Genomic DNA, 230686 nt, shown 5'->3' with positions numbered 1-230686 from the left:
GGCACCCGCTGCCAGAATGCCGCGCTGGAAATCGAGACGGCCCGGCGACTTTTTCAGGCGCGTCGCCGCCCGCACGCGCAGGCGTTCAGGCAGCGGGCGGGTATGGCTGCCAGAAAGTTTGGTCAGCAGCGGGATCACCAACTGGTAGAAGGTGAGGGCCGCAGAGACCGGGTTGCCCGGCAGGCCGCAGAACCAGCTGTGCTCGAGCTTGCCGAAGGCGAAAGGTTTGCCCGGCTTGATAGCCAGCTTCCAGAAGGCGATTTCACCCAGTTCGTCGAGGATGGTTTTCGTGTAATCCGCTTCGCCAACCGATACGCCACCGGAGCTGATCACCACGTCGGCGCAGTTATCTGCTTCAATAAACGCCGCGCGCAACCGATCGGGATCGTCAGGAATGATGCCAAGGTTAATCACCTCGCAGCCCAGCTGCTCCAGCATCAGGTGTACCGCCAGGCGGTTAGTGTCGTAAATCTGGCCGTCCTGCAGCGGTTGGCCCGGAAGGCGCAGCTCGTCACCGGTGGAGAACACCGCCACGCGCACCTTGCGAATCACCTCGATGTCGGCAATACCGAGCGAAGCCAGTACCGGCAGTTCGCCAGCCGTCAGCTTTTGCCCGGCGGCAAACACCGTGGCGCCAAGGGTGATGTCTTCGCCCGCGCGACGAATGTTCTGGCCTGCCCTGACGCTGGCGGTAAACCGCACGCCGTCGTCGGTCTGTTCGGTCTCTTCCTGCATCACCACGGCTTCGCAGCCTTGTGGGACCGGCGCGCCGGTCATGATCCGCACGCAAGTGCCTTCAGGCCATTCGCCGCTAAACGGCTGGCCCGCAAATGCTTTACCCGCCACCGGCAGCGCCTTGCCCGTCTGGAGATCCGCCAGGCGCACCGCATAACCGTCCATCGCAGAGTTATCGAACCCGGGCACGTTGAGTGGGGAGACGATATCGCGCGCGGCAATCCGACCGAAACAGCGCACCAGCGGCAGCGATTCTGCGTCTTGCAGCGGGGAAATGCGGTCGAGCATCTGCGTGAGTGCCGTCTCAAGCGGCATCAGTCCGGCGTTAAAATCCATGGGTGGCTCCTGCACAGTAACAACGAAAGCGTCCATTATGGCAGAAAAGTGCCGCTAACAGTATGACCCGATGGGTGTACGCTTTACATCACAGTGGCGTCTTTCTATATTCAAAAATCATCTGAAGTTTCAGCGACGATAATGATATTTATAGAAAAAGCCGCAGGTCTGGCTAACGGGTGATGGGAAATGGTCAAAGCGGTAATCGCGATACATGGTGGCGCCGGGGCAATCACCCGCGCAATGCTCAGTCCCGAACAGGAAAAGCGGTATATTGACGCGCTTTCTGCCATCGTGGAAAACGGCCAGCACATGCTGGAAGCCGGGGAGAGCGCGCTGGATGTGGTCACCGAGGCCGTGCGTCTGCTGGAGGAGTGCCCGTTATTTAATGCGGGGATTGGCTCGGTATATACGCGCGATGAGACGCACGAGCTGGATGCCTGCGTGATGGACGGGGTGACCCTGAAAGCGGGGGCCGTGGCGGGCGTGAGTCATCTGCGTAACCCCGTCCTGGCGGCGCGTCTGGTGATGGAGCAAAGCCCGCACGTGCTGCTGACGGGAGCAGGCGCGGAACAGTTTGCCCATGATTGCGGGATGGAGCGGGTATCGGCCGATCTTTTCTCGACCCCGGCGCGCTACGAGCAGCTGCTGGAAGCCCGTACGGCGGGCATGACCCGGCTCGATCACGATGCGCCGCTGGACGAGCGCACCAAAATGGGTACGGTAGGTGCCGTGGCGCTCGATAAGGCGGGCAACCTCGCCGCCGCCACCTCGACTGGCGGAATGACCAACAAACTACCGGGTCGGGTAGGCGACAGCCCGCTGCCGGGTGCGGGATGCTATGCCAATAACGCGACGGCGGCGGTCTCCTGCACCGGCACCGGGGAAGTGTTTATCCGCGCGCTGGCGGCGTACGACATTACCGCTCTGATGGACTACGGCGGGCTTAGCCTGGCCGAAGCCTGCGAGCGGGTGGTGATGGAAAAACTGCCGGCGCTGGGCGGCATCGGCGGCGTCATTGCGGTGGATCGTGAAGGCAACGTCGCGCTGCCCTTCAACAGTGAAGGGATGTATCGCGCCTGGGGTTATGCCGGTGACGAACCCAGTACGGGAATTTATCGTGAATAAGGGGGCAAAACGTGCCGCACGCTGAAGCGATGGACAGCCGGGAAGTACTGTCCGTCCATCAACTGAACATTGCGTTCCAGGAGGAGCGGCAGTTCATCCCCGCCGTGCAAAATTTATCCTTTTCGCTGAACCGCGGCGAAACGCTGGCGATTGTCGGTGAGTCCGGTTCCGGGAAATCGGTCACCGCGCTGGCGCTGATGCGTCTGCTGGAACAGACGGGCGGGCAGGTCACCAGCGACAGGCTGCTGCTGCGTCGTCGTAACCACCAGGTGACGGATCTCAACGCCCTGAGCGCCTCGCAGATGCAGCGCGTGCGCGGGGCGGACATCGCGATGATCTTCCAGGAGCCGATGACCTCCCTGAACCCGGTCTTTCCGGTGGGCGAACAGATCGCCGAATCAATACGCCTGCATCAGGGGCTGAGCGGCGATGAGGCGCTCCTTGAGGCGAAGCGGATGCTTGACCGGGTGCGCATTCCCGAAGCGCAATCGATTTTAGGGCGCTATCCGCACCAGCTCTCCGGCGGGATGCGTCAGCGCGTGATGATCGCGATGGCGCTGTCGTGCCGTCCGGCCGTGCTGATTGCCGACGAACCGACCACGGCGCTGGATGTCACTATCCAGGCGCAGATCCTCCAGCTTATTAAAGTGCTGCAGCAAGAGATGGAGATGGGGGTGATCTTTATCACCCACGATATGGGCGTGGTGGCGGATATCGCCGATCGCGTGCTGGTCATGCATCAGGGCCAGGTGGTGGAAACCGGACGCGTGGAGCAGATTTTCCATGCTCCGGCTCATCCCTACACCAAAGCGCTACTGGCGGCGGTCCCGCGCTTGGGGGCCATGAGCGGCAGCGATTTACCGCGCCGATTCCCGCTGATTATTCAGGGCGAGGAACCGCAACCGGAAGTCGAGCAGGATACCGTGGTGGCGGGCAAGCCAATTCTGGAAGTGCGTAATCTGGTGACCCGTTTCCCGCTGCGCAGCGGCATCTTCAACCGCGTAAAGCGCGAAGTGCATGCGGTGGAAAACGTCAGTTTCGACCTCTGGCCGGGCGAGACGCTGGCGCTGGTGGGCGAGTCCGGCTGCGGGAAATCCACCACCGGACGGGCGCTGCTCAGGCTGGTGGCGTCTCAGGAGGGGAGCATTACCTTTAACGGTGAGCGTATCGATACCCTCGCGGACAGCAGGCTGCAGGCGGTGCGCCGGGATATCCAGTTTATTTTCCAGGACCCGTTCGCCTCTCTCGATCCGCGCCACACGGTAGGCTATTCCATTATGGAGCCGCTGCGCGTGCATAACCTGCTCGACGGCGAAGCCGCGCAGCGTCGTGTGGCCTGGCTGCTGGAGCGCGTGGGCCTCAAGCCGGAACACGCCTGGCGTTATCCGCATGAGTTTTCCGGCGGCCAGCGTCAGCGCATCTGTATTGCGCGCGCGCTGGCACTGAACCCAAAAGTGGTGATTGCAGACGAATCCGTCTCGGCGCTGGATGTCTCAATCCGCGCGCAAATCATCAATCTGCTGCTCGATCTTCAGCGCGATTTAGGCATCGCGTTCCTGTTTATTTCTCACGATATGGCCGTGGTGGAACGGATAAGTCATCGTGTGGCGGTGATGTACATGGGGCAAATTGTGGAGATTGGCCCGCGGCGGGCGGTCTTTGAGAACCCGCAGCACCCCTATACCCGCAAGCTGATGGCGGCGGTGCCGGTTGCCGATCCTGCCCATCGCCACGCCCGGCGCGTGCTCCTGCAGGATGAAATGCCGAGCAATATTCGTAAACGGGGTGAGCACATGGAGCGCGTGGCGCTGCGTGAAGTCGGCCCCGGACATTTTGTGGCCCCCCCGCGCCAGGACAATGCCTTCTCGCGGTTATAACTTACAACAGGCAGGAGAACACCATGGTTAAATTTGTTGCCCGGACAGGGTGGTTAGCCGCGAGCGTGGCGATGGCAATGGCCGCCGCCCCCGCATTTGCTGCCAAAGATGTGGTGGTCGCAGTGGGGTCTAACTTCACCACGCTGGACCCGTATGACGCAAACGACACCCTGTCACAGGCGGTGGCGAAATCATTCTACCAGGGGCTGTTTGGCCTGGATAAGGATATGAAGCTGAAAAACGTGCTGGCAGAGGGGTATACCGTCTCCGATGACGGGCTGGTGTATACCATTAAGCTGCGCAGCGGCGTGAAGTTCCAGGACGGGACCGATTTCAATGCTGGCGCGGTTAAGGTCAACCTTGACCGCGCCAGCAACCCGGACAACAGCCTCAAGCGGTATAACCTGTATAAAAATATCCGCAGTACCGAGGTAGTGGATCCGACCACCGTGAAAATCACCCTGAAAGAGCCGTTCTCGGCCTTTATCAATATTCTGGCGCATCCGGCGACGGCCATGATCTCCCCGGCGGCGCTGAAAAAATATGGCCAGGAGATCGGCTTTCACCCGGTGGGCACCGGCCCGTACGAGCTGCTGACCTGGAACCAGACCGACTTTGTGAAGGTGAAGAAGTTTGACGGATACTGGCAGCCGGGCCTGCCGAAGCTCGACACCATTACCTGGCGTCCGGTAGTGGACAACAACACCCGCGCGGCGATGCTGCAAACCGGTGAGGCGCAGTTCGCCTTCCCGATCCCCTATGAGCAGGCGGCGATTTTGCAGAAAAACAGCAAGCTGGAGCTGGTTGCCAGCCCGTCCATCATGCAGCGCTACATCAGCATGAACGTGACGCAAAAGCCGTTTGATAACCCAAAGGTGCGTGAAGCCATCAACTACGCCATTAACCGTCAGGCGCTGGTGAAGGTAGCCTTCGCGGGCTTCGCCACGCCAGCAACGGGCGTGCTGCCGCCGTCGATTGACTATGCCCAACAGTACCAGCCGTGGCCGTACGATCCGGCTAAAGCGCGCGAGCTGTTAAAAGAGGCCGGCTTCCCGAACGGCTTTAGCACCACGCTGTGGTCTTCCCATAATCACAGTACCGCGCAGAAGGTGCTGCAGTTCACCCAGCAGCAGCTGGCGCAGGTGGGGATTAAGGCGCAGGTTACCGCTATGGATGCCGGACAGCGTGCGGCAGAAGTGGAGGGCAAAGGCCAGAAAGAGAGCGGGGTGCGGATGTTCTACACCGGCTGGACGGCCTCGACGGGTGAAGCCGACTGGGCGCTGTCGCCGCTGTTTGCTTCACAGAACTGGCCGCCAACGTTGTTTAACACCGCGTTTTACAGCAACCCGCAGGTGGACAAAGACCTGGCCGACGCGCTGAAAACCACCAAACCGGAGGAGAAAGCGCGCCTTTATAAAGAGGCTCAGGACACCATCTGGAAAGAGTCACCGTGGGTCCCGCTGGTGGTGGAAAAACTGGTTTCTGCGCATAACAAAGCGCTGACCGGCTTCTATATCATGCCGGACACGGGCTTTAGCTTTGATGACGCGGATTTAAAATAAGATAACCCATGTTGAATTATGTGTGTAAACGGCTGCTGGGGCTTATCCCGACCCTGTTCATCGTGGCGGTGCTGGTGTTCCTGTTTGTCCATCTGCTGCCGGGCGATCCGGCGCGGCTGATTGCAGGGCCAGAAGCCGATGCGACGGTGATTGACCTGGTGCGCAAACAGCTGGGCCTCGATCAGCCGCTGTATAAACAGTTCCTGCACTACATGGCGAACGTGCTGCAGGGGGATTTTGGTACCTCGATGGTCTCGCGCCGCCCGGTGTCGGAAGAGATTGCCAGCCGCTTCATGCCGACGTTCTGGCTGACCCTTGCCAGCATGGGCTGGGCGGTGCTGTTCGGCCTGGGGGCAGGGATTGTCGCCGCCGTGTGGCGCAACCGCTGGCCGGATAAGCTCGGCATGGCGCTGGCCGTGACGGGGATCTCCTTCCCGGCTTTTGCGCTCGGCATGCTGCTGATGCAGATTTTCTCCGTAGAGCTGGGCTGGCTCCCGACCGTCGGGGCCGATACCTGGAAGCACTATATTCTGCCCTCCCTGACCCTGGGCGCTGCCGTGGCGGCGGTGATGGCGCGCTTTACCCGCGCCTCGTTTGTTGAGGTGCTGAGCGAGGATTACATCCGCACTGCGCGGGCGAAAGGGGTGAGTGAGAAGTGGGTCATTCTTAAACACGGCTTACGCAATGCGATGATCCCGGTAGTGACGATGATGGGGCTGCAGTTTGGCTTCCTGCTGGGCGGCTCTATCGTGGTGGAGAAGGTGTTTAACTGGCCGGGGCTGGGGCGTCTGCTGGTCGACTCGGTCGACATGCGCGATTACCCGGTGATTCAGGCGGAAGTGCTGCTTTTCTCGCTGGAGTTTATTCTTATCAACTTAGTGGTGGATGTGCTTTACGCCGCCATTAATCCGGCCATCAGGTACAAATAAGATGCGATTGTTGAACTGGCGACGTCAGGCCATTTTAAACGCGATGCCGGGGGTGAAACCGGACCATATCCGCACCCCGTGGTTCGAATTCTGGCGGCGTTTTCGCCGTCAGCCCGTGGCGATGGCGGCGGGGCTGTTCGTGCTGTTGCTGATCGCGGTGGCGATCCTCGCCCCGTGGATCGCCCCCTTTGATGCGGAAAACTATTTTGATTACGACCGCCTGAACGACGGGCCGTCGATGATGCACTGGTTTGGCGTTGATTCCCTGGGGCGCGATATTTTTAGCCGCGTGCTGGTCGGGGCGCAGATTTCGCTCACCGCCGGGGTGTTTGCCGTGCTGATTGGCGCGGTTATCGGAACGGTATTAGGCCTGGTTGCCGGGTATTACGAAGGCTGGTGGGATCGCATCATCATGCGCGTGTGCGACGTGCTGTTTGCCTTCCCGGGCATTCTGTTGGCTATTGCGGTGGTCGCCATTATGGGCAGCGGCATGGCGAATGTGATTATCGCGGTGGCCGTGTTTTCCATCCCGGCCTTTGCACGCCTGGTACGCGGCAATACGCTGGTGATTAAGCAGCAGACCTTTATCGAGTCGGCGCGCAGCATGGGGGCCAGCGATGCCACGATCCTGTTCAGCCATATTCTGCCGGGCACGGTGTCGTCTATCGTGGTCTATTTCACGATGCGTATCGGGTTGTCGATTATCTCGGCGGCCAGCCTGTCGTTTCTGGGGCTGGGCGCGCAGCCGCCCACGCCGGAGTGGGGCGCGATGCTCAACGAAGCCAGGGCGGATATGGTGATTGCCCCCCACGTCGCCATCTTCCCGAGTCTGGCGATCTTCCTGACCGTGCTGGCGTTTAATCTGTTAGGGGATGGACTGCGCGACGCGCTGGATCCGAAAGTGAAAGGGTAATTCGAGAGGGATTGTGATCCCCTCTCCCGGTGGGAGAGGGGCAGGGCAAGGGCAGAAATTACACCCGGCTTCCCCACAGGTCATACTCGTCGGCGTTTTCAACTTTCACGCGAATGATATCACCCGGTTTCACGTTGGTTTCGCCGTTCAGGTAGACCGCGCCGTCGATTTCAGGGGCGTCCGCCATGCTGCGGCCAATGGCGCCTTCTTCGTCCACCTCATCGATAATGACCAGCACTTCACGGCCCACTTTCTCCTGCAGACGTTCGGCAGAGATCTGCTGTTGCAGCTGCATGAAACGGTTCCAGCGCTCCTCTTTTACCTCTTCCGGCACCTGATCCGCCAGTTCGTTAGCGGTCGCGCCGTCCACCGGGCTGTATTTGAAGCAGCCTACGCGATCCAGACGGGCTTCTTTCAGGAAGTCGAGCAGCATCTGGAAATCTTCTTCGGTTTCGCCCGGGAAGCCAACGATAAAGGTCGAACGCAGGGTCAGGTCCGGGCAGATCTCACGCCACTGCTTGATGCGCGCCAGCTGGCGGTCAACGGAGCCAGGGCGTTTCATCAGCTTCAGAATGCGCGGGCTGGCATGCTGCAGCGGAATATCCAGGTACGGCAGGATTTTGCCTTCCGCCATCAGTGGGATCACATCGTCAACGTGCGGATACGGGTAGACGTAGTGCAGACGCGTCCAGATACCCAGTTTCGCGAGCTGTTCACACAGGCCGACCATGCTGGTTTTCACCGGTTCGCCGTTGTGGAAGCCTGAACGGTGCTTGACGTCAACGCCATAGGCGGAGGTGTCCTGCGAAATAACCAGCAGCTCTTTCACGCCAGCATCGGCCAGACGTTTAGCTTCGGCCAGCACCTCGCCAATCGGACGGCTCACCAGATCGCCACGCATGGACGGAATGATGCAGAAGGTGCAGCGGTGGTTGCAGCCTTCGGAAATCTTCAGGTAGGCATAGTGGCGTGGGGTCAGCTTCACGCCCTGTTCCGGCACCAGGCTCAGGAACGGATTGTGCTTTGGTTTTGGCACATAGTGGTGCACATGTTCCAGCACCTGCTCGTAGCTGTGCGGACCGGTGATCTCAAGAACCTTCGGGTGCACTTCGCGGATTTGATCCACTTTGGCACCCAGGCAGCCGGTCACAATCACTTTACCGTTTTCCGTCAGCGCTTCACCAATGGCTTCGAGCGACTCCTGAACCGCGCTATCGATAAAACCGCAGGTATTCACAATCACCATGTCGGCGTTGTCGTAGCTTGGCACCACGTCATAGCCTTCGGTACGAAGTTCGGTCAGGATGCGTTCAGAATCCACCAGGTTTTTCGGGCAGCCGAGGGAGACGAAGCCAATCTTCGGCGGGTGCGTAACATTGCTCATAGGTTAAAAATTCATCAATTATGGAGTTATCAGGGCGGGATTTTACAGCGTATCGCGGGCGATTTATACACTCTTTGCGGGGCAGATGACGCTCCCGAACGTTGTTACATTGTAAAGAATGTTAATCAGTTACGATTTATTGATCTCATACATTACATTGTACAAAAAATAACCTTATGCTCATTATGCAACATGGCTGACAGAGGAGGAAAAAGCATGTCCGTTGACAGACTGAAGCGCGATCTGCTGAACAAGCTGATCAATGCCCGCATCGACCTTGCCGCCTATCTGCAGTTAAGAAAAGCGAAAGGCTATATGTCAGTCAGCGAAAGCGAACATCTGCGTGATAATCTGTTTGAACTGTGCAATTTCATGCGTGAAAAAGCCCCGATCCTGAAAATGGAGTACGACGAGAGCGAACTGATTGCCCTGCGTCGTGCCGCCGAAATGCTCACCGCAGCAGGGGTATGCCTGATGACCGGACGTCATGACTGCCCAACGTTTATCGCCGTTAACGCAGAGAAGCTCGAAAACTGCCTGACTACGATCTCGCTATGCATTATGTGTCTGAACGAGCACGCGAAGCTCGAACAGCACTAAGCCCCGGGGGAGGCAACTCCCCCTTCTGATTAAGCTTTTGTAAAAGTGGTAACGCGCCCGGACGTTGTGGCTAATCTTTATGCCATATGCTGATAAAGGAGCGCGTTATGCATCGATCCTCGTTGATTTTCCTCCCTGCGTTATTTTTCCCCGTCTCGCTCCTGGCTGCGCCCAGTGCGGTTAAGGTCGAGGTGCTGCAAAACCGGCTCGATCACCCCTGGTCGATGGCCTTTCTGCCCGACAATAAAGGCCTGCTTGTCACCCTGAAGGGGGGCCAGCTTAAGCACTGGCAAGCCGGGAAGGGGTTATCCGATCCCATCGTCGGTGTGCCAAAGGTATGGGCGAACGGCCAGGGGGGACTGCTGGATGTTGTGCTGGCCCCAGATTTTGACACATCGCGCCGGGTGTGGCTGAGCTACGCCGAAGCGGGTCAGGACGGAAAAGCGGGCACGGCGGTGGGCTACGGCAGGTTGAGCGACGATCTTTCGCGCATTGAAGCCTTCCAGGTGGTCTTCCGCCAGATGCCGAAACTCTCCACCGGTAACCATTTTGGTGGCCGACTGGTGTTTGACGGTAAAGGCTATTTATTCATCGGCCTTGGCGAGAACAACCAGCGTGCAACGGCGCAGGATCTCGACAAACTGCAGGGCAAAGTGGTTCGCCTGACCGAAGAGGGTAAAGTCCCGCCTGATAACCCCTTTGTGAACACCGCCGGCGCACGGCCTGAAATCTGGTCCTATGGCATTCGCAACCCGCAGGGCATGGCGATGAACCCGTGGAGCGACACGCTGTGGCTTAATGAGCACGGCCCACGCGGCGGGGATGAGATTAATATCCCGGAAAAAGGCAAAAACTACGGCTGGCCGCTGGCTACGCACGGTATTAACTACAGCGGCCTGAAGATCCCGGAGGCCAAAGGCGAGCACGTCGAAGGCACGGAAAAACCGCTGTTCGTCTGGAGAGTCTCCCCCGCGGTAAGCGGCATGGCGTTCTATAACAGCGACGTTTTCCCGCAGTGGAAAAACAGGCTGTTCATCGGGGCGCTGAAAGAGAAGGACGTTATCGTGCTGAACGTCGATGGCAACAAGGTGACGGAAGAGGGACGGATCCTGGGGGACAGAGATCAGCGTATTCGCGACGTGCGCGTCGGGCCGGATGGTTATCTGTACGTCCTGACCGACGAGACGGACGGGCAACTGCTGAAAGTCAGCCCGTCCGGCGGGTGATCAGCTTACCGGGATCATCACGGTTTTACGGTACGCCGGGCGCTCACTGAGCTGCGCGAGCCAGCGCTCAAGGTGCGGGCGCGGCGTCCATTTTAGCCCCAGGTTGGTCAGGTTCCAGACGAACGGCGCAACGGCAATGTCGCCTGTGCCAAAAGCATCGCCGGAGAACCAGGCGTGTTGAGAAAGCTCCTCGTCCATCATGGCGAACAGCCCTTCGCAAGCGTCCTGCGCGGCGTGAATGGCAGGGTAATCGCGCTCGGGTTCTGGCGTGCGCACAAGGCCCATCAGGATCACGCGGTGGGTCGGGGAGAGCGTCTGGTTCGCCCAGTCCATCCATTTTTCACCCTGCGCACGGCTGGCGGGGTTTTCAATCCACAGACGGCTCTGGCCGTACTGGGCGGCCAGATACCGCACGATAGTATTCGACTCCCAGAGCGTGACGCCGGTCTCTTCGTCGCGCAGCAACGGCACCAGGCCATTCGGGTTCATGGCGAGATACTCGGCCTCTTTATTCACCCCAAACTGCAAACCCGCCATCACCTGCTCAAACGGTAAATCCAGCTCTTCCAGCGTCCACAGAACTTTCTTCACGTTGGTCGAGTTGTTCCTGCCCCACAGCGTAATCATTGTTATTCCCCAAATAGTCAAACCTGAGAGTCGCCATGGTGAGATAAACCTAACAATTACGCAACAGAAGAGAAAAAAATCCCGTGAATCGAAGCGTATCCGTCGGGTATTGCATAAACTTTAAAAACTTTACCTGGTTGAGGTTTCCTTAACAGTTGTAGTGCGCTATTACTCATCGCTTGTTGCGACACGGTGATGTGACGTAATTTTTAGAATGGACACTCGGGTGGCATTTATGACGCTAAAAACTTCTTCTCTGCGCAGCCTGGCGGCGGGCTCTGCGCTTCTTTTCCTTTTTGCACCCACGCTCTATGCGGCGGAACAGGCGGCGCCCGAAGCGCCTCCGGTTGATGCGCGTGCCTGGATCTTAATGGATTACGCCAGTGGTAAAGTGCTGGCGGAAGGGAACGCCGACGAAAAACTGGATCCTGCCAGTCTGACCAAACTGATGACCAGCTATGTGGTGGGTCAGGCGCTGAAGGCCGGAAAAATTAAGCTCGATGACATGGTGACCGTCGGGAAAGACGCGTGGGCAACCGGTAACCCGGCGCTGCGCGGTTCATCGGTGATGTTCCTGAAACCGGGCGATCGGGTATCGGTCTCCGACCTGAACAAAGGGGTGATAATCCAGTCAGGCAACGATGCCTGTATTGCGCTGGCGGATTACGTGGCGGGCAGCCAGGATTCCTTTATCGGCCTGATGAATGGCTATGCGCAAAGGCTGGGTCTGACCAACACCACCTTTAAGACCGTTCACGGTCTGGACGCGCCGGGGCAGTTCAGTACCGCGCGTGATATGGCGCTGCTGGGCAAAGCACTGATCCACGACGTGCCGGAAGAGTACGCCATCCACAAAGAGAAAGAGTTTACCTTCAATAAAATCCGCCAGCCGAACCGTAACCGTCTGCTGTGGAGCAGCAACGTGAACGTCGACGGCATGAAGACCGGGACGACGGCAGGGGCGGGTTATAACCTGGTGGCGTCCGCCACGCAGGGCGATATGCGCCTGATTTCGGTCGTGCTTGGCACCAAAACCGACCGCATTCGCTTTAACGAATCGGAAAAACTGCTGACCTGGGGCTTCCGCTTCTTCGAAACCGTCACGCCAATCAAGCCGGATGCGACGTTCATCAGCCAGCGCGTCTGGTTTGGCGATAAGCGCGACGTGAATCTTGGCGCGGGCGAAGCGGGTTCGGTGACCATTCCTCGCGGTCAGCTGAAAAACCTGAAAGCCAGCTATACCCTGACCGATCCGCAGCTGACCGCGCCGCTGAAAAAGGGCCAGGTTGTCGGGACGATTGATTTCCAGCTGAACGGTAAATCCATTGAGCAGCGTCCGCTGATCGTCATGGAGGCGGTCGAAGAGGGCGGCTTCTTCAGCCGGATGTGGGACTTTGTATTAATGAAATTCCACGGATGGTTTGGCAGCTGGTTTAGCTAAGTGTTTGCCGGGTGGCGTTGCGTTAACCCGGCCTGCAACAGCTCGAACCCAGGCCGGGTAAGGCGAACCAGAGCGTATTGCGGCCTGATGCCCTCACCCCAACCCTCTCCCACGGGGAGAGGGGGAAAACACGGGCCCGTAGGCCGGGTAAGGCGAAGCTGCCACCCGGCGAACCAGAGTGTATTGCGGCCTGATGCCCTCACCCCAACCCTCTCCCACGGGGAGAGGGGGAAAACACGGGCCCGTAAGCCGGGTAAGGCGAAGCTGCCACCCGGCGAACCAGAGTGTATTGCGGCCTGATGCCCTCACCCCAACCCTCTCCCACGGGGAGAGGGGGAAAACACGGGCCCGTAGGCCGGGTAAGGCGAAGCCGCCACCCGGCGAACCAGAGTGCGTTGCGGCCTGATGGCCTGACCCCAACCCTCTCCCACAGGGAGAGGGGGAAAGCACGCACCCGGTAAAACCTCAATACATCAACTTCACCTGCTGCGTTTTCGCGCAGGCCACGATGTCATCATCCGGGCGGCAGTCGCTGACGATGGCGTCAAACTGTGCCAGCTCGCCCATTCTCGCCGGACGCACCTTGCCAAATTTACTGTGATCCACCACCAGCACGTGGTACTGCGCTGCATTGAGCGCCCAGTGCTTCACCGGCAGTTCTTCCAGGTTAAAGCAGGTCGCCCCCTGGCGCACATTGACGCCCGCCGCGGAATAAAACGCGATATCCGGGCAGACATTACTCAGCGTGTCGTGCAGGTTAAGCGGCTTGAAGATGGCGTTGCTGGCATGGAACTCGCCGCCGCAGAGGATAACCCGGCACTCGGGTTTCTCCTGTAGCGCCAGAAAGGTGTTGAGGGAATAACAGACCGCCGTGAAGGGGATGGCGCTGTCGATGGCTTCGATGATCCACGGCGTGGTGGTGCCACAGTCAAAAAACAGGGTTTGATGCGGCTGGACCAGGGAGGCGGCAAGCCTTGCGGCCCGGCGTTTCTCTTCAACCAGGCGCGTTTTTTGATCGCTTATCAGATAGTGGCTGGCGCTGCGGGGTTCCAGGACAATGTACCCACCCAGCAGCACCACGGGCGCGCTGTTGCTGTTCAGGTCACGACGAATGGTCATCTCTGAAACGCCAAGCAGCGTGGCGGCCTCTTTGAGATGCAGCTTATCACTGCGCTTCAGCGCCTGTAGCAGCTGGGCTATGCGGTCATCGCGGCGTGTTTCCATAGATCCTCGGGCTGAAAAAGTGAACCCCCGCAGGGCGGGGGTTCAAGTGTAACCTGTCAGCGCGGGGTTAGTCACGTATCCAGCCTTTACGGATCGGCAGCGCGAAGAGGGTGCGGTACACCCCAGACAGCCCGCGATGCAGCGCCGGACCAAAGAGGCTCCAGAGAATAGCCGCGCTGACGCAGCCAATCAGCCCGACCAGGAACCCGCCGACCATATCCAGCGGCCAGTGAACGCCAAGATAGACGCGAGACCAGGCAATAGCGAGCGCCATGGCCATCAGCAGCGCACCGGACCACAGGCGGTGCCAGAACAGGAACGCCAGCGCAAAGGTGAAGATCACCGTGCCGTGGTCGCTCGGGAAGGAGTCGTCCGGGGCGTGATGCAGGAAGTTATAGCCGACGTGGTCGACAAACGGACGGTCGTGCGGGAAGGCGTGGCCGAGCAAATAGCTTGTCACCACGCTGACGCCGATAGCCATCGCCACTTTGATCACCAGCTGGCGCTGCGCATCGACCTGCTTGCGCGGCCCCCACAGCCACAGAATAACGGCCAGCGCGGGCACTATGCTTATCACATCGCGCGCGATAAAGGTGGCAAAATCGATCATCCACGCCGGGGAAGCGGGGGTGGCGTTAATCAGATAGAACAGACTGTAATTTAGATTTTCTAACATACCCTCGTCACTCTTTTGCAAACCAGGTAGAAACCAGCCCGTAGACGGCCACCTGAGAAAACCAAACCCACCACCCGGCCCACAGGTTGTGAGAGAAAAAATGCGCGCCGCGCATAACCTGCCCGTAGCCCATCGCCAGCCCGGCAATCACGCCCAGTGCGACACAGGCCCAGGCCAGTCGCGGACGTTCGCGCCAGAAGGCAAAAAACAGCCCCATCAGCATAAAGCCGCTCGATGCATGCCCGCCGGGGAAACAACGCCCGGGGCCGCTGCCCTCAGGGACCGCGCTAAACAGCGGGTACGAAAGCGCTTTTCCGCCGTACTCCACCAGGCCCCACGGGCAGCTGTGGTGGCTTATGCTTTTCAGCGCACCGACCACCAGCGCACCCAGCCCCATCAGCAGGGCGGCAGTGACCAGCCGGGTATTGCGTCGCCAGGCCCCGATAATCAGCGCCAGCGCGCCAGTTGTAATCGCAACGTATTTCGCCAGCCGGTGGTTGATCAGATCCAGCAGGTGATTTTGCTGTAGCGGAAAACCGTGTGTCGCCGCGTCATACCAAAAGCCGGTGATCCATTTGTCGAGCGTTTCATCGCGAGACAGCCAGATAAACAGCACCGCGAGGATTAACAGCACGAAAAGCTGATAACCATAAAAGCGTACCGGTAATCGGTAAAGGGATTTAGTCTTATCTGTCTGTAAGTTAGATAATTCTGAAGGGCTGACGCCGTGTGCCATAGTCAAGGTCATTAACGGGAAAAAAGGCTATCTTAAAGGGGGCAACTTAAGGAAACCTTAAACGACAACGATACGTGCTTTATTTCTGTTTCGTCTCGATTATTTACTATCTCAGGCTGCGGCAATTCATTACACTCATCGCGATTTTTTCTTTATAAAGAGATGGCATGTTAAACCGTTCTTCTTCCGGTAACCGTCTGGGTCGTCAGGCGTTACTTTTCCCTCTGTGTCTGGTGCTCTACGAATTCTCTACCTATATCGGCAACGATATGATCCAGCCCGGGATGCTGGCCGTTGTCGAACAGTACAACGCAGGTATTGAATGGGTGCCGACCTCCATGACCGCCTATCTGGCTGGCGGCATGTTTCTGCAGTGGCTTTTGGGGCCGCTGTCGGATCGTATTGGCCGTCGTCCGGTGATGTTGACCGGCGTGGTATGGTTTATCGTGACCTGCCTCGCCACGCTGCTCGCGCAAAACATCGAGCAATTTACCCTGCTGCGCTTCCTGCAGGGGGTGAGCTTGTGCTTTATCGGCGCGGTGGGCTATGCCGCCATTCAGGAATCGTTTGAAGAGGCGGTCTGTATCAAAATTACGGCGCTGATGGCTAACGTCGCGCTGATTGCGCCGCTGTTAGGACCGTTGGTGGGGGCGGCGTGGGTACACGTTGCACCGTGGGAAGGCATGTTTGTGCTTTTCGCCTTGCTTGCCGCCATCTCCTTCTTTGGCCTGCACCGCGCCATGCCCGAAACCGCTACGCGCCTGGGGGAGAAGCTCTCCCTGAAAGAGCTGGGCCGGGATTACAAACTGGTTCTGAAGAACGTCCGCTTTGTGGCGGGTGCGCTGGCAACGGGCTTTGTTAGCCTGCCGCTGCTGGCGTGGATTGCTCAGTCACCGGTCATTATCATCAGCGGCGAGCAGCTCAGCAGCTACGAGTATGGCCTGCTGCAGGTGCCGATTTTTGGCGCGCTGATTATGGGTAACCTGGTGCTGGCCCGCCTGACCGCGCGCCGCACCGTGCGGTCGCTGATCGTTATGGGTGGCTGGCCGATTGCGGCAGGGCTGATGGTGGCGGCGGTTGCAACGGTTGCGTCCTCCCATGCCTACCTGTGGATGACGGCGGGGCTGAGCATTTATGCCTTCGGGATTGGCCTGGCGAACGCCGGTCTGGTGCGTCTGACGCTGTTTGCCAGCGAGATGAGTAAAGGCACGGTGTCCGCCGCAATGGGCATGTTGCAGATGCTGATCTTCACCGTGGGAATTGAAGTGAGCAAGCACGCCTACGCTTTTGGCGGCAATGGGCTGTTCAGCCTGTTCAACCTCGCGAACGGTCTGCTGTGGGTGGGGCTGATGGTGGTATTCCTGAAAGATAAACGCGTCGGCAGCGCGTTACAGCCGTAAGCGAATTGCCCTCTCCGTGCAGGAGAGGGCCTCAACTCAGTTAAACGGCGCTTCCCCGTTCAACGCTTTTTCAATGATATCCAGCACGCCTTCCTCGTTATTGTTCGGGGCTTCGTAGCGGGCGACGGCCTTGATGTGCGGTCCGGCATTGGCCATAGCAAAGCTGTAGCCCGACTGGCGCAGCATTTCCACGTCGTTGCCGCTGTCACCAAAGGCCAGCACTTCACTGTCCTCAATGCCCCAGCGCTGTTGCAGGATCCGCAAACCATTCGCCTTGTGCACGCCCGGGATAATCAGGTCGATACTGCCGTGGCCGGTGGTCACCGGCACCATAATGTCGTTGAGCTTTTCATGCAGCAGGGCCTGAATGCGCGGGATCTCGTCATCGGAGACGTTAAGCCCGAACTTGAAGAAGATATCGTTCAGGTTGCCAAAATGGCTGACCTTCTCCAGACGATGATAGTATTTCGCCGCGATGTCGTGGAAGGCGTCGTCATACTCTTTTAGCGTATAGGCGCTGCTTTTGCCGCAGGCGATAATCTCAATCCCCACGACGTCGTTAAGCACGGCGGCGACGGTATCAAAGTGTTCTTTCGACAGTTCGCCGTTAAAGACATCTTCCCCGGCGCAGACGACCCAGCCGCCGTTCTCGGCCACAAAGGCAATCTCGTGGGCGATCTCCGGGAAAAAGGAGATCAGCTGGTAGTATTGATTCCCGCTGGCCACCGCAAAGCGGATGCCCTGGGCTTTCATACGCGCATACTGCGCCAGAAAACGCGGCCGGTTATAGGTTTTGGCATCGCTCAGGAAGGTTCCATCCATGTCTACTGCAATCAGCTTAACGCTCATATCCATTCTCCAGTGTCTGTTCTGCTTCCGGTTTTGCGACCGCACGCGCCACCAGTGCGGCAATAATCACTAACCCTAACACCACCAGCATCGCGCTGCGCAACCCGTAGTGCTCACCCAGGAAGCCGAGCAGCGGCGGCCCCACCAGGAAGGCGAGATAGCCGGTTGTCGCCACCACGCTGACCCGCGTTGGCGCGTCCGGGCCGGTATCGCTGGCGGCAGAAATGGTCAGCGGGAAGCCGAGCGAGGCACCCAGGCCCCAGAGGATAACCGAGACGCCGGCAATCCAGTCGACATCCACAAAGATGATCATCGCAATACCTAACCCGCCCAGCAGGGCGCTGGCGCGAACCACCGCCACGCGGCTGTAACGGTCGATAAACCAGCCGCCGGTAAAGCGCCCGACCGTCATGCCGAGCGTAAATCCGGCATAAATCAGCGAGCCGGAGGTGGGGCTGAAGCCGTGACCGTCAACCATCAGCAGCGGCAGCCAGTCGTTGGCGGAGCCTTCGGCGAAGGCCATCGCCAGCACCACCACGCCGATGAGCATGAGCTGAATATCGCGATAGAACGGCAGCCCTTTCGCCGCAGATTTTTGCTCCCCGGTCGAGTTTTTGCCCGTACCGTCGGGGATGGCCCGGATGCCGGTCAAAATGGGGATAATGCATACCAGCGCCGCCAGCAAAATATGCAGATTCGCCGCAATGCCAAACGCCGTCAGCGCCATGCCAACGCCCGCGCCCGCCAGCGTGCCGAGGCTGTAAAAGCCGTGCATCATCGGCAGCACCGTTTTGTTCACCTCGCGCTCAACGGCTGCCCCTTCAACGTTGATCGCCACTTCCGCCGCGCCGAAGCTGCCGCCAAAGACCGTCAACCCCAGCGCAAACATCAGCGGAGAAGCAAACCACAGCGCCACGCTCAGGACCACCATGCCCAGCACCGCGCAGCACATGGTGGTGCGGATCACCGCCCGCGTGCCAAAGCGCTTCACCAGCCAGGCGGAGCACAGAATGCCGCTCATGGAACCAATCGACAGACCGAACAGCACGATGCCCATCTCCGCAGTTGAGACGGATAAGATGTCGCGGATAGCGGGCGTACGTGTCGCCCAGGAGGCCATCAGCAGCCCGGGAATAAAGAAGAACATAAACAGCGCCCACATGCGTAGCTGCAGGGCTTTACGAGGGGAGGTCAACGTCATTGGGTTAGCACCAGAAGTACAACAATAGCGACAACACTAGCAAGTTTGTGTACATTTGTACATAAACTACATGAGGTATTTATGAGCAGACCCCCCAACGATCCTCATCGCCGCGAGAAAATCCTCCAGGCGACCCTGGATACCATTGCCGAGCACGGGATCCACGCCGTCACGCACCGTAAAATCGCCAGCTGCGCAGGCGTGCCGCTGGGGTCGATGACCTACTATTTCGATGGGAAGGAGCCGCTGCTGGAGGAGGCGTTTACGTGGTTCACCCGGAAGATGTCGCAGCAGTATCGGGATTACTTTGCCGGGGTCAGCGGGCCGGAGATGGCGTGTGAGTCCATCACGACCTTAATCCACAGTTCGGAAGTGACCACGCCGCACAATATGGCGCTGATGTACCAGCTGTACGCCTTTATGAACCGTAGCGCGGCGCTGAAAACCGTGATGCAGGACTGGATGAAAATGAGCCAGACCACGCTTGAACAGTGGTTTGATCCGGCGACGGCCCGCGCGCTGGATGCGTTTATCGAGGGGATGACGCTGCACTACGTTACCGACAGAGTACCGTTAACGCGGGAGGAGATCCGCACGATGGTGGGGAGAATTGCAGGCGAGGGGAGCCGCACGGCCCTGCGCTAAACGGCAGGGCCTGTCGGGACTATTTCCCGCGAATTTTGTTTCCCGACGCGTCGACCACCGCTTCGCCGTCCTCTTTGGTAAACGCCGCGCGCTGCGGATCGGGTAAAATATCCAGCACGCGTTCAGAAGGGCGGCACAGGCGCGTCCCCAGCGGGGTCACGACAATCGGGCGGTTGATGAGGATCGGGTATTGCAGCATGAAATCAATCAGCTGTTCGTCGCTGAACTGCCCATCGGCAAGCCCGAGTTGCGCATAGGGCTCGACGTTCGTGCGCAGTAAATCGCGTACCGAGATGCCCATGTCCGCGATCAGCTTACACAGCGTTTCACGCGACGGCGGCGTGTCGAGATACAAGACGATCGCGGGTTCATTCCCGCTGTTGCGGATCATCTCGAGAGTATTGCGCGAGGTGCCGCAGTCCGGGTTATGGTAGAGGGTGATGTGGCTCATATCGGTTACTCATTGCAGTGTAAAAGAGAGTCGTAACGCCAGCGCGGCGAGCGTCACGAACAATACGGGCACGGTCATGATGATGCCCGTTCGGAAATAATAGCCCCAGGCGATCGACATATTTTTCTGCGCCAGCACGTGCAGCCAGAGCAGCGTCGCCAGGCTGCCGATCGGCGTGATTTTGGGGCCCAAATCGCAGCCAATCACGTTGGCATAAATCATCGCTTCTTTGATCACCCCGGACGCGGTACTGCCCTCAATCGACAGGGCGCCAATCAGCACCGTCGGCATATTGTTCATCACCGAAGACATGAAGGCGGTAATAAAGCCGGTGCCCATCGCGGTGGCCCAGAGTCCATGCTGGCCCAGCATAGACAACACGCCGGATAAGGAGTCCGTCAGCCCGGCATTGCGCAGACCATAAACCACCAGATACATTCCCAGCGAGAAGACGACGATTTGCCACGGTGCCCCGCGGAGCACTTTGCCGGTATTGATCGCCTGTCCGCGTTTTGCCACAGCAAATAAAATTAACGCGCCCGATGCCGCGATGGCGCTGACGGGAATGCCGAGCGGCTCAAGCACAAAGAAGCCGATCAGCAGCAGAAGCAGCACGACCCAGCCTGTCCTGAAGGTGGCGACATCCTGGATGGCAAGGGCGGGCTGACGAAGTTTCGCCAGCTCGTAGGTCGGCGGGATCTCTTTGCGAAAAAACAGGTGTAGCATCACCAGCGTGGCGGCGATAGCCGCGATATTTACCGGGACCATGACCGAAGCGTATTCGCTGAAGCCCAGCGTGAAGAAATCTGCCGAGACGATGTTAACCAGGTTCGAGACAATTAACGGCAGGCTCGCGGTGTCGGCAATAAACCCCGCCGCCATCACAAAGGCGAGGGTGGCCTGTTTGCTAAAGCCCAGCGCCAGCAGCATCGCGATGACGATAGGCGTTAATATCAGCGCAGCGCCGTCGTTGGCGAACAGCGCCGCCACCGCCGCGCCCAGCAGAACGATATAGGTAAAAAGCAGCCGCCCCCGGCCTTTACCCCAGCGGGCGATGTGCAGCGCCGCCCACTCAAAAAAGCCGGACTCATCCAGAAGAAGGCTGATGATAATGACGGCGATAAAGGTCGCTGTCGCGTTCCACACGATATTCCAGACTACCGGAATGTCGTTAATATGAACGACCCCGCTTACCAGCGCCAGCACGGCACCCAGCGTGGCGCTCCACCCGATACTTAGCCCTTTGGGCTGCCAGATAACCAGTACCAGCGTGAAGAGAAAAATAGCCCCTGCCAGCAACATCGTTTACTCCGTTATATATGTTTTAGTGAATGTGTGAGTTCTGCTCAACACGAGCCCGCCCTGTTTTTGAGCTTCAGGCGGGTCTCCTCTCTCAGGCAGTTCCAGCTGCTGTCGATAATGGCGGCCGCCCACGCCGGAATGGCGGGTGACAATCGGTAGTAGACCCACTTGCCCTCCTTGCGGTCGAGCACCAGCCCGGACTCGCGCAGCAACGCCATATGACGCGAAATTTTAGGCTGCGACTCACCGGTCACCGCGCAGAGATCGCAGACGCACAGCTCCTCCGCTTCACGCAAAAGCATCACGATGGACAGCCGCGTTTGGTCTGAAAGAGCCTTGAAAAGGTGGACGGGGTGTTGCATTGGGAGTCCTGGAGGTTTGGGAATACATATATGGTTAAGCATATATGTTTGGGAGGGGGAAGGGAAGTGAAAGGTTTTAAAAGGATTATCGAAAGCATTGAGTTTTAGGTTAAGCAATGAGTTAGGTTGGGTTAGGGATTGGCGATTCAGGTGTTTTAACAATGGGTGTCGCCACTTGGCAATGTGGCCAACAACTATAGCGAAGGCTTTTCAATGATAACCGAGTGCCTGGGAAGCATAGCGCCTAGTAGTTTTTTTTAGTGTGATGATCAAGGAGTTTTGTAAAGCTAGGATATTATGTTCGACATTATAAATGTGCGCTGCATTTTTCGAAGCACTCACTCTCTCTTATGTCTTATAAGTATTTGAAATGGATATGTAAAATGAGCAGGCGTGTCGGGGTAAGAATGCGCGCAATACGACATTTGAGAAGTCTGGTTGATGCTCGCTTCAGTTAGAATTTATCGATATAATTCCAGATGTTGGTATCATCATACTGTCATCTAGGTTGAAAGGAATTATGATGGAAAATCAAAGGGTGTCACAGGTGTTTGTTCCTGGCGGAATGCCAAAGTTAACTTATGTTGAACGGACTCAGGGGGAAATTAGAGAAAAGCTTGAAAGTGCGAAGGATAACCTATGTAAGTTGGTGACTTTAACTGGACAAACAAAGTCAGGTAAAACCGTCCTTACTCAGATGATATTTCCTTTTACTGATTCAAACGTAATATGGATTGATGGTGGTAGTATTACCACAGAGAATGATATATGGGAACAGGTATTAAATAGCCTTGGTATTTATCCTAATGAGGAAGTAAATATTTCGGATTCTTCCTCTACGGTAGTAGGAGGTAAAGCTCATGTATCCGCAAATGCATTAATAGCTAAAGGAGGAGGCGAGTTTTCAGTAGCGCAAAACGATGGTTCCTCTAAAGGGCGGAAAACAACTAGAAACATAACTTCTAAAAATGCAGCGATTAAAGCTCTATCTGAAAGTCAATCAAGCCTGATTATCGATGACTTTCATTATCTTGATAGGGATATGCAGGGTAGTTTTGTTCGTGCTGTTAAACCTCTTGTATTTCATGGTGTGCCGGTTGTGTTAATTGCTATACCTCATAGGCGCTATGATGCGATTAAAGTAGAGAGAGAAATTACCGGTAGATTAGAAAATATTATGATGCCCTACTGGTCTCATGATGAATTAAAACAAATTGCAATGACTGGGTTCCCTCTTTTAAATATTGATGTCTCTGCCGAAATTGTTGATACTTTAGCCTCAGAGGCGCTAGGTAGTCCGCATTTGATGCAGGAGTTTTGTAAAAGTTTGTGTATGAATCATTCTGTTAAAGAGACGTCTGCACAACTGATAAAAATACAAAATGTTGATGATTCGTTATTTAAAGCTGTAGCCGAATCTACTGGTAAAGTTGTTTTCGATAAATTAGCAACTGGCCCTCGACAACGTTCTGATAGATTGATGCGCTTATTGAAGAATGGTGAGCGTGTTGATATTTATAAAGTTGTTTTATACGCTCTCTCAAAAATGAAACCAGGAATGCAAACTATTCAGTATGAGGAGTTACGCAGCGCGATCAGAGACATAGTTGCTGAAACCCCTCCACAAGCCCATGAAGTTACTCGTGTGCTAGAAAAGATGAGTGAGATTGCATCAAGTGAGGAAGCTTCCACACCAGTCATTGACTGGGAGCGCGAAGAACAAAAACTACACATTACTGACCCATTCTTTGCATTTTACCTCAAATGGCGTGACCATTAAATCTATACTGAACCGTACTTGAACGGTTCAGTATAAAATTTTCTTTTGAGAAAATAAGGTCATATTTTCGAGTTGAATTATTTATTTCACTATTAAGTCATTATTATCCTACAGCATATTATGCAAGGGCATCAGTTATGTTACGGACAAAACCACAAATGCTCTTTTCCAAATGATTAAAATCTCCGTATTGGTGGGAATGATCTCCATAATTTGTGGTGGTATGCGAAGCTCGATTAGTGTTTACCACTAGCATTGCTAATATTAAAAAACATAGATTACAGCCACTTTTGATAACTGGTTACGCTGTATCCCGGCCTTTTGCCGGTGGACGAAAACGTAAATATGTTGCGGAGGTCTCACATTCCCTTGACGCTATCATGGCTTACCGATGTTGTTCAGAACTAAAATATCTGTGCAGCATCGGTGATGAACATGATGGACCGTGTATGGCTTCTGTAGATGTAATAATTGTAGTAAAATAGCGTGGCTGACTTACTCATTTGGGCGAAAAGATACTTAAGTAGACAGTAAATCCTTTAATTCCAAGTCGATTCCATCCGGTGAAATATATCGATCCTGATGAACTAACAGAGGAGTATGGTCACGCTTTACTCCAGAAATTAGATGATATTCAGCTACTAGCTGTAATTGTTGTACCTTTCCTCTCATAGTTACAGCAATGTGACAATCCGATATCACCAAAAATAAAGAATATTCTTTGCTTAAGGGGACTGAGACATGTGGGAGCATTGTCTTGCTTATGATCTAAATATTCAGCCTTACCCGACGTCTTACACCTGAAACCTAAAACAAAGCCAAGTCTACTAAATGTGTTTGATATCAGAAGCTTCGCATTTTTCTCTAATATTGATGGTTTTTGCTATGCCAGCATGTGAGTTTTGAAAGTCATAGGAACGAGAGATGGTAACTAATAATTTTTTGCTGTCGTCCCTTTCTCTCCATGTAAGCGAAGGAGACTATGTAAGGAACCGATTAAGCAGGCGACAAATCGCAGGCAATAAAAACCCATTTATGTAAACGGGTTAGTGAAAACAACGAATTGCAAGATTATCAATGAGTTAGGTTGGTGATAAGGAGTGGCGATTACGGGGAAATGCCAACCTCTGCCGCCACTTTGTCGCCAAAAAACTAGTATTGTTTTGACTTCCGACTGCGAAACTTTTATTAAGATCGATGCTCATAACTTACGCATTATTGAAAAATGTAAAGCTAGTAGAATCGGAATGTAGTATGAGCTTTATATTAGCTATAGGAAACGTTCAATCGTGTCTGCAATCGAATCATGACCACGTTCCCTTAAAATTCTTACAAATACCTCCCATGGTGGAATATTACTTGTATATGCTTTTCCTGGTCCTGTGTACATACCACCTCCAGGACCAGTATAAAGACCACCTCCAGGACCCGTATAAAGTCCGCCGCCAGGACCAGTGTACAAGCCACCTCCCGGACCAGTGTACATCCCCCCACCTGGACCTGTGTAAAGACCACCACCAGGCCCGGTATACATGCCACCATTAGGGCCGGTATACATTCCACCGTTGGCTCCGGTATAAGCACCTCCACCTGGACCTGTGTAAAGGCCCCCGCCCGGTCCGGTATATCGCCCCCCACCAGGTCCTGTATATTGATTTCTTGGCCACATATTTAACACCTTTTTTGAGAATATGCTTATTTGTAAGCATGTAAGGTATAAACCAAAGAATCGGAGTATGTGATTAAATTTTCTAATTTGTGAGCGTTGCAAAGGGAATGAATCGAAGGGCTGTTTCAAGATGGTCGGGTGCTAGGTAAGCATAACGCATAGTCATTTTGATGTCGTGATGCCCCAGAATTTTCTGTAGCGCGAGAATGTTTCCTCCGGCCATCATGAAATGTGCTGCGAATGTGTGACGCAGAACATGAGTGAGCTGCCCTCGTGGAAGCACGATGGAGGTTTTGTCCATCACAGACAAAAACTGGAAGTAGCAATCCGTAAAGAACTTGAAGCCGTCCAGGGCAATGATTTCTTCGTACAGTTCTTTGCTGATTGGGATACTGCGGTTCTTCTTGCCTTTGGTTCTGACAAATGTGATTCGGTACTTTGTGACTTGAGAGCGTGTGAGGTTCACCGCTTTGCGCCAGCGTGCGCCAGTACTCAGGCAAATCTTAACGACAAGAGCGAGTTGGGCGCTTTGGCGTTGACAATCGTATAGAAGCTCTGTGATTTGTTCATGCGTTAGCCAAGCCATTTCTTTTTCGGCAATGGTGAACTTGCGCATGTTCTCTAGCGGGTTCGTTGCTGTCCATTCGCCGAGACGGGCCAGTTCGCGAATAACTCCGCTGAGATAGCTTTGCTCAAGGTTAATAGTTACCGCGCTGGCACCTTTCTTCCACTTCTCACTGAAATAGATTTCACCCGCCAGGCGTTTGTCACGATAATGCGCGAACAATTTCGAGCTGAGATCAGTAGCAAGAGGGTTTCCGAGTGCTGCTACCATCAGGACCAGCTTGTCGTAAACATGCTCGCCAGCGGTAAGGGATTTGCCATGCAGTTTCAACCAGAGTTCAACAATGTCTTTCAGAGTTCGACGGTCTACCGATTCACCCAGCCAAGGCTTAGCTTCTGCCTCATCCATCGTGTGACGCTCAAAAGCCAGAGCTTCGCCTTTGGTGGCAAACTACTTACGCACACGACACCCATTACGCCCGGCGGGGTAACTTTCACAAATACAGTATCCTGTATCGAGTTTTCTTACTGCCATAAAAATGTCCTCCATTGGAGAATATTTTTACTGTATGATGAACAGTGTCAATGTGTATTGTTAAGACATATATACATAAATTATAATTATTCATCCGACTTAGGAGAATCTTTCATACTTTCCTTACTTTTAAGCATTGACAATATTGAAAGGATATTAGGGGGCTGGGTTATTGGATCAGAGAAAGCTGATTTAGATGACATATTCCAGTCCTTAAACACATTGATTGCATCTTCTTTGGTCGATGTGGAACCATAAATTTGTAGAAAAACTTCCCCAAACATAAGAGCGTGTTGACGATCTTTTCTAATAATAGATTCATGGGTGAATTTTTTAGAGTTATTTAGGGCATAAAAAGAAAGCCAAGATAATAATCCAACCCCTAAAAGACCTCGAACAAAGTAATAAAATATTTCAATAACTGATGCGTTTTTAACATCTATTTTCAAAAAAAATGTCGTAAATGCAGCAATGACGGCAAATGAACCTAATAACAAGCCACCACGTGCCCAATTATAGGATAGTTTAGAAAAATACTGATCATCTTGTTGTAGTTTAACTTTCACGCCTTGGACGTAGCTTGGTATTTTATCATCAATTCTATCCTGTTGTATTTTGCTTTTTAATGATTCATTTTCTCTGCTTAGGTTGTTTAATCCTTCCTCAAGCTTGCTTATTGTTTTAATTAATGAGCTTTTTTCAGAAACCAATATTTCTTTTTCAGAGAGTAGTTCATTTATCGAGATCGCTTGAGTATCGATTTTTTTTAATGTTGACTTAAGTTGTTGATGTAATGTTGCTGTATTTTTTTTTGTAAGTAAACGCTCTTCTGATTCATTATTGTCTTCAGTGGTGTCTTTTATTCTTTTCGTCGTGCTATTGATGATTCTATATAGGTCTAAGGTGGAATCAAATTGTTTGAAATTACGTTCTTCAAGATCCTCATAAAGTGAGGATATTTGTTTATCTGTAAGGTTGTCTCTATTTTGTACGAGTTTGATATTCCTGCTTATGTATTCAAAATCATTAAGATCTTTATTTTTATCCATGGGCTTCTCAAATTTTATCAAGTAGTAAGTGCGTGCATTTAGCTACAATATCAATGCCAATGATATTGCATGAGAACGAATAGTCATTATTTTTAACTACAATGCGACCGATTGGTACTCTAGTCAATTGTCTAATGCTATATACTCCTTCGATATTAACTAACCAAGTGCCATCTGTTAAATTATAGCTAAACTGGTTAGCTAAGTAGGATTTGATACCATCAAATATGATAAGTGGTTTATCATTAGTTTCAGGTACTAATGTTTTATCAAGAGAACAAAAACTACCATCATATAGATTACCATTAATCATTTTTACACATTTGATAGATAAAATATCGTTACAAGTATTCAAACTTATCTTTCCTTGCCCGGTGGCTAACCAAGACAAAGAAGTTCGACTCTCTAAGCTACATTTGATGCTCCAATCTGAAGGGAAGGTGTCTTTTAAGTATCTTTTTGCTAAAGTGCTTTTTGATACATTCAAATGGTCAGCCAGTGCTTGTCTGGTAGAAAAGCCATAAGCTTGTACCAGACGTTGTATTGCAGCCCTACCGCCTTGATTGAAATCTAATGTGTTCTCAGTTGGGGGCTTCAGTGTATCCGATGGCCGCAAGCTATCTTCATCAGCAGACTCTGTCAAACCTTGTGTTGATGGTTGCGAAACAGAGTTGGTTTCGAGATATTCAGGTTCATTGCCTGAAGCTAACCATTCTATAGATACACCTGTTTCCATATTGCAAATAACCACCCAATCAGCTGGGAAGGTATCTCGAGCGTATCTATTTGCCATTGTGCTCTGTGAGATACCAAGGTGGTTGCAAAAAGCTTGGCGCGATGAAAATCCATAAGCAGCAAGTATCCTTTCAATAAGTTGCTGTCCACCTCTGTTCTGCATGATTGACAGTTTTAGGTCGTCATTAATATGGCGAAATGTGTTTTTTTTGTTTGGCATAACCGATATGAGATCTTAATCTCCGTTTTATGAATTTAATTGTCACGATTTAACCAAGCTCACCACAAGCCGAAAAGAGATGTTGCATCATGACCCCAAATATTTCAATCCCTCTGAACACAATATACGTCACAATTGAACGCTATAGCGAGCTAACTGGGCTGCCTGTTGACACCATAAGCGACATGCTTGCGGATGGTCGGTTGCCTCGTCACCGCCTGCGCAAAGATAAGAAGCGTGAAAAGGTAATGATTAACATCATTGCTTTAACCGCTGATGCACTCTCAGATTGCAATGTGACTATCAGCTAGTTCCATTTTGAGACTTAATGGAGCAACTGACTATGTTTGACTATCGCATATCAAAACATCCCCATTTCAATGAAGCCTGCCGGAGCTTCACTCTACGTCACAATATGGCGAATCTGGCTCAACATGCAGCTATGAACGTTCAAACCCTGCGCAACAAGCTCATCCCGGAGCAACCGCACCAGCTGACTGCGCTAGATATCTGGCTACTGACCGATTTCACCGCAGACTCAACGCTGGTTGATGGGATTCTGGCGCAGATCCATTGTCTGTCGTGTATACCAACCAATGAAGTCGCGCGGGAGAAAATGCCTCAGTACGTCCTTAAAGCCACCGCCGAGATCGGCGGTGTCGCTGCGAATGCGGTTTCTGGCGTTCAGCTAAATGCGACCACCCGCCGCCAGGTTGCGAAAGCGTCAACACAGTTACCCGTCTACTGGTGTGAATGCCTGCTGTCTGCATACCCTTGAGCCGAAGAAGAAAGAGACCACACACGTGAAGCGCCGCCGCAAGAAAATCACCGCACCTAAAGAGCCGGAAGCGAAGCAGGGGGATTATCTGGTGAAAACGGATGAAAAAGTGCTGGGCCTGAATCGGACCTACACCAACCGCAGCAATGCAGAGCGTGCAGCAAAGATGAAGTGGGAGCATATGCAGCGCGCGGGGGAGTGTCTTTCTCCGTGCAGCTGGCGGAAGGCCGGGCTGATCTCTACACCAATTCCCGGTGAAGGTGAGAGGCTTTAAACAACCCATTGTTGATGCGGAGTGGACCACCATCACCCTGACGCATACCGTCAGTCCAGACAGTTGATTTACGACCAGTCTGGATCTCGAAGTGAAAATAGGTGAGTTTCAGATTGAATGATTAGTTCCAAATTGAGAACAATAATGCACTATTATTGCTGACCTGGTGAAGAGTGAGACCTTAACAAAATGAAGAATTGCACGATGTGCGGTCAGGCCGCGAGTACACCCAGTAGCTTGCAGGTTTCCAGTGAAAGCAAAGAACACTACAACCAGTGCACCAATATTGAGTGCGGGTATACTTTCTTGATCCATGAAACATTTGTTAGTTCAGTATGCCGTCCGCAAAAAATCAGCGCCGCACCGCCGTACCGCCTCACCCAAAAGGTATACAGTAGCAATTTGCTTACTGACAAAGACCCGCTGCTGGCGGGTTTTTTTATGATTATTGTTTTGAGCAATTTGATGCAGACACTATAAAAAAGGGCACAATATCATGAGTAATTTCTCTTAGGTGAAGCATGTTAAATTGAGAACTTATTGACTTTGAAAAGTAAAATGTTCCCACATTGGGGTGTAGAAAATTAGTAATGTTGTTAGTAGCTAAAATTGTGGAGATGTCTACATGGAGTCAATCGAGACTAAGCTGTTTGGCAAAATATTAGCACCAAGAAATTTAGGTCAACTAGTTGAAATTACAGAACAACACTCTGCTCATCGTATGAATGTTTATATGTGGAGAGGGCAAGGGAATGTTGATTGGGCAATTCATAGCGCTGCTTTCAGACGCTTGAAATTCTCTCATCGCAGCGTCTCCGAGAGCAGGATGAGAAACTATGAACTCGAATTGTTAAAAAAAGCTAGACATAAGGGCTATGGATACGAAGATGGAAGACGTTTAGCTGATTTTGAAGTGCTTGCCAAGCTACAGCATCATGGTGCAGCAACACGTCTAATAGACTTTTCAAGGAATATGCTTGTTGCATTATGGTTTGCTTGCCAATCAGAGAGAGGGAAAACCGGGCTTTTGTTTGGGATTCATTCTGATTCGATCTATGGGCAAGAAGGTGAAACGGAAGAACGCACCTATGATGAGATATTTGTAAAAGGGATTAGCAAAGCCGGAGCTACTACTTGGGAACCTCCAGCAGTTACTAAAAGAATTGCAGCTCAAAGCGCTCAATTTATGTACAGTGTTGTGAGTGACAATCCAATGGGAAGTCTCGATTTTGATCTTGAGGAAGACGCCTACCTTTCAATAGCAATCACAGCCAGTATGAAAGAAGAGTTTTTGCGTCTTTTAGAAGGTACATTTGACGTCCGACAGCTCACTTTATTCCCTGATCTCGACGGATTCTGTCACGCCAATACAGAAAGAAATGGCCGTTGGGATAACGAAAGATGGTAAGGTGGTTCGTAAATAGCTGATAAGAAAGGCCCCGAATCTCAGACAACAAAAAACCCATCAACCTTGAACCAAAACGGCGGGGTTGATGGGCTCCACAAATTGGGGACATCAAAGAAAAGCAGTGGCAATAGTTATGACTGCCCCCTTTCTTAAAAGTTCTGCGCATCACGAAAATATTTTCGTCCTTGCGCAAACTTGAGAGTTATCCGAGTCCCGGCCAGATGATGATGATAAGCGTACCCGCCAGCGTCAGCAGGACGTTAGCGATCGCATAGGTGCCTGCGTACCCCAGTGCCGGGATATTGCTGCGCGCGGTATCGCTGATGATTTCCATCGCAGGCGCGCAGGTACGTGCGCCCATCATGGCGCCGAAGAGCAGGGCGCGGTTCATGCGCAGCACGTAGGCACCAAACAGGAAGCAGATCACCACCGGCACCAGGCTGACAATCAGGCCGGACACCAGCATTTGCCAGCCGACGGCGCCCAGGCTGTTGCCAATGCCGCTGCCCGCGCTCAGGCCAACACCGGCCATAAAGACCATCAGCCCGAACTCTTTCACCATGTTGAGCGCACCCTGTGGGATATAGCCGAAGGTCGGGTGGTTGGCACGCAGGAAGCCCAGCATGATCCCGGCGAACAGCAGTCCGGCGGCGTTACCGATGCCAAAGCTAAAGTTGCTGAACTGGAAGGTGATCATCCCGATCATCAGGCCCACGATAAAGAAGGCGCAGAAAGCTAGCAGGTCGGTGACCTGGCTGTGAATGGAGATAAAGCCGATACGGTCTGCAACGGTTTTCACGCGGCGCGCGTCGCCGCTCACCTGTAACACGTCACCTTTGTTGAGCACCACGTTATCGTCGATAGGCATCTCAATCTGGCTGCGGATCACGCGGTTGAGGAAGCAGCCGTGGTCGGTCAGCTTCAGCTGAGCCAGGCGGCGGCCAACGGCGTTGTGGTTTTTGACCACAATCTCTTCGGTGACGATACGCATGTCCAGCAGGTCGCGGTCAAAGACCTCTTTGCCGTTACGGAAGCTCGGGTCGAGGCGCGCATGGGCATCCGGATAACCGACCAGCGCGATGTCATCGCCCATCTGCAGCACCGCGTCGCCGTCCGGGTTCGCCAGAATACCGTTGCGGCGAATACGTTCGATATAGCAGCCCGTCTGGCGGTAAATGCCCAGCTCGCGCAGGTTTTTACCGTCGGCCCAGGCCACCAGCTCTGGCCCTACGCGGTAGGCGCGGATCACCGGCAGGTAAACTTTGCGTTTGGAATCGGTATCCAGACCGCGCTCGCGGGCAATCTGCTGGGCGCTGGTCTGTAGATCCTGATGCTGGAGTTTAGGGAGATAACGCGCGCCGACGATCAGGCTCACCAGCCCAATCAGGTAGGTCAGGGCGTAGCCAAGGCTCAGATGGTCGAGCGCGGTGGACAGTTGCGCTCCGGCCATCCCGGAGTGGCGCAGGGTATCACCCGCACCCACCAGAACCGGGGTGGAGGTCATCGAGCCGGCAAGCATACCCGCCGTCAGGCCAATGTCCCAGCCAAACAGCTTACCCAGGCCTAACGCAATCAGCAGCGCGCTGCCAACCATCACCAGCGCCAGCATCAGGTAATTTTTGCCGTCGCGGAAGAAAATAGAAAAAAAGTTGGGACCCGCTTCAACACCCACACAAAAAATAAACAACATAAAGCCTAAGTTGAGGGCGTCCGTGTTAATGCTGAAATGCTGCTGACCTAATAATAAAGAGACGACTAAAACGCCAATGGAATTACCAAGTTGAACCGACCCGAGGCGTAATTTTCCCAGGCAAAGGCCCAATGCCAGTACCACAAATAATAACAGGATGTAATTCCCATTTAACAAGTCTGCGACGTTTATATTCACGGAGGCTAACTTCTTGTTTACCAGTAAGTTGTTGAATGAAGTGGTTTTTTGGGCTACTGTTTTGGATGACAGGGCAGCGTTTCAGCATTTCCTGTTTCTTTCTTAATTCCCAAAAACACTAGCAGGTGGGTAGTTTAGTCGTATTAGCTAACGACGGCTACTCATTATCGCACAACGCTGTGCGAGCTTTGGCAAGGATTGCCGCAATGCTTTATCTGACTGGGCGTCCACAGGACGAAGGTGTATTTGATAGAGAAACATCAGGAGGATAGTTTGAATTTAAGGCGAAACTGGGTGGGCGCGATCAGCTGTTTTTTGCTGTTTACCGTTGTCTGCCTGTCGTTAGCGTTTAATGTAAAAGGGGCGTTTCGTGCATCCGGCCATCCTGAGCTGGGTTTGCTCTTTTTCATTCTGCCGGGCGCGGCGGCCAGCTTTCTCTCTCGCGGGGGCGAAGTGTTTAAGCCTTTGCTGGGAGCCATACTGGCGGCACCGCTGTGCCTGCTGTTGATGCGGCTGGTATTGACCTCTTCCAGAACCATCTGGCAGGAGCTGGCGTGGCTGTTAAGCGGCGTGTTCTGGTGCGCGCTGGGGGCGCTATGCTATTTATGTATCAGCAGCCTTTTGCAGCGGCGGCACAAACAATAACGCCCTCATAATGAGGGCGTTTTACGCTTACTGAGCAGCAAACAGGCCCAGGTTTTCTTTGGCGTAGGCTTCAAAATCGGTGAAGCCGCCAATGTGTTGCTGGTCGAGGAAAATCTGCGGTACGGTTTCAACCGGTTTACCCACGGTTTTTTCCAGGTCGGCTTTGCTGATCCCTTCCGCGTGGATGTCCACGTAGCGGAAGTTGAAGTCATCCCGCTCTGCGGTCAGTTTCTCAGCCAGTTCTTTTGCGCGCACGCAGTAAGGGCATCCTGGACGACCAAAAATCACTGCAAACATTTCTCTCTCCTCAAAAAACAAGCCTGACGGCGAATACGACGTATAGTGCACGATAACCTGCCGTCATGGAAAGAAGGTTTCACCTGTCGCTTTAATATCTTCGAGCTATGTTTCGCCAATTACAGCGCGCGGATCATTGCCTATACTGGCTGCGATACGTTTTAAGCAAGACAAAGAGAGACACGATGACGCCAACGATTGACCTGCTCCGTTCCCACCGTTCCATTCGCCACTTTACGGATGAACCTATTACCGAGGCCCAGCGCGAAGCCATTATCGACAGCGCGCGAGGAACGTCCAGCTCCAGCTTCCTGCAATGCAGCTCTATTATCCGCATTACCGATCCGGCGATGCGTGAAACGCTGGTGACGCTGACCGGCGGGCAGAAGCACGTAGCCCAGGCGGCGGAGTTCTGGGTCTTCTGCGCCGATTTTAACCGTCACCTGCAAATTTGCCCTGAGGCGGAACTGGGCCTCGCCGAACAGCTGCTGCTGGGCGTGGTCGATACTGCCCTGATGGCGCAAAACGCCTTCACGGCGGCGGAATCGCTGGGGCTGGGCGGGGTTTACATTGGCGGGCTGCGCAATAACATTGAAAGCGTAACCGAGCTGCTAAAGCTGCCAAAACACGTCCTGCCGCTGTTTGGCCTGTGCCTGGGCTGGCCTGCGGATAACCCGGATCTCAAACCGCGTATCCCCGCAGCGATGCTGGTGCATGAAAACCACTACCAGCCGGTCGACCAGGAGGTTCTGAATCAATACGATGAGGAGCTGGCGAACTACTATCTGACGCGCGACAGCAACAACCGCCGCGATACCTGGACTGACCATATCCGTCGCACCATCATTAAAGAGAACCGTCCGTTTATTCTCGATTATCTGCACAAGCAGGGCTGGGCGACGCGATAGTCCATTCATCCTGTGCCTCGCTGCGTGTATGATACGCAGGCTTTTACCAGGTCTTTAGAGAGGTGCAGGGTGAAAATTGCCATATTGTCCCGGGATGGAACGCTCTATTCATGCAGACGCCTGCGGGAAGCCGCGGCGAAGCGCGGGCATCAGATTGAGATCCTCGATCCGATGTCCTGCTATATGAACATCGATCCGGCGGCATCATCGATTCATTATAAAGGCCGCAGGTTGCCGCATTTCGATGCGGTGATCCCCCGCATCGGCTCTCAGATCACCTACTACGGCACCGCCGCGCTGCGTCAGTTTGAGATGCTCGGCAGCTATCCGCTAAACGAGTCCGTCGCCATTTCGCGCGCCCGCGATAAGCTCCGCTCGCTGCAGCTCCTGGCCCGACAGGGTATCGACCTGCCCGTTACCGGCATCGCTCATTCACCGGATGACACCAGCGATCTGATCGACATGGTGGGCGGCGCGCCGCTGGTCATCAAGCTGGTGGAAGGCACGCAGGGCATTGGCGTGGTGCTGGCCGAAACGCGCCAGGCGGCGGAAAGCGTGATCGATGCCTTCCGCGGACTCAACGCCCATATCCTGGTGCAGGAGTATATCGAAGAGGCCAAAGGGCGCGACATTCGCTGCTTTGTGGTCGGCGATGAGGTGGTGGCAGCGATTGAGCGTCAGGCCAAAGAGGGCGATTTTCGCTCGAATCTGCACCGCGGCGGCGTGGCGCGTATCGCAGAGATCAGCGAGCGCGAGCGCGTGATTGCGGTAAAAGCGGCGCAGACGCTGGGGCTGGACGTGGCGGGCGTCGATTTGCTGCGCGCCACGCGCGGCCCGCTGGTGATGGAGGTCAACGCCTCGCCGGGGCTGGAAGGGGTTGAAAAAACCACGGGCGTGGACATTGCGGGCAAAATGATCGCCTGGATTGAATGCCACGCGACCCCGGGATTTTGCCTGAAAACGGGCGGTTAAATAGATTATCGCGCACTTTTTGCGTACTCTAAGCGAAGTTATTATTTAAGAGGCTGCACAGCGATGGATTTACAGGTCGTTCCAACACTGGATACGTTACGTCAATGGCTCGATGATGCCGGAATTACCTTCTTTGAATGCGACTCCTGCCAGGCGCTGCATCTGCCTCACATGCAAAATTTCGACGGTATTTTTGATGCCAAGATCGATCTGATTAATGACGTCATTCTTTTCTCCGCGCTGGCCGAGGTTAAACCCTCTGCACTGCTGGCGCTGGCGTCCGATCTGTCTGCCATCAACGCCAGTTCTTTGACGGTGAAAGCATTTCTCGACATACAGGATGATAATCTGCCGAAACTGGTGGTGTGCGAGTCTTTATTCTCCGGGGCAGGGTTATCCTTCAAGCAGTTTGCCTGGTTTATGCGCATGGGCGAAGAGCAGATTTCCATGGTGATGATGGAAGCTAACGCGCATCACCTGTTGTACAGCGCCGAAGATGATGCAGAGAATAATGATGCATCTCCCACTTTTCTGCACTAACGCTGTCTGAGCATGGCGCAGTCGCTGCCACGGCGGCTGCGTAACGCCATTTTTTCTGCTGTCTTAAACCCTCTTTTCAAGATTATTTCACCTCCTTAAAGGCCATTTCGGCTTATCACATAGACATATTCTGCATAAAAAATTGATGAAAGGCGTTTTTTCGTCTGGGCTATAGCCCGGGACAAGGGCTACAGTTATTCTTGCGATGCTTACAAAAGCGAGCGGATCCTGCCGGAAAAATCTTTTATTCCTTTTCGGCCAGAGCGACAAAGTATGCATGATTCTTGCATATCGTCAGAGTGCACAGTTTTAGTTCGTGTGTTAACGAGCTTTCAGAAGGAATAACGATATGATCGCCTTGAATAAAAAATGGGTATCGGGTCTGGTTGCGGGTGCTCTGATGGCCGTCTCTGCCGGCACGCTCGCTGCGGAACAAAAAACGCTCCACGTTTATAACTGGTCGGACTATATCGCGCCGGACACCGTCGCAAACTTTGAAAAAGAGACCGGCATTAAGGTCGTGTATGACGTGTTCGATTCCAACGAAGTGCTGGAAGGTAAATTGATGGCGGGCAGCACTGGCTTTGACCTGGTGGTGCCTTCCGCCAGCTTCCTGGAGCGCCAGTTGACGGCAGGAGTGTTCCAGCCGCTGGATAAGAGCAAATTATCCAACTGGAAAAACCTCGATCCGGAAGTATTGAAGCTGGTCGCCAAACACGACCCGGACAACAAATACGCCATGCCTTACCTGTGGGCCACCACCGGCATCGGCTATAACGTCGATAAAGTGAAAGCCGTGCTGGGGAAAGACGTCAAGCTCGACAGCTGGGACGTGGTGCTCAAGCCGGAAAATCTTGAGAAGCTGAAAAGCTGCGGCGTCTCCTTCCTTGATGCACCGGAAGAGATTTTCGCCACCGTGCTGAACTATCTGGGCAAAGATCCCAACAGCAGCAAGGCCGATGATTACACCGGCCCGGCCACCGATCTGCTGCTGAAGCTGCGCCCGAACATTCGCTACTTCCACTCCTCTCAGTACATTAACGACCTCGCCAACGGCGATATCTGTGTGGCGATCGGCTGGGCGGGCGACGTCTGGCAGGCAGCAAACCGCGCGAAAGAGGCGAAAAACGGCGTGAATGTCTCTTACTTCATTCCGAAAGAGGGGGCGCTGGCCTTCTTCGACGTCTTCGCCATGCCTGCGGATGCGAAAAACAAAGACGAAGCGTATCAGTTCCTGAACTACCTGATGCGTCCGGAGGTGATCGCCCACATCAGCGACCACGTCTATTACGCCAACGGTAACAAGGCTTCCACCCCGATGGTCAGCGAAGCGATCCGCAATAATCCGGCTATCTATCCGCCAGCGGACGTCTTTGCCAAGCTGTTCACCCTGAAGGTTCAGGATCCAAAAATCGACCGCGTGCGCACCCGTGCGTGGACCAAGGTGAAAAGCGGTAAATAAACCGCTGTCGTAGGCCGGGCAAGCGAAGCGCCCCCGGCAACAGGCGCACCGTTCTGGTGCGCCTGCACCCTGATTTGATCTTTGCCGGAGAACACCCCGTGAATGACGTGATCCCCCGCCCGCAGGCGAAAGTCCGTAAAGCGCTGACCCCGCTTCTTGAAATCCGTAATCTCACCAAATCCTTCGACGGGCAACACGCCGTGGACGACGTGAGCCTGACGATCTACAAAGGCGAAATTTTTGCCCTGCTTGGCCCGTCCGGCTGCGGTAAATCGACGTTGCTGCGCATGCTGGCCGGTTTTGAACAGCCGACCGCCGGGCAGATCGTGCTGGACGGCGTCGATCTCTCCCGCGTGCCGCCGTATCAGCGCCCGATCAATATGATGTTCCAGTCCTACGCGCTGTTCCCGCACATGACGGTTGAGCAGAACATCGCCTTTGGCCTGAAGCAGGACAAACTGCCGAAGGCGGAGATTACCGAACGCGTGGCCGAGATGCTGAGCCTGGTCCACATGCAGGAGTTCGCCAAACGTAAACCGCACCAGCTCTCGGGCGGCCAGCGTCAACGCGTGGCGCTGGCCAGAAGCCTGGCGAAACGCCCGAAGCTGCTATTGCTCGACGAGCCGATGGGGGCGCTGGATAAAAAGCTGCGTGACCGCATGCAGCTTGAGGTGGTGGACATCCTTGAGCGCGTCGGCGTGACCTGCGTGATGGTAACCCACGACCAGGAAGAGGCGATGACCATGGCCGGGCGTATTGCGATCATGAATCGCGGCAAATTCGTGCAGACCGGCGAGCCGGAGGAGATTTACGAGCACCCGACCACCCGCTACAGCGCGGAATTCATCGGCTCGGTGAATGTCTTTGAAGGGCTGCTGAAGGCGCGCGAGGACGACGGGCTGGTGATTGACTCTCCGGGGCTGGTTCACCCGCTGAAGGTTGATCCTGATAGTTCGGTGGTGGATAACGTACCGGTGTACGTCGCCCTGCGCCCGGAAAAAATCATGCTCTGTGACGAGCCGCCAGCCGATGGCTATAACTTTGCCGTGGGTGAGGTGGTGCATATCGCCTATCTGGGCGATCTCTCTATCTACCATGTGCGTCTGCAAAGCGGGCAGATGCTCAGCGCCCAACTGCAGAACGAACACCGCTATCGCAAGGGCCAGCCGACCTGGGGCGACGAAGTGCGCCTGTGCTGGGATGCGGACAGCTGCGTCGTGTTAACGGCATAAGGAGCGATCGTGAGTACACTTGAACCTCCAGCCCGCGTCAAACAACCGGGCGGTTTTCGCCACTGGCTGACGCGTATGCAGATGGCGCACGGGCGCAAGCTGGTGATTGCCCTGCCGTACGTCTGGCTGATCCTGCTGTTCCTGCTGCCGTTCCTGATTGTCTTTAAGATAAGCCTGGCGGAGATGGCGCGGGCGATCCCGCCGTACACCAACCTGATGGACTGGGCCGACGGGCAGCTGACGCTCACCCTTAACCTCGGGAACTTCCTGCAGCTCACCGACGATCCGCTGTACGTGGAGGCTTATTTGCAGTCGCTGCAGGTGGCGGGGATCTCGACGATCTGCTGTCTGCTGCTGGGTTACCCGCTGGCGTGGGCGGTGGCGCACAGTAAACCCTCGACGCGCAACATCCTGCTGCTACTGGTGATTTTACCGTCGTGGACCTCGTTCCTGATCCGCGTCTACGCGTGGATGGGGATCCTGAAAAACAACGGCATTCTCAATAACTTTCTGCTGTGGCTTGGCGTCATCGACCAGCCGCTGACGATCCTGCACACCAACCTCGCGGTGTACATTGGGATCGTTTACGCCTATCTGCCGTTTATGGTGCTGCCGATCTATACCGCCCTGACGCGCATCGACTATTCGCTGGTGGAGGCCTCGCTGGATCTCGGCGCGCGTCCGCTGAAGACCTTCTTCAGCGTGATCGTCCCGCTGACCAAAGGCGGCATTATTGCCGGGTCGATGCTGGTGTTCATCCCGGCGGTAGGGGAGTTTGTGATCCCGGAACTGCTGGGTGGCCCGGACAGCATCATGATTGGCCGCGTGCTGTGGCAGGAGTTCTTCAACAACCGCGACTGGCCGGTGGCCTCGGCGGTGGCGATCGTGATGTTGCTGCTGCTGATCGTACCGATCATGTGGTTCCACAAGCACCAGCAGAAACAGATGGGAGACCACGGATGAACAACTTACCGGTAGTGCGCTCCCCGTGGCGGATCCTGATCCTGATCATTGGCTTCACCTTCTTGTATGCACCCATGCTGATGCTGGTGATCTACTCCTTTAACAGCTCGAAGCTGGTGACGGTGTGGGCGGGCTGGTCGACGCGCTGGTACAGCGAGCTATTCCACGATGATGCCATGATGAGCGCGGTGGGACTGAGCCTGACCATCGCAGCGCTGGCGGCCACGATGGCGTCGATACTCGGGACGATCGCGGCGATGGTGATGGTGCGGTTCGGGCGTTTTCGCGGCGCGAACGGTTTTGCGTTTATGATCACCGCGCCGCTGGTCATGCCGGATGTTATTACCGGGCTGTCGCTGCTGCTGCTGTTTGTCGCCCTGGCGCACGCCATCGGCTGGCCGGCAGATCGCGGGATGCTGACCATCTGGCTGGCGCATGTCACCTTCTGCACGGCCTACGTGGCGGTGGTGATCTCCTCGCGACTGCGGGAGCTGGACCGCTCCATAGAAGAGGCGGCAATGGATCTGGGTGCCACGCCGCTGAAGGTATTCTTCATCATCACCCTGCCGATGATCATGCCGGCGGTTATATCCGGCTGGCTGCTGGCGTTCACGCTCTCTTTAGACGATCTGGTCATCGCCAGCTTTGTCTCGGGGCCTGGCGCTACCACGCTGCCGATGCTGGTCTTCTCCAGCGTACGCATGGGAGTGAACCCGGAGATCAACGCCCTGGCCTCCATCATCCTTGGGGTGGTCGGAATTGTCGGATTTATCGCCTGGTATTTGATGGCGCGCGCGGAAAAACAGCGTGTGCGTGATATCCAGCGTGCAAGACGCGGCTGAAGCATTTAAAATTTCCAGTGAAGTGCCGCGCAAGACGCGGCACTGTTTTTCAGGGAAGTAAAAACATTGGGATTCTTTCAAAAAACACGTCATACGCATGCTCGTCCGAACGTCCCTGCGCTGGTGCAGGTGGCGGCGCTCGCCATTATTATGATCCGCTGTCTGGACGTGTTGATGATTTTCAACACCCTGGGCGTGCGCGGCATGGGAGAATTTATTCACCGCAGCGTCCAAACCTGGAACCTGACGCTGGTCTTTATGAGCAGCCTGGCGCTGGTGTTTATTGAAATTTACTGTGCCTTCTCGCTGGTGAAGGGGCGCAACTGGGCGCGCTGGACCTATCTGCTGACCCAGGTGACTGCCGCCACCTACCTGTGGGCCGCCTCGCTGGGCTATGGCTACCCGGAGCTGTTCAGCATCGCGGGAGGCTCTAAGCGCGAGATATTCCATTCGCTGGTGATGCAAAAACTCCCGGATGCGCTGGTGCTGTGCCTGCTCTTTGCACCCGCCGCAAGCAGGCGGTTTTTCCGTCTGCAATAATGTGTATAATCGCAGCCCCCGCCATTCTTAAGGTTTTCATATGCAGTGCGCACTTTATGACGCCGGTCGCTGCCGCTCCTGTCAGTGGATTGAACAGCCGGTCTCCCAACAACTCGCCGCCAAAATGGCCGACCTTCAGCAGCTCCTGGCTGACCATGCGGTGGGCGAGTGGTGCGCACCCGTTAGTGGGCCAGAGCAGGGTTTTCGCAATAAGGCCAAAATGGTGGTCAGCGGCAGCGTGGAACGACCGCTGCTGGGCATGCTGCACCGCGACGGCACGCCGGAAGATTTAATCGACTGCCCGCTTTATCCAGAATCCTTTAAACCGGTTTTTGCGGCACTCAAGCCGTTTATCGCCCGCGCCGGATTAACGCCCTATAACGTTGCCCGCAAGCGCGGCGAGCTGAAATACCTGCTGCTCACCGAAAGCCAGAGGGACGGCGGCATGATGCTGCGCTTTGTCCTGCGCTCAGAATCCCGGCTGGAACAGCTTCGCGCGGCGCTGCCGTGGCTGCAACAGCAGCTTCCGCAGCTAAAGGTCATCACCGTGAATATTCAGCCGGTGCATATGGCGATCATGGAGGGGGAGAAAGAGATCTTTCTTACCGGGCAGCACGCGCTGGCGGAGACCTTCAACGGCGTGCCGCTGTGGATACGCCCGCAGAGCTTCTTCCAGACCAACCCGACGGTGGCGAGCGCGCTGTACGCCACCGCGCGCGACTGGGTTCGCGCCCTCAATATCGGCCATATGTGGGATCTGTTCTGCGGCGTGGGCGGCTTTGGCCTGCACTGCGCCACCCCGGAGATGCAGCTGACCGGGATTGAAATCTCCGCCGAGGCGATTGCCTGCGCGACGCAGTCCGCCGCCGAACTGGGGTTAACAAACCTCCACTTCCAGGCGCTGGATTCGACCCAGTTTGCGACCGGGCAGGGCAACGTGCCGGAATTAGTATTGGTCAACCCGCCGCGCCGCGGCATTGGCAAACCGCTTTGCGATTATCTGAACCAGATGGCACCGGCGTACATCGTCTATTCCTGCTGCAACGCCCGGACGATGGCGAAAGACATCGCTCACCTGCCGGGCTACCGCATTGAACGCGTTCAGCTTTTTGATATGTTCCCGCATACCGCGCATTACGAAGTGTTGACGTTGTTAGCCAAAGCGTAGGCCGGGTAAGGCGTAGCCGCCACCCGGCAACAAACCCGCACAATGTTCAACAAAATGTGAACTCTTCCCACCCACAAAATCAGGTAAGCTTACCTCATAAGAATTGAATAAAGGCTTACCCATGAAGCAAATCCTGCTGGTGGAGGACGATCGCGATATTGCGGCGCTCCTGCGCCTCAACCTGGAAGACGAAGGCTACACCATTACCCACGAGCCTGACGGGGCTAACGCGTTACGCCTGCTAGAAAAACAGCCCTGGGACGCGGTGATCCTCGACCTGATGCTCCCCAGTGTCGACGGCCTCGAAATTTGTCGCCGCATCCGCCAGATGACCCGCTACCTGCCGGTGATCATTATCAGCGCCCGCAGCAGCGAAACTGACCGGATTACCGGCCTCGAAACCGGGGCCGACGATTACCTCGCCAAACCCTTTTCGGTGCAGGAGCTGATTGCGCGCATTAAAGCGCTGTTCCGCCGCCAGCAGGCGATGGGGCAGGCGCAGAACGACGGACACATTCACGCGCACGGCCTGACGCTGGATCCGCTGGCGCGCACGGTGCGGCTTAACGGGCAGGAGGTTGATCTCACCCCGCGCGAATTCGAGCTGCTCTACTTTTTTGCCCGCCACCCCGGAGAAGTCTTTTCGCGTCTCGAGCTGCTGGAGCAGGTCTGGGGCTATCAGCACGAAGGCTACGAGCACACGGTTAACACCCACATCAACCGCCTGCGGATCAAGATTGAAAAAGATGCTGCCGAGCCGGAGATTGTGCGCACCGTCTGGGGCAAGGGCTATAAATTTGCGGAGCTGAACGACGATGCGCCGCTTTAGCCTGAGCCAGCGCCTGACGCTGCTGTTTATCCTGCTGATGATGCTCTGCGCCACCGTCGCCTGCGCGGTGCAGCTCTACACCAGCATGCAGTACGGTAACGCCATGGTCCAGCGCCTGTCCGGCGGGCTTGCCCAGCAAATTGTGCAGCGTGAGCCGATTCTCGATGCGCAGGGCACCGTTGACCGCAGCGCGCTGAAACCGCTGTTTGACCGGCTGATGACCTTTAATCCGAGCGTCGAGCTGTACGTTATCTCTCCCGATGGTGACGTGCTGGCCGATGCTGCGCCGCCGGGCCATATCCAGCGGCAAAAAATCGACCTTGCGCCCGTGCAGTCCTTCCTGAGCGGCGCCTCAATGCCGGTGCTGGGTGACGATCCGCGCAGCCAGAATAAGAAAGTGTTCAGCGCGACGCCGCTGCGCCAGGACGGGGAGCTGAAAGGCTATCTGTACATCATTTTGCAGGGCGAGGAGTCTAACGCGCTGGCCGGGATGGCCTGGCACAAAGCGCTCTGGAGCACCGTGCTGTGGTCGCTGCTGTGGGTGGCGCTATTTGGCCTGCTGGCCGGCGTTCTGATTTGGTACTGGGTTACGCGTCCGGTTAAACAGCTTACGCACGAGGTGACCGGGCTTGAGCACGACAGCATCACCGCCATCAAACAGCTGGCGGCAGAGCGGCTTGAGCCGGCCCTGAACGACGAAGTCGCGATCCTGCGCAATACCTTTATCGAGCTGGCCCGCAAAATCACCTCTCAGTGGGATCGGCTGGCGGACAGCGACCGCCAGCGCCGGGAGTTTATCGCCAATATCTCGCACGATCTGCGCACGCCGCTGACCTCGCTGCTGGGCTATCTGGAGACGCTGTCGCTCAAATCCGCCACGCTGACCCCGCAGGAGCATCAGCAGTATCTCGCGACAGCCCTGCGTCAGGGGCAGAAGGTGCGTCATCTGTCGCAGCAGCTGTTTGAGCTGGCGCGGCTGGAGCATGGCGGCATCAAACCCCAGCGCGAACGTTTTGCCATGGCGGAGCTGATCTCCGACGTGGTGCAGAAGTTCGAGCTGGCCGCACGCACGCGTGAGCTGAAGCTGCATGTTGACGTGCCGGGGCCGCTGCCGCTGGTCAACGCCGATGTGTCGATGATCGAGCGGGTAGTGACCAACCTGCTGGATAACGCCATTCGCCATACGCCCACCGGTGGCGAGATCCGCCTGACGGTGTGGCAGGAGAATGGGCAGTTGCAGGTTGAGGTGGCAGACAGCGGAACGGGCGTCGATGACGCGCTGCGTGACGATCTGTTTCAGCGTCCTTCTGCGCTCAATCCACAGGCATCGCGGGAAAACCGGGGCGGGTTGGGGCTGTTGATCGTGAGAAGAATGCTGGAACTGCACGGCGGCGGGATTGGGCTGATGGAGTCGGTGAGCGGGGCCAGGTTCAGGTTTTACGTGCCACTGTGAGAAATCGCCGGGTGGCGCTGCGTTTTACCCGGCCTACAGACCACCCCCGTAGGCCGGGTAAGGCGAAGCCGTCACCCGGCAAAAGGAATTACTGCGGGAACCACTGATCGCTGATTTTCTGGTAAGTACCGTCAGCTTTAATCGCTTTCAGCGCGCCGTTCAGTTTCTCCAGCAGGGCTTTGTTGTCCGGACGCACGGCAATGCCAAGACCGGTGCCGAAGTACTGCGGATCGGTCACTTTCTCGGTGGCGGTACCCAGCTGCGGGTTGGTTTTCAGCCACTCGTTAACCACGGCGGTATCGCCAAAGACGCCATCGATACGGCCATTTTTCAGATCGATAATCGCGTTCTGGTAGCTGTCGTAGGCCACGGTTTTCACTTCAGGATGTTTGTCCTGCAGGTATTTCTGATGCGTGGTGCCGTTTTCCATCCCAATGCGCTTGCCTTTCAGCTGATCGAAAGCGGTATAAGCACCTTTCTTCGCAATCACCACGGCTGAGTTTGCGTAGTACGGGTCGGTGAAGGAGACCTGCTTGCTGCGCTCCGGCGTGATGTCCATCCCGGAGATCACCGCGTCATATTTTTTGAATTTCAGAGACGGGATCAGGCTGTCGAACGCGTGGTTCGTGAAGGTGCAGTCGGCCTGCATCTGTTTGCACAGCGCTTTTGCCAGGTCAATATCAAACCCGACGATCTGGTTGCTGGCATCCAGCGATTCAAACGGCGGATAGGTGGCGGAAACGCCGAAATTGATTTTATCCGCAGCGGATGCGCCAGCGGCAAAGGTTGCCAGTAATGCGGCCAGGACTAACTTTTTCATTGTACGACTCCCGTCTGTAGGTCTTATGAAAGTACAATGCCATTTAATGAATTTGTATGCAATATAAATGATTAAATATTTATATCAGGATAAAAAAAAGCGGATAACCAGAAAGTTACCCGCGTTTATTAATCACATTTATGCATTTCTTGCCGGATGGCGCTGCGCTTACCCGGCCTACGATCTGCGCTCGAACGCCAGCGCTTTACGCTCAATCAAACGCATCATCAGGGTCAGCAAACCGTTGACCACCAGATAGACCAGACCCGCCGCGCCAAACACCATCACGTCGTAGGTGCGTCCGTACAGCAGCTGTCCGTGGCCCATCACTTCCATCAGGGTGATGGTGTAGGCCAGGGAGGTACTTTTGAACACCAGCACCACTTCGTTGGAATATGAAGAGAGCGCACGCTTAAAGGCGTAGGGCAGCAGGATCGCCAGGGTGTCTTTCTTGCTCATGCCGAGCGCCCCGCAGGACTGCCACTGGCCTTCCGGGATGGCGCGAATGGCCCCGTAGAACAGCTGGGTGGTGTAGGCCGCACTGTTGAGCGAGAGCGCAATCAGGGCGCACAGCCACGGCTCCGAGAGCAGATGCCAGATAACCGGATACTCCTGCAGCGACGGGAACTGACCCGGGCCGTAGTAAATCAGGAAGATCTGCACCAGCAGCGGCGTACCGGTAAACAGCGTGATATAGGCGCGCACAATCCACACCAGCACCGGCGTTTTCAGCGTCAGGATGATGGTGAAGATCAGCGCCAGGATCAGCGCCACCACGATGGAGGCGACGGTCAGCGTCAGGCTGGTGTGCAGCCCTTTCATCAACTCGGGTAAATAGTCAAGCATCAGCCTGGTCTCCGTTCAAAACGCGTTGCACGCAGATCAATACGCTTGAGGATGTACTGGCTAAGCAACGTGATGACCAGGTAGATAGCCGCCGCCACGATGTACCAGGTAAACGGCTCCTGGGTGCGGGTAGCGATACTCTTGGTTTGCAGCATTAAATCGTTAACGCTGATCAGGCTGACCAGCGCGGTGTCTTTGAGCAGCACCAGCCACTGGTTGCCCAGCCCCGGCAGCGCGTGACGCCACATCTGCGGCATCACCAGACGGAAGAAGATCGCCGCTTTCGACAGCCCCAGCGCCTGGCCGGACTCCCACTGGCCCTGCGGTACCGCTTTCAGCGCGCCGCGCAGGGTTTGCGAGGCGTAGGCGGAGTAGAGCAGGGAGAGGGCAATCACGCCGCACAGGAACGGGCTAACGTCGAAGTTTTCAATCTGCATCTGCACCGGGATCTGTGCAAAGCCAAGATTGATGTTAAAGCCGTCCGACAGGGTTAACAGCAGCTGTGAGGAGCCGAAATAGATAAATAGGACTACCAGAATCTCGGGTAGCCCACGCAGCACGGTCACCAGCGCGGAGCCTGCCCATGCGACGGGACGCCATTTCGCTGACTCCCACACCGCAAAGAACATCGCCAGCACGAGGCCGATAATCAGTGCACAAACGGCAAGGCCGACGGTCATCCCGGCGGCGCTTGCTAAAGGAAAAATTTCATTCATCAGGAATTACTTCTGGAACCATTTTTTGTAGATGGTTTCGTAGGTGCCGTCTTTCTTCACTTTCTCCAGCGCAGCGTTGAATTTCTGCTGCAGCTCGGTGTTGCCCTGACGCACGGCAATGCCCAGACCGGTACCGAAGTAGTCTTTATCGGTCACTTTGTCACCCACGGCGGCCAGCTTGTCGTTGGCTTTCAGCCATTCAGTGACAACTGCCGTATCCCCGAACACCGCATCGATACGACCGTTTTGCAGATCAAGCTTCGCATTCTGGTAGCTGTCATACGGCACGGTAGTGATTTCCGGATGCTTATCCATGATGAATTTCTGGTGCGTCGTGCCGTTCTGCACGCCCACTTTCTTGCCTTTCAGCAGATCAACAGAGGCGTATTTCCCTTTCTGACCGATGAACAGCGCAGAGTTGTCATAGTAAGGGGTGGTGAACAGCACCTGTTTTTCACGCTCAGGGGTGATGTCCATGCCCGCCATTACGGCGTCGATACGACGGAACTTCAGGCTTGGGATCAGGCTGTCGAAGGCCTGGTTGCTGAAGGTACAGGTCGCATCAATCTCTTTACACAGGGCGTTAGCCAGGTCCACATCAAAGCCGACAATCTTATTGTTGGCATCAATGGATTCAAACGGAGGATAAGACGCTTCAGTGGCGAAACGAATGGTCTGAGCTGCGGTAGCGGAAAGGCTGACGCTAGCGAGCAGCGCGGCAATCAATACTTTTTTCATTATCTTTTTCCCTAACACATCAGTGTGATAAGTAGTTTTTGAAGGCGTCGGTTTGCGGTTGAGTGAAACAACTCGCATCACCTTGCTCAACGATATACCCGTTTTCCATGTACACCACGCGGCTGGCGGTTTTGCGCGCCACTTCCACTTCATGGGTAACGATGACCTGCGTAATATTGGTTTCCGCCAGTTCACGAATAATGCTGACGATCTGGGCGGTAATTTCCGGGTCCAGCGCGGCGGTAGGCTCATCAAACAGCAGCACGGCTGGCTCCATCATCAGCGCACGGGCAATAGCCACGCGCTGCTGCTGACCGCCGGAAAGGTGCAGCGGATAACGATCGCTGTACGGCTTAAGGCGCAGACGCTCCAGCAGCTTTTCGGCACGCGCCATCGCCTGGTCTTTGCTTAAGCCAAGCACGCGGCACGGCGCTTCAATAAGGTTCTGCACCACCGTAAGGTGAGGCCAAAGATTGTATTGCTGGAATACCATGCCGACGTTTTGACGCAGTTCGCGGATCGCTTTATCAGAAGGCGTTTTGGCGAAATCGAAATGGTTACCGGCGATCGCCAGCGTACCTGAACGGGGCATTTCAAGCAGATTAAGGACACGCAGAAGAGAGCTTTTACCCGCGCCGCTTGGGCCAAGTAAAACCAGGGTTTCGCCTTCGGGGCAGCTCAGCGTGATGTCGAACAGCGCCTGGTGTGCGCCGTAGAAGCAGTTAATGCCGTTTAGTTTAATACTCATCGGGGCAGTCTTTACTCATCCAGGCAATCTATAGCAATTGAGGCCGCAGATAGTACCGTTGACAGAATAGTTATGCAATATTTCTGCGTTAAAAGTTAAATATAACCCGTTAACTCCTCTAAACATAGCACAAAATAGCGATGCCCTAAGACCGCGAGAATAAATGTCGGCATTCCATCAGAAATGCCGGACATTTTACCGGGTTAACACATTTCCACCGATGGGTTTAGCGGTTCTCAATCGACTGGCGAAGCGTGCCCGCCGGGGCATGAACGTTGCCGCCGATGTAGCGCACGTCGTCAACGGCCCAGCACTGGCCCTCGCGGATCATCAGCACTTCATCCTGCCAGGTCTGGGAGCCCTGGGTCAGTTTTACGCGCAGTGGAATATTGCGCGCATCGGTGTTTGGGATGGTGGACGCACTTGAGACCTCGGCGCTGTCCGGCAGCGTTGCACGGCTTGAGAACGGATCGGCGCTCAGCAGGGCGTTATGCTGAGGATTACGCGACGCATCGTTAAGCAGTTTTGCCAGGCCGTCGCTCAGGTAAGGGCGCAGGGCAGTCATGTCGTTACCGCGATGCTGAATGCGATAATCATAGAATTGCTGCGCGACGGCATCCGGGCCACCCTCGATGCAGGGGCCGCTGCGGGTACCAATATCCTTAAAGGCGGGTGTCACCGGGGTGGTGCACGCGCTGAGCACCAGCGCGCAAGGCACTAAAAGCGTTAAAGCAGAGTAGCGCATGTTGATTTCCTTATTTATTAACTATCCTTTCAATCATAGCGTAACGAACCGATAATGCTGATGAAGTTATGGCCTAAGGCATTGAACGCTAAAGAAGGAGATTAACCATGCAATTTTCAACGACCCCAACCCTGGAAGGGCAGCCTATTACCGAATATTGCGGCGTCGTCACGGGTGAAGCCATTCTGGGTGCCAACATCTTCCGCGACTTTTTTGCCGGGATCCGCGATATCGTCGGCGGACGTTCTGGCGCGTATGAGAAAGAGCTGCGTAAGGCGCGAGAAATTGCCTTCAAAGAGCTGGGCGAGCAGGCGAAAGCTCTCGGGGCGGATGCGGTAGTCGGCATTGATATCGACTACGAAACCGTCGGCAAAGATGCCAGTATGCTGATGGTCAGCGTCAGCGGTACGGCGGTGAAAACCCGTCGATGAAACGTACGCTCTCAACGCTCCTGCTGGCGCTGATGCTGGCAGGCTGTGCCACGGAAAAAGGCATCGTTGATAAAGGTGCCTACGAGCTGGATACACGCCATCAGGCGCAGGCGGCCTACCCGCGTATCAAGGTGCTGGTTATTCACTATACCGCCGATGATTTTGATACCTCGCTTGCCACGCTGACGGACAAAAATGTCAGTTCGCACTATTTGATCCCCGCCCGCCCACCCGCGCCCGACGGCAAACCGCGCATCTGGCAGTTGGTCCCCGAAAGCGAGCTGGCCTGGCATGCGGGCATCAGCTTCTGGCGCGGAACCAATCGCATAAACGACACCTCGATAGGCATTGAGCTGGAAAATCGCGGCTGGCAAAAAGCGGCTGGCATGAAGTATTTCGCGCCGTTTGAACCGGCACAGATCGCCGCGCTGATCCCGCTCGCCAAAGATATTGTCGCCCGCTACAACATTAAGCCCGAAAACGTGGTGGCCCATGCGGATATTGCCCCGCAGCGCAAAGACGATCCGGGGCCGCTTTTCCCGTGGCGTGAGCTGGCGCAGCAGGGCATTGGCGCCTGGCCCGATCCGCACCGCGTCGCCTTTTACCTGGACGGACAGCCGCCTTATCAGGCGGTGGATACCGCCGCACTGCTCGGGTTGCTGGCGCGCTATGGCTACGAGGTGCCGGAAAACAGCACTGCCGCGCAGCAAAAGCGCGTCATTATGGCTTTCCAGATGCATTTTCGCCCGCAGCGCTGGGACGGTGTAGCCGATCGGGAAACGATGGCCATCGCCGAAGCGCTTTTAGAAAAATACGGACAGGGGTAATCCTTCGGGATTACTCCGAACCTGGTCGTTTTACATTTACTTTCATCAGATTAATCCTAGATTCAATCTAAATTAATTTTTAGTAAATTGACTTAAATTTACCCGCATTTAATATAGACACATAGCTTGCTAAGTAATCATAAAAATAAACAAGACGATTTTCTCTCTTTTCTTTTTTTTGCCTATCAGGATCTCTTTTTTAGGTTTCGGTTTCTTCCGTAACCTCATTTTATTTTAACTTTAATCTTATGCGGGTATAACAATGTTAAGTATTTACGGTAAAAAATTACGTCCACAACAGGAAATGGAAGCCATTATTTCTGCAACCTCAGGTTATGAAGAAAAAACCTTAAAGAAATGGCAAAAAATTTCCACAGCCGATTCAGGCAAAATCCATATCATCGTCAGCGGTGATGTGGAATTCCGCCGAGAATCTGACGAGCTGTGCATGTTCTCACTGCAGGGGCAGTGCATCTTCGGCCTCTCGTCCATTTACTACAACTCCTCCCATATGTACGGCCTGGTGCGGTCCAACACGGTGGTACGCTCCATCGACAAAGAAGAGTTCATGTCGTTAATGACCGACAAAAACCTGTGGCCACAGCTGACGAAAGTGCTCTCCTGGTACATCTGCATGCTCAGCAAGCGTGACGATGTTCTCGTTGCCCGCAGCGCCTATTCGGTTGTACGTGAATTCCTGTTAGAAATTAATGAACTGATTGTTCATCATCAACGCGATATTAACGTTTATGATTATATTCAGGAATACACCAACCTGGCCCGCAGTACCATCATTAAAATTCTCTCCGACCTGAAAAAAGGTCAATATATCGTGGTGGAAAAAGGACGTCTCCTGAATCTTACTACGCTGCCAGAAAAATATTAATTACTCCAGCCGATCTCCTTTTTGACTTAAAGGGGACGGCGCTTTCTCCTGATGAGTATCGTTAATATGTGATATATCCTGCGTTTCATCAATCGGTGGCGCGGGCGTTTTTCCTTGAGAATAATCTTGCTGTTGTTCTTTTAATGCCTTCATAAACAACGTCTTCAGGGACGATGAATCGTCATCGGACTCTGCGCTCGCCGCGTCATGTTCTTCCGTTCCGGGCAGGGTATCCCGCGAGGTATCGTGCTCGGGTTCTGCAACGCCGTCCGGCGCCTGCTGCCAGTCTGCATCGTCACTGTTAATCGGCACATCCTGCATCGCGGGAACATCCTCATGCACCGGGATCGGCTTAGGCTGCGGATGCGGGAACGGCTTGCTGACATAAATGTAATGCATATCAGACAAGGTGGCTTCCGGCTTCACCGTGTTGACCTTCGTTGTGACCGGCGCAGGGTGGCGCAGGTTCCAGTAAACGTGCGCGTACAGTCCTGCGCCAATCAGGACGCACAGCCCCAGCAGCCATAAGAAGGTGGTGCCGAAGATTTTTTTCAGGCCGGGGAAGCGATACGAAAACCAGACCGCTTCCCCGGTCTCGTAGCTGCGCTGGGCAGCGAGACATATCGTAGACATTATGATTTCTTCTCTTGCGTGGTCGCATCCGATCCCGACTGCGATGCCTGGATCAGCACGCTGGGGGTAGTATTGGTTTCACGCATCAACTGCATCAGCGTATCTTCGCCGGGGATGCCATCGACATGGAGATCCATTTTTTGCTGGAACTCACGGGTGCGTTTCATCATTTCAGCGGTCCAGCTCTGCGCGTGGGTTTCAGGCTCCGCAAGCGCCTGGCTCAGCTGCTGATCGAGCCATTCCAGATCTTTACCGCTGCTGGCAGCGCTGATTTCGTCTTTGCCCTGCGGCGTCAGGCGATGCAGCTGGGTGTAGTTCCCCGTTGCATGCTGGTTATACCAGTTGCGGGTCACCTGCCAGGTCCGACCGTTCATTAAGAGATCCAGGGTGTTATCCCCGACGCGGGCGACAACGGCATAGTTAAGGTGGCCGCCGGTGTGCATTTCGCTGACCCACGGATACCCCTCTTTTGCCAGTTCGCTCAGCGGCGCGTTGCCCTGGCGACACATCAAATTAACCTTCGATGCGTTCTGGCACAGCGCATCGTCGGCGGAAGCGTCATACCCCCACATCTGATAAAGCTGATGCATGGCATCCGGCTGGTTAACCACTTCGTGGTCGATAACCGGCACAACCGGCGCCGTTTTATGCGGCGTCTGCTGTTTCCAGCTCACCGGGACGGGCAGCTGCACCGGCAGTTTTGCGGTGATCGCCGAGGTCATATACCAGCCGCAGGCGGCAAACAGCACCGACGCAAATAAACCGACGGTCGCCAGGCGCGTCCCGTGTTTTTTGGCCGGTAAAATTTCGCTGGTGGCCAGACGTAAATGACGTGGACCCACCGCCGACGCACGCTCTGTCCAGGCGGCAAGCAGGGCGAGATGGGCCAGGGCGTTGAATTTGCTGATGCTGCCTTTGGTCAGCGTATGCATTTTGCGCACGCGGGCCGGGGCGAGCGGTGACGTTTCACCGCCGTTGTCTTCGCACTGGGCCTGAACATAGCTCAGGGTTTCGCGGCAGGTCATGGTACGCAGGGTGTGGTGGGTGTGGACATACTCCTGAAGGCCGGAGTGCTGCATCAGCACCGCTTCCTGCTCGGCTGACCCCATCAGCACAATCGACAAGCGAAACTCCAGCTCCTGTGCGCGGGTCAACAACATGCCCAGGACCTCACGGCAGTTATCCTTCATGGCTTCCATGTGAGAGACGATCACCACTTTGCCGGCAGGTTTGCGTGAAGAGGCAAAGTCCTGCCACTGGCGGATCACGGCGTCGATGGCCTGAATGCGGGTTTTACTCTCTTTCGTACCCGGACTGAGCTTGTACAGCAGGCTACTGGCGCTCAGTTTAGGGAAAGCGTTAATCGCAAGGACCGTCTGGCTGTGAGATTTCAGCGCATCGCTGAATTCGCCGAGCAGGGGGGCATCGTTGCAAAAGAGTCCCGTAATACCCGCCTGCTGGGTTTTTTCCTTCAACAGATTAAAGATGTCCTGATGATAAGGCACAAAAAAATCACCCGAGGCGCGAGTGACTTTTTTAAACGGCGGCTTCTGGAAATTAAAATGACTCTGATACATACGACTTACCGTCTCTTCACATGAATAGCAATAGTGCAGAAAAGTACGTTAAGCCCGTCGGGTGGTCAATTTGCCATCAGGGTAAAAATAACCTGTTGTGACCCTCTAACATCCCGTTTTTTCTCGGTCAATATTTTTCTTCATCAAAGTTAATGGCGAAGCAGGTGGTCGCTTCGCGAGCAGATAATTACTATTTATGTCACATATTGGCGCAGCACGATGCTGCTTATTATCGCTTTGCTAAAGGCCAGATGAATAATGAGGTTCTCATTTCTTCCCCGGTTGATGATGCCCTGTATTATGTTTTTGACCCTGATTTTTTGCGGTCAGCAGGGATACGTCATCTTTAAAGATTATAAAAGAGTGTCAAACAAACTGGCGAACGCGAATGTAAAACCGCAAAAAAAACGTCAGGATGAAAAAGCGTTTGCGCTTTTCACCGCCGCCGTCCGTCAGCAAAGTCTGCCCGCTGCGGCAAAAGCCCCACTGGCTGCTGAAATCGAAGGTATTGTCAGCAGCGACGAGGCGTGGCTGTCGTTTGCCGTGATTAAAACGCCTGCGGGCCAGAAAAGCTACCGGGAGGGGGAAAACCTCACCGGATTTGACGATGCGTATATCGAAGAAATTAACCGCGATAACGTGGTGGTCAACTACGCAGGCACCGAGCAGGTGCTGGCGCTCAAAAAACCAGACTACTTTAAGGGCGGCGTCGACAGCGGCCCGGTAACCAAATCGACAAAAGATCCGGGCGCGGAAAATCTGCATCTGGATGATTATCTGGTACTAAAACCGTTAATCGAAAAGGGCGAACTGGAGGGATACAACATCAATCCACGCAATGCCTCTGCCTTTTATAGCCACTCCGGCCTGCAAAAAGGCGACGTGGCGATAAAAGTCAATTCTGTCGATATGACCAAACAAGCTGAAGCAAAAAACATTATTGCCAGCTGGTCAAAAATGAAAGAAGCGGAGGTCGTTGTGAAACGTCACGCTCACCTTGAAAATATTCGGGTTAATGTTCTAAACAATTAACAAGTGTACATACATGAAGAAATTTCCATGGGCGTGCGTGGCGCTGACCGCATTGTCGTTATATTCCGGTTCGCTGTTTGCAGCTAACTTTAGCGCAAGTTTTAAAAATACCGATATCCGTGAATTTATCGATACGGTCGGTCGTAATCTTAATAAAACGATTCTGGTCGATCCTTCCGTTCAGGGAACGGTCTCGGTCAGAACCTATAACGTGCTGTCGGAAGATGAATATTATCAGTTCTTCCTGAGCGTGCTGGACCTGTACGGCCTGTCGGTGATCCCGATGGACAACGGGATGGTGAAAGTGGTGCGCTCAAGCGTAGCACGTACCGCTGGCGTGCCGCTGGCGGACAGCAAAAACCCCGGCAAGGGCGATGAGATCATCACCCGCGTCGTGCGGATGGAAAACGTGCCGGTGCGTGAACTGGCCCCGCTGCTGCGCCAGCTTAACGACGCCTCGGGCATCGGTAACGTGGTGCATTTCGAGCCGTCTAACGTGCTGCTGTTAACCGGTAAAGCCTCGGTGGTAAACCGCCTGGTGGACCTGGTGCAGCGCGTTGACAGAGACGGCGTGCAGCGCCGTGAGATCGTGCCCCTGCGCTACGCCTCTGCCAAAGAGCTGTCGGAAATGTTGAATAACCTCAACAACGAAGAGCAAAAAGGGCAGAACGCGCCGCAGCTGGCGACCAAAGTGGTGGCCGACGACGAAACCAACAGCCTGGTGATCAGCGGGTCGGAAGATGCGCGTTCGCGCACCCGCACCCTGATCGGTCAGCTGGATCGCGAGCAGAACAACGAGGGTAACACCCGCGTCTTCTACCTGAAATATGCTAACGCCGCCAAGGTGGTTCCGGTGTTGACCGGCATCGGCGAGCAGCTGAAAGACAAACCGGGCGCGCCGAAAAGCAAAACCGCCACGGCCTCAAGCGATCTGAACATTACCGCCGACGAGTCCACCAACTCGCTGGTGATCACCGCCCAGCCTAACGTGATGAACTCGCTGGAAAAAGTGATCGACAAGCTCGATATCCGTCGTCCGCAGGTGCTGGTGGAAGCCATCATTGCGGAAGTGCAGGACGGTAACGGCATGGATCTGGGCGTGCAGTGGACCGGTAAGCACGGTGGCGTTCAGTTCGGCGCAACGGGCCTGCCTATCAGCCAGGTGAAAAACGGCACCATGAAAGGCACCGCGTTCACCGGCCTGGCGACCGGCTTCTTCAACGGCGACTTCGGTGCGCTGGTGACCGCGCTCTCCACCGGGTCGAAGAACGACATTCTCTCTACGCCGAGCGTCGTGACGCTGGATAACAAAGAAGCGTCGTTCAACGTGGGTCAGGATGTGCCGGTACTTTCCGGTTCTCAGACCACCAGCGGCGACAACGTCTTTAACTCCGTGGAGCGCAAGACGGTGGGTACCAAGCTGAAGATTGTGCCGCAGATCAACGACGGTGACATGATCCACCTGAAGATTGAGCAGGAAGTGTCCAGCGTGGACGCCAGCGCCACCGAAGATGCGAGCCTCGGCCCGACCTTTAACACCCGCACCATCAATAACGAAGTGATGGTACACAGCGGCCAGACCGTGGTGCTGGGCGGCCTGATGGAGAACGTCACCAAAGAGACCGTCTCCAAGGTGCCATTGCTGGGGGATATCCCGCTGGTGGGCCAGCTGTTCCGCTACACCTCCGAGGATACCTCGAAGCGTAACCTGATGGTGTTTATCCATACCACGGTGCTGCGCGACGACGATAACTACAGCGCCGCGTCGAAGGAGAAATATGACCAGATCCGCGCGCGTCAGCAGCAGCGTCTGGAAGAGCAGAAGCTTGGGATCGTGACGAACGCCAACAACCCGGTGATGCCCGCATACCCGAGCGAGCCGTCAGTGAGCGCTGCGCCGGTGAAAGCCAGCGCAACCACGACGCGTAATCCGTTTAAACAATAAGGCGGAGGCGCAACGTGGACGAACTGAGCAAAACCCTGTGCAGCAGTAGCTACGCAAAAGACAACGGCGTGCTGTTTTATAACGATGACGTCTATGTCCGTGACGATGCGCCTGCGTTTGCGCTGCTTGAGATGCGTCGGGTGCTGGGGCGGTCCTTTGTTCCCGTCACCCTGACGCCGGACGCGTTCGAGGAGCTGCTGGCGAAAATCTGGCAGCAGAGCAGCGGCGTGTCGCAGCAGCTGGTTGACGATATGGATGCCGACATCGACTTAATGGCGTTAACCGAGGAGATCCCCGACAACGAGGATCTGCTGGATAACGACGAAAACTCGCCGGTGATCCGCCTGATCAACGCCATTCTCGGTGAAGCGGTGAAAGAAGGTGCCTCGGATATTCATATCGAAACCTTCGAGCGCACCCTGAGCATCCGCTTTCGCGTCGACGGCGTGCTGCGCCCGGTGCTGCAACCGGCGCGCAAGCTCGCGCCGCTGCTGGTGTCGCGTATTAAAGTCATGTCCAAACTCGATATTGCGGAAAAACGCCTGCCGCAGGATGGCCGTATTTCGCTGCGCATTGGCCGCAAGGCTATCGACGTGCGTGTCTCGACCATTCCGTCACAGTACGGCGAGCGCGTGGTCATGCGTTTGCTGGATAAAAGCAACCTGAAGCCGGATATCAACAAGCTCGGGCTGATTGATGAGGAGCTGGAAAAGTTAAAAGGGCTGATCGACCGCCCGCACGGCATTATCCTGGTCACCGGGCCGACAGGCTCCGGTAAAAGTACCACGCTGTACGCCATTCTGTCGGCGCTGAACGGCCATGAACGCAACATCCTGACCGTTGAAGACCCGATTGAATATGAGCTGGAAGGGGTGGGACAGACGCAGGTTAACCCGCGCGTGGACATGACCTTTGCCCGCGGGCTGCGCGCCATTTTGCGCCAGGACCCGGACGTGGTGATGATCGGGGAAATCCGTGACGGTGAAACCGCGCAAATCGCGGTGCAGGCGTCACTGACCGGTCACCTGGTCATGTCTACGCTGCACACCAACAGCGCCGCGGGCGCGATTACGCGTCTGCGCGACATGGGGCTGGAGTCGTTTTTAATTGGATCATCGTTGCTCGGTGTCATTGCCCAGCGTCTGGTGCGTCGGCTGTGTACCCACTGTCGCACCACCAGTCCGCTGGATGACAATGAAAAGGCGCTGTTCAGCTTTATGCCCACGCCACCGAAGGCGATTTATCGTGCGGTTGGCTGCGAACATTGCCGCCAGAGCGGCTATCAGGGGCGCGCGGGTATCCACGAATTTCTGGTTGTCGATACGCCGATGCGCCGCGCCATTCACGAAGATAAAGACGAAATGTCCATCGAAACGCAGCTCTTTAAGCAGGCCTACAGCCTGCGTGAAAACGGGCTGCTGAAGGTGATTAGCGGCGTGACCTCCCTTGAAGAGGTGATGCGCGTTACCGCCGAACGCGGGGGAGACGTCTGATGGCCTTCTACGCATGGACGGCTACGGACGCGGCGGGCAAAAGCCAGCGCGGCACGCTGCAGGCGGAAGGGCAAAAGCAGGTTCGCCAGTGGCTACGTGAGCAAAAGCTGATGCCGGTGAGCATCAGCGAAACGCGCGAAGCGGCGGTGGCCGGAAAAGCCAAAACCGGGACGAAGCTCTCCACGCCGGTGCTGTCGATGTTCACCCGTCAGCTTTCGACGCTGGTCAACGCGGCGCTGCCGCTGGAGAGCGCGCTCAAAGCGATTTCCAAACAGACGGAAGACAAAAAGCTGGCGGCGATGGTGGTGGAGATCCGCGAGAAGGTGGTGGAAGGGCATACGCTGTTTGACGCATTCAGCCAGTTCCCGCGCACCTTCGACAAGCTCTACTGCACCCTGGTGATGGCCGGTGAAAAAACCGGTCACCTGGGCGACGTGCTGGAAAAGCTGGCCGAGTACAACGAGCAGCGTCAGAAGATGAAAAGCAAGCTGACGCAGGCGATGGTCTACCCGATCACCCTGACGGTGGTCGCCATCGCGGTGATCAGCATTCTGCTGGTGGCGGTGGTGCCGCAGGTGATCGAACAGTTCACCCACATGAAGCAGCAGCTGCCGATCACCACCCGTACGCTGATTGCGGTGAGCGATTTTTTGCAGGCTTACGGTATTTATATCGCGGGCGGCATCGGCGGGGGAATTGTCGGCTTCAAAGCCTGGGTCAGAAACGTCAAAAATCGCTTTCGCTGGCACAGCTGGCTGGTTAACGGTTCGCCGATTAAAAAGCTGGTCTGCGCCATTAACAGCGCGCGCTATATCCGCACGCTGAGCATCCTGCAGGCCAGTAGCGTCCCGCTGCTGGAAGGGATGTATATCGCGATGGACGGGATTGAAAACCTCTATGCCCGGCAGGTGCTGGAGCAGGCGGCGGATACCGTACGTCAGGGGGCCTCGCTGTATGCCGCGCTGGAACAGGCGAAGCTCTTTCCGCCGACCATGCTGTATATGATCGCCTCCGGTGAGGAGAGCGGCGAATTAGGCAATTTGATGGACCGCGCGGCGGAAAACCAGGAGTCGGCGCTGCAGCATCGAATTACGTTAACACTGTCGGTATTTGAACCGGCGCTGGTGGTCAGTATGGCGACAATTGTTTTATTCATTGTGCTGTCAATATTACAACCGCTTCTGCAACTTAATAACATGGTAGGGTAAATAATGGCTGTAAAACGTAAAAACCTGGCTCGCCAGGCGGGCTTCACATTGCTCGAATTAATGGTGGTAATTGTTATTCTCGGCGTGCTGGCGAGTATGGTAGTGCCGAACTTAATGGGCAATAAAGAGAAAGCTGACTCGCAAAAAGCGACCAGCGATATTGTCGCGCTCGAAGGCTCTCTGGATATGTATAAGCTGGATAACCACCGTTATCCGACCACCGAACAGGGCCTGCAGGCGCTGGTCACCAAACCTGAAATCGCGCCAATTCCGAACGGCTACCGCGCTGACGGCTATATTCGCCGCCTGCCGCAGGACCCGTGGGGCAGTGACTATCTGATGGTCAGCCCAGGCGAACATGGCGCGGTTGACGTATTTTCCGCAGGCCCTGACGGTGAAGCCAATACCGCAGATGATATTACTAACTGGTCTCTCGATAAAAAAGAGAAATAATGAATAAGCAACGCGGGTTTACGCTGCTGGAAATTATTCTGGCGCTGGTGATATTTGCCAGTTGCGCCATGATGGTGGTGTCGACAATACCTTCACGTAGCGGTGCGGATATATTTGGCCAGCAGTTAAAAGCCCTCGTTGATTATGGTTCTGACCGTGCGGTGATGGATGGAAATATCGTTGGGTTAGTGATTGCCGCGGATAAATACCAGCTGGTGACGCTTGACGTTAAAAGCGCAGAACAGCGCTGGGTGCCGTTAACCGCAGGGCGTATTACGACCAAAGGTGATTTCCCCGAAGAGATGCACGTTTCTCTGTCGCCGCAGCGGCTGGCTGCCACTGTCGATGCCGATCCGCAGATTGTGTTTTTACCTGACGGCGAGATTGGCCGCTTCACGCTGTCGCTGCAAAGTTATGACAAGCAGCACCGCTTTCGCGTGGTGTCGCAGGGTGCCGCTCCGGTATCGGTAGAGAACGATGACTAAAGGCAAGAGAACGCAAAAGGGGATGACCCTGCTGGAGGTGATGGTCGCGCTGGTCATCTTCTCTACCGCCGCGCTGGCGCTGATGAATTCGGTGTCGCTTAACGTGCGTTTCACCCAGGGTCTGGGCGAAACGCTGCAGGCCAGCTGGGTGGCGGAAAACCAGTTAGCGGAAGCGCAGCTCACGCGATCCGATTTCCCCGATGCCGAACAGCAGGGAACCGAGACCATGGGCGGGCGCAGCTGGGACTGGCGCAAGCAGCGTATCAAGAAGGCCGATGGCGTGTGGGCCAATGAGATCCGCGTCTATGCCGAAGGCGACGAAAGCCAGCCGGCCATCACGCTGCAGATTATTCCGCCGGGAGAGATCAAGTGAACAACACGCGACGCCAGCGCGGTTTTACCCTGCTGGAGATCATGATTGCCCTGACCATCTTTGCGGTGATCAGCACGCTGGCCTGGCAAATTCTCGACGGTGCCATGCGGACCAGCTCCGCGACCGACGCCAGCGCAGCAAAGCTTAACCAGCTCCAGCGCGCCTGGAGCCTGATGGAGCGCGACTTCTTTCAGCTTCAGGCGCGCGCGCCGCGCAACGAGCCGGATCTGTTTCGCCAGGATGATAACGGCCTGGAGATGACCACGCTCAACGGCGTGAGCGGCACGGTTCAGCTGGAACGCGTGCGCTGGCGGCTGGAGGAGGGGCGACTGTATCGCGACGTCTGGCCCGCGATTGACGGCCCGGCGGACGTCAAGCCGGAAGCGGTGCCGATCGTCAACGAGGTGAAATCCCTGGAGTGGCGCTTCTATCGCAACGGCTGGCTGAAAAGCTGGACGGATGCAGGCCATCAGCCTGATGGCATGGAGGCGACGCTGACAATGGAGAATGGCGATACCTGGCGCTGGGTGTTTACTACCCCGGGGGATTTGCCTGCGCCACAAGTCGCGCCAAAAGAGGGCGGCGAAACGCCTGCTCCGTCTGGTGACAAGGCTCCTGCAAACGGCGCAACGCCGCCGGTCGCGCCACAGCCTGTGCCCGGGAGCAAACCATGAATCGCATCGCTAAACAGAAAGGGGTCGCGCTGCTGGTGGTGCTGATCCTGCTGGTGATGATGTCGGCGCTCGCCGCCAAAATCAGCCAGCAGTTCTGCCGCAACCTGCAAAAAACCCATTATCAGGTGGGCCAGCAGCAGATCCGCTGGGCCATTCAGGCGCAGGAAAAAGAGATAAAAGACCGTTTGCAGACCGATGCGAGCGGCGAAAGTAAAGCGCTGGCACCCGACGGTGACTGGCATCAGCCGCTGGAAACCCAGGGCGATGACTACACCGTGGTGGGCCAGGTCGAGGACGCGCAGGACTGCTTTAACGTCAATACCCTGCTGGCGGCGGAGAAAACCCCCGCCGCGACGGATGCGGCCGCCGTGCCGGAAAAACCGCGCAGAGAGAAGAGCCTTGAGCAACTCCTCACCGAAAGCGGCTTAAGCCAGGCGAACGCCGAAGAGGTGTATCAGCAGCTGGTGGATTATCTCGACGGTGACGCGACCACGATGAAAGAGGGCGCGGAGAGCGACGCCTGGGCCGGGGTGATACCCGCCCGGCAACCGGCAAACCAGATGATGCGCACCATTGCGGAAATAAAGCAGCTGCCGGCGTTTCCTGCCGCCGCGTGGCCAAAGGTCAGCAAACTACTCTGTGCGCTGCCGGATACGGCCACCAAAGTGGACATCAACACCCTTGATCCGGCGCGGGCTGCGGTAGTCGCGGCGCTCTTCCCCGGGAAATTAACCGAAGAAGAGGCCCGGCGTCTGATTGAGGCCCGTCCGGAAGAGGGATGGGAAAGCATGGAAACGTTCAGCAAAGCGCTGGAACAGAATTTTCCGCAGCTAAAAGATGATTTGCCCCAGGTGGCTGAACTGATAGCCATTAATAGCCGATATTTCCGCGTCAACTATACCGGCAACACTGACGAGCTAACGCTTCGCGTGGTGAGCCAGCTTCAGGTCAATAACGAAGCCGGTGAGATCGTGACGTGGCAACGTCGTTACCGAATGATTGAATAACCAAAGTCGAACTCTATGAAACAGGTGCTTTTTATTCGTCCCGACAGCCGCAAGGACGGGAAAATATGGTGGTGCGGATCCGGTAGTCAGGAGGTGGGTACTCTGGACAGCCTGGAGGCGCTTGCCACCCTGGCGGATCATCCTCTGGCGGCGCGCGTCTGCCTGCTGCTGCCCGCCAGCGACATGATCTTCCGCCACTTTACGCTGCCAAAGAAGATGGCCTCGCAGGCGACGGCGTTCTCCTGGATGGCGGAAGAGACGCTGATTGGTGACGTGGATAATCTCCACTGGACGGTGCTGCACAAAAAAGGGCGCGAAGTGGATGCGGTGGCGATAGACGCCACGCGTCTGCGTCACTGGCTGACCCGCTGCCGCGACGCCGGGCTTCAGGTGATCCAGGCGCTGCCGGATGCCTGGCTGCTGCCCGTTTTAGCGGGCGGCAGTACGCTGGTTTCGCTGGACGATAACTACTGGCTGCGGCTTAGCGACCATACCGCAACGGAGGTGGATGCCACCCTCATTTCGCTGCTGATGCAAAAAGCGGGCGAGGGGGCGGTCTGCTGTTACGGCGACGCCCCTGCCGGCGTTGACGCAGACACGCTGCCCTGGGTGCACCCGCTGGTGCTGATCCAGCCCCAGTGGGAGAAATGCCGCATCACGCTTCTGCACGGCGAGTTCAGCGACGCAGCCGCCAGTGCGAAGGTGGAAAAAAGCATCAGAAGAGCGATGGTGGTGATGGGCATTCTGTCGCTCGGCCTGCTGTTAGGCCCGCGGGTGGGGATGGCATGGATGCTGGTGCAGCAGGAAAACCGCGTGCAGCAGGAGATTGTGGAGGTTTATCAGCACCACTTCCCGAGCATGCGCCAGCAAACCAACATCAAGTACCACTTTGGTCAGAATCTTAAGAAGCAGCGCAAAGGATTCTTCCTGCAGCTCGACGAGCTGGCGCAGATTAAGCAGACAGTCCCGGCGATGGAAATTGACCTGCTGGAATATGACAGCAATCAGGAGGCATTAACGCTGAGCGTCAGCGCGCAAAACCAGCCAGCGTTACAGGAATTTATTAATCAGGCGAATACGAAATTTGATTTTACCTTACAGCCTATTTCGAAGGATGCGCCGTACACCGCCATGATAACAGGGAAATTTAAATGAAAGAGCGAATTGCGCAGCTGAAATCACGTTATCAAAACTATTCAGCTCGCGAAAAAACATTATTTAAGGCCGGAGCGATAACCCTGTTCTGCGCCGTGGTTTATTATGCAGGAGTTACCCCGTTGGATAATATTATTCAAAATAGCCGATCAACGCTGGCGCGCCAGCAGGAAACGCTGAACTGGATGCGCACTGAAATTGATAAAAACCATCTTCAGGTGCAGCAGATCAAAACCAATAATCCCCGCAGCGTAATTGAAAGCAGCGCGCATGAGATTGATCTCTCCCTGACGGAGCTGCATCAGGATGGGCAGTCGCTGGCGTTTGTGGTGCCCCGGGTGAACGTGTATGAGCTAAAAAACTGGCTGCGGGAAATCAACCAGACCTCCGGCGTCCGGCTGGAAAAGATGACGCTGAAACCTGTCGATCATCTTAGCGACGTGCGGGCAGAGATTCAGCTTACCTGGAAAAAGAACGCATGATGACGCTCCTGCCAATCCGGGAGGTTTACCCGATTGGGTTTGCGGCGATGAGTACCGCGTTAGGCGCGATAGTCGGGAGTTTCCTCGGCGTGGTGGCCGAGCGCGTCCCGGCGATGGTGCTGGAGGAGGACGGGAGCGGCAATTTGCTTTTTCCCGCCTCGCACTGCCCGGACTGTCAGCACGCCCTGGCGGCCTGGGAAAACATTCCGCTGGTAAGCTGGCTTCTGCTGCGCGGACGATGCAGCCAGTGTCGACGCCCCATCCCGCTGCGCCTCTTTTTGATTGAACTGATTACCGCACTCTTTTTCGGCACCACCGCCTGGGCCGTTCCTGGCCTTCAGGACCTGTTTTCACTCTGGCTGATGGCGGCGTTTTTGCTGCCGTTAGCGATGATCGACTGGCGCTATCAGCTGTTGCCAGACTGCCTGACGCAGCCGCTGCTGTGGGCCGGATTGCTGGTCCATGCCTGCGGAACGGGCCTGCCGCTGCGTGATGCGCTCTTTGGCGCCGTGGCGGGGTATCTGTCGCTGTGGCTGCTGTACTGGGCGTTTCGTCTGACGACCGGCCGGGAAGGGCTGGGATACGGTGACTTTAAGCTGCTGGCGGCGCTGGGTACCTGGTGCGGCTGGCAGGCACTGCCAACAATTGAATTACTGGCCGCGCTCAGCGGTATTATTGGGTATCTCGTATTTGCTGCGCAGAATAAAAATACCCAAACAATTGCTTTCGGACCTTATTTAGCGTTTGCCGGCATTGCCGTTATGGCAGGACAAATTTTCTCTGTCACTTTCTAAAAAAACGGTCAAGTTTTTTTTAAATCTTTTTCGATAAGCAAACAGAAGGAATCTGTTTTGCCTTATGTGTATCGTAAAGAACATAAGCTACACGGAATTGCGGCTTGTGTTTTTTTATGGAGGAATACAGCACATTATTATTGTTTTTGGTAACGGGTCGTTTAGTTGTAAATAAAGTATGCCATGTTTTAAGGAAGACATGGTGAATTACGTTCACGAATGAATTTATCAGGAAATAAAAATGAAATTTTTGAAGCCTAAATATCTGGCGCTCTTTGTTGCTGCCGCAACAAGCTCAGTATTTGCAGCTGCTCCGGGCACACCGTCTCTTACCAGCGGCAACGACAAATTTGCGCTGGTTGAAGTCGACCAGGCCGCACAGGACTACAACAGCCTGCTTAAAGTCCACAAAGACGGCGTAGACGTGAAAGTTGAGTGGAACGTCTGGAGCGGCGATGCGCCAACCTCCGCGAAAGTTCTGCTGGACGGCAAAACCGTCTGGACCGGTGCAGGCAGCACCGCAGGCTCTGCGACCTTTAAAGTGAAAAAAGGCGGCCGTTATCAGGAGCAGGTTGAACTCTGCAACGACAGCGGTTGCACCAAAAGCGCCAGCAAGTTGATCATCGTTGCGGATACCGACGGTGCCCACCTGCTGCCGCTTACCACGACGCTGCAGGAAAACAACAAAGCCTTCGCCACCCACACTAACAAAGTGGTTGCCGCCTACTTCCCTGAGTGGGGCGTGTACGATCGCGGTTTCCCGGTTGATAAAATCCCGGTTGATAACCTGAACCACATCATTTACGGCTTCATCCCAATGTGTGGCGACAACATCAACGCCAGCGCAGCCTCCTCTGGCGCACTGGAATCCCTGAAGCGCGCGTGTGCTGGCCGTCAGGACTACACCGTGGCGATCCACGATCCGTGGGCTGCGCTGCAGATGCCACAGAAAGGCGTGACCAACTGGGACGACCCGTACAAAGGGACCTACGGTCAGATGATGGCGCTGAAAAAAGCACATCCGGGCCTGAAAATTCTGCCATCCATCGGTGGCTGGACGCTTTCTGACCCGTTCTATCAGCTGCACGACAAAGTGCTGCGTGACCGCTTCGTTGGCTCAGTTAAAGAATTCCTGCAGACCTGGAAATTCTACGACGGCGTGGATATCGACTGGGAATTCCCTGGCGGCGGCGGTGAGAACGCCACCCTCGGCAACCCACAGGTTGATAAAGAGACCTACACCCTGCTGATGCACGATCTGCGCCAGATGCTGAACGGCCTCTCCGCTGAAACCGGTCGTCAGTACGAGCTGACCTCTGCTATCGGCTCCGGCTGGGACAAAATTGAAGACGTAGACTACAAAGCTGCTCAGCAGTACATGGACTACATCTTCCTGATGAGCTACGACTTCTACGGCGCGTGGAGCAACACCGACCTGGGCCACCAGACGGCGCTGTATGCACCGTCCTACAAGCCTGACACAGCGTACACCACCGACAACGCGGTTAAAGCGATGCTGGCGCAGGGCGTACAGCCAGGCAAAATCGTGGTGGGTGCGGCAATGTATGGCCGCGGCTGGACGGGCGTTCACGGTTACACCGGCGATAATCCGTTCACCGGTACCGCAACCGGCGCAATCAAAGGCACCTGGGAAAACGGCATCGTTGACTACCGCAACATCGTGAACGACATGAAGGGCAAACCAGGCTGGGAGTACAAATACGATGCTACCGCTGAAGCGCCATACCTGTTCAACAAGTCTACCGGCGAGCTGGTGACGTACGATGACGCGCGTTCCGTTAACGCAAAAGGTAAGTATGTCCTGAACAAAGATCTCGGCGGCCTGTTCGCATGGTCCATCGAATCTGACAACGGCGACATCCTGAACGCCATGAACGAAAGCCTGCTGGGCAGCTCTTCCGGTTCCGATGAACCTGTGGTGACCAATCATGCGCCAGTGGCTTCTGCGTCTGACGTGACCGTGACCGGCCCGGCAACCGTGACGCTGGACGGCTCTGCCTCCACCGATCCGGACGGCGATGCGCTGACCTACAAATGGACGCAGATTTCTGGTTCTACGGTCACGCTGACCAACAGCACTAGCAAGAAAGCGACCTTTAACGTCCCTGCGGTAACCAGCAACCAGTCCATGGCCTTCCGCCTGACGGTGAAAGATCCGCAAGGCCTGACCAGCACTGCTGACGTTCAGGTTGTGAACAAAGCGCCTAAAGCGAACCAGGCACCGGTGATCAACCAGATGGAAAACGTGACCCTGGAAGCGGGCCAGTCTCTGTCCCTGCACGCTCAGGCTGCGGATCCGGACGGCGATGCACTGACCTACTCCTGGAGCATTCCGGCTGATATGAACGCGACCGGTACCGACACCGCGAACGCCACCATCACCGCGCCAGAAGTGAGCTCTGAATCGTCTTACACTCTGAGCGTTGTCGTTTCTGACGGCAAAACCAGCGTGCAGTCAAACGTCCAGGTAACCGTAACGCCTAAAGCCGCTCCGGCTCCGGCGGATGAAGACACCACCCCGTCTGACGAAGGCACCACGCCAGCTGACGAAGGGACGACCCCATCTGATGAAGGCACTACGCCAGCAGATGAAGGTTCCGCAACCGGCAGCTGTGATGCACCTGTTGATGCCAATGCCAGCAAACATGCAGCATGGAGCGCAAGCACCGTGTACAACGGCGGCGATACCGTCAGTTCTGACAACCTGGTCTGGAAAGCGAAGTACTGGACTCAGGGCGACAAACCTGGCTTCGGTTCAGAAGCCTGGGAACTGGTCAGTAACGTGAAGTTCAACTGGCGTGCAGAAGTCGTTTATAACGGCGGCGAAACCACTACCTACCAGGGTTCTGTATACCGTGCTAAATGGTGGACGCAGGGCGACAAGCCTGGCAACAGCGATGTATGGGTGAAAGAAGGCGCAGCAGCAGACTGCAAATAATCTTCTGAACCTTAAGTTGCGGGCGTGACGTTCGCCCGCAATGACTGGCTGTTCCCGCGTTGGGTGCAGCCAGTTCTTTAAAGTCAGCAGGTACGCGCAAGGAGAAGAGAGTACATATCAAGCGAGTGAAATAATGAAACGCCTAATATTATTGTTGATGATTTTTAGCCAAAGTGTATTTGCGAACTGCTGGGATACCGCTGCACATCATTATCACGTCGATCCCTATTTATTATACGCCATCGCAAAAGTTGAATCGGGAATGAATCCCTACGCCGTCGGCAAAAATCATGACGGAACCCGTGATGTGGGGTTGATGCAAATAAACAGCTCGCACTTTAGTGAACTTGAACGCCGCGGTATAGATGAGCGACGCCTGATGGCTGAGCCTTGTACCTCGATTATGGTCGGCGCATCCATTTTATCCGGCATGATCAAAATTTACGGATATAACTGGGAAGCCGTTGGGGCTTATAACGCCGGGCTTAAAAAAGAGAACTATCCGCAGCGCATGATCTATGCCCATAAAGTGTGGCGTAAATATCAGCAGATTAAAGCGAGCCGATATTATCAGGATTGATTTTTATTTTTTGAAGCGTGCCGTCAGGCGCGTTTCAAAAAGTGAAAAAGACCGCATCTCCAGGTTTATTTATTAAAGGACTAATACATAAGCCGGAAATGTAATTCTCATTGTTGCTGAAAATAAACAGGACTATTTAAGATGACCAAAAGGACATTACTGAGCGTACTGGTTGCTGGGGCATGTATTGCTCCATTCATGGCTCAGGCAACGATGCTGCAGGAAACCAGCAGCGAGCCATATACCATCAAAGCCAGCGACCTGGCAAAAAAAGAGCAGGAACTGACCAACTTTCCCCTGATGCAGTCGGTGAAAGCGACCATCCGCACCCTGGATAACAGCCTGGTGGAGCAGATTGAACCGGGTAAAGCCACTAACCCTGCTAACGTGAAGCGCGTTGAAAGCATCCTCAAAGAGAGCGACTGGGAATACCTGTTCCCACTGCGCGCCAAAGAGTATAGCTACAGCAACTTCCTGAAGGCCGTGGGTAAATTCCCGGCGCTGTGCGATACCTACAATGATGGCCGCGACAGCGACGCCATCTGCCGTAAAGAGCTGGCGACCATGTTTGCTCACTTCGCGCAGGAAACCGGCGGTCACGAAAGCTGGCGTCCGGAAGCCGAATGGCGTCAGGCGCTGGTCTACGTGCGTGAGATGGGCTGGAGCGAAGGGCAGAAGGGCGGCTATAACGGCGAATGTAACCCGGACGTCTGGCAGGGTCAGACCTGGCCGTGCGGTAAAGACAAAGACGGCGACTTCGTGAGCTACTTTGGCCGCGGCGCGAAGCAGCTGTCTTACAACTACAACTACGGTCCGTTCTCCGAATCCATGTTCGGCACCGTGCGTACTCTGCTCGACAAACCTGAGCTGGTGGCGGACACCTGGCTGAACCTGGCGAGTGCGATCTTCTTCTTCGCCTATCCACAGCCGCCAAAACCAAGCATGCTGCAGGTTATCGACGGAACATGGCAGCCGAACGATCACGATAAAGCGAACGGCCTGGTGCCGGGCTTCGGCGTGACCACGCAGATCATCAACGGCGGCGTTGAGTGTGGCGGCCCGACTGAGATTGCCCAGTCGCAGAACCGTATCAAATACTACAAAGAGTTCGCCAACTACCTGAAAGTGCCGGTCCCGGAAAACGAAGTACTGGGCTGCGCTAACATGAAACAGTTCGATGAAGGCGGCTCCGGCGCGCTGAAAATCTACTGGGAGCAGGACTGGGGATGGAGCCCGGATACGCCAAGCGGCTCAACCTACGCGTGCCAGCTGGTGGGCTACCAGACGCCGTTCAGCGCCTTTAAAACGGGCGACTACACCAAGTGTGTGCAGAAGTTCTATAAAGTTAACATCGTTAACGACGACGGCACCCCGGCTGATGGCAGCGTAACGCCGACGCCATCACCAACGCCGACGCCATCTGAAGATGTGACGCCTGCTCCAGTGCCGTCTGAAGACGTGACGCCAGCGCCATCCGACGATACCACGCCATCTGAAGACACCACCCCGGCGGTTGTCAATCACGCGCCTGTCGCGCAGATTGCTGGCCCAATCGGTGCGGTAGAAGCCGGTGCGCAGGTTTCCCTGAGCGCGGAAGGGTCCACCGATGAAGACGGTAACAAACTGACCTACACCTGGCGCTCCCAGGATGGCCAGACCGTGACCGGTGACGACAAAGCAGTCGTAACCTTTACTGCGCCAGAAGCGGCGACGGCGAAGCAGTATGAAGTTAGCCTGACCGTGAGCGACGGTGAGCTGAGCAGCACCACGTCTTACCTGCTGAACGTGAAAGCGAAAGCGGCGACGCCATCTGATGAAGGCACGTCCGGTTCTTACCCAGGCTGGAGCGCGAACGATAAGTACAAGGAAGGGGATATCGTGAACAACCACGGTAAACTGTTCCAGTGCAAACCGTTCCCGTACAGCGGCTGGTGTAACAACTCTCCGACGTACTATGAACCAGGTGCAGGCCTGGCATGGTCCGACGCCTGGACGGCTCTGTAATCACAAACGGCAACCCTCGGGTTGCCGTTTTTAATTTTACGCTGTGACTCTTTCGTTCCACGAATCCTTGTACAGTATATTTCCGTCGGTGTATTTCCATTCAATTGATTCATAACGGATCTCAATTTCTTCCATATGTTTACCTGCGATCCCTAATGGAAATAAAACGGGAGAAATCTTTGTGATTTTCACATTCTCCAGGGTTATATTGAAGTATTCCACCTCTATCCCTGCGTCATTAATCCTGTACATTTTGATTATCGCCTCTTTAAATATTCTACCCTGGCATAAACCCCGAAATAAAATTGGTGTGAGGCGATCAATTTCTTTTTCAAATGTGACAGGAACATGAAGTCGTGTTCCAGTAAGTTTCCCTGTATTATGATCGGCAGGAATCCATACGGAGTGATTGAATGATTTAAGCTCAGTGGAACCCAATCGTGTCGGCATTAAGCATTCACCAATTAAAGGTGAATTATTTTCATCGGTAAGCCAGATATGTGCTGGTATAGACATTTTATTTTTTTCTCTCATAAAAAAATGAAAAATATAGAACAATAACAATTATAATTCCGACTACGCCAATAGTAATGGCAGGATTATCAATATACTTTACAGGTATATATGATAATAAAATTATAACTAAAATCGTTAAGTACGTTTTCAATTGTAGTATTAAATCATCAAAGATAAGCCTAAATATTTCTTTTAATATCTTATTCATTGGCCAGCCATTCGTTTTAATGCATTAATTATTTCAGCATTAGATGCTGTGCTTATATTTATATAACCAACATCCAAGACTAATGGCTCTATTAAAAAGTACATCATTTCAAGGTTTTCAGTGTAAAGAGCATTATAGTACAGCGGCAGAAAATATTTTAAATTATGCGCACTATCAGCAGCATGTTGAACCGTACCGTATGTGCTTAATGCTATTAACCCCCCTGATGTAAGGCCACCAATTTTTTTCATCAATGCACTTTGTATTACTCCATTGATTTTACTCCCGTAGCAAATATATCTTACAACAGAATAGACTAGTGCAAGTCTTGAAGTTTGCATAACTGAATAGTGTGTTGTAGGCGGCACAACTTTTCTAAGAATAATGTTTCGTTCACTTTCATCTTTATTCTTAAGTAACGTTTGAACATAAATTAATATCATCCTAAAAATTATATTTCTATGCTTATAAAGTTCATACAAACCTAGCATAAAACGCTTATCTTCATTTCCAAGCCGTTTACAAACATCTTTATAATTTTCTGTAAAGCAAGAAGTGTAATAAAGTGCTCTTGTTGCACCATCACCAAGATTACCCAAATAATCAATAAAGCCATCTTTGACACCAGACATTGCTTTATCTAATCTGATAGCCAAATCTTTGTCTGACCCAATTTTATTTATAATATCGTCACTATAATACATACTGCGCTCCTGGAATTTAATGATATTATCATCTTATAAGGAATGCTTAAATCATAGTGATCCTGCTCCCACTTATAAAAAAGAAAATCAAAAAGGCAGCCTATTTATAATTATTATAAATAGGCTGCCCCAGTTAAATTCGCCAAATAAATAATTCGATGTATCAGTTGTTATCCGTTATTTCTTTTAACTTATTTCCCTATTTCAAAAGGGCTTCAAGCTTTTCTTCATTGTAATCATTTCTGTCATAATGCACGCTCGAAGCATCATTCATTGCATGATTCTGTTATCTGTCACAAATTTCTTTTGTAATTTTATTTTGACATCATTTCCCTGTGGGAGAGGGTAAGGGCAACAGGCCGCAATGCGCCGTATTTTGCCGGGTGGCGGCTTCGCCTTACCCGGCCTACGGGTTCGTGGGAGAGGGTTGGGGTGAGGGCATCAGGCCGCAATATGCTGTATTTTGGCCTACCCAGCTAGCGGTGCAATTTCCCGTGATCCCGCAGCCACGCCGCTGTACGCACAATCCCTTCATCCAGCGACACCACCGGTTTATAGCCCAGTTCACGCTCGGCGCGGGAAATATCCAGCGTAAAATCAAAGTTCAGCTTTGATACGCCATAGTGTGTCAGCGCTGGCTCTCTGGCCGATTTATTGCCAAAGCGCTCCATGCTGCGGGCGATCATATCCAGCATCGGATACGGCACCGAGCGAATGCGGCAGTGGATGTTTAGCTCATCGATCAGGCGCTGCACAATGCTGCGTAGCGTTTGCGGTTCGCCGTTGGTGATGTTGTAGGCCCGGCCTGACACCAGCTTATCGCAGTCAGGCTGGCTGGCCAGCCACATGGCGTGGACGGCGTTTTCATAGTAGGTCATGTCTACCAGCGCATCGCCCCCGCGCGGCAGCAGCACGCTGCCATAGTGGTGCATCATTTGCGCCAGTCGCGGGATAAACACCTTGTCGTGCGGCCCGAAAAGGCTCTGCGGACGCAGGACGGTGAAGCGGGTATGCGGGTTTGACTGCGCCAGCAGGTCGATCACCTCTTCGCTGGCTGCTTTGCTGCGGGCAAATTCACAGGCAAAGCGCGCCGGACGGAAATCTTCCTGAATATCGCGGTGGTGATGATAGTCAAAATAGAGCGACGGGGAAGAGATATGAATGAAGTTACGCACGCCCCAGGCGACGGCCCATTCACCCAGACGGCGCGTGGCGCGCACGTTGGCGAGGTCGAACGCTTCCTGCGTTCCCCACGGGGAGGTAAAACTGGAGCAGTGCCACAGCGTATCAATACCGGCCAGCATCACTTTGGCCTGAGAGGAGACCAGCTCCGTCAGGTCGGCATGGACAAATTCAGCGCCCATTTTTTGCAGCAGCTTGCCCATCGCTTCGTTGCGACCGGTCGCCCTGACGCTGATGCCTTTGTTGCGCAGAAATTCGACCGCATTTCGGCCTAAGCCGCTGGTCGCCCCGGTCACCAGTACCTTCATATCGATCCACTGTGTTGAAAGAATTTCGTGCGCATTCTTTCGTGAATTACGGCCGTATGCAATGGGAAACGTGAAAGAATAAGCGTTTTATTTAGATCTTTTCCCGCTTTGCTTCTGCAATTTGCGCAATGCGCTTCGCCATGCCGCGGAAGATAAACAGGTGCGCCGGGATCATAAACAGCCAGTAGAATAGCCCCGGCATACCGTGCGGATGCCACCAGGCACGGACGTCGAGTTCACGGCGATCGCCCTTGTCTTTCAGCGTAAAGCAGAGCCGACCAAGCCCCGGCGCTTTCATGCCAAATAGCAGCGCCAGCTGCTTTTCAGGCTCAACGATAATCACCTTCCAGCTGTCGACCGTATCCCCCACCTTAAGCCAGGGATGCGCAGGGCGGCCTTTCGCCAGCCGATGACCGACCAGCAGATCCAGCGCGCCCCGCGTTTGCCAGAGAATATTGCCGAAGAAATAGCGCTCTTTGCCGCCAATCTGGTTGATGGTTTCCCACAGCGATGCCAGGCTCGCCTGGGTTGTGACGGTAAAGCCGGCCTGCTTCGGGTAGTAACCGTACTCGGGGCGCCAGCGGGCAAAGGCCTGCGCGTCGTAGCCCCAGTCGCTGGAGTTGACCAGCTTCTCTTCCTCTTTCAGGGTGTGGCGCACGGCGTCGTCAAAGCGGATCAGATCCTGCGGGATGAGGGCGCGTAGCGCGCGATCGTCGGCTAACAGATCGTGTTTCAGCCCCTGAATCAGCGCTTTCGCGGTGGTTGGCGGCACGGAGGTGATGACGTTTAAAAACCACACCGAGATCCAGCGGGTCGGGAAGGGGATCGGCACCAGCCAGCGGCGGCGTCCGCTTACGCGCATAAAATGTTCGAACTGCTCCTGATAGCTCAGCACCTCCGGGCCTGCGGCTTCCAGCACGCGATGCTGCTCGCCCGGATGGTCCAGCAGTGCAACCAGATAGTGCAGCAGGTTCTCCAGCGCGATGGGGGTGGTGCGCGAGCGCACCCAGCGTGGCGGCGTCAGGATCGGAAGGTTATAAACCATGTCGCGCATCACTTCGAAGGCGGCAGACCCGGCACCGACGATGATCCCGGCGCGCAGTTCGGTGACCGGGATAGCGGCGCTGCGCAGGGTCTCTGCCGTCAGCTGGCGGGCGCGAAGATGGTCGGACTGCTCGCTTTCAGGGGCCTGCAGCGAGCTTAAAAAAATCACCTGTTTTACCGGCGTTTGCAGCAGGGCGTCGCGAACGTTCATCGCTACCTGACGCTCGTGAGCGAGGAAGTCGCCGCCTTCGCCCATGCTGTGAACCAGGTAATAAAGCGTATCAACCCCTTCCAGCAGCGCGGGCAGCTCTTTCGGCCAGGTCAGGTCGACGCTGTGACAGGTGACGCCGGGCAGGTTTTGCTTTTGTAGGCGCTCAACGCTGCGTGCCACCGCCAGCACCTGATGCCCCTGCTGGCTTAACGCGACGATCAGATGCTGGCCGATATAACCGCTGGCGCCGAGCACCAGAATACGTTGTGGCACGTTGCTCTCCTTAATTAACGCTGTAAAAACGCCTGCCAGTGTTTGACCACGTCCGTGAGCTGCTCGCGATTGACGTCGAGATGCATGACCAGGCGTACCACCGGTGAGGCGTTGATCAGCACGCCACGCGCCTTCATAAATTCACCCAGCGCCGCAGCGTGCTCGTCGCCCACGCGGACAAACAGCATGTTGGTGTCGTGGCGCATGACGTCCGCACCAATCTCACGCAGCTGTACCGCCATCCACGCGGCGTTCTCGTGGTCGTCCTTCAGGCGTGCAACGTTGTTGTTCAGCGCATACAGCCCGGCAGCCGCCAGGATCCCTGCCTGACGCATGCCGCCGCCGGTCATTTTGCGCCAGCGATTCGCACGCTTGATGTAATCCGCGCTGCCGACCAGCAGCGAGCCAACCGGCGTGCCTAATCCCTTCGAGAAGCAAATGGTGAACGAGTCACAATATTGAGTGATGGCTTTCAGCTCGCAGCCGTACTCGACCACCGCGTTGAAAATGCGCGCGCCGTCAACGTGCAGGCCCAGCCCGCGCTCGCGGGTAAATTCCCACGCCGCTTTCAGGTATTCGCGCGGCAGGACTTTGCCGTTATGGGTATTTTCGAGGCTCAGCAGCTTAGTACGGGCAAAGTGGATGTCGTCGGCTTTGATTTTCGCAGCGACTTTATCCAGGGGAAGGGAGCCGTCCGGCGCGGCGTCAATCGGCTGCGGCTGAATGCTGCCGAGCACCGCTGCGCCGCCGGCTTCGTACAGATAGTTATGCGCACCCTGGCCAACAATGTACTCTTCGCCGCGCTCGCAGTGGCTGAGCAGCGCCACCAGGTTGGCCTGGGTTCCGGTCGGCAGAAACAGCGCCGCCTCTTTACCGCTTAGCTCTGCGGCATAGCGCTGCAGTTCGTTAACCGTCGGATCATCACCGTAGACGTCATCCCCGACCGGGGCGGCCATCATTGCATCAAGCATGGCGCGGCTCGGCCGGGTGACGGTATCACTGCGTAAATCAATCATCTCACATCCCTATAGTTAAAAAGGTAATGTGAGATGTTTTACCTGAGCCAGTTGGTTTTTGCCAGTTCCATCACCTCGTCACCGCGTCCGTTGATAATGGCGCGCAGCATATAGAGGCTAAAGCCTTTGGCCTGCTCCAGCTTGATCTCCGGTGGGATCGCCAGCTCGTCTTTGGCGACGACGACGTCCACCAGCACCGGACCGTCGATGGAGAACGCGCGCTGCAGGGCTTCATCAACCTCTGAGGCTTTCTCCACGCGGATGCCGGTGATGCCGCAGGCTTCGGCGATGCGGGCAAAGTTGGTGTCGTGCAGGTCGGTACCGTCCGTCAGGTAGCCGCCAGCCTTCATCTCCATCGCCACGAAGCCCAGCACGCTGTTGTTGAAGACCACGATTTTGAGCGGGAGCTTCATCTGCACCACCGACAGGAAATCCCCCATCAGCATGCTGAAGCCGCCGTCGCCGCACATCGCCACCACTTGACGTTCCGGTGCGGTAGCCTTCGCGCCCAGCGCCTGCGGCATGGCGTTTGCCATCGAGCCGTGGTTGAACGAACCGAGCAGGCGGCGTCTGCCGTTCATTTTCAGATAACGTGCTGCCCAGACGGTCGGCGTGCCGACGTCGCAGGTGAAGATGGCGTCATCGTCCGCGAAGCGGCTGATCTGCTGAGCCAGGTACTGCGGGTGAATTGCTTTGTCGCTTGGCTTCGCCAGGTCGTCCAGATCCTTGCGCGCATCGCGGTAGTCGCTCAGCGCTTTGTCGAGGAATTTGCGGTCGGTTTTCTCTTCCAGAAGCGGCAGCAGGGCGCTAAGCGTGGACTTAATATCACCTATCAGCGCCATATCGACCTTACAGTGCGACCCGATGCTGCCCGGGTTGATGTCAATCTGGATGATTTTGGCATCCGTCGGGTAAAACGCGCGGTACGGGAACTGGGTGCCGAGCAGCACCAGCGTATCGGCGTTCATCATGGTGTGAAAGCCGCTGGAAAAGCCGATCAGCCCGGTCATGCCGACATCGAATGGGTTGTCGTACTCGACATGCTCTTTGCCGCGCAGGGCGTGGACAATCGGCGCTTTAAGCTTTTCAGCAAACGCCAGCAGCTCCTGGTGCGCACCCGCACAGCCGCTGCCACACATCAGGGCGATGTTGCTGGAGTAGCGCAGCAGTTGCGCCAGCTTTTTCAGCTCCTCTTCGGCAGGCGTGACCACCGGCTGCGGCGCGTGATACCAGTGACTGCTGGCGCCCTCCGGCGCGGCCTTGAGCGCCACGTCACCAGGCAACACCACCACCGACACGCCGCGGTTCAGCACGGCTTTGCGCATTGCAATCGCCAGCACCTGCGGGATCTGCTCCGGGGATGAAACCAGCTCACAGTAGTGGCTGCATTCACGGAACAGCTCCTGCGGATGCGTCTCCTGAAAATAGCCGCTGCCGATTTCGCTCGACGGGATGTGGGCGGCAATCGCCAGCACCGGAACATGGTTACGGTGGCAGTCGAACAGGCCGTTAATCAGATGCAGGTTGCCCGGCCCGCACGATCCCGCGCAGACCGCCAGTTCACCCGTAAGCTGCGCTTCTGCGCCTGCGGCAAAGGCGGCAACCTCCTCATGGCGGGTCGGCATCCATTCGATGGTTTTCATCTTATTGAGGCTGTCGCTGAGTCCGTTCAGGGAATCGCCGGTGACGCCCCAGATACGTTTTACGCCAGCCTGTTCAAGGGTTTTTGCTATGTAAGCAGCCACGGTTTGTTTCATGGGTGTCCTTCTCCTTTTTGTGATATCGCTTACAAGCTTAGAAGAAAGTCGGCGCATTGCCCGTTAAATCCCCCGCTGCGCACAGCGATTTGCGGGGGCGTGGGGGGTGTTGTTCATGGGGAACTACCACACCAGTGCGGGTGAAAACCCTTTTTTTAGAGCATGTGTAAGTTGTTGAATTTTCATGGGGCTGTGGAGGTTTCTGGAAAAAGGGTGTGCAGAAGAAAGTGAGGGGATAAGATTTATTTTACAATGAGATAGGATTAGATTGTGTGAGTTCACTGCCGTACAGGCAGCTTAGAAAATCATCTTCAGGGGTTGGGGTTGCCGTGAATAGTTCACTGCCGTACAGGCAGCTTAGAAAATTAATGGGTCTGATACAAGCCACGCAAACCTGTTCACTGCCGTACAGGCAGCTTAGAAAGCTCTGTGATGAAGTCGAACGATGTAATAAATGTTCACTGCCCCACCGGCAGCTTAGAAATTCCCCCCCCACACTCCCCGTAGGTCGGGTAAACGCAGTGCCACCCGACAAAAAAGCCCGGTGGCGCTAACGCTTACCGGGCCTGTGAGCGAACCTTTACGTTTTATGCGAGGACAAGATCGCCCTGCGGATGACAGGAGCAGGCCAGCACGTAACCGTCGGCGATTTCTGCGTCCGTCAACGTCATGGTGCTGCTCACGGTGTACTCGCCGGAAACCACCTTCGTTTTACAGCAGCCGCACACGCCAGCGCGACAGGCCGCGACTACCGGCACCTTGTTGCTTTCCAGTGCTTCCAGCAGCGTGGTGCCCACGCGGCCAAAGAAGGTTTGCGCAGGTTGCAGCTTAGTGAATTTGATCCCGCTGGTTGCCGCTTCGGCGACAGGTGTGAAGAACTGCTCTTTAAAGAAGCGGGTCACACCCAGCGCTTTAACCTCTTTTTCCACGATATCCATGTACGGCGCAGGGCCGCAGGTCATCACGGTGCGGGAGGCAATATCCGGCACGCTTTGCAGCAATTCCCGGCTTAAACGACCAGAGACAAAACCGTGGGTAGCGTTATTTTCCGCTACCAGCGTGACCGGGTAGTTACGCCACTCCTCGGCAAAAATCACATCGTCTGGCGAGCGGACGCTGAAGATCACCTGCACGTCGGCCTGCGGGCGGTTTTTCGCCAGCCAGCGGCGCATTGACATTACGGGCGTCACGCCGCAGCCGGCGGCCAGCAGCAGGAATTTATCATCTGCTTTGTCGTCACAGGTAAACTCGCCCTGCGCGTCTGAAAGCCAGATGTAATCCCCACGCTTCACGTCGCGGGTCAGCCATTCGGAACCTGCACCCTCATCAATGCGACGGATGGTAAGCGTAATGTACTCGCTCACGCCCGGCGTGGAGGAGAGGGTGTAGGCGCGCAGGGTGTCCGCAGCGTTGCGGACACTGACCAGCGCATACTGACCTGCACGATACGGATAGTAGTCATGGCACAGCAGTGACAGCGTCCACACATCCGGCGTCTCCTGATGGATGTGATGAACCTGCATCCGCCACGGACATTGTGAGGTTGGCATGGTCATGAATCTCTCCTTACGCGCTCAGCAGCTCTTTCATATCTTCTTCAACGGTGGTCACGGAACGCAGACCAAATTTCTCGTTCAGCACGGCAAGCAGGTCCGGCGTCAGGAAGCCAGGCGCGGTCGGGCCGGTCACGATGTTGGTCACGCCCAGTGAGAGCAGGGTCAGCAGGATGACAATCGCTTTTTGCTCGAACCAGGAGAGCACCAGTGACAGCGGCAGGTCGTTCACGCCGCAGCCCAGTTTCTCTGCGAGGGTAACGGCCAGAATGATGGCTGAGTAGGCGTCGTTACACTGACCGGCATCGACCAGACGCGGCAGGCCTTCGATGTTGCCGAAGTCCAGCTTGTTGAAACGGTATTTCCCGCACGCCAGCGTCAGGATCAGGCAATCATCCGGTACGCTGGTGGCGAAATCAGTGAAGTAGTTACGCTCGCCGCGCGCGCCGTCACAGCCGCCAATCAGGAAGATGTGGCGCAGTTTTTCACGGCTCACCAGGTCGATGAGGGAATCTGCCGCACCCAGCAGGGTTTCGCGGCCAAAGCCCACGGTGATCAGGTGTTCGATTTCGCTGTAAGGGAAGCCAGCCATCTGCTGCGCCTGGGCGATAACCGGGCCGAAATCGTCGCCTTCGAGGTGGCTCACGCCCGGCCAGCCGACGATGCTGCGGGTCCAGATGCGGTCATCATACGCGCCCACGGTAGGGTCGATGATGCAGTTAGAGGTCATCACGATTGGGCCAGGGAAGCGGGCAAATTCAACCTGCTGGTTCTGCCAGCCGCTGCCGTAGTTCCCGACCAGGTGTTTGAATTTACGTAGCTCCGGGTAGCCGTGTGCAGGCAGCATTTCACCGTGGGTATAGACGTTAACGCCGGTGCCTTCGGTTTGCTTCAGCAGGTTGTAGAGATCTTTCAGGTCATGCCCGGAGATCAGGATACATTTGCCTTCGGTCGCTTTAACGTTGACCTGGGTTGGCGTTGGGTGGCCGTAGGTGCTGGTTTCACCGGCATCCAGAATGCTCATTACCTTGAAATTCATCTGGCCGATTTCCATTGAGCACTCCAGCAGAGCGTTCATGTCGGAAGGCCAGGTGCCGAGCCATGCCATGATTTTGTGGTACTGGGCATAGATGTCGTTGTCGTACTGGCCGAGAACGTGCGCGTGTTCCATATAGGCTGCGGCACCTTTCAGGCCGTACAGGCACAGCAGACGCAGGCCAAGAATGTTCTCGCCAATCGCCGCTTTGTCTTTGTTCGGGGTAAATTCCGCCGCCTGACGCTGCAGGTCGCCGCTCACCAACTGCAGCTCGGCCATTGGGTTATCCACGCGCGCGCTGGCGTCGGCGTTCAGGCACTGGGCCTTCAGCGCTTCACGCAAGGCAATGGCTTCGCGGGCATAGCCGACGATGCGAGGAGAATCAAAGTTAACGTTGGTCAGCGTGGAGAAAAATGCGCGTGGCGCGAAGCTGTCGACGTAGTGGTCGATAATACCGTATTCGCGGGCTTTGAATGCCCATGCGGAAAGCCCTTGCAGGGAAGCGATCAGCAGATCCTGCAGGTCTGACGTCTCGGCGGTTTTACCGCACATCCCCTGCGCCCAGGAGCAGCCATTGCCTGCCGGAGTACGGATGGTTTGTTCACATTGCACACAAAACATAATCACACCTGTTAAAGTTATATTTGATATACATGTTTAAGGTTATGCCTGTGCCACAGCGGAGAAAAGGGGTTTCTTCTACAAAATAGAGGGATATTGATTTAGCGCAATTTTGGCGGCCTGAATCGGCCGCCTCGTGGCTATCAGGCGGAGAAAAAGGCCATCAAAACAGGGACCAGCAGGCTTAAAATAAACCCGTGGACGATGGCGGCAGGGACCATCTCAAGGCCACCTGAACGCTGCAGGACCGGCAGGGTGAAGTCCATCGACGTGGCACCGCACAGGCCGAGCGCGGTGGAGCGGCTGCGGCGCACCAGACCGGGGATCAGCATGATGGCAATCAGCTCGCGCGCCAGATCGTTAAAGAACGCCGCGCTGCCAATGACCGGGCCGAACGATTCGGTCAGCAGAATGCCGGACAGCGAATACCAGCCAAACCCCGAGGCCATCGCCAGCCCGGTTTTCAGCGGCAGGCCAAGAATAAAGGCGTTAATGACGCCCGCCACCAGGGAACTGACCACCACGATCACCGCCACCATCATGCCGCGACGGTTAAGGACAATCTGTTTTAAGGTCATGCCGTTATTGCGCAGCTGAATGCCAATCAGGAACAGCAGGAAAATCAGGGTATATTCGCTGGCCTCGGTGGCATGCTGTAAAAAAGACCATCCGGTCAGTCCCAGCAGAAAACCCAATACCACGACACCGCATAATTTTAACGATTCGAGCGCCATGGCAATACGGGACGGCAATTTTTCCTGATGGTGGGTATTTTTCCATGGAATAGATCGTTCCAGCCAGAAGAGGGCGGCAATATTACAGGCTAAAATAACCACCGCCGTCACGGCAGAATAATGCAGGATGGAAAGTAAATTGGTCGCCAGGTTATCCAGGAACGCCAGGCTGATCCCCATAAAGAAAAGAATAACGTAGACAATCCAGCTGAGAAAACGGTTGATGAGCCTTAAAGCTGATTCACGACGCAGCGGAATGAGGTAGCCCACAATGAGGGGCAGAAGAATGATGAGGAGTCCTGAAAACATGAACAGCCGGTCCTTATGGGTATTTGTTAAGCGCCAAAGACACTACCCAATAACGGCTGCCCAGTAAAGCCACAAAAATAAGCCGGGTGGGACCCGTAGGCCGGGTAAGGCGAAGCCGCCACCCGGCACAATACCGCGCGTTGCAGTCTGATGCCCTCACCCCAGCCCTCTCCTACTGTACAGTCCGGGGAGAGGGAGAAAACACGCATTCTCTGCCACAGGGAGAGGAAAAGAGAAAAACGTTAATCGCGTTTTTCCAGCAGGGTGCGGTAGAGCAGGCCGCCCAGAATACCGCCGACGATCGGCATCACCCAGAACAGCCACAGCTGCTCAAGCGCCCAGCCGCCCTGGAAAATGGCAACCGCGGTGCTGCGTGCCGGGTTAACGGAAGTGTTAGTGACGGGAATGGAGATCAGGTGGATAAGCGTCAGCGCCAGGCCAATAGCAATGGGGGCAAAACCTGCGGGCGCATGTTTATCCGTTGCGCCGTGGATCACCAGCAGGAAGCCTGCGGTAAGGACAATCTCAATCACAATTGCAGACAGCATAGAGAAACCGCCTGGTGAATGCGCACCGTAGCCGTTAGAGGCGAAACCGCTGGCTGCGGCGTCAAAGCCCGCTTTACCGCTGGCAACAACGTACAGCACTGCGGCGGCAATAATACCGCCCACAACCTGAGCAATAATATAACCAAGGATATCTTTCGCCGGGAAACGACCGCCTGCCCATAAACCTAAAGTTACCGCCGGGTTAAAATGACCGCCGGAAATATGCCCGACGGCATAGGCCATGGTTAATACGGTCAAACCAAAAGCCAGCGCCACACCGACAAAACCAATGCCTAATTCCGGAAATGCGGCTGCAAGAACGGCGCTACCGCAGCCACCAAACACCAGCCAGAATGTACCAAAACATTCTGCCGCCAATTTTCTAAACATAACCACCTCAAATAATAAACTACCGCACACGTATTGCCGTGCGCGGGGGATATCGTCAAAAAAGGATGACGATTTAAAGAGCCGCTATTTTAAAAACCCATTCCATACCTTCGCCACTCAAATAAATTCGTTTAATTTGATTTAAGGCAAGGTGTTGTGAATCCTTGCTTCGGATTGACCTTACACAGGCAATGGGTATTTCTTGACAAGACTATTCATATATTGCGGTGTTCCGAAAGGGTGCATCCCGCTATACTGCTGATAACTTGAAGGAAAAAGTGGCCATCTCGCGGGGGATTTATGCTTCTCGAACGTGTGGAAATTGTCGGGTTTCGCGGTATTAACCGTTTGTCGCTGCAGCTTGAGCAGAACAACGTCCTGATCGGTGAGAACGCCTGGGGTAAATCCAGCCTGCTGGACGCGCTGACGCTGCTGCTTTCGCCTGAAGAAAAGCTCTACCATTTTGTTCATGATGACTTCTGGTTCCCGCCGGGCGATGTGACTGGCCGCGAGAAACACCTGCATATTATTCTGACCTTCCGTGAGTCCGAGCCGGGGCGGCATCGCGTGCGCCGGTTCCGCCCTATGTCGCCCTGCTGGGTACCGTGCGCCGATGACTATCACCGCATTTTCTACCGTCTGGAAGGGGAGCTGGCCGGGACGGACAGCGTGTTAACCCTGCGCGAATTCCTGGATGAGAAAGGCAACCCCATTCCGCTGGAGAATATTGACGAGCTTGCCCGCCATCTGAACCGGCTGATGCCCGTGCTCCGGTTGCGCGACGCGCGTTTTATGCGACGTATCCGCAACGGCACGGTTCCGGATATGCCGGACGTTGAAGTCACTGCCCGCGAGCTGGATTTTCTGGCGCGCGAGCTGGTCTCCCGGCCACAGAATCTTACCGACGGGCAGATCCGCCAGGGGCTGTCGGCCATGGTACAGCTGCTGGAGCACTATTTCTCCGAGCAGGGGATGTCGCCTTCTCGCCACCGGCTGATGCGCCGCCGCTCCCACGATGAACAACGCAGCTGGCGCTACCTGGATATCATCAACCGGATGATCGACAGGCCCGGCGGGCGCACCCATCGGGTTATTCTGCTGGGGCTGTTCTCAACGCTGCTGCAGGCGAAAGGCACCGTCCGTCTGGACCGCGATGCGCGGCCGCTGCTGCTGGTGGAAGACCCCGAAACCCGTCTGCATCCGATCATGCTCTCCGTGGCGTGGCATCTGCTCAATTTGCTGCCTCTCCAGCGCATCACGACCACCAACTCCGGGGAGCTGCTCTCCCTTACGCCGGTCGAATACGTCTGTCGCCTGGTGCGCGAATCATCCCGCGTTTCCGCTTACCGGCTGGGGCCGGGCGGCTTAAATGCCGAGGACGGGCGGCGCATTGCCTTTCATATCCGCTTTAATCGCGCCTCCTCGCTTTTTGCGCGCTGCTGGCTGCTGGTGGAAGGGGAAACGGAGACCTGGGTGATCAACGAGCTGGCGCGCCAGTGCGGCCATCACTTTGACGCCGAAGGGATCAAGGTGATTGAGTTTGCCCAGTCCGGGTTAAAGCCGCTCATTAAATTTGCCCGCCGGATGGGCATTCAGTGGCATGTACTGGTAGACGGTGACGAGGCGGGGAAAAAGTACGCCTCCACCGTGCGCAGCTTGCTGAACAATGACCGGGAAGAAGAGCGCGATCATCTGACCACGCTGCCCGCGATGGACATGGAACACTTTATGTATCGTCAGGGTTTCGATGATGTGTTTCACCGCGTGGCCATGGTGCCGGTGGATGTCCCGATGAATATGCGTCGGGTCATCGCCAAAGCCATTCACCGTTCGTCAAAACCGGATCTGGCGATTGAAGTGGCAACGGAAGCGGGAAGACGCGGCGTGGAGTCGGTGCCGACGCTGCTGCGCAAAATGTTCTCCCGCGTGCTGTGGCTGGCACGCGGGAGAGCGGATTAACTGCGGCTGGCCTGGGTCACCTGGGCGATCAGGCTGTCAAGCAGTTCATAGCGGCGGCGGTATTCTGAGCGTTTTTTGCTCGCTATCTCTTCCATTGGTTTGCGCGGCATGGTCAGCGGCAGGGCAAAATTGCCGTCGTCCTGCGGTTGGCCGCCAATCGAGCGCCAGAAACTGTCGTAATCGGCCAGCAGTTTTCCCTCTTTTTTCTTGCGGTAGCGCCAGCTGCGATAGATATGGGTGGCGTTACTCACCGCGATAATCTGCTCTACCGGGAAGGTCGCGCCAAGCGTCATGGCCGCTTCCACCAGCAGGCGTTTCGGGAATAACCCGTGGCAGGCTTTGGTCGCACCCTGAATCATCTCGTGCGGGACGTGCGCTTTGGCGCCCTGAAGCCCGCCAATAAAGAGGGTGGATTTTCCGTTAAACTCGCATAACGTGAAGGTCATCTCGGCCAGCACGGTATGTTGATGGTCGCAAAAGGCGAGAGTCGCTTCGCCTTCTTTATCCAGGAACGCGTCTGCGCACAGGCGAACGGTAAACTGCTGTTCATCTTTACCGGTTAAGGTCAGCAGCGTCGCACCCTGATTTGACAGATAACCGTTGAGCAGCGCAGCAGGAAGATGACGACTCATGGCCTGATAGTGCCAGTTAATTGACGCCAGCGCGCGTGCGCGGTCCATATTGACGGTCAGCCAGGGGCGATGCAGGCGGCACGGCAGGCCGGGCTGTACCCGAAGCATTTGTATCAGACGCGGTTGCTTTGCCAGGTCTGCCAGCAGCCGGGCAGTGCTGAAAGGCGTAGCCAGCGAACGTAACAGGAATTTACGCCGATAGGCCGGGTTTTGCCACGCCAGGCCCGGAGTGAGGGTACCGCGCGCCAGGCATTTGAAAAGCTGCCAGCCGGATTTGGGTTGTGGCAGGTGTGAATAAGGTGTATCGACGATGGAAGACATGATAGATCCTGCTTCTTAGGGAATAGCGCTATTTCAGCAGGGGATTTATCAACATCTCGTCAACAAATTCCGACGTTGTCAGGAAAGAGGGGGTTTCGTTGACGAGTGGTTTAGATAGAATCAGCAGTTATGATTGCCAGAACATTTATTTGGAATATTTATGAACCTCAAGGGAAAACGCGGAAAACTGTTTCTGCTGTTGGCGGTAGTGGTATTAGCGGGTGGATTCTGGCTATGGCAGGTGCTTAACGCGCCTGTACCTCAGTATCAAACGTTGATCGTTCGTCCAGGCGAGCTGCAACAAAACGTGCTGGCGACGGGCAAGCTTGATGCCCTGCGCAAAGTTGACGTCGGCGCGCAGGTTAGCGGCCAGCTGAAAACGCTGTCGGTCGAGATTGGCGATAAGGTCAAGAAAGGCCAGCTTCTGGGGGTAATTGACCCGGAGCAGGCAGAAAACCAGATCCGTGAAGTGGAAGCCACGCTAATGGAGCTGCGCGCCCAGCGCAGCCAGGCGCTGGCCGAGCGTAATCTTGCGCAGGTCACGCTGACGCGCCAGCAGGCGCTGGCAAAAACACAGGCGATCTCAAAGCAGGATCTGGACACGGCGGCCACCGAGCTGGCGGTAAAACAGGCGCAGATCGGCACCATCGACGCGCAGATCAAACGCAACCAGGCCTCGCTGGATACGGCGAAAACCAACCTCGACTACACCAAAATCGTCGCGCCAATGGCCGGGGAAGTCACCCAGATCACCACGCTCCAGGGGCAAACGGTGATTGCAGCGCAACAGGCACCGAACATTCTGACGCTGGCGGATATGAGCACGATGCTGGTCAAAGCACAGGTGTCCGAGGCGGATGTGATCCATCTTAAGCCGGGTCAAAAAGCCTGGTTCACGGTGCTGGGCGACCCGCAGACCCGCTATGAAGGGGTGCTGAAAGATATCCTGCCTACGCCTGAAAAGGTTAACGACGCTATCTTCTACTACGCCCGTTTCGAGGTGCCGAACCCGCAGGGCGTTCTGCGTCTGGACATGACCGCCCAGGTGCATATCCAGCTGACCGGTGTGAAAAACGTGCTGACCGTTCCGCTCTCTGCGCTGGGTGAATCCGCAGGCGACCGCCGCTATAAGGTTAAAGTGCTGCGCAACGGCGAGACCCGCGAACGTGAGGTCACAATCGGCGCGCGTAACGATACCGACGTGGTGATCGAGAAAGGGCTGGAAGAGGGCGAAGAGGTGGTCACCAGCGAAAGTTTACCCGGAGCCGCTAAATGACGGCGCTGCTTGAGCTGAATGATATTCGTCGCAGCTATCCTTCCGGAGACGGGCCGGTGGAGGTGCTCAAGGGCATCTCCCTGCGCGTTGAAGCGGGCGAGATAGTGGCGATTGTGGGGGCCTCCGGTTCCGGCAAATCCACGCTGATGAACATCCTCGGGTGTCTGGATAAGCCGACCAGCGGCACCTATCGGGTGGCCGGGACGGATGTCTCGACGCTGGACAGCGACGCGCTGGCGAAGTTGCGTCGGGAACACTTCGGCTTTATCTTCCAGCGCTATCATCTGCTGTCGCACCTGAGTGCGGCGCAAAACGTGGAAGTGCCTGCCGTCTATGCGGGTGTGGAACGCAAAAAACGCCTGGAGCGTGCGAAGGCGCTGCTCACGCGGCTGGGGCTGGCGGAGCGGGTGGACTATCAGCCGTCGCAGCTATCCGGGGGCCAGCAGCAGCGCGTGAGTATCGCGCGCGCCCTGATGAACGGCGGGCAGGTGATCCTCGCGGATGAACCCACCGGGGCGCTCGACAGCCATTCCGGCGAAGAGGTGATGGCGATACTCCACCAGCTGCGCGATCAGGGGCATACGGTGATTATCGTTACCCACGATCCGCAGGTGGCGGCGCAGGCGGAGCGGATTATTGAGATCCACGACGGCGAGCTGGTCAGCAATCCGCCGCCGCGTGCGTCCAGAGCGGCCGCGCCGAAAGAAGCGCTGCCTGTATCAACGGGCTGGGGACAGTTCTCCAGCGGATTTCGCGAGGCGCTGACCATGGCCTGGCTGGCGATGGCGGCCAATAAAATGCGCACATTGCTGACCATGCTCGGCATCATCATCGGCATCGCCTCGGTGGTGTCGATTGTGGTGGTGGGAGATGCCGCCAAGCAGCTGGTGCTGGCGGATATCCGCGCGATTGGCACCAACACCATTGATGTCTATCCCGGCAAGGATTTTGGTGACGACGAGCCGCAGAATCAGCAGGCGCTGAAATATGACGACCTGGCGGCGCTCCAGAAGCAGCCGTGGGTTAACTCTGCGACGCCTGCGGTATCGCAGAACCTGCGTTTGCGCTACGGCAACATCGACGTCGCGGCCAGCGCCAACGGCGTGAGCGGGGACTATTTTAACGTCTACGGCATGACCTTCAGCGAGGGCGCAACCTTTAATGCCGAACAGCTGGCGGGCAGGGCGCAGGTGGTGGTGCTGGACGCCAACTCGCGCAAGCAACTGTTCCCGGATAAGGCCAGCGTGGTGGGCGAAGTGATCCTCGTCGGAAATATGCCGGCGACGGTCATCGGCGTGGCAGAAGAAAAGCAGTCTATGTTTGGCAGCAGCAAGATCCTGCGCGTCTGGCTGCCCTACAGCACCATTTCCGGGCGCATTATGGGACAGTCGTGGCTTAACTCCATCACCGTTCGCGTGAACGAGGGCTACGACAGCGCGCTTGCTGAGCAGCAGATTGAGCGGCTGTTAACTTTGCGCCACGGGAAGAAAGATTTCTTCACCTGGAACATGGACGGGATCTTGAAAACGGCAGAAAAGACCACACGTACACTACAGATGTTCCTGACGCTGGTGGCGGTGATCTCTTTAGTCGTCGGCGGTATTGGGGTGATGAATATCATGCTGGTGTCGGTCACGGAGCGTACGCGCGAAATTGGCATCCGTATGGCGGTGGGCGCCCGTGCCAGCGACGTGTTGCAGCAGTTTTTGATTGAAGCGGTGCTGGTGTGTCTGGTGGGCGGCGCGATGGGTATTGCGCTGTCGATGATGATTGCTTTCGCGCTCCAGCTCTTTTTACCCGGCTGGGAGATTGGTTTCTCGCCGCTGGCAATTCTGACCGCGTTTTTGTGCTCAACCATTACCGGCATCCTGTTCGGCTGGCTACCGGCACGCAATGCGGCGCGGCTCGATCCGGTGGATGCCCTGGCGCGGGAATAACCCGAAAATAAAAATGCCAGCCGATCGGGCTGGCATTTTGTCTGCAGGGTGTACACAATGAAACTAAGCGCTATGCAACCGCTTCAGCTTCTACGGGCACGATAAGACTGGCGTGATTGCCTTTTGGCCCCTGGTGTACATCGAACCGAACGGATTGCCCGGCTTTGAGCGTCCTGTAACCATCCATCTGAATGGTGGAATAGTGAGCGAAGATATCTTCGCCGCCGCCTTCAGGGCAGATGAAGCCAAACCCTTTGGCGTTGTTGAACCACTTAACAGTACCCATTTCCATGCTTCGACATCCTTCGTAAATCTTATAAATTAAGATGGAATGAACCGGTGGTGGAGTGGGGGCTGTTCAAAACCTCGCCAACTCACGCTTGTACAATTTAGATAAACGAAAGAAGCCGTCAAGCGTTTGGCGCTGGAGTTGGGACAATAATCAACCAAAATTTGAGGCAGTTAACGCTATTGCAGCGGTTTGTGACAGACATCGCGGATGACAGTAATAGATGATTGTTATCTAACTTCTGAGGTAGATTCAACGTGGTTATGCAAAATGGGTAAGACCAACGATTGGCTGGATTTTGACCAGCTGGCGGAAGATAAAGTGCGCGACGCGCTAAAACCGCCATCTATGTATAAAGTTATGTTAATGAACGATGATTACACGCCGATGGAATTTGTTATTGACGTGCTACAAAAGTTCTTTTCTTATGATGTAGAACGTGCAACGCAACTGATGCTTACCGTTCATTATCGAGGCAAAGCCATCTGCGGCATCTTTACGGCAGAAGTGGCGGAAACCAAAGTGGCGATGGTGAACGATTATGCGAGGGAGAACGAGCATCCGTTGCTGTGTACGCTGGAAAAAGCCTGATAAGGCATAAAATTGGGGGAGGTGCCTATGCTCAATCAAGAACTGGAACTCAGTTTAAACATGGCTTTCGCCAGAGCGCGTGAGCACCGACATGAGTTTATGACCGTCGAGCATTTACTGCTCGCACTGCTTAGCAACCCATCTGCCCGCGAAGCGCTGGAAGCCTGCTCCGTGGATCTGGTGGCGCTACGTCAGGAACTCGAGGCCTTCATCGAACAAACCACACCGGTGCTGCCAGCCAGTGAAGAAGAGCGCGACACGCAGCCGACGCTCAGCTTCCAACGCGTGTTGCAGCGTGCGGTATTCCACGTCCAGTCTTCCGGGCGTAGCGAAGTGACTGGCGCGAACGTATTGGTCGCCATCTTCAGCGAGCAGGAGTCCCAGGCGGCCTATCTGCTGCGCAAACATGAAGTCAGCCGACTCGACGTGGTGAACTTTATCTCTCACGGTACGCGAAAAGACGAGCCGAATCAGGCATCCGATCCCGGCAACCAGATTAACAACACCGATGAGCAAGCAGGCGGGGAGGATCGTATGGAAAACTTCACCACCAACCTTAACCAGCTTGCTCGCGTGGGCGGTATCGACCCGCTGATTGGCCGCGACAAAGAGCTGGAGCGCGCAATCCAGGTGTTGTGTCGCCGCCGTAAAAACAACCCGCTGCTGGTGGGGGAATCCGGCGTCGGTAAAACGGCGATTGCCGAAGGCCTGGCCTGGCGGATCGTGCAGGGCGACGTGCCGGAAGTGATTGCCGATTGCACCATCTATTCGCTGGACATCGGCTCGCTGCTGGCGGGCACCAAATACCGCGGCGATTTTGAAAAACGCTTTAAGGCGCTGCTGAAACAGCTGGAGCAGGACACCAACAGCATCCTGTTTATCGATGAAATCCACACCATCATCGGTGCAGGCGCCGCCTCCGGTGGCCAGGTGGATGCCGCTAACCTGATCAAACCGCTGCTTTCCAGCGGCAAGATCCGCGTGATGGGCTCCACTACGTACCAGGAGTTCAGCAACATTTTCGAGAAAGACCGTGCGCTGGCGCGTCGCTTCCAGAAAATCGACGTCACCGAACCGTCGGTTGACGAAACGGTGCAGATCATCAACGGCCTGAAAACCAAGTACGAAGCGCACCACGACGTGCGTTATACCGCGAAAGCGGTGCGTGCGGCGGTGGAGCTGGCGGTGAAATACATCAACGATCGTCACCTGCCGGATAAAGCCATTGACGTGATTGATGAGGCAGGGGCGCGTGCGCGTCTGATGCCGGTCAGCAAGCGTAAGAAAACCGTTAACGTGGCCGATATCGAGTCCGTGGTGGCACGTATCGCGCGTATCCCTGAGAAGAGCGTTTCTCAGAGCGACCGCGACACGCTTCGCACCCTCGGCAATCGCCTGAAAATGCTGGTCTTTGGTCAGGATAAAGCCATTGAGGCCTTAACCGAAGCGATCAAGATGGCCCGCGCCGGGCTGGGGCATGACCATAAGCCTGTTGGTTCCTTCCTGTTCGCTGGCCCAACCGGCGTCGGGAAAACCGAGGTGACGGTGCAGCTCTCCAAAGCGCTGGGCATTGAGCTGCTGCGCTTTGATATGTCCGAGTATATGGAGCGTCACACCGTCAGCCGTCTGATTGGTGCGCCTCCGGGCTACGTGGGCTTTGATCAGGGCGGCCTGCTCACCGACGCGGTGATCAAGCATCCGCACGCGGTACTGCTGCTCGATGAAATCGAGAAAGCGCACCCGGATGTGTTCAACATCCTGCTGCAGGTGATGGACAACGGGACGCTGACCGATAACAACGGGCGCAAGGCGGACTTCCGCAACGTGGTGCTGGTGATGACCACCAACGCCGGCGTACGTGAAACCGAGCGTAAATCCATCGGCCTGATCCACCAGGATAACAGCACCGATGCGATGGAGGAGATCAAGAAGATCTTCACGCCGGAGTTCCGTAACCGTCTGGACAACATTATCTGGTTCGATCACCTCTCTACCGAAGTGATCCATCAGGTGGTGGATAAGTTCATCGTCGAGCTGCAGGTTCAGCTGGATCAGAAAGGCGTGTCGCTGGAAGTCAGCCAGGAGGCCCGCAACTGGCTGGCCGAGAAAGGTTACGACCGTGCGATGGGCGCGCGTCCGATGGCGCGTGTGATTCAGGATAACCTGAAGAAACCGCTGGCGAACGAGCTGCTGTTTGGCTCGCTGGTGGACGGCGGCCAGGTCACCGTAGCGCTGGATCAGGCCAAGAATGAACTGACCTACGACTTCCAGAGTGCGGCGAAGCACAAGCCGGAAGCGGCTCACTGATTTGTTTTAGTTTACAAGCCGGGTTAAAAATCCGGCTTTTTTTGTGCCTGCTTTTCTTCTTCTCCCCCTGGTAGAGGGCCGGGATGAATCCACAGGCGACAAGACATCTTCCCGTTAGGCCACACTAAAGCCATTAATAAAAAAGGCCGGGGTTATCCCGACCTTTTCAATTTCAATATTCATCTGCCATTAAAGGCGAAAACGATTAGCGACTACGGAAGACAATGCGGCCTTTGCTCAGGTCGTACGGGGTCAGTTCAACAGTCACTTTGTCGCCCGTTAAAATGCGGATGTAGTTTTTGCGCATTTTACCGGAGATGTGCGCAGTTACCACGTGACCGTTTTCCAGCTCTACGCGAAACATGGTATTAGGCAACGTATCAAGTACGGTACCCTGCATTTCAATATTGTCTTCTTTGGCCATCTAATCCTCTGGGGTATCACTACCAAGTTTTGAACCGGCAAGATAATGCCGAAATTCATCAATTAAGTAAAGAATTGCGCGTTTAAAACGCAGCAAAACAGTCTCAGCGTATTGCCCAGGCGTCACGGTACAACCGAACAGGAAGCGCATTCGTAAAGGGGAGACAACAGGATAAACGTCAGGACGTTATCTGAAGCGGGGGTCCCAAACGGCGGCGGGGCAACAGGCAGAACCTATTCTGCGGCGTAATTATAACACCCTCATAAAAAATGTGCGGAAAACATTTAGGCTCCGGGCATAAAGAGTGTTCGGGGTAGCCAAAAATCGCGCGGGAGCGTCTCCTGACGGCAGGTATCCAGGTGTTCAATGTAATGGCGACGGAGGATTTCAACCGCGCCCAGCGAGGCGGTATGGTCGTTAAGTACCTGACAATCCATTAGCTTTCCGCCGCGCCCGGCAAATTCCTCACAAAAAACCAGCAGCGCCGTTTTGGATGCGTTTACGGCGCGGGAGAACATCGATTCACCGCAGAACAGCGTGCCCTGAGCAACGCCGTACATGCCGCCAATCAGTTCGCCGCCCTCATTCCAGACCTCGATTGAATGCGCATAGCCAAGCTCATGCAGTTGATGGTAAGCGGTAATAATGTCGCGCGTGATCCACGTGCCTTCATGACGATCTTCGGCGCAACCTTCTATGACCTGGCCAAAGGCGTGGTTCAGGGTGACGCGCCAGGTTGACCTGGCGTGAAAACGTTTCATGCTGCGGCTCAGGTGAAACTGCGCGGGCCACAGCACGGCACGGGGATCGGGCGACCACCATAAAATGGGATCGCCGGGGGAAAACCACGGGAAAATGCCGCGCTGGTACGCCATCAACAGCCGCGCCGGGCTGAGATCGCCACCCAGGGCCAGCAGCCCGTTAGGCTCACGTAGCGCGCCCTCCGGGGAAGGGAACGCAATATTATGACGAGAAAGCTGGACCAGGCGCATGACAGCAGAACTCCAGTACGCGAGTAGTATCGGTACAATATTAGTCTACAGACGTTGTTTAAACTGGTAGTAGCGACCCTGTTTCGCCAACAATTCTGCGTGACTACCTTGCTCAATAATGTGTCCGTTGTCCATCACAATTATCCGATCAAAGCTCGCCAGGCCGCGCAGACGGTGGGTGACCATCAGCACGGTTTTGCCTTCCATGACGTTTGCCAGTAAATCAAGAATTTGGCTCTCGGTGGTGGCATCCAGCCCCTCGGTGGGTTCATCGAGCAGCATCAGCGGCGCATCGTGCAGCAGCGCGCGTGCAATCGCCAGACGGCGCAACTCGCCGCCGGAGAGTTGACGCCCGCCTTCTCCGAGCCAGCTGTTTAACCCCTCGTCTTCGAGCAGTTTATGCAGCCCGACCTGCTCCAGCATCGCACGCAGCGTGTCGTCAGACGCCTGAGGGGCCGCCAGAAGCAGGTTATCGCGAAGCGTAGCGCTAAACAGATGTACGCGCTGTGGCACAACGCTGACGGTCCGACGTAAGCTCTGCTCGCTAAAGTCGGCCAGCGGCGTGGCGTTAAGCTGAATGTGACCCTGCTGCGGATCCCAGGCGCGCGTTAACAGCTGTAAAAGGGTCGATTTGCCGCAGCCGGTACGCCCAAGAATGGCAATACGCTGGCCCGCCTTCACCGAAAGGTTAATGCCTTCCAGCGCATTCTGCGCCTGGTTGTCGTAGGCGAAGGTGACATCGCTGAGCGTCAGGGAAACCTGGTCGGGCACGGCAGTTTGCGCTGCGGTGAACGTAACCTGCGGATCCTGCTCTGCGATCTCCGTAATGCGCAGGGCAGAGGCGATAACCTGGCCGAGATGCTGAAACGCCCCCGTAACCGGGGCCAGCGCTTCGAAAGCCGCCAGCGCACAGAACACAAAGAGGGCAATCAGCGCACCGGGCTGGGTATTGCCGCCCACGCCGCCCGAGGCCATCCACAGCATAGCGATGACCGCCACGCCGCCGATTAACATCATCACAGCCTGTGAGAAGGCGGTCAGCTCCGACTGGCGGCGCTGGGCTTCGTGCCAGTTCAGTTCGGTGCTTTCCATGCGCGCGCGGTAGCGTTTGCTGGCACCAAAAATGGTGAGTTCGGCCTGACCCTGCAGCCAGGCGGTCAGCTCCTGACGGTACTCTCCACGCAGGCGCGTCAGGTTTTCGCCGGTGGACTTACCGGCACGATAAAACAGCGGCGGCAGGACAATCAGCGTCAGCAGCATGATCCCGCCGAGCGTCAGGGCAATCGGAACATCGAGAACGCACAGCCCCAGAGTGACCACCACAATCACCACAAACGCGCCGACGATCGGGGAAATCACCCGCAGGTACAGATGGTCCAGCGTATCGACATCCGCCACCACGCGGTTAAGCAGTTCGCCCTGACGAAAACGGGCCAGCCCGGCAGGGGAGAGGGGCAGCAGTTTGCTGAAGGTGTAGATACGCAGGTGCTGAAGCACGCGGAACGTCGCATCGTGGCTGACCAGACGCTCAAAATAACGCCCGGCAGTACGGGTAATGGCGGTGCCACGGACGCCCGCTGCCGGAAGCATGTAGTTAAAACTGTATAAGCCAGCGAAACCCGCGACGGCGGAGGCAGACAAGAACCAGCCGGACAGCGTGAGCAAACCAATGCTGGCAAGCAGGGTCACGATGGCGAGGATTATCCCCAGCGTCAGCATCCATTTGTGGCGTTTATACAGTGCGAGGTAAGGTAACAGGGCGCGCATCAGATATCCTCCTGACGGTTCGCCAGCAGAGTGGCAAACGCCCCCTGCGAAGCAACAAGAGAGGCGTAATCGCCTTGTTCCACAAGCTGACCGTTTTCCATAACCCAGATCTGATCCCACTCGGCAATCCCTTCCAGCTGGTGCGTAACCATCAGGGTGGTTTGCTGCACGGACGCGGCATTCAGTGCCGCCATCACGCGCTGTTCACTGTGTGCATCCAGGCTGGCGGCAGGTTCATCCAGCAGCATTAGCTGGCAGGGATTCAGTAACGCACGGGCAACCGCAATGCGCTGCGCCTGACCAACGGATAGCCCGGCGGACTGATCGCCGACCACCGTGTCTACGCCCTTCGGGAGCAGCGGTAGAAACTCGCTGACCCAGGCGCGATCCAGCACCGACTGTAGCTCATCTTCACGGGCATCCGGGCGCGCCAGAAGCACATTTTCGCGAAGCGTAGAGGCAGGCAGTTGCGGATTTTGACCGACCCAGCTCAGCTGTTTGCGCCAGGCGTCGGGGTCCAGATCGCGCAGCTCGGTTTTATTGATTTGCAGCGAGCCGGTATAGGCCATAAACCCGGCCAGGGCGTTCAGCAGGGAGCTTTTCCCGGAACCACTGATCCCGACCAGAACCACACGTTGCCCGGCTTGCAAAGTAAAGTCCAGCGGGCCTGCCAGAACGTTGCCCTCGGGGGACAGGACGCAAAACTGGCGCGCTTCGATGGTCACCGACTCTTTGGCATTCAGCGTGATTTCACCGCGCTCCGGATGCGCCAGCGGCGTCTCCATGAAGGTTTTCAGGCTATCGGCTGCGCCTACCGCCTGCGCTTTGGCATGATAAAAGGTGCCGAGATCGCGAAGCGGCTGGAAAAATTCCGGTGCCAGGATCAGGGCGAGGAAACCGGCGGAAAGGGTGACCGCCGTGCCGTAATGGCCGAAATCCAGGGCGCCGAGATAGGAGAAGCCAAAGTAAACCGCCACCAGAGCAATCGACAGGGAAGTAAAGAACTCAAGCACGCCAGACGAAAGAAACGCCAGACGGAGTACTTCCATGGTGCGCTGGCGAAAATCCTGCGAGGCCTGACGGATGTTCTCGGTTTCTGCTTCACCCCGGCCAAAGACGCGCAACGTTTCCATGCCGCGCAGGCGGTCAAGGAAATGGCCGCTTAAACGGCCCAGTGCGAGGAAGTTACGGCGGTTGGCATCCGCAGCGCCCATTCCGACCATTGCCATGAATAGCGGGATCAGCGGGGCGGTGCCCAGCAGAATCAGTGCCGCGGCCCAGTTAATCGGGAATATCGTGATAACGATAAGCAAGGGTACGAAAACAGCCAGCGCCATCTGGGGAAGGTAGCGGGCATAGTAGTCGTGCATATCGTCAATCTGTTCCAGGATCAGCGTCGCCCAGCTTCCGGCAGGCTTACCCTGGATCCACGCTGGGCCAGCCTCCTGAAGGCGATCCAGCACCTGACGGCGTATCGCATAGCGAATTTGCTGCCCGGCGTGGAAGCCGACGCGCTCGCGCAGCCAGACCACCCACGCGCGCAGGACAAAAACCAGCACCAGAACGACAAACGGCATCAGCAGCGCTTCGCGCGGGATGTTCTCCATGATCATATGGTTGAGAATGCGGGCCAGCAGCCATGCCTGGGCAACAATCAACAGACCGCTGATTAGCCCCAGAACGCGGGAAAACATAAGCCAGCGGCGGGAAAGAACGCTTTGCTGTTTTAGCCAGCGGGTTAATTCTTGTTGACGGTTTTTTTCCATTGCGTACTTTGCAGGTGACGTTATAAGAAATTAGACACCAGCATGTTACACGCGGGGCAAAATAAAGGCGACCAGTGGCCGCCTTTATTTACGTTTGTTACTGACTTGTAAAGATTATTTGGCCTGCTCAGCCAGTCCGTCCAGATAGCGTTCGGCGTCCAGCGCGGCCATGCAGCCGGTGCCCGCAGAGGTGATCGCCTGGCGGTAAATATGGTCCATCACATCGCCTGCAGCGAACACGCCCGGGATGCTGGTCTGGGTCGCGTTGCCGTGAATACCAGACTGAACCTTGATGTAGCCGTTTTCCAGCGCCAGTTGACCTTCGAAGATGCCGGTGTTCGGGCTGTGACCGATTGCCACAAACAGACCCGCCACGTCCAGGGATTCGATGTTATCCGCGTTCTGGGTATCGCGCAGACGCAGGCCGGATACGCCCATCTGATCGCCGGTGACCTCTTCCAGCGTGCGGTTGGTGTGCAGCACAATGTTGCCGCTCGCCACTTTATCCATCAGACGTTTGATCAGGATCTTCTCCGCGCGGAAGGTTTCACGACGGTGGATCAGGTGAACCTCTGAGGCGATGTTCGCCAGATACAGCGCTTCTTCTACCGCCGTGTTGCCACCGCCAATGACCGCCACTTTCTGATTACGATAGAAGAAACCATCGCAGGTTGCGCAGGCAGACACGCCGCGGCCTTTAAACGCTTCTTCAGACGGCAGGCCGAGGTAGCGAGCAGATGCGCCGGTAGCGATGATAAGCGCGTCGCAGGTGTATTCGCCGCTGTCGCCCGTCAGGCGGAACGGACGGTTCTGCAGATCGACTTTGTTGATATGGTCGAAGAGAATTTCAGTTTCGAACTTGGCCGCATGCTCGTGCATACGCTCCATCAGCAGCGGCCCGGTCAGGTCGTTCGGGTCGCCTGGCCAGTTTTCGACTTCGGTCGTGGTGGTCAACTGACCGCCTTTTTCCATGCCGGTGATTAATACCGGCTGCAGGTTAGCGCGTGCAGCGTAGACCGCTGCGGTATATCCCGCAGGTCCAGAGCCAAGGATTAGCAGCTTACTGTGTTTAGCCGTGCCCATGAGATCCCCATTGTTGTTGGCAGACGTTTGGCTGGATTGTAGGGAATTTGTTGCCGTAAAAAAAGAGCACAGCAGTTTTGATACCGATATGTGCAATAGCCACGAGCGATGGAAGTGGCGCTATAACATAACGCTTCATCTGTGAATCCGCTCGTTTATAAGACAATAAAATGAGGATTAATACCCTGCCGTAATGAATATCCGGCATGTTGTACTAAAAATCGATGTTTTGCTTTGACAATCCCCTGCGCTTTTGCGAAAACATTCAAGGAAGAAAAAAAACCGCGTTAACTGCTTGTCGCATAGACATGCACGTAAATGCCATTTTTACCGGGTCAGTGAAATCTACGCATGGCGTGGACAGACGCCATACGTGATGTCGGTGACGGCCTTCGGGCAACGGTCTTCTTACCATCAGAACCCGAATCTGCGTCGCGTCTAATACATAACCAGGCGATGTGATAAACAACGGGTACAGGCTCTGAACAGTGATGTGCACAGGGTCCAGGCAGGAGTAGGGAAGGAATACAGAGAGACAATAATAATGGTAGATAGCAAGAAGCGCCCTGGCAAAGATCTCGACCGTATCGATCGTAACATTCTTAATGAATTGCAAAAGGATGGGCGTATTTCCAACGTCGAGCTTTCAAAACGTGTGGGACTTTCCCCGACGCCGTGCCTCGAGCGTGTGCGCCGACTGGAAAGACAGGGTTTTATTCAGGGCTATACGGCTCTGCTGAACCCGCATTATCTGGATGCCTCACTTCTGGTATTTGTTGAGATTACTCTGAATCGTGGCGCACCGGATGTGTTTGAGCAATTTAACTCCGCTGTACAAAAACTTGAAGAGATTCAAGAGTGTCACCTGGTTTCCGGTGATTTCGACTACCTGTTGAAAACCCGTGTGCCTGATATGTCCGCCTACCGTAAGCTGCTGGGTGAAACCCTGCTGCGTCTGCCAGGCGTGAACGACACCCGTACCTACGTGGTGATGGAAGAGGTCAAACAGAGTAATCGTCTGGTTATTAAGACCCGCTAACACGGAACAGGTGCATTATCAGCGTAGTTTGATTACACTCCTGTTAATCCATACAGCAACAGTGCCGGGGATACCCGGCGCTGTTGTCCGTTTTAGCAAACAGGCAGGATATGCCTGATACCTGGAGAGCCTTTCTTGAGCCAGGAATACACTGAAGACAAAGAAGTCACACTATCGAAGCTAAGCAGCGGACGTCGTCTCCTTGAGGCGTTACTGATTGTTATTGCCCTTTTTGCCGTCTGGCTGATGGCAGCGTTACTGAGTTTCAATCCTTCCGATCCCAGCTGGTCGCAAACCGCCTGGCATGAGCCTATCCATAATTTAGGCGGCGTTCCCGGTGCCTGGCTTGCTGACACGCTCTTTTTCATTTTCGGTGTGATGGCGTACACCATTCCCGTCATTATTATTGGCGGATGCTGGTTTGCATGGCGTCACCGTCAGAACGACAACTACATCGACTATTTTGCGGTTTCACTGCGCCTGATAGGGGCGCTGGCGCTGATCCTGACCTCCTGTGGTCTGGCGGCCATTAACGCCGATGATATCTGGTACTTTGCTTCCGGCGGGGTGATTGGCAGCCTGTTAAGCTCCGCCTTGCAACCGATGCTTCACAGCAGCGGCGGCACGCTGGCGTTGCTTTGCATCTGGGCCGCCGGTTTGACGCTGTTCACCGGCTGGTCGTGGGTGAGCATCGCCGAGAAGATTGGCAGCTTTATCCTGACGGTTCTCACTTTTGCCAGCAACCGTACCCGCCGCGATGATACGTGGGTGGATGAAGACGAATATGAAGATGACTATGAGGATGACGATGCACCCGTTGAGCGTCGTGAATCCCGCCGTGCGCGCATTCTGCGCGGTGCGCTGGCGCGTCGTCAGCGCGTAGCGGAAAAATTTGCCAACCCGCTTGGCCGTAAAACGGATGCGGCGCTTTTCTCCGGCAAACGTATGGATGAAGAGGATTGGGTTGAGTACCGCGCCGGGGGCAGCGCCGTTGACCCGGATGACGTTCTTTTCTCAGGGCATCGCGCAACGCCAGACGATTATGACGAGTACGATCCGCTTATGAGCGGTCACTCTGTCACGGAGCCGGTTGCCGCTGCTGCCGCGGCGACAACCGCTGCGCAGGCTTATGCTGCACCGGCTGATGCAGTCATGCCGTCCGCGGCTGTACCCGCGCCGGATTCTGTGATTCAGCAGCCGCAGGTTGCCTGGCAAACCGCGCCTGGCGTCCACACGCCGGAACCGACTATTGCGCCGGAGCCGGAAAGCTATGTGCCCGTGCAGCAGCAGCCTTATCAGCCAGAGCCTGCTTACGCTCCGCAAGAGTATCCGCACTACGAGCAGCCGGTGGCCCAGCCGTATCATGAACCTGCGCCTGAGCCAGTGGAACCTGCCCAGCCGTATGCTGCGCCTGAGCCGGTTGAACCCGTGCAGCCGTATGTCGCTCCTGCGCCAGAACCGGAACCAGTGGAAGAGGCGAAACCGTCTCGTCCGCCAATGTATTACTTTGAAGAGGTTGAAGAGCGCCGCGCCCGCGAACGCGAGCAGCTGGCGGCCTGGTATCAACCTGTGCCGGAACCGGCGCAGCCAACGTCATCACCTGCACCGTCTGTTTCCGTACCACCGGTCGACCCAACGCCAGCCGTTGCGCCAGTGGCTGAAAGCGTTAAACAGGCGACGGCTGCCGCCGCCGCAGCGGCACCGGTATTTGGCCTGGCCGGAGGCGCACCGCGTCCTCAGGTAAAAGAGGGCATTGGTCCACAGCTGCCTCGCCCTAACCGCGTGCGCGTACCTACTCGACGCGAGCTGGCCTCCTACGGTATCAAGCTGCCTTCTCAGCGCATGGCGGAAGAGAAAGCGCGCGAGGCTGACTACGAAGATGATGGCGATGAGCTGCATCAGGATGAGCTGGCTCGCCAGTTCGCCGCACAGCAGAATCAGCGTTACGGTGACGAATATCAGCACGATGTGCAGACTACCGAAGACGATGACGATGCCGCAGAGGCAGAATTAGCACGTCAGTTTGCGGCCACGCAGCAGCAGCGCTACTCCGGTGAGCAGCCGTCTGGCGCAAATCCGTTCTCGCTTTCGGATTTCGAATTCTCGCCGATGAAAGATCTGGTGGATGATGGCCCGAGCGAACCGCTGTTTACGCCGAGCGTCATGCCGGAAGCGGAACCCGTTCGTCAGCAACCGGCTCCACAGGCTTATGCACAGCCGCAGCAGCCGGCTCCGCAGACTTATGCGCAGCCGCAGCAGCCGGCTCCACAGGCTTATGCGCAGCCGCAGCAGCCCGCTCCGCAGGCTTATGCACAACCGCAGCAGCCGCAGTTCCAGCAGCCACCGGCACAGCCGCAGGAGAGCCTCATTCATCCGCTGCTGATGCGTAACGGCGACAGCCGTCCGCTGCAGCGTCCGAGCACGCCGCTGCCGTCTCTGGATCTGTTAACGCCGCCACCGGCAGAAGTCGAGCCAGTCGATACTTTTGCGCTGGAGCAGATGGCCCGTCTGGTGGAAGCTCGCCTCGCGGACTTCCGCATCAAGGCCGATGTGGTGAACTACTCACCGGGTCCGGTGATCACCCGCTTCGAGCTGAATCTGGCCCCGGGCGTTAAGGCGGCACGGATTTCAAACCTGTCCCGTGACCTGGCGCGTTCGCTGTCGACGGTTGCGGTGCGTGTGGTTGAAGTGATCCCAGGCAAGCCGTACGTCGGGCTTGAACTGCCGAATAAAAAGCGCCAGACCGTTTACCTGCGCGAAGTGCTGGATAACACCAAGTTCCGTGACAACCCATCCCCGCTCACCGTGGTGCTGGGCAAAGATATCGCGGGCGACCCGGTGGTCGCCGATCTGGCGAAAATGCCGCACCTGCTGGTTGCGGGTACCACCGGTTCCGGTAAATCCGTCGGCGTGAACGCCATGATCCTGAGCATGCTCTACAAAGCACAGCCGGAAGACGTGCGCTTCATTATGATCGACCCGAAAATGCTGGAACTCTCCGTCTACGAAGGTATTCCGCATCTGCTGACCGAAGTTGTGACCGACATGAAAGATGCTGCCAACGCGCTGCGCTGGAGCGTCAATGAGATGGAACGTCGCTACAAACTGATGTCGGCGCTGGGCGTGCGTAATCTGGCGGGCTATAACGAGAAAATCGCCGAGGCGGCACGCATGGGCCGTCCGATCCCGGACCCTTACTGGAAGCCGGGTGACAGCATGGATGCGCAGCATCCTGTACTGGAAAAACTGCCTTACATCGTGGTGCTGGTGGACGAGTTCGCCGATCTGATGATGACCGTGGGTAAGAAAGTCGAAGAGTTGATTGCTCGCCTGGCGCAGAAAGCGCGTGCGGCCGGTATTCACCTCGTTCTGGCGACCCAGCGTCCGTCCGTTGACGTTATTACCGGGCTTATCAAAGCGAACATCCCGACCCGTATTGCGTTTACCGTCTCCAGTAAAATTGACTCGCGTACCATCCTCGATCAGGGCGGCGCAGAGTCATTGCTGGGTATGGGTGACATGCTGTACTCCGGCCCGAACTCGACCTCTCCGGTGCGCGTACACGGCGCATTTGTCCGCGATCAGGAAGTGCACGCGGTTGTTCAGGACTGGAAGGCCCGCGGTCGTCCGCAATACGTGGATGGCATTACCAACGACACCGAAAGCGAAGGCGGCGGTGGCGGGTTTGACGGTGGCGAGGAGCTGGATCCGTTATTCGATCAGGCGGTTAATTTCGTCACCGAAAAACGCAAGGCCTCTATTTCCGGCGTGCAGCGTCAGTTCCGTATCGGCTATAACCGCGCGGCGCGCATCATCGAGCAGATGGAAGCGCAGGGGATTGTCAGCGAGCAGGGGCATAATGGTAACCGTGAGGTGCTGGCTCCGCCGCCGTTTGAATGATCCTTCGAGATTGCAAAGAAGGGTAAATCAGTCAAAATTAAGCATATTCTTCTGTCACCTGCCTGCGGGCAGGTCCAGAATAGAAACGGAACCCGCTTCGGGACGACGTATTTTAAGGAATAAGAATGAAAAAAATCGCAATCGCCTGTGCATTACTTACCAGTTTTATTGCCAGCAGCGTCTGGGCTGATGCCGCCAGCGACCTTAAAAGCCGCCTGGATAAAGTGAGCAGCTTCCACGCCAGCTTTACCCAAAAAGTTACAGACGGCAGCGGCAACGCGGTGCAGGAAGGCCAGGGAGATTTATGGGTAAAACGCCCTAATCTGTTCAACTGGCATATGACACAGCCGGATGAAAGCATCCTTGTGTCTGACGGCAAAACGCTGTGGTTCTATAACCCGTTTGTTGAGCAGGCTACCGCGACCTGGCTGAAAGACGCCACGGGCAACACGCCGTTCATGCTGATTGCCCGTAACCAGGCCAGCGACTGGCAGCAGTACAATATCAAACAGACCGGTGACGAGTTTGTTCTGACGCCAAAAGGCAACAACGGTAACCTGAAACAGTTCACCATCAACGTGAGCAGCAACGGGACCATTAATCAGTTCGGTGCAGTTGAGCAAGACGATCAGCGCAGCAGCTATCAGCTCAAATCACAGCAAAACGGCGCTGTCGATGCATCGAAATTCACCTTTACCCCGCCGCAGGGCGTAACGGTGGACGACCAACGTAAGTAAGAGGCATGAGTGGGCAACCTGTCGCTCGATTTTTCAGATAACGCGTTTCAACCTCTGGCCGCGCGTATGCGGCCAGAAAATTTAGCGCAGTACATCGGCCAGCAGCATCTGCTGGCTGCGGGAAAACCCTTGCCGCGCGCCATTGAGGCCGGGCATCTGCACTCCATGATCCTCTGGGGGCCGCCGGGAACCGGTAAAACCACCCTCGCAGAAGTGATTGCCCGCTACGCTAACGCGGACGTTGAACGTATCTCCGCCGTCACCTCCGGCGTGAAGGAGATCCGCGAGGCTATCGAACGCGCGCGGCAGAATCGCAACGCCGGGCGGCGTACCATTCTTTTTGTCGACGAAGTCCATCGCTTCAACAAAAGCCAGCAGGATGCTTTCCTGCCGCACATTGAAGATGGCACCATCTTCTTCATTGGTGCGACCACCGAAAACCCGTCGTTTGAACTCAATTCAGCGCTGCTTTCCCGGGCGCGTGTCTATCTGCTTAAATCGCTGACGACCGAGGATATTGAGCACGTCCTGACGCAGGCCATGAGCGATAAAGTGCGCGGCTACGGCGGACAGGATATCGTTCTGCCTGACGAAACGCGTCTGGCGATAGCGCAGCTGGTGAACGGCGATGCGCGCCGGGCACTCAATACGCTGGAAATGATGGCCGATATGGCCGAAGTTGACGATGCCGGCAAGCGCGTGCTGAAACCTGAACTGCTCACTGAAATTGCGGGTGAGCGCAGCGCGCGGTTCGATAATAAAGGCGATCGTTTTTACGATCTTATCTCGGCGCTGCATAAATCCGTGCGCGGCAGCGCGCCGGATGCGGCGCTGTACTGGTATGCGCGCATTATCACCGCCGGTGGCGATCCGCTGTACGTGGCGCGTCGCTGCCTGGCCATTGCCTCGGAAGATGTTGGCAATGCCGATCCGCGTGCGATGCAGGTGGCGCTCTCCGCCTGGGATTGTTTCACCCGCGTCGGGCCTGCTGAAGGCGAGCGCGCCATTGCCCAGGCGATTGTTTATCTTGCCTGTGCCCCGAAAAGCAACGCCGTCTATACCGCCTTTAAAGCGGCTATGGCCGACGCGCGCGAGCGCCCGGATTACGATGTCCCGATTCATCTGCGCAACGCCCCGACCAAACTGATGAAAGAGATGGGTTACGGGCAGGCGTACCGCTACGCCCACGATGAACCCAACGGCTATGCTGCCGGAGAGGAGTATTTTCCGCAGGAGATGGCACAAACTCGCTACTATCAGCCGACAAACAGAGGTCTTGAGGGCAAGATTGGCGAAAAGCTCGCCTGGCTTGCCGGACAGGATCAAAATAGCCCTATAAAACGCTACCGTTAGCGCTAACGTTGCGGTAATGTTGGCAATCTATACCCGTTATACTTCAAGTTGCATGTGCGTTGGCTGCGCTTGCTCACCCCAGTCACATAGTTTTCTATGCTCCTGGGGAATTCGCTCGCTTGCCGCCTTCCTGCAACTCGAATTATTTAGGGTAATACCTTGTGGCCGCAGGCTGTGGTCACTTTTCCTCTTTTAATTCGATAAGCACAGGATAAGCATGCTCGATCCCAATCTGCTGCGTAATGAGCCAGACGCAGTCGCTGAAAAACTGGCACGCCGGGGCTTTAAGCTGGATGTAGATAAGCTGCGCGCTCTTGAAGAGCGTCGTAAAGTTCTGCAGGTACAAACTGAAAATCTGCAGGCAGAGCGTAATTCTCGATCGAAATCCATCGGCCAGGCGAAAGCGCGCGGGGAAGACATTGAGCCATTACGCCTGGAAGTGAACAAACTGGGTGAAGAACTGGATCAGGCGAAAGCCGAGCTTGACGTTCTTCTGGCCGAAATTCGCGATATTGCGCTGGCGATCCCGAACATTCCTGACGACAGCGTGCCTGTAGGTAAAGACGAAAACGACAACGTTGAAGTGAAACGCTGGGGTACGCCTCGCGAGTTCGACTTCGAGGTACGCGATCACGTTACGCTGGGCGAAATGCACGCGGGGCTGGACTTTGCGGCCGCGGTTAAGCTGACCGGCTCACGCTTTGTGGTGATGAAAGGCCAGATTGCCCATCTGCACCGCGCGCTGGCGCAGTTCATGCTGGATCTGCACACTGAACAGCACGGCTACAGTGAAACCTACGTCCCGTATCTGGTTAACCACGATACGCTGTACGGTACGGGCCAGCTGCCGAAATTTGCCGGCGATCTGTTCCATACCCGTCCGCTGGACGAAGAAGCGGACAGCAGCAACTACGCGCTGATCCCGACGGCGGAAGTGCCGCTGACCAACCTGGTACGCGATGAGATCATCGACGAAGACGATCTACCGATCAAACTGACCGCGCACTCTCCGTGCTTCCGTTCTGAAGCGGGTTCTTACGGTCGCGATACCCGCGGTCTGATCCGTATGCACCAGTTCGATAAAGTCGAGATGGTGCAGATCGTGCGTCCGGAAGACTCCATGGATGCGCTGGAAGAGATGACCGGCCACGCGGAGAAAGTGCTGGAGCTGCTCGGCCTGCCGTACCGCCGTATGGCGCTCTGCACGGGCGACATGGGCTTTGGTGCCTGCAAAACCTTCGACCTTGAAGTCTGGGTGCCTGCGCAGAATACCTACCGTGAAATATCCTCCTGCTCTAATGTCTGGGATTTCCAGGCGCGCCGTATGCAGGCACGCTGCCGCAACAAATCCGACAAGAAAACCCGTCTGGTTCACACCCTGAACGGTTCGGGTCTGGCTGTAGGCCGTACGCTGGTTGCCGTGCTGGAAAACTACCAGCAGGCGGACGGCCGTATTGAGATCCCGGAAGTGCTGCGCCCGTATATGAAAGGCCAGCAGTACATCGGCTAACGAAAGCCGTCGTGTAAAAAGCGCCTCCCGGCGCTTTTTTTATGCCCCTCGTTTGATACTAAGCAATAACCCCTCCCTCTAAAGTAGTAATACTTCGGTAGATGATATTTAGCGTAACTCGCTGAAAACGAAGTACTTCGTTATAAATAAAAATATACAGCGGCTGGGGCCGCCTCTCTTTTCTTTGTGAGCAACCAAAGTGAGTTTTTATGAAAATCAAAGCGCCTGATGCATTAATGGCTGCCGAGGTCACTCGCCGTGGGTTAATGAAAACCACGGCAATAGGCGGCCTGGCCGTTGCCAGCAGCGCCTTCACGCTCCCTTTTTCTCGTCTGGCTTCGGCGGCGGATGCACTGTCTCCGTCTGCTGCCCAGGAAAAAGTGGTGTGGAGCGCCTGTACCGTGAACTGCGGAAGCCGCTGTCCACTGCGTATGCATGTGGTGGACGGTGAAATCAAATATGTCGAAACCGATAATACCGGGGATGACAATTACGAAGGGTTACACCAGGTCCGTGCCTGCCTGCGCGGGCGCTCTATGCGCCGTCGGGTCTATAACCCGGACCGTCTGAAGTATCCGATGAAGCGCGTAGGCAAGCGCGGGGAAGGGAAGTTCGAGCGCATCAGCTGGGACGAAGCCTACGACATCATCGCGACCACGATGCAGCGGTTGATCAAAGACTACGGCAACGAGTCCATCTACCTGAACTACGGTACGGGCACGCTGGGCGGCACGATGACCCGTTCATGGCCACCTGGAAAAACGCTTATCGCCCGCCTGATGAACTGCTGTGGCGGTTATCTTAACCATTACGGCGACTACTCTTCAGCGCAGATCGCTGCGGGGCTTAACTACACCTACGGCGGCTGGGCTGACGGCAACAGCCCGTCCGATATCGAAAACAGTAAGCTGGTCGTACTGTTCGGTAATAACCCCGGCGAGACGCGCATGAGCGGCGGTGGGGTAACCTACTATCTTGAGCAGGCGCGCGCCAAATCAAACGCCCGAATGATCATTATCGATCCGCGCTACACCGATACCGGGGCAGGGCGAGAAGATGAATGGATCCCTATTCGTCCGGGCACCGATGCGGCACTGGTCAACGCCCTGGCGTGGGTGATGATCACCGAAAATCTGGTCGATCAGCCTTTCCTTGATAAATACTGCGTCGGCTACGATGAGAAAACCTTGCCTGCCAGCGCGCCGGCCAACGGTCACTATAAAGCCTATATTCTCGGCCAGGGCAGCGACGGCGTGGCGAAAACGCCGGAGTGGGCTTCCACCATCACCGGTATTCCGGCTGAGCGCATTGTTCAACTGGCGCGTGAAATCGGCTCGGCGAAACCGGCCTACATTAGCCAGGGCTGGGGACCACAGCGTCATGCCAACGGTGAAATCGCCACCCGCGCGATCTCTATGCTGTCGATTCTGACGGGCAACGTCGGCATTCACGGCGGTAACTCCGGCGCGCGTGAAGGCTCTTATGAAGTGCCGTTTGAACGTATGCCGACGCTGGACAACCCGGTGCAGACCAGCATCTCCATGTTTATGTGGACCGATGCCATTGAGCGTGGCCCGGAAATGACCGCCCTGCGCGACGGTGTGCGGGGCAAAGACAAGCTGGACGTGCCGATCAAGATGATCTGGAACTACGCCGGAAACTGTCTGATTAACCAGCACTCTGAAATCAACCGCACGCACGAGATCCTGCAGGACGACAAGAAGTGCGAAATGATTGTGGTGATCGACTGCCACATGACCTCGTCGGCGAAATATGCCGACATTCTGCTGCCGGACTGCACCGCCTCCGAGCAGATGGACTTCGCGCTGGACGCCTCATGCGGCAACATGTCCTACGTGATCTTCACCGACCAGGCCATTAAGCCGCGTTTCGAGTGCAAAACCATCTATGAGATGACTACCGGGCTGGCGAAACGCCTGGGCGTGGAGCAGCAGTTTACCGAAGGGCGTACTCAGGAAGGGTGGATGCGCCACCTGCATGAACTGTCCCGCCAGGCCATTCCGGACCTGCCTGACTTCGACACCTTCCGCAAGCAGGGCATGTACAAACAGCGCGACCCGGAAGGGCACCATGTGGCTTACAAAGCCTTCCGTGAAGATCCGCAGGCGAATCCGCTGACCACGCCGTCGGGCAAAATTGAAATTTACTCCGAAGAACTGGCGAAAATTGCCTCCACCTGGGAGCTGCCGGACGGGGATGTTATCGATCCGCTGCCTATCTATACGCCTGGATTCGAAAATTATAACGATCCGCTGACGGCGAAATTCCCGCTGCAGCTGACGGGCTTCCATTACAAAGCCCGCGTTCACTCCACCTATGGCAACGTTGACGTTCTGAAAGCCGCCTGCCGACAGGAGATGTGGATCAACCCGATGGATGCTAAAGCGCGTGGCATCAGCAACGGCGACCGCGTGCGCATCTTCAATGGCCGCGGTGAGGTGCACATTGAGGCCAAAGTCACACCGCGCATGATGCCTGGCGTTGTCGCGCTGGGGGAAGGGGCCTGGTATAGCCCGGATGCAAACCGCATCGACCAGGCAGGCAGTATTAACGTACTGACCACGCAGCGCCCGTCGCCGCTGGCGAAAGGCAACCCGTCCCACACGAACCTTGTTCAGGTTGAAAAGGTGTAAGGAGTAACCGATGACAACCCAGTATGGATTTTTTATTGATTCGAGTCGGTGCACCGGGTGCAAAACCTGCGAGCTGGCCTGTAAGGACTACAAAAACCTCACCCCGGACGTCAGCTTCCGCCGTATATACGAATACGCGGGCGGCGACTGGCAGGAGGATAACGGCGTCTGGCACCAGAATGTGTTTGCGTACTATCTGTCGATTGCCTGTAACCACTGCGAAGACCCGGCCTGTACCAAGGTCTGCCCGAGCGGCGCGATGCACAAGCGTGAGGACGGTTTTGTGGTGGTGGACGAAGATGTCTGTATCGGCTGCCGCTACTGCCACATGGCCTGCCCGTACGGCGCACCGCAGTACAACGCCGCCAAAGGCCACATGACCAAGTGCGACGGCTGCCACACCCGTGTGGCGGACGGCAAAAAGCCGATCTGCGTCGAGTCCTGTCCGCTGCGCGCGCTGGACTTTGGCCCGATTGAGGAGCTGCGTAAAAAGCACGGCCAGCTGGCGGCGGTTGCGCCGCTGCCGTCCGCGCACTTCACCAAGCCGAGCATTGTGATTAAACCTAACGCCAACAGCCGCCCGACCGGGGATACCACCGGCTACCTGGCAAACCCGAAGGAGGTGTGAGATGGGAAGTGGATGGCATGAATGGCCGCTGATGATCTTCACGGTCTTTGGGCAGTGCGTGGCGGGCGGGTTTATCGTGCTCGCGCTGGCGATGTTAAAGGGTAATCTGAATGCTGAACAGCAGCAGCGTCTGGTACTCAGCATGTTTGGCCTGTGGGTGTTGATGGGGATTGGCTTTATCGCCTCTACGCTGCACCTGGGTTCGCCGATGCGCGCGTTTAACTCCCTGAACCGCGTGGGTGCCTCTTCGCTCAGTAACGAGATTGCCAGCGGGGCGATCTTCTTTGCCGTCGGCGGCCTTGGCTGGCTGCTCGCGGCGCTGAAAAAGCTCCCTTCAGGGCTGCGTAACCTGTGGCTTATCGTGACGATGGTGCTCGGCGTTGTGTTCGTCTGGATGATGGTGCGGGTGTATAACACCATCGACACCGTGCCGACGTGGTACAGCGTCTGGACACCGATGAGCTTCTTCCTGACGATGTTTATCGGCGGGCCGATCCTGGGCTTCCTGCTGCTGCGTGTGGCGGGCGTGGATGGCTGGGCAATGCGTCTGCTGCCGGCGGTTTCGCTGCTGGCGCTGGTGGTCAGTGCGATGGTTGCCCTGATGCAGGGCGCTGAACTGGCAACCATTCACAGCTCTATTCAGCAGGCGTCCGCGCTGGTGCCGAATTACGGCACGCTGATGGCCTGGCGTCTGGCGTTGCTGGTGGTTGCGTGCGTATGCTGGATTGCGCCTCAGTTGAAAGGCTATCAGCCTGCGCTGCCGTTGTTGTCGCTGGCCTTCGTGCTGGTGCTGGCAGGGGAGCTCATTGGTCGTGGCGTCTTCTACGGATTGCATATGACCGTGGGTATGGCTATCGCCAGTTAATCATACTCTTCGTTATAAAAAGCCGGGACAGCGTGCCCGGCTTTTCATTTTTCAATCATGAAATTTTTCGACTGTCGTTTGGCTTCGATTTTAGCCATAAATAAATAAAAACAAATACATAATAAAAATTTATAACTCGCCCGGCATGGGCTGGATGAGTTTTTTAAATCGACGAGGAACATATTGTGCGAGCGGCCTGAAACGGCGGATTGACTTTGTTTTTGCCAGTGGCATGATGCGCACGAAATCTGAACTTCCTCACGGTTTTTAATCCATGACCACCTATACCCGGCCAGTGCTCCTGTTGCTCTGTGGCCTGCTTTTGTTGACCCTGGCGATCGCCGTGTTAAACACGCTCGTCCCGCTTTGGCTCGCCCATGAAAACTTACCGACCTGGCAGGTGGGTATGGTTAGCTCGTCTTTTTTTACGGGTAACCTGCTCGGCACGCTGCTTACCGGCAGCCTGATAAAGCGCGTGGGATTTAACCGCAGCTACTATCTGGCCTCGCTGATTTTCGCCGCCGGATGCGCCGGACTGGGCCTGATGGTCGGCTTCTGGAGCTGGATGGCCTGGCGCTTTATCGCGGGCGTCGGCTGCGCGATGATCTGGGTGGTGGTGGAAAGCGCCCTGATGTGCAGCGGCACCTCGCGCAACCGTGGACGCCTGCTGGCGGCCTACATGATGGTCTATTACATCGGTACCGTACTGGGGCAACTGATGGTCAGCAAACTGCCGACCGATCTGGTGAGCGTCCTGCCGTGGGTGACGGGCATGGTCCTGGCTGCGATCCTGCCCCTGCTGTTCACCCGCATCGTGAACCAGCACAGTGAACATCAGGAAGCCACGCACGTCTGGCCGATGCTCAGATTGCGCCAGGCGCGTCTGGGCGTGAACGGCTGTATCATCTCCGGTATTGTGCTTGGCTCGCTCTATGGCCTGATGCCGCTTTATCTTAACCACCAGGGCGTCAGCGACTCCGGCATTGGCTTCTGGATGGCGGTGATGGTCAGCGCAGGCATCGTCGGGCAGTGGCCTGTTGGTCGCCTGGCCGATCGCTTTGGCCGTTTGCTGGTTCTGCGCGTGCAGGTCTTCGTGGTTATCATGGGATGCCTGGCGATGCTCAGCAACGCCGCGATGGCGCCCGCGCTGTTTATCCTGGGCGCAGCGGGCTTTACTCTCTATCCGGTGGCGATGGCCTGGGCCTGTGAAAAGGTCGAGCATCACCAGCTGGTGGCGATGAACCAGGCGCTGCTGCTGAGCTACACCATCGGCAGTTTATTAGGGCCAACCTTTACCGCCATGCTGATGCAAAATTATTCTGACAACCTGCTGTTTATTATGATCGCCAGCGTGTCGTTTATTTATCTGCTCATGCTTTTGCGAAAAGTGGGAGAGCACCCGACGCCGGTTGCCCATGCCTGATGAAATAAAAGCCTGTCGATGACGGGCTTTTTTGTCTCCATCACATATCAGAGTTTTACGCATTGTGTGTTTATTGCGCCAGGCGATAATTCAGGTGAGTTCTATCACTAAAAGGCAGCCATCATGTCTACTCGTCGTCTTACCACTACTGCCCTGGCCGTAGTGTTGTCTTTAACCTTTGCCAGTGCGCCGGTTATGGCCAACCCCGGAAACGGGAATGGAAATGGTCACGGTAATGGGCAAGGCAATAGCGGCAACCATGGGAACGGTAATTCCGGCAACCATGGCAATAAGCACAATAACGATAACCAAAAACCGGGGAAATCGAATAAGAGCGTGAGTGATGATGTCGACGCCCGCGTGAGCTTCGATCATGCCCGTCATCTGGCGTTGAACTACGGTTTGACGGGTTATGATTCACTGCCGCCGGGCATTGCAAAGAACCTCGCGCGCGGTAAACCGCTGCCTCCGGGCATTGCGAAAAAAACGGTACCCGCCTCTATGCTCGGCCAGCTTCCGTCTTATCCCGGATATGAATGGCGGGTGGTGGGGGATGACCTGGTCTTAATTGCGCTCAGCACGGCCATCGTCACGACCATTATTAACGGCGTATTTAAATAGAATACAAAAAGGCCCGGTTTAACCGGGCCTTTTTTTAATACATCACCTTGTGACCGTACTGCTCAAGAATACCTTTGACGCGCTCCATGGTCTCTTTCTTCGGCGGCTTAACGCCATCGAGCTTATACTCTTCACCCATCGCCACCCACTTATGTTTACCCAGCTCGTGATAGGGCAGCAGCTCAATTTTCTCGACGTTGCCCATGTCGCGGGTAAATTCGCCCAGACGATGCGCGGAGTCGTCGTCATCTGACCAGCCCGGCACCACCACATAGCGGATCCAGGTTTTAATACCTTTGCCCGAGATATATTTCGCAAACTCCAGCGTACGGTGGTTGGACACGCCCACCAGGTTCTGGTGGATCTCGTCGTTCATCTGTTTGAGATCGAGCATCACCAGATCGGTCACTTCAAGCAGTTCATCAATGACCGGATCGTAACGGCGCACAAAGCCGTTGGTATCGAGGCAGGTGTGAATGCCTTCTTTACGGCAGGCGCGGAACCAGTCACGCACGAACTCTGCCTGTAGGATCGCCTCGCCGCCGGATGCGGTCACGCCGCCGCCGGACGCGTTCATAAAGTGGCGGTAGGTCACCACCTCTTTCATTAAATCTTCAACGGTGACTTCTTTTCCGCCGTGGGTATCCCACGTGTCGCGGTTGTGGCAGTACAGGCAGCGCATCAGGCAGCCCTGGAAGAAGGTAATAAAGCGGATCCCCGGGCCATCGACGGTGCCACAGGATTCAAAGGAGTGAATGCGACCAATAATTGACATTGCGGTGAGATCTCCGAATTTGGCCCATCCGGGGGCCTATGTAGTTGCACAGCTCAAAGGCTATGTCGAGTCTATTTTGGCTGTTATCCATTAAGTATAGATAGCGGACAAAAGAGACTGATGAAGCGAGGGTGTTAAAAAGGCCCCACTTGCGTGGAGCCTTTATTGTACGCCTTTTAACGCGTGATTTCAGTCAAATCCAGTTACATGGACTGAGTGAAAGTACGGGTGATAACGTCCTGCTGCTGTTCTTTAGTCAGGGAGTTAAAACGTACTGCGTAGCCAGATACGCGGATGGTCAGCTGAGGATATTTCTCAGGGTGTTCCATTGCGTCGAGCAGCATTTCACGGTTCATCACGTTCACGTTCAGGTGCTGACCGCCTTCGATGGACGCTTCGTGGTGGAAGTAACCATCCATCAGACCTGCGAGGTTGGTTTTACGCACTTCGTCGTCTTTACCCAGCGCGTTTGGCACGATGGAGAAGGTATAAGAGATACCATCTTTCGCATAAGCAAACGGCAGTTTAGCAACGGAGGTCAGAGAGGCAACAGCACCTTTCTGGTCACGACCGTGCATTGGGTTAGCACCTGGGCCGAATGGCGCGCCAGCACGACGACCGTCTGGGGTGTTACCGGTTTTCTTACCATACACAACGTTAGAGGTGATGGTCAGAACAGACTGAGTCGGGATAGCGTTACGGTAAGTAGTCAGTTTCTGAATTTTCTTCATGAAACGTTCTACCAGGTCAACCGCCATGTCATCAACGCGAGAGTCGTTGTTACCAAACTGCGGATATTCGCCTTCGATTTCGAAGTCGACAGCCAGACCGTCTTCGTCACGAATTGGTTTAACTTTCGCATATTTGATTGCAGACAGGGAGTCAGCTGCAACAGACAGACCTGCGATACCACATGCCATGGTGCGAACAACGTCACGGTCGTGCAGCGCCATCAGAGAGGCTTCGTAGCTGTACTTGTCGTGCATGTAGTGGATAACGTTCAGGGCAGTCACGTACTGCTTAGCCAGCCAGTCCATGAAGTGATCCATGCGTTCCATCACTTCGTCGAAGTTCAGCACGTCGCCTTTGATTGGCTCAGACTTAGGACCAACCTGCATTTTCAGTTTTTCATCAACGCCGCCGTTGATTGCGTACAGCATGGTTTTCGCCAGGTTTGCACGCGCACCGAAGAACTGCATTTGCTTACCAACAACCATTGGGCTTACGCAGCAAGCGATAGCGTAGTCGTCGTTGTTGAAGTCCGGACGCATCAGGTCATCGTTCTCGTACTGCAGAGAAGAGGTGTCGATGGACACTTTAGCGGCGAATTTCTTGAAGTTCAGAGGCAGTTTTTCAGACCACAGAACGGTGATGTTCGGCTCCGGAGAAGGACCCATGGTGTACAGGGTGTTCAGGAAGCGGAAGCTGTTTTTGGTTACCAGGGTACGGCCATCAACGCCCATACCGCCGATAGATTCGGTTGCCCAGATTGGGTCACCAGAGAACAGCTCATCATATTCTGGGGTACGCAGGAAGCGAACCATACGCAGTTTCATGACCAGGTGGTCAATCATTTCCTGAGCGTCTTGCTCGGTGATTTTGCCAGCTTTGATGTCGCGTTCGATGTATGCATCCAGGAAGGTGGATACACGGCCGAAGGACATGGCTGCACCGTTCTGAGACTTAACTGCGGCCAGGTAGCCGAAGTAGGTCCACTGGATAGCTTCCTGAGCGTTAGTCGCAGGACCAGAGATATCGCAGCCGTATTTCGCTGCCATTTCTTTGATCTGACCCAGTGCACGATGCTGTTCAGCAATCTCTTCGCGCAGACGGATAGTCGCTTCCAGGTTTACGCCGTTTTCCAGATCAGACTGCAGGGAAACAAACTGCGCGTATTTGTCTTTCATCAGGAAGTCGATACCGTACAGCGCAACGCGACGGTAGTCACCGATGATACGGCCACGGCCATACGCATCTGGCAGACCGGTCAGAACGCCAGACTTACGGCAGTTCAGAATGTCTTTGGTGTAAACATCGAATACGCCCTGGTTGTGGGTTTTGCGGTATTCGGTGAAGATTTTTTTCAGCATTGGGTCCAGCTCGCGGTTATACGCTTTGCAGGAACCTTCAACCATTTTGATACCACCGAACGGGATAATCGCACGTTTCAGTGGCGCTTCAGTTTGCAGACCAACGATTTTCTCAAGGGCTTTGTTGATGTAGCCAGCATCGTGAGAAGTGATGGTGGAAGCAACGGAGGTGTCAAAATCAACTGGCGCATGAGTGCGGTTTTCCAGTTTAACGCCTTCCATTACGCTGTCCCACAGCTTGGTGGTCGCGTCAGTTGCGCCAGCCAGGAAGGATTCGTCACCTTCATACGGGGTATAGTTTTTCTGAATGAAGTCACGGACGTTTACTTCATTCTGCCAGTCACCTTTAGTAAAACCTTCCCAGGCTGTGGCTAACTTTTCATTAAGCTCGGACATGTAACACCTACCTTCTTAAGTGGATTTTTTATTTACTGCCTGAGGAAACCATTAATGATGGTCGCCGCCACGCAGGTAAATGACCCAGTATGTCAACCCAACTAATAAACCCCCACCGATAATGTTCCCTATAGTGACTGGGATCAGGTTATCAGTAATGAAATTCATAATAGTCAGGTGAGAGAAACTATCCGGGGTTGAACCAACTGCAGTCCAAAACTCCGGGCTCGCAAAGTTGCGGATTACGATACCCATCGGGATCATAAACATGTTCGCGATACTGTGCTCAAAGCCGCTGGCAACAAACATCGCAACCGGCAGAACCATAATCATGGCTTTGTCCATCAGGCTACGACCCGAGTAGCTCATCCATACAGCCAGGCAGACCATCAGGTTAGCCAGGATGCCGAGAGCAACGGCTTCGATAAATGTGTGATGCATTTTGTGGTCGGCGGTTTGCAGGACGTTCAAGCCCCAGCCGCCGTTGGCGGTCATGTACTCGCCAGAGAGCCACATCAACAGAACAAAGAGCAGACAGCCAATCAGGTTGCCAACGTAGACGTTTAGCCAGTTGATTGCCAGTTGACCCCAGGTAATTCGTCCGCTGGCTTTCGCCACAACAATCAGCACCGTCGAGGTGAAGAGGTCGGCGCCGCAGATGACGCAGAGGATAAGACCCAGTGAGAAGCAGATACCGCCAATCAGTTTGGCTATGCCGAAAGGCATGGCAGCAGTACCGGTAGTGGCAGTGATGTAGAAGACGAAGGCGATTGAGATGAACACACCGGCCGTGATCGCCAGATAGAACGTCTTCATCGGGTGCTTCGTTGCTTTATAGACGCCCGCTTCCTCGGCAACTTTTGCCATCGCAGCAGGGAGTAAAAGATCAAAAGGGTTGTCAGCTTTCACACTAACTCTCTCTTTATTAAGTCGGCGACGAGATACTAACAAAGCATTATAGAAGAGAAATTGATATAGATCATATCTCGCCTGGCTTATAGGCCCGCCATGTGTATGGTTTTACAGCAAAAGCGGAGTAAGTATTTGATTATCCGTATAAAAATAAATTTTAAAAGTTACAAAAAGAGTTGAGTTTTTTTGGTTCACCCCCTCTGAAACGGTTAATTAAAATGGAGTATTTGCCATAATAAGTAACAGTAATACCCAGGTAAGTATTCATATATTTACCCGTATTTAACTTAATTATTACATTCAAACATCATTGCTTATAAAATAAAAAAACGGGGCAATGAAATTGCCCCGTAATATAGCCCAGACGACAGAATACGCCTACTGCCAATAATGTGATATGCGCTTATTTTGACCAGTACGCCGCTTTGGCTTTCTGCAGCTTCTCATAGGCTTTCAACAGCGACTGATGTGCAGGGAAGGCGTGAAGATCGCTGTCGACAGCCTGCAAACCGTAGAATGGCTCTTCACCGCTCAGCGCCGCGCTGGCCGCTTCAACCGCCTCTGCGCCGTACATACGCACGAAGGCATTAAGATATTGCAGCGGCTCGCGGTCTTCTTCCTGAGAGAGCAGCAGCAGCGTCTGCAGGCAGCGGTAGTAATTGGTGCGCTCGGCAGAGAATACGGACTGGTTGAATTCCATGGTCCATTCCGTCCACGCAAGAGCCTGATCCAGATCGCCCCCCGCCAGCGCCAGCATTGCCTTCAGCTCGCCAATGCGCAGGGTATACCAGCCGTTGTCTTTTCCGGTTGCCAGACCCAGCAGTTCACGCACGCGGGTAAAGTCATCGTGACCTTCTTCGTCCAGCTGGGCGATCAGGTTCAGATAATCTTCTTTCTCCCACTCGCTGCCCGGCAGGGACAGCAGCGTTTCACGCAGGTGTGCGCCCATGCTGTTATTTGCCAGCCACAGATCTTCTGCCGGATAGATGTCGGACATGCCCGGAACAATAATGCGGCACGCGTATACGCTCAGGTGTTCGTAATCCGCAATGTAAACGTCCTGGTCTTCCGCTTTAAAGATGGCCATCAGGGTGGCGAACTCTTCTTCCGTGGTGCCAGCAAAGCTCCAGTCCACGAACGGATAGTCTGCGTCCTGCTTAAACATGTCCCAGGAGATCAGGCCACTGGAGTCGATGAAGTGCGTTTCGAGATTGGTGTGTTCGGCCACTTCTTCGTCATCAAACGTAGGCGGTGTGAACACGTCCAGATCTTTCAGGCTACGGCCCTGCAGCAGCTCGGTTACCGTACGCTCCAGCGCCACGCCGAAGTCCGGGTGAGCACCGAAGGAGGCGAAGCAGGTTCCGTTTGCCGGGTTAAACAGCACCACGCAGATAACCGGATACTTGCCGCCCAGCGAGCCATCGTAGGCAAAGATAGGGAAACCTTCCGCTTCGAGTTTGGCGATGGATTCCACCACGCCCGGATAACGCGCCAGCACATCGGCCGGGATTTCAGGCAGGCTGATAGATTCGGCAATAATGCGGTTTTTAATATGGCGTTCAAACACTTCAGACAGACCCTGAACGCGCGCTTCGTTGCGGGTGTTCCCGGCGGACATCCCGTTGGATACGTACAGGTTGCCGACGATGTTCATCGGAATATAGACGGTCTGTTCATCCGACTGGCGGGTGAACGGCAGGGCGCAGATCCCACGATCTTCATTACCTGACTGCAGATCGATCAGCATGCTGGCGGTCAGTTCGTTTTCCGGATCGTAAAACGCACGCAGGCGCGCATCCAGAATGCCCTCCGGCAGTGCGTCGTCTTCGGTCAGCGGGAACCATTTTTCGTTCGGATAGTGTACGAACGGGCCATTGGCAATGGTTTCGCCCAGCCAGAAATCGGCGAAAAAGTAGTTGGTCGACAGACGTTCAAAATACTCACCCAGCGCAGAGGCCAGTGCCGCTTTTTTGGTCGCACCTTTACCGTTGGTAAAGCACAGCGCACAGTCTTTGTCGCGAATATGGACGGACCAGACGTGAGGCACCGGGTTCAGCCAGGAGGCTTCTTCGATATTAAAGCCCAGGTCGGTCAGTTTCTGCTGGAAGCGAGCGATGGAATCTTCCAGAGCGGCGTCTTTGCCGGGGATAAACGTTTGAGTCATGGCGTTCACTTTTATCGTACGTAAAGCGCGCAATGATACGGGTTTTGCGTGACGGGTGCTATCTTCGGCGAAAATAAAAGGCTGGACTATGCTTAGAGTCAGTAACCTACTGTTAAGGCATAGAAAAATGAAAGCATTTGATCTCCAGCGGATGGCGTTTGATAAAGTTCCTCCCGAGTTTTTAGGCGAAGTGGCGCTGCGCAGCCTCTATACCTTTGTGTTGGTCTTTCTGTTTCTCAAAATCACTGGCCGCCGCGGCGTCCGCCAGATGTCGCTCTTTGAGGTGCTGATCATCCTGACGCTCGGCTCGGCGGCGGGGGACGTGGCCTTTTATGACGATGTCCCCATGGTGCCGGTGTTTATCGTCTTCCTCTCGCTTGCCCTGCTGTACCGGCTGGTGATGTGGCTGATGTCGAAAAGCGAAAAGCTGGAAGATCTGTTTGAAGGCAAGCCGGTGGTTATCGTGGAAGAAGGGCAACTGGCGTGGGAAAAAGTGCAACGCGCCAACATGACGGAATTTGAATTCTTCATGGAGCTGCGTCTGAGCAGCGTCGAGCAGCTTGGCCAGGTCCGGCTGGCTATTATGGAAACCAACGGGCAAATCAGCGTTTACTATTATTCTGACGATGAGGTTAAGCCCGGTCTGTGTATCTTGCCTGATAATTTAATAGAGCGATTTACCACCGTGCCCGACGCCGGAGCATATGCCTGCATAAAATGCAGCCATGTGATTACGATGCAGGCAGGTTCTCATCAATTATGTCCGCGCTGTGCCAATCCAGAATGGACCAGGGTTAGCAGGGCTAAACGTATCACCTGACAGCCATTTTGTCGGTTTCTTATGACCAGGGTGGCAGATTGTTTTGTGTGACGGCGGACACATTTTACCGCTCGTCAGTTTTAGACATTGCGGCGCGTGTCACTGAATGATAAAACCGATATCCACAGTTATAACTTATGGCTTTTAGCGTGGTGAGGGGAAATGACTCAAGTCTTTAATTTCAGTTCAGGTCCGGCAATGTTACCGGCGGATGTACTCAAGCAGGCTCAGCAGGACCTGTGTGACTGGAACGGTCTGGGTACGTCGGTGATGGAGATCAGCCACCGTGGTAAAGAATTTATTCAGGTGGCCGAAGAGGCAGAAAAGGATTTTCGCGATCTGCTGAACATCCCCTCGAACTACAAAGTATTGTTCTGCCACGGCGGGGGACGCGGTCAGTTTGCTGGCGTTCCGCTCAATATTCTGGGCGACAAAACGACCGCTGACTACGTTGATGCGGGATACTGGGCTGCCAGCGCGGTGAAAGAGGCGCATAAATACTGCACCCCAAACGTCATCGACGCCAAAGTGACCGTTGACGGCCTGCGTGCCGTGAAGCCAATGAGCGAATGGCAGCTCTCCCGCGATGCGGCTTACCTTCACTACTGCCCGAATGAAACCATTGACGGCATCGCCATTCACGAAGAGCCAGATTTCGGCGAAAACGTGGTCGTGGCGGCGGATTTCTCCTCCACCATTCTCTCCTCACCGCTGGATATCAGCCGCTACGGCGTGATTTACGCCGGTGCGCAGAAGAATATCGGTCCTGCTGGCCTGACGCTGGTTATCGTGCGGGAAGACCTGCTCGGAAAAGCGCATAAAGCCTGCCCGTCGATTCTGGACTACACCGTCCTGAACGATAACGATTCGATGTTCAACACCCCGCCGACCTTTGCCTGGTACCTCTCTGGCCTGGTCTTCAAATGGCTGAAACAGAACGGCGGCGTGGCGCAGATGGACAAAATCAACCAGCAGAAAGCCGAACTGCTGTATGGCGTCATTGATAAGAGCGACTTCTACCGCAACGACGTCGCAAAAGCCAACCGCTCCCGCATGAACGTGCCGTTCCAGCTGGCGGACAACGGCCTGGATAAGCTTTTCCTGGAAGAGTCCTTTGCTGCAGGCCTGCACGCGCTGAAAGGCCACCGTGTTGTTGGCGGCATGCGTGCCTCCATTTATAACGCCATGCCGCTGGAAGGCGTTCAGGCGCTGACCGACTTCATGATTGACTTCGAACGTCGTCACGGTTAATTGCACCGTTTTTCACCCCCGTAGCCTGGCTGCGGGGTTTTTATTCAGTTGAGTTGAGAGTTAAGTTTCATGGAATCCCTGACGTTACAACCTATCGCGCGGGTAGATGGCACCATCAATCTGCCTGGTTCAAAAAGTGTCTCGAACCGCGCTCTGCTGCTGGCAGCTCTGGCAAACGGCACCACCGTCCTCACGAATCTGCTGGACAGCGATGACGTGCGCCATATGCTCAATGCGCTGAAAGCGTTGGGAGTTCACTACACGCTCTCCGAAGACCGTACCCGCTGTGACGTCACCGGCAACGGCGGCGCGTTACGCTCGTCTGAGGCGCTGGAACTGTTTCTCGGCAACGCCGGGACGGCAATGCGCCCGCTGGCGGCGGCGCTGTGTCTCGGCAGTGGCGACGTTGTGCTGACCGGCGAGCCGCGCATGAAAGAGCGTCCGATTGGTCATCTGGTGGATGCCCTGCGTCAGGGCGGCGCGCAGATTGACTATCTGGAGCAGGAAAATTATCCGCCGCTGCGTCTGCGCGGAGGTTTCACCGGCGGTCATGTTGAGGTTGACGGCAGCGTGTCAAGCCAGTTCCTGACGGCACTGCTGATGACCGCGCCGCTGGCACCGCAGGACACGACGATTGTCATCAAAGGTGACCTGGTCTCTAAGCCCTACATCGATATCACGCTGCACCTGATGAAGACCTTCGGTGTTGAGGTCGACAACCAGTCGTATCAGCGTTTCGTGGTGCGCGGTGCGCAGCAGTATCAGTCGCCGGGCCACTATCTCGTTGAAGGGGATGCCTCGTCAGCCTCCTATTTCCTGGCGGCGGGCGCGATTAAAGGCGGCACCGTAAAAGTCACCGGTATTGGCCGCAACAGCGTGCAGGGCGATATTCGTTTTGCTGACGTGCTGGAGAAAATGGGCGCGGTTGTGACCTGGGGAGAGGATTTTATCGCCTGCACCCACGGTGAACTGAACGCCATTGATATGGACATGAACCACATTCCGGATGCGGCGATGACCATTGCGACGGCGGCGCTGTTTGCCAAAGGCACCACGACGTTACGTAACATCTACAACTGGCGCGTGAAAGAGACCGACCGCCTGTTTGCAATGGCGACCGAGCTGCGTAAAGTGGGCGCAACGGTTGAAGAGGGGGAAGATTACATTCGCGTCACACCGCCGGCAACGCTGCAATTCGCCGAGATTGGGACTTACAACGATCACCGCATGGCGATGTGCTTCTCGCTGGTGGCGCTGTCCGATACGCCGGTCACCATCCTCGATCCGAAATGCACAGCAAAAACCTTCCCGGACTATTTCGAACAGCTGGCCCGCATAAGCACGCTGGCCTGATAACGTTCTGCCGCATCTCCCGATGCGGCATTTCCTTACGCTTTCTGACACGCATTCCCGTCCATTTCTTCTACACTCTGCTTCATTAATTCCGTAATTTGCACGCAAAGGTAACAGTTGCGTACATTGGCGCGTATAATGCGCGGCGTTTATGTTAACGGTATGCCTTTATTAAGGAGAAAACGATGACGGCAGTTGCCCCGGTAATCACCATTGATGGGCCTAGTGGCGCAGGGAAAGGGACCTTGTGCAAAGCGATGGCAGAAGCCTTGCAATGGCATCTTTTAGATTCGGGAGCAATCTATCGCGTGCTGGCTCTGGCTGCACTGCATCACCATGTGGATGTTGCCTCAGAAGAGGCCCTGGTTCCCCTGGCTGCGCATCTGGATGTCCGTTTTGTCTCAACCAACGGCAACCTTGAAGTGATCCTTGAAGGGGAAGACGTCAGCGGTGAAATCCGCACCCAGGACGTCGCGAATGCGGCCTCTCAGGTCGCCGCGTTCCCACGCGTACGCGAAGCACTGCTGCGTCGCCAGCGAGGTTTCCGTGAAGCCCCTGGGCTGATCGCTGACGGACGTGACATGGGAACGGTAGTTTTCCCTGATGCACCAGTGAAGATTTTCCTTGATGCCTCTTCGGAAGAACGTGCTCAACGCCGCATGCTTCAGTTGCAGGAAAAGGGGTTTAGTGTTAACTTTGATCGCCTTTTATCCGAGATAAAAGAGCGCGATGACCGCGATCGTAACCGCGCCGTCGCCCCACTTGTTCCCGCAGAAGACGCATTAGTGCTGGATTCAACCAGTTTAACTATTGAGCAAGTGATTGAAAAAGCGCTACAATATGCGCGCCAGAAACTGGCACTCGCGTAATCGCGACAGAATTTGTAGTACCCCCGCTGCAATGGATTGTGAGCGGGTATGTGAAACAACCCCATCCGGCATGAAGCCAGGTGGACGTTAAATCTAACTCTGAAGATTAAACATGACTGAATCTTTTGCTCAACTATTTGAAGAATCTTTAAAAACAATCGAAACCCGTCCGGGTTCCATCGTTCGTGGCGTTGTTGTCTCTATCGACAAAGACGTAGTTCTGGTTGATGCGGGTCTGAAATCTGAATCTGCAATTCCTGCAGAGCAGTTCAAAAACGCAGCCGGCGAACTGGAAATTCAGGTCGGTGACGAAGTTGACGTTGCGCTGGACGCAGTAGAAGACGGCTTCGGCGAAACCCTGCTGTCCCGTGAAAAAGCTAAGCGTCACGAAGCTTGGATCACGCTGGAAAAAGCTTACGAAGAAGCTGAAACTGTGGTTGGTGTTATCAACGGCAAAGTTAAAGGTGGCTTCACTGTTGAGCTGAACGGTATTCGTGCGTTCCTGCCAGGTTCACTGGTAGACGTTCGTCCAGTCCGTGACACCCTGCACCTGGAAGGCAAAGAGCTTGAGTTCAAAGTAATCAAGCTGGACCAGAAGCGTAACAACGTTGTTGTATCCCGTCGTGCCGTTATCGAATCCGAAAACAGCGCAGAACGCGATCAGCTGCTGGAAAACCTGCAGGAAGGCATGGAAGTCAAAGGTATCGTTAAGAACCTCACTGACTACGGCGCATTCGTTGACCTGGGCGGCGTTGATGGCCTGCTGCACATCACCGACATGGCGTGGAAACGCGTTAAGCACCCAAGCGAAATCGTGAACGTGGGCGACGAAATCACTGTTAAAGTGCTGAAGTTCGACCGCGAGCGTACTCGTGTATCCCTCGGCCTGAAACAGCTGGGCGAAGATCCATGGGTAGCTATCGCTAAGCGTTACCCAGAAGGTACTAAACTGACTGGTCGCGTTACCAACCTGACTGACTACGGCTGCTTCGTTGAAATCGAAGAAGGCGTTGAAGGTCTGGTGCACGTTTCCGAAATGGACTGGACCAACAAAAACATCCACCCATCCAAAGTTGTTAACGTTGGTGATGTAGTGGAAGTGATGGTTCTGGATATCGACGAAGAACGTCGTCGTATCTCCCTGGGCCTGAAACAGTGCAAAAACAACCCATGGCAGCAGTTCGCGGAAACTCACAACAAGGGCGACCGTGTTGAAGGTAAAATCAAGTCTATCACTGACTTCGGTATCTTCATCGGCCTGGACGGCGGCATCGATGGCCTGGTTCACCTGTCTGACATCTCCTGGAACGTTGCAGGCGAAGAAGCAGTACGTGAATTCAAGAAAGGCGACGAAATCGCTGCAGTTGTTCTGCAGGTTGACGCAGAACGTGAGCGTATCTCCCTGGGCGTTAAACAGCTCGCAGAAGATCCGTTCAACAACTGGGTTGCACTGAACAAGAAAGGCGCAATCGTAAACGGTAAAGTGACTGCAGTTGACGCTAAAGGCGCAACCGTAGAACTGGCTGACGGCGTTGAAGGTTACCTGCGCGCTTCCGAAGCTTCACGTGACCGCGTTGAAGATGCAACTCTGGTTCTGAGCGTTGGTGACGACGTTGAAGCTAAGTTCACCGGTGTTGACCGTAAGAACCGTGCAATCAGCCTGTCTGTTCGTGCGAAAGACGAAGCTGATGAGAAAGATGCAATCGCAACTGTTAACAAACAGGAAGATGCAAACTTCTCTAACAACGCAATGGCTGAAGCTTTCAAAGCAGCTAAAGGCGAGTAATATCAGGTTCTCTCCTTCTCTTGACCTGTAAAGCATTTACAGCGCAAAGGATGTGAGGCGGACTTGACAGATTGCAGGATTCATCCTGTAATCAATAACAAAGGGCGGCTACGGCCGCCCTTGTTTAATGAGCTGTTAAGCTAATTGGTTTGAAAGGAACCGGAGGAATCATGACCAAGTCAGAATTGATTGAAAGACTTGCCAGTCAGCAACCGCATATCCCTGCCAAGGCAGTGGAAGATGCCGTAAAAGAGATGCTGGAGCATATGGCCACCACTCTTGCCCAGGGCGAGCGCATTGAAATCCGCGGTTTCGGTAGTTTTTCTCTGCACTATCGTGCACCACGTACCGGGCGTAACCCGAAGACGGGCGATAAAGTTGAGCTGGAAGGCAAGTACGTTCCACACTTTAAGCCGGGTAAAGAGCTGCGCGATCGCGCCAATATTTACGGTAACTGAGTTTAGCCATCGGGTTAAACTGGGTTTAAAAGAAAGCACCTGCGGGTGCTTTTTTTGTTTTTCTCGCCTTAGATTCTGAAGGCGTGTCGCAACGCTTTCTGTCCTTCCTGCAAACGCGTGAAAAAGTTTACAGCGAGGGCTGTAAAGTGCATTTTTTCTGTCTGACCACGCCCTGAACTGCCCGCATACTTCCCAAAACAGGGAGGGACATGTGGGAATATCCGTCATCAGCGTCTGCGCCATTCTGGCCATTATTCCATTGTATTGGTTACCCGTACTGCCAGGGCTTCATAGCGTCTGGGTGCTGATTGCGGCCGGGGCAGCACTTGGCGTTCAGAAAAAAAATGCACTGAAACTAACGGGGGCAGGTTTACTCTTTTTTTGCTGGGGCATCCTCGCCGCGCAAGAAAGCGTCTGGCCTATGGCACATTTAACCACGGGGCCACAGCAGGCCGAGGTGATGATCACTGCCACCGATGGGGCAACGATGCATCAGGGAAAGATCGTTACCCTGAACGGAAAACGCTGGTGGGCCTCAACGGGTATCACGCTTTATGGAAACTATCTGCCGCAGCCTGTGTGCGTTGGACAGCGCTGGGCCATGACGCTTCGTCTGCGGGCGGTGCATGGTGAGCTGAACGATGGCGGGTATGACACGCAGCAAAGCGCCATTGCCCGCCATCAAACGCTGAGCGGGCGGTTTACTCAGGCCACAATCGTCGACGCGCATTGCAGTTTACGCGCAACCTATCTCACATCACTGCAAAACAGGCTCACATCCTATGTATGGGGGCCGGTAATGTTGGGGTTGGGTATGGGAGAGCGGCTTAACGTCACGCGCGAAATAAAGGACCTGATGCGTGAGACAGGGACGCTGCATCTAATGGCGATATCAGGATTGCACATTGCGCTGGCGGCATCCCTCTTCTGGTTGCTCGCCCGGGGAATTCAGTTTTTATTACCGGTGCATCTGATCCACTGGCAGGGACCGGTGCTGGCGGGGCTGCTCTTCGCTGTGTTTTACTCGTGGCTCACCGGCATGCAGCCGCCCGCATTGCGAACGGCTGTTTCGCTTGCCGTGCTCGCCGCGCTGCGAATGAGTGGCCGCCAGTGGTCCTCCTGGCAGGTCTGGCTGAGCTGTGTCGCGATGATTTTGATCCTCGACCCGCTGGCCGTGCTGTCACAAAGCTTTGCGCTGTCGGCTTTTGCCGTAGCCGCGTTAATTTTCTGGTTCCAGTGGCTGCCGTTGCCAGACTGGCGCTGGAGCCGTCGGTTACGCCCAATCGTGAATCTGGTTCATCTGCAGGCGGGAATGCTGGTGCTGCTTCTGCCGCTGCAGGTATTGATATTTCACGGCGTGAGTCTCTCCTCGCTGGTGGCAAACCTTTTTGCCGTGCCGCTGGTGACGTTTGTTTCGGTCCCGTTGATTCTGCTCGGCATGGCACTGCATTTACTTCCGCTGACCTCGCTGGAAACCATAATCTGGTTTGCCGCGGATAAATCCCTCGGTGTGCTCTTCTGGCTGTTAATGCGCTTGCCGGATGGCTGGCAGGGGGTCGATCAGCGCTGGCAATATCTCACCTTATTCCCCTGGTTTGCCCTGATTGGGTGGCGTTTCCGTGCATGGCGTGCTGTTCCCGCGGTGTGTCTGACCACAAGCGTGATGCTGGCGTTTCCACTCTGGCGCACGGATAAAAACGCGGGCTGGACCCTGCATATGCTGGATGTCGGACAGGGGCTGGCGTTGGTGGTGGAACGTCACGGCAAAGCGATCCTGTACGATACAGGTCTCGCCTGGCCCGGGGGAGACAGCGCCCAGCAGCTCATTATTCCCTGGCTACGCTGGCATAACCTGAAACCAGAAGGGATCGTCCTCAGCCACGAGCACCTCGATCACGCTGGAGGGTTAGCATCTTTGCAGAAAACGTGGCCACAGCTGTGGGTCAGAAGCCCGTTGGGGTGGGCCGGACATCTTCCGTGCTTTCGTGGGCAGCGGTGGCAGTGGCAGGGCTTAATCTTTACCGTGCACTGGCCTCCGGCGGGCTTTGTGGGGAAGGGCAATAATCGCTCCTGCGTTGTTAAAATTGATGATGGTGAGCAAAGCGTGCTTCTGACAGGGGATATTGAGGCAGCGTCTGAACAGGCGATGCTGAGCCATCGCTGGCGCGATCTTACGTCTACACTGATTCAGGTACCTCACCATGGCAGTAATACATCGTCATTTGCCCCCATGGTGCAGCGTGTTGAAGGCAAAATAGCGTTAGCTTCTGCGGCGCGTTATAACGCCTGGCATTTTCCTTCAGCGAAAGTGGTCAGGCGCTACAGGAAAGAGGGATATGCCTGGTTTGACACGCCGCATTCCGGGCAAATTTCGGTAACATTTTCGCTACATGGCACGCAAATCCGACGGTTACGGGATGGCTGTTTACCTCGTTGGTATCATCAGTGGTTTGGCGTGCGCGTAGATAACGGGTAGAATATGCGGCTATTTCAACAAATGCTGGTTTTTTGAATGCATAACGACAAAGATCTCTCCACGTGGCAAACGTTCCGCCGACTCTGGCCGATGATTGCACCTTTTAAATCAGGCTTGATCGTGGCGGGCGTAGCGTTAATCCTCAACGCAGCCAGCGATACCTTTATGCTATCGCTTCTTAAACCGTTACTGGATGACGGTTTTGGTAAAACAGATCGATCGGTGCTGCTATGGATGCCGCTGGTGGTTATTGGTCTGATGATCCTGCGCGGTATTACCAGCTACGTCTCCAGCTACTGCATCTCCTGGGTATCGGGAAAAGTGGTAATGACCATGCGTCGTCGACTGTTCAGCCACATGATGGGCATGCCGGTCGCATTCTTTGACAAGCAGTCTACCGGCACATTGCTGTCGCGTATTACCTATGATTCAGAACAGGTTGCCTCTTCCTCGTCCAGCGCGTTGATCACCGTGGTGCGTGAAGGTGCTTCGATCATCGGCCTGTTTATCATGATGTTCTACTACAGCTGGCAGCTGTCGATCATTCTTATCGTCTTAGCGCCGATTGTTTCGTTCGCTATCCGCCTTGTTTCTAAGCGTTTCCGCAATATCAGTAAAAACATGCAGAATACGATGGGGCAGGTGACTACCAGCGCAGAGCAGATGCTCAAAGGTCATAAAGAAGTGTTGATCTTTGGTGGCCAGGAAGTCGAAACCAAACGTTTTGATAAGGTCAGCAATAAAATGCGTCTGCAGGGGATGAAGATGGTGTCGGCCTCTTCCATTTCCGATCCGATTATTCAGCTGATTGCTTCTCTGGCGCTGGCCTTTGTTCTGTATGCGGCGAGCTTCCCGAGCGTGATGGATACCCTGACGGCAGGTACGATTACCGTTGTCTTCTCGTCTATGATTGCGCTGATGCGTCCGCTGAAATCGCTGACTAACGTCAACGCGCAGTTCCAGCGCGGGATGGCGGCGTGCCAGACCTTGTTCAGCATCCTTGATTCTGAGCAGGAAAAAGACGAAGGTACGCGCGAAATTGTCCGCGCCAAAGGAGACCTTGAGTTCCGCAACGTCACTTTCACCTATCCTGGCCGCGAAACGCCTGCGCTGCGTGATATCAGCCTTAACCTCCCGGCGGGTAAAACCGTTGCGCTGGTTGGGCGTTCTGGCTCCGGTAAATCAACGATTGCCAGCCTGATCACCCGCTTCTACGACATCGACCAGGGCGAGATTCTGCTGGACGGTCACGATCTGCGGGAATATACCCTGCAGTCGCTGCGTAACCAGGTTGCGCTGGTTTCCCAGAACGTACACCTGTTTAACGACACGGTTGCCAACAACATTGCGTATGCACGCACGGAAGAGTACAGCCGCGAGCAGATCGAAAACGCCGCTCGCATGGCCTATGCCATGGACTTTATCAACAAGATGGATAACGGCCTGGATACGATCATCGGCGAGAACGGCGTTCTGCTCTCTGGTGGTCAGCGCCAGCGTATTGCCATTGCGCGTGCCCTGCTGCGCGACAGCCCAATTCTGATCCTTGATGAAGCCACCTCTGCGCTGGATACCGAGTCTGAGCGTGCCATCCAGTCCGCGCTGGATGAGCTGCAAAAGAACCGTACGTCGCTGGTCATTGCGCACCGTCTGTCGACCATTGAAAAGGCTGACGAAATTGTTGTCGTTGAAGATGGCGTTCTCGTTGAACGCGGCAGCCATGCGGATCTGCTGGCTCATCGCGGCGTGTATGCCCAGCTTCATAAGATGCAGTTTGGTCAATGATTGCACGCATCTGGTCAGGTGAATCTCCTCTCTGGCGACTGCTGTTGCCGCTCTCCTGGCTGTATGGCCTGGTGAGCGGTGCTATTCGCTTGCTGTACCGGCTTGGGCTGAAACGTGCATGGCGAGCGCCGGTGCCGGTTGTTGTGGTGGGGAATTTAACCGCAGGCGGAAACGGTAAAACGCCGGCGGTGATCTGGCTGGTGGAGCAATTGCAAAAACGCGGTATCCGCGCCGGGGTTGTGTCGCGGGGGTATGGCGGAAATGCGGTGCAGTATCCGTTGCTGCTGACCCCTGACACCACTACCGCCGAAGCGGGTGATGAGCCGGTGCTGATTTTTCAGCGTACCCACGCGCCGGTAGCAGTCTCGCCGGTGCGCAGCGAGGCCGTGCAGGCCCTGCTGGCAGAACACTCGGTTCAGATTGTCATCACTGACGATGGCCTGCAGCATTATGCCCTCGCGCGTGACAAAGAGATTGTTGTCATTGACGGTGTTCGCCGTTTCGGGAACGGCTGGTGGTTACCGGCCGGGCCAATGCGTGAGCGAGCCTCTCGCCTGAAAAGCGTTGATGCGATTATCGTCAACGGCGGTGAAGCCAGAGCGGGGGAGATCCCGATGCATCTTCATCCGGGGCTGGCGGTAAATCTGCTTACCGGTGAAAGGAAAGCGGTCGCCCGACTGACCTCACTGGTGGCGATGGCGGGCATTGGCCATCCTCCGCGTTTCTTCGCGACGCTTGAACAGTGCGGTGCAAAACTTGAAAAGCGTGTTCCGCTGGCCGACCATCAGGCGCTGGTATCGGAGCAGGTTAACGCCCTGGCGTCGCCTGAGCAGACGCTGATCATGACCGAAAAAGACGCGGTGAAATGCCGTGCCTTCGCGAAAGAAAACTGGTGGTATCTGCCGGTTGACGCTGAGCTTAGCGGCGAGCAACCGGAGCAACTGCTTAAAGAACTGATTGCGTTAGTGCATTAACAGCAACTGCGGTTCTGGTGGCGCTTTTACGGACAGGAAAACGCATGTCTTTACCGCAACTCTCGCTTTCAGCCGCACGTCATCTTCACCTTGCCGCGCAGGGGCTTTTGAAAAAGCCGCGTCGCCGCGCTCAGCCCACCGATATTCTCTCTACCGTGCAGCGCATGTCGCTACTGCAAATCGACACTATCAATATCGTGGCGCGCAGCCCTTATCTGGTGCTGTTTAGCCGTCTGGGGAACTATCAGCCCCAGTGGCTCGACAACGCCCTCAGGCAGGGCGAGCTGATGGAATATTGGGCGCACGAGGCCTGTTTCCTTCCGCGCAGCGACTTCGCGCTGGTCCGCCATCGGATGCTCTCCCCGGATAAAATGGGCTGGAAATACCGCCAGGCGTGGATGCTGGAGCACGCCGCTGAAATTGAGCAACTGATCGCGCATATTCAGGAGAAGGGTCCAGTACGGTCCGCTGATTTTGAACATCCCCATAAAGGGGCCAGCGGCTGGTGGGAATGGAAGCCGCACAAACGTCATCTGGAAGGGCTATTTACTTCCGGCAAAGTCATGGTGATTGAGCGGCGTAACTTTCAGCGCGTATATGACCTGACACACCGCGTGATGCCGCACTGGGACGACCAGCGCGATCTCCTCACTCAGGAGGCGGCTGAAGCCGTCATGCTTGAGAACAGCGCCCGCAGCCTGGGGATTTTCCGTCCACAGTGGCTGGCGGATTACTATCGTCTGCGCCAGCCTGCGCTGAAAACGCTGCTGGAGAGGTGGCAGCAGGAGCAGCGCGTCGTCCCCGTTTCGGTGGACACGCTGGGCGAAATGTGGCTGCATGCGGATCTCCTCCCGCTGCTGCCACAGGCGCTTGATGGCAAACTGCAGGCAACCCACAGCGCGGTACTCTCGCCATTCGACCCGGTAGTCTGGGACAGAAAACGGGCTGAGCAGCTCTTTAATTTCAGCTACCGGCTGGAGTGCTATACCCCGGCACCGAAACGCCAGTTCGGTTACTTCGTGTTACCGCTGCTGCACAAAGGGCAGCTTGTCGGGCGGATGGATGCCAAAATGCACCGCAAAACCGGCACGCTTGAAATCATTGCGCTTTACCTTGAGGACGGCGTGAAAGTCACGGCGTCCTTAGAAAAAGGATTAACGTCCGCGATTAGCGAGTTTGCGCGCTGGCAGGACGCCCACCGCGTGACGCTGGGACGTCTGCCCGACGGGCTGTTTAACGCCTGTCGACATGGCTGGGAAACAGGCATTCCCTGAAAAAGGAATGTGTTAAGATTTAGCGATTACCCCTACGGAGGAACTATGGATCACCGTTTACTTGAAATCATTGCCTGCCCGGTATGCAACGGCAAGCTGTACTACAGCCAGGACAAACAAGAGCTGATTTGCAAACTGGATAGCCTGGCGTTCCCGCTGCGTGACGGTATTCCGGTCCTGCTGGAAAACGAAGCCCGTTCCCTGGTCGCGGAAGAGAGCAAACCATGAGTTTTGTTGTCATCATTCCTGCCCGCTACGCCTCAACGCGCCTGCCGGGTAAACCGCTGGTGGACATCAACGGCAAGCCGATGATTGTGCACGTTCTTGAGCGTGCCCGTGAATCGGGCGCCGAGCGCGTGATCGTTGCCACCGATCACCCGGACGTGGCGCGTGCGGTGGAAGCGGCAGGCGGAGAAGTTTGCATGACCCGTGCCGATCATCAGTCCGGTACCGAACGTCTGGCGGAAGTGGTTGAAAAATGCGGCTTCAGTGACGACACGGTAATCGTGAATGTCCAGGGCGACGAGCCGATGATCCCGGCGGTTATCATTCGTCAGGTGGCGGAAAACCTGGCGCAGCGTGAGGTGGGGATGGCGACGCTCGCCGTGCCGATTCACCACGTAGAAGAAGCCTTTAATCCTAATGCGGTGAAAGTGGTGATGGATGCCGAAGGGTATGCCCTCTATTTTTCACGCGCCACCATTCCCTGGGATCGCGATCGTTTTGCCGTCTCAAAAGAGGCGATTGGCGACACCTTCCTGCGCCATCTGGGCATCTACGGCTATCGCGCCGGTTTCATTCGCCGTTATGTCACCTGGGCACCAAGCCCGCTGGAACATATCGAGATGCTGGAGCAGCTTCGCGTCCTGTGGTACGGGGAGAAGATCCACGTTGCGGTTGCCCAGGAAGTACCGGGTACTGGCGTAGATACCCCTGACGATCTTGAGCGCGTTCGCGCCGAAATGCGTTAATTTTTCCGTCGTCCCCCCGCCTGGGGGGACAGTTTCCCGCCAGGTTATTTCCCTTTTCAGTGCCTTAATTGATCTCTGTCGGGTGACATCTTTCCCTGACGCGCTCATTATAAAAGCAGTAGTCTTAATGGGGGTAATCTCATATGGAACAACTGCGTGCCGAACTCAGCCATCTGCTCGGGGAGGCATTAAGCCGGGTGGAGTGCGTGAATGAAAAGGCCGATACCGCGCTTTGGGCGTTGTATGACAGTCAGGGAAACCCGATGCCGCTGATGGCGAGGAGTTTTTCCTCGCCGGGCGTTGCCCGACAGCTGGCCTGGAAAATGTCGATGCTGGCGCGCGAAGGGACGGTCCGTATGCCGACAGTCTACGGTGTGATGACCCATGAGGAACATCCCGGCCCGGACGTGCTGTTGATTGAACGGTTACGCGGTGTCCCGGTGGAAGCCCCGGCGCGCACGCCGGAGCGCTGGGAGCAGTTAAAAGACCAGATTGTGGAAGCGCTGCTCGCCTGGCACCGGCAGGACAGCCGTGGTCTCGTTGGCCCGGTCGACAGCACGCAGGAGAACCTGTGGCCGCTCTGGTATCGCCAGCGCATTGAGGTGCTGTGGGGAACCTTAAACCAGTTCAACAACACCGGCCTCACCATGCAGGACAAACGCATTCTGTTCCGCACCCGGGAATGCCTGCCGGCCCTGTTCGAAGGTTTTAACGACAACTGTGTGCTGGTACACGGTAATTTTACCCTGCGCAGCATGCTTAAAGATCCGCGCAGCGATCAACTGCTGGCGATGGTCGGGCCGGGCATCATGCTTTGGGCACCGCGTGAGTACGAGTTGTTCAGGCTAAGCGACAGCGGCGCGGCAGAAGGTTTGCTCTGGCACTACTTGCAGCGCGCGCCGGTGGCGGAGGCCTTCCTGTGGCGGCGCTGGCTCTATTTGCTCTGGGATGAAGTCGCGCAACTGGTCAATACCGGGCGTTTCAGTCGCGCCAACTTCGATCTTGCGGCAAAATCACTCCTGCCGTGGCTCGCCTGACACACCTTTGAGCCACTGCCAGATCCGCCCAAGCGTCTCATAGCCCACGCGATCGCTGTGCATTAACCACACCGGGGAGGGGATCGCCCGCTCCCACGGATTCAGCGGTGCGGTGATGGCCAGTTGGTTAGCCGGTGCCGGCAGCGGGTGTAGCCCCTGGCTCTCAAAGAAAATCATCGCTCTCGGCAGATGGGAGGCAGAGGTTACCAGCAGGAACGGAACGTCGCCGATGGCTTTTTTCACCGCGGCGGCCTCTTCTTCAGTGTCTTTGGGGCTGTCCAGCGTGATGATTGACGAGCGTGGTACGCCCAGCGATTCTGCCACTCTCGCCCCGGCTTCCGCCGTGCTGACCGGGTTCGTCTTCGCGGCGGCACCGGTGAAAATCAGTTTGGCACCCGGATTAGCCAGCCACAGGCGAATGCCTTCATTAAGCCGCGGCAGGCTGTTGTTGATCAGATTTGAACTGGGCGCCCAGTCCGGGTCCCAGGTATACCCTCCGCCGAGCACGACGATATACCCCACTTTCTGATTGCCCTGCCAGGTTGGATATTTATTCTCAATGGGGCGCAACAGCCCATCCGCCACCGGCTGCAGGCTTAACAGCAGCAGCGCCAGCCAGCCCAGGGTAATAAGCGATTTTCCACTTTTCTGGAAACGGCTCAACCACACCAGCGCCAGACCAAGCGCGATGACGAGCAGCAGCAGGGGAAGGGGAAGCATCATGCCGCCGATGTATTTTTTTAGGGTAAAAAGCATCCTTTTTGGTTCCTTTTTTAACCATATAGCAGGTGAATGCCAGTGATATTACACCAGAGAGGTTCATTCTCCGCTCGGGTGTGACAAAATAGCGGTTTTGCAGTTAGCGAGTGGAACTCTCCCAATGCGGGATCGCAATTTTGATGACATCGCGGAAAAGTTTTCGCGCAACATTTATGGCACGACTAAAGGCCAGCTGCGTCAGACGATCCTCTGGCAGGATCTCGACAAGCTTCTTGCCGACTATCCGGGCCAGAGGTTGCGTGTGCTTGATGCGGGCGGTGGCGAAGGCCAGACTGCCATCCTGATGGCACAGCGGGGTCATCACGTCACCTTGTGCGATCTCTCTGCTGAAATGGTGGCGCGTGCCCGGCAGGCGGCAGACGAGAAAGGTGTGAGCGACAACATGCATTTTATACATTGCGCCGCTCAGGACATTGCGCAGCATTTGGAAACGCAGGTTGATCTGATATTGTTTCATGCTGTGCTGGAATGGGTGGCCGATCCGCAGGCGGTGCTAAAAACGCTGTGGTCGATGTTGCGCCCGGGCGGGGCGTTATCGCTGATGTTCTACAACGCAAACGGCTTGTTAATGCGAAACGTGCTGGTGGGCAATTTCGGCTACGTTCAGCAGGGCATGTATAAAAAGAAACGGCGCACGCTGTCGCCGGATTTCCCGCGTGAACCGCAGCAGGTGTATGGCTGGCTGGAGGAGATCGGCTGGGAGATCACCGGTAAAACGGGCGTGAGGGTGTTTCATGACTATCTGCGTGATAAACAAAAACAGCATGACTGCTTAGACGCCTTAACAGAAATTGAAACGCGGTACTGCCGCCAGGAGCCTTATTTAAGCCTTGGCCGCTATATCCACGTCACCGCGCGCAAGCCGCAGATGCAAGGATAATCTATGAGTGAATTTTCCCAGACAGTCCCCGAACTGGTTGCCTGGGCCAGAAAAAATGATTTCTCCATCTCGCTGCCGGTAGACAGACTCTCTTTCCTGCTGGCGGTGGCTACGCTGAACGGCGAGCGGCTTGATGGTGAAATGAGCGAGGGTGAACTGGTGGATGCCTTCCGCCATGTCAGTGATGCGTTTGAGCAAACCAGCGAAACCATTAGCGTGCGTGCCAACAACGCGATCAACGACATGGTGCGTCAACGTCTGCTGAACCGCTTTACCAGCGAGCAGGCGGAAGGAAACGCCATTTATCGTCTGACGCCACTGGGTATCGGCATTACCGACTATTACATCCGCCAGCGTGAGTTTTCGACGCTGCGCCTCTCTATGCAGCTCTCGATTGTCGCGGGCGAGCTGAAGCGTGCCGCCGATGCGGCAGATGAGAATGGCGATGAATTCCACTGGCACCGCAACGTCTACGCGCCGCTGAAATATTCGGTGGCCGAGATCTTTGACAGCATTGATCTGACCCAGCGTCTGATGGACGAACAACAGCAGCAGGTGAAAGACGATATCGCACAGCTGCTGAATAAAGACTGGCGGGCGGCCATCTCCAGCTGCGAACTCTTATTGTCAGAAACCTCTGGTACGCTGCGCGAGCTGCAGGACACCCTCGAGGCGGCAGGGGATAAGCTGCAGGCTAACCTGCTGCGTATTCAGGATGCCACGCTTGCCCACGACGATCTGCACTTTGTCGACCGTCTGGTGTTTGATTTACAAAGCAAGCTCGACCGCATTATTAGCTGGGGCCAGCAGTCGATTGACCTGTGGATTGGCTACGACCGCCACGTGCATAAATTTATCCGTACCGCGATTGATATGGATAAAAACCGCGTCTTTGCTCAGCGTTTGCGCCAGTCGGTACAGACCTATTTCGATGCGCCCTGGGCGCTGACCTACGCCAGTGCCGACCGCCTGCTGGATATGCGCGATGAAGAGATGGCGTTGCGTGATGAAGAAGTGACCGGTGAACTGCCACCGGATCTGGAATTCGAAGAATTTAATGAAATTCGCGAGCAGCTTGCGGCGATGATCGAAGAACAGCTCGCGGTCTACAAAACCAGACAAGTGCCGCTGGATCTTGGTCTCGTGGTGCGCGACTATCTGGCGCAATATCCTCGGGCGCGCCATTTCGATATCGCCCGCATTGTCGTCGACCAGGCCGTACGCCTGGGCGTCGCGCAAGCAGATTTCACCGGGCTGCCGCCGAAGTGGCAGCCGATTAACGATTACGGAGCCAAGGTACAGGCGCATGTCATTGACAAATATTGAAAACGTGATGCCAGTTAAGCTGGCACAGGCGCTGGCGAATCCGTTGTTTCCGGCGCTGGACAGCCAGCTACGTGCCGGTCGTCACATTGGCCTTGACGAGCTGGATAATCACGCCTTTTTGATGGACTTCCAGGAGTATCTGGAAGAGTTTTACGCGCGTTACAACGTTGAGCTTATTCGTGCGCCGGAAGGTTTTTTCTATCTGCGCCCGCGCTCCACGACGCTCATTCCGCGCTCCGTGCTTTCCGAGCTGGACATGATGGTCGGGAAAATTCTCTGCTATCTCTATCTCAGCCCGGAACGTCTGGCGAACGAAGGTATCTTCACGCAACAGGAGCTTTACGATGAGCTGCTGGCGCTGGCGGATGAAAGCAAGCTGCTCAAGCTGGTGAACAACCGTTCGACGGGGTCAGACCTTGATCGTCAGAAATTGCAGGAAAAAGTTCGCTCTTCTCTGAACCGTCTGCGCCGACTGGGTATGGTCTGGTTTATGGGCCATGACAGCAGCAAGTTCCGCATTACGGAATCGGTCTTCCGCTTTGGTGCCGACGTGCGCGCGGGCGACGATGCGCGTGAGGCGCAGCTACGCATGATCCGTGACGGTGAAGCGATGCCGGTGGAAAACCATTTGCAGCTCAATGATGAGCATGAAGAGAATCAGCCGGAAAGCGGGGAGGAAGAGTAATGATTGAACGCGGTAAATTTCGCTCACTGACGCTGATTAACTGGAACGGTTTCTTTGCCCGAACCTTCGATCTGGATGAGCTGGTCACCACGCTCTCCGGCGGTAACGGGGCGGGTAAATCCACCACCATGGCGGCGTTCGTCACGGCGCTGATCCCCGATTTGACCCTGCTGCACTTCCGAAACACCACCGAAGCGGGCGCGACAAGCGGCTCCCGTGACAAAGGCCTGCACGGTAAGCTGAAGGCGGGCGTCTGTTATTCGGTGCTGGACGTGATCAACTCCCGTCATCAGCGCGTGGTGGTTGGCGTGCGTCTGCAGCAGGTGGCGGGCCGTGACCGTAAGGTTGATATCAAACCTTTCGCCATTCAGGGCCTGCCGACTTCCGTGCAGCCGACCGCGCTGCTGACGGAGACCTTAAACGAACGTCAGGCGCGCGTGCTGACGCTTCAGGAGCTGAAAGACAAGCTTGAAGCTATCGAAGGCGTGCAGTTTAAGCAGTTCAACTCCATTACCGAATACCACTCCCTGATGTTCGATCTGGGCGTGGTTGCCCGACGCCTGCGGACTGCATCCGACCGTAGCAAATATTACCGTCTGATCGAAGCGTCCCTGTACGGCGGTATCTCCAGCGCCATTACCCGCTCGTTGCGCGACTACCTGTTGCCAGAAAACAGCGGCGTGCGTAAAGCCTTCCAGGACATGGAAGCCGCACTGCGTGAAAACCGCATGACGCTGGAAGCGATCCGCGTGACCCAGTCTGACCGCGATCTGTTTAAACATCTGATCAGCGAAGCCACTAACTACGTGGCGGCAGACTATATGCGTCACGCCAACGAACGCCGCATACACCTCGATCAGGCTCTGGAGTACCGCCGCGAACTGTTTACATCCCGTAAGCAGCTGGTGGCTGAGCAGTATAAGCACGTCGAAATGGCGCGCGAACTGGGTGAGCACAACGGTGCGGAAGGGGATCTGGAAGCCGATTACCAGGCCGCCAGCGATCACCTGAACCTGGTGCAGACTGCGCTGCGTCAGCAGGAAAAAATCGAGCGCTACGAAGCGGATCTCGATGAGCTGCAAATTCGTCTTGAAGAGCAAAACGAAGTGGTGGCCGAAGCCGCCGATCTGCAGGAAGAGAACGAAGCGCGCGCCGAAGCGGCCGAGCTGGAAGTGGATGAGCTGAAAAGCCAGCTCGCCGATTACCAGCAGGCGCTGGACGTGCAGCAGACCCGTGCGATTCAGTACACCCAGGCGCTGCAAGCCCTGCAGCGTGCGAAAGAGCTGTGTCACCTGCCGGATTTAACGCCGGAGAGCGCGGAAGACTGGCTGGACACCTTCCAGGCGAAAGAGCAGGAAGCCACCGAGAAACTGCTGTCGCTCGATCAGAAAATGAGCGTGGCGCAAACGGCGCACAGCCAGTTTGAGCAGGCATACCAGCTGGTCGTGGCGATCAATGGCCCGGTTGCGCGTAGCGACGCCTGGAGCGTTGCCCGCGAACTGCTGCGTGACGGTATGAACCAGCGCCATCTGGCCGAACAGGTTCAGCCGCTGCGTATGCGTCTGAACGAACTGGAACAGCGTCTGCGCGAGCAGCAGGAAGCCGAGCGTCTGCTGGCCGATTTCTGCAAACGTCAGGGCAAAAATTACGATTTCGACGATCTTGAAGCCCTGCATCAGGAGCTGGAAGCGCGAATTGCTTCGCTTTCTGACAGTGTTTCCAGCGCCAGCGAACAGCGCATGAACCTGCGTCAGGAGCTGGATCAGCTCCAGTCTCGTTCGCAAAAGCTCCTGCAACGCGCGCCGATCTGGCTTGCAGCGCAGAGCAGCCTGAGCCAGCTCAGCGAGCAGTGCGGGGAAACGTTTGAATCCGGCCAGGATGTTACGGAATACCTGCAACAACTGCTGGAGCGTGAGCGTGAAGCGATCGTTGAGCGTGATGAAGTCGGTAACCGTAAACGTGAAGTTGACGAAGAGATTGAACGCTTAAGCCAGCCGGGCGGTGCAGAAGATGCGCGCCTGAATGCGCTGGCGGAACGTTTTGGCGGCGTACTGCTGTCGGAAATTTATGACGACGTGGGTCTGGATGACGCGCCGTACTTCTCGGCGCTGTACGGCCCGTCGCGTAATGCGATCGTCGTGCCCGATCTGTCGCAGATTTCTGAGCAGCTGGCCGGTCTGGAAGATTGCCCGGAAGATCTCTATTTAATCGAAGGGGATCCGCAGTCATTCGATGACAGCGTGTTCAGCGTGGACGAGCTTGAAAAAGCGGTGGTGGTGAAAATTGCCGACCGCCAGTGGCGCTATTCTCGCTTCCCGGAACTGCCGCTGTTTGGCCGTGCCGCGCGTGAAAACCGTATCGAAAGTCTGCATGCTGAGCGTGAAACGCTGTCAGAGCGTTTTGCCACCCTGTCGTTCGACGTTCAGAAAACCCAGCGTCTGCATCAGGCCTTCAGCCGCTTTATCGGTAGCCATCTGGCGGTGGCGTTTGACGCCGACCCGGAAGCCGAAATTCGCAAGCTCAACACCCGCCGGGGTGAACTGGAACGCGCGCTGGCGAATCATGAAAATGATAACCTGCAGAGCCGCGTACAGTTCGAACAGGCGAAAGAGGGCGTAGCCGCGCTCAACCGCATTCTGCCGCGTCTTAACCTGCTGGCGGACGAGACGCTGGCCGACCGCGTTGATGAAATTCAGGAACGTCTGGATGAAGCGCAGGAAGCGGCACGCTTCATTCAGCAGCATGGCAATCAGCTGGCGAAACTGGAACCGGTGCTCTCGGTGCTCCAGAGCGATCCGGAACAGTATGAGCAGCTGAAAGAAGATTACGCCTGGTCTCAGCAGGTACAGCGCGAAGCCCGCCAGCAGGCATTTGCCCTGACGGAAGTGGTGCAGCGTCGCGCCCACTTTGGCTACTCTGATTCCGCAGAAATGCTCAGCGGTAACAGCGATCTTAACGAGAAACTTCGCCAGCGTCTTGAGCAGGCGGAAGCGGAACGTACTCGCGCACGTGAAGCCATGCGTACGCACGCCGCGCAGCTGAGTCAGTACAGCCAGGTCATGGCCTCGCTGAAAAGCTCCTATGACACCAAGAAAGAGCTGCTTAACGATTTACACAAAGAGCTGCAGGATATCGGGGTTCGCGCCGACAGCGGCTCGGAAGAGCGGGCGCGTATTCGCCGCGACGAACTGCATGCCCAGTTAAGCAACAACCGCGCGCGCCGTAATCAGCTGGAAAAAGCGCTGACCTTCTGTGAAGCGGAGATGGACAACCTGACGCGTCGCCTGCGCAAGCTGGAACGCGACTATCACGAAATGCGCGAGCAGGTTGTGACCGCCAAGGCGGGCTGGTGCGCGGTGATGCGCATGGTGAAAGACAATAACGTTGAGCGTCGTCTGCACCGTCGCGAGCTGGCGTACCTTTCCGGGGATGAACTGCGCTCCATGTCGGATAAGGCATTGGGTGCGCTGCGTCTGGCGGTGGCGGATAACGAACATCTGCGCGACGTGCTGCGCATGTCCGAAGATCCAAAACGTCCAGAGCGTAAAATCCAGTTCTTCGTGGCGGTTTACCAGCACCTGCGCGAGCGTATTCGCCAGGATATCATCCGCACCGACGATCCGGTCGAAGCCATCGAGCAGATGGAAATCGAGCTGGGTCGCCTGACGGAAGAGTTAACCTCCCGCGAGCAGAAGCTGGCAATCAGCTCCCGCAGCGTGGCGAATATCATCCGCAAAACCATTCAGCGCGAGCAGAACCGTATTCGTCAGCTGAACCAGGGACTGCAGAGCGTGTCGTTTGGTCAGGTTAACAGCGTGCGTCTGAACGTGAACGTGCGTGAAGCCCACTCGACGCTGCTTGATGTGTTGTCCGAGCAGCACGAACAGCATCAGGATCTGTTTAACAGCAACCGCCTGACCTTCTCGGAAGCACTGGCGAAGCTGTACCAGCGCCTGAATCCGCAGATTGATATGGGGCAGCGCACGCCGCAAACCATCGGCGAAGAGCTGCTGGATTACCGTAACTATCTTGAGATGGAAGTGGAGGTCAACCGTGGTTCAGACGGCTGGCTGCGCGCCGAGTCCGGTGCGCTCTCAACAGGTGAGGCTATCGGTACCGGGATGTCGATTCTGGTGATGGTGGTGCAGAGCTGGGAAGATGAAGCGCGTCGTCTGCGCGGTAAAGATATCTCCCCATGCCGCCTGCTGTTCCTTGATGAAGCGGCGCGTCTTGACGCCCGCTCTATCGCCACGCTGTTTGAGCTGTGCGACCGTCTTGATATGCAGCTTATCATCGCGGCACCAGAGAACATCAGCCCGGAAAAAGGCACCACCTATAAGCTGGTGCGTAAAGTCTTCCAGAACAGCGAGCACGTACACGTCGTGGGTCTGCGCGGCTTTGCACCGCAGCCACCGGAGTCGTTACCCGGTACGGCTGACGCTTCCTGAGGCGTTTTGTTACAAAGAGCGGCGCAGTAGCGCCGCTTTTTTTATTCACTTAACTTGTGCTGATGGCGGGGTTATCTTTAAACTTCTTTACATAAGGCAAGGCAACTGCGGTTATGCCTTCCTATACTAACTAAACATAAGCCCCAGAATGATGGGCATGTCGTGAAAAACAGGGGGCAAGGGATGTTGCTAAAGAAAAATCGTGGTCGTCAGCTGTCAGCGCTGGGTTTGTGCCTGACAGTGATGTTTGCTCCACTGTTTACCGCACAGGCGGATGAGCCTGAAGTTGTACCTTCGGACAGCTCTGCAACGACAGGTACACAACCGATGTCGCTGTCTCTGCCGCTGGAGCAATCTCCGGCGACGGCGATCATGGCGGGCATCCGGCCGCTACCCGAAGGGATCGACACCGGTTCACTTCGCCAGCAGCTGATGACGGGCTTGCCGTCAGGCTACACGCCAGCCTATATCAACCAGCTCACGCTGCTGTATGCCGCGCGTGATATGAAACCTATGTGGGAAAACCGCGACGCGGTGCGCGCGTTTCAGCAACAGCTGGCGGAAGTCGCGATTGCGGGTTTCCAGCCGCAATTTACCACCTGGGTAGAGCTACTGACCGACCCTGCCGTTACCGGCCAGGCGCGGGATGTGGTGTTGTCTGATGCGATGATGGGCTACCTGCAGTTTGTGGCGGGCATTCCGGTTAATGGCAACCGCTGGCTGTATAGTCAAAAGCCTTACAAGCTGGCGACCCCGGCGCTGTCAGTGATTAACCAGTGGCAGCTGTCGCTGGATAATGGTGAACTGCCGCGCTTTATCGCAAGCCTTGCGCCTGCGCATCCGCAATACGCAACGATGCATCAATCCTTACTGGCGCTTGTGGCGGACTCGCGGCCGTGGCCGCAACTGCGCGCCAACGCGACGCTTCGCCCTGGCCAGTGGAGCAGCGATGTTCCCGCCCTGCGTGAAATCCTCAGCCGTTCCGGCATCCTCGACGGCGGGCCTAACATTGCTCTTCCTGGCGACGATTCGCAAAACGTGGTGGTCAGCCCGTCAGCCCCGGTCAAAGAGAAAAAAGCTGTAGGGCTAAACAACAAGCCCGCGGCGTACGATCGTGAACTGGTGGCAGCCGTGAAGCAATTTCAGGCAGCGCAAGGGCTGGGGGCTGATGGCGTCATTGGTCAGTCCACGCGTGACTGGCTGAACGTCTCTCCTGCGCAGCGGGCAGGGGTGCTGGCGCTGAATATCCAGCGTTTGCGTTTGCTGCCGGGTACGCTTTCGACCGGCATCATGGTCAATATTCCTGCTTACTCTCTGGTTTATTATCAGGACGGAAACGAAGTGCTGGCGTCCCGCGTCATTGTCGGGCGGCCAGATCGTAAAACGCCGATGATGAGCAGCGCGCTGAACAATGTCGTGGTGAACCCGCCGTGGAACGTTCCGCCGACGCTTGCGCGCAAAGACATCCTGCCTAAGGTGTGGAACGATCCGGGCTATCTGGAACGCCACGGTTATACGGTGATGCGCGGCTGGAACAGTAAAGAAGCGATTGACCCGTATATGGTCGACTGGTCTACGATTACGGCCTCGAACCTGCCGTTCCGTTTCCAGCAGGCACCGGGCGCGCATAACTCGCTGGGACGTTACAAGTTCAATATGCCGAGTTCCGACGCTATCTATTTGCACGATACGCCAAACCACACCCTGTTCCAGAAAGACACCCGCGCACTCAGCTCCGGCTGCGTTCGTGTAAACAAAGCGTCTGAACTGGCGAACATGCTGTTGCAGGATGCCGGCTGGAACGATACGCGGATCTCTGATGCGTTGAAACAAGGTGATACCCGGTACGTGAATATCCGCCACAATATTCCCGTCAATCTTTACTACCTGACGGCGTTTGTCGGGGCCGACGGGCGTACCCAGTATCGTACAGATATTTACAATTATGATCTCACCGCGCGATCCGGCGCACAAATTTTGCCAAAAGCGGAACAATTAATCAGGTAAATGAAGTAGTTCGGGAAAAATGATTGTCGTAAGTTATGGTGAATACGGGGCAATATGGCTGTAGGCCGCGTATTTGCTGGGGTTGGGCGCCTTGACGTTGTCGGCTTTGCCAGTTAAGGTGCCCTTCGTGCGCTAAGCATATTGACGATTTCATTGACCTGTAGACCTGATTATCATGGACAAATTTGACGCTAATCGCCGCAAACTGCTGGCGTTAGGTGGTGTTGCGCTGGGCGCAGCGGCCATCTTGCCGACGCCAGCATTTGCCACCCTCTCGACCCCACGTCCGCGTATTTTAACGCTCAACAATCTTCACACCGGTGAGTCGCTTAAAGCGGAGTTTTTCGATGGCAGAGGCTATATTCAGGATGAATTAGCAAAACTAAACCATTTTTTCCGTGATTTCCGCGCGAATAAAATAAAAGCCATCGATCCAGGACTGTTTGATCAGTTGTTTCGCCTTCAGGGCCTGTTGGGGACCAGCAGACCTGTGCAGCTCATTTCTGGCTATCGCTCGCTCGATACCAATAACGAACTGCGCGCCCACAGCCGTGGGGTAGCGAAAAAAAGCTACCACACCAAAGGGCAGGCAATGGATTTCCACATTGAAGGCGTTTCGTTAGCCAATATTCGCAAAGCTGCGTTATCTATGCGCGCAGGTGGTGTAGGATATTACCCACGTAGCAACTTTGTGCATATTGATACCGGGCCGGTCAGGCACTGGTAATAACGAAACACAGGAGCAGTATGAACTATCGTATTATTCCGGTTACCGCGTTCTCCCAGAACTGTTCATTAATCTGGTGTGAGCAAACCAAACTGGCCGCGCTTGTTGATCCCGGCGGCGACGCTGAGAAAATCAAGCAGGAAGTCGCTGCAAGCGGCGTCACGCTGATGCAGATCCTGCTCACTCACGGTCACCTTGACCACGTGGGGGCAGCGGCTGAACTGGCGCAGCACTACGGTGTGCCGGTTATCGGTCCGGAAAAAGAAGATGAGTTCTGGCTTGAGGGGTTACCTGCCCAAAGTCGCATGTTTGGCCTTGATGAGTGTCAGCCGCTGACGCCCGATCGCTGGCTGAACGAAGGAGATCGTGTAAGCGTAGGGAATGTGACGTTACAGGTGTTGCATTGTCCCGGGCACACGCCGGGCCATATCGTCTTCTTTGATGACCAGTCGCGTCTGCTGATTTCCGGCGATGTGATTTTCAAAGGTGGGGTAGGACGCAGTGATTTTCCGCGCGGCGATCACGGACAGCTGATCCAGTCGATTAAGCAGAAGTTATTGCCGTTAGGCGATGACGTGACGTTTATCCCCGGACACGGTCCGATGTCGACGCTGGGTTATGAACGGGTACACAATCCGTTCCTTCAGGATGAAATGCCTGTCTGGTAACCAGAATGAAAAAAGCCTGCATATGCAGGCTTTTTTGTGGGCGCGAGTTACAGAACGGCAACAATCGCCTCGCACAGCGGTGCCATATTGTCTGGCGTCATGCCCGCCACGTTAACGCGGCCAGAGGCCACGGCGTAGACGCCGAACTCTTCACGCAGACGCAGAACCTGTTCTTTGGTCAGGCCGCTGAACGAGAACATGCCGTTTTGCTTGATGATGAAGCTGAAATCACGGTCAGCCCCTTTCTCCGCCAGCGTGCTCACAAACAGCAGACGCATGCGCTGGATACGCTGACGCATATCGTTCAGCTCCTGCTCCCAGATCGCGCGCAGCGCGTCGTTGCTCAGGATGGTCGCGACCACAGAGGCACCGTGTGCCGGTGGGTTAGAGTAGTTTGCACGGATCACGGATTTCATCTGGCTGAACGCGCGGTCGACGGTCTGATCGTCGGCGGCGACCAGCGTACAGGCACCCACGCGCTCATTGTACAGGCCGAAGTTCTTGGAGTATGAGCTTGCGACAATCAACTCCTGATGAACAGCCGCGAACGCGCGCAGGCCTTCGGCATCTTCTTCCAGACCGCGAGCAAAGCCCTGGTAGGCAAAGTCGAACAGCGGCAGCCAGCCTTTTTCAACGGACAGTTTTGCCAGCTGTTCCCACTGTTCCAGCGTCGGATCGATACCGGTTGGGTTATGGCAGCAGCCATGGAACAGAACAACGTCACCCGCCTGCGCGTCGTTCAGGCTGGTCAGCAGACCGTCAAAGTCCAGCGCGTGGTTTGCTGCATCGTAGTAAGCGTATTCACGCACTTCCAGACCCGCAGAGTTAAAGACGCTTTTATGGTTTGGCCAGCTTGGGTTGCTGACCCAGACGCGCTTAACGGAGGTGTTTTTCGCCAGGAAATCCGCCGCAACGCGCAGGGCACCGGTGCCGCCTGGCGTTTGTGCTGTACGAGCGCGTTTGCTGCTCACAATCTCGCTGCCTTTACCGAACAGCAGTTCCTGCGTGCAGCGACCAAATTCAGGGATACCATCAATACCGAGGTAGTTCTTGGTGGTTTCGTTTTCCAGCAGGTACTGTTCCGCTTTTTTAACGCTGGTCAGTACCGGTGTTTTGCCGGTTTCATCTTTATATACACCAATACCCAGGTTGATTTTGCCAGGGCGGTCATCGGCACGAAACAGATCGGCCAGGCCCAGAATTGGGTCGGCAGGAGCGGCGGTAATGTTCTCAAACATGACGAAGTTCCATTGTGATTACAGAAGTGAAATCCGCTATCAGGTTAACGGTAGATTTACAAAATGCCAACCGTTTGCGACGAAAAGCGTGCAGCTTCTCAAAAGTCGCCATTTTTTGCTTTCAGGCAAAAAAAAACAGGGCCGAAGCCCTGTTCATTAAGCATATAACATTGTGGCGTGCTGATTAGAACTGGTAAACGATACCCAGAGCAACGGTGTCATCATTGTTGATACCGAGCTTGTTGTCGTCTTTCAGCTGGTTGATCTGGTAGTCAACATAGGTGGACATGTTTTTGTTGAAGTAGTAAGTCGCACCCACTTCGATGTAGTTGATGAAGTCTTCGTCGCCGATACCTTCTACGTCTTTCGCTTTAGATTTGTAGTAGGAGATGGACGGACGCAGGCCGAAATCGAACTGGTACTGTGCAACAACAGAGAAGTCCTGAGACTTGTTAGCGAAGCCACGGCTGCCCAGACGCGCTGCGTTCTGCATTTCGCCGTACAGTGCTGCCAGGTAGATGTTGTTCGCGTCGTATTTCAGACCGGTCGCCCACTGCTCAGCTTTATCACCGTTACCCCATTCCAGAGTCTGCTGGTTGTTGGTACGGTCAGCGGCGCCGTAAGCACCCAGTACTGCGAAGCCATCAAACTCGTAGCTCAGAGAGGTTGCCCAGCCGTCGCCGTTAGAGCGGGTTGCGTCGGTACGCTCGTTTTTACCCAGGTACTGAACGCCGAAGTTCAGGCCGTCAACCAGACCGAAGAAGTTGTTGTTACGGTAAGTTGCCAGACCACCGGTACGGCCCGCGAAGAAGTCATCGCTTGCGCCAGTGTCGCCGCCGAACTCAGGCAGCATATCGGTGATACCGATAACGTCATACACCAGGCCATAGTTACGACCGTAGTCGAAGGAGCCTGCGTCACCGAATTTCAGACCTGCGAATGCCAGACGGGTTTTGTTACCGGTCTGTGCGTCGCTGCCTTCAGAGTTGTTACCCTGGAAGTTGTATTCCCACTGGCCGTAACCGGTCAGCTGGTCGTTGATCTGGGTTTCGCCTTTGAAGCCCAGACGCGCGTAAGTCATGTCGCCATCGTTGCCATCATTGTCAGAGAAGTAATGCAGGCCAACAGCTTTCCCGTAAAGATCTAATTTGTTGCCGTCTTTGTTATAGATTTCTGCAGCGTTTGCTGCACCGGCTACCAGCAGGGCAGGGATAACCACTGCCAGGATATTGCGCTTCATCATTATTTATTACCCTCATTGGTTTTTTTATGACACTCGCCACTGCCGCCAATAAATTCTGTCAATAAATATTTCCGGAACTATTGATGAGAGTTAGGTGTCTTTATGTGTCTGACAGGCATCTTTCCATTCATAGAACCGTTTCGCTAGCCTGAAAGTGCTACAATCCTCAAGATTCAGTAACAAAAAGAAATAATGTGTAAGAATATGTGTATTTTCGGGAACTTTGTGAACCACCTCAAACTTCAGAACTGATTGTCTAAATAAGCAGCGTTTTCATTCCTATATATATGAATTGCTTATGTTTATTTTGGATAAAAGGATTTCATATAAACAGAAGTTAAACGATGCATCTTTTCTTATGACCACGAATAGCCTTCCGGAAGGCCGGATAATGGCGTTGATTTTGTGCTATTGCTTAAGAATTCAATAAACACAATAAGACTGTGGTTTATTTTTTGTTCACAGATATTTCGTGGAAATAAAACGTAACAAGCAGGGGATTTGACGGGGTTGCAGCTTAAGCAAGCTGACTTTGAACTGACGAAAATTGACATTGCAGAAGAAAATAATGGCCAGCATGCGCTGGCCATTATCATTGATAACGCGATTAGAAACTGGCGTTACGCGGCGTGCGTGGGAAAGGAATCACATCACGCACGTTCTGTACACCGGTGACGTAGGCAATAAGACGTTCAAAGCCAAGGCCAAAACCGGAGTGCGGAACGGTGCCGTAACGACGCAGATCGCGATACCAGCCGTAGTCAGCAGGGTTAAGACCCATCTCTTCCATACGGGCGTCCAGCACGTCCAGACGCTCTTCACGCTGTGAACCGCCGATGATTTCGCCGATGCCCGGCGCAAGCACGTCCATTGCTGCCACGGTTTTACCGTCTTCGTTAAGGCGCATGTAGAAGGCCTTAATGTCTTTCGGATAGTTTTTCACAACCACTGGCGCTTTGAAGTGTTTCTCTGCCAGATAACGCTCGTGTTCGGAGGAGAGGTCAACACCCCAGTAAACCGGGTTCTCAAACTTCTCGCCGCATTTTTCGAGGATAGCAACCGCATCGGTGTAATCCACCTGCGCAAAGTCAGCGGAAACGAAACGCTCAAGACGGGCAATCGCGTCGTTATCCACGCGTTCAGCGAAGAATTTCATGTCATCAGCACGTTCTTCAAGAACCGCTTTGAACACGTACTTCAGCATGGCTTCTGCCAGGCCTGCTACGTCATTCAGATCCGCGAAAGCCACTTCGGGCTCCAGCATCCAGAACTCCGCCAGGTGACGGCTGGTGTTAGAGTTTTCGGCACGGAAGGTTGGACCGAAGGTGTAGATTTTAGACAGCGCACAGGCGTAGGTTTCGCCGTTGAGCTGGCCGGACACCGTCAGGAAGGCTTCTTTCCCGAAGAAGTCTTTGTCGTAATCCACTTTGCCTTCCGGCGTGCGCGGCAGGTTTTCCATATCCAGCGTTGAAACGCGGAACATTTCGCCGGCACCTTCGGTGTCAGACGCGGTGATAAGCGGGGTAGAAACCCAGAAATAACCCTGCTCGTCGAAGAAGCGATGCAGCGCCTGCGCCAGCGTGTGACGCACGCGGGCAACCGCCCCAATCAGGTTGGTGCGTGGACGCAGGTGCGCCACTTCACGCAGATATTCAATGCTGTGGCGTTTTGCCGCCATCGGGTAGGTATCAGGATCTTCAACCCAGCCCGTGACTTCGATAGCGGAAGCCTGAATTTCGAAACTCTGACCCTGACCAGGCGATGCCACAACCACGCCGGTGACAATAACGGAACAACCCGTTGTCAGGTGCAGAACGTCATCATTGTAATTGGGCAGAGAATTATTGATGACGGCCTGTACAGGATCAAAGCAGGAACCGTCATAGACGGCGAGGAAGGAGATGCCAGCTTTAGAATCTCGGCGAGTACGCACCCATCCGCGCACGGTGACTTCTTGGTCAACGGCGACACGGCCCTGGAGTACGTCGGCTACAGGCACAACGCTCATAATATTCTCTCTGTTAATAGTCGGAAAAAATAAACACTTGTCCGCCCTTATAGGGGGGATATCTATGTTACCTGGCATCCGCCATCAGACAAGCAGATTTCGCAGTCAAAAGAGAAGAAATCAGAAATAAATAAGGTGAGAGGGAGCCTGAAAGGCTCCCTGAGGCGGTCAGCTTGCTTTTTTAACCTGCGGCAGATCGAAGGCTTCGCGCAGGGCGCGGACAAATGCTTTGTCGTGACAGATGGTTTTGCCCGGGCTGTCAGAGAGTTTTGCCACCGGCTTGCCGTTACATTCCACCAGCTTTATGACGATGTTCAGCGGTTTTACCTGTGGGATATCACAGGTCAAACGGGTCCCGATACCGAAACTCAGGTTCACTCGGGAAGAGAAGTGGCGATAAAGGTCGACGGCTTTCGCCAGATCGAGGTTATCGGAGAAGACCAGCACCTTGCTCATTGGGTCGATGCCCAATTTTTGGTAATGGGCGATGGCCTTCTCGCCCCATTCAACCGGGTCACCGGAGTCATGACGCAAGCCCTGATAGCGTTGTGCAAACTCAGGACCAAAGTCACGCAGGAACGCGTCCATGGTAATGCAGTCAGTGAGGGCGATACCCAGCTGGTCAGGGTACTCGTCCAGCCAGGCGGCAAGCGCAGCGCGCTGGCTGTTGGCAAGATCGGGGCTGATCTGCTGGTGTGCCTGGAACCATTCGTGTGCCTGGGTGCCCATGGGGGTCAGATCCAGACGACGGGCCAGGTCATAATTGCTGGTGCCTACAAACCACGGTTCCTGCTTCAGACGCTCAACAATGGCCTGCTGTACCTCGCGGGAGAAACGGCGGCGCGTGCCGAAGTCCATCAGACGGAAGCGGGACATATCCAGCCCTTCGGTTAGATGCGAGAATTCAACGAGTTTATGTTCAAGCGAAGCAATCGCCTGCTCAACGCCGGTGTCGGGCGAGCGGTAGCGGTGGGCCAGTTCACTGATGACGGCCAGCAGCGGCACTTCCCACATAATGACTTCACGCCACGGGCCTTCAAGGCGAATGTCCAGCTTGCCATTGTCATTGGTCACGGTCACCTGATCGGGGTTATAGCGGAACTCGCGCAGCCAGTTCAGGTAATCGGCGTGGAAGAAAGGCAGGCCCGAAAGCCAGTGATATTCGTCGTCCTGCAGCGCCAGATGCCGCATGGCATCGACCTGTTCACGAATGGAATCTGCGTAGATACCCAGCAAGTCGTCGCCCCGGCAGCGAAACTCAGCCGCAACCTGAACGTCATGGTAATGGTGAAAAACGGCTTGCTGCATATGCAGTTTATACGCGTCGGTATCCAGCAACGTATGCAGAACAGGAGAAGCGAATCGAGTCATAGGTGCGCAGTAGCATCCTCTCACAGGAGCGTTTAGTACATTAAACAACTCCGGAGTATACCTTGTTTAGTGATTTATTGAACCCCGATCACAACATAAGCTGACTTTAGGGTCGAGCGCATTTCGTGCCCCTGTTAAATAAATGTAGCGAAAAAGCGGTTTGTAACTGAAAAGATGAACATTCTGCGTAGCGCGTTTTACGCAACAGGAATATATTGAAACGTTACTCGACAAACGATGCATAAGGTTTTCTATGACACAACAGCCTCAAGCCAAATACCGCCACGACTACCGTGCGCCGGAATACCTGATTAGCGATATCGATCTGACTTTTGACCTGGATGCCACTAAAACCGTTGTAACGGCGGTAAGCCAGGTGACGCGTCAGAGCGCGACGGCCGTCCCGCTGCGTCTTGATGGTGAAGACCTGACGCTGGTTTCCCTGCATATTAATGACGCCGCCTGGACCGACTATAAAGAAGAAGACAATCAGCTGGTCATTAACAACCTGCCTGAACGCTTTACCCTGCGCATCGTGAATGAAATTAGCCCTGCCGCCAACACCGCGCTGGAAGGGCTTTACCAGTCAGGCGTGGCGCTGTGCACCCAGTGTGAAGCGGAAGGTTTCCGCCACATTACCTGGTATCTGGATCGCCCGGACGTTCTGGCGCGCTTCACCACCAAAATCATCGCCGATAAAACTCTCTATCCGTTCCTGCTCTCCAACGGTAACCGTGTGGGCGAGGGCGAGCTGGAAAACGGACGTCACTGGGTACAGTGGCAGGATCCGTTCCCGAAACCATGCTACCTGTTTGCGCTGGTGGCGGGTGATTTCGACGTGCTGCGCGACACCTTTAAAACCCGCTCCGGACGCGACGTGGCGCTGGAACTGTTCGTTGACCGTGGCAACCTCGATCGCGCGCCGTGGGCGATGACCTCGCTTATCAACTCCATGAAGTGGGACGAGGAGCGCTTTGGCCTCGAATACGACCTCGACATCTACATGATCGTCGCCGTCGACTTCTTCAACATGGGGGCGATGGAGAACAAAGGCCTTAACGTCTTTAACTCGAAATATGTCCTGGCGCGTACCGATACCGCGACCGATAAAGATTACCTGGATATCGAACGCGTCATTGGCCACGAATATTTCCACAACTGGACCGGTAACCGTGTGACCTGCCGCGACTGGTTCCAGCTGAGCCTGAAAGAGGGCTTAACCGTGTTCCGCGATCAGGAGTTCAGCTCCGATCTGGGTTCGCGTGCGGTTAACCGCATCAACAACGTGCGCACCATGCGCGGCCTGCAGTTTGCCGAAGATGCCAGTCCGATGGCGCACCCGATTCGTCCGGACAAAGTGATTGAGATGAACAACTTCTACACCCTGACGGTGTATGAGAAGGGCGCTGAAATCATCCGCATGATCCACACCCTGCTGGGCGAAGAGAATTTCCAGAAAGGGATGCAGCTCTACTTCGAACGTCACGACGGCAGTGCCGCCACCTGCGACGACTTCGTGCAGGCGATGGAAGATGCCTCAAACGTCGACCTGTCTCATTTCCGCCGCTGGTACAGCCAGGCCGGTACGCCGATTGTGAGCGTAAAAGACGACTACAACCCGGAAACCGAGCAGTATTCTCTGACCATCAGCCAGCGCACGCCGCCAACGGCTGAGCAGGAAGAGAAACACCCGCTGCACATTCCGTTCAGCATTGAGCTGTACGATAACGAAGGAAACGTCATCCCGCTGCAGAAGGGCGGCCATCCGGTGCACCACGTGCTGAACGTTACCCAGGCAGAGCAGACCTTTATCTTCGATAACGTTTACTTCCAGCCGGTGCCGGCGCTGCTGTGCGAATTCTCTGCCCCGGTGAAGCTGGAGTACAAGTGGAGCGATCAGCAGCTGACGTTCCTGATGCGTCACGCGCGCAATGACTTCTCTCGCTGGGATGCGGCACAAAGCCTGCTGGCAACCTACATTAAGCTCAACGTCAACCGTTACCAGCAGGGCCAGCCGCTGACGCTGCCGGTGCATGTGGCCGACGCGTTCCGTGCCATCCTGCTCGATGAGCAGATCGATCCGGCCCTGGCGGCGGAAATTCTGACGCTGCCTTCTGCCAGTGAAATCGCTGAGCTGTTCGACATCATCGACCCGATTGCGATCGTAACCGTTCGCGAAGCGCTGACCCGCACCCTGGCGACCGAGCTGGCGGACGAATTCCTGGCGATTTACAACCTCAACAAGCTGGATGCCTATCGCGTAGAGCATGCAGACATCGGTAAGCGCTCCCTGCGTAATACCTGCCTGCGCTACCTGGCCTTCGGTGACGTCGAGCTGGCGAATACGCTGGTGAGCAAACAGTACCACGAGGCGGACAACATGACCGATGCGCTGGCGGCGCTGGCGGCAAGCGTTGCTGCCGAACTGCCGTGTCGCGATGCGCTAATGCAGGAGTACGATGACAAATGGCATCAGGACGGCCTGGTGATGGACAAGTGGTTTGTTCTGCAGGCCACCAGCCCGTCGGCGGATGTGCTGAGCACCGTGCGCAGCCTGCTGAAGCACCGCTCCTTCACCATGAGCAATCCGAACCGCGTACGTTCTCTGATTGGCGCATTTGCCAGCGCTAACCCGGCAGCGTTCCACGCCGAAGACGGCAGCGGTTATCAGTTTATGGTTGAAATGTTGACCGAGCTGAACAGCCGTAACCCGCAGGTGGCGTCACGTCTGATTGAGCCGCTGATCCGCCTGAAGCGTTATGATGCCGAGCGTCAGGCGAAAATGCGCGCCGCGCTGGAGCAGTTGAAAGGGCTGGAAAACCTCTCTGGCGATCTGTACGAGAAGATCGCTAAAGCGCTAGCGTAAAAAAATTGCCCGGTGGCGCTGCGCTTACCGGGCCTACATAGGGTTTTCTCCCTCTCCCTGTGGGAGAGGGCCGGAGGGAGGGCATCAGGCATTAGCCGTAATCAACGCCCGCTCATTCACCCCGCGCTTCATCACCCGATCTAACACTTCCGCCTCCAGTTCCGCCAGTCGTGCTGACCCCACGCGGCGCGGGCGCGGGATATCCACGCTCAAATCCAGGCCAATTTTCCCTTCTTCTATAAGCAACACGCGATCGGCCATCGCAACGGCTTCGCTGACGTCATGCGTTACCAGCAGTACCGTAAACCCATGTTCCTGCCACAGGGACTCAATCAAGGCCTGCATCTCAATCCGCGTCAGGGCATCGAGCGCGCCGAGCGGCTCATCCAGCAGCAACAGCCCCGGGCGGTGGATCAGCGCACGCGCCAGCGCCACGCGCTGCTTCTGCCCACCGGATAACGCCGCAGGCCATTCACCGGCGCGATCCGCCAGGCCCACGGCGGCCAGCGCCTGCCTTGCCGCCTCCCGCCAGTCACCTTTCAGGCCCAGCCCAACGTTATCGATAACCGTTTTCCACGGCAGCAGGCGCGCGTCCTGAAACATCATGCGGGTATCATCCTGAATATTTGCCAGCGGCGTGGTGCCAGCCAGAATATCGCCGCCGTTTGGCACCTCCAGCCCGGCCAAAAGCCGTAGCAAGGTACTCTTTCCGCCGCCGCTGCGGCCCACTACCGCCACAAACTGTCCGGCGGGAATATGTAAATCCAGTGCGTTCAGAATGGTGTTATCGCCGTAGCGTTTCGTGACGCAGCTGAGCAACAGCGGCGTTCCCTGGTTAAGTCGGGCAGTGTTCATGCTTTAGCCTCCTGAGGGGAATAGGCCGGGTTCCAGCGAAGCCAGCTGCGTTCCAGCCACTGGGCGCTGACGTCGGCGAGTTTGCCGAGCAGGGCGTAAAGAACGATGGCGACCACCACCACGTCCGTTTGCAAAAACTCACGGGCATTCATCGCCAGATAGCCGATGCCGGAGTTGGCAGAAATGGTTTCTGCCACAATCAGCGTCAGCCACATCAGCCCGAGCGCGAAGCGCACGCCAACCATGATTGAGGGCAGGGCACCCGGCAGGATCACATGGGTAAACAGCGCAAAGCCGGATAGCCCATAGCTGCGCGCCATCTCCACCAGACCACGATCGATATTGCGTATGCCATGCCAGGTGTTGATGTAAATCGGGAACAACGTCCCGAGCGCCACGAGGAAAATTTTGGCGCTTTCATCAATGCCAAACCACAGGATCACCAGCGGGATCAGCGCCAGATGCGGCACGTTGCGCAGCATCTGTATCGACGTATCCAGCAAGCGCTCACCCCAGCGCGACAAACCGCTAATCAGCCCAAGCGTCAGGCCGATGCTTCCACCGATTGAGAAGCCGATCACCGCGCGCCATGAGCTGATTGCCAGGTGCTGCCACAGCTCACCGCTCACGCTCAGCGACCAGAACGCTTCGACCACGCCCTCCGGAGAGGGCAAAATGCGGCTGGACAACCAGCCGGCAGACGACGCCAGCTGCCAGACGAGGACAATACCGACGGGTAAAAACCAGGGAGCAGCGCGTAACAGCCATTTTTGCGGGGTGGCAGACATAGCGGCTCCTTAGCTCTGTGCGACGCGGCGCGGAATAAATTCATTCGCTATCGCTTCGCCCTGCGGCTGATGTTGCTGAGGCTGCGGGATCGCCGGAATGGCGACATCCAGATGCGGGAATAACAGCTCGCCGACCTTGTATGCCTCTTCCAGATGCGGATAGCCCGAGAGAATAAAGCTGTCGATACCGAGATCCGCATATTCGTTGATGCGCGCCGCCACGGTCGGGCCATCCCCCACCAGCGCAGTGCCCGCTCCGCCGCGAACCAGGCCAACGCCCGCCCACAGGTTTGGACTGATCTCCAGGTTCTCGCGCTTGCCGTTATGCAGCGAGGCCATGCGGTGCTGCCCGACGGAATCGGTTTTCGCAAACGCCGCCTGTGCTTTTGCGATGGTGGCATCGTCAAGGTGGGATATCAGTTTGTCTGCCGCCTGCCACGCCTCTTCGTTGGTTTCGCGCACAATCACGTGCAGGCGAATACCGAAGCGCACCTGACGGCCATGCGCTGCGGCTTTGGCGCGCACCTGCGCAATCTTTTCTTTTACCAGCTCGGGCGGCTCGCCCCACGTCAGATAGAGATCGACCTGCTCGGCTGCCAGATCCTGCGCGACATCAGACGAGCCGCCGAAATAGAGGGGAGGGCGCGGCTGCTGGATCGGCGGGAAATAGAGCTTCGCGTCGCGAACATGAATATGTTTGCCCTCAAAGGTGACGGTTTCACCTTCGAGCAGGCGTCGCCAGACGCGGGTAAACTCTGCGGAGGCTTCGTAACGCTCGGTATGATCGAGAAATACGCCATCGCCCGCCAGCTCCTGCGGGTCGCTGCCGGTCACCAGGTTAAACAGGGCGCGCCCGTTAGAAAGCCTGTCCAGCGTCGCTGCCTGTCGTGCCGCCACGGTGGGGGAAACCACGCTCGGACGCAGGGCGACCAGGAATTTCAGGCGCTGCGTCACCGGGATCATCGACGCGGCCACCAGCCAGGCATCTTCGCACGAGCGCCCCGTCGGGATCAGCACGCCGGTAAAACCGATTCTGTCCGCGGCCTGCGCAATCTGTTGCAGGTAACCATGGTCAACCGGGCGAGAACCCGCCTCGGTGCCAAGATAGTGCCCATCGCCGTGGGTCGGTAAAAACCAGAAAAGGTTAAGGCTCATGATTTTGCTCCTTCTTTGCCTGCGGGTTGCCAGATACGGTCGCGGATATCCACCTGTTTGGGGACCAGGCGGTTTTGATAGAAGAGGTCAGCGGTCTGCTGCTGGAGAGCGGCGACGTGGGCGTCCACCGGGGCGATGGTGGTGGGCGGCCGATGGTCGAGATAGCTGGCGATCACCGGCTCGGGCAAGCCCATCGATTTCGCCAGCAGGGTGATGCTCTCCTGGCGCTGGCTTTGCGTCAGCGCATCCGCCTGGGTAAAGGTCTCCAGCACGCCCTGTATAAAGGTTCCGTTCTTTTCGGCATACGGGCGTGCCGCCAGGTAAAACGAGCCGGTCTGTTTCAGCGTGGTACCGTCTTTCAGGACGCGCACGCCACCCTGCAGGAGCGCGGCGGAGTAGTACGGGTCCCAGATTGCCCAGGCATCCACGTTTTTCTGCTGGAACGCCGCGCGGGCGTCGGCTGGCGTCAGGTACACTGGCTGGATATCGGCGAACGTAAGTCCAGCCTCCTGCAACGCACGCAACAGCAGGTTGTGCGAGCTGGAACCTTTCTGGAAAGCGACTTTATGTCCTTTGAGGTCGGCGACGCGTTTTATGTCGCTATTTTCCGGCACCAGGATCACTTCGGCTTTAGGCTTGGCGGGTTCAACGCCCACGTACACCAGATCGGCCCCAGCCGCCTGAGCAAAGATCGGGGGGATATCGCCGGTGCTGCCAAGATCGATACTGCCGACGTTAAGCGCCTCCAGCATCTGCGGACCGGCCGGAAACTCCACCCACGAAAAGTGCGTATCCGGGTAGCGTTTTTCCAGCAGCTTATGACTTTTTGCCAGCACCATGCTGACGCTGCCTTTCTGATAGCCGATACGCAGGCTTTCCGGCGCCGTCTCAGCCGCGTGGCTGAGAGAGGAAACGGCCAGCACGCCTGCCAGGCCGAAGCGGGTCAACATTTTACGCATGGGCCACTCCTTGAGATGTCCACGCGGGTACCTGCACATCGCGGCGGTGCAAGGCCTGCCAGAAGGTTTCGAGGGCGCTATCGAGGCGGGTCTGCAGGTTCGGCGTGAACTGCGGTTTATGCTGATAATCGATGACCTGAGAATCGTCGGCGAACACGCCGTGCAGGATCTCCTGGGCCTTCAGGGCGTTCAGCACCGGCTTCAGGGCATAATCCACCGCCAGCAGATGGGCGACCGTTCCCCCTGTCGCCAGCGGCAGCACCACTTTGCCGTCCAGCGCACGTTCGGGCAGCAGGTCGAGCAGGGTTTTCAGTCCACCGGCAAAAGAGGCTTTATAAATCGGCGTCGCGACGATCAATCCGTCTGCGCCCTTAAGTTGCTCGGTCAGAGCAATCAGCGCCGGGCTGTCGAAACGGGCATAAAGCAGATCTTCAGGTTCAAAGTTATGCAGGTTCCAGTGGCACACCTCCACGTCCAGGGCGCTGAGCCTGTCGCGGGCGTACTCCAGCAGGGCGCTGGAACGAGAAGGGAATCGTGGACTTCCGGCCAGGGTAATGACGCGCATGCTTGCTCCTTATAACTAATTGTTTGCTTTTATCTAACATTCATAACAATTTTCAGGAGTGTGACATCGCAGGCTTATTCCACTAAATGATTTATCCGCAATTAAACTGCCGGAAACTGCATAAGAAACGAACGGCGAAGTAAACGATTGCGTTTTAACCCGCTTTTTTTGCGACAGGTCAATTCCCTTTCCGGGCCGGATAGCTGATAATCCCCTCCCGGTTTGCACACCGGGAATCCAGGAGAGTTCATGTACTACCCCTTCGTTCGTAAAGCCCTTTTCCAGCTCGATGCTGAGCGCGCTCATGAATTTACATTCCAGCAGTTACGCCGTATTACCGGAACGCCGCTGGCCGCTCTGGTGCGTCAAAACGTGCCGGAAAAACCTGTGCAATGCATGGGGCTGACATTTAAGAACCCGCTGGGCCTGGCTGCTGGTCTGGATAAAAATGGCGAGTGCATCGATGCCCTGGGCGCGATGGGCTTTGGCGCCATTGAAATCGGTACGGTGACTCCGCGTCCGCAACCGGGTAACGATAAGCCGCGCCTGTTCCGCCTGGTTGAAGCCGAAGGGCTAATCAACCGTATGGGCTTTAATAACCACGGCGTTGATCATCTGGTCGAGAACGTGAAAAAAGCCCATTTCGACGGCGTATTAGGCATCAATATTGGCAAAAATAAAGACACGCCGGTCGAGCAGGGTAAAGATGACTATCTGATTTGTATGGAAAAAGTCTATGCCTATGCCGGATATATTGCGGTCAATATCTCCTCACCCAATACGCCGGGCCTGCGTTCACTGCAATATGGTGAAGCGCTGGACGATCTGCTCAGTGCGATAAAAAATAAACAAAATGCACTCCAGGCGATCCACCATAAATATGTACCGGTGGCGGTGAAGATCGCGCCCGATCTTTCAGTTGAAGAATTGATCCAGGTCGCCGACAGTTTAGTGCGCCATAATATTGATGGCGTCATTGCGACCAATACTACCCTCGATCGTTCTCTGGTTCAGGGAATGAAAAATTGTAACGAAGCGGGTGGGTTAAGCGGGCGTCCGGTACAATTAAAAAGCACTGAAATTATTCGGGCATTGTCTGCTGAATTAAAAGGTCAGCTGCCGATTATTGGCGTGGGCGGTATCGACTCGGTTATTGCGGCACGCGAGAAGATGGCGGCTGGCGCTTCGCTGGTCCAGATTTATTCCGGCTTTATTTTTAAAGGCCCGCAACTGATTAAAGAAATCGTCACGCATATCTAATCTTTTCCCTTTATCAGACAACCAGGGCTTTATTTCCAGCCCTGGTTGTTTTATATTCCCTCGTTGTTGCTTATTTAGACGTTATGGTCTTTTATTAATGTTGATAAAAGCGAGACGGCAAACGAGACATTTTAGAACAGGACGTTCGGGAAGGGGGATAGTCACATGCGAATTAAACCTGACGATAACTGGCGCTGGTATTATTGTGACGAGCACGATCGAATGATGCTCGATTTAGCCAATGGCATGTTATTTCGCTCACGTTTTGCGCGCCGAATGTTAACCCCGGATGCCTTTGATCCGTCAGGATTTTGCGTTGATGATGCCGCGCTGTATTTCTCTTTTGAAGAAAAATGCCGCGATCTGGAACTCTCTAAAGAACAACGCGCTGAGCTGGTGCTAAATGCACTGGTCGCGATCCGTTTCCTGAAACCGCAAATGCCCAAGAGCTGGCATTTTCAGGCGCACGGCATGAGCTGGACGCCAGCCGTGGGTGATGCCGCCAGCGTAAACTTAAGCGATACCGCGGAAGAGGTGAGCCTGCTGGTGGTTGAGCCGGGTGAAAATGCCGCGCTTTGTCTGCTGGCCCAGCCTGGCGTGACCATTGCCGGTCGAGTGATGCAGCTTGGCGATGCGATCAAGGTGATGAATGACAGGCTGAAGCCCCAGCTTCGTGTGGATGCCTTCAGCCTTGAGCAGGCCGTTTAAGCCTCTAACTGTACCGACGTTTTTGGAATACAGCTGCAGCAAAGGATCGTACCGTCATCCCCAATCGCGGATTTCTTCAGACCCTGAACTTCGCCACTCACCAGCTTGATTCGACAACATCCGCAGATGCCCGCCCGACAAGAATACGGCACGCGAATGCCCGCCTGTTCCAGCTGCTCCAGTAACACCTGTTGATTATTGCCACGGATCGCTTTGCCTTCCCAGTGAATATCGACAACCGCGCTTGCCTCTGTGACGACGTCCACGAACGCATCTTCCTGACTCGCACCGTACACTCTGGCAGGCCCACGGGCGAGGATCTCCACCTCGTCACCCACGCGGATCACACCGCTCGCGCGAGGGATCAGGTTCTGGCCGAAATCAACATCGCCGTTATCCTGGGCGGTACGGAACGACTGCAGTGTTTTCAGCGGTTCGCCGGAAGGATGCTTCTGGCCTTTCTCCGGGCTGACGGTGGTGAAGATACAGCGGCTGCACGGCTTCACCACGTCAAAAATGACGCTGCCGATACGGATCGTTTTCCAGGTGTCTTCTTCCCAGGCATCTGCTCCGGTTACGACCAGATTGGGGCGGAACTGCTCCATCTGGACGCTGGCGCGACAGCGGCTCTGCAGATCGCGCAGCGAGGCTTCGTTTGTCAGCAGGTAAGGAAAACCGTCGGCAAAGGAGAGGGGAACCGCATCGTGGCGCTTAACGCGGCGCGTTAGCGCCGGGCCCACCCAGCGCAACTGGACGTCGCGAGAGAAGTACCCGGTTAGCCAGCGGTTAATCTCGTCCGGAGCAATGCGTGCTGTAAAATGATTCCCCCACACTTCCGTTGGCGCGTCGACTGGCGCAAAATCGGCAAAGCGGATCACCGCGCTGGCACCGTCCGGTGCGGTCAGGTGCAGGCCGTCATGCAGCGGCGAAGGGGTAAAGCGAACCATTTGCGGGAACTGGCGCGCGGTGATGAACGTACCGTCAGGCTCGGTGACCATAAAAATACGATCGAAGGCAAAACCGCTCATGTCAGCGAGCGCGTGAGACACGCCAATCCCGCGCATGGATTTCACCGGATGAATAAAAAGCCTGGATAACGTTGCCACCGCACACTCCTGCAAATGAAAATAAGCCTTCAACTTTATGACATACACGCCATATTAGCTATAATGCGCGACAATTTTCTAAGAGTAAAAGTGACGATATGAATTCTCTGTTTGCCAGTACGGCCCGTGGGCTGGAAGAGCTGTTAAAAACTGAACTGGAAGCCTTAGGCGCGCAAGCGTGTCAGGTGGTTCAGGGTGGTGTCCATTTCGAGGGCGACACGCGGCTTATTTACCAGAGCCTGATGTGGAGCCGTCTGGCGTCGCGCATCATGCTGCCGATGAAAGAGTGCAAGGTCTACAGCGATCTCGACCTCTATACCGGCGTTCAGATGATCGACTGGACAGAGATCTTCTCCCCTGACGCAACCTTTGCGGTGCACTTTAACGGCGTCAACGATGAGATCCGCAACAGCCAGTACGGTGCCCTGCGCGTGAAAGACGCCATCGTGGACTGTTTCACCCGTAAAAATAAGGAACGTCCGAACGTCGATCGTGAAAATCCCGATTTGCGGATCAACGTCTGGCTCAATGGCGACACCGCCAGCATCTCTCTCGATCTGAGCGGAGCGGGCTTACACCTGCGCGGCTACCGCGACAGCACCGGTATGGCACCCATTAAAGAAACCCTCGCCGCCGCCATTGTTATGCGCTCTGGGTGGCAACCGGGTACCCCGCTGCTCGATCCGATGTGCGGTTCCGGTACGCTGCTGATTGAAGCGGCCATGCTGGCAACCGACCGTGCGCCAGGGCTGCACCGCGGCCACTGGGGCTTCAAAGGGTGGGCACAGCACGACGAGGCGATCTGGAAAGAGGTGAAAGCCGATGCGCAGACCCGTGCGCGTAAAGGCCTGGCAGAATACACCTCCCATTTCTACGGCTCTGACAGCGACGCACGCGTTATTGAACGCGCGCGCAGCAACGCCCGCCGTGCAGGTATCGGCGAGCTGGTGACCTTCGAGGTAAAAGACGTTGCCAACCTGACCAATCCGCTGCCAAAAGGCCCGTACGGCACCGTTATCAGCAACCCGCCATACGGTGAGCGCCTTGACAGCGAACCGGCGCTGATTGCCCTGCACAGCCTGCTCGGTCGCAACATGAAAGACCACTTCGGCGGCTGGAACCTGTCGCTGTTTAGCGCCTCGCCTGAGCTGTTAAGCTGCCTGCAGCTGCGTGCCGATCGCCAGTTTAAGGCCAAAAACGGTCCGCTGGATTGTGTGCAGAAAAACTACCATCTGGCAGAGAAAACGGCGGACAGCAAGCCTTCCGGCGTGGCGGAAGATTACGCCAACCGTCTGCGTAAAAACCTGAAGAAGTTTGAAAAGTGGGCGAAACAGGAAGGCATTGAATGTTATCGCCTGTACGATGCCGATCTGCCGGAATATAACGTCGCGGTAGACCGCTATGCGGACTGGGTAGTCGTTCAGGAATATGCCCCGCCTAAAACTGTTGATGCACAGAAAGCGCGTCAGCGTATGCTGGACGTGATCGCGGCGACCATCAGCGTGCTGGGTATTGCCCCTAACAAGCTGGTCCTCAAAACCCGCGAGCGCCAGAAGGGTAAAAATCAGTACCAGAAGATGAATGAGAAGGGTGATTTTATCGAAGTGGGTGAATACAACGCCCGTCTTTGGGTCAACCTGACCGACTATCTTGATACCGGGCTGTTCCTCGATCACCGTATTGCCCGTCGTATGCTGGGCCAGATGAGCAAAGGTAAGGACTTCCTGAACCTGTTCTCCTACACCGGCAGTGCCAGCGTCCATGCTGGCCTGGGCGGGGCGCGCAGCACGACCACCGTCGACATGTCTCGCACCTATCTGGAATGGGCGGAGCGAAACTTACGCCTGAACGGTTTGACCGGGCGTCAGCATCGTCTGATGCAGGCCGACGTGCTGGGCTGGCTGCGCGACACCCATGAACAGTTCGATCTGATCTTTATCGATCCCCCAACGTTCTCTAACTCCAAGCGTATGGAAGATAGCTTTGATGTTCAACGCGATCACCTGCGCCTGATGACCGACCTGAAACGCCTCCTGCGCAAGGGCGGCACCATTATGTTCTCGAATAACAAACGCGGATTCCGCATGGATCACGACGGCCTGGCCGCTCTGGGACTGAAAGCACAAGAAATCAGTCAAAAAACGCTGTCTCAGGACTTCGCCCGTAATCGTCAGATCCATAACTGCTGGTTAATCTCCGCGGTCTGAAAGGAAAATTAAATGTCACTAATTAGTATGCATGGCGCCTGGCTGTCCTTCAGCGATGCGCCTCTTCTCGACGATACTGAACTGCATATCGAAGATAACGAGCGCGTTTGTCTGGTAGGCCGTAACGGCGCGGGTAAATCCACGCTGATGAAGATCTTAAACCGTGAGCAGGGTCTGGATGACGGACGCATCGTTTACGAGCAGGATCTGATTGTTTCCCGCCTGCAGCAGGATCCACCGCGTAACGTGGCGGGGACCGTGTACGACTTCGTCGCGGAAGGGATCTCTGAACAGGCTGAATACCTGAAGGGCTATCACGAAATTTCGCATCTGGTGATGACCGATCCGAGCGAGAAAAACCTGAATGAGATGGCGCGCCTGCAGGAGCTGCTGGATCACCACGGGCTGTGGCAGCTTGAAAGCCGTATTACCGAAGTGCTGGATCAGTTAGGTCTGGATGCGGACATGGAACTGGCGTCGCTCTCCGGTGGCTGGCTGCGTAAAGCGGCGCTCGGCCGCGCGCTGGTCAGCGGCCCGAAAGTACTGCTGCTGGACGAACCGACCAACCACCTGGATATCGAAGCCATCGACTGGCTGGAAGGGTTCCTGAAAACCTTCAACGGCACGATCATCTTCATCTCGCACGACCGTTCGTTTATTCGCAATATGGCCACCCGCATTGTCGATCTCGATCGCGGAAAGCTGGTGACCTATCCTGGCGATTACGATACCTATCTGCTGGAAAAAGAAGAAAACCTGCGCGTTGAGGAGCTGCAAAACGCCGAGTTCGACCGCAAGCTGGCGCAGGAAGAGGTCTGGATCCGCCAGGGCATTAAAGCCCGTCGTACCCGTAACGAAGGCCGCGTGCGCGCGCTGAAAGCGATGCGCAACGAGCGCAGCGCCCGCCGTGAAGTGATGGGCAGCGCGAAGATGCAGGTAGAAGAAGCTTCCCGCTCAGGCAAGATTGTGTTCGAGATGGAAGATGTCAATTACCAGGTCGACGGCAAAGTTCTGGTGAAAGATTTCTCCGCGCAGGTACAACGTGGCGACAAAATCGCGCTTATCGGCCCGAACGGTTGCGGTAAAACCACGCTGCTGAAGCTGATGCTCGGCCAGCTACAGGCTGACAGCGGCCGCGTGCACTGCGGTACTAAGCTGGAAGTGGCCTATTTCGACCAGCACCGCGCGGAGCTGGATCCGGACAGAACGGTGATGGATAACCTTGCCGAAGGTAAGCAGGAAGTGATGGTTAACGGCAAGCCGCGCCACGTGCTGGGCTACCTGCAGGACTTCCTGTTCCACCCTAAACGGGCGATGACGCCGGTACGCGCGCTATCCGGTGGGGAACGAAATCGTCTCCTGCTTGCACGTTTGTTCCTGAAACCGAGCAATCTGTTAATTCTCGATGAACCGACCAACGATCTGGATGTCGAAACGCTGGAACTGCTGGAAGAGTTGATCGACGGCTATCAGGGCACCGTCATGCTGGTGAGCCACGATCGTCAGTTCGTTGATAACACCGTTACCGAATGCTGGATCTTCGAAGGCGAAGGCCGCATTGGTCAGTACGTGGGCGGGTATCACGATGCGCGTGGACAGCAGACGCAGTCCCTGGCGCTAAAACAGGCGAAATCCAGAAACGTACCAGAACCTGCTGTCGCGAAAGCAGAAAGTGCAAAAAAATCACCTGCTAAAATGAGCTATAACCTGCAGCGCGAGCTGGAAGCATTGCCGCAGCGTCTTGAAGAGCTGGAAGCGGCGCTTGAAGCGCTGCAAACCCAGGTGGCGGATGCCTCCTTCTTTACGCAGCCTCACGACTATACTCAGAAAGTACTGGCAGACCTGTCCCAGGCAGAGAAGGCGCTGGAAGAGGCGTTTGAGCGCTGGGAATACCTTGAATCACTGAAAAACGGCGCATAACAGGGATCAACAATGTGTGACCAGCACCATGCCGACCGACATATATTATGTTCGCAATGCGATATGCTCGTGGCGATACCAGAGCTGGGTCACGGACATAAGGCGACGTGCCCGCGCTGCGGAGCAACCTTAACGACGGAGTGGGACGCGCCAAGGCAGCGTCCTACCGCCTACGCTATTGTCGCGCTGTTCATGCTGGTGCTCTCGAATCTCTTCCCCTTCATTTATATGAAGGTGGGAGGGATGACCAGCCAGGTCAAATTACTTGAAATACCGGGGGTGATGTTCACCGAAGATTACGCCAGCCTCGGTACCTTCTTTCTGTTATTCGTCCAAATCGTTCCGGCGTTTTGCCTGATCGCCATCCTGCTTCTGGTCAACCGCGTCCGGATGCCCACGCCCGTTAAAATCAGGCTCGCGCGAACCCTGTTCCTGCTGAAAAGCTGGGGAATGGCAGAGATTTTTCTGGCGGGGATCCTGGTGAGCTTTGTGAAGCTGATGGCCTACGGCGACGTCGGGATTGGCAGCAGCTTTATTCCCTGGTGTCTCTATTGTGTGCTGCAGCTGCGTGCGTTTCAGTGCGTGGACCGACGCTGGACGTGGGACGACATCGCGCCTGCTCCCACCCTTAACCAGACGGTTAAGGTGGGCGTGCCGGGTATCCGCCAGGGGCTGCGCTCCTGCTCTTGCTGTACTGCCGTGCTGCTGGCCGATCGGGAAGTGTGCCCGCGCTGTGGAACGACGGGGCACGTGCGGCGTAAAAATAGCCTGCAGTGGACCATGGCGCTGCTGTTGACGTCGATCATGCTCTATCTGCCCGCCAATATTTTGCCGATCATGATTACCGATCTGCTCGGTGACAAAATGCCCTCGACAATCCTTGCCGGGGTCATTTTGCTGTGGGGGGAGGGGTCCTACCCCGTTGCTGGCGTGATATTCATTGCCAGTATTATGGTGCCCACCTTAAAGATGATCGCCATCGCCTGGCTGTGCTGGGATGCGAAAGGGCACGGCAAGCGCGACAGCGAACGTATGCACCTGATTTATGAAGTGGTGGAGTTCGTCGGGCGCTGGTCAATGATCGATGTCTTTGTGATTGCGGTGCTCTCTGCGCTGGTGCGTATGGGGGGACTCATGAGTATTTATCCCGCGCTGGGCGCGCTAATGTTTGCGTTGGTCGTGATTATGACCATGTTTGCGGCCATGACCTTCGACCCTCGTTTATCGTGGGATCGTGAGCCAGATTCAAGCCATGAGGAAGAGTTAGAGCATGGAAAATAAGAGTGGAGAGGCGAAAGTGCGCAAGGTCAAGAACTGGTCGCCGGTGTGGATTTTCCCCATCGTGACCGCGCTGATCGGGGCATGGATCCTGTTTTATCATTACAGCCATCAGGGACCGGAAGTTACGCTTATCACCACTAACGCGGAAGGCATTGAGGGCGGGAAAACCACCATCAAAAGCCGCAGCGTGGACGTCGGTGTGGTAGAGAGCGCGACGCTGACGGATGATTTAACGCACGTTGAAATCAAGGCGCGCTTACATGCCGGGATGGAGAAGCTGCTTCATAATGACTCCGTATTCTGGGTGGTTAAACCCCAGGTCGGACGAGAAGGGATCAGCGGTTTAGGCACGCTGTTGTCCGGCGCCTATATTGAGCTGCAGCCGGGGAGCAAAGGCACCCAGCCTGCCCAGTATCAGCTGTTAGACTCACCGCCGCTTGCGCCACCGGATGCAAAAGGGATTCGCGTCATCCTCGACAGCAAAAAAGCCGGGCAGCTTTCGCCTGGCGACCCGGTATTGTTCCGGGGCTATCGCGTTGGCTCAGTTGAAACCAGCACCTTCGACCCGCAAAAACGAGCCATCAGCTATCAGCTGTTTATTAATGCGCCAAACGATCGTCTGGTGACCAGCAACGTTCGTTTCTGGAAGGACAGCGGGATCGCCGTGGATCTGACCTCTGCCGGAATGCGCGTTGAAATGGGATCCCTGACCACGCTCTTTGGCGGCGGTGTGAGCTTCGATGTGCCAGAAGGGATCGACATCGGCCAGCCCGTTGCTGAGAAAACCGCCTTCAGGCTCTTTGACGATCAGAAAAGCATTCAGGATGCGCTCTATACCGATCACATCGACTACCTGATGTTCTTCAAAGATTCCGTTCGTGGCCTGCAGCCGGGTGCGCCAGTTGAGTTCCGTGGGATCCGCCTGGGTACGGTCGGACAGGTGCCGTTCTTCGTTCCGGGCCTGCGTCAGGTGCTGGACGACGATTACCGCATTCCGGTGCTGATTCGCATTGAGCCAGAGCGTCTCATTAACCAGATCGGCGAAAATCAGGATATCGGCGCGCATATCACCGAGCTGATGAACCGGGGGCTGCGCGGCTCGCTGAAGACCGGCAACCTGGTGACGGGCGCGCTGTATGTCGATATGGATTTCTATCCAAAAGCACCTGCCATCACCGGCCAGCGCGAATTTGGCGGCTACAAAATCATTCCAACGGTCAGCAGTGGTCTGGCACAGATCCAGCAGCGTCTGATGGATACGCTGGATAAGATTAACAATCTGCCGTTGAACCCAATGATTGAAGCGGCGACCAACTCGCTGAGTCAGAGCCAGGCGACCATGCGCCGTCTGCAGACCACGCTTGATAATATCAACAAGATCACTGCAAGCCAGTCTATGCAGCAGCTGCCGCAGGACATGCAGAAAACGCTGCGTGAATTGAATCGCAGCATGCAGGGCTTCCAGCCGGGATCGGCGGCCTACAATAAGATGGTGGCCGATATGCAGCGTCTTGATCAGGTGTTGCGTGAACTCCAGCCGGTTCTGAAAACGCTCAACGAGAAGAGCAACGCGCTGGTGTTTGAAGCGAAAGATAAAAAGGATCCTGAGCCTAAGAGGGCGAAACAATGAAAAAATGGCTGGTAATTGTCGGAGCGCTGGTATTAACGGCCTGTAGCTCGGGGAGTGAAAATAAAAGTTACTATCAGCTGCCGTTGAACGCCCAGTCGGGCGCGCAAAGCAGCGCTTCACAGGGTAACCGTCTGCTGTGGGTAGAACAGGTAGCGGTTCCGGATTATCTGGCGGGTAATGGCGTGGTGTACCAGACCAGCGATGTCCAGTACGTGATTGCCAACAATAATCTGTGGGCCAGCCCGCTGGATCAGCAGCTGCGTAACACGCTGGTGGCGAATCTGAGCAGCCAGCTTCCCGGATGGATTGTCGCGTCTCAGCCGTTGGGAAGCGATCAGGATACGCTGAACGTCACGGTAACGGGCTTCCATGGCCGTTATGACGGTGCCGTGGTGATCAGTGGCGAATGGCTTCTGAATCACCAGGGACAGCTGATTAAGCGCCCGTTCCATCTGGAAATGAAGCAGCAAAAAGATGGTTATGATGAGATGGTGAAAGTGCTGGCCCAGGGCTGGGCACAGGAATCGGCGGCTATCGCGCGCGAGATCGCCCGGCTTCCATAAGTAAAATTCATAATCAAAAACCGCCGTCAGCCATCCGCTAACGGCGGTTTTTTTTTCGGTTTACCATCAGGTTGTTACTTGTCCTTCATCACATTTTTTGTACAAATGAACTTCCGTATAGTTCACAAATATGACATCCGTATGAATTTTGACCGTTGACGCAGAAGATGATTCGGGTTATTCGTTTACTGTGCTTGCATACGTTGCAACCACTGTTTTCTTTCCACCAGACAAAAGAATGAGGGAAACGAGGCATGAAGAGACAGAAACGAGATCGCCTGGAAAGGGCTCATCAACGTGGTTATCAGGCTGGCATCGCCGGACGTTCAAAAGAAATGTGTCCCTATCAAACCTTGAATCAGAGGTCGCAATGGTTAGGGGGCTGGCGAGAAGCCATCGGAGACAGGGCAGTACTTGCTTGATAGCGTCTCTTTAAAAAAGAAACCTCCGCACTGCGGAGGTTTCGCCTTTCTGGGGAGTGCTACAACGCGTTAATCAGAACGCGGAGGTGTCCTGGAACAGACCCACTTTCAGATCGCTCGCGGAGTAGATCAGACGACCGTCTACCAGCACTTCGCCATCCGCCAGGCCCATGATCAGGCGACGGTTAACAATACGTTTGAAGTGAATACGGTAAGTCACTTTCTTCGCAGTAGGCAGAACCTGGCCGGTGAATTTCACTTCGCCCACGCCCAACGCGCGGCCTTTACCTTCGCCACCCAGCCAACCCAGGTAGAAGCCAACCAGCTGCCACATAGCGTCCAGGCCCAGGCAGCCAGGCATTACCGGATCGCCAATAAAGTGGCAACCGAAGAACCACAGGTCCGGGTTGATATCGAGTTCCGCTTCAACATAACCTTTATCAAAGTTGCCGCCGGTTTCGGTCATTTTCACGACACGATCCATCATCAGCATGCTTGGGGCCGGTAACTGCGGGCCGTTAGCGCCAAACAGTTCACCACGACCAGAGGCAAGAAGGTCTTCTTTTGTATAGGATTCGCGTTTATCTACCATGTTCTCAGTAAGCCTTATTTTAGTGAAGCACGCAGGATAGCTAACACGTGTACGCTGAACAAGTCCGATCAGTTCGGACTAAACCAGCTTAACCAGCGTAACGGCCATGGATAACGATGGCGTGCATCCTGTTGTGTCGCCTGAGCGATGCGTTCCTGAATAGTCTGCATGAGGGTTGTCTGGCCTTCACCATCCCAGTTCAGGTTTGTCAGTAAGGGTAGCGCATCCTCGATGCCTTCGATGGCCCAGATGGCGAATTGCTCCTGTTCTACGGCCTCGAGCAATGCCTGGCTAAGGCTCAGATGGCGAGCGTTCGGCGCAGGAATGATCACACCCTGTTTGCCGTTCAGGCCGCGCTGCTGGCAGATGGAGAAGAAGCCTTCGATTTTCTCGTTCAGGCCGCCAACCGGCTGAGCGCGACCAAACTGATCGACTGAACCCGTAATCGCAATATTCTGGTTAATGGGCACTTCTGCCAGGGCGCTGATTAACGCACACAGCTCCGCCATCGAAGCGCTGTCACCGTCTACTTCACTGTAGGATTGCTCAAAGGTCAGTGAGGCCGAGAAGGGGATCTGCTGCTCAAGCTGCAGTTCCGACATCAGGAACGCCTGCATGATCATCATGCCTTTGGCGTGAATATTCCCGCCCAGCTCTGCTTTACGCTCAATGTCGGTAAACTCACCGTCACCAACGTGAACAACGCAGCTGATACGGGAAGGTTCGCCAAACGCGCGCGGGTGCCCCGGGAACTCAATCACGGAGAGGGCGTTAATCTGCCCAATACGCTCGCCTTCGGTTTCGACGAGGATCTGCTCCAGCAGGATCTCATCCTGCATGCGCTCGGCCAGATATCCTTCGCGCCATTCACGCTGCGCAAGCATCTGGGAAAGTTGCTCGCCGCTGAAGGCCGCGTCACCGCTTATCACGCCCACTTCGCGCAGCTGTCTGGCGATCCACAGCAGAGAGAGCGGCAGGGTTTCCTGATCGCCGGTGTAGCGTACGGCTTCCCGGATGAGACCGGGCCAGGCATCCGGAGCAGGCGTTGGCAGCGAAGCACGCTGCGCCAGGCCCATCACCCACTGGCACCATTGCGCCATATCATCCGCATCGGTTATCTGGAGCGTATCTTCGAATTCGCTGTAAATAGCCTGCTCGGCCAGTTCAGGCTCCATTTCCTGGAAATCAGCCAGAGATTCACGATCGCCGGTCAGCACCACCGTAAGGGATAGCGGCATCGACGGCACTGCGACGGGAAGAGGGCGTGATTCATCGTAACTCACCCAGTCGAAACGCTGCTGGGTCACGATCGTTTTCAGGCGCATCCACAGCAGCGGCTGAGAGAGGAGGGTGCGCAGCGAGATAATCAACACGCCGCCATTTGCGCGGTGCACCAGCCCCGGCTGAAGCGTCAGTTCGCCGTTAAACTGGCGGAGGCAGCCAAAGAGCTGTTCTGCTTCTGCCCAGTTGGCGGTAATGACATCCCCTTTCGATGCAAAAAGCCCATCCGCCTCGTCAGCGGGAGTGAAGGTGATATGTTGCCCTGCAATACAATAGTGGCCGCCAAAGACGTTGTTCGTTTCTGACCGCAACTGGCGCATGGCATCACCCAGAAGCGTCAAATACTCGGCTTCTTCCGGGGCTTTGAGCAGCATGAAAGGAGATGTCGCCCACGGGCTTAACACCTGCTCCAGCGCATAATGCAAACGCGGTTGTGTATCGCTAAGTATGAATTCGTTTTCTTTTGTGAGGTCTGGCTGTGCAAACAGCTCCTGATAGCTCTCGGTATCGGGAACCAGGTCACGCCATGCAAGTTTCGTAATGGTCAAAGTTGATGTTTTTTAGTCAGATGTAAAACCGTGGAGTATACCGTAAGCGGAGGCCTCTTCCCAAGCGGGAATGGGGATTTCGGCAGGCGATTCTCCTGCAATGCTGCACAGGTTATGATTTCTTTTCAGCAGATTGCTAAAAAACTGATATTCTGAACAGAGTTACGTGGTAACACTGAGATCGCAATGAAATATCAACAACTGGAAAACCTCGAAAGCGGCTGGAAATGGAAGTACCTGGTCAAAAAGCACCGTGAGGGCGAGTTGATCACCTGCTACCTCGAAGCCAGCGCGGCGCAAGACGCCGTAGATATTTTGCTGACCCTCGAAAACGAACCGGTATTGGTTAACGGCTGGATTGAAAAGCATATCAACCCGGCACTGTTGAACCGGATGAAACAGACGATTCGGGCGCGTCGCAAGCGGCATTTTAATGCCGAGCATCAGCACACCCGTAAAAAATCAATCGATCTGGAGTTTATGGTCTGGCAACGGCTGGCGGGGCTTGCGCAGCGGCGCGGGAAAACCCTGTCGGAAACGGTGGTTCAGCTGATTGAAGATGCGGAACATAAAGAAAAGTATGCCAGTCAGATGTCGACGTTGAAAAACGATTTGCAGGCGCTGCTGGGCAAAAAATAGTTTTTTGGCTTTCTTCAGGCAATAAAAAACCCCGCAATGCGGGGTTTTTTTATAAGACGCTAACTTATGCCGCTGGCTGAGTTACAACGTCTTTGATGCCTTTAACTTCGATCTCTACGCGACGATCTGGAGCCAGGCAGTCAATCAGTGCAGCGCGAGGTTTCACGTTGTCACAGGTGTTGCCAGTAACTGGGTTAGATTCGCCCATACCACGTGGGGAGATCTTGTTAGCTGGGATACCTTTAGATACCAGGTAATCAACTACAGACTGTGCACGTTTCTCGGACAGACCCTGGTTGTAGGCATCAGAACCGATACGGTCGGTGAAGCCCAGAACCACTACAGAACCGTCTTTAGGATCCAGGTTGCTCAGCTGGGTGTACAGCTGATCCAGTGCCTGCTGACCTTCTGGTTTCAGGGTAGCTTTGTTGAAGTTGAACAGAACGTCAGACTTCAGAGTGAAGTGCTTGGTCTGTACTTCTGGCGCTGGAGCCGGTGCTGGAGCTACGACTGGCGCATCTTCCTGCTGACCGAAACGGTAAGAAACACCAACGCTCAGCATGCCGTTGTCTGGACGAACGCCAACGGTAGCACCGTCGCCGATGTTGTTAACCCACTGGTATTCCAGACGGGTAGCGATGTCACGGGTCATAGCCCACTCAACGCCACCAGCGAATACTGGGGAAACGCCAGTGTCATGGTCGTCGCCAGCGATGCTGTTGCTGGAGTCTGCACGCCATACCATGCCGCCCAGACGGGTGTACACGTCCAGATCGTCAGTTACTGGGTAACCCAGTTTAGCGGTCAGCTGAACGCCTTGAGCTTTGAAAGCGCCATTTACGTTGTCGCCTTTGTATGGCATACGACCTAACCAGTCGTAACCCATTTCAAAACCAACATACGGGTTAACCTGATAGCCACCGAACGCGCCTGCACCCAGTTGGCTCTCGTGAGTTGGGCCATCGTTGTTCAGGCTGCTGTTGTACCAGCCGGTGTCATGGAACTGAGACCAGCCCAGTTTACCACCTGCATACCAGGTATTATCTTTCGGAGCGGCCTGCGCTACGGTAGCGAAGCCAGCCAGTGCCACTGCAATCGCGATAGCTGTCTTTTTCATTTTTTGCGCCTCGTTATCATCCAAAATTTGCCATGAAGATCTCCACGGAGAAATCACGGTTAAATCCTTCACCGGGGGGCGTGGTCAAATATAAGTCTACCGATATCTTCGGCTTAGGCCGAGCACCCCTGGCGATGTAAAGTCTACAACGTAGATGAAAACTTACAAGTGTGAACTCTGTCAGGCATATGAAAAAAAAAGTTCCGTATAGCGAATATTTAACATTTTACGAACGAATTTTGTACAGTAAAATTAACGAGAACCGCTCCAGACAAGCCTTGCCGCAGGTTTTGCTTTTTGAACTATTTACACAACTGAGTGTCGAAAAAAATTCCAGGAAAACTCTTAAATTTACTCAGTGATACAAATTCGAGTGAATTTTTAGCCCTGAATGTTGTCCTCTGCGATAAGAATCGGCACGCACGGGACGCATAATAAACCCGATTGCATGACCATCTTCTGCTGCTTCGGTCAAACGATGATGCTCTTCTTCCGTCAGTTCTTCCGACAGCCACCCGATCACCACGCTGTAATTTCCGGTGCGTAACGCGCGGATCATCGACTCAACCGTATCACACGGGGAGAGTTGGTTGATCTGCATCACCTTGGTCAGCGGCAGGCCCGCAGACTGAACCCATTCCCGGCTCAATTTTTGCTGTGGCGTCAGCCAAAGCTGCCAGCGCGATTGTTGTCCGAGCTGTTGTAACAGCGGCAACAGCAACAGCTGCGTTAACATGGGCTGGTCTTCACGATAAACCACTTCACTGATAAGACCTGTCGACACGCGACCGGTGGAATTTTGCGCGACATCGCCAGCAGAAGTTGAGAGAGATGTTGAGCGATTTGCATAGCCTGAAGTGTACATATTCATTCCAGCCCTGTAGTTACTGTATGGATATACAGTAACCCCTGTGTGCATAAAGATCAACCTCATTTTCGGAAAGCAACTCGCAAATTTGGTCCTTTCCTGGCGTGTCCGAAAAAATGATCTTGCTCATGAGCCATAAGTTGCCTATGTTCCTGCTAACGGATCCGTTAGTGATAAATTTTGTCGTTAATAGTTGATTTTTAATGGAAATATCATGAAAAAGATATCATATGAACGGATTTATAAATCGCAGGAATATCTCTCCCCTCTGGGTGAAATTCACCATCGGGCGCTGTTCGGCGGCTACACCCTGGCGGTAGACGATGCGGTGTTTGCCATGGTGTCAGACGGTGAACTTTACCTGCGTGCCTGCGAGGAGAGCGCGACCTATTGCGTCAAGCATCCTTCTTCCTTCTTAACGCTTGTTAAGCGAGGCCGCCCCGTCCTGCTGAATTACTATCGCGTGGATGAAGGGCTTTGGCAGGATCGGCAAAAACTGCTTCAGCTCTCCTCTTATGCTCTGGATGCGGCACGAAAAGAGCGTAGCCTGCGCTATCAACGAAACCGGCTCAAGGATCTGCCTAACCTGACTTTCCAGATTGAAGTGTTGCTCTACGAAGCCGGCATTACGAATGAAGAGACGTTGCGGGAGCTCGGCGCAAAGACCAGCTGGCTAAAAATCAGGTCGAAAAACCGAGCGCTGAGTATCAAAGTGCTTTTTGCCCTTGAAGGGGCCATTGAGGGGATGCATGAGGCGGCACTCCCGGCGAACATTCGCCGGGAGCTTACGGAGTGGTTTAATACACTGCCTGAGGTGCAGGAGAGTCGTTCCGCCAGGTAGCAATCTGCTGTTGCAGTCGGCAAATTTCCGGCAGCAAAGCAATAAGCAGGCCTATCTGCTGCAAAACCAGCGGAGCTTTGTTGTCGGTTCCCGGATCGAGATGCGCAATTCGCTGGGACAGTTCATCCAGCGCCTGCTGAACTTTCGGCTCGTCGGCTGGCTGATGGTGAAGGGCATCGTCGACGTAGCACACAGCATCATCCAGCAGGTTCAGGATGGCGGTGTTTTTCAGCTTCTCGCGGTGGGCACCCAGCGTGGAAATATAGCTGGTAAACGTATGGTTCAGGCACAGCAGGCGAAAGGCGGTTTCCCGGATGTCCGGTGTGGCCCGGGGTTCCGTAGACATATTCGAGACCACGGAAGCCAGTTCGGCATCGCTGTTGTGCGCATCCCGGCGGGCTATACGGTAGGCCAGACGGTTATCACGCCCCTGGTGATATTGCTCAAGAATGGCGTCAAGGTAACGACAGTTTGCGTTCATCGCCCTGTCTATCACGCGCGGCAGATTGCGAAAACGCCAGTCGGGCCAGATAAAACTCACCGCCGCCCAGGCGATAGCGCAGCCGATTAAAGTATCTATTACGCGCGGCAGGGCTACCTCGAAGCCTTCACCCAGCAGGTTGAAGCAGAGCAGCACCAGCAGGGTAATGAACATGGTGGCGTGTGCGTACTGGACGTTTCGAAACGCAAAGAACAACACCCCCGTTATGACGATAAGAATGAGTTGCCCTTCAACGGACGGAACGAAATAGAGCACCGGTAGCCCGATAGCAACGCCCACCAGCGTACCGATAACACGCAGCGCAAGGCGGTGTCGCGTGGCGTTATAGTTAGGCTGGCAGACAAACAGGCTGGTTAGCAGGATCCAGTAACCGTGTTGCAGCCCGGTTATCTGAATGAAGGCATAACCCACACACAGCACCAGCGACATCCTCACCGCGTGGCGAAACAGCGCGGATTCCGGCGTGAAGTTGCGGCTCAGGCGCAGCCACATGTCGCTAAATCCGTGCAGACTATCGTCCGCCAGCTGGTTTTCGGCATCGTTACCCGGCAGGGCCATCGCCTGCTCGGATTCAATGGTCGCCAGCTGCGCATCAATCGCCCGCAGGTTATTGAGCAGAAAACCGAGCGCCTTGATCTGCTCCGGCGATGTTCCACTGGCCTGCACGCGATCGAGCGCCGCATCAAGATGGCTAAAGGCATGTTCAAAACGCGGGTCATGCTGGTAGGGCGTACGCAGCAGTATGGAGCGCGCCAGCTGCTGGCAGGCCTGGGACTGCATCGACAGCAGCCGCTGGAAACGGAACATCACGTCACTGTAGCGGAACTTCTCGCGCAGAGCCGCATACTGCACGTGCGAGGAGCTGGCGCGCTCGTGGATATCCTGCGCGACAAAGTAATAGTGCAACGTTCGGCGGGTGCCGCGCTGTCCGCGATCGCCGCGCAGACGGGTGAGCAGCGAGGCTTTAGTCTGGTTTAACGTCGCCACCAGTTGGCCATTCGCCAACGCCAGATCGTAAAGCGGTGCCTGGCTCTCTTCGTCGATATCCGGGTCAAAAAGCCGGGATTTCAGTTCGAGATACTGGGCAAGCTGTTCATAGCTCCGCGCCAGGTTGTCCTGCAACGCCCGCACGGGAAAAATCAGATGCCCGGTTAACGTCAGCAGGTTGTACCAGATTGCGCCAAGTAACAGCAGAACGGGCTGCTGATACCACTGATCGTAAAGAGAGACGCCCAGCATGGTGTAGATCGCAATCAGCAGAGCGCCGAAGGCGATAGTGGCATAGCGTTGTCCCAGCCCGCCCAGCAGGATAAACCCGCTGGTCGAGAGCGTCAGCCCCAGGGCAAACAGCCACGGCCAGGGAAACAGCAGCTCAACCGAGGCTGAAGCAATGAAAAAACAGATCAGGGTGATGACTAAATTGCGCAGACGTCCTGTCAGCCGGTCGTCCAGGTCGGCCAGCGCCCCGGCGACCACGCCGAGGGTGAGTGGAATGGTAAGCTTTACGTCATCGAGCCACCACGGCAGGGCGACCGTGCCACACAGGGCGATAAAAATCCTGGCGTTGTAAAGCCAGGTACTGTTCCAGGTATAACGGCGAATCAGTGGGCTTAGCATGAGCTCGGCCTGTCCTTATTTACTGGAAACGACGACGGGCATTGGCTTCACGCGCGGCGCGCGCCACTTCTACCGGGACGACACGACGCCCAACCGGCCACAGGGCAATGGCGGCAATTTTGAAATTCGCAATCCCAACCGGGATGCCGATGATCGTGATGCACTGGGCGATACCGGCAATAATATGCATTACGCAGAGCCACCAGCCGAAGAAGATCAACCACAGAATATTCAGCAGGGTGCCGCCGGTGTTCATCAGGGCGTTTTTACCGTCGGGGTTCAGTTCGTCAACGTGAACCGCCTCATTCCCGAAAGGAATGAATGAAAGCCGGGTGATTTCCCAGCATGAGCGCGTCAGCGGCAGGGTGAAGATGAGCACGATGCTCACCAGCGTGGCAAAAAGCCATGAAAGGGTGGTGGCAAAACCGCCAAGGACAAAATTCAAAACATTCAGAACGGTACGCATAAACCCGCATTTCCTTTCGATATGATTAACGCGAAGTGATTGTAACGTTTTTTGGGCTGGAGCACCTTAAAACTGGCAGTTAAACTGTCAGACAAAATATCACTCGTGGATCCGGCTGGATATGGAACTGAAAGCAACTTCAATGGGCAAACGCCTGGCGCAGCACCCTTATGACAAGGTTGTCCTCCTCAATGCGGGAGTGAAGGTCTCCGGGGAGCGCCATGAATACCTCATTCCGTTTAACCAACTTCTGGCAATCCATTGCAAGCGCGGGCTGGTATGGGGGGAGCTGGAGTTTGTGCTGCCGGACGATAAAGTTGTGCGCCTCCACGGGACGGAGTGGACGCAAACGCAGCGCTTCCATCACCATCTCAGTACGCTCTGGCAGCAGTGGAGCGAGGACATGAGCGTCATTGCCGCCCAGGTGTTGCAGCAGGTGCTGGATAACATCGCCCACAGCAACGAGCAGCAAAAATGGCTAACGCGCCAGCAAACCGCCGGGTTGCAGCAAAAGATAAAGCACGCCCTAACCGCGCTGCCGCTTCCCGCATCGCGCCTTGATGAGTTTGAAAATTGCCGTGAAGCATGGCGCACCTGTCAGGCCTGGCTGAATGATATCGATAAGCGTCGTCTGGCGCATAATCAGGCCTGGACCGATGCCATGCTCACGCAATATGCCGATTTCTTCAGCACCGTGGAATCATCGCCGCTTAACCCTGCCCAGGCGCGCGCCGTGGTGAACGGGGAATCGTCGCTGCTGGTACTGGCGGGGGCCGGGAGCGGTAAAACTTCCGTGCTGGTGGCGCGGGCAGGCTGGCTGCTGACAACTGGCGAGGCGGTAGCGGACCAAATTTTACTTCTGGCATTTGGCCGCAAGGCCGCGCAGGAGATGGATGAGCGCATTCAGTCGCGTTTGCATACTCAGGATATCGCGGCGCGAACCTTCCATTCGCTGGCGCTGCATATTATTCAGCAGGGCAGTAAAAAAGTGCCTGTCGTCAGCAAGCTGGAAAATGACGCTCAGGCCCGTCAGGCACTGTTTGTGAAGACGTGGCAGCAGCAGTGCAGCGAGAAAAAAGCTCAGGCAAAAGGGTGGCGTCAGTGGCTGGAAGACGAGCTGAACTGGGAGGTGCCGGAAGGCAATTTCTGGCAGGATGACAAACTGGCACGCCGTCTTGGCTCGCGTCTCGATCGCTGGGTGAGCCTGATGCGCATGCACGGTGGCTCTCAGGCTGAGATGATTGAAAACGCACCGGAGGCGATCCGCGCCGTATTTTCGAAGCGAATCAAGCTGATGGCGCCGATGCTGAAAGCATGGAAAACCGCGCTGAAGGAAGAAAATGCCGTCGATTTCTCCGGGCTTATCCATCAGGCGATCATCATTCTGGAAAAAGGGCGCTTTGTCAGCCCGTGGAAGCATATCCTCGTAGATGAGTTCCAGGATATCTCCCCGCAGCGCGCCGCACTGCTTTCAGCGCTACGGGCGCAAAACAAACATACCTCCCTGTTTGCCGTCGGCGATGACTGGCAGGCAATCTACCGATTTAGTGGGGCACAACTCGCGCTCACCACCGCCTTCCACCACTATTTTGGCGAGGGCGATCGCAGCGATCTGGATACCACCTACCGTTTTAACTCGCGTATTGGTGAAATTGCCAACCGCTTTATTCAGCAAAACCCGCATCAGCTGGCGAAGCCGCTCAATAGCCTGACGACCGGCGATAAAAAAGCGGTCACCCTGCTGGCGGACGAACAACTGGAGCCGCTGCTGGATAAACTTAGCGGCTACGCCAAACCCGAAGAGCGCATTCTGGTGCTGGCGCGCTATCACCATCTTAAACCGGCGGCGCTGGAAAAGGCGGCTACCCGCTGGCCGAAGCTTCAGCTCGAATTTATGACCATTCATGCCAGCAAAGGCCAGCAGGCTGACTATGTGATTGTGGTTGGGCTGAAAGAGGGGAGTGATGGGTTCCCGGCGCCGGCGCGCGAGTCGGTGATCGAGCAGGCCCTGCTGCCGGTGCCGGAAGATTTTCCGGATGCCGAGGAGCGACGCCTGCTGTACGTGGCGTTAACCCGCGCGCGTCATCGGGTGTGGCTGCTGTTTAATAAAGAGGAGCCTTCAGGCTTTGTGGAGATTTTGAAGGAGATCGACGTCCCGGTGGCGAAGAAGCCGTAGCAAAGTTGCCGGGTGGCGGCTTCGCCTGACCCGGCTGGCAAAATCCGCAGGCCCGCGCAAGCGTAGCGCCGCCGGGCAAACAGGCTACTTCAGTCTTTCAGCCAGATAGCGCGGGTAATCCGGGATCAGGATCTCAACCGGCGCGCTGAACTGCGGTGACTCAATAATAAAATCCGCCGTCGACACGTTGGTCGCCACCGGGATGTTCCACACCGTTGCCAGGCGCAGCAGCGCTTTCACATCCGGATCGTGGGGAACCGCGTTGAGCGGGTCCCAGAAGAAAATCAGCACGTCAATTTTCCCCTCGGCGATCTGCGCGCCCACCTGCTGATCGCCGCCCATCGGGCCGCTCATCATGGCGTTGACCTCTAACCCCGTTGCCCGGTGGATCAGGTTCCCGGTCGTTCCCGTGGCGGAAAGGGCGTGACTGGCCAGCAGTGGCTGATGGCGGCGCACCCAGTTAAGCAGCATGTCTTTGCAGTGATCGTGTGCCACCAGTGCAATGTGTTTACGTGAAGGCAGCGTGCGTGTTGTCAGTTCCATAATCTTATCCGTGAGGTTATCTGACTACACGATGACGGGAACCGCCTGATGCTGCAAGAGAAAGGGCAAAAAAATGTGGCTTATGACGAAGGTTGTTGCTTCACCCATTGCAGAAAACGGGCCCGCGTGTCCGGGTCGGCCTGCTGGAACCAGAACTTCAGGCGCTGCTCGGTGAGCGTCTGGGACTGAGGCGGAATGACATCCAGCTCAGAGACGCCGGACAGCAAGGTACTGTCGTCCGCCATCATCGTTGCAAACTGGGGCAGCGACGCGGGTTTACCGGCTTTATTGTAGATCTCGGTATCCGCCTCGTAGTTGGCTCCCTTCGCGGTTGCGGTTATCGCCAGAATGTCCAGCTTCACCGGGATGGGCATGGCATCCCCATCCAGCAGTTCTATGCGCGGCGCGGAATCAAATGCGACAGACTCTTTTTCGGTTTCCAGGCGCGGCAGATGAAAGTTAACCTGGCTCACGCGCTGGGTGTTAAAGCTGATAATCAGCGGCGGGGAGATGTACATACGCTGTTCGTGATTAGAAAGGCGAACTGTTTTTTCGACCCGGAACACCACCTGATGCGGCCCGTTATCCAGTTCGATGCTGTCAGCACCCCGCAGGAGCGAACTGGACACCTTTTTCCCGTCCAGCACCAGCAAATCGATATCCGTAGAGAGCCGCAGCGTGGTTGCGAAAACGCAAACCGGCATCACTAACGCAATCACAGCAGAGACAATGCCGGTTTTCATAGAGCGCTCCTGTCAAAACGCATGCCGCAATAATGTATCTAAATTTTTCGATAATCACGTTTACTAACATATAGACATATTCCGCCGTTTTGCCCTCATACATCGGTATGGGATGGATGGTTGGGATGTCCGCGATGGCGTACACTTTAAAAAAAGCCTGGAGAAAGAAGATGAAAGAGAACGATATTGCCGAGATCCTGACATCGACACGCACCATCGCGCTGGTGGGGGCGAGCGATAAACCCGACCGTCCCAGCTATCGGGTGATGAAATACCTGCTGGATCAGGGCTATCACGTTATTCCGGTTTCGCCTAAGGTCGCCGGTAAAACCTTGCTGGGCCAGCAGGGTTACGCGTCGCTCGCCGACGTGCCGGAGAAAGTGGATATGGTTGATGTCTTCCGCAACTCTGAGGCGGCATGGGGTGTAGCGCAGGAGGCAATCGCCATCGGGGCAAAAACGCTGTGGATGCAGCTGGGTGTGATCAATGAACAGGCTGCGGTGCTGGCGCGCGAGGCGGGGCTGGCAGTGGTGATGGACAGATGCCCGGCAATTGAAATTCCCCGACTGGGGCTGACAAAGTAATATAAAAAAAGCCCGGTTATCGGGCTTTTTTACAGCGTTAGTTACGCAGCCTTGGAGCCTGTAACTGTTTGCGGATGGTTTGCGCTAGCTCATCCATGGTAGGTTGTTCCGGATGCTCATCCCGCTGTTCGCCGCTCAGCTGCGCTTCGGCAAGATAGGTGTGAACGGCCTGACCGTCATCATCTTCCATTACCACATGATACCAGGGCGCGGCGCGAAGCTCTGCGTTGACCGCCAGCTCATCTGCCGACGGTTCATCAAGGGAATACTCCGGGTCGATATCCACGACCACACCCAAATACCCTAGCAAGGTGTGGCGGACCTGCTGGCCGATACCGAATTTGCTGGCAATCATAGTCACCTCCCGGGAAACATTACTTACACTCTATGTGCGGGCAATATTTCTCTTTTCAAGTTACATGACGCGACAGGCAAACCCTTTCAGATACAGCCCTTCCGGGTAGGTAGCGATCACAGGATGGTCTGCTGCCTGACGGAACTGCTCTATAAATTGTACATCACGACCCGCATCTATTGCGGCATCCGCGATGATTTTCTGAAATAAATCGGTGGTCATCAGCCCCGAGCAGGAGAAGGTCAGCAGCACGCCGCCAGGATTCAGCAGTTGAATGGCAAGCATGTTGATGTCTTTATACCCACGGCACGCGCCCATCAGCTGGCTTTTGTTCTCCACGAATTTCGGCGGGTCCATCACGATGACGTCGAATTTTTCGCCCTGATCGCGGTATTTGCGCAGTAGCTTAAAGACGTCGTCACGCACGAACTCGGCTTTGCTCAGGTCCAGCTTGTTCAGCTCGACGTTTTGCTTTGCTACGTCCAGCGCTTCCTGAGACGTATCCACGCTCACCACCTGAGCACAGCCGCCCATCAGCGCAGAGACGGCAAACCCGCCGGTGTAGGAGAAGCAGTTCAGGACGCGTTTGTTGGCAACGTACTGGCGCGTCGCCAGACGGCTGTCGCGCTGGTCGAGGTAATAACCGGTTTTATGCCCGCCCTGGATGTCCACCAGCAGCTTCATGCCGTGCTCTTCGATAGGCAGCAGGGCAGGTGGCAGTTCGCCGGTGACCGGGCCTTGCGTCAGCTCCATGCCCTCTTTTTTACGCACCGCCACGTCGCTGCGGTCGTAAATGGCACATTCCGGGAACTGAGACTGTAAGGCGCTGATCAGCGCGGCACGCTGATATTCCGCACCTGCGCTCAGCAGCTGCAGCACCAGGAAGTTGCCGAAGCGGTCAATGGTCACGCCCGGCAGGCCATCGGATTCACCGGCAATCAGACGATAGCTGTCCAGCCCGTCACGCTGTGCCAGCCACTCGCGCCACTGGTGCGCCTGCTGCAGGCGACGAACAAAGAAATCGATGTCGATGGTTTCATCTTTATCGAAGGTCCACACGCGAGCGCGGATCTGAGACGCAGGCGAGTATGCGCCGCGCGCTAACCATTTCCCCTGATGGTCAACGATATCAATGGTCTCACCGAGGCTGGCTTTGCCTTCCATGCGGGCAACCGCGCCGGAGAAGACCCAGGGATGACGGCGCAGTAATGACTTCTCGCGCCCTTTGGCTAACACTAAACGTACACTCATAATTTGCTATTCTGTCGATTCCAATGAAATGGCCGCCATTTTCCCGAGTTCAGTGAGGAAAAGCAACGCGCCAGACGGATAAGGAGAAGGAAGATGTCAAAAGTCTGCACAATCGCGTGGGTTCACGGCATGGTTCAGGGCGTCGGGTTTCGTTACAGCACCCAGCGCGAAGCACTCCAGCTTGGGCTGACGGGCTATGCGCGCAATCTGGATGACGGCAGCGTGGAGGTTTTAGCCTGTGGCGAGGCGGAGCGGGTGGAAACCCTGATAGCCTGGCTGAAGGCGGGCGGGCCGCGCAGCGCCCGGGTTGATAAAGTCTTAACGCAACCGCATCAACCCGACCGGGAATACGCTGACTTCGGTATTCGCTATTAAATACACTTCACCGGTTTTGGCAGGCCGGCAATTTTGGTCGCCTGCTTGGCCGGGCCTTTCGGGAACAGACGGTACAGATAACGGCTGTTGCCTTTCTCTTCGCCAAATGCGTTCGCCATCGCCTTCACCAGCATACGGATTGCGGGTGAGGTGTTAAATTCGAGATAAAACTCGCGAACGAAGCGCACCACTTCCCAGTGCTCGGGGGAGAGGGTAATGCCTTCTTTTTCGGCAATCACTTCCGCCAGCGCTTCGCTCCACTGACCGCTCTCTTTGAGATAACCGTCGTTATCGGTTTCGATCTCTTTACCTTCAAAGTTCAACATAGCCTTTCACACGTCAGTCAAAAACCGCGGCAGTGTACCAAAAAACAAAGCCCCGCATAAGCGGGGCTGAGTTCATAGCACTGTTGATTAATCGCGGCTTGCAAAGCCCAGGATGCTCAGAAGGCTGACGAAGATATTGTACAGCGATACATACAGGCTCACGGTAGCGCGGATGTAGTTGGTCTCACCGCCGTGAATGATGTTGCTGGTTTCATACAGGATGGCGCCCGATGAAATCAGGATGAACACCGCGCTGATAGCCAGGTGCAGGGCAGGCAGCTGCAGGAAGATGTTCGCCACCATACCAATCAGCACCACCACGATACCCGCCATCAGCATCCCGCCGAGGAAAGACATGTCTTTCCGGGTGGTCAGCACGTAGGCCGAACAGCAGAAGAACACCAGTGCGGTACCGCCCAGCGCCATGCCGATCACGTCACCCATACCGGCGGACAGATAGGCGTTCAGAATCGGCCCCAGAATGTAGCCCAGGAAGCCGGTAAAGGCGAACGCGGACAAAATTCCCACCGGTTTGTCAGCGGTTTTGTAGGTCAGGAACATCAGACCGTACATGCCCACCAGCGTCAGGATCAGACCCGGAGACGGCAGCATCAGCACGGTGCTGGCCGTGGCGGTGATAGCGGAAAACGCCAGCGTCAGGCTGAGCATGAAATAGGTGTTGCGCAGCACTTTATGCGTGCTGAGTAGCGATGTGCGGTCGCGTGAAGAACTTACAATACGATCCATGAGTCACTCTCTTATGACAGATGTAATTAACGGCAAGAATAGGAAACGGGACGCCAGACTCAAAATGGTTTTACCCATCTTTACTCAGCGCCTTAGCGCCGTGGCTGGTTATTTATTCTACAAAAATGGCATTTGGCAGAATGAACGGCGTTTTAAAGATTTTATCCAGATCGGGCTCTTATAGGTTACTGAAAAATATTGCGTTATTACAGCCGCGGCGCTAAGAGTTATTGCGGGATCGTCAGAATACAGACAATAAGGCGAAGGAAATGAAACCACAAACACGCAATATCTTTACACTCTCTTTGGTCACCGCCGCGCTTCTCGGTGCGAGCGCACCCTCCTGGTCCGCCAGCGTGCCGGCAGGGACTGAGCTTGCGCAAAAGCAGGAGTTGGTCCGCAACAACGGTAATGAACCGGCGTCGCTGGATCCACATAAGGTGGAAAGCGACGTCGAATTCAATATTATCAGCGATTTATTCGACGGGCTGGTAAGCGTTTCTCCGAAGGGCGAGATCCAGCCGCGGCTGGCGGAAAAATGGGACAATAAAGACAACACCGTCTGGACGTTCCATTTGCGTCCGGGCATCACCTGGAGTGACGGTACGGCCATCACCGCGCAGGATGTCGTCTGGAGCTGGCAGCGTCTGGTTGACCCAAAAACGGTGTCACCTTACGCCAGCTATCCCGGCAGCATGCACATTGCTAACGCTGCCGACATTGCCGCAGGCAAAAAGTCTCCCGAGACGCTGGGCGTAAAGGCGATTGACGATGCCACGCTCGAGGTGACCTTAAACCAGCCAAACGCGGCCTTCCTGGCGATGCTGGCGCACCCGTCGCTGGTGCCGATTGATAAGGTGCTGGTGGGACGCTACGGCGAGAAGTGGACTAAACCTGAGCACATTGTCACCAGCGGGGCGTACAAACTGTCGCAGTGGGTGGTGAACGAACGCATCATCGCCGAGCGCAACCCACACTACTGGGATAACGCCCATACCGTCATCAATAAAGTCACCTATTTGCCGATCACCTCCGAGGCTTCGGACGTCAACCGCTACAAGGCGGGCGAGATCGATATCGTTTATACGGTCCCGATCAACCAGTTTGCGCTGCTGAAAAAAACGCTGGGCAGCGAGCTGGACGTTTCGCCGCAGCTTGCAACCTACTACTACGAATTCAACACCGCTCGTCCGCCGTTCAACGATGCCCGCGTGCGCAAGGCGCTGAACCTGGCGCTGGATAAAGAGATCATTGCGGAGAAGGTGTTGGGGCAGGGGCAGCGTCCCGCCTGGCTTATCAGCCAGCCGGACATCGGCGGCGTGACGTTAAAGAACCCGGATTATGCCAGCTGGCCGATGGACAAGCGCATTGCCGAGGCGAAAAAGCTGCTGGCAGAGGCCGGATTTAATGCCGATCATCCCCTCAGCTTTAATCTGCTCTATAACACCTCCGAATCGCATCAGCGCATCGCAATCGCCGCCAGCTCAATGTGGAAGAAAAATCTCGGCGTGGAGGCGAAGCTGCAAAACCAGGAGTGGAAAACCATGCTGGATACCATGCACACCCATAACTTTGACGCGGTGCGCTACGCGTGGATTGCAGACTACGACGACGCCTCCACCTTCCTGAACAACTTCCGGACCGGCGATAGCCAGAATACCACCCAGTACAGTAATCCAGAGTATGACCAGGCGATGATAAGCGCCGCTAAGGCCAAAACGGCGCAGGAGCGCGGTGAGTTTTATCAGAAAGCGGAAGATCTGCTGAGCCGCGACGTGCCAGCCATCCCGGTTTATCACTACGTTCGTACGCACCTGGTGAAGCCGTGGGTCGGCGGGTTTACGCCGGATAAGCTCGGGTACTACTACACCAAAGATATGTACATCAAGAAGCATTAAGCCGTAGCGGGACTATTTTGTGCTGAGAAAATGGCCGATTTGTCGTCTATTCAACCGATTAAACGCATTTTGGCTATTTTTCAGGCGAACGATAAGGCTGATGCTTTACAGGGCGCGGGCAGGTGTTTATAGTTCGCCTCACTTAGGAAGCGTGGCCGAGCGGTTGAAGGCACCGGTCTTGAAAACCGGCGACCCGAAAGGGTTCTAGAGTTCGAATCTCTACGCTTCCGCCAAATTTGAAAGCCCTGCGATAGCAATATCGCGGGGCTTTTTGCTTTTTTGAACCTGAATCGAAAAATAGAAAAAATGTTGCTTTACAACGCGCTAATAGATGTTTATAGTGCGCCTCACTTTGGAAGCGTGGCCGAGCGGTTGAAGGCACCGGTCTTGAAAACCGGCGACCCGAAAGGGTTCTAGAGTTCGAATCTCTACGCTTCCGCCAAATTCGAAAACCCTGTGATAGCAATATCACAGGGTTTTTTCGTTTCTCACCTCCAGCTTAGTCGCGCACGACCTCCTGCAGGATCCCCAACGCCTGGCTGAACTGCGCGTCCGGAATGGTCAGCGGATAGAGGAAACGGATAACGTTGCCGTACTGCCCGCAGGTCAGCAGCAGCAGCCCTTTCTCGAGCGCTTTCTGCTGGATCCGCTGCGCAATGGCGGCGGAAGGTTCGCGCGTCGTCGGGTCAAAAAATTCGGCGGCAATCATCGACCCTACGCCACGCACGGCGGCAAGCGACGGACAGCCGCTTTTGATCTCCTCAAGCGTTGACTTCAATCTGTCGCCCAACTGCCGGGCACGTTCGCACAGCGCCTCGTTATCGATGATGTTCAGCACCGCATGCGCGGCGGCTATCGACAGCGGGTTCCCGGCATAGGTACCGCCCAGGCCGCCCGGCGCAGGAGCGTCCATGATGTCCGCTTTTCCGACGACGCCTGAAAGCGGCATGCCGCCCGCCAGGCTTTTCGCCATCGTCATGATATCGGGCTTGTCGTCATAGTGGTCCATGGCGAACAGTTTGCCGGTGCGGGCGAAGCCGCTCTGCACTTCGTCGGCAATCATCACAATGCCGTGGGTATCACAGAGGCGGCGAACGGCGGCAACCAGCTCCGCTGGCGCAACGTTAAAACCGCCTTCACCCTGCACGGGTTCGAAGATAATGGCTGCCACCTGTTTCGCCTCGATATCGGCCTTGAACAGGCGTTCAATCGCGGTGAGGGAATCCTGGGTGGTCACGCCGTGCAGTTCAGAAGGGTACGGAACGTGGTAAACGGAGCCGGGGAAGGGGCCAAATCCCAGTTTATAGGGCGCGACTTTACCGGTCAGCGCCATGGTCATGTAGGTCCGGCCATGGAAGCCGCCGCCAAAGGCAATCACACCAGGGCGGCCGGTATGGGCGCGAGCGATTTTAATCGCGTTTTCCACCGCTTCTGCCCCCGTTGAGAAGAAGGCGGTTTTCGCCGGGCCCGGGATCGGCGCCAGCTCGTTGAGCTTCTCGGCTAAGGAGACGTAGCTCTCGTAGGGCACAATCTGATACGCCGTATGGGTAAACTGCTGGAGCTGTTTTTCCACCGCGCTTACCAGTTCAGGGTGGCAATGGCCGGTGTTCAGCACCGCAATCCCGGCGGCAAAGTCGATATAGTCATTGCCTTCCACATCGGTGAGCGTGGCATTCCTGGCCGAGCGGGCAAAGAAATTGCACATTACGCCCACGCCGCGCGGCGTGGCAGAGAGTCGACGCTGATGAAATTCATTATTGCTCATGATAAAGACCCTTTTTAAAACGCCAGTCGATGAAGGAAATTACACGCCGAGACGGTCGCGCAGGCTGTAGTACGCCGCGCCCATGGCGGTAAACGGAATACGCAGGCTGCGTCCGCCGGGGAACGGGTAATGCGGCAGGTTGGCAAAGGCATCAAAACGCTCGGCGTCGCCGCGCAGCAGTTCTGAAATCAACCGACCGGCGAGGTGCGTACAGGTCACCCCGTGCCCGCTGTAGCCCTGCATGTAATAGATGTTGTTGTCGAGGCGGCCAAACTGCGGCATGCGCGACAGCGTCAGCAGGAAGTTGCCGGTCCAGCGATAGTCAATTTTTACGCCTTCAAGCTGCGGGAAGGTTTTCAGCAGTTTCGGCATGACCAGACGCTCCACGTCCTCGGGATCGCGCGCGCCATAGACGACACCGCCACCGTACAGCAGGCGGTTGTCGGCGGTCAGGCGGTAATAATCCAGCAGATAGTTACAGTCTTCCACGCAGTAGTTGTTAGGCAGCAGCGATCGGGCAAGATCGTCAGAGAGCGGAGCGGTCGTGACCACCTGCGTGCCGCAGGGCATGCTGCGCTTCGCCAGGTCCGGCTCTACTTTGTCGCCCAGATAGGCGTTACCGGCGACGATAACGTAGCGCGCGGTCACTTGCCCTTTAGCCGTGGAGACCACCGCCGGGCTGGTGTGCGCAATGTGGGTCACCGGAGACTGCTCGTAGACGCGTCCGCCGTTCAGACGAATTGCGTCCGCTTCGCCGATGGCTAAGTTCAGGGGATGGATATGCCCGCCGCTGCGATCCAGCAGCGCGCCGGTGTAGCGTTCGCTGTTCACCTCGCGGCGGATAGCGCTGGCGTCAAGCAGCTCCAGCTGCGTGTTGCCGTAACGCTCCCAGTTCTCCTTTTGCTCTTCCAGTGTTTCGAGCTGTTTATGGTTGAGCGCCACGAACAGGCCGCCGGGGCGATAATCGCACTGGATCTGGTAGCGCTGAATACGCTCACGAATAATCTCCCCGCCTTCGAACATCATGCTGCCCAGCATGCGGGCCGTATCGGAACCGTAGGTTTTCTCGATAACGTCGATGTCGCGGCTGTAGGAGTTAACCAGCTGGCCGCCGTTGCGTCCGCTGGCGCCAAAGCCGATGCGCGCCCCTTCCAGCAGCACCACGTCGTAGCCCATTTCGGCAAGGTGCAGGGCAGAGGAGAGGCCGGTGTAACCGCCGCCGACCACGCAGACGTCGCAGCTGATTGATTCGCTCAGCGTCGGGAAGGGTTCATATTTATTGGCGCTGGCGGCGTAATAGCTGGTGGTATGTTCAGTCATGATTAAGGCTCCAGGGCAATCCAGATGGTTTTCAGTTCGGTGAATTTTTCAAGCGCGTGCAGGGACTTGTCCCGCCCGTTGCCGCTCTGCTTATAGCCGCCAAAGGGGACGGTCATATCGCCATCGTTGTAGTTGTTCACAAAGACCGATCCCGCTTTCAGACGGCGGCTCATGCGGTGGGCGCGGGAGAGATCGCGCGTCCATACCGCCGCGCCAAGGCCGTACTGGCTGTCGTTCGCCAGGCGCAGCGCCTCCTCTTCGGTTTTAAAACGGGTAACAACCAGCACCGGGCCAAAAATTTCCTCCCGGCAGATAGCCGCCTCGGGCTTGACGTCGACAAACAGGGTGGGACCAACGGCGGCAGGCCAGGCGCTGTTACGCCCGTCGAGCAGCAGAGTGCCGTTATTCATTCCGTCGCGAATAAAACCGTGCACCGCGTCAGCGTGACCGGCGTCAATCAGCGTACCCATGGTGGTATCAGGATCCAGCGGGTTTCCCGGCTGCCAGTTCTGCGCCTCGGCTTTCAGGCGGCTGAGAAACGCGTCAGCGATGCTCTCCTCCAGCAGCAGGCGGGTACCGGCGATGCAGACCTGTCCCTGGTTGTAGAAAATGCCTGCTGCGGTGGTGCTGACGGCTTTGTCGAGATCCGGGCAATCGGCGAAAACGATATTGGCGCTCTTACCACCCGCCTCCAGCCAGACGCGCTTCATATTGCTGTCGCCCGCATCTTTCAGCAGCTGTTTCCCGGTGCGGGTTGAGCCGGTAAAGGTCATCACCTCCACGTCCGGATGCAGCGCCAGCGCCTGGCCCGCCTCGTGACCAAAACCGCTGATCACGTTGAGCACGCCGTCCGGCAGCCCGGCCTCTTTCGCCAGTGCCGCCAGCCTGATAGCCGTCAGCGGCGATTTTTCAGAAGGCTTGAGGATGACGCTGTTGCCCGCCACCAGCGCCGGGCCGAGCTTCCAGCAGGCCAGCAGCAGCGGGAAATTCCACGGCACAATGGCCGCCACCACGCCGACCGGCTCGCGAACGATCATGGCCAGATCGTTATTCCCCGTGGGCGCAACTTCGCCATACACCTTATCGGCCGCTTCGGCGTACCAGCGAATGGCGCGCGCGGCACCGGGAATATCGTCCCGCAGGCTGTGACGGACAGGCTTGCCGGTATCCAGCGTTTCCAGCAGCGCTAATGTTTCGCGGTCGCGCTCGATCAGGTCTGCAAGGCTGTTCAGCACCGCTTTACGTCGAGCAGGAGAGGCCTGCGACCAGTCGCCACGATCAAAGACCGCACGCGCGGCCTCAACTGCCCGGTCGACATCGGCCTGTTTGCCGCGTGCCACCTGCGCCAGCGTCTTTTGCGCCGCCGGGTCCAGCGTGTCGAACGTGGAATTATCGGCGGCATCGCAATATTCGCCGTTAATAAATAAACGCGTTTCGATGTGGATATTTTTCGCTTTATCCTGCCAGTAGGTCAGGTCCTGAAAATGCATATTCACTCCTTCCTGTCGCAATCAGATAAATAAAGGCGGTCGCAGATAACAGGCGTCAAAAGGCCGCAGGGCGTCCCAGGTGATGACCTGTTAAATACCGTCAATAGGGCTTTTTATAAGCCCCGACAATAAGGCGTTATCGTCGGGGCGGGTCTGAAATCAGAATGTGGTGGGGGTGTGGGCACTGATAATTCGGCAAATCCCTGCCGAGGTGTTGCTGAAGCTGTGCGGTATGCCGGTATTAATGGCATAGCTCTGCCCTGCAACCAGGTGATAGTGCTGACCGTTAATGGTCAACATAATTTCACCTTCCAGAACGGTGCCTATCTCCTCACCCTGATGTTTGATTCTCTCCCCGGTTGTGGTTCCAGGCTGGTAAGTTTCAAAAATCATCGCCAGCGTACGGTTCGGGTTTCCGTTGTGAACCAGCTTCATCGAAACGCCCTGACTGCCCATTTCGATAAGATCGTCCTGATTGATAACCACCTGCGGTTCATCAGGCTTTTCGGGTTCAGAAAAGAATTCCGAGAGCGACAGCCCATAGACTTTCAGCAGCTTTTGCAGCGTACTGATGGCAGGACTGACTTTGTCCTGCTCTATGGTGCTGATGGCACTGTGTGTCAATCCAGACAGTTCGGCGGCACGGCGTTGTGAGAGACCCAGCTGTTGGCGGATCTCAGACAGACGTTTCCCTGGCGCCAGTCCGTCATCGCTCATAGTTGCATTTCCTTAACTGTAGTGGTCAAAGCCGCTGTTTTTCAGCAATGTGGCTCTGACAGGCGGTGATAAAACCCTCAAACAACATACGCGACAGGGCGTATTCGCTACTGTTCCATTCGGGATGCCATTGTACGCCAAGCGCGAAAGGATGGTCATTTACGCTGACCGCTTCCACCAGCCCGTCTGTGGAACGTGCTTCCACACGCAGCCGTGGCCCTAACGTTTTTGCTCCTTGTCCGTGCAGCGAGTTTACCCAAAACGTGTTGCAGCCCGGTATCAACTGAGAAAGTAATCCTCCTTCCTGAACCTGTACTTCATGAGAGGGCGCGTACTGCATCTCAACCGGCAGTTCAGGATCTTCGCGATGTTCAAGCAGCGCTGGCTCATCGAAAAGACGACGATACAGAGTCCCTTCGGTGGCGACAACCAGTTCCTGTAAACCACGGCAGATGGCGAAAATGGGGATGCGCCTTTCGAGCGCGGCGCGGATCAGCGCCATGCTCAGAAGATCACGCCCGGGATCGGCGTCAGGCTCATCGCCGTTTTCACCATAAAGGTGCGGCTGCACGTTGCTGGGGCTGCCCGGCAGGTAAATGCCGTCAAGCTTTGAGAGTAAAACAGAAAGCAGCTCTGGCTCGGCCAGCGCGTGGGGCAGGGCAATCGGTAATCCGCCTGCGTGAATAATGGCATTCAGGTACTTTTCTTGCAGGGTCTGGGTCTCATGACCCTTAAGCCTGTTTCGACACATCACCACGCCAATAACTGGCTTGTACATTATATTTTCCATGATCGCCCTCACAAAGTGGACTAAATTTAGGCCGGTTTCGCATATTAAACGGCCATTTCGTTCAATATTTTCTCAATCTAGCAGTGGGATCTGCCATTTGCAAACTTAATTTAACATTTGACAAACAATTTGTTTGCATACAGATTCGATAGTATGGACATTATATTTGACAGTCGAAGTCCGCGAACGCAAACCTAAAACGGTGGTAAATCATGGAAACCAATATCGTAGAAGTTGAGAACTTTGTGCAGCAGTCGGAAGAGAGGCGGGGCAGCGCATTTAGCCAGGAGGTGAAGCGCTATCTGGAAAACTATCCGAATACCCAGTTTATCGACGTACTGCTTACCGATTTGAACGGGTGTTTCCGCGGCAAGCGCATTCCGGTTGCTGGCCTGAGCAAGCTGGAAAAAGGCTGCTACTTCCCGGCGTCGGTCTTTGCCATGGACATTCTCGGTAACGTGGTGGAAGAAGCTGGATTAGGGCAGGAGCTGGGTGAGCCGGATTGCACCTGCGTCCCGGTGCCGGGCACCTTAACCCCGTCAGCCGCCGACCCTGAATATATTGGTCAGGTTCAGCTGACGATGATTGATGAAGATGGCGCTCCCTTTGACGTTGAGCCACGGAACGTTCTCAACCGACTCTGGCAGCAGCTGCGCCAGCGCGGTCTGTTCCCGGTGGTAGCGGTAGAGCTGGAGTTCTATTTACTCGATCGCAAACGCGACGCCGAAGGGTATCTCCAGCCACCGTGCGCGCCGGGTACCGACGTGCGTAATACCCAGAGCCAGGTCTATTCCGTCGACAACCTTAACCACTTTGCCGACGTGCTGAACGACATTGACGAGCTGGCGCAGCTCCAGCTGATCCCCGCCGATGGCGCGGTGGCGGAAGCGTCGCCGGGGCAGTTTGAAATTAACCTTCACCATACCGAAAACGTACTAGATGCCTGCGATGATGCGCTGGCCTTAAAACGTCTCGTGCGTCTGATGGCGGAAAAACATAAGATGCACGCCACGTTTATGGCGAAGCCGTACGAAGAGCATGCGGGAAGCGGGATGCACATCCACATCAGCATGCAAAACAGTAAAGGTGAGAACGTGCTGGCTGATAAAGACGGGGAAGATTCCGCGCTGCTGAAGCGGGTGCTGGCGGGGATGATCGACCTGATGCCCGCATCGATGGCGCTGCTGGCACCCAACGTCAATTCGTATCGTCGTTTCCAGCCGGGGATGTATGTGCCAACCCAGGCGTCCTGGGGGCATAACAACCGCACGGTTGCCCTGCGCATTCCGTGTGGCGATCGCCATAACCATCGCGTCGAGTATCGCGTGGCGGGAGCGGACGCTAACCCGTATCTGGTGATGGCCGCTATTTTCGCCGGGATCCTGCACGGGCTGGACAATGATTTACCGCTGCAGGAAGAAGTGGAAGGTAACGGGCTTGAGCAGGACGGGCTGCCGTTCCCTATTCGCCAGAGCGACGCGCTGTGGACGTTTATGCAAAACGACGATCTGCGCGAACGTCTGGGCGAGCGTTTCTGCCATGTTTATCACGCCTGCAAAAATGATGAACTGCTGCAGTTTGAGCGTCTTATCACAGAAACCGAAATTGAGTGGATGTTGAAAAACGCCTGATATCGTGCCCCGCGAGGGGCCAGTTGAGACAGTCTAATAAGTAGCATCATACGGTCTGCGCGGAGCCTGGCCGAAAAATCTGCTGGTGATCCAGCCATTTCCCGGGTGTCGCGTTAAGGAGCGCAGGCGGCAACGGGGCTTCAGTTAACGACACTGTGTGTGACGAGGAAATGAAATGATGCAGATGTTCAAATATCCGCAAGGTGAGGGAGGCCACGCTCTCCTTCGCCCTGAATGCCAGACCGCGCTGTCCTGCTGCGACGTTCTCTCTCCCTTTTTATTATTTTCTCCCTTGCCAGGCAGGTGTGTCATAAGGCTAACGTCCCGACACGTCACTGTCAGCATGGGAGGTCAGGTCTATGGCGACTAATACCTCTCTGAACGCCCCGTCTGCCATTGAAAAACCCCGCCTGCGCAAGTCGCTAAAGCTCTGGCAGGTGGTGATGATGGGGCTGGCTTACCTGACGCCCATGACGGTTTTCGACACCTTCGGGATTGTCTCCGGCATCAGTAACGGCCACGTGCCGGCCTCTTATCTGCTGGCCCTGGCGGGCGTGCTGTTCACCGCCATCAGCTACGGCAAGCTGGTGCGCCAGTTCCCGGAAGCGGGATCGGCGTACACTTACGCACAAAAATCAATTGGCCCGCACGTAGGCTTTATGGTCGGCTGGTCGTCGCTGCTCGACTACCTGTTCCTGCCGATGATCAACGTCCTGCTGGCGAAAATTTATCTCTCCGCCATGTTCCCGGAGGTGCCGCAGTGGATCTGGGTGGTTGGCTTTGTCACCATCCTGACGCTGGCAAACCTGAAAAGCGTGAGCCTCGTTGCCAACTTCAACACCCTGTTCGTCCTGGTGCAGGTGTCGATTATGGTGGTTTTCGTGGTGCTGGTGGTGCACGGGCTGCACAACGGCGAGGGGGTGGGGACCGTCTGGTCGCTCCAGCCGTTTATCAGCCAGAACGCCCATCTGATACCGATCATCACCGGGGCGACCATCGTCTGCTTCTCGTTCCTCGGGTTTGATGCCGTTACGACGCTCTCCGAAGAGACGCCGAACGCCGCGCGGGTCATTCCGAAAGCGATCTTCCTGACCGCGCTGTACGGCGGGCTGATCTTCATCATCGCCTCGTTCTTTATGCAGCTCTTCTTCCCGGACATTAGCCGCTTTAAAGATCCCGACGCAGCGCTGCCGGAAATTGCGCTGTACGTGGGCGGCAAACTGTTCCAGTCGATTTTCCTCTGTACCACGTTTGTTAATACGCTGGCGTCGGGGCTGGCGTCGCATGCCAGCGTTTCTCGTCTGCTGTATGTCATGGGGCGCGACAACGTCTTCCCGGAGCGCGTGTTTGGCTACATCCACCCGAAGTGGCGCACGCCTGCTTTGAACGTGGTGATGGTTGGCGTCGTTGCGCTTTCCGCGCTGTTCTTTGATCTCGTCACCGCCACGGCGCTGATCAACTTTGGCGCGCTGGTGGCCTTTACCTTTGTCAATCTGTCGGTGTTTAACCACTTCTGGCGGCGCAAAGGCTACAACAAAACGTGGAAAGATCGTTTTCACTATCTGCTGCTGCCGCTGATCGGCGCAGCAACGGTCGGCGTGTTGTGGATCAACCTTGAAGCAACGTCCCTGACGCTGGGGCTGGTGTGGGCCGCAGTGGGTATTCTGTACCTGACCTACCTGACCCGACGCTTCCGTAAGCCACCCCCGCAGTATCAGGCCGCCAAGGTTGAGCAGGCCTGGGATTCCTGATGGCTCCCCATGGCGCGCGCCGTCGTTGAAAAAGGCGCGCGCCGTTCACCCATTACTCCAGGCCCAGCGTGTACTGCGCAATTTTGAAGTAGATAATCAGACCGGTTCCGTCGATAAGCGTGGCGATAAACGGCGCGGAAACCACCGCCGGATCGATACCGCAGCGCTTGAGCACCATCGGGATCACCGAGGAGACAATCGCGCTCCACAGGGTGATGCAGACAAGCGTCAGGCTGACGATGATCGTAATCTCGACCCCGATACCCATCATCCAGGCGCGGAAACAGCCCGCCATGCCCATGGTGATGGCAATCATCATTGAGGTGGTCATCTCTTTACGCAGCACGCGTCCGACATCCTTCAGCCCGACTTCCCCCAGCGCCATGGCGCGCACCAGCGTGGAGGTGATCTGCGTCCCGCTGTTCCCGCCGGTGCCGATCAGCAGCGGAATAAAGAACGCCAGCGCGATGGCGGACTCCAGCGCTTCTTCGAAATGCTGGAGCACCGTGCTGGTGTAAGCCTCCGCCACGAACAGCAGCAGCAGCCAGACCGCGCGCTTCTTCCACAGACTGAACGCGCTGGTCTCAAGATAGGGCTTTTCCAGCGGCAGGGTGGCGCCCTGAAGCTGGGCATCCTCGGTGACATCGTCTTCCAGCAGATGGGCTATTTCGCGCTCGGTCAGGCAGCCCACCAGTTTGCCATGGGTGACCACGGGCACGACATCTGCGCTACCGTGGGCCAACAGCCCGGCGATATCAGCGCGCTCATCTTCCGGTTTAACCTGCACAAACTGTGAAATCATCAGCCCTTTTACCGGCTGCTCCGTATCGGCGGCCTGTAATAATTTACGCACGGCAACCATGCCCGCCAGGCGGCCACTGTCTTCGATAAAAATATGCGACGGAATATCATCGTCTTTTAATTTTTCGAAAAAATGCGCGCGTGCCAGCGCCACGCTTAATGAAATATCGAGAACAATAAAGTCGGTATTCATATATTGCGCAACGGCGCTGTCATTGAATGCCAGAGAGTGATTGTGAATAGCGTAAGACATAGTGAATTCCCTTTGAATAATAAAATCTCTCAGGGGCGAGCAAGACAGGGCATGTCGAAGAAGAGATCCCCACGTCCTGGGTTCAGCACTGTACACCGTATCCCGCAAGGGAAGTTATACTGACAAAGCCTTGATTCGACAGTGCCTGTTTTACCCTGTGCCGGTTCTCTCGAACCCACCAGAGCGATAACGTGTATTTGTACAGGAGCCTCGCCATAACGAGATCGTTGTAAATCGAGGGGAATAATACGCATTTTTTAACGGCGTGCTGTGGAATTTAAATGACGTTTATGAAGCGTTTAAAAGAATATATTTTTTAAGATGATTGATGTGCGGTTTAATAACGCCTCCGTAGAGGCGTTGATTGTTCACTTATTCGTTATCCAGTACGCGCTGGCGAATTTCCGCAGGATAACCCTGGTCAAAAGAGGCATGCAGATGGCGAGTGGTTTGCAGGGTATCAAAGACCACTTTCGGCCCTTTGCCCGCGACGTACTCCTCTTCGTCGTAGCACTGGGGCAGGCGAATCACCCGCCGATCGTGAAACACCGCGCGGCGGCCAACAGGATGCACGCGGGTCGACAGCACCCACACCACCTCGCGCAGATTGGTGGGGTCGAAATCGTCATCCACCACGTACACTTTCGGGATAAAGACCATCGCGTCGGTACTAAACAGCACCTCACCGATACGCTGTGACAGCGCATCGCTGGTCATGCCCGGCAGACGTTCCCGCCAGTTTTGCGGCATCACTACCAGCAGCCAGTGCACGGTTGAATCCTCCGGGATCCAGGCAGTTTTGACGGGCAGGTTCGCGTCGCGCAGATGGGTTAACGCATCGGCAGCCAGCCCCATGGCCCACAGGGTATGAGACTCATCGGTTGGCCGTCCGGTGATCGACATCGGCCAGATCGGGTCATCGCGGTGGGTAATGGTGTCGACGTGGAAGGTGGGCTGCGCCGAAGAGCCTTCTCCGAGATAACCGCCGTACTCCCCGTACGGGCCTTCCTGGCAGTCGCGCTCGATGGAGACGTGCCCTTCAATGACAATTTCCGCGGTAGCCGGCACGTCCAGATCGATACTCACGGCCCTGACCACCGGGACCGGCGCACCTGCCAGCGTGCCGATGTAGTCAGCCTCATCGGCGTGGGCCGGAATGGGGATCCCGGAGACGCAGGAGATGGCAGGGGCGGGACCCTGAACCAGCGCATAGGGCATAGGCTGCCCCCGTTTGACCCATTCGGTCCAGATTTGCCCGATATGCTGGCTTGGCACGATCAGCCCTACCATGCGCTTACCGTCAACCTTCATCACCCGGGCAATCGACCAGTTGACCCATTTGCCGTCTGGCGTTTTGACGATCAGCGTGCCCCAGGTGTTGGCATAGCGACCGCCGTCTTTATCATGCGCAAAGGGGATTGGGAAGCGGTCCAGCGTGGCCTCGTCACCGCGTAAAATATTCTGCTGGCAGGGGGCGTCGGCGGATCCCACGCGCACGGGCGGGATACCGGGCTGGCTGCGCGCTGCCGACAGGGCTTCGATAATCTCGGGTCCGCTGGCGTTGGGGGCCAGCCCTAACGACATGGCAACCCGGGCGTAGGGCATGTCGGCGCGGGAGGAGAGGCTCGCCGGGGCACCAAACAGGCGAAAGCCCGGGGCCACTCCCGCAACGTTGTGGAACAGCGGGGCAGGAGACTGAGTTTCGTAGCTGCGGCGGGTTATCGCGCTCGGTTCATAATCGCAATCAACTTCACGAGTAACGTGCGCAATGTCGCCCATCTCATCCAGCGCAGTGATAAAACTTCTTAAATCATCATAATATTTCATGCGGCACTCCTCAGGCCTGGCATGGAAACATCCTGTAGAATGCGATAAAGTCCGTTCAGGTTTATAGTTTAAGTTCAAACTGTTTGTGTTCGAACTATATGTTTGTCGTTATCAGGAGTCAAGAGAGCCGATGTCAGAAAAGCCCGATCTCATTCTTGCCGCGCCGCTATGGCCACACGGTGACAGTTCGTTAATGCATCTGATGCGTCGGGCAGGGCAGTACTCCTCGACGTGCTGGTCAAAGTGCGTTGATACCGGGCTCTCTGCGGTGCAATACGCCATACTGGTGGTGCTGGCCGAAGAAACCGTCTGCGACCAGCAAACGTTGGGCAACCGGGCGGGGTTTGATAAAGCCACCGGAACCTATGTCATCGATCGCATGACCAAAAGCGGACTGCTCAACGTGCAGACCGACCCTGCCAATCGTCGCCGCAAGCGGGTCACGATGACCGCCGACGGCGAAGCGATGCTCGCCCGGATGATTGAGCAGGCGAAAAATGCCGAAAAAACTATCGCAGCGGGGCTGGACGCGCAGGACATCGCCGATCTCAAGCGCTTGCTGAGCAAGCTGGGCGGATTGCAGGAGCCAACCTAATGTCCTTACTCCACGCCGGACCGAAGCCGGATTTGACCATCGGTTTTTTGCTGATGCCCCAGTTCACCCTGGCATCCGTTGCCGGGCTGGTGGAGTCTTTGCGCTTTGCGGCAGATGAATCCTTCTCCAGTCGCCAGATATTCTGCCGCTGGGAGTGGATGACCTGCGATAACCAGCCGGTCACGGCCAGCTGCGGGCTGCCGGTCTCCCCGACGGCGACGCTCGATTTCAGTAAAGCGTGGGACTACTTTGTGGTGGCGGGCGGGCTGCTTGAGGAGACGCGCAACCCGCCGCCCTGGCTCCTGCAGGCGCTGCGCGAGTTGCACGCGAGGAATATCCCGATAATCACCCTGTGCAGCGGGGCATTTGTGGCGGGTAACGCCGGGCTGCTGGACGGGCGTCACTGCGCGATCCACTTCACCACCCGCGACGAGTTCCGCATGCGTTTCCCCAGGGCGATTCCGGTCATCGACAAAACCTACATCAAGGACGGCGGCATTATCTCCTGTCCCGGCGGCACGGCGATCGATCTGGCGGCCGATCTTATCCGCCAGCACTGCGGGCTGGTTCGCTCCCAGAAGGTATTGAAATATCTGCTGGTGGACGACGCCAGTCAACCCGCCGGTAAGGCGAAGCAGAAAGCCCCGCTCAACGCCCCGGACGTGTATGAAAACGAACTGGTGAGCAAGGTGATCGGCTTTATGAAACATCATCTTGATTCACCGATCCCGCTGAGCGACGTAGCGACGTTTGCGGGCGTCACCTTCCGCCAGCTCAATTTGATTTTTACCAAGTGCACCGGCCATTCCGCAGCGGTTTACTGGCGCACCCTGCGCCTTGAGCAGGCCCGTAAGCTGATGGCAGACTCAAGCAACAGCATTACGGCCATCGCTGCCGCCACCGGCTTTTCGGACGCCTCGCATCTGATCGCGTGGTTTCGCAAGCAGTACGGCGAAACGCCCAGCTCGTTTCGCAAACGGCGTCGGGAAGTTGAGAAACTGGTGAGGGAATAACGCAGTTTGCGTGCCGGGCCAGCGCAGCGCTACCCGGCGTAAGACGTCAGAAACTCTGCCGTTTCGGCATGACTGCCTGCATGGAGACCTTGTCACGCGGGGGCGTCTCTTCAAGCGATGAGGCATCTTCCAGGCTACGGGCAGTGGTCTCAGGTGCAAGGAACCATGACACCACCAGGCCAAAGAAGGTGATGGCCGCCGCAATATACATCGTCGGGCCTATGCCCAGGCTTTGCAGTGATACCGGCACCAGCCAGGTCCCCACGGCCGCGCCAATACGCGACAGCGAAGTGCCAACGCCGACTGCGCCCGCGCGGATTTCGGTGGGGAAAATCTCGTTCGGGTAGACCAGCTGCAGCACCTGTGCGCCGCCAATGAACAGGGCGTACAGGCCAAACATCAGCAGGATCACCGCAGAGGGGCCGTCGCGCAACAACCCTAGCAGCAGCAGCGCCAGACCCGACCACAGGAAACTGTGCAGCAGCAGCCTACGGCGGCCAAGGATGTTTACCAGGCGGGTAGCGATAACGCAGCCGACCACAAACAGCAGGGTAATGGCAACCGAGCCGTAGGATGCCCAGCCGCCGGTCAGGTGCAGCGCGTCCAGCACTTTTGGGGCAAAGGCGTACACGGCGAAAACAGGGATGACGGAGCAGGTCCAGAAGACGGTGACAAACGCCATCCGTTTGCCATAGCCGGAATGCAGCAGGCTGGCAAAGGAGAGGTTTTTGCTCTCGGCCTGCACGGGCAGGTTATCCAGACCAAAACCGGGACCATAGACGCGGCGAATAATCGCTTCGGCCTCTGCATGACGCCCTTTGCTCATCAGCCAGCGCGGCGATTCCGGGGTACCCAAACGGACCAGGAACAGCAGCACGCCAATAACGGCGGTGCTGGCAAGCGCCAGACGCCAGGCGTCAGGCCCGCCAAATCTGAGGATGGCTTCGCCCGTCAGATAGGCGGTTGCCGCCCCCGCGAACCACAGAATAGTCAGGGTGGCGAGAGAAGGCCCTCGATTTTTCTTTGGCAGAAACTCCACCAGGAAGGCGGTTGCTACCGGGTACTCAATCCCCACGGCCACGCCATTCATAAAGCGAAGGGCAAACAGCATCTCGCCGCTCTGCACCCAGTATTGCGCCACGGAGCAGACCACGAACAGCGTCGGGCCAACGAAATAGAGCACGCGGCGGCCGAGTCGGTCGGTCAACGCGCCGCCGATAAACCCCCCGAAGAAAATACCGATCAGCGCCGAGGCGGCAATCAGCCCCTCCCAGAAGGCGCTCAGGCCCAGTGCGGGCGAGACTTTCATCATCGCGATGCCGATGATGCTTAGCACGTAGCCATCGACAAAGGATCCGCCGCCCGATCGCACGGTCAGCAGTCGGTGGAAACGATTAAGGGGAACATCTTCTACAGAAATGGTCTTTGACATGGTAACTCCTGTCTTTCCCCGACGTCGTTGAATTAACGGCTGTAACAGTCCTTAAAAGCGATGGAGGCTTATTACAGGCGCACGCAGACGGTGCCGTTAATCAAACGATTACGGTATAAATGTCGGTCAGGTAAAATAAGTAAAGCGTGATGAATAAACGGGTTTTTCTGTTATTGAGAGTTTTTCATTATCAATACTCCTCCGGTGCAGGATGGTCGGATAAGATGTTTTTTTATTATTAAGGTCTTACTTACTTTCATTGATGACGGGTAATTTCTTTGCGGCCACGCTGCGGGTAGACCACCAGCACATCAGCGACCCCAGGCTCACCATCGCGGTTCCTTGCCAGAAGGAGAGCGTCAGATGTGAGTTCAACATAAACGCGGCGAGCACCGCCGAGATAATCGGAATAAAATACGAAGCGGCAGCCAGTACCGTCACGTTGCCGTGAAGAATACCGACGTTCCAGGCGGCGTAACCAAAGCCCATGGCGATGGCGGCCAGCAGCAGGCTAATACAGGCGTGCCACGAAAGCACAAATTCCGGCTGCGGCGACGTCAGGTATTTCACCCATAATGTCAGGGCGGTTAACATAAAGAACAGGGTGATCCCGTTACTGCCTTTGGCAATTATTTTGGTAACCACACAATATATTGCCCAAATAATGGCACCGCTAAAGGCCAGTCCATAGCTGAGCGGGTTTTCCATGACGTTGCGCGTCATTTCGCTGAACGAAAATCCCTGTTCCCCGCCTAATACCCGGCATATTCCTGCGACCGCTAAAATCACCCCCGGAATAATCAGCGGGCGGGTTTTTTGCCGGTTGACGATCACCGCCAGCAGGATGGTCATGCTCGGCCAGAGATAATTCACCATCCCGACTTCAATGGCCTGCCGACCCGAGTGGGTAAAGCCCAGCGACAGTGACAGACAGAGTTCGTAACACACGAACAGGATGCTGCCGAGGATCAGATAGCCCGGCGGAAACTGCCGCAGCTTCGGAAAGCCAACGGTGAACAGCAGCAGCACTGCGCTACAGCTGTAAATCAGTGCCGCGCCTCCCACCGGCCCGAAGCCTTCGCTCACGCTTTTAATCAACCCAACGATCGCGCTCCACAGCAGGATGGCGAGTAATCCGATGAGCGTGGCTTTCTTCTGGGGCATACCCTGTACCTCTGTTTACATTTGGATCACAACCAGGGCGGCTGGCTGTTAAATTCTGGTTAAATCTTGCCTTAAAACTATGCCGCCGTCGGAGCGCTGTAAATACGTCCAGGACGCCAAAAATTCTGGAATGTGATCGTTATCTGAAATCATGTAGAAAATTACTACGACGAAAAATAACTTTTAATGCATTGATATTTAGTATTTTTATTTTTTCTGTGCGTAGAAATATACAACAGAAGCGTATTTATTTTGTATTTTTTATGTATACACGAAATATTCATTTATTGACCTCCTTCACGCCGATGTGCAAATTTTTAACAAACGCAGCCTGGCGGGTTGCCGTATCGACCTGCGGGTCGCGCATTTCTCTGGAGGTTAACGTGTTAACATTTGAAGGTATTTACACCCCGGCAATTACCCCTTATGCGGCCGATGGCAGCATTGATTTTGCGCGCTTCGCCGAGGTGCTGGAGTCGCTGATTGAGGCTCGCGTTCACGGCATCATCATCGGCGGCTCAACAGGTGAGTACTATGCCCAGAGCGCGCAGGAGCGTAAGGCGCTGGCCGAACATGCGCGTCAGGTGATTGGCACTCGACTCCCGCTGATTGTCGGCACGGGGGCAACCCGCACCGAAGACGCGGTGGACTATGCGAAGCACGCCCGCGAAATCAAGGCCGATGCGATTCTGGTGACCTCGCCGCCGTACGCGCTGCCGACCGAGCTGGAAAACGCCCATCATGCGCTGACGGTCGATAAAGCCGCCCAGCTGCCGATCATGCTCTATAACTATCCCGGCCGGATGGGGATCACCATGGGTGAAACCTACTTCCGTGAGGTGAGCCGCTCGTCCAACGTGGTCGCCATCAAAGAAAGCTCGGGCGATTTTAACAACCTGCACCTGCTGGCCTGCACATTCCCTGATATTGCGCTCTCCTGTGGCTGGGACGATCAGGCGCTGGAATTCTTCGCCTGGGGCGCACGCAGCTGGGTGTGCGCCGGGTCTAACTTCATTCCGCGTGAACACGTGGCGCTGTATGAGGCCTGCGTGGTGGAGAAAGACTTCGACAAAGGTCGTCGGATCATGGCGGCCATGATGCCGCTGATGCATTTCCTGGACGGCGGCAAGTTTGTACAGTCCATCCGTTACGGCTGCGAACTGAACGGCCTGACATCCGGTCAGGTGCGCGCGCCGTTACAGGATCTGAATGAAGCAGAAAAAGCGCAATTGAAAGCGGTGATTACTGAAGTTAAACGCAACGTGGCGGCGGTAACGTCGGCGTAAGGAGAAAAGATGAACAAGCTTCAGACGCTCGGGGACGTGATGCGCCTTACGGACCATCTTCAGATCCCGGATAACGCATTTATCAATGGCCGTTTCACCGCGGCCCATTCCGGCCAAACCCTGACAACCTATAATCCGGCGACCGGTGAACCCCTGGCCGATATCGCCGCCTGCGATGAAAACGACGTGAACGCGGCAGTCAGCGCGGCGCGTGGTGCATTTGAGTCAGGCAGTTGGCGCAAGCAGACGCCGGGTGAACGTAAGGCGGTCTTGCTCAGGCTGGCGGCGCTGATGGAGCAGGAGTGTGAGTCGCTGGCGGCGCTGGAAAGCCTTGACAGCGGCAAGCCGTTCAGCGAGTGCCTGGCGGTGGACGTGCCGGAAACTATTCATGTTCTGAAGTGGCACGCGGAAGCCATCGACAAGCTGTATGACCACACCGCGCCAACGGGCAACGCGCTGGCGCTGGTGGTGCGTGAGCCGATTGGCGTGGTGGGCTGCGTCCTGCCGTGGAACTTCCCGCTGCTGATGCTCGCCTGGAAGATCGGTCCGGCGCTGGCGGCAGGCTGCTCCGTCGTGGTTAAACCGGCAGAGCAAACCTCGCTGACGTCGCTGCGCGTGGCGGAACTGGCGTATGAGGCGGGCGTTCCGGCGGGCGTGCTGAATATCGTCACCGGAACCGGCAAGGCGGTTGGTGAGCCGATTGGGCTGCATCCCGACATCGACATGGTCAGCTTTACCGGATCGACCGCAACCGGGCGTCGTTTCCTGCATTACGCCGCCGAATCTAACCTGAAAAAGGTTGTACTGGAGTGCGGCGGCAAAAATCCGGCGCTGGTGTTTAACGATGCCGATGATGTCGCGGCGGTTGCCGGGCATGTGCTTAACGGTGCGTTCTGGAACATGGGCGAGAACTGTTCTGCCACGTCGCGCCTGCTGGTGCAGGAAGGGATAAAAGAGGCGCTGCTGGCAGAGGTGGCGAAGCAGATCGGCACCTGGACGATGGGCAATCCGCTCGATCCGAACAACCGTCTGGGAACGATGGTCTCGCCGGAACACTTCAGTAAGGTAAGCCGCTATCTTGATATTGCGCGTCAGGAAGGGCTGCGCGTGCTGCACGGCGGCAGTACGGAGAAGGGCGCTTATGTGCAGCCGACGGTGATCGACGGCGTTACGCCGGAAAGCGCGCTGTTCCGCGAGGAGATATTCGGCCCGGTGCTGTGCGTCACGACGTTTAAAACCGAAGCCGAAGCCGTTGCGCTGGCGAACGACACCCCTTACGGGCTGGCTGCATCGGTTTATACCGGCAGACTCAATCGCGCCGTTCGCGTCTCCCGCGCTATTCGCGCCGGGACGGTGACCGTGAACTGCTTCGGGGAAGGCGACGCCACGACGCCATTTGGCGGCTATAAGCAGTCCGGTTTTGGCGGGCGCGATAAGTCAGCCTTCGCGCTCGATCAGTACACCGAACTGAAAACCATCTGGATTGACGTTTCTGACGAGGATGACTGAGGAAATTTGCCGTCGCGCGCCTTTATCTGTAGGTTAATCAGCATTACAGGCAGTTTCAGGAGGCGATAATGAGAACGGGCAAAGCTACGCTTTATGAGGATCTCAAGCGGCTTATCTTGACGATGGAACTGGATCCCGATGCGCTGCTGGATGAAGCCAGCCTGACGGCGCAATACGGCCTGTCACGCACCCCGGTGCGCGAAGTGTTTCAGCGCCTTGCGGGGGAAGGGTATCTCGAGATTGTCGAAAAGCGGGGCGTAAGGGTGATCCCCATGAGCCACGCTACGCTGCGCAACTTCTTCCTCGTGGCCCCGATGATCTATGCCGCAGTGGGGCGCCTGGCGGTTCAGCATTACAAGCCCGTGCAGTTAAAGGCGCTGAAAGAGGCGCAAAAGCGCTTTCGCAAAGCGGTTCAAAACCAGGATGCCGACGCGCTGGCGCTGGAGAACAACCGCTTTCACGAGATCATGGGCGAGATGGCGGCGAACCCCTATCTGCAGCCGAGCCTGGGCCGTTTGTTGATAGACCACTGCCGTATCGGCCACACCTTTTTCCGTCCGCAAAATGAGGACATGGAGCGGCGGTTACTGTTGGCCGCCGATCATCACGATGCGTTTATCGCCGCGCTGGAAGCACGCGATGAACAGACGGTAGTCGATCTGGTATTTGAACACTGGGAGCTGTCCCGGGAAAACATGGAGATCTTCATCGCGCCGCAGGGGTTAAAGGCCGATGAGCGCGTGTAGATATTTGATTAATCTCACCTGACGTTCCGCCCGCGGCCTCCGCTGGCGGGCGTTTTTCACGACATTTTTTTCCTTTATTCGCCGTTCATCGGGGGCTTTTCTACGCCCAAAATTAACCTAAATTTAACTATTTTTATACTTGTTGTATACATGAGATATACATCACGTATTCATTATTCCAGTCTGGCTACCATGTTTTTCAGCAACGCTTAGTGGTCGTAAGCGAAAAGAAAAAATGACAGCGTACCGGAGTAAATCACGTGCAAAAGATCACCTCACTGCCTGCCGATGACGCCCTGCCAGGGTGGTATCACACCAGTCCATCGCGCATCCCTCGTCCTGCCCATGTAGGGCAAAAACATGCCCGCTGGGCGATCGTTGGAGCCGGGTTAACCGGGCTTGCCGCCGCCCGACAGATGGCGCTGAATTTCCCCGAGGATGAAATTGTCCTGATTGAGGCGCAGGAGGTGGGCTTTGGCCCGTCCGGTCGCAACGCGGGCTTTGCCATCGACGTCCCGCACGACATTGGGGCGAAGGACTACATCGGCGATGTCAAAACGGCAAACCTGATTCTCCGGCTCAACACGCTGGGGCAAAACTATCTGCGTGAGGTTGTTCGGGAGCACGGTATTGCGTGCCAGATGTCCGAATCCGGGAAATACCAGGCGGCGGTTGGCGAGCAGGGGATAGCGATTCTGGAAGCTTATCGCAGGGGGCTGGAGAAGATTGGCCGGGAAACGCAGATGATTGCGGGTCACGATCTTCCCGACCACATCGGCACGTCGTATTACAAACAGGCGCTTTATATTCCGGGCACCATCCTTTTGCAACCCTCGGCGCTGGTAAAGGGGCTGGCAAACAGCCTGCCCGCGAACGTCACGCTCTATGAGTACACGCCCATTACGTCGATTAATTACGGCGACAAAGTGACACTGGTGCATGATAAAGGCAGCATCACGGCAGATACGCTGATTCTGGCGAACAATGCCTTTGCGTCGCACTTTGGCTTTCTGCGCGGACGCCTGCTGCCGACCTTCCTGTACGGTAGCCTGACGCGGCCCCTGACCGCTGATGAGCAATCTCAGCTCGGCGGCAAGCCGGTCTGGGGGGTGATCCCGGCGCATCCCTTTGGCAGTACCGTGCGCCGGACGGTGGACAACCGCATCCTGGTGCGTAACAGCTTCAGCTTCCATCCGGATGGTCGCCCGCGCGAGCAGCACCTGAAACGGTTTATCGCCAACCACCGTAAATCCTTCGAACGCCGCTTCCCGACCCTGAAACAGGTGGATTTCGAATACTCCTGGAGCGGTGCAATTTGCCTGTCGGAGAATCACGAGGGCTTTTTCGGCCAGCTTGCGCCAAACGTGTACGGCGCGCTGTGCTGTAACGGCCTCGGGATCACCCGCGGTACGGCTACCGGCAAGCTGCTGGCGGATATGATTGCCGGCGAGCGCAATGAGCTGATTGATTTTCTTGCCGCCTCGCCGGGGCCGAATAAGACGCCGCCGGAGCCGTTCCTCTCTGTAGGCGTTAACTCGGTGCTCAGGTGGGGGCAGTACCGGGCAGGGCTCGAGGTCTAAGCGGTTTAGACGCCATTCAGGCACGTTCGTTTCTAATAGCAGGACTGACGAAACAACGATCCGGAGTGAAGCATGGCGTGGCTGGACAATCTGCTGAACCATTTTGCGCACTACCCGGCGCATCTGTTCGCGCTGCTCTTTGCACTGGCCTTGGCTAAATCGACGGTGATCGTCTCCTCCGTGCTTCCGCCCGCCTCGGTAATGCTGATCGCTGGGATTGCTGCGGGCCTGTCCAGCCTGCATCCGGGGCTGGCGTGGCTCGCAGTCGCGCTGGGTGCCGCCCTGGGATCGGTGCTCAATTACCACCTCGGCCAGCGGATGGGGAGCACGCGCACCATTACGCGGCTCACCGCAAAACATGCCGATACGTTTTTGCGTGTGCAGCACCGACTGCAGAAAAACGACGTCCTGGTGCTGTTCACCGCGCGCTTTCTGGCGGTACTGCGCTATATCGTCCCGCTGACCGCCGGTATGCTAAGGCTGAACGCCGGCAAAGTATATCTCGTGAGCCTGATTTCAGCCTGCGTCTGGGCAGCGTTATACGTTGCTGCGGCCATGGGGATCGCGATTTTCTAATCTTATGAGCGGTTTGAGAAATGCTTCCCGGAAAATTGTCATCAATCTGTCACACTTAACGCGACATCAAAACCGAGTGAGGAATAAGGGATGAGAAAAGCACTACTCGCTGTTGCAGTGGCAGGTTGCGTATCAGTCACCTTTGGCGCTCAGGCGCAGGACACGCCCGAAGGATACCAGCTGGAACAGGTCTTAATCATGAGCCGCCACAACCTGCGCGCGCCGCTCGCCAATAACGGCAGCGTTCTGGAGCAGTCCACGGCGAAGCAGTGGACTGAGTGGGATGTGCCGGGCGGCCAGCTGACCACCAAGGGCGGCGTGCTTGAAGTCTACATGGGCCACTATATGCGCGAATGGCTGGCAGCGCAGAAGATGGTGACCTCAGGTGAATGCCCGCCAGCCGACACCGTGTATGCCTACGCCAACAGCCTGCAGCGCACCGTGGCAACCGCGCAGTTCTTTATTACCGGGGCGTTCCCGGGCTGCGACGTGCCGGTGCATCATCAGGAAAAAATGGGCACCATGGACCCGACCTTCAACCCCATCATTACCGACAGCTCGCCGGAATTCCGCGAGAAAGCGCTCAGTGCGATGGCATCAGAACGACAGAAAATGCAGCTGGACGAGAGCTACAGGCTGCTGGAGCAGATGACCAACTTTGCTGATTCGCCGTCCTGCAAGGAGAAGAAGATCTGTTCCCTGACGGATGCAAAAGATACCTTCAGCGCGGATGTCGACAAAGAGCCGGGCGTCTCCGGGCCGCTGAAAACAGGGAATTCGCTGGTGGATGCCTTCACTCTGCAGTATTACGAAGGGTTCCCGATGGACCAGGTCGCGTGGGGCGAAATCAAAACCGACCAGCAGTGGCGCATACTGTCGAAGCTGAAAAACGGCTATCAGGACGCGCTGTTTACCTCTACAGCGGTGGCACAAAACGTCGCGAAACCGCTGGTGAAGTATATCGACAAGGCGCTGGTCACCGACCGGACCACCTCGCCAAAAATAACGCTGCTGGTGGGTCACGACTCCAACATCGCCTCGCTGCTGACGGCGCTGGATTTCCAGCCGTATCAGCTTCATGACCAGCAGGAGCGCACGCCGATTGGCGGGAAAATCGTCTTCCAGCGCTGGCACGATAAGAACGCCAACCGCGAGCTGATGAAGATTGAGTATGTCTACCAAAGTACGGAGCAGTTGCGTAACGCCAGCGTGCTGTCACTGGCATCCCCGGCGCAGCGCGTGACCCTGGCGCTGAAAGGGTGCCCTATTGATGCAGACGGATTCTGTCCGATTGATAAGTTTGATGCGGTAATGAACAGCGCGGCAAAATAGCGGAAAATCCCCCGCCGCGGCGGGGGACATAGTCAGACGTTTTTACGTTCGATGGTTTGCTCACCCCAGAACAGGGAGTCTTTGTCCGTTTTCCCGAAGGCCAGTTCCAGAACCTCATCGCTGCCTTCTTCCCATATCTGCTCTGCCAGCTTCTCGTCATATTTTGCGACTTCAAAGATAGCTTCGGCGATCTCCGGCGAGGTGTTGCGTAAACTGGCCCATTCACCTACGCGGTGGGCTTTCGATTCTTGAGTTGGCATGCTTGTCCTCCTGTTGGGTTAGCCGAAAAGTTTTTTGGCCAGACCCGCGACGTGTTCACCCTGATAGCGGGCGATGGAAAGCTCTTCATTACTTGGCTGGCGAGAGCCGTCGCCACCGGCAATGGTGGTTGCGCCGTAAGGTGTGCCGCCCCGAACCTCAGACACATCAAACAGCTCTTGCGCGCCGTAGCCAATCGGCACAATCACCATCCCATGATGAGCAAGGGTAGTCCAGGTTGAGGTAATCGTCTGCTCCTGGCCGCCGCCGGTCCCGGTTGAGCTGAATACGCTCGCCAGCTTGCCGTACAGCGCGCCAGACGCCCACAGTCCTCCGGTTTGGTCGAGGAAGGTGCGCATCTGGCCTGACATATTGCCGAAGCGGGTTGGGGTGCCGATGATAATGGCATCGTAGTCGGCCAGCTCCTGCGGCGTGGCCTGCGGGGCGTTTTGTGTTTTTCCCCCGGCTTTGGCGAACGCCTCGGCGTTCATGGTTTCCGGTACGCGCTTCACCACAACATCCACGCCGTCTACTCTGTTTGCGCCTTCTGCAACCGCGTGAGCCATGGTTTCAATGTGTCCATACATGGAATAATAGAGCACCAGAACTTTTGCCATTTTGCATCACTCCTCGTTTGTTGTTCTGACAGCGAATCGCTGCGTTACTTTAAAGATATGTCGTGATGGGCAGACTGCAACTTTTCAGGCCATTTCTTTGATTTATAACAATATGTTAACGTTTCGTCTCTGTAGCAAAATGAAACAACTTTCGGCCGTCAAATTTTTGGAATGATAAGAGAGGCTTATGGATGGCCGTCGCGTTATCTCATACAAAAGGCTCAGATCATGTTGCAGGATATTACCTCTGGCTTGCCGGATAGCCTCACTCCGCTAAGCTTAGTTTCACGCGACGCAGATAAAGGTACTGCGCTGACGTCGCCAGGTGAAAGAATACTCTTTTACTGAATGCAATATGATGTCTAATGTTTCACACTCTGGAGGTTAGAGATGGCAAACCATCGTGGTGGTTCAGGTAATTTCGCAGAAGACCGTGACAGAGCATCAGAAGCAGGTCGTAAAGGTGGCCAGTCAAGCGGGGGTAATTTCAAAAATGACCCTCAGCGTGCATCAGAAGCTGGCAAAAAAGGGGGGAAAAACAGCCACGGCAGCAGCAAGTAGTACGCCGGGTTGACTCCCTGCCGCCGGGTCTCCCGGCGGTTTTTTATGCCCGTAACATTGAACTGGAACGCAAGGCATCGCACACTAGGGCATTGATTCTTTTCGCCGGTGCCGCATGTCAGTTTCACGCTTTACACTCTCCGTTAAACCCCAGGAAGCCATTCTCATTTTGATCACCATGTTCTGGGGCGGAACCTTCCTCGCCGTCCAGTACGCGGTCACCCTGAGCGATCCCTTCTTTTTTGTGGGTCTGCGCTTTGCCACCGCGGCGATTGCCGTGGCGTTAATCTCACTGAAAACTCTGCGCGGGCTGACGCTCAAAGAACTGAAGGCCGGTGTGGCAATTGGTATTGCCATCGCCATGGGCTACAGCCTGCAAACCTGGGGGTTGCAGAGCATCTCCAGCAGTAAATCTGCATTTATTACCGCCATGTACGTGCCGCTGGTGCCGCTGTTGCAGTGGCTCTGTCTGGGGCGGATGCCGGGGCTGATGTCCTGCATCGGGATTGTGCTGGCCTTTATTGGCCTGATTTTGCTGGCCGGACCGGAAAATAACCTGCTGGCGCTGGGGCCGGGCGAGCTGATCACCCTCACGGGTGCCATTGCCATTGCGGCAGAAATTATTTTGATTAGCGCCTGGGCGGGAAGCGTGGACGTTAAGCGGGTGACGGTGGTGCAGCTTGCTACCGCCTCGCTGGTGGCGTTTGCCGCCATGGTTCCGGCGGGGGAGTCGGTTCCGCCAATGTCCACCGGGCTGGTTGTGGTTGCCCTGGGGCTGGGCATTTTCAGCGCCATTATTCAGGTCACCATGAACTGGGCGCAGCGCAGCGTATCACCCACGCGCGCGACGGTTATCTATACCGGTGAGCCGGTCTGGGCGGGTATTTTCGGGCGCATCGCTGGCGAGCGCCTGCCGCTGCTCGCGCTGCTGGGGGCGGCGTTCATCATCGCGGGCGTGCTGGTAAGCGAGCTAAAGCTCAGGCGCAAGAAAAAGACGCGGGTCTGTGACGAGCCGGGAGAGCAGGTATGAGCCCGCGCGCAGCGCCAAAAACCGGCAAGCGTTCCCTGGCCGTCAGCGCCAAAAAGCAGGCCATTCTCAGCGCGGCGCTTGAGACCTTCTCGCAGTTTGGCATTCACGGCACGCGTCTTGAGCAGGTGGCTGAACAGGCCGGGGTGTCGAAAACCAATCTGCTGTACTACTACCCGTCAAAAGAGGCGCTCTATGTGGCGGTGATGAAGCAGATCCTGGATATCTGGCTCGCGCCGCTGAAAGCGTTTCGCGAAGAGCTGGCACCGCTGGTCGCCATCGGGGAGTACATCCGCCTGAAGCTCGAAGTTTCCCGCGACCATCCGCAGGCGTCCAGGCTGTTCTGTCTGGAGATGCTGCAGGGCGCGCCGCTGCTGCAGGCTGAGCTGACGGGCGATTTAAAGCAGCTGGTTGACGACAAGTCGGCAATCATTGCCGGATGGGTAGCCGCCGGGAAGCTGGCTCCGGTCGACCCGCAGCATCTGATCTTTATGATTTGGGCCTCAACGCAGCATTACGCTGACTTTGCGGCCCAGGTGGAAGCGGTGACCGGAAAAACGCTGCGGGATGAGGCGTTTTTCCAGAGCACCCTTGAAAACGTCCAGCGGATGATAATCGAAGGGATCCGCGTGCGTTAGTGCGCCGGGGGAAGGGGGCAGCTCAAATCGCCCTCTTCACACTGCATTAAGGACGCAAGATAGGCCTCGCGCTCGGTGGTTTTTTCCGCCAGACACTGATTGGCGATCATCGGCTGGACGCTGCCCCCCGCGCTGCCGGAGGCGGCAAACGCGCAGTCTGCATCCCTTAAGACAATCCATGCCTGCTGCGCTTTTTTCAGCAGCGGCTGCTGTGCGGCGTCGGCGCGCTTCATCACCGTCTGATACGTTTGGTTCAGCTTTTTATCTGCTGCCTGATACTGCTGAGCGGTACAGCTGTTCATGTCCGCCTGGGTGTTGGCGCTGGCGCAAACATCGGCCAGCGCGCTGGTGCTAAACAGCAGTGCGGCGCCCGCAATAAGTAATGGTTTCATCTTCTCTCCCTACAAAAAAGCCGGATGCGCTGCGCTTATCCGGCCTACGGTAACGTATGTAGCCCCGGTAAGCGTAGCGCCACCGGGGGATTTTACACAATTAGCCGATAGTCATCAGGCTGGCGTTGCCCCCTGCGGCGGCGGTATTCACGCTGAGCGAGCGTTCAACGTACAGACGCTCCAGCAGCAGATTTGTTTCACCGCGGGCAAAGCCCTGCACCGACACGATGGCCCCGCTGCGGGCCGCCACCTGCTCGCACAGCTCGCGCAGCTGATCCGAGTCGCCGTGGTAGATCACTGCGTCAAACGGCTGGGTGAGAAGCGCATCCGGTTTCGCAAAGTGAATGCGGGCGGCCACCTCTTTCGGCAGCTGCTTCGCGAGATCGCGGTGCAGCGCGTCTTCCGGCCACAGCACCTCACAACCCGTGGCGGCAGCGGCGGCCAGCTGAACCAGCGCGTCCTGCTCGTTATCGGCCATGCACAGTACGCGCTCGCGCGGCATCAGCGTCCAGGTGTTGCGCTCGCCGGTCGGCCCCGGCAGCAGACGCTGGGTACCGGCCTGCGCCAGCTCGCCGTACTGCTGCGCCAGGGTGTGCAGCTCCGGACGCTTGTCGGCCCACTTGATGAGCGCGTCCAGCGGCTGCGTGAGTACGGCCTTGAGCTGCGCATCTACCGGGTAGGCGGCATCCTGGCGCGCCAGGGTAACGCTTAGCGCATTTTCCGGACGGTTTGCCAGCAGACGGTACAGGTACATCGGTCCACCCGCTTTCGGACCGGTGCCGGACAGGCCTTCGCCGCCGAACGGCTGCACGCCCACCACGGCACCCACCATGTTGCGGTTGACGTACAGGTTGCCGACTTTCGCGCTGCCGGTAACCTGAGCGATGGTTTCATCGATGCGGGTATGCACGCCAAGCGTCAGGCCATAGCCGGAGGCGTTAATCTGCCCGATAAGCTCGTTCAGGTTGTTTCGGTTGTAACGCACCACGTGCAGCACTGGCCCGAAGACCTCTTTTTTCAGCTCGTCGAAGCTTGCCAGCTCAATCAGCGTTGGCGGGACAAAGGTGCCGGTCTGCCATTCGCGGGCGTCTTCGCTGTTCTCACGCACCGCCTGGAACACCGGGCGGCCTTTGGCACGCATCGTCTGAATGTGGTTCTCGATATTCTCTTTCGCCTCGGCGTCAATCACCGGCCCAATGTCGGTGGTGAGGCGTCCCGGGTTGCCCATGCGGCATTCGGCCATCGCGCCGCGCAGCATTTTCAGCGTATGGTCGGCAATGTCATCCTGCAGGCACAGCACGCGCAGGGCCGAGCAGCGCTGACCTGCGCTGTCAAACGCCGAGGCCAGCACGTCAACAACCACCTGCTCGGTGAGCGCGGAGGAGTCGACGATCATGGCGTTCATCCCGCCGGTTTCAGCCACCAGCGGCGTTGGACGTCCTTGCGCATCCAGACGCGTGGCGATGTTGCGTTGCAGCAGCGTCGCCACCTCGGTGGAGCCGGTAAACATCACGCCGCGTACGCGGTTGTCTGAGGTCAGTTTTGCCCCAACCGTTTCACCGCGGCCCGGCACCAGCTGGACCACGCCCGCAGGCACGCCCGCTTCGCGCAGGATAGCGATACCCTGGGCGGCAATCAGCGGCGTTTGCTCGGCCGGTTTCGCCAGCACGCTGTTGCCTGCGGCGAGAGCGGCTGCAATCTGGCCGGTAAAGATCGCCAGTGGGAAGTTCCACGGGCTGATACAGACAATCGGGCCAAGCGGACGGTGCGTTTCATTATCGAAATCATCGCGTACCTGCCCGGCATAGTAATGCAGGAAGTCAACCGCCTCGCGCACTTCGGCGATGGCGTTGCTGAAGGTTTTACCCGCTTCACGCACCAGAATGCCGATGAGCTGCTGCATCTGATCTTCCATCAGCACCGCCGCGCGTTCCAGAATGGCGGCACGCTCCTGCGGCGGCGTCGCGAACCAGATTGGCGCGTTGTTCACCGCGCTCTCCAGCGCCTGCTCCACTTCCGCTTCCGTGGCTTCACGCGCGTAGCCGACGATATCTTTTGGCTCCGCCGGGTTGATCACCGGCTGCATTTCACCGTCGTCGACGGCGTGCTCAAGAATCGGTTTTGCCTGCCATTTCTGCAACGCGCTGTTGAGCAGGGCAGAGGAGAGGGATGCCAGACGGTGTTCGTTGGCCAGATCCAGGCCCGCGGAGTTAACACGGCCTGCGCCGTACAGTTCGCGCGGGAGGGCAATTTTCGGATGCGGCAGACCAACCTGACCTTCCTGCGCCGCCATTTTTTCAACGGCCAGCACCGGATCGGCCACCAGTTCATCCAGCGGCAGCGTAGTGTCGGCGATGCGGTTGACGAAGGAGGTGTTCGCGCCGTTTTCCAGCAGACGACGCACCAGGTAGGCCAGCAGGGTTTCATGCGTCCCGACCGGGGCATAAATACGGCACGGGCGGTTCAGCTTGCCGTCGGCCACTTTGCCGGTCACCTGCTCGTACAGCGGTTCGCCCATGCCGTGCAGGCACTGGAACTCGTACTGTCCCGGATAGTAGTTCTGCCCGGCCAGGCTGTAGATTGCCGCCAGCGTGTGGGCGTTGTGGGTGGCGAACTGCGGGTAGATCAGGTTCGGCACGCCGAGCAGTTTTTTCGCACAGGCGAGGTAAGAGACGTCGGTGTAAACCTTGCGGGTGTAGACCGGATAGCCTTCCAGGCCTTCCATCTGCGCGCGTTTGATTTCGCTGTCCCAGTAGGCGCCTTTCACCAGACGGATCATCAGGCGGCGACGGCTGCGGGAGGCGAGATCAATCAGATAGTCAATGACGAACGGGCAGCGTTTCTGGTAGGCCTGGATCACAAAGCCAATCCCGTTCCAGCCCGCCAGCTCCGGTTCAAAGCACAGTTTTTCCAGCAGATCGAGGGAGATCTCCAGACGGTCGGCCTCTTCGGCGTCGATGTTAATCCCGATGTCGTACTGGCGCGCCAGCAGGGTCAGGGATTTCAGGCGTGGATACAGCTCTTCCATCACCCGGTCGTACTGCGCGCGGCTGTAGCGCGGATGCAGGGCAGAAAGCTTGATGGAGATGCCCGGCCCTTCATAAATGCCGCGCCCGTTGGAGGCTTTACCGATGGCGTGGATCGCCTGCTGGTAAGAGACCATGTACGCCTGCGCGTCGGCGGCGGTCAGCGCCGCTTCGCCCAGCATGTCATACGAGTAGCGGAAGCCTTTGTCCTCGAGCTTGCGGGCATTTGCCAGCGCTTCGGCAATGGTTTCCCCGGTGACGAACTGCTCGCCCATCAGGCGCATCGCCATGTCCACGCCTTTACGGATCAGCGGCTCGCCGCTCTTGCCAATGATGCGGTTCAGCGAGCGGGAAAGATTCGCTTCGTTATGGGTTGACACCAGTCTGCCGGTAAACAGCAGCCCCCAGGTGGCGGCGTTAACGAACAGCGACGGGCTGCGGCCAATGTGTGACTGCCAGTTGCCGTTGCTGATTTTGTCGCGGATCAGCGCATCGCGGGTGGCTTTGTCCGGAATACGCAGCAGCGCTTCCGCCAGGCACATCAGCGCCACGCCTTCCTGAGAGGAGAGGGAAAATTCCTGCAACAGGCCTTGCACCATCCCGGCGCGGCCGGTGGCATTTTTTTGGTTACGCAGCTTGTCGGCCAACTGGTACGCCAGGCTGTGCGCCTGAGCGGCAATGTCCTGCGGCAGGCGGGCCTGCTCCAGCAGCATCGGCACGGCGTCGGTTTCGGCCCGACGGTAAGCGCCGGTAATGGCTGCGCGGCTGACGGACTGCGGCAGGATCTGCTCGGCGAACTCCAGGAACGGCTGATGGGTCTCTTCGACAACAGCGGCGGTTTCTTCGCTTTCGTTCGCTGCGCCGGCGAGCAGGGCAGGCAGCTCGGGCAGCCCTTCGTCGCTCTCCAGCCTTTCGAGATAATTATAAATCGCCTGCTTGATTAGCCAGTGCGGCGTGCGGTCAATGCGGGTCGCCGCGGTTTTAATCCGTTCGCGGGTAGCGTCATCCAGCTTAACCCCCATGGTGGTCATCCCCATGCCAAAACTCCTGTTGTTCTGTAAGCGTGTTCAATCGTTAGCGTGAAATATCCACCATGTTGCAACTTTGTGCAACCGTGTTAAATGTGACCTGTGCTGCAAGCTGGCAAATGGCTTAATTGTTAATGGCTGGTTAGCTAAAAAATGACGAAGGCGAGGTCGTCTGTAGCGCGGTTTTATGCGGAACTTAACAGTTTTGAAAGGTGCAACCCGTAAAAGCGTGAGCGAGTGCAACCTATAGGAAAGACGTATCAAACCTGGGATGTATTTGATGTAAATGCCGTGTTAAATCGTTTGTGTGCGAGCACTGCTTCCGGCAGGATACGCGCGGCCAACAGAAATACAGACACTCATTACCCCGTTCCGGTAATGACATAACAAGGCAACCCGGACGGTTGTCGCTCGACAATTTGGAGAATTTGAATGGCAATTAGCACACCGATGCTGGTGACATTTCTCGTTTATATCCTCGGCATGATCCTGATAGGGTTTTTGGCATGGCGTTCAACGAAAAACTTTGACGACTATATTCTGGGCGGTCGCAGCTTAGGCCCGATGGTGACCGCGCTCTCTGCGGGTGCCTCCGATATGAGCGGCTGGCTGCTGATGGGGCTGCCGGGCGCGATTTTCATTTCCGGGATTTCAGAAAGCTGGATCGCCATCGGCCTGACCGTCGGCGCATGGATCAACTGGAAGCTGGTGGCGGGCCGCCTGCGCGTCCACACCGAAGCCAACAATAACGCCCTGACGCTGCCGGACTACTTCACCGGCCGCTTCGAAGACAACAGCCGCATCCTGCGTATTATCTCTGCGGTGGTGATCCTGCTGTTCTTCACCATCTACTGCGCCTCCGGCATCGTAGCCGGTGCACGTCTGTTCGAAAGCACTTTCGGCATGAGCTATGAAACCGCGCTGTGGGCCGGTGCCGCCGCAACCATCATCTATACCTTCGTGGGCGGGTTCCTGGCGGTAAGCTGGACGGATACCGTGCAGGCCAGCCTGATGATCTTCGCTCTGATCCTGACGCCGGTGATTGTGATTTTCACCGTCGGCGGTTTTGGCGAATCGCTGGAAGTGATCAAGCAGAAGAGCATCGAAAACGTCGATATGCTGAAGGGGCTTAACTTCGTGGCCATCGTCTCCCTGATGGGCTGGGGTCTGGGCTACTTTGGTCAGCCGCATATCCTGGCGCGCTTTATGGCGGCAGATTCTCACCACACCATCGTCCATGCACGTCGCATCAGTATGACGTGGATGATCCTCTGTCTGGCTGGCGCATGTGCGGTCGGCTTCTTCGGGATTGCGTATTTCAATAACAACCCGGCGCAGGCAGGGGCGGTGAACCAGAACGCCGAGCGCGTGTTCATTGAGCTGGCGCAGATCCTCTTTAACCCGTGGATTGCCGGTATCCTGCTGTCTGCGATTCTGGCGGCGGTGATGTCGACCCTGAGCTGCCAGCTGCTGGTCTGCTCCAGCGCAATCACCGAAGACCTCTACAAGGCGTTCCTGCGTAAAGGGGCGAGCCAGAAAGAGCTGGTGTGGGTGGGGCGTTTCATGGTGCTGGTGGTGGCGCTGGTCTCCATCGCGCTGGCGGCTAACCCGGAAAACCGCGTGCTGGGGCTGGTAAGTTACGCATGGGCAGGCTTCGGCGCGGCCTTTGGTCCGGTGGTGCTCTTCTCGGTGCTGTGGTCGCGCATGACCCGCAACGGCGCGCTGGCGGGGATGATTATCGGTGCAGTCACCGTCATCGTCTGGAAACAGTTCGCGTGGCTGGGCCTGTACGAAATCATTCCGGGCTTCATCTTCGGCAGCATCGGCATTGTGGTGTTCAGCCTGCTTGGCAAGGCACCGTCTGCTGCGATGCAAAAACGCTTCGCTGAAGCGGACGCGCATTACCACACTGCACCGCCGTCTAAGCTGCAGGCAGAATAATTTTTCCACGTAACACCGTAGGCCGGGTAAGCGCTAGCGCCACCCGGCTTTTTTCTTGCCAAAATCCGTCATTTACGGTGATATCGCTGCACTTATAACGATGAGGATAGCGAACAATGACAATCAAAACAGGGTTTATGGTGGCGGCATTACTGATGCTGGCAGGCTGTAACGCGCCCGCACAACGCACAGCCGTGGAGACCTGCAAAGCAGATAACCAGATGCAGCAGACCACGCTCTATTTCGGCTTAAACCGTCCTGCAGGCGCGCAGATCACCGGCAACGAGTGGCAGCAGTTTGTCGATCAGGACGTGACGACACGTTTTCGCGACGGCTTAACGGTGTTTGACGCGCGCGGTCAGTGGCTGGGTAACGACGGAAAAGTGGCGCGGGAGCCGAGTAAAGCGCTGATGCTAATCCATGCTCATGATGCGCAGAGCGAAAAGAATATCGAAGCGTTGCGCGGGATCTATAAATCTCGCTTCGCGCAGGAGTCGGTGATGCGGATCGATCAGCCGGTGTGCGTGCAGTTCTGATAAAACCAGACCCGGTGGCAGCTACGCCTTACCGGGCCTACAAATCCCGTAGGCCCGTGCAAGCGAAGCGCCACCCGGCAAAGCATCTTACAATACCAGCCCCGCAAAACTCGCCGACAGCAGGCTCACAAGCGTTGCGCCATACACCAGACGCAGACCGAAGCGCGAGACCACGTTGCCCTGACGCTCGTTAAGGCCTTTAATCGCTCCGGCGACAATGCCGATAGACGCAAAGTTAGCGAACGACACCAGGAAGACGGATAAAATGCCCAGCCCGCGCGGTGACATCTGATGGGCAATTTTTTGCAGCTCAATCATCGCCACAAACTCGTTCGCCACCAGTTTGGTTGCCATAATGCTGCCGGCGTGCAAGGCATCGTGGAGCGGGATCCCAATAAGCCACGCCAGCGGATAAAAGACGTAGCCCAGGATCTGCTGGAAGCTCATACCAAATACGCTGGAGAAGAGGGCGTTGACCGCACTAATCAGCGCAATAAAGCCAATCAGCATCGCCAGAATAATCATCGCCACTTTAAAACCGGCCAGAATATATTCGCCGAGCATTTCAAAGAAGCTTTGCGATTCATGCAGTTTTTCCAGCTTAATCTCTGATTCCGCTTCCGGGCGCGCCGGGTTGATAATCGAGAGAATAATAAAGGTGCTGAACATGTTGAGAATAAGCGCCGCAACGACAAATTTGGCATCGAGCATGGTCATATAGGCGCCGACAATCGACAGGGAAACGGTCGACATGGCGGTGGCAGCCATTGTAAACAGACGGCGCGAGGAGAGATCGCCCAGGACGCCTTTGTAAGCAATGAAGTTTTCCGACTGGCCGAGGATCAGCGAGCTTACCGCGTTAAACGATTCCAGCTTGCCCATGCCGTTCAGCTTTGACAGCAGCGTGCCGATCACGCGAATAAAAATCGGCAGAATACGCCAGTGCTGGAGAATACCAATCAGCGCCGAAATAAATATAATCGGGCACAGTACGCCGAGGAAAATAAACGCCAGCCCTTTTTCACCCATCCCCCCGAAGACAAAATTCGTCCCTTCGGCCGCGAATTTCAGCAGGGACTCAAAGAATCCCGAGACGTAATGAATAATAAACAGGCCGCTTTGCGCGTGCAGGAAAAAAAAGGCCAGCGCAATTTCAATAACGATCAGCTGTAAGACAAAGCGAATACGAATTTGACGGCGATCGAAACTCACCAGCCAGGCAAGGGCGAGGATTATGACCAGCGCCAGCAGGAAATGGACAATGTTATACATAGTGTGGTTACGGTTGGTTTTTGAGGCGGACATTTAGCCACAGCGCTGATTAACCGTAAATGGGCATTTTCGTTATAACTTATAAACTTAATCATAACTGTGCTAACTATTACCCGGCGATCCGTTTACATCTCGTCATCAAAACGCCCCATATTTCGCTTGTTTTTCTCTCAGCCGTAATGATAATCACTATCAAAAGAATTTACCTTTCTTTGCATCAGTTGACCGCGATAAACATTTAAGGTGTCGGCATGTTTGTTCCATTTCTCATTATGTTACGTGAAGGCCTTGAAGCGGCCCTGATTGTCAGCCTTATCGCCAGTTATCTGAAGCGAACCCAGCGCGGGCGCTGGATTGGCGTGATGTGGGTGGGCGTTTTTCTGGCGGCCGCGCTCTGTCTGGGGCTCGGAATCCTTATCAACGAAACCACCGGCGAATTCCCGCAACGGGAACAAGAGCTGTTTGAAGGGCTGGTCGCAGTGATTGCGGTGGTGATCCTCACCTGGATGGTGTTCTGGATGCGCAAAGTGTCGCGCAACGTGAAGGTGCAGCTGGAGCAGGCGGTGGACAACGCGCTGCAAAAAGGCAATCACCACGGCTGGGCGCTGATCGCGATGGTCTTTTTCGCCGTCGCGCGTGAGGGTCTGGAATCGGTGTTCTTCCTGCTGGCGGCATTCCAGCAGGATGTCGGCATCTGGCCGCCGCTGGGTGCCATGCTCGGGCTGGCAACCGCCGTCGTGCTCGGCTTTCTGCTCTACTGGGGCGGCATCCGCCTTAACCTGGGCGCGTTTTTCAAATGGACCAGCCTGTTTATTCTGCTGGTCGCGGCCGGGCTGGCGGCGGGGGCGATCCGCGCCTTCCATGAAGCCGGGCTGTGGAATCACTTCCAGGACGTGGCGTTTAACCTCAGCGGCATTCTCTCCACCCATTCTCTGACCGGAACGTTACTGGAAGGCATTTTTGGCTACCAGGAAACGCCAAGCATCAGCGAAGTGGCGGTGTACTTCCTCTACCTTATTCCGGCGCTGGTGCTGTTCTTTATGCCTTCGCGCCCCAGCACTCAGCCGTCGCAAATCGCGCCGTGAAGTGCATAATTTAGTTACAACATACTTTTAAACGGGAAAGGTCATGGCAATTCAATTTCGTCGTAGTGCGTTACAGGTTGGTATGGCGGCGCTCTTTGCGTCTGCATTATCCGCGCAGGCCGCTGATATTCCGCAGGTGAAAGTCACCGTGAATGATAAGCAGTGTGAACCGATGACCATCACGGTTAACAGCGGTAAAACCCAGTTTATTATTCAAAACCACAGTCAGAAGGCGCTGGAGTGGGAGATCCTCAAAGGCGTGATGGTGGTGGAAGAGCGCGAAAATATCGCGCCGGGCTTCACCCAGAAGATGACCGCTAACCTGCAACCGGGTGAATATGATATGACCTGCGGTCTGTTGACGAACCCAAAAGGGAAACTGATCGTCAAGGGCGAAGCCACTGCTGACGCGGCCAAAGGGGATGCCCTGCTGAGCCTGGGCGAGGCCATCACCGCGTATAAAGCGTATGTCATGAAAGAGACTGCGGATCTGGTTGCCGGAACAAAAGCCTTTACCGACGCGGTGAAATCAGGGGATATCGAAAAAGCGAAATCCCTGTATGCCCCAACCCGCCAGCACTATGAGCGTATCGAACCGATTGCCGAGCTGTTCTCCGACCTCGACGGCAGTATCGATGCCCGCGAAGATGACTACGAGCAGAAAGCCGCCGATCCTAAATTCACCGGCTTCCACCGCCTTGAAAAAGCTCTGTTCGGCGACAACGCCACCAAAGGGATGGAGAAATATGCAGAGCAGTTGAACAGCGACGTGCTGGACCTGCAAAAACGCATCAGCGAGCTGGCATTCCCGCCGTCAAAAGTGGTGGGCGGAGCAGCAGGCCTGATTGAAGAAGTTGCGGCGAGCAAAATCAGCGGTGAAGAAGATCGCTACAGCCACACCGACCTGTGGGATTTCCAGGCGAACGTTGACGGCGCACAGAAGATTGTTGATTTGCTGCGTCCTCAGCTGCAGAAAGAGAACGGCGAACTGCTGGCGAAAGTCGATGCTAATTTCAGGAAAGTCGACGCTATTCTGGCGAAGTACCGCACCAAAGACGGATTTGAAACCTACGACAAACTGACCGACGCTGACCGTAACGCGCTGAAAGGCCCTGTGACCACCCTGGCGGAAGATCTGGCTCAGCTGCGCGGCGTGCTGGGTCTGGACTGAGTAGAATGAACAAGCAAGACGAGTATGACGTCGCAAAACCGTCGCGACGTCGGTTACTGAAAGGGGTAGGGGCGCTCGGCGGCGCGCTTGCCCTGGCGGGAGGGTGTCCGGTGGCACATGCGGCAAAACCGCAGAGTGCCCCCGGCACGCTGTCACCGGATGCCCGCATGGAGACCCAGTCGTTTTACGGCGTGCACCAGTCGGGCATTTTGACCCCGCAGCAGGCCTCCATGATGCTGGTGGCTTTCGATTCACTGGCAAGTGACAAACCCGACCTGGAGCGTTTGTTCCGCCTGCTGACGGCACGTATCGCGTTTCTCACCGCGGGTGGACCAGCCCCGGATACGCCAAATCCGCGCCTGCCGCCGATGGACTCCGGTATTCTGGGGCCGTTTATCGCCCCCGATAATCTGACAATCACCGTATCGCTGGGTGAATCGCTGTTTGATACACGCTACGGGCTGACCAAACAAAAGCCCATTTCACTGCAAAAGATGACGCGTTTTCCCAACGACTCCCTCGACGCGGCCCTCTGTCATGGCGATCTGCTGCTGCAGATCTGCGCCAATACGCAGGACACGGTGATCCACGCCCTGCGGGACATTATTAAGCACACGCCGGACCTGCTGAGCGTGCGCTGGAAGCGGGAAGGGTTTATCTCTGACCACGCTGCCCGCAGTAAAGGAAAAGAGACGCCGGTCAACCTGCTGGGCTTTAAGGACGGCACGGCCAACCCGGACAGCAGCGATGCCACGCTGATGAACGAGGTGGTCTGGGTGACCGCCAGCCAGGGGGAACCGGCGTGGGCGGTGGGCGGCAGCTATCAGGCGGTGCGGATCATTCAGTTCCACGTCGAGTTCTGGGATCGCACGCCGCTTAAAGAACAGCAGACGATCTTCGGTCGCGATAAGCAAAGCGGCGCGCCGCTCGGCATGAAGAACGAGCATGACGTGCCCGACTATGCCCGCGACCCGCAAGGGGACGTGATTGCGCTGGATAGCCATATCCGGCTCGCCAATCCGCGCACGCCAGAAACACAGTCCAGCCTGATGATGCGCCGCGGCTACAGTTACTCCCTGGGCGTGACAAACGCCGGCCAGCTCGATATGGGGCTGCTGTTTGTCTGCTACCAGCACGACCTTGAGAAAGGCTTCCTGACGGTGCAGAAGCGGCTCAACGGCGAAGCGCTGGAGGAGTATATTAAACCTATCGGCGGTGGCTATTTCTTTGCTCTGCCTGGACCGCGCACGCCAGATGCCTATCTCGGTCAGGGTCTGATCGAAGCCTGATAATCGTCCCTGCGATTGTTCGCAGGGACATTATTTTTCGCGATGACTATCTTGTTGTTATTTTTCTGTAATATTTCTATATGAGACTGAATCCACTGCAGGTGCAGTCTTAAAAGTTGCATTATGGTAAAATAAATGTTGCATTTATGATAATCCCTGATGTACTTAAGATAAGACAGCGGTAGTTCCCGGCAGTGAAACTGATTCACTATGGAGATCGCGAATGGTAGCGTCCTGTACTGGACAAGGTAAGCGTAACAACCGCAGCACCCGGCGCGGAGGCTCTGACTCCGGCAGCGATCTCTTCACTACAGATTTATCCCCCTCAACGCAACACCCTCTTACTACCGACGTGCAAAATGGTGCGCGTAGCCGTTTTGTGTCGTCATCCGGCAAAGCAAGCAATGGCTTACAAGGAAGCCAACCCTCTGATGTTTGTGCGCATAATCGTGCCGACGCTGGCGCGTGTGATGAATACCAACAACTCAAGGTGCTATCCATGGGAAGACAAAAAGCAGTGATCAAAGCTCGTCGCGAAGCAAAACGTGTGCTGAGACGGGATTCACGTAGTCATAAACAGCGTGAAGAAGAGTCGGTCACCTCGCTTGTGCAGATGAGTGGCGTAGAAGCAATTGGCATGGCGCGGGACTGCCGTGATACTTCCCCAATTATGGCGCGGAATGAAGCTCAGGCGCACTACCTGAATGCTATCGAGAGTAAACAGCTCATCTTTGCAACCGGTGAAGCCGGATGCGGGAAAACCTGGATTAGCGCGGCCAAAGCGGCAGAGGCGCTGATCCACAAGGACGTGGACAGAATTATTGTCACCCGTCCGGTACTGCAGGCTGATGAAGATCTCGGCTTCTTACCCGGTGATATCTCAGAGAAGTTTGCTCCCTACTTCAGGCCCGTTTATGACGTGCTGGTGAAGCGGCTGGGCGCATCCTTTATGCAGTACTGCCTGCGGCCAGAGATTGGCAAGGTGGAAATCGCGCCGTTCGCCTATATGCGCGGACGTACATTTGAAAATGCGGTCGTGATCCTTGACGAGGCTCAGAACGTGACTGCAGCGCAAATGAAGATGTTTTTAACGCGCCTCGGGGAGAACGTGACGGTCATCGTCAATGGCGATATCACCCAGTGCGACCTGCCGTCGGGCGTCAAGTCCGGCCTGAGTGACGCCATGGCTCGTTTTGAAGAAGACGAGATGATTGGGGTGGTACGCTTTACCAAAGATGACTGCGTGCGTTCGGCACTGTGCCAGCGAACGCTGCAGGCGTACTACTGAGTGACGTGTTGTGTTCAAGGCCCGGGGAACCGGGCTTTGTTTTTTGTGCGGTTTGTTGCGCCGGGTGGCGCTGCGCTTACCCGGCCTACGGGGCCGATGCGGTTTTACCAAAGGTTAGGACGTTTTCCCTCTCCCCTGGGGAGAGGGTTAGGGTGAGGGGCCCAGACCGCACAAGGGTGAAGTGCAACATGCAAAAAAAAAGCCCGTACTTTCGTACGAGCTCTTCTTTAAATATGGCGGTGAGGGGGGGATTGACTCGCTGCGCTCGCCCTTCGGGCAGCCTGTTCGCTGCGCGCCCAGTCTGTCCAACGGGCTGCCGCCCGTTGTCGAACCCCGGTCGGGAGTTCTCATCCCCCCGGGGGTGTGCAACATGCGAAAAAAAAAGCCCGTACTTTCGTACGAGCTCTTCTTCAAATATGGCGGTGAGGGGGGGATTGACTCGCTGCGCTCGCCCTGCGGGCAGCCTGTTCGCTGCGCGCCCAGTCTGTCCAACGGGCTGTCGCCCGTTATCGAACCCCGGTCGGGGGTTCTCATCCCCCCGGTGGTGTGCAACATGCAAAAAAAAAGCCCGCATTTTCATGCAAGCTCTTCTTCAAATATGGCGGTGAGGGGGGGATTCGAACCCCCGATACGTTGCCGTATACACACTTTCCAGGCGTGCTCCTTCAGCCACTCGGACACCTCACCATATTGTTTTGCTGCCTGACCGCTTGGGGGGCAACGGGGCGCTACTATAGGGAGTTGCGCTAAAACGGTCAAGCAGATTTTCTGTATTCGTGCTTGTTCGGTTAAGCCTTAATCAGCTTAGGTCGCAGCACGGGGTATTAACGCTGTGAATCGAGCATTTCGCCGTTTTTCACGACCTCCTGCGCCTTACCGTAGCTTTCGATCAACAGCTGATAGGCCGGGAAGATATGCGTATAAACCTCAGCCCACTGTGCAGCGTCTTCACGATTCCATGTCCGCTGGATCTCAGAAGCCACGGCAGCGGTATCCATTGGCACAACGCCCGCCTGAACCACACGGGCCAGGGTGATCTCCTGCGCCATTTTGCTGTAGGTGCCAGAGGCATCAATCACCGCAAACACTTTATAGCCGTCCGCCACCGCGCTGATGGACGGGAACGCCATGCAGACGCTGGTGATGGTCCCGGCAATAATCAGCGTGTTACGCCCGGTGGCTTTTACCGCTGCCACAAACTCCGGGTTATCCCAGGCGTTAATCTCACCTTTTCGGGCTACGTACTGGGCGTGCGGCGCGTTGGCGTGGATCTCCGGGATCAGCGGTCCGTTTGGCCCCTGCGGAACGGATGCAGTGGTAATCACCGGGATCTGTGCAAGCGTTGCGATTTTTGCCAGTGCTGCCGCACGGGCGCGCAGTTCCGGCATAGGCATGTCGCCAACGGTCTGGAACAGCCCGCTCTGATGATCGATAAGCAGCATGACCGCGTCATTCGCATCAATGACCGGGCGGGAACCGTTAAAATTTGCAGGTGTAGACATGTTCTTCTCCTTTATGACGAGAGGATCTGGCCAAAACGGCCTGAGTTGAAATCACGGATAGCTTCTGCGATTTCGGTTTTACTGTTCATCACAAACGGGCCGTAACCGACGATCGGCTCGTTCAGCGGTTCGCCCGCCATCAGCAGCACTTTGGTATCGCTGTTGGCTTCCAGGTGGACGCTGTCACCTTGCTGGCTGAGCACCACCAGCTGCGCTTCACCCGCCTGGGCGGTGCCGTTCACCGTGACGCTTCCTTCCAGCACCACAAGCGCTGTGCTCCAGCCTTCGGGCTGCTGGAACGTGTGGTAGCTTCCCTGATTCAGCGTCATATCCCAGACGTTCAGCGGGGAGAACGACCGGGCCGGGCCGTCAGTCTCGCCATAGCGGCCTGCGATCACCCGCAGCGTTCCACTGTCGTCCGGCAGCGTCACCACCGGGATCGTCTCTTTGGTGATGCTTTGATAGCCGGGTGCGGCCATTTTGTCTTTCGCAGGCAGGTTGACCCACAGCTGCATCATTTTGAGTTCCCCTCCTTTTTGCGAGAACGCGCTGGAGTGAAACTCTTCGTGCAAAATGCCCGAGCCTGCCGTCATCCACTGCACATCGCCCGGTCCAATCACGCCGCCTTGTCCCGTCGAATCGCGATGCTCCACTTCGCCGGAATAGACAATGGTGACTGTTTCAAATCCACGATGAGGATGCTGACCAACGCCGCGTTTTGCACCGTCAGCCGGGAAGGTAAAGGGACCGGCGTAGTCCAAAAGCAGGAACGGGCTGAGCGGTTCACCGTGCGTCTGATAAGAAAACATCGAGCGAACCGGAAAACCGTCGCCGACCCAGTGCTGTCGCGGTGCGGTATAAACGCCTGTGACCTGTTTCATGATGAACTCCTGATGTTCTGTTGATGTAATTAGCTTATATTCAGGTCTAATATTCCGGTAGAGCGTGAAAATGGCACTCACTGTTCCGTTTGTGGAACGATGGAGAGGGTATGCAGGATCTCAACGATTTAGCCTGGTTTGTGAAAGTGGTCGAGCACGGAGGATTTGCGGCAGCGGGGCGGGCGCTTGATGAGCCTAAATCGAAACTGAGCCGCCGGATAGCTCAGCTGGAGGAGCGGCTTGGCGTGCGGTTAATTCAGCGTACCACGCGGCAGTTTACGGTGACGGAGGTTGGGCAGACGTTCTATCAGCACTGTAAGGCAATGCTGGTGGAAGCGGAGGCGGCAGAGGAGGCCGTGGCTGCGCTGCAGGCCGAACCGCGCGGTATCGTCAGGATCACCTGTCCGGTTACGTTGCTGCATGTCCACGTAGGGCCAATGCTGGCACGCTTTCTGGCGCGCTATCCAGGCATCAATCTGCAGCTGGAGGCAACCAATCGGCGGGTCGATCCCGTAGCCGAGGGGATTGATGTGGCGATTCGCGTGCGGCCGCGTCCGTTTGATGACAGCGATCTGGTTCTAAGGGTGCTGGCCGACAGGGGACATTGTCTGGTGGCGGGGCGGCAGCTGGTTGAACGCCTGGGCGCACCGCTTACCCCCTCGGCGCTGAGCGACTGGCCGGGCTTAAGCATGGGAGCCGGTAAACAGGTGCATAAATGGGATCTCTGCGGTCCGCAGGGCGCAAAAGCGGAGATCCATTTCACGCCGCGCTTTATTACCACCGACATGCTGGCGCTACGCGAAGCGGCGATGGCGGGTGTGGGCGTAGTGCAATTGCCGATTTTGATGGTGAAAGAGCAACTTGCCTCCCGTGAACTCGTTCGGGTACTGGAAGACTGGGAGCCAAGGCGAGAAGTGATCCACGCGGTTTATCCGTCCCGGCGCGGGCTGTTGCCATCCGTCAGAACGCTGGTGGATTTCCTCACCGAAGAGTATGCACGTATGGTGGAGGAGTAATAATTCCCTCTCCCCTGGGGAGAGGGCTAGGGTGAGGGGCCCAGACCGCACAAGGGTAAAGTGCAACATGCAAAAAAAAAGCCCGTACTTTCGTACGAGCTCTTTCTTGAATATGGCGGTGAGGGGGGGATTGACTCGCTGCGCTCGCCCTGCGGGCAGCCTGTTCGCTGCGCGCCCAGTCTGTCCAACGGGCTGTCGCCCGTTGTCGAACCCCGGTCGGGGGTTCTCATCCCCCCGGTGGTGTGCAACATGCGAAAAAAAAGCCCGTACTTTCGTACGAGCTCTTCTTTAAATATGGCGGTGAGGGGAGGATTGACTCGCTGCGCTCGCCCTGCGGGCAGCCTGTTCGCTGCGCGCCCAGTCTGTCCAACGGGCTGTCGCCCGTTGTCGAACCCCGGTCGGGCGTTCTCATCCCCCCGGTGGTGTGCGACATGCGAAAAAAAAGCCCGTACTTTCGTACGAGCTCTTCTTTAAATATGGCGGTGAGGGGGGGATTGACTCGCTGCGCTCGCCCTGCGGGCAGCCTGTTCGCTGCGCGCCCAGTCTGTCCAACGGGCTGTCGCCCGTTGTCGAACCCCGGTCGGGCGTTCTCATCCCCCCGGTG

The 230686-nt window shown here is 55.8% G+C and carries 196 protein-coding genes, 3 tRNA genes, 4 pseudogenes and 1 riboswitch (1 of these 204 cut by a window edge); of the genes and pseudogenes, 118 read left to right on the top strand and 85 right to left on the bottom strand.

Annotation, left to right across the window (positions count from 1 at the left end):
• Positions 1–1071, bottom strand: partial view of a molybdopterin molybdotransferase MoeA gene (gene moeA / locus FFS28_RS05505; RefSeq protein WP_137848994.1) — the 5' portion only. It extends 162 nt beyond the left edge of the window; 1071 of the gene's 1233 nt are visible here — the first part of the coding sequence; its start codon is at positions 1069–1071; the stop codon falls past the left edge of the window.
• Between the two features lie 189 nt (positions 1072–1260).
• Here moeA and iaaA point away from each other — a divergent pair, with 189 nt between their 5' ends.
• The 5 genes from iaaA to gsiD are packed head-to-tail and all read left to right on the top strand — an operon-like array spanning position 1261 to position 7480.
• Complete coding sequence (iaaA, locus tag FFS28_RS05500) at positions 1261–2199, top strand: beta-aspartyl-peptidase (protein ID WP_137848993.1); 939 nt, start codon at positions 1261–1263, stop codon at positions 2197–2199.
• A gap of 11 nt (positions 2200–2210) precedes the next feature.
• Positions 2211–4076, top strand: coding sequence for a glutathione ABC transporter ATP-binding protein GsiA (gene gsiA / locus FFS28_RS05495; protein WP_137848992.1), 1866 nt, complete (start codon positions 2211–2213; stop codon positions 4074–4076).
• A gap of 23 nt (positions 4077–4099) precedes the next feature.
• Positions 4100–5638: a glutathione ABC transporter substrate-binding protein GsiB gene (gene gsiB / locus FFS28_RS05490; protein ID WP_137848991.1), complete on the top strand. Its 1539-nt coding sequence runs from the start codon at positions 4100–4102 to the stop codon at positions 5636–5638.
• Positions 5639–5646: 8 nt separating this feature from the next.
• Positions 5647–6567, top strand: a complete 921-nt coding sequence (gene gsiC / locus FFS28_RS05485; RefSeq protein WP_006174252.1) for a glutathione ABC transporter permease GsiC — start codon at positions 5647–5649, stop codon at positions 6565–6567.
• 1 nt (position 6568) lies between these two features.
• On the top strand, positions 6569–7480 hold the full coding sequence (gene gsiD, locus FFS28_RS05480) for a glutathione ABC transporter permease GsiD (protein ID WP_058610376.1): 912 nt from the start codon (positions 6569–6571) through the stop codon (positions 7478–7480).
• Positions 7481–7538: 58 nt separating this feature from the next.
• Here gsiD and rimO read toward each other — a convergent pair whose 3' ends face one another.
• On the bottom strand, positions 7539–8864 hold the full coding sequence (gene rimO / locus FFS28_RS05475) for a 30S ribosomal protein S12 methylthiotransferase RimO (protein ID WP_058610375.1): 1326 nt from the start codon (positions 8862–8864) through the stop codon (positions 7539–7541).
• A gap of 216 nt (positions 8865–9080) precedes the next feature.
• Here rimO and bssR point away from each other — a divergent pair, with 216 nt between their 5' ends.
• On the top strand, positions 9081–9464 hold the full coding sequence (bssR, locus tag FFS28_RS05470) for a biofilm formation regulator BssR (protein ID WP_042319373.1): 384 nt from the start codon (positions 9081–9083) through the stop codon (positions 9462–9464).
• A 107-nt stretch (positions 9465–9571) separates the two neighbouring features.
• Complete coding sequence (locus FFS28_RS05465; RefSeq protein WP_137848990.1) at positions 9572–10690, top strand: PQQ-dependent sugar dehydrogenase; 1119 nt, start codon at positions 9572–9574, stop codon at positions 10688–10690.
• Here the strand turns inward: FFS28_RS05465 and FFS28_RS05460 are convergent, their stop codons facing one another.
• Positions 10691–11317, bottom strand: a complete 627-nt coding sequence (locus tag FFS28_RS05460) for a glutathione S-transferase family protein (protein WP_088207610.1) — start codon at positions 11315–11317, stop codon at positions 10691–10693.
• A 235-nt stretch (positions 11318–11552) separates the two neighbouring features.
• Between FFS28_RS05460 and dacC the strand changes: the two genes are divergently transcribed.
• Positions 11553–12758: a serine-type D-Ala-D-Ala carboxypeptidase gene (gene dacC, locus FFS28_RS05455; RefSeq protein WP_058610372.1), complete on the top strand. Its 1206-nt coding sequence runs from the start codon at positions 11553–11555 to the stop codon at positions 12756–12758.
• A gap of 465 nt (positions 12759–13223) precedes the next feature.
• On the opposite strand, the gene deoR is transcribed toward dacC, so the two are convergent.
• The 3 genes from deoR to FFS28_RS05440 all read right to left on the bottom strand — a co-directional run bounded on the left by deoR (position 13224) and on the right by FFS28_RS05440 (position 15394).
• Positions 13224–13982, bottom strand: coding sequence for a DNA-binding transcriptional repressor DeoR (deoR, locus tag FFS28_RS05450; RefSeq protein WP_088207609.1), 759 nt, complete (start codon positions 13980–13982; stop codon positions 13224–13226).
• Positions 13983–14049: 67 nt separating this feature from the next.
• On the bottom strand, positions 14050–14658 hold the full coding sequence (gene ybjG, locus FFS28_RS05445) for an undecaprenyl-diphosphate phosphatase (RefSeq protein WP_058610371.1): 609 nt from the start codon (positions 14656–14658) through the stop codon (positions 14050–14052).
• 7 nt (positions 14659–14665) lie between these two features.
• Positions 14666–15394: a phosphatase PAP2 family protein gene (locus FFS28_RS05440; RefSeq protein ID WP_137848989.1), complete on the bottom strand. Its 729-nt coding sequence runs from the start codon at positions 15392–15394 to the stop codon at positions 14666–14668.
• 167 nt (positions 15395–15561) lie between these two features.
• On the opposite strand from FFS28_RS05440, the gene FFS28_RS05435 reads away from it, so the two are divergent.
• Positions 15562–16794 (top strand): MFS transporter, encoded by a 1233-nt coding sequence (locus FFS28_RS05435; RefSeq protein WP_042319385.1) that lies wholly within the window; start codon positions 15562–15564, stop codon positions 16792–16794.
• 36 nt (positions 16795–16830) lie between these two features.
• Here the strand turns inward: FFS28_RS05435 and FFS28_RS05430 are convergent, their stop codons facing one another.
• On the bottom strand, positions 16831–17643 hold the full coding sequence (locus FFS28_RS05430) for a Cof-type HAD-IIB family hydrolase (protein WP_042319388.1): 813 nt from the start codon (positions 17641–17643) through the stop codon (positions 16831–16833).
• On the bottom strand, positions 17633–18844 hold the full coding sequence (locus FFS28_RS05425) for an MFS transporter (RefSeq protein ID WP_006174280.1): 1212 nt from the start codon (positions 18842–18844) through the stop codon (positions 17633–17635). Before FFS28_RS05425 ends, FFS28_RS05430 begins: the two co-directional genes overlap by 11 nt.
• An 81-nt stretch (positions 18845–18925) precedes the next feature.
• On the opposite strand from FFS28_RS05425, the gene FFS28_RS05420 reads away from it, so the two are divergent.
• Positions 18926–19489 (top strand): TetR/AcrR family transcriptional regulator, encoded by a 564-nt coding sequence (locus FFS28_RS05420; RefSeq protein WP_088207605.1) that lies wholly within the window; start codon positions 18926–18928, stop codon positions 19487–19489.
• A gap of 19 nt (positions 19490–19508) precedes the next feature.
• Here the strand turns inward: FFS28_RS05420 and arsC are convergent, their stop codons facing one another.
• Genes arsC through FFS28_RS05405 form a run of 3 tightly spaced genes read right to left on the bottom strand, consistent with a single transcriptional unit; the run spans position 19509 to position 21604 of the window.
• Positions 19509–19940: a glutaredoxin-dependent arsenate reductase gene (gene arsC, locus FFS28_RS05415; protein ID WP_102891179.1), complete on the bottom strand. Its 432-nt coding sequence runs from the start codon at positions 19938–19940 to the stop codon at positions 19509–19511.
• Positions 19941–19949: 9 nt separating this feature from the next.
• Entirely contained in the window at positions 19950–21242 is a 1293-nt protein-coding gene (locus FFS28_RS05410) for an arsenic transporter (RefSeq protein ID WP_137848988.1), read from the bottom strand.
• A 44-nt stretch (positions 21243–21286) separates the two neighbouring features.
• Positions 21287–21604 carry a metalloregulator ArsR/SmtB family transcription factor gene (locus FFS28_RS05405; protein ID WP_137848987.1) on the bottom strand — a complete coding sequence of 106 codons (318 nt, stop codon included), beginning with the start codon at positions 21602–21604 and terminating at the stop codon, positions 21287–21289.
• A 520-nt stretch (positions 21605–22124) separates the two neighbouring features.
• Here FFS28_RS05405 and FFS28_RS05400 point away from each other — a divergent pair.
• Positions 22125–23384 (top strand): hypothetical protein, encoded by a 1260-nt coding sequence (locus FFS28_RS05400; protein WP_249357426.1) that lies wholly within the window; start codon positions 22125–22127, stop codon positions 23382–23384.
• A 1751-nt stretch (positions 23385–25135) separates the two neighbouring features.
• Here FFS28_RS05400 and FFS28_RS05390 read toward each other — a convergent pair.
• The 3 genes and pseudogenes from FFS28_RS05390 to FFS28_RS05380 all read right to left on the bottom strand — a co-directional run bounded on the left by FFS28_RS05390 (position 25136) and on the right by FFS28_RS05380 (position 28099).
• Positions 25136–26152 (bottom strand): annotated as a pseudogene (locus FFS28_RS05390) (phage integrase).
• Positions 26153–26238: 86 nt separating this feature from the next.
• Positions 26239–27201 carry a hypothetical protein gene (locus FFS28_RS21820; RefSeq protein WP_249357425.1) on the bottom strand — a complete coding sequence of 321 codons (963 nt, stop codon included), beginning with the start codon at positions 27199–27201 and terminating at the stop codon, positions 26239–26241.
• Positions 27202–27208: 7 nt separating this feature from the next.
• Positions 27209–28099, bottom strand: coding sequence for a phage repressor protein CI (locus tag FFS28_RS05380; protein ID WP_137849259.1), 891 nt, complete (start codon positions 28097–28099; stop codon positions 27209–27211).
• Positions 28100–28245: 146 nt separating this feature from the next.
• Here FFS28_RS05380 and FFS28_RS21815 point away from each other — a divergent pair, with 146 nt between their 5' ends.
• The 5 genes and pseudogenes from FFS28_RS21815 (at position 28246) to FFS28_RS05360 (ending at position 30616) form a co-directional block, all read left to right on the top strand.
• Positions 28246–28467 (top strand): MerR family transcriptional regulator, encoded by a 222-nt coding sequence (locus tag FFS28_RS21815; protein ID WP_137848986.1) that lies wholly within the window; start codon positions 28246–28248, stop codon positions 28465–28467.
• A 32-nt stretch (positions 28468–28499) separates the two neighbouring features.
• Positions 28500–28909: pseudogene (locus FFS28_RS05370) on the top strand (phage regulatory CII family protein).
• Positions 28900–29275, top strand: a pseudogene (locus FFS28_RS21680) (phage late control D family protein); the annotation flags it as partial. The pseudogenes FFS28_RS05370 and FFS28_RS21680, both read left to right, overlap by 10 nt.
• Positions 29276–29397: 122 nt before the next feature.
• Positions 29398–29580: pseudogene (locus FFS28_RS21870) on the top strand (ogr/Delta-like zinc finger family protein); the annotation flags it as partial.
• Positions 29581–29833: 253 nt separating this feature from the next.
• Positions 29834–30616 (top strand): FRG domain-containing protein, encoded by a 783-nt coding sequence (locus tag FFS28_RS05360; RefSeq protein ID WP_137848984.1) that lies wholly within the window; start codon positions 29834–29836, stop codon positions 30614–30616.
• A gap of 202 nt (positions 30617–30818) precedes the next feature.
• Here FFS28_RS05360 and FFS28_RS05355 read toward each other — a convergent pair whose 3' ends face one another.
• Entirely contained in the window at positions 30819–32504 is a 1686-nt protein-coding gene (locus FFS28_RS05355; protein ID WP_006174289.1) for an aspartate:alanine antiporter, read from the bottom strand.
• A 273-nt stretch (positions 32505–32777) separates the two neighbouring features.
• On the opposite strand from FFS28_RS05355, the gene FFS28_RS05350 reads away from it, so the two are divergent.
• Positions 32778–33149 (top strand): inner membrane protein YbjM, encoded by a 372-nt coding sequence (locus FFS28_RS05350; protein WP_042319396.1) that lies wholly within the window; start codon positions 32778–32780, stop codon positions 33147–33149.
• Between the two features lie 27 nt (positions 33150–33176).
• Here the strand turns inward: FFS28_RS05350 and FFS28_RS05345 are convergent, their stop codons facing one another.
• On the bottom strand, positions 33177–33446 hold the full coding sequence (locus FFS28_RS05345; RefSeq protein ID WP_042319398.1) for a GrxA family glutaredoxin: 270 nt from the start codon (positions 33444–33446) through the stop codon (positions 33177–33179).
• 185 nt (positions 33447–33631) lie between these two features.
• Between FFS28_RS05345 and nfsA the strand changes: the two genes are divergently transcribed.
• From nfsA to FFS28_RS05290, 11 genes are all read left to right on the top strand, one after another.
• Positions 33632–34354 (top strand): nitroreductase NfsA, encoded by a 723-nt coding sequence (gene nfsA / locus FFS28_RS05340; protein ID WP_042319399.1) that lies wholly within the window; start codon positions 33632–33634, stop codon positions 34352–34354.
• A 69-nt stretch (positions 34355–34423) separates the two neighbouring features.
• Positions 34424–35326 (top strand): 30S ribosomal protein S6--L-glutamate ligase, encoded by a 903-nt coding sequence (rimK, locus tag FFS28_RS05335; protein WP_042319402.1) that lies wholly within the window; start codon positions 34424–34426, stop codon positions 35324–35326.
• A 63-nt stretch (positions 35327–35389) separates the two neighbouring features.
• Positions 35390–35866, top strand: coding sequence for a YbjN domain-containing protein (locus FFS28_RS05330; RefSeq protein WP_006174300.1), 477 nt, complete (start codon positions 35390–35392; stop codon positions 35864–35866).
• Positions 35867–36215: 349 nt separating this feature from the next.
• Positions 36216–37328, top strand: coding sequence for a spermidine/putrescine ABC transporter substrate-binding protein PotF (gene potF / locus FFS28_RS05325; RefSeq protein ID WP_058610361.1), 1113 nt, complete (start codon positions 36216–36218; stop codon positions 37326–37328).
• Between the two features lie 98 nt (positions 37329–37426).
• Positions 37427–38560, top strand: a complete 1134-nt coding sequence (gene potG, locus FFS28_RS05320) for a putrescine ABC transporter ATP-binding subunit PotG (RefSeq protein ID WP_058610382.1) — start codon at positions 37427–37429, stop codon at positions 38558–38560.
• Positions 38561–38569: 9 nt separating this feature from the next.
• Positions 38570–39523, top strand: a complete 954-nt coding sequence (gene potH, locus FFS28_RS05315) for a putrescine ABC transporter permease PotH (protein WP_042319404.1) — start codon at positions 38570–38572, stop codon at positions 39521–39523.
• A complete protein-coding gene (gene potI / locus FFS28_RS05310) occupies positions 39520–40365 on the top strand; it encodes a putrescine ABC transporter permease PotI (protein WP_006174306.1) in 846 nt (281 codons plus the stop codon). The genes potH and potI overlap by 4 nt, the downstream gene beginning before the upstream one ends.
• A gap of 42 nt (positions 40366–40407) precedes the next feature.
• Positions 40408–40905, top strand: coding sequence for a YbjO family protein (locus tag FFS28_RS05305; RefSeq protein ID WP_088207598.1), 498 nt, complete (start codon positions 40408–40410; stop codon positions 40903–40905).
• 40 nt (positions 40906–40945) lie between these two features.
• Complete coding sequence (rlmC, locus tag FFS28_RS05300; protein ID WP_137848983.1) at positions 40946–42073, top strand: 23S rRNA (uracil(747)-C(5))-methyltransferase RlmC; 1128 nt, start codon at positions 40946–40948, stop codon at positions 42071–42073.
• 121 nt (positions 42074–42194) lie between these two features.
• The gene (locus FFS28_RS05295) at positions 42195–42902 is read left to right on the top strand and encodes a response regulator transcription factor (RefSeq protein WP_137848982.1); all 708 of its coding nucleotides are present in this window, start codon (positions 42195–42197) and stop codon (positions 42900–42902) included.
• On the top strand, positions 42889–44355 hold the full coding sequence (locus FFS28_RS05290) for a sensor histidine kinase (protein WP_137848981.1): 1467 nt from the start codon (positions 42889–42891) through the stop codon (positions 44353–44355). Before FFS28_RS05295 ends, FFS28_RS05290 begins: the two co-directional genes overlap by 14 nt.
• Before the next feature lie 88 nt (positions 44356–44443).
• On the opposite strand, the gene artJ is transcribed toward FFS28_RS05290, so the two are convergent.
• From artJ to FFS28_RS05260, 6 genes are all read right to left on the bottom strand, one after another.
• On the bottom strand, positions 44444–45175 hold the full coding sequence (gene artJ / locus FFS28_RS05285) for an arginine ABC transporter substrate-binding protein ArtJ (RefSeq protein WP_006174316.1): 732 nt from the start codon (positions 45173–45175) through the stop codon (positions 44444–44446).
• 177 nt (positions 45176–45352) lie between these two features.
• A complete protein-coding gene (artM, locus tag FFS28_RS05280) occupies positions 45353–46021 on the bottom strand; it encodes an arginine ABC transporter permease ArtM (protein WP_058610354.1) in 669 nt (222 codons plus the stop codon).
• Complete coding sequence (gene artQ, locus FFS28_RS05275) at positions 46021–46737, bottom strand: arginine ABC transporter permease ArtQ (protein ID WP_006174319.1); 717 nt, start codon at positions 46735–46737, stop codon at positions 46021–46023. Before artQ ends, artM begins: the two co-directional genes overlap by 1 nt.
• Positions 46738–46743: 6 nt before the next feature.
• The gene (gene artI / locus FFS28_RS05270; RefSeq protein ID WP_006174322.1) at positions 46744–47475 is read right to left on the bottom strand and encodes an arginine ABC transporter substrate-binding protein ArtI; all 732 of its coding nucleotides are present in this window, start codon (positions 47473–47475) and stop codon (positions 46744–46746) included.
• 19 nt (positions 47476–47494) lie between these two features.
• A complete protein-coding gene (gene artP / locus FFS28_RS05265) occupies positions 47495–48223 on the bottom strand; it encodes an arginine ABC transporter ATP-binding protein ArtP (RefSeq protein WP_006174323.1) in 729 nt (242 codons plus the stop codon).
• A 226-nt stretch (positions 48224–48449) separates the two neighbouring features.
• Positions 48450–48968: a lipoprotein gene (locus FFS28_RS05260; RefSeq protein ID WP_006174325.1), complete on the bottom strand. Its 519-nt coding sequence runs from the start codon at positions 48966–48968 to the stop codon at positions 48450–48452.
• A gap of 107 nt (positions 48969–49075) precedes the next feature.
• Between FFS28_RS05260 and FFS28_RS05255 the strand changes: the two genes are divergently transcribed.
• From FFS28_RS05255 to FFS28_RS05245, 3 genes are all read left to right on the top strand, one after another.
• Positions 49076–49399: a heavy metal-binding domain-containing protein gene (locus FFS28_RS05255; RefSeq protein ID WP_006174327.1), complete on the top strand. Its 324-nt coding sequence runs from the start codon at positions 49076–49078 to the stop codon at positions 49397–49399.
• Entirely contained in the window at positions 49396–50226 is an 831-nt protein-coding gene (locus tag FFS28_RS05250; protein ID WP_137848980.1) for an N-acetylmuramoyl-L-alanine amidase, read from the top strand. The genes FFS28_RS05255 and FFS28_RS05250 overlap by 4 nt, the downstream gene beginning before the upstream one ends.
• A gap of 262 nt (positions 50227–50488) precedes the next feature.
• Positions 50489–51112 carry a helix-turn-helix domain-containing protein gene (locus FFS28_RS05245; RefSeq protein ID WP_137848979.1) on the top strand — a complete coding sequence of 208 codons (624 nt, stop codon included), beginning with the start codon at positions 50489–50491 and terminating at the stop codon, positions 51110–51112.
• Here FFS28_RS05245 and FFS28_RS05240 read toward each other — a convergent pair whose 3' ends face one another.
• Together FFS28_RS05240 and FFS28_RS05235 are read right to left on the bottom strand one after the other, a co-directional pair.
• On the bottom strand, positions 51113–51745 hold the full coding sequence (locus FFS28_RS05240; RefSeq protein WP_101737973.1) for a type II secretion system protein GspB, cryptic system variant: 633 nt from the start codon (positions 51743–51745) through the stop codon (positions 51113–51115).
• Positions 51745–53322, bottom strand: a complete 1578-nt coding sequence (locus tag FFS28_RS05235; RefSeq protein ID WP_137848978.1) for an ExeA family protein — start codon at positions 53320–53322, stop codon at positions 51745–51747. The genes FFS28_RS05240 and FFS28_RS05235 overlap by 1 nt, the downstream gene beginning before the upstream one ends.
• A 300-nt stretch (positions 53323–53622) precedes the next feature.
• On the opposite strand from FFS28_RS05235, the gene gspC reads away from it, so the two are divergent.
• From gspC to FFS28_RS05160, 15 genes are all read left to right on the top strand, one after another.
• A complete protein-coding gene (gene gspC, locus FFS28_RS05230; RefSeq protein ID WP_137848977.1) occupies positions 53623–54354 on the top strand; it encodes a type II secretion system protein GspC in 732 nt (243 codons plus the stop codon).
• Between the two features lie 13 nt (positions 54355–54367).
• Positions 54368–56299 carry a type II secretion system secretin GspD gene (gene gspD, locus FFS28_RS05225; protein ID WP_006174339.1) on the top strand — a complete coding sequence of 644 codons (1932 nt, stop codon included), beginning with the start codon at positions 54368–54370 and terminating at the stop codon, positions 56297–56299.
• Between the two features lie 14 nt (positions 56300–56313).
• Entirely contained in the window at positions 56314–57792 is a 1479-nt protein-coding gene (gene gspE, locus FFS28_RS05220; protein WP_101737970.1) for a type II secretion system ATPase GspE, read from the top strand.
• Complete coding sequence (gspF, locus tag FFS28_RS05215) at positions 57792–59000, top strand: type II secretion system inner membrane protein GspF (protein WP_006174341.1); 1209 nt, start codon at positions 57792–57794, stop codon at positions 58998–59000. Before gspE ends, gspF begins: the two co-directional genes overlap by 1 nt.
• A 3-nt stretch (positions 59001–59003) precedes the next feature.
• The gene (gene gspG, locus FFS28_RS05210) at positions 59004–59453 is read left to right on the top strand and encodes a type II secretion system major pseudopilin GspG (RefSeq protein ID WP_006174342.1); all 450 of its coding nucleotides are present in this window, start codon (positions 59004–59006) and stop codon (positions 59451–59453) included.
• Positions 59453–59938 (top strand): type II secretion system minor pseudopilin GspH, encoded by a 486-nt coding sequence (gene gspH, locus FFS28_RS05205; protein WP_137848976.1) that lies wholly within the window; start codon positions 59453–59455, stop codon positions 59936–59938. Before gspG ends, gspH begins: the two co-directional genes overlap by 1 nt.
• The gene (gene gspI / locus FFS28_RS05200) at positions 59931–60311 is read left to right on the top strand and encodes a type II secretion system minor pseudopilin GspI (protein ID WP_137848975.1); all 381 of its coding nucleotides are present in this window, start codon (positions 59931–59933) and stop codon (positions 60309–60311) included. The genes gspH and gspI overlap by 8 nt, the downstream gene beginning before the upstream one ends.
• Entirely contained in the window at positions 60308–60985 is a 678-nt protein-coding gene (gene gspJ / locus FFS28_RS05195; protein ID WP_137848974.1) for a type II secretion system minor pseudopilin GspJ, read from the top strand. Before gspI ends, gspJ begins: the two co-directional genes overlap by 4 nt.
• On the top strand, positions 60982–61992 hold the full coding sequence (gene gspK / locus FFS28_RS05190; protein ID WP_088207592.1) for a type II secretion system minor pseudopilin GspK: 1011 nt from the start codon (positions 60982–60984) through the stop codon (positions 61990–61992). Before gspJ ends, gspK begins: the two co-directional genes overlap by 4 nt.
• Positions 61993–62007: 15 nt before the next feature.
• Positions 62008–63147, top strand: a complete 1140-nt coding sequence (gspL, locus tag FFS28_RS05185; RefSeq protein WP_137848973.1) for a type II secretion system protein GspL — start codon at positions 62008–62010, stop codon at positions 63145–63147.
• Positions 63144–63629 (top strand): type II secretion system protein M, encoded by a 486-nt coding sequence (locus tag FFS28_RS05180; protein ID WP_006174356.1) that lies wholly within the window; start codon positions 63144–63146, stop codon positions 63627–63629. The genes gspL and FFS28_RS05180 overlap by 4 nt, the downstream gene beginning before the upstream one ends.
• A complete protein-coding gene (locus FFS28_RS05175; RefSeq protein ID WP_137848972.1) occupies positions 63626–64423 on the top strand; it encodes a prepilin peptidase in 798 nt (265 codons plus the stop codon). The genes FFS28_RS05180 and FFS28_RS05175 overlap by 4 nt, the downstream gene beginning before the upstream one ends.
• A 241-nt stretch (positions 64424–64664) precedes the next feature.
• Entirely contained in the window at positions 64665–67382 is a 2718-nt protein-coding gene (locus tag FFS28_RS05170) for a glycosyl hydrolase family 18 protein (protein WP_137848971.1), read from the top strand.
• A 133-nt stretch (positions 67383–67515) separates the two neighbouring features.
• Entirely contained in the window at positions 67516–67962 is a 447-nt protein-coding gene (gene iagB / locus FFS28_RS05165) for a type III secretion system invasion protein IagB (protein WP_137848970.1), read from the top strand.
• Between the two features lie 141 nt (positions 67963–68103).
• Complete coding sequence (locus FFS28_RS05160; RefSeq protein ID WP_137848969.1) at positions 68104–69966, top strand: glycoside hydrolase family 19 protein; 1863 nt, start codon at positions 68104–68106, stop codon at positions 69964–69966.
• A gap of 36 nt (positions 69967–70002) precedes the next feature.
• Here the strand turns inward: FFS28_RS05160 and FFS28_RS05155 are convergent, their stop codons facing one another.
• The 10 genes from FFS28_RS05155 to aqpZ all read right to left on the bottom strand — a co-directional run bounded on the left by FFS28_RS05155 (position 70003) and on the right by aqpZ (position 82376).
• Complete coding sequence (locus FFS28_RS05155; RefSeq protein WP_137848968.1) at positions 70003–70482, bottom strand: Hcp family type VI secretion system effector; 480 nt, start codon at positions 70480–70482, stop codon at positions 70003–70005.
• A 204-nt stretch (positions 70483–70686) separates the two neighbouring features.
• On the bottom strand, positions 70687–71394 hold the full coding sequence (locus tag FFS28_RS05150; RefSeq protein ID WP_137848967.1) for a hypothetical protein: 708 nt from the start codon (positions 71392–71394) through the stop codon (positions 70687–70689).
• 476 nt (positions 71395–71870) lie between these two features.
• Positions 71871–72884: a 3-beta-hydroxysteroid dehydrogenase gene (locus tag FFS28_RS05145; protein WP_088207909.1), complete on the bottom strand. Its 1014-nt coding sequence runs from the start codon at positions 72882–72884 to the stop codon at positions 71871–71873.
• A 91-nt stretch (positions 72885–72975) separates the two neighbouring features.
• The gene (locus FFS28_RS05140; protein ID WP_137848966.1) at positions 72976–74412 is read right to left on the bottom strand and encodes an SDR family oxidoreductase; all 1437 of its coding nucleotides are present in this window, start codon (positions 74410–74412) and stop codon (positions 72976–72978) included.
• 14 nt (positions 74413–74426) lie between these two features.
• The gene (ltaE, locus tag FFS28_RS05135; protein WP_137848965.1) at positions 74427–75428 is read right to left on the bottom strand and encodes a low-specificity L-threonine aldolase; all 1002 of its coding nucleotides are present in this window, start codon (positions 75426–75428) and stop codon (positions 74427–74429) included.
• Positions 75429–75466: 38 nt separating this feature from the next.
• Entirely contained in the window at positions 75467–77185 is a 1719-nt protein-coding gene (gene poxB, locus FFS28_RS05130) for a ubiquinone-dependent pyruvate dehydrogenase (RefSeq protein WP_137848964.1), read from the bottom strand.
• Positions 77186–77772: 587 nt separating this feature from the next.
• A complete protein-coding gene (gene hcr / locus FFS28_RS05125; RefSeq protein ID WP_137848963.1) occupies positions 77773–78741 on the bottom strand; it encodes an NADH oxidoreductase in 969 nt (322 codons plus the stop codon).
• A 10-nt stretch (positions 78742–78751) separates the two neighbouring features.
• Entirely contained in the window at positions 78752–80395 is a 1644-nt protein-coding gene (hcp, locus tag FFS28_RS05120; RefSeq protein ID WP_137848962.1) for a hydroxylamine reductase, read from the bottom strand.
• Between the two features lie 143 nt (positions 80396–80538).
• Complete coding sequence (locus FFS28_RS05115) at positions 80539–81438, bottom strand: LysO family transporter (RefSeq protein WP_006174379.1); 900 nt, start codon at positions 81436–81438, stop codon at positions 80539–80541.
• Between the two features lie 242 nt (positions 81439–81680).
• Positions 81681–82376: an aquaporin Z gene (gene aqpZ, locus FFS28_RS05110; RefSeq protein ID WP_058609249.1), complete on the bottom strand. Its 696-nt coding sequence runs from the start codon at positions 82374–82376 to the stop codon at positions 81681–81683.
• Positions 82377–82676: 300 nt separating this feature from the next.
• Between aqpZ and FFS28_RS05105 the strand changes: the two genes are divergently transcribed.
• Positions 82677–84335, top strand: coding sequence for an ATP-dependent endonuclease (locus FFS28_RS05105; RefSeq protein WP_006174385.1), 1659 nt, complete (start codon positions 82677–82679; stop codon positions 84333–84335).
• On the opposite strand, the gene FFS28_RS05100 is transcribed toward FFS28_RS05105, so the two are convergent.
• Positions 84332–85288 (bottom strand): VirK/YbjX family protein, encoded by a 957-nt coding sequence (locus tag FFS28_RS05100; RefSeq protein WP_137848961.1) that lies wholly within the window; start codon positions 85286–85288, stop codon positions 84332–84334. The two genes, FFS28_RS05105 and FFS28_RS05100, sit on opposite strands and share 4 nt — an antisense overlap.
• A gap of 160 nt (positions 85289–85448) precedes the next feature.
• Here FFS28_RS05100 and macA point away from each other — a divergent pair, with 160 nt between their 5' ends.
• Positions 85449–86564, top strand: a complete 1116-nt coding sequence (macA, locus tag FFS28_RS05095; RefSeq protein WP_137848960.1) for a macrolide transporter subunit MacA — start codon at positions 85449–85451, stop codon at positions 86562–86564.
• On the top strand, positions 86561–88501 hold the full coding sequence (gene macB / locus FFS28_RS05090; protein WP_137848959.1) for a macrolide ABC transporter ATP-binding protein/permease MacB: 1941 nt from the start codon (positions 86561–86563) through the stop codon (positions 88499–88501). The genes macA and macB overlap by 4 nt, the downstream gene beginning before the upstream one ends.
• 70 nt (positions 88502–88571) lie before the next feature.
• On the opposite strand, the gene cspD is transcribed toward macB, so the two are convergent.
• Positions 88572–88793, bottom strand: coding sequence for a cold shock-like protein CspD (gene cspD, locus FFS28_RS05085; protein WP_006174390.1), 222 nt, complete (start codon positions 88791–88793; stop codon positions 88572–88574).
• A gap of 267 nt (positions 88794–89060) precedes the next feature.
• Here cspD and clpS point away from each other — a divergent pair, with 267 nt between their 5' ends.
• Both clpS and clpA read left to right on the top strand, forming a co-directional pair.
• Positions 89061–89381 carry an ATP-dependent Clp protease adapter ClpS gene (gene clpS / locus FFS28_RS05080; protein ID WP_006174393.1) on the top strand — a complete coding sequence of 107 codons (321 nt, stop codon included), beginning with the start codon at positions 89061–89063 and terminating at the stop codon, positions 89379–89381.
• A gap of 27 nt (positions 89382–89408) precedes the next feature.
• Positions 89409–91688: an ATP-dependent Clp protease ATP-binding subunit ClpA gene (gene clpA / locus FFS28_RS05075; RefSeq protein ID WP_058609246.1), complete on the top strand. Its 2280-nt coding sequence runs from the start codon at positions 89409–89411 to the stop codon at positions 91686–91688.
• 205 nt (positions 91689–91893) lie between these two features.
• Here clpA and infA read toward each other — a convergent pair whose 3' ends face one another.
• The 5 genes from infA to trxB all read right to left on the bottom strand — a co-directional run bounded on the left by infA (position 91894) and on the right by trxB (position 97720).
• Positions 91894–92112, bottom strand: coding sequence for a translation initiation factor IF-1 (infA, locus tag FFS28_RS05070; protein ID WP_002211347.1), 219 nt, complete (start codon positions 92110–92112; stop codon positions 91894–91896).
• Between the two features lie 284 nt (positions 92113–92396).
• Entirely contained in the window at positions 92397–93104 is a 708-nt protein-coding gene (aat, locus tag FFS28_RS05065) for a leucyl/phenylalanyl-tRNA--protein transferase (protein WP_137848958.1), read from the bottom strand.
• 45 nt (positions 93105–93149) lie between these two features.
• Positions 93150–94871 carry a heme ABC transporter ATP-binding protein/permease CydC gene (gene cydC, locus FFS28_RS05060; RefSeq protein WP_137848957.1) on the bottom strand — a complete coding sequence of 574 codons (1722 nt, stop codon included), beginning with the start codon at positions 94869–94871 and terminating at the stop codon, positions 93150–93152.
• Positions 94871–96637: a heme ABC transporter permease/ATP-binding protein CydD gene (gene cydD / locus FFS28_RS05055; protein WP_137848956.1), complete on the bottom strand. Its 1767-nt coding sequence runs from the start codon at positions 96635–96637 to the stop codon at positions 94871–94873. Before cydD ends, cydC begins: the two co-directional genes overlap by 1 nt.
• A 114-nt stretch (positions 96638–96751) precedes the next feature.
• Positions 96752–97720: a thioredoxin-disulfide reductase gene (gene trxB / locus FFS28_RS05050; RefSeq protein WP_137848955.1), complete on the bottom strand. Its 969-nt coding sequence runs from the start codon at positions 97718–97720 to the stop codon at positions 96752–96754.
• A 544-nt stretch (positions 97721–98264) separates the two neighbouring features.
• Between trxB and lrp the strand changes: the two genes are divergently transcribed.
• From lrp to FFS28_RS05000, 10 genes are all read left to right on the top strand, one after another.
• Positions 98265–98759 (top strand): leucine-responsive transcriptional regulator Lrp, encoded by a 495-nt coding sequence (gene lrp, locus FFS28_RS05045; RefSeq protein WP_002439523.1) that lies wholly within the window; start codon positions 98265–98267, stop codon positions 98757–98759.
• Positions 98760–98894: 135 nt separating this feature from the next.
• The gene (gene ftsK, locus FFS28_RS05040; protein ID WP_137848954.1) at positions 98895–102659 is read left to right on the top strand and encodes a DNA translocase FtsK; all 3765 of its coding nucleotides are present in this window, start codon (positions 98895–98897) and stop codon (positions 102657–102659) included.
• Positions 102660–102784: 125 nt separating this feature from the next.
• Positions 102785–103396 carry an outer membrane lipoprotein periplasmic chaperone LolA gene (lolA, locus tag FFS28_RS05035; protein WP_137848953.1) on the top strand — a complete coding sequence of 204 codons (612 nt, stop codon included), beginning with the start codon at positions 102785–102787 and terminating at the stop codon, positions 103394–103396.
• A gap of 9 nt (positions 103397–103405) precedes the next feature.
• Complete coding sequence (gene rarA / locus FFS28_RS05030) at positions 103406–104749, top strand: replication-associated recombination protein RarA (RefSeq protein WP_137848952.1); 1344 nt, start codon at positions 103406–103408, stop codon at positions 104747–104749.
• 217 nt (positions 104750–104966) lie between these two features.
• The gene (gene serS, locus FFS28_RS05025; RefSeq protein ID WP_137848951.1) at positions 104967–106259 is read left to right on the top strand and encodes a serine--tRNA ligase; all 1293 of its coding nucleotides are present in this window, start codon (positions 104967–104969) and stop codon (positions 106257–106259) included.
• 209 nt (positions 106260–106468) lie between these two features.
• The gene (dmsA, locus tag FFS28_RS05020) at positions 106469–108913 is read left to right on the top strand and encodes a dimethylsulfoxide reductase subunit A (protein ID WP_137848950.1); all 2445 of its coding nucleotides are present in this window, start codon (positions 106469–106471) and stop codon (positions 108911–108913) included.
• Positions 108914–108923: 10 nt separating this feature from the next.
• On the top strand, positions 108924–109541 hold the full coding sequence (locus FFS28_RS05015) for a DMSO/selenate family reductase complex B subunit (RefSeq protein WP_058609238.1): 618 nt from the start codon (positions 108924–108926) through the stop codon (positions 109539–109541).
• Position 109542: 1 nt separating this feature from the next.
• The gene (locus FFS28_RS05010; protein ID WP_042319441.1) at positions 109543–110406 is read left to right on the top strand and encodes a dimethyl sulfoxide reductase anchor subunit family protein; all 864 of its coding nucleotides are present in this window, start codon (positions 109543–109545) and stop codon (positions 110404–110406) included.
• A 274-nt stretch (positions 110407–110680) separates the two neighbouring features.
• On the top strand, positions 110681–111829 hold the full coding sequence (locus FFS28_RS05005) for an MFS transporter (protein WP_006174438.1): 1149 nt from the start codon (positions 110681–110683) through the stop codon (positions 111827–111829).
• A gap of 123 nt (positions 111830–111952) precedes the next feature.
• Complete coding sequence (locus FFS28_RS05000) at positions 111953–112450, top strand: anti-virulence regulator CigR family protein (protein ID WP_042319443.1); 498 nt, start codon at positions 111953–111955, stop codon at positions 112448–112450.
• 34 nt (positions 112451–112484) lie between these two features.
• Here FFS28_RS05000 and pflA read toward each other — a convergent pair whose 3' ends face one another.
• From pflA to ycaO, 4 genes are all read right to left on the bottom strand, one after another.
• Positions 112485–113225: a pyruvate formate lyase 1-activating protein gene (gene pflA / locus FFS28_RS04995; protein ID WP_137848949.1), complete on the bottom strand. Its 741-nt coding sequence runs from the start codon at positions 113223–113225 to the stop codon at positions 112485–112487.
• Positions 113226–113428: 203 nt separating this feature from the next.
• A complete protein-coding gene (gene pflB / locus FFS28_RS04990; RefSeq protein WP_137848948.1) occupies positions 113429–115711 on the bottom strand; it encodes a formate C-acetyltransferase in 2283 nt (760 codons plus the stop codon).
• A gap of 51 nt (positions 115712–115762) precedes the next feature.
• Positions 115763–116620: a formate transporter FocA gene (gene focA, locus FFS28_RS04985; RefSeq protein ID WP_042319447.1), complete on the bottom strand. Its 858-nt coding sequence runs from the start codon at positions 116618–116620 to the stop codon at positions 115763–115765.
• Between the two features lie 406 nt (positions 116621–117026).
• Positions 117027–118787, bottom strand: a complete 1761-nt coding sequence (gene ycaO, locus FFS28_RS04980) for a 30S ribosomal protein S12 methylthiotransferase accessory factor YcaO (protein WP_101737954.1) — start codon at positions 118785–118787, stop codon at positions 117027–117029.
• A 127-nt stretch (positions 118788–118914) separates the two neighbouring features.
• On the opposite strand from ycaO, the gene FFS28_RS04975 reads away from it, so the two are divergent.
• From FFS28_RS04975 to FFS28_RS04915, 13 genes are all read left to right on the top strand, one after another.
• Entirely contained in the window at positions 118915–119607 is a 693-nt protein-coding gene (locus FFS28_RS04975) for a DUF421 domain-containing protein (RefSeq protein ID WP_137848947.1), read from the top strand.
• 162 nt (positions 119608–119769) lie between these two features.
• A complete protein-coding gene (gene serC, locus FFS28_RS04970; protein WP_137848946.1) occupies positions 119770–120858 on the top strand; it encodes a 3-phosphoserine/phosphohydroxythreonine transaminase in 1089 nt (362 codons plus the stop codon).
• A gap of 69 nt (positions 120859–120927) precedes the next feature.
• On the top strand, positions 120928–122211 hold the full coding sequence (aroA, locus tag FFS28_RS04965; protein WP_058609233.1) for a 3-phosphoshikimate 1-carboxyvinyltransferase: 1284 nt from the start codon (positions 120928–120930) through the stop codon (positions 122209–122211).
• A 185-nt stretch (positions 122212–122396) separates the two neighbouring features.
• On the top strand, positions 122397–123080 hold the full coding sequence (gene cmk / locus FFS28_RS04960; protein ID WP_137848945.1) for a (d)CMP kinase: 684 nt from the start codon (positions 122397–122399) through the stop codon (positions 123078–123080).
• A gap of 112 nt (positions 123081–123192) precedes the next feature.
• Complete coding sequence (rpsA, locus tag FFS28_RS04955) at positions 123193–124866, top strand: 30S ribosomal protein S1 (protein ID WP_137848944.1); 1674 nt, start codon at positions 123193–123195, stop codon at positions 124864–124866.
• Between the two features lie 170 nt (positions 124867–125036).
• Positions 125037–125324: an integration host factor subunit beta gene (gene ihfB, locus FFS28_RS04950; protein ID WP_003858233.1), complete on the top strand. Its 288-nt coding sequence runs from the start codon at positions 125037–125039 to the stop codon at positions 125322–125324.
• Positions 125325–125535: 211 nt separating this feature from the next.
• Entirely contained in the window at positions 125536–127800 is a 2265-nt protein-coding gene (locus tag FFS28_RS04945; RefSeq protein ID WP_137848943.1) for a ComEC family protein, read from the top strand.
• A gap of 36 nt (positions 127801–127836) precedes the next feature.
• The gene (msbA, locus tag FFS28_RS04940) at positions 127837–129585 is read left to right on the top strand and encodes a lipid A ABC transporter ATP-binding protein/permease MsbA (protein ID WP_088207568.1); all 1749 of its coding nucleotides are present in this window, start codon (positions 127837–127839) and stop codon (positions 129583–129585) included.
• The gene (gene lpxK / locus FFS28_RS04935; protein ID WP_137848942.1) at positions 129582–130559 is read left to right on the top strand and encodes a tetraacyldisaccharide 4'-kinase; all 978 of its coding nucleotides are present in this window, start codon (positions 129582–129584) and stop codon (positions 130557–130559) included. The genes msbA and lpxK overlap by 4 nt, the downstream gene beginning before the upstream one ends.
• A gap of 44 nt (positions 130560–130603) precedes the next feature.
• A complete protein-coding gene (locus FFS28_RS04930; protein ID WP_137848941.1) occupies positions 130604–131833 on the top strand; it encodes a winged helix-turn-helix domain-containing protein in 1230 nt (409 codons plus the stop codon).
• Between the two features lie 45 nt (positions 131834–131878).
• Positions 131879–132061 (top strand): protein YcaR, encoded by a 183-nt coding sequence (gene ycaR / locus FFS28_RS04925; protein WP_006174474.1) that lies wholly within the window; start codon positions 131879–131881, stop codon positions 132059–132061.
• Positions 132058–132804, top strand: a complete 747-nt coding sequence (gene kdsB / locus FFS28_RS04920) for a 3-deoxy-manno-octulosonate cytidylyltransferase (protein ID WP_058609228.1) — start codon at positions 132058–132060, stop codon at positions 132802–132804. Before ycaR ends, kdsB begins: the two co-directional genes overlap by 4 nt.
• Positions 132805–132947: 143 nt before the next feature.
• On the top strand, positions 132948–133841 hold the full coding sequence (locus tag FFS28_RS04915) for a YcbJ family phosphotransferase (RefSeq protein WP_102891139.1): 894 nt from the start codon (positions 132948–132950) through the stop codon (positions 133839–133841).
• Here the strand turns inward: FFS28_RS04915 and elyC are convergent.
• Positions 133818–134597 (bottom strand): envelope biogenesis factor ElyC, encoded by a 780-nt coding sequence (gene elyC / locus FFS28_RS04910; RefSeq protein WP_006174479.1) that lies wholly within the window; start codon positions 134595–134597, stop codon positions 133818–133820. The two genes, FFS28_RS04915 and elyC, sit on opposite strands and share 24 nt — an antisense overlap.
• A 124-nt stretch (positions 134598–134721) precedes the next feature.
• On the opposite strand from elyC, the gene cmoM reads away from it, so the two are divergent.
• The 7 genes from cmoM to FFS28_RS04875 all read left to right on the top strand — a co-directional run bounded on the left by cmoM (position 134722) and on the right by FFS28_RS04875 (position 145362).
• Positions 134722–135501 (top strand): tRNA uridine 5-oxyacetic acid(34) methyltransferase CmoM, encoded by a 780-nt coding sequence (cmoM, locus tag FFS28_RS04905; RefSeq protein WP_006174481.1) that lies wholly within the window; start codon positions 134722–134724, stop codon positions 135499–135501.
• Between the two features lie 3 nt (positions 135502–135504).
• Positions 135505–136827, top strand: a complete 1323-nt coding sequence (mukF, locus tag FFS28_RS04900; RefSeq protein WP_088207562.1) for a chromosome partition protein MukF — start codon at positions 135505–135507, stop codon at positions 136825–136827.
• A complete protein-coding gene (gene mukE, locus FFS28_RS04895; RefSeq protein WP_042319452.1) occupies positions 136808–137512 on the top strand; it encodes a chromosome partition protein MukE in 705 nt (234 codons plus the stop codon). Before mukF ends, mukE begins: the two co-directional genes overlap by 20 nt.
• Entirely contained in the window at positions 137512–141960 is a 4449-nt protein-coding gene (gene mukB / locus FFS28_RS04890) for a chromosome partition protein MukB (RefSeq protein WP_137848940.1), read from the top strand. The genes mukE and mukB overlap by 1 nt, the downstream gene beginning before the upstream one ends.
• A gap of 183 nt (positions 141961–142143) precedes the next feature.
• Complete coding sequence (ldtD, locus tag FFS28_RS04885) at positions 142144–143967, top strand: L,D-transpeptidase (protein ID WP_137848939.1); 1824 nt, start codon at positions 142144–142146, stop codon at positions 143965–143967.
• A gap of 175 nt (positions 143968–144142) precedes the next feature.
• Positions 144143–144694: a peptidoglycan L,D-endopeptidase MepK gene (gene mepK, locus FFS28_RS04880; protein ID WP_006174497.1), complete on the top strand. Its 552-nt coding sequence runs from the start codon at positions 144143–144145 to the stop codon at positions 144692–144694.
• 20 nt (positions 144695–144714) lie between these two features.
• Positions 144715–145362 (top strand): MBL fold metallo-hydrolase, encoded by a 648-nt coding sequence (locus FFS28_RS04875; protein ID WP_058609221.1) that lies wholly within the window; start codon positions 144715–144717, stop codon positions 145360–145362.
• 47 nt (positions 145363–145409) lie between these two features.
• Here FFS28_RS04875 and FFS28_RS04870 read toward each other — a convergent pair whose 3' ends face one another.
• The 4 genes from FFS28_RS04870 to pncB all read right to left on the bottom strand — a co-directional run bounded on the left by FFS28_RS04870 (position 145410) and on the right by pncB (position 151222).
• Complete coding sequence (locus FFS28_RS04870; RefSeq protein ID WP_006174501.1) at positions 145410–146600, bottom strand: amino acid aminotransferase; 1191 nt, start codon at positions 146598–146600, stop codon at positions 145410–145412.
• Positions 146601–146784: 184 nt separating this feature from the next.
• On the bottom strand, positions 146785–147843 hold the full coding sequence (gene ompF / locus FFS28_RS04865) for a porin OmpF (RefSeq protein ID WP_282485184.1): 1059 nt from the start codon (positions 147841–147843) through the stop codon (positions 146785–146787).
• Positions 147844–148450: 607 nt separating this feature from the next.
• Positions 148451–149851 carry an asparagine--tRNA ligase gene (gene asnS, locus FFS28_RS04860; protein WP_042319454.1) on the bottom strand — a complete coding sequence of 467 codons (1401 nt, stop codon included), beginning with the start codon at positions 149849–149851 and terminating at the stop codon, positions 148451–148453.
• Positions 149852–150019: 168 nt separating this feature from the next.
• Complete coding sequence (gene pncB / locus FFS28_RS04855) at positions 150020–151222, bottom strand: nicotinate phosphoribosyltransferase (RefSeq protein WP_088207558.1); 1203 nt, start codon at positions 151220–151222, stop codon at positions 150020–150022.
• Between the two features lie 253 nt (positions 151223–151475).
• Here pncB and pepN point away from each other — a divergent pair, with 253 nt between their 5' ends.
• The gene (gene pepN, locus FFS28_RS04850) at positions 151476–154088 is read left to right on the top strand and encodes an aminopeptidase N (protein ID WP_058609217.1); all 2613 of its coding nucleotides are present in this window, start codon (positions 151476–151478) and stop codon (positions 154086–154088) included.
• 84 nt (positions 154089–154172) lie between these two features.
• Here pepN and ssuB read toward each other — a convergent pair whose 3' ends face one another.
• From ssuB to ssuE, 5 genes are read right to left on the bottom strand one after another with little or no spacing between them, the layout of a single operon-like run.
• Positions 154173–154943, bottom strand: coding sequence for an aliphatic sulfonates ABC transporter ATP-binding protein (gene ssuB, locus FFS28_RS04845; protein ID WP_137848938.1), 771 nt, complete (start codon positions 154941–154943; stop codon positions 154173–154175).
• The gene (gene ssuC, locus FFS28_RS04840) at positions 154940–155731 is read right to left on the bottom strand and encodes an aliphatic sulfonate ABC transporter permease SsuC (RefSeq protein ID WP_088207555.1); all 792 of its coding nucleotides are present in this window, start codon (positions 155729–155731) and stop codon (positions 154940–154942) included. Before ssuC ends, ssuB begins: the two co-directional genes overlap by 4 nt.
• A gap of 9 nt (positions 155732–155740) precedes the next feature.
• The gene (ssuD, locus tag FFS28_RS04835) at positions 155741–156886 is read right to left on the bottom strand and encodes an FMNH2-dependent alkanesulfonate monooxygenase (RefSeq protein ID WP_137848937.1); all 1146 of its coding nucleotides are present in this window, start codon (positions 156884–156886) and stop codon (positions 155741–155743) included.
• Positions 156883–157845, bottom strand: a complete 963-nt coding sequence (locus tag FFS28_RS04830; protein WP_137848936.1) for a sulfonate ABC transporter substrate-binding protein — start codon at positions 157843–157845, stop codon at positions 156883–156885. The genes ssuD and FFS28_RS04830 overlap by 4 nt, the downstream gene beginning before the upstream one ends.
• A complete protein-coding gene (gene ssuE, locus FFS28_RS04825; RefSeq protein ID WP_137848935.1) occupies positions 157838–158410 on the bottom strand; it encodes an NADPH-dependent FMN reductase in 573 nt (190 codons plus the stop codon). Before ssuE ends, FFS28_RS04830 begins: the two co-directional genes overlap by 8 nt.
• Before the next feature lie 249 nt (positions 158411–158659).
• Here ssuE and pyrD point away from each other — a divergent pair, with 249 nt between their 5' ends.
• Both pyrD and zapC read left to right on the top strand, forming a co-directional pair.
• Positions 158660–159670 (top strand): quinone-dependent dihydroorotate dehydrogenase, encoded by a 1011-nt coding sequence (pyrD, locus tag FFS28_RS04820; protein ID WP_058609212.1) that lies wholly within the window; start codon positions 158660–158662, stop codon positions 159668–159670.
• 165 nt (positions 159671–159835) lie between these two features.
• Positions 159836–160378, top strand: a complete 543-nt coding sequence (zapC, locus tag FFS28_RS04815; protein ID WP_137848934.1) for a cell division protein ZapC — start codon at positions 159836–159838, stop codon at positions 160376–160378.
• Here zapC and FFS28_RS04810 read toward each other — a convergent pair.
• On the bottom strand, positions 160375–161484 hold the full coding sequence (locus FFS28_RS04810; protein ID WP_137848933.1) for a YcbX family protein: 1110 nt from the start codon (positions 161482–161484) through the stop codon (positions 160375–160377). The genes zapC and FFS28_RS04810 overlap by 4 nt on opposite strands.
• 98 nt (positions 161485–161582) lie before the next feature.
• Between FFS28_RS04810 and rlmKL the strand changes: the two genes are divergently transcribed.
• From rlmKL to rmf, 6 genes are all read left to right on the top strand, one after another.
• Complete coding sequence (rlmKL, locus tag FFS28_RS04805; RefSeq protein ID WP_006174528.1) at positions 161583–163691, top strand: bifunctional 23S rRNA (guanine(2069)-N(7))-methyltransferase RlmK/23S rRNA (guanine(2445)-N(2))-methyltransferase RlmL; 2109 nt, start codon at positions 161583–161585, stop codon at positions 163689–163691.
• Between the two features lie 12 nt (positions 163692–163703).
• A complete protein-coding gene (locus tag FFS28_RS04800; protein ID WP_137848932.1) occupies positions 163704–165611 on the top strand; it encodes an ABC transporter ATP-binding protein in 1908 nt (635 codons plus the stop codon).
• Between the two features lie 12 nt (positions 165612–165623).
• Positions 165624–166892 carry a membrane integrity-associated transporter subunit PqiA gene (pqiA, locus tag FFS28_RS04795; protein ID WP_137848931.1) on the top strand — a complete coding sequence of 423 codons (1269 nt, stop codon included), beginning with the start codon at positions 165624–165626 and terminating at the stop codon, positions 166890–166892.
• Entirely contained in the window at positions 166882–168522 is a 1641-nt protein-coding gene (gene pqiB / locus FFS28_RS04790; RefSeq protein ID WP_137848930.1) for an intermembrane transport protein PqiB, read from the top strand. The genes pqiA and pqiB overlap by 11 nt, the downstream gene beginning before the upstream one ends.
• Entirely contained in the window at positions 168519–169085 is a 567-nt protein-coding gene (gene pqiC, locus FFS28_RS04785; RefSeq protein ID WP_137848929.1) for a membrane integrity-associated transporter subunit PqiC, read from the top strand. The genes pqiB and pqiC overlap by 4 nt, the downstream gene beginning before the upstream one ends.
• Before the next feature lie 254 nt (positions 169086–169339).
• Positions 169340–169507 carry a ribosome modulation factor gene (rmf, locus tag FFS28_RS04780; protein WP_010429337.1) on the top strand — a complete coding sequence of 56 codons (168 nt, stop codon included), beginning with the start codon at positions 169340–169342 and terminating at the stop codon, positions 169505–169507.
• Between the two features lie 73 nt (positions 169508–169580).
• Here the strand turns inward: rmf and fabA are convergent, their stop codons facing one another.
• Together fabA and FFS28_RS04770 are read right to left on the bottom strand one after the other, a co-directional pair.
• On the bottom strand, positions 169581–170099 hold the full coding sequence (gene fabA, locus FFS28_RS04775) for a 3-hydroxyacyl-[acyl-carrier-protein] dehydratase FabA (RefSeq protein WP_006174537.1): 519 nt from the start codon (positions 170097–170099) through the stop codon (positions 169581–169583).
• A 68-nt stretch (positions 170100–170167) separates the two neighbouring features.
• Complete coding sequence (locus FFS28_RS04770) at positions 170168–171928, bottom strand: AAA family ATPase (RefSeq protein ID WP_137848928.1); 1761 nt, start codon at positions 171926–171928, stop codon at positions 170168–170170.
• Positions 171929–172114: 186 nt separating this feature from the next.
• Here FFS28_RS04770 and matP point away from each other — a divergent pair, with 186 nt between their 5' ends.
• Entirely contained in the window at positions 172115–172567 is a 453-nt protein-coding gene (matP, locus tag FFS28_RS04765; protein ID WP_006174540.1) for a macrodomain Ter protein MatP, read from the top strand.
• A gap of 64 nt (positions 172568–172631) precedes the next feature.
• Here the strand turns inward: matP and ompA are convergent, their stop codons facing one another.
• Entirely contained in the window at positions 172632–173684 is a 1053-nt protein-coding gene (ompA, locus tag FFS28_RS04760; RefSeq protein ID WP_127463528.1) for a porin OmpA, read from the bottom strand.
• Positions 173685–174039: 355 nt separating this feature from the next.
• Complete coding sequence (gene sulA, locus FFS28_RS04755; protein ID WP_042319464.1) at positions 174040–174549, bottom strand: SOS-induced cell division inhibitor SulA; 510 nt, start codon at positions 174547–174549, stop codon at positions 174040–174042.
• A gap of 217 nt (positions 174550–174766) precedes the next feature.
• On the opposite strand from sulA, the gene FFS28_RS04750 reads away from it, so the two are divergent.
• Positions 174767–175393: a TfoX/Sxy family DNA transformation protein gene (locus tag FFS28_RS04750; protein ID WP_006174546.1), complete on the top strand. Its 627-nt coding sequence runs from the start codon at positions 174767–174769 to the stop codon at positions 175391–175393.
• Here the strand turns inward: FFS28_RS04750 and yccS are convergent.
• Positions 175350–177512: a YccS family putative transporter gene (yccS, locus tag FFS28_RS04745; protein ID WP_137271899.1), complete on the bottom strand. Its 2163-nt coding sequence runs from the start codon at positions 177510–177512 to the stop codon at positions 175350–175352. The genes FFS28_RS04750 and yccS overlap by 44 nt on opposite strands.
• Before the next feature lie 19 nt (positions 177513–177531).
• A complete protein-coding gene (locus tag FFS28_RS04740; protein WP_006174548.1) occupies positions 177532–177978 on the bottom strand; it encodes a YccF domain-containing protein in 447 nt (148 codons plus the stop codon).
• 121 nt (positions 177979–178099) lie between these two features.
• On the opposite strand from FFS28_RS04740, the gene helD reads away from it, so the two are divergent.
• Complete coding sequence (gene helD, locus FFS28_RS04735; protein WP_137848927.1) at positions 178100–180154, top strand: DNA helicase IV; 2055 nt, start codon at positions 178100–178102, stop codon at positions 180152–180154.
• Positions 180155–180238: 84 nt separating this feature from the next.
• Here helD and mgsA read toward each other — a convergent pair whose 3' ends face one another.
• Complete coding sequence (mgsA, locus tag FFS28_RS04730) at positions 180239–180697, bottom strand: methylglyoxal synthase (RefSeq protein WP_042319468.1); 459 nt, start codon at positions 180695–180697, stop codon at positions 180239–180241.
• Positions 180698–180777: 80 nt separating this feature from the next.
• A complete protein-coding gene (gene csgI, locus FFS28_RS04725; RefSeq protein ID WP_102891129.1) occupies positions 180778–181440 on the bottom strand; it encodes a curli synthesis inhibitor in 663 nt (220 codons plus the stop codon).
• Between the two features lie 170 nt (positions 181441–181610).
• Here csgI and FFS28_RS04720 point away from each other — a divergent pair, with 170 nt between their 5' ends.
• Positions 181611–182024, top strand: a complete 414-nt coding sequence (locus FFS28_RS04720) for a CoA-binding protein (protein WP_042319470.1) — start codon at positions 181611–181613, stop codon at positions 182022–182024.
• 37 nt (positions 182025–182061) lie between these two features.
• Here FFS28_RS04720 and hspQ read toward each other — a convergent pair whose 3' ends face one another.
• Both hspQ and rlmI read right to left on the bottom strand, forming a co-directional pair.
• Positions 182062–182379 carry a heat shock protein HspQ gene (hspQ, locus tag FFS28_RS04715; RefSeq protein ID WP_006174557.1) on the bottom strand — a complete coding sequence of 106 codons (318 nt, stop codon included), beginning with the start codon at positions 182377–182379 and terminating at the stop codon, positions 182062–182064.
• A gap of 60 nt (positions 182380–182439) precedes the next feature.
• A complete protein-coding gene (rlmI, locus tag FFS28_RS04710; protein WP_042319473.1) occupies positions 182440–183630 on the bottom strand; it encodes a 23S rRNA (cytosine(1962)-C(5))-methyltransferase RlmI in 1191 nt (396 codons plus the stop codon).
• 93 nt (positions 183631–183723) lie between these two features.
• Between rlmI and yccX the strand changes: the two genes are divergently transcribed.
• A complete protein-coding gene (gene yccX, locus FFS28_RS04705) occupies positions 183724–184005 on the top strand; it encodes an acylphosphatase (protein WP_088207543.1) in 282 nt (93 codons plus the stop codon).
• Here yccX and tusE read toward each other — a convergent pair.
• Positions 184002–184331 (bottom strand): sulfurtransferase TusE, encoded by a 330-nt coding sequence (gene tusE / locus FFS28_RS04700; RefSeq protein ID WP_137848926.1) that lies wholly within the window; start codon positions 184329–184331, stop codon positions 184002–184004. The two genes, yccX and tusE, sit on opposite strands and share 4 nt — an antisense overlap.
• Positions 184332–184418: 87 nt before the next feature.
• On the bottom strand, positions 184419–185078 hold the full coding sequence (yccA, locus tag FFS28_RS04695; protein ID WP_042319476.1) for an FtsH protease modulator YccA: 660 nt from the start codon (positions 185076–185078) through the stop codon (positions 184419–184421).
• 269 nt (positions 185079–185347) lie between these two features.
• On the opposite strand from yccA, the gene FFS28_RS04690 reads away from it, so the two are divergent.
• From FFS28_RS04690 to FFS28_RS04680, 3 genes are all read left to right on the top strand, one after another.
• Positions 185348–186976 (top strand): ABC transporter substrate-binding protein, encoded by a 1629-nt coding sequence (locus FFS28_RS04690; RefSeq protein WP_137848925.1) that lies wholly within the window; start codon positions 185348–185350, stop codon positions 186974–186976.
• A 145-nt stretch (positions 186977–187121) separates the two neighbouring features.
• Positions 187122–187209, top strand: a tRNA-Ser gene (locus FFS28_RS04685).
• Positions 187210–187330: 121 nt separating this feature from the next.
• A tRNA-Ser gene (locus FFS28_RS04680) sits at positions 187331–187418 on the top strand.
• A 57-nt stretch (positions 187419–187475) separates the two neighbouring features.
• Here FFS28_RS04680 and puuE read toward each other — a convergent pair.
• The 5 genes from puuE to puuD all read right to left on the bottom strand — a co-directional run bounded on the left by puuE (position 187476) and on the right by puuD (position 193046).
• Positions 187476–188741, bottom strand: a complete 1266-nt coding sequence (puuE, locus tag FFS28_RS04675) for a 4-aminobutyrate transaminase (protein ID WP_137848924.1) — start codon at positions 188739–188741, stop codon at positions 187476–187478.
• A 39-nt stretch (positions 188742–188780) separates the two neighbouring features.
• Positions 188781–190061, bottom strand: coding sequence for an NAD(P)/FAD-dependent oxidoreductase (locus tag FFS28_RS04670; RefSeq protein WP_137848923.1), 1281 nt, complete (start codon positions 190059–190061; stop codon positions 188781–188783).
• Positions 190062–190063: 2 nt separating this feature from the next.
• On the bottom strand, positions 190064–191551 hold the full coding sequence (gene puuC, locus FFS28_RS04665; protein ID WP_058609194.1) for an aldehyde dehydrogenase PuuC: 1488 nt from the start codon (positions 191549–191551) through the stop codon (positions 190064–190066).
• 159 nt (positions 191552–191710) lie between these two features.
• The gene (gene puuR / locus FFS28_RS04660; RefSeq protein ID WP_006174575.1) at positions 191711–192268 is read right to left on the bottom strand and encodes an HTH-type transcriptional regulator PuuR; all 558 of its coding nucleotides are present in this window, start codon (positions 192266–192268) and stop codon (positions 191711–191713) included.
• 25 nt (positions 192269–192293) lie between these two features.
• Positions 192294–193046: a gamma-glutamyl-gamma-aminobutyrate hydrolase gene (gene puuD, locus FFS28_RS04655; protein WP_161975893.1), complete on the bottom strand. Its 753-nt coding sequence runs from the start codon at positions 193044–193046 to the stop codon at positions 192294–192296.
• Positions 193047–193270: 224 nt separating this feature from the next.
• Here puuD and FFS28_RS04650 point away from each other — a divergent pair, with 224 nt between their 5' ends.
• Both FFS28_RS04650 and FFS28_RS04645 read left to right on the top strand, forming a co-directional pair.
• The gene (locus FFS28_RS04650; RefSeq protein WP_137848922.1) at positions 193271–194689 is read left to right on the top strand and encodes a glutamine synthetase family protein; all 1419 of its coding nucleotides are present in this window, start codon (positions 193271–193273) and stop codon (positions 194687–194689) included.
• Between the two features lie 359 nt (positions 194690–195048).
• Positions 195049–196440, top strand: coding sequence for an APC family permease (locus FFS28_RS04645; protein ID WP_137848921.1), 1392 nt, complete (start codon positions 195049–195051; stop codon positions 196438–196440).
• A 52-nt stretch (positions 196441–196492) separates the two neighbouring features.
• Here the strand turns inward: FFS28_RS04645 and FFS28_RS04640 are convergent, their stop codons facing one another.
• Positions 196493–197494, bottom strand: coding sequence for a magnesium transporter (locus FFS28_RS04640; protein ID WP_088207538.1), 1002 nt, complete (start codon positions 197492–197494; stop codon positions 196493–196495).
• Positions 197495–197554: 60 nt separating this feature from the next.
• Positions 197555–197724: riboswitch (M-box (ykoK) riboswitch) on the bottom strand.
• Between the two features lie 142 nt (positions 197725–197866).
• The gene (locus FFS28_RS04635) at positions 197867–199321 is read right to left on the bottom strand and encodes a UbiD family decarboxylase (protein WP_006174583.1); all 1455 of its coding nucleotides are present in this window, start codon (positions 199319–199321) and stop codon (positions 197867–197869) included.
• 130 nt (positions 199322–199451) lie between these two features.
• Here FFS28_RS04635 and FFS28_RS04630 point away from each other — a divergent pair, with 130 nt between their 5' ends.
• Entirely contained in the window at positions 199452–199916 is a 465-nt protein-coding gene (locus tag FFS28_RS04630) for a MarR family winged helix-turn-helix transcriptional regulator (RefSeq protein ID WP_058609191.1), read from the top strand.
• Entirely contained in the window at positions 199916–200929 is a 1014-nt protein-coding gene (locus FFS28_RS04625; RefSeq protein WP_058609190.1) for a GlxA family transcriptional regulator, read from the top strand. Before FFS28_RS04630 ends, FFS28_RS04625 begins: the two co-directional genes overlap by 1 nt.
• Positions 200930–200975: 46 nt before the next feature.
• Here FFS28_RS04625 and FFS28_RS04620 read toward each other — a convergent pair whose 3' ends face one another.
• Together FFS28_RS04620 and yddG are read right to left on the bottom strand one after the other, a co-directional pair.
• On the bottom strand, positions 200976–202361 hold the full coding sequence (locus tag FFS28_RS04620) for an MFS transporter (protein ID WP_137848920.1): 1386 nt from the start codon (positions 202359–202361) through the stop codon (positions 200976–200978).
• A 246-nt stretch (positions 202362–202607) separates the two neighbouring features.
• The gene (gene yddG / locus FFS28_RS04615) at positions 202608–203525 is read right to left on the bottom strand and encodes an aromatic amino acid DMT transporter YddG (RefSeq protein WP_006174587.1); all 918 of its coding nucleotides are present in this window, start codon (positions 203523–203525) and stop codon (positions 202608–202610) included.
• 383 nt (positions 203526–203908) lie between these two features.
• Between yddG and FFS28_RS04610 the strand changes: the two genes are divergently transcribed.
• The 6 genes from FFS28_RS04610 to agp all read left to right on the top strand — a co-directional run bounded on the left by FFS28_RS04610 (position 203909) and on the right by agp (position 210554).
• Complete coding sequence (locus tag FFS28_RS04610; RefSeq protein ID WP_102891124.1) at positions 203909–204811, top strand: dihydrodipicolinate synthase family protein; 903 nt, start codon at positions 203909–203911, stop codon at positions 204809–204811.
• A 9-nt stretch (positions 204812–204820) separates the two neighbouring features.
• Positions 204821–206320, top strand: coding sequence for an aldehyde dehydrogenase (locus FFS28_RS04605; protein WP_137848919.1), 1500 nt, complete (start codon positions 204821–204823; stop codon positions 206318–206320).
• Between the two features lie 68 nt (positions 206321–206388).
• On the top strand, positions 206389–207066 hold the full coding sequence (locus FFS28_RS04600; RefSeq protein ID WP_137848918.1) for a GntR family transcriptional regulator: 678 nt from the start codon (positions 206389–206391) through the stop codon (positions 207064–207066).
• A gap of 260 nt (positions 207067–207326) precedes the next feature.
• On the top strand, positions 207327–208646 hold the full coding sequence (locus tag FFS28_RS04595) for an NAD(P)/FAD-dependent oxidoreductase (protein ID WP_137848917.1): 1320 nt from the start codon (positions 207327–207329) through the stop codon (positions 208644–208646).
• A gap of 72 nt (positions 208647–208718) precedes the next feature.
• The gene (locus tag FFS28_RS04590) at positions 208719–209222 is read left to right on the top strand and encodes a DedA family protein (protein WP_137848916.1); all 504 of its coding nucleotides are present in this window, start codon (positions 208719–208721) and stop codon (positions 209220–209222) included.
• Between the two features lie 90 nt (positions 209223–209312).
• A complete protein-coding gene (agp, locus tag FFS28_RS04585) occupies positions 209313–210554 on the top strand; it encodes a bifunctional glucose-1-phosphatase/inositol phosphatase (protein WP_137848915.1) in 1242 nt (413 codons plus the stop codon).
• A 32-nt stretch (positions 210555–210586) separates the two neighbouring features.
• Here agp and FFS28_RS04580 read toward each other — a convergent pair whose 3' ends face one another.
• On the bottom strand, positions 210587–210814 hold the full coding sequence (locus tag FFS28_RS04580) for a YccJ family protein (protein WP_006174601.1): 228 nt from the start codon (positions 210812–210814) through the stop codon (positions 210587–210589).
• A gap of 18 nt (positions 210815–210832) precedes the next feature.
• A complete protein-coding gene (gene wrbA / locus FFS28_RS04575; protein ID WP_006174602.1) occupies positions 210833–211429 on the bottom strand; it encodes an NAD(P)H:quinone oxidoreductase in 597 nt (198 codons plus the stop codon).
• A gap of 390 nt (positions 211430–211819) precedes the next feature.
• Between wrbA and FFS28_RS04570 the strand changes: the two genes are divergently transcribed.
• The 3 genes from FFS28_RS04570 (at position 211820) to rutR (ending at position 213655) form a co-directional block, all read left to right on the top strand.
• Positions 211820–211990, top strand: coding sequence for a con-10 family general stress protein (locus FFS28_RS04570; RefSeq protein WP_137848914.1), 171 nt, complete (start codon positions 211820–211822; stop codon positions 211988–211990).
• Positions 211991–212105: 115 nt separating this feature from the next.
• Complete coding sequence (locus FFS28_RS04565; protein ID WP_101737931.1) at positions 212106–213020, top strand: DMT family transporter; 915 nt, start codon at positions 212106–212108, stop codon at positions 213018–213020.
• Positions 213017–213655 carry an HTH-type transcriptional regulator RutR gene (gene rutR / locus FFS28_RS04560; RefSeq protein WP_006174606.1) on the top strand — a complete coding sequence of 213 codons (639 nt, stop codon included), beginning with the start codon at positions 213017–213019 and terminating at the stop codon, positions 213653–213655. The genes FFS28_RS04565 and rutR overlap by 4 nt, the downstream gene beginning before the upstream one ends.
• Here the strand turns inward: rutR and FFS28_RS04555 are convergent.
• On the bottom strand, positions 213652–214047 hold the full coding sequence (locus FFS28_RS04555; protein WP_006174607.1) for a lysozyme inhibitor LprI family protein: 396 nt from the start codon (positions 214045–214047) through the stop codon (positions 213652–213654). The genes rutR and FFS28_RS04555 overlap by 4 nt on opposite strands.
• A 100-nt stretch (positions 214048–214147) precedes the next feature.
• Positions 214148–218110, bottom strand: a complete 3963-nt coding sequence (gene putA, locus FFS28_RS04550) for a trifunctional transcriptional regulator/proline dehydrogenase/L-glutamate gamma-semialdehyde dehydrogenase (RefSeq protein WP_137848913.1) — start codon at positions 218108–218110, stop codon at positions 214148–214150.
• 423 nt (positions 218111–218533) lie between these two features.
• Between putA and putP the strand changes: the two genes are divergently transcribed.
• Both putP and FFS28_RS04540 read left to right on the top strand, forming a co-directional pair.
• Positions 218534–220042: a sodium/proline symporter PutP gene (gene putP, locus FFS28_RS04545; RefSeq protein WP_137848912.1), complete on the top strand. Its 1509-nt coding sequence runs from the start codon at positions 218534–218536 to the stop codon at positions 220040–220042.
• A gap of 116 nt (positions 220043–220158) precedes the next feature.
• The gene (locus FFS28_RS04540) at positions 220159–220578 is read left to right on the top strand and encodes a DUF3574 domain-containing protein (RefSeq protein ID WP_137848911.1); all 420 of its coding nucleotides are present in this window, start codon (positions 220159–220161) and stop codon (positions 220576–220578) included.
• Positions 220579–220665: 87 nt separating this feature from the next.
• On the opposite strand, the gene FFS28_RS04535 is transcribed toward FFS28_RS04540, so the two are convergent.
• Positions 220666–221850, bottom strand: a complete 1185-nt coding sequence (locus tag FFS28_RS04535; protein ID WP_006174611.1) for a NupC/NupG family nucleoside CNT transporter — start codon at positions 221848–221850, stop codon at positions 220666–220668.
• Positions 221851–222101: 251 nt separating this feature from the next.
• Here FFS28_RS04535 and efeU point away from each other — a divergent pair, with 251 nt between their 5' ends.
• The 4 genes from efeU to phoH all read left to right on the top strand — a co-directional run bounded on the left by efeU (position 222102) and on the right by phoH (position 226683).
• Positions 222102–222935 carry an iron uptake transporter permease EfeU gene (gene efeU, locus FFS28_RS04525; RefSeq protein WP_088207526.1) on the top strand — a complete coding sequence of 278 codons (834 nt, stop codon included), beginning with the start codon at positions 222102–222104 and terminating at the stop codon, positions 222933–222935.
• Positions 222936–222978: 43 nt separating this feature from the next.
• Positions 222979–224106 (top strand): iron uptake system protein EfeO, encoded by a 1128-nt coding sequence (gene efeO, locus FFS28_RS04520; RefSeq protein ID WP_137848909.1) that lies wholly within the window; start codon positions 222979–222981, stop codon positions 224104–224106.
• Between the two features lie 5 nt (positions 224107–224111).
• The gene (gene efeB / locus FFS28_RS04515) at positions 224112–225395 is read left to right on the top strand and encodes an iron uptake transporter deferrochelatase/peroxidase subunit (protein ID WP_137848908.1); all 1284 of its coding nucleotides are present in this window, start codon (positions 224112–224114) and stop codon (positions 225393–225395) included.
• A gap of 499 nt (positions 225396–225894) precedes the next feature.
• Complete coding sequence (phoH, locus tag FFS28_RS04510; RefSeq protein ID WP_171007382.1) at positions 225895–226683, top strand: phosphate starvation-inducible protein PhoH; 789 nt, start codon at positions 225895–225897, stop codon at positions 226681–226683.
• 599 nt (positions 226684–227282) lie between these two features.
• On the opposite strand, the gene FFS28_RS04505 is transcribed toward phoH, so the two are convergent.
• The 3 genes from FFS28_RS04505 to FFS28_RS04495 all read right to left on the bottom strand — a co-directional run bounded on the left by FFS28_RS04505 (position 227283) and on the right by FFS28_RS04495 (position 229066).
• Positions 227283–227370, bottom strand: a tRNA-Ser gene (locus FFS28_RS04505).
• A gap of 137 nt (positions 227371–227507) precedes the next feature.
• Positions 227508–228185, bottom strand: coding sequence for an isochorismatase family protein (locus tag FFS28_RS04500; RefSeq protein ID WP_006174618.1), 678 nt, complete (start codon positions 228183–228185; stop codon positions 227508–227510).
• Between the two features lie 11 nt (positions 228186–228196).
• A complete protein-coding gene (locus FFS28_RS04495) occupies positions 228197–229066 on the bottom strand; it encodes a pirin family protein (protein ID WP_137848906.1) in 870 nt (289 codons plus the stop codon).
• Between the two features lie 110 nt (positions 229067–229176).
• Between FFS28_RS04495 and FFS28_RS04490 the strand changes: the two genes are divergently transcribed.
• Positions 229177–230082 (top strand): LysR family transcriptional regulator, encoded by a 906-nt coding sequence (locus FFS28_RS04490; RefSeq protein ID WP_137848905.1) that lies wholly within the window; start codon positions 229177–229179, stop codon positions 230080–230082.
• The last annotated feature ends 604 nt before the right edge of the window (positions 230083–230686 follow it).

The sequence above is a fragment of the Enterobacter sp. 2VL genome (assembly GCF_005503595.1).
Lineage (GTDB): Bacteria > Pseudomonadota > Gammaproteobacteria > Enterobacterales > Enterobacteriaceae > Enterobacter > Enterobacter cancerogenus.
Note: the sequence above shows the minus strand (reverse complement) of the source record. Positions and strands in the feature narration are given on the sequence as shown.

Coding starts and splice junctions, on each gene's coding strand:
- iaaA (WP_137848993.1), top strand. CDS start 1,261: ATGGTCAAAGCGGTAATCGCGATACATGGTGGCGCCGGGGCAATCACC.
- gsiB (WP_137848991.1), top strand. CDS start 4,100: ATGGTTAAATTTGTTGCCCGGACAGGGTGGTTAGCCGCGAGCGTGGCG.
- gsiC (WP_006174252.1), top strand. CDS start 5,647: ATGTTGAATTATGTGTGTAAACGGCTGCTGGGGCTTATCCCGACCCTG.
- gsiD (WP_058610376.1), top strand. CDS start 6,569: ATGCGATTGTTGAACTGGCGACGTCAGGCCATTTTAAACGCGATGCCG.
- rimO (WP_058610375.1), bottom strand. CDS start 8,864: ATGAGCAATGTTACGCACCCGCCGAAGATTGGCTTCGTCTCCCTCGGC.
- bssR (WP_042319373.1), top strand. CDS start 9,081: ATGTCCGTTGACAGACTGAAGCGCGATCTGCTGAACAAGCTGATCAAT.
- FFS28_RS05465 (WP_137848990.1), top strand. CDS start 9,572: ATGCATCGATCCTCGTTGATTTTCCTCCCTGCGTTATTTTTCCCCGTC.
- FFS28_RS05460 (WP_088207610.1), bottom strand. CDS start 11,317: ATGATTACGCTGTGGGGCAGGAACAACTCGACCAACGTGAAGAAAGTT.
- dacC (WP_058610372.1), top strand. CDS start 11,553: ATGACGCTAAAAACTTCTTCTCTGCGCAGCCTGGCGGCGGGCTCTGCG.
- deoR (WP_088207609.1), bottom strand. CDS start 13,982: ATGGAAACACGCCGCGATGACCGCATAGCCCAGCTGCTACAGGCGCTG.
- ybjG (WP_058610371.1), bottom strand. CDS start 14,658: ATGTTAGAAAATCTAAATTACAGTCTGTTCTATCTGATTAACGCCACC.
- FFS28_RS05440 (WP_137848989.1), bottom strand. CDS start 15,394: ATGGCACACGGCGTCAGCCCTTCAGAATTATCTAACTTACAGACAGAT.
- FFS28_RS05435 (WP_042319385.1), top strand. CDS start 15,562: ATGTTAAACCGTTCTTCTTCCGGTAACCGTCTGGGTCGTCAGGCGTTA.
- FFS28_RS05430 (WP_042319388.1), bottom strand. CDS start 17,643: ATGAGCGTTAAGCTGATTGCAGTAGACATGGATGGAACCTTCCTGAGC.
- FFS28_RS05425 (WP_006174280.1), bottom strand. CDS start 18,844: ATGACGTTGACCTCCCCTCGTAAAGCCCTGCAGCTACGCATGTGGGCG.
- FFS28_RS05420 (WP_088207605.1), top strand. CDS start 18,926: ATGAGCAGACCCCCCAACGATCCTCATCGCCGCGAGAAAATCCTCCAG.
- arsC (WP_102891179.1), bottom strand. CDS start 19,940: ATGAGCCACATCACCCTCTACCATAACCCGGACTGCGGCACCTCGCGC.
- FFS28_RS05410 (WP_137848988.1), bottom strand. CDS start 21,242: ATGTTGCTGGCAGGGGCTATTTTTCTCTTCACGCTGGTACTGGTTATC.
- FFS28_RS05405 (WP_137848987.1), bottom strand. CDS start 21,604: ATGCAACACCCCGTCCACCTTTTCAAGGCTCTTTCAGACCAAACGCGG.
- FFS28_RS05400 (WP_249357426.1), top strand. CDS start 22,125: ATGATGGAAAATCAAAGGGTGTCACAGGTGTTTGTTCCTGGCGGAATG.
- FFS28_RS21820 (WP_249357425.1), bottom strand. CDS start 27,201: ATGGATAAAAATAAAGATCTTAATGATTTTGAATACATAAGCAGGAAT.
- FFS28_RS05380 (WP_137849259.1), bottom strand. CDS start 28,099: ATGCAGAACAGAGGTGGACAGCAACTTATTGAAAGGATACTTGCTGCT.
- FFS28_RS21815 (WP_137848986.1), top strand. CDS start 28,246: ATGACCCCAAATATTTCAATCCCTCTGAACACAATATACGTCACAATT.
- FFS28_RS05360 (WP_137848984.1), top strand. CDS start 29,834: ATGGAGTCAATCGAGACTAAGCTGTTTGGCAAAATATTAGCACCAAGA.
- FFS28_RS05345 (WP_042319398.1), bottom strand. CDS start 33,446: ATGTTTGCAGTGATTTTTGGTCGTCCAGGATGCCCTTACTGCGTGCGC.
- nfsA (WP_042319399.1), top strand. CDS start 33,632: ATGACGCCAACGATTGACCTGCTCCGTTCCCACCGTTCCATTCGCCAC.
- FFS28_RS05330 (WP_006174300.1), top strand. CDS start 35,390: ATGGATTTACAGGTCGTTCCAACACTGGATACGTTACGTCAATGGCTC.
- potF (WP_058610361.1), top strand. CDS start 36,216: ATGATCGCCTTGAATAAAAAATGGGTATCGGGTCTGGTTGCGGGTGCT.
- potI (WP_006174306.1), top strand. CDS start 39,520: ATGAACAACTTACCGGTAGTGCGCTCCCCGTGGCGGATCCTGATCCTG.
- rlmC (WP_137848983.1), top strand. CDS start 40,946: ATGCAGTGCGCACTTTATGACGCCGGTCGCTGCCGCTCCTGTCAGTGG.
- FFS28_RS05295 (WP_137848982.1), top strand. CDS start 42,195: ATGAAGCAAATCCTGCTGGTGGAGGACGATCGCGATATTGCGGCGCTC.
- FFS28_RS05290 (WP_137848981.1), top strand. CDS start 42,889: ATGCGCCGCTTTAGCCTGAGCCAGCGCCTGACGCTGCTGTTTATCCTG.
- artJ (WP_006174316.1), bottom strand. CDS start 45,175: ATGAAAAAGTTAGTCCTGGCCGCATTACTGGCAACCTTTGCCGCTGGC.
- artM (WP_058610354.1), bottom strand. CDS start 46,021: ATGCTTGACTATTTACCCGAGTTGATGAAAGGGCTGCACACCAGCCTG.
- artQ (WP_006174319.1), bottom strand. CDS start 46,737: ATGAATGAAATTTTTCCTTTAGCAAGCGCCGCCGGGATGACCGTCGGC.
- artI (WP_006174322.1), bottom strand. CDS start 47,475: ATGAAAAAAGTATTGATTGCCGCGCTGCTCGCTAGCGTCAGCCTTTCC.
- artP (WP_006174323.1), bottom strand. CDS start 48,223: ATGAGTATTAAACTAAACGGCATTAACTGCTTCTACGGCGCACACCAG.
- FFS28_RS05260 (WP_006174325.1), bottom strand. CDS start 48,968: ATGCGCTACTCTGCTTTAACGCTTTTAGTGCCTTGCGCGCTGGTGCTC.
- FFS28_RS05255 (WP_006174327.1), top strand. CDS start 49,076: ATGCAATTTTCAACGACCCCAACCCTGGAAGGGCAGCCTATTACCGAA.
- FFS28_RS05250 (WP_137848980.1), top strand. CDS start 49,396: ATGAAACGTACGCTCTCAACGCTCCTGCTGGCGCTGATGCTGGCAGGC.
- FFS28_RS05245 (WP_137848979.1), top strand. CDS start 50,489: ATGTTAAGTATTTACGGTAAAAAATTACGTCCACAACAGGAAATGGAA.
- FFS28_RS05240 (WP_101737973.1), bottom strand. CDS start 51,745: ATGTCTACGATATGTCTCGCTGCCCAGCGCAGCTACGAGACCGGGGAA.
- FFS28_RS05235 (WP_137848978.1), bottom strand. CDS start 53,322: ATGTATCAGAGTCATTTTAATTTCCAGAAGCCGCCGTTTAAAAAAGTC.
- gspC (WP_137848977.1), top strand. CDS start 53,623: ATGTTTTTGACCCTGATTTTTTGCGGTCAGCAGGGATACGTCATCTTT.
- gspD (WP_006174339.1), top strand. CDS start 54,368: ATGAAGAAATTTCCATGGGCGTGCGTGGCGCTGACCGCATTGTCGTTA.
- gspF (WP_006174341.1), top strand. CDS start 57,792: ATGGCCTTCTACGCATGGACGGCTACGGACGCGGCGGGCAAAAGCCAG.
- gspG (WP_006174342.1), top strand. CDS start 59,004: ATGGCTGTAAAACGTAAAAACCTGGCTCGCCAGGCGGGCTTCACATTG.
- gspH (WP_137848976.1), top strand. CDS start 59,453: ATGAATAAGCAACGCGGGTTTACGCTGCTGGAAATTATTCTGGCGCTG.
- gspI (WP_137848975.1), top strand. CDS start 59,931: ATGACTAAAGGCAAGAGAACGCAAAAGGGGATGACCCTGCTGGAGGTG.
- gspK (WP_088207592.1), top strand. CDS start 60,982: ATGAATCGCATCGCTAAACAGAAAGGGGTCGCGCTGCTGGTGGTGCTG.
- gspL (WP_137848973.1), top strand. CDS start 62,008: ATGAAACAGGTGCTTTTTATTCGTCCCGACAGCCGCAAGGACGGGAAA.
- FFS28_RS05180 (WP_006174356.1), top strand. CDS start 63,144: ATGAAAGAGCGAATTGCGCAGCTGAAATCACGTTATCAAAACTATTCA.
- FFS28_RS05175 (WP_137848972.1), top strand. CDS start 63,626: ATGATGACGCTCCTGCCAATCCGGGAGGTTTACCCGATTGGGTTTGCG.
- FFS28_RS05170 (WP_137848971.1), top strand. CDS start 64,665: ATGAAATTTTTGAAGCCTAAATATCTGGCGCTCTTTGTTGCTGCCGCA.
- iagB (WP_137848970.1), top strand. CDS start 67,516: ATGAAACGCCTAATATTATTGTTGATGATTTTTAGCCAAAGTGTATTT.
- FFS28_RS05160 (WP_137848969.1), top strand. CDS start 68,104: ATGACCAAAAGGACATTACTGAGCGTACTGGTTGCTGGGGCATGTATT.
- FFS28_RS05155 (WP_137848968.1), bottom strand. CDS start 70,482: ATGTCTATACCAGCACATATCTGGCTTACCGATGAAAATAATTCACCT.
- FFS28_RS05150 (WP_137848967.1), bottom strand. CDS start 71,394: ATGTATTATAGTGACGATATTATAAATAAAATTGGGTCAGACAAAGAT.
- FFS28_RS05145 (WP_088207909.1), bottom strand. CDS start 72,884: ATGAAGGTACTGGTGACCGGGGCGACCAGCGGCTTAGGCCGAAATGCG.
- ltaE (WP_137848965.1), bottom strand. CDS start 75,428: ATGATTGATTTACGCAGTGATACCGTCACCCGGCCGAGCCGCGCCATG.
- poxB (WP_137848964.1), bottom strand. CDS start 77,185: ATGAAACAAACCGTGGCTGCTTACATAGCAAAAACCCTTGAACAGGCT.
- hcr (WP_137848963.1), bottom strand. CDS start 78,741: ATGACCATGCCAACCTCACAATGTCCGTGGCGGATGCAGGTTCATCAC.
- hcp (WP_137848962.1), bottom strand. CDS start 80,395: ATGTTTTGTGTGCAATGTGAACAAACCATCCGTACTCCGGCAGGCAAT.
- FFS28_RS05115 (WP_006174379.1), bottom strand. CDS start 81,438: ATGTTTTCAGGACTCCTCATCATTCTTCTGCCCCTCATTGTGGGCTAC.
- aqpZ (WP_058609249.1), bottom strand. CDS start 82,376: ATGTTTAGAAAATTGGCGGCAGAATGTTTTGGTACATTCTGGCTGGTG.
- FFS28_RS05105 (WP_006174385.1), top strand. CDS start 82,677: ATGCTTCTCGAACGTGTGGAAATTGTCGGGTTTCGCGGTATTAACCGT.
- FFS28_RS05100 (WP_137848961.1), bottom strand. CDS start 85,288: ATGTCTTCCATCGTCGATACACCTTATTCACACCTGCCACAACCCAAA.
- macA (WP_137848960.1), top strand. CDS start 85,449: ATGAACCTCAAGGGAAAACGCGGAAAACTGTTTCTGCTGTTGGCGGTA.
- macB (WP_137848959.1), top strand. CDS start 86,561: ATGACGGCGCTGCTTGAGCTGAATGATATTCGTCGCAGCTATCCTTCC.
- cspD (WP_006174390.1), bottom strand. CDS start 88,793: ATGGAAATGGGTACTGTTAAGTGGTTCAACAACGCCAAAGGGTTTGGC.
- clpS (WP_006174393.1), top strand. CDS start 89,061: ATGGGTAAGACCAACGATTGGCTGGATTTTGACCAGCTGGCGGAAGAT.
- clpA (WP_058609246.1), top strand. CDS start 89,409: ATGCTCAATCAAGAACTGGAACTCAGTTTAAACATGGCTTTCGCCAGA.
- infA (WP_002211347.1), bottom strand. CDS start 92,112: ATGGCCAAAGAAGACAATATTGAAATGCAGGGTACCGTACTTGATACG.
- aat (WP_137848958.1), bottom strand. CDS start 93,104: ATGCGCCTGGTCCAGCTTTCTCGTCATAATATTGCGTTCCCTTCCCCG.
- cydC (WP_137848957.1), bottom strand. CDS start 94,871: ATGCGCGCCCTGTTACCTTACCTCGCACTGTATAAACGCCACAAATGG.
- cydD (WP_137848956.1), bottom strand. CDS start 96,637: ATGGAAAAAAACCGTCAACAAGAATTAACCCGCTGGCTAAAACAGCAA.
- trxB (WP_137848955.1), bottom strand. CDS start 97,720: ATGGGCACGGCTAAACACAGTAAGCTGCTAATCCTTGGCTCTGGACCT.
- lrp (WP_002439523.1), top strand. CDS start 98,265: ATGGTAGATAGCAAGAAGCGCCCTGGCAAAGATCTCGACCGTATCGAT.
- lolA (WP_137848953.1), top strand. CDS start 102,785: ATGAAAAAAATCGCAATCGCCTGTGCATTACTTACCAGTTTTATTGCC.
- serS (WP_137848951.1), top strand. CDS start 104,967: ATGCTCGATCCCAATCTGCTGCGTAATGAGCCAGACGCAGTCGCTGAA.
- dmsA (WP_137848950.1), top strand. CDS start 106,469: ATGAAAATCAAAGCGCCTGATGCATTAATGGCTGCCGAGGTCACTCGC.
- FFS28_RS05015 (WP_058609238.1), top strand. CDS start 108,924: ATGACAACCCAGTATGGATTTTTTATTGATTCGAGTCGGTGCACCGGG.
- FFS28_RS05010 (WP_042319441.1), top strand. CDS start 109,543: ATGGGAAGTGGATGGCATGAATGGCCGCTGATGATCTTCACGGTCTTT.
- FFS28_RS05005 (WP_006174438.1), top strand. CDS start 110,681: ATGACCACCTATACCCGGCCAGTGCTCCTGTTGCTCTGTGGCCTGCTT.
- FFS28_RS05000 (WP_042319443.1), top strand. CDS start 111,953: ATGTCTACTCGTCGTCTTACCACTACTGCCCTGGCCGTAGTGTTGTCT.
- pflA (WP_137848949.1), bottom strand. CDS start 113,225: ATGTCAATTATTGGTCGCATTCACTCCTTTGAATCCTGTGGCACCGTC.
- pflB (WP_137848948.1), bottom strand. CDS start 115,711: ATGTCCGAGCTTAATGAAAAGTTAGCCACAGCCTGGGAAGGTTTTACT.
- ycaO (WP_101737954.1), bottom strand. CDS start 118,787: ATGACTCAAACGTTTATCCCCGGCAAAGACGCCGCTCTGGAAGATTCC.
- FFS28_RS04975 (WP_137848947.1), top strand. CDS start 118,915: ATGAAAGCATTTGATCTCCAGCGGATGGCGTTTGATAAAGTTCCTCCC.
- serC (WP_137848946.1), top strand. CDS start 119,770: ATGACTCAAGTCTTTAATTTCAGTTCAGGTCCGGCAATGTTACCGGCG.
- aroA (WP_058609233.1), top strand. CDS start 120,928: ATGGAATCCCTGACGTTACAACCTATCGCGCGGGTAGATGGCACCATC.
- cmk (WP_137848945.1), top strand. CDS start 122,397: ATGACGGCAGTTGCCCCGGTAATCACCATTGATGGGCCTAGTGGCGCA.
- rpsA (WP_137848944.1), top strand. CDS start 123,193: ATGACTGAATCTTTTGCTCAACTATTTGAAGAATCTTTAAAAACAATC.
- ihfB (WP_003858233.1), top strand. CDS start 125,037: ATGACCAAGTCAGAATTGATTGAAAGACTTGCCAGTCAGCAACCGCAT.
- msbA (WP_088207568.1), top strand. CDS start 127,837: ATGCATAACGACAAAGATCTCTCCACGTGGCAAACGTTCCGCCGACTC.
- lpxK (WP_137848942.1), top strand. CDS start 129,582: ATGATTGCACGCATCTGGTCAGGTGAATCTCCTCTCTGGCGACTGCTG.
- FFS28_RS04930 (WP_137848941.1), top strand. CDS start 130,604: ATGTCTTTACCGCAACTCTCGCTTTCAGCCGCACGTCATCTTCACCTT.
- ycaR (WP_006174474.1), top strand. CDS start 131,879: ATGGATCACCGTTTACTTGAAATCATTGCCTGCCCGGTATGCAACGGC.
- kdsB (WP_058609228.1), top strand. CDS start 132,058: ATGAGTTTTGTTGTCATCATTCCTGCCCGCTACGCCTCAACGCGCCTG.
- FFS28_RS04915 (WP_102891139.1), top strand. CDS start 132,948: ATGGAACAACTGCGTGCCGAACTCAGCCATCTGCTCGGGGAGGCATTA.
- elyC (WP_006174479.1), bottom strand. CDS start 134,597: ATGCTTTTTACCCTAAAAAAATACATCGGCGGCATGATGCTTCCCCTT.
- cmoM (WP_006174481.1), top strand. CDS start 134,722: ATGCGGGATCGCAATTTTGATGACATCGCGGAAAAGTTTTCGCGCAAC.
- mukF (WP_088207562.1), top strand. CDS start 135,505: ATGAGTGAATTTTCCCAGACAGTCCCCGAACTGGTTGCCTGGGCCAGA.
- mukE (WP_042319452.1), top strand. CDS start 136,808: ATGTCATTGACAAATATTGAAAACGTGATGCCAGTTAAGCTGGCACAG.
- mukB (WP_137848940.1), top strand. CDS start 137,512: ATGATTGAACGCGGTAAATTTCGCTCACTGACGCTGATTAACTGGAAC.
- ldtD (WP_137848939.1), top strand. CDS start 142,144: ATGTTGCTAAAGAAAAATCGTGGTCGTCAGCTGTCAGCGCTGGGTTTG.
- mepK (WP_006174497.1), top strand. CDS start 144,143: ATGGACAAATTTGACGCTAATCGCCGCAAACTGCTGGCGTTAGGTGGT.
- FFS28_RS04875 (WP_058609221.1), top strand. CDS start 144,715: ATGAACTATCGTATTATTCCGGTTACCGCGTTCTCCCAGAACTGTTCA.
- FFS28_RS04870 (WP_006174501.1), bottom strand. CDS start 146,600: ATGTTTGAGAACATTACCGCCGCTCCTGCCGACCCAATTCTGGGCCTG.
- ompF (WP_282485184.1), bottom strand. CDS start 147,843: ATGATGAAGCGCAATATCCTGGCAGTGGTTATCCCTGCCCTGCTGGTA.
- asnS (WP_042319454.1), bottom strand. CDS start 149,851: ATGAGCGTTGTGCCTGTAGCCGACGTACTCCAGGGCCGTGTCGCCGTT.
- pncB (WP_088207558.1), bottom strand. CDS start 151,222: ATGACTCGATTCGCTTCTCCTGTTCTGCATACGTTGCTGGATACCGAC.
- pepN (WP_058609217.1), top strand. CDS start 151,476: ATGACACAACAGCCTCAAGCCAAATACCGCCACGACTACCGTGCGCCG.
- ssuB (WP_137848938.1), bottom strand. CDS start 154,943: ATGAACACTGCCCGACTTAACCAGGGAACGCCGCTGTTGCTCAGCTGC.
- ssuC (WP_088207555.1), bottom strand. CDS start 155,731: ATGTCTGCCACCCCGCAAAAATGGCTGTTACGCGCTGCTCCCTGGTTT.
- ssuD (WP_137848937.1), bottom strand. CDS start 156,886: ATGAGCCTTAACCTTTTCTGGTTTTTACCGACCCACGGCGATGGGCAC.
- FFS28_RS04830 (WP_137848936.1), bottom strand. CDS start 157,845: ATGCGTAAAATGTTGACCCGCTTCGGCCTGGCAGGCGTGCTGGCCGTT.
- ssuE (WP_137848935.1), bottom strand. CDS start 158,410: ATGCGCGTCATTACCCTGGCCGGAAGTCCACGATTCCCTTCTCGTTCC.
- pyrD (WP_058609212.1), top strand. CDS start 158,660: ATGTACTACCCCTTCGTTCGTAAAGCCCTTTTCCAGCTCGATGCTGAG.
- zapC (WP_137848934.1), top strand. CDS start 159,836: ATGCGAATTAAACCTGACGATAACTGGCGCTGGTATTATTGTGACGAG.
- rlmKL (WP_006174528.1), top strand. CDS start 161,583: ATGAATTCTCTGTTTGCCAGTACGGCCCGTGGGCTGGAAGAGCTGTTA.
- FFS28_RS04800 (WP_137848932.1), top strand. CDS start 163,704: ATGTCACTAATTAGTATGCATGGCGCCTGGCTGTCCTTCAGCGATGCG.
- pqiA (WP_137848931.1), top strand. CDS start 165,624: ATGTGTGACCAGCACCATGCCGACCGACATATATTATGTTCGCAATGC.
- pqiB (WP_137848930.1), top strand. CDS start 166,882: ATGGAAAATAAGAGTGGAGAGGCGAAAGTGCGCAAGGTCAAGAACTGG.
- pqiC (WP_137848929.1), top strand. CDS start 168,519: ATGAAAAAATGGCTGGTAATTGTCGGAGCGCTGGTATTAACGGCCTGT.
- rmf (WP_010429337.1), top strand. CDS start 169,340: ATGAAGAGACAGAAACGAGATCGCCTGGAAAGGGCTCATCAACGTGGT.
- fabA (WP_006174537.1), bottom strand. CDS start 170,099: ATGGTAGATAAACGCGAATCCTATACAAAAGAAGACCTTCTTGCCTCT.
- matP (WP_006174540.1), top strand. CDS start 172,115: ATGAAATATCAACAACTGGAAAACCTCGAAAGCGGCTGGAAATGGAAG.
- ompA (WP_127463528.1), bottom strand. CDS start 173,684: ATGAAAAAGACAGCTATCGCGATTGCAGTGGCACTGGCTGGCTTCGCT.
- sulA (WP_042319464.1), bottom strand. CDS start 174,549: ATGTACACTTCAGGCTATGCAAATCGCTCAACATCTCTCTCAACTTCT.
- FFS28_RS04750 (WP_006174546.1), top strand. CDS start 174,767: ATGAAAAAGATATCATATGAACGGATTTATAAATCGCAGGAATATCTC.
- yccS (WP_137271899.1), bottom strand. CDS start 177,512: ATGCTAAGCCCACTGATTCGCCGTTATACCTGGAACAGTACCTGGCTT.
- FFS28_RS04740 (WP_006174548.1), bottom strand. CDS start 177,978: ATGCGTACCGTTCTGAATGTTTTGAATTTTGTCCTTGGCGGTTTTGCC.
- helD (WP_137848927.1), top strand. CDS start 178,100: ATGGAACTGAAAGCAACTTCAATGGGCAAACGCCTGGCGCAGCACCCT.
- mgsA (WP_042319468.1), bottom strand. CDS start 180,697: ATGGAACTGACAACACGCACGCTGCCTTCACGTAAACACATTGCACTG.
- csgI (WP_102891129.1), bottom strand. CDS start 181,440: ATGAAAACCGGCATTGTCTCTGCTGTGATTGCGTTAGTGATGCCGGTT.
- FFS28_RS04720 (WP_042319470.1), top strand. CDS start 181,611: ATGAAAGAGAACGATATTGCCGAGATCCTGACATCGACACGCACCATC.
- hspQ (WP_006174557.1), bottom strand. CDS start 182,379: ATGATTGCCAGCAAATTCGGTATCGGCCAGCAGGTCCGCCACACCTTG.
- rlmI (WP_042319473.1), bottom strand. CDS start 183,630: ATGAGTGTACGTTTAGTGTTAGCCAAAGGGCGCGAGAAGTCATTACTG.
- yccX (WP_088207543.1), top strand. CDS start 183,724: ATGTCAAAAGTCTGCACAATCGCGTGGGTTCACGGCATGGTTCAGGGC.
- tusE (WP_137848926.1), bottom strand. CDS start 184,331: ATGTTGAACTTTGAAGGTAAAGAGATCGAAACCGATAACGACGGTTAT.
- yccA (WP_042319476.1), bottom strand. CDS start 185,078: ATGGATCGTATTGTAAGTTCTTCACGCGACCGCACATCGCTACTCAGC.
- FFS28_RS04690 (WP_137848925.1), top strand. CDS start 185,348: ATGAAACCACAAACACGCAATATCTTTACACTCTCTTTGGTCACCGCC.
- puuE (WP_137848924.1), bottom strand. CDS start 188,741: ATGAGCAATAATGAATTTCATCAGCGTCGACTCTCTGCCACGCCGCGC.
- FFS28_RS04670 (WP_137848923.1), bottom strand. CDS start 190,061: ATGACTGAACATACCACCAGCTATTACGCCGCCAGCGCCAATAAATAT.
- puuC (WP_058609194.1), bottom strand. CDS start 191,551: ATGCATTTTCAGGACCTGACCTACTGGCAGGATAAAGCGAAAAATATC.
- puuR (WP_006174575.1), bottom strand. CDS start 192,268: ATGAGCGATGACGGACTGGCGCCAGGGAAACGTCTGTCTGAGATCCGC.
- puuD (WP_161975893.1), bottom strand. CDS start 193,046: ATGTACAAGCCAGTTATTGGCGTGGTGATGTGTCGAAACAGGCTTAAG.
- FFS28_RS04650 (WP_137848922.1), top strand. CDS start 193,271: ATGGAAACCAATATCGTAGAAGTTGAGAACTTTGTGCAGCAGTCGGAA.
- FFS28_RS04645 (WP_137848921.1), top strand. CDS start 195,049: ATGGCGACTAATACCTCTCTGAACGCCCCGTCTGCCATTGAAAAACCC.
- FFS28_RS04640 (WP_088207538.1), bottom strand. CDS start 197,494: ATGTCTTACGCTATTCACAATCACTCTCTGGCATTCAATGACAGCGCC.
- FFS28_RS04635 (WP_006174583.1), bottom strand. CDS start 199,321: ATGAAATATTATGATGATTTAAGAAGTTTTATCACTGCGCTGGATGAG.
- FFS28_RS04630 (WP_058609191.1), top strand. CDS start 199,452: ATGTCAGAAAAGCCCGATCTCATTCTTGCCGCGCCGCTATGGCCACAC.
- FFS28_RS04625 (WP_058609190.1), top strand. CDS start 199,916: ATGTCCTTACTCCACGCCGGACCGAAGCCGGATTTGACCATCGGTTTT.
- FFS28_RS04620 (WP_137848920.1), bottom strand. CDS start 202,361: ATGTCAAAGACCATTTCTGTAGAAGATGTTCCCCTTAATCGTTTCCAC.
- yddG (WP_006174587.1), bottom strand. CDS start 203,525: ATGCCCCAGAAGAAAGCCACGCTCATCGGATTACTCGCCATCCTGCTG.
- FFS28_RS04605 (WP_137848919.1), top strand. CDS start 204,821: ATGAACAAGCTTCAGACGCTCGGGGACGTGATGCGCCTTACGGACCAT.
- FFS28_RS04600 (WP_137848918.1), top strand. CDS start 206,389: ATGAGAACGGGCAAAGCTACGCTTTATGAGGATCTCAAGCGGCTTATC.
- FFS28_RS04590 (WP_137848916.1), top strand. CDS start 208,719: ATGGCGTGGCTGGACAATCTGCTGAACCATTTTGCGCACTACCCGGCG.
- agp (WP_137848915.1), top strand. CDS start 209,313: ATGAGAAAAGCACTACTCGCTGTTGCAGTGGCAGGTTGCGTATCAGTC.
- FFS28_RS04580 (WP_006174601.1), bottom strand. CDS start 210,814: ATGCCAACTCAAGAATCGAAAGCCCACCGCGTAGGTGAATGGGCCAGT.
- wrbA (WP_006174602.1), bottom strand. CDS start 211,429: ATGGCAAAAGTTCTGGTGCTCTATTATTCCATGTATGGACACATTGAA.
- FFS28_RS04570 (WP_137848914.1), top strand. CDS start 211,820: ATGGCAAACCATCGTGGTGGTTCAGGTAATTTCGCAGAAGACCGTGAC.
- FFS28_RS04565 (WP_101737931.1), top strand. CDS start 212,106: ATGTCAGTTTCACGCTTTACACTCTCCGTTAAACCCCAGGAAGCCATT.
- rutR (WP_006174606.1), top strand. CDS start 213,017: ATGAGCCCGCGCGCAGCGCCAAAAACCGGCAAGCGTTCCCTGGCCGTC.
- FFS28_RS04555 (WP_006174607.1), bottom strand. CDS start 214,047: ATGAAACCATTACTTATTGCGGGCGCCGCACTGCTGTTTAGCACCAGC.
- putA (WP_137848913.1), bottom strand. CDS start 218,110: ATGGGGATGACCACCATGGGGGTTAAGCTGGATGACGCTACCCGCGAA.
- putP (WP_137848912.1), top strand. CDS start 218,534: ATGGCAATTAGCACACCGATGCTGGTGACATTTCTCGTTTATATCCTC.
- FFS28_RS04540 (WP_137848911.1), top strand. CDS start 220,159: ATGACAATCAAAACAGGGTTTATGGTGGCGGCATTACTGATGCTGGCA.
- FFS28_RS04535 (WP_006174611.1), bottom strand. CDS start 221,850: ATGTATAACATTGTCCATTTCCTGCTGGCGCTGGTCATAATCCTCGCC.
- efeU (WP_088207526.1), top strand. CDS start 222,102: ATGTTTGTTCCATTTCTCATTATGTTACGTGAAGGCCTTGAAGCGGCC.
- efeO (WP_137848909.1), top strand. CDS start 222,979: ATGGCAATTCAATTTCGTCGTAGTGCGTTACAGGTTGGTATGGCGGCG.
- efeB (WP_137848908.1), top strand. CDS start 224,112: ATGAACAAGCAAGACGAGTATGACGTCGCAAAACCGTCGCGACGTCGG.
- phoH (WP_171007382.1), top strand. CDS start 225,895: ATGGGAAGACAAAAAGCAGTGATCAAAGCTCGTCGCGAAGCAAAACGT.
- FFS28_RS04500 (WP_006174618.1), bottom strand. CDS start 228,185: ATGTCTACACCTGCAAATTTTAACGGTTCCCGCCCGGTCATTGATGCG.
- FFS28_RS04495 (WP_137848906.1), bottom strand. CDS start 229,066: ATGAAACAGGTCACAGGCGTTTATACCGCACCGCGACAGCACTGGGTC.
- FFS28_RS04490 (WP_137848905.1), top strand. CDS start 229,177: ATGCAGGATCTCAACGATTTAGCCTGGTTTGTGAAAGTGGTCGAGCAC.